At 74.3% G+C, this 180393-nt stretch carries 155 protein-coding genes, 2 pseudogenes and 1 riboswitch (1 of these 158 only partly in view); of the genes and pseudogenes, 116 read left to right on the forward strand and 41 right to left on the reverse strand.

The window, feature by feature from the left end; translation table 11 throughout:
• On the reverse strand, positions 1 to 459 hold the beginning of the coding sequence (locus QRT04_RS14295; protein WP_289456178.1) for a DUF4439 domain-containing protein. Its footprint begins 582 nt before the window's first position; the window shows 459 of its 1041 coding nt (coding positions 1-459); its start codon is at positions 457 to 459; its stop codon lies beyond the left edge, outside the window.
• 169 nt (positions 460 to 628) lie between these two features.
• On the opposite strand from QRT04_RS14295, the gene QRT04_RS14300 reads away from it, so the two are divergent.
• The 5 genes from QRT04_RS14300 to rbfA all read left to right on the forward strand — a co-directional run bounded on the left by QRT04_RS14300 (position 629) and on the right by rbfA (position 6191).
• Positions 629 to 1198: a ribosome maturation factor RimP gene (locus tag QRT04_RS14300; RefSeq protein WP_289456179.1), complete on the forward strand. Its 570-nt coding sequence runs from the start codon at positions 629 to 631 to the stop codon at positions 1196 to 1198.
• A gap of 2 nt (positions 1199 to 1200) precedes the next feature.
• Positions 1201 to 2253 (forward strand): transcription termination factor NusA, encoded by a 1053-nt coding sequence (nusA, locus tag QRT04_RS14305; RefSeq protein WP_289456180.1) that lies wholly within the window; start codon positions 1201 to 1203, stop codon positions 2251 to 2253.
• 146 nt (positions 2254 to 2399) lie between these two features.
• On the forward strand, positions 2400 to 2678 hold the full coding sequence (locus QRT04_RS14310; RefSeq protein ID WP_407653635.1) for a YlxR family protein: 279 nt from the start codon (positions 2400 to 2402) through the stop codon (positions 2676 to 2678).
• A 71-nt stretch (positions 2679 to 2749) separates the two neighbouring features.
• Positions 2750 to 5581 carry a translation initiation factor IF-2 gene (gene infB, locus QRT04_RS14315; RefSeq protein WP_289456182.1) on the forward strand — a complete coding sequence of 944 codons (2832 nt, stop codon included), beginning with the start codon at positions 2750 to 2752 and terminating at the stop codon, positions 5579 to 5581.
• A gap of 172 nt (positions 5582 to 5753) precedes the next feature.
• Entirely contained in the window at positions 5754 to 6191 is a 438-nt protein-coding gene (gene rbfA, locus QRT04_RS14320; protein ID WP_289456183.1) for a 30S ribosome-binding factor RbfA, read from the forward strand.
• A 72-nt stretch (positions 6192 to 6263) separates the two neighbouring features.
• Here rbfA and QRT04_RS14325 read toward each other — a convergent pair whose 3' ends face one another.
• From QRT04_RS14325 to QRT04_RS14335, 3 genes are all read right to left on the reverse strand, one after another.
• A complete protein-coding gene (locus tag QRT04_RS14325; RefSeq protein WP_289456184.1) occupies positions 6264 to 7325 on the reverse strand; it encodes a glycosyltransferase family 1 protein in 1062 nt (353 codons plus the stop codon).
• Between the two features lie 25 nt (positions 7326 to 7350).
• Entirely contained in the window at positions 7351 to 9951 is a 2601-nt protein-coding gene (locus QRT04_RS14330) for a sodium-translocating pyrophosphatase (protein ID WP_289456185.1), read from the reverse strand.
• A gap of 201 nt (positions 9952 to 10152) precedes the next feature.
• The gene (locus QRT04_RS14335; RefSeq protein ID WP_289456187.1) at positions 10153 to 11658 is read right to left on the reverse strand and encodes an MFS transporter; all 1506 of its coding nucleotides are present in this window, start codon (positions 11656 to 11658) and stop codon (positions 10153 to 10155) included.
• A 123-nt stretch (positions 11659 to 11781) separates the two neighbouring features.
• Here QRT04_RS14335 and QRT04_RS14340 point away from each other — a divergent pair, with 123 nt between their 5' ends.
• The gene (locus QRT04_RS14340; protein ID WP_289456188.1) at positions 11782 to 12378 is read left to right on the forward strand and encodes a TetR/AcrR family transcriptional regulator; all 597 of its coding nucleotides are present in this window, start codon (positions 11782 to 11784) and stop codon (positions 12376 to 12378) included.
• A complete protein-coding gene (gene truB, locus QRT04_RS14345) occupies positions 12375 to 13307 on the forward strand; it encodes a tRNA pseudouridine(55) synthase TruB (protein WP_289456189.1) in 933 nt (310 codons plus the stop codon). Before QRT04_RS14340 ends, truB begins: the two co-directional genes overlap by 4 nt.
• 49 nt (positions 13308 to 13356) lie before the next feature.
• Here the strand turns inward: truB and QRT04_RS14350 are convergent, their stop codons facing one another.
• Genes QRT04_RS14350 through QRT04_RS14360 form a run of 3 tightly spaced genes read right to left on the reverse strand, consistent with a single transcriptional unit; the run spans position 13357 to position 15046 of the window.
• On the reverse strand, positions 13357 to 13641 hold the full coding sequence (locus tag QRT04_RS14350) for a DUF3349 domain-containing protein (RefSeq protein WP_289456190.1): 285 nt from the start codon (positions 13639 to 13641) through the stop codon (positions 13357 to 13359).
• Between the two features lie 26 nt (positions 13642 to 13667).
• On the reverse strand, positions 13668 to 13898 hold the full coding sequence (locus QRT04_RS14355) for a hypothetical protein (protein ID WP_289456191.1): 231 nt from the start codon (positions 13896 to 13898) through the stop codon (positions 13668 to 13670).
• Between the two features lie 8 nt (positions 13899 to 13906).
• Positions 13907 to 15046 (reverse strand): inorganic phosphate transporter, encoded by a 1140-nt coding sequence (locus tag QRT04_RS14360; RefSeq protein ID WP_289456192.1) that lies wholly within the window; start codon positions 15044 to 15046, stop codon positions 13907 to 13909.
• Positions 15047 to 15322: 276 nt separating this feature from the next.
• On the opposite strand from QRT04_RS14360, the gene QRT04_RS14365 reads away from it, so the two are divergent.
• The 10 genes from QRT04_RS14365 to QRT04_RS14410 all read left to right on the forward strand — a co-directional run bounded on the left by QRT04_RS14365 (position 15323) and on the right by QRT04_RS14410 (position 29715).
• The gene (locus QRT04_RS14365) at positions 15323 to 19012 is read left to right on the forward strand and encodes a glycoside hydrolase family 9 protein (RefSeq protein ID WP_289456193.1); all 3690 of its coding nucleotides are present in this window, start codon (positions 15323 to 15325) and stop codon (positions 19010 to 19012) included.
• A 132-nt stretch (positions 19013 to 19144) separates the two neighbouring features.
• Positions 19145 to 20194, forward strand: a complete 1050-nt coding sequence (locus tag QRT04_RS14370; protein ID WP_289456194.1) for a bifunctional riboflavin kinase/FAD synthetase — start codon at positions 19145 to 19147, stop codon at positions 20192 to 20194.
• 89 nt (positions 20195 to 20283) lie between these two features.
• Positions 20284 to 20553 carry a 30S ribosomal protein S15 gene (gene rpsO / locus QRT04_RS14375; protein WP_289456195.1) on the forward strand — a complete coding sequence of 90 codons (270 nt, stop codon included), beginning with the start codon at positions 20284 to 20286 and terminating at the stop codon, positions 20551 to 20553.
• 223 nt (positions 20554 to 20776) lie between these two features.
• Positions 20777 to 23017 carry a polyribonucleotide nucleotidyltransferase gene (locus QRT04_RS14380; RefSeq protein WP_289456196.1) on the forward strand — a complete coding sequence of 747 codons (2241 nt, stop codon included), beginning with the start codon at positions 20777 to 20779 and terminating at the stop codon, positions 23015 to 23017.
• A 1-nt stretch (position 23018) separates the two neighbouring features.
• Positions 23019 to 24365, forward strand: a complete 1347-nt coding sequence (locus QRT04_RS14385) for a M16 family metallopeptidase (protein WP_289456198.1) — start codon at positions 23019 to 23021, stop codon at positions 24363 to 24365.
• Positions 24366 to 24445: 80 nt separating this feature from the next.
• Complete coding sequence (locus QRT04_RS14390; protein ID WP_289456199.1) at positions 24446 to 25276, forward strand: hypothetical protein; 831 nt, start codon at positions 24446 to 24448, stop codon at positions 25274 to 25276.
• A 20-nt stretch (positions 25277 to 25296) separates the two neighbouring features.
• Positions 25297 to 26142, forward strand: a complete 846-nt coding sequence (fdhD, locus tag QRT04_RS14395; RefSeq protein ID WP_289456200.1) for a formate dehydrogenase accessory sulfurtransferase FdhD — start codon at positions 25297 to 25299, stop codon at positions 26140 to 26142.
• The gene (locus QRT04_RS14400) at positions 26139 to 28457 is read left to right on the forward strand and encodes an FdhF/YdeP family oxidoreductase (protein ID WP_407653636.1); all 2319 of its coding nucleotides are present in this window, start codon (positions 26139 to 26141) and stop codon (positions 28455 to 28457) included. The genes fdhD and QRT04_RS14400 overlap by 4 nt, the downstream gene beginning before the upstream one ends.
• An 11-nt stretch (positions 28458 to 28468) precedes the next feature.
• Positions 28469 to 29224, forward strand: coding sequence for a 4-hydroxy-tetrahydrodipicolinate reductase (dapB, locus tag QRT04_RS14405; protein WP_289456201.1), 756 nt, complete (start codon positions 28469 to 28471; stop codon positions 29222 to 29224).
• A complete protein-coding gene (locus QRT04_RS14410) occupies positions 29224 to 29715 on the forward strand; it encodes a hypothetical protein (protein ID WP_289456202.1) in 492 nt (163 codons plus the stop codon). Before dapB ends, QRT04_RS14410 begins: the two co-directional genes overlap by 1 nt.
• A 40-nt stretch (positions 29716 to 29755) precedes the next feature.
• Here QRT04_RS14410 and QRT04_RS14415 read toward each other — a convergent pair whose 3' ends face one another.
• From QRT04_RS14415 to QRT04_RS14430, 4 genes are read right to left on the reverse strand one after another with little or no spacing between them, the layout of a single operon-like run.
• Positions 29756 to 30310, reverse strand: a complete 555-nt coding sequence (locus tag QRT04_RS14415; RefSeq protein WP_289456203.1) for a GNAT family N-acetyltransferase — start codon at positions 30308 to 30310, stop codon at positions 29756 to 29758.
• Positions 30311 to 30344: 34 nt separating this feature from the next.
• Positions 30345 to 30665, reverse strand: coding sequence for an AzlD domain-containing protein (locus QRT04_RS14420; protein WP_289456204.1), 321 nt, complete (start codon positions 30663 to 30665; stop codon positions 30345 to 30347).
• Positions 30662 to 31417: an AzlC family ABC transporter permease gene (locus tag QRT04_RS14425; RefSeq protein WP_289456205.1), complete on the reverse strand. Its 756-nt coding sequence runs from the start codon at positions 31415 to 31417 to the stop codon at positions 30662 to 30664. The genes QRT04_RS14420 and QRT04_RS14425 overlap by 4 nt, the downstream gene beginning before the upstream one ends.
• Positions 31418 to 31453: 36 nt before the next feature.
• Positions 31454 to 32923, reverse strand: coding sequence for an NAD-dependent succinate-semialdehyde dehydrogenase (locus QRT04_RS14430; protein WP_289456206.1), 1470 nt, complete (start codon positions 32921 to 32923; stop codon positions 31454 to 31456).
• A gap of 90 nt (positions 32924 to 33013) precedes the next feature.
• On the opposite strand from QRT04_RS14430, the gene QRT04_RS14435 reads away from it, so the two are divergent.
• Together QRT04_RS14435 and QRT04_RS14440 are read left to right on the forward strand one after the other, a co-directional pair.
• Positions 33014 to 33820 (forward strand): thymidylate synthase, encoded by an 807-nt coding sequence (locus QRT04_RS14435; protein WP_289456207.1) that lies wholly within the window; start codon positions 33014 to 33016, stop codon positions 33818 to 33820.
• The gene (locus QRT04_RS14440) at positions 33817 to 34347 is read left to right on the forward strand and encodes a dihydrofolate reductase (RefSeq protein WP_289456208.1); all 531 of its coding nucleotides are present in this window, start codon (positions 33817 to 33819) and stop codon (positions 34345 to 34347) included. Before QRT04_RS14435 ends, QRT04_RS14440 begins: the two co-directional genes overlap by 4 nt.
• On the opposite strand, the gene QRT04_RS14445 is transcribed toward QRT04_RS14440, so the two are convergent.
• On the reverse strand, positions 34286 to 34807 hold the full coding sequence (locus QRT04_RS14445; RefSeq protein ID WP_289456209.1) for a hypothetical protein: 522 nt from the start codon (positions 34805 to 34807) through the stop codon (positions 34286 to 34288). The genes QRT04_RS14440 and QRT04_RS14445 overlap by 62 nt on opposite strands.
• 45 nt (positions 34808 to 34852) lie before the next feature.
• On the opposite strand from QRT04_RS14445, the gene QRT04_RS14450 reads away from it, so the two are divergent.
• The 4 genes from QRT04_RS14450 (at position 34853) to QRT04_RS14465 (ending at position 38779) form a co-directional block, all read left to right on the forward strand.
• A complete protein-coding gene (locus QRT04_RS14450) occupies positions 34853 to 35701 on the forward strand; it encodes a hypothetical protein (RefSeq protein ID WP_289456210.1) in 849 nt (282 codons plus the stop codon).
• Positions 35698 to 36066: a GntR family transcriptional regulator gene (locus QRT04_RS14455; protein ID WP_289456212.1), complete on the forward strand. Its 369-nt coding sequence runs from the start codon at positions 35698 to 35700 to the stop codon at positions 36064 to 36066. The genes QRT04_RS14450 and QRT04_RS14455 overlap by 4 nt, the downstream gene beginning before the upstream one ends.
• 73 nt (positions 36067 to 36139) lie before the next feature.
• Positions 36140 to 37060, forward strand: a complete 921-nt coding sequence (gene dapA / locus QRT04_RS14460; RefSeq protein ID WP_289456213.1) for a 4-hydroxy-tetrahydrodipicolinate synthase — start codon at positions 36140 to 36142, stop codon at positions 37058 to 37060.
• Positions 37061 to 37093: 33 nt separating this feature from the next.
• Positions 37094 to 38779, forward strand: coding sequence for a ribonuclease J (locus tag QRT04_RS14465; RefSeq protein ID WP_289456214.1), 1686 nt, complete (start codon positions 37094 to 37096; stop codon positions 38777 to 38779).
• Positions 38780 to 39009: 230 nt separating this feature from the next.
• On the opposite strand, the gene QRT04_RS14470 is transcribed toward QRT04_RS14465, so the two are convergent.
• Together QRT04_RS14470 and QRT04_RS14475 are read right to left on the reverse strand one after the other, a co-directional pair.
• Positions 39010 to 39939: a DMT family transporter gene (locus QRT04_RS14470; protein ID WP_289456216.1), complete on the reverse strand. Its 930-nt coding sequence runs from the start codon at positions 39937 to 39939 to the stop codon at positions 39010 to 39012.
• Between the two features lie 74 nt (positions 39940 to 40013).
• Positions 40014 to 41009 carry a GlxA family transcriptional regulator gene (locus tag QRT04_RS14475; RefSeq protein WP_289456218.1) on the reverse strand — a complete coding sequence of 332 codons (996 nt, stop codon included), beginning with the start codon at positions 41007 to 41009 and terminating at the stop codon, positions 40014 to 40016.
• 70 nt (positions 41010 to 41079) lie between these two features.
• Between QRT04_RS14475 and QRT04_RS14480 the strand changes: the two genes are divergently transcribed.
• The 3 genes from QRT04_RS14480 (at position 41080) to QRT04_RS14490 (ending at position 46699) form a co-directional block, all read left to right on the forward strand.
• On the forward strand, positions 41080 to 41829 hold the full coding sequence (locus QRT04_RS14480) for an MBL fold metallo-hydrolase (protein WP_289456220.1): 750 nt from the start codon (positions 41080 to 41082) through the stop codon (positions 41827 to 41829).
• Between the two features lie 101 nt (positions 41830 to 41930).
• A complete protein-coding gene (locus QRT04_RS14485) occupies positions 41931 to 44519 on the forward strand; it encodes a DNA translocase FtsK (protein ID WP_407653639.1) in 2589 nt (862 codons plus the stop codon).
• Positions 44516 to 46699 (forward strand): putative bifunctional diguanylate cyclase/phosphodiesterase, encoded by a 2184-nt coding sequence (locus tag QRT04_RS14490; protein WP_289456221.1) that lies wholly within the window; start codon positions 44516 to 44518, stop codon positions 46697 to 46699. The genes QRT04_RS14485 and QRT04_RS14490 overlap by 4 nt, the downstream gene beginning before the upstream one ends.
• Before the next feature lie 80 nt (positions 46700 to 46779).
• Here QRT04_RS14490 and QRT04_RS14495 read toward each other — a convergent pair whose 3' ends face one another.
• The gene (locus QRT04_RS14495) at positions 46780 to 48099 is read right to left on the reverse strand and encodes a CapA family protein (protein ID WP_289456222.1); all 1320 of its coding nucleotides are present in this window, start codon (positions 48097 to 48099) and stop codon (positions 46780 to 46782) included.
• A gap of 128 nt (positions 48100 to 48227) precedes the next feature.
• Between QRT04_RS14495 and pgsA the strand changes: the two genes are divergently transcribed.
• From pgsA to QRT04_RS14510, 3 genes are all read left to right on the forward strand, one after another.
• Entirely contained in the window at positions 48228 to 48824 is a 597-nt protein-coding gene (pgsA, locus tag QRT04_RS14500) for a CDP-diacylglycerol--glycerol-3-phosphate 3-phosphatidyltransferase (RefSeq protein WP_289456223.1), read from the forward strand.
• Positions 48825 to 48903: 79 nt separating this feature from the next.
• Positions 48904 to 49374: a CinA family protein gene (locus QRT04_RS14505; protein ID WP_289456224.1), complete on the forward strand. Its 471-nt coding sequence runs from the start codon at positions 48904 to 48906 to the stop codon at positions 49372 to 49374.
• 278 nt (positions 49375 to 49652) lie between these two features.
• Positions 49653 to 49994, forward strand: a complete 342-nt coding sequence (locus QRT04_RS14510) for a helix-turn-helix domain-containing protein (RefSeq protein WP_289456225.1) — start codon at positions 49653 to 49655, stop codon at positions 49992 to 49994.
• Positions 49995 to 50125: 131 nt separating this feature from the next.
• On the opposite strand, the gene QRT04_RS14515 is transcribed toward QRT04_RS14510, so the two are convergent.
• Entirely contained in the window at positions 50126 to 50902 is a 777-nt protein-coding gene (locus tag QRT04_RS14515) for a DNA-formamidopyrimidine glycosylase family protein (protein WP_289456226.1), read from the reverse strand.
• 7 nt (positions 50903 to 50909) lie between these two features.
• The gene (locus QRT04_RS14520; protein ID WP_289456227.1) at positions 50910 to 55766 is read right to left on the reverse strand and encodes an ATP-dependent helicase; all 4857 of its coding nucleotides are present in this window, start codon (positions 55764 to 55766) and stop codon (positions 50910 to 50912) included.
• A gap of 87 nt (positions 55767 to 55853) precedes the next feature.
• Here QRT04_RS14520 and QRT04_RS14525 point away from each other — a divergent pair, with 87 nt between their 5' ends.
• From QRT04_RS14525 to miaB, 7 genes and pseudogenes are all read left to right on the forward strand, one after another.
• The gene (locus tag QRT04_RS14525; RefSeq protein WP_289456229.1) at positions 55854 to 56087 is read left to right on the forward strand and encodes a DUF3046 domain-containing protein; all 234 of its coding nucleotides are present in this window, start codon (positions 55854 to 55856) and stop codon (positions 56085 to 56087) included.
• Between the two features lie 48 nt (positions 56088 to 56135).
• The gene (locus tag QRT04_RS14530; protein WP_289456230.1) at positions 56136 to 58178 is read left to right on the forward strand and encodes an alkaline phosphatase family protein; all 2043 of its coding nucleotides are present in this window, start codon (positions 56136 to 56138) and stop codon (positions 58176 to 58178) included.
• The gene (locus tag QRT04_RS14535; protein WP_289456232.1) at positions 58175 to 59032 is read left to right on the forward strand and encodes an MBL fold metallo-hydrolase; all 858 of its coding nucleotides are present in this window, start codon (positions 58175 to 58177) and stop codon (positions 59030 to 59032) included. The genes QRT04_RS14530 and QRT04_RS14535 overlap by 4 nt, the downstream gene beginning before the upstream one ends.
• A gap of 258 nt (positions 59033 to 59290) precedes the next feature.
• Positions 59291 to 60304 (forward strand): annotated as a pseudogene (gene recA / locus QRT04_RS14540) (recombinase RecA); the annotation flags it as partial.
• A 35-nt stretch (positions 60305 to 60339) separates the two neighbouring features.
• Positions 60340 to 60927 (forward strand): regulatory protein RecX, encoded by a 588-nt coding sequence (locus QRT04_RS14545; RefSeq protein WP_289456376.1) that lies wholly within the window; start codon positions 60340 to 60342, stop codon positions 60925 to 60927.
• Between the two features lie 94 nt (positions 60928 to 61021).
• Entirely contained in the window at positions 61022 to 62551 is a 1530-nt protein-coding gene (gene rny, locus QRT04_RS14550) for a ribonuclease Y (RefSeq protein WP_289456233.1), read from the forward strand.
• A 113-nt stretch (positions 62552 to 62664) separates the two neighbouring features.
• On the forward strand, positions 62665 to 64260 hold the full coding sequence (miaB, locus tag QRT04_RS14555) for a tRNA (N6-isopentenyl adenosine(37)-C2)-methylthiotransferase MiaB (RefSeq protein WP_289456234.1): 1596 nt from the start codon (positions 62665 to 62667) through the stop codon (positions 64258 to 64260).
• Positions 64261 to 64271: 11 nt separating this feature from the next.
• Here the strand turns inward: miaB and QRT04_RS14560 are convergent, their stop codons facing one another.
• Together QRT04_RS14560 and QRT04_RS14565 are read right to left on the reverse strand one after the other, a co-directional pair.
• Positions 64272 to 64793: a type III secretion system chaperone family protein gene (locus QRT04_RS14560; protein WP_289456236.1), complete on the reverse strand. Its 522-nt coding sequence runs from the start codon at positions 64791 to 64793 to the stop codon at positions 64272 to 64274.
• Positions 64790 to 65410 (reverse strand): type III secretion system chaperone family protein, encoded by a 621-nt coding sequence (locus tag QRT04_RS14565; RefSeq protein WP_289456238.1) that lies wholly within the window; start codon positions 65408 to 65410, stop codon positions 64790 to 64792. The genes QRT04_RS14560 and QRT04_RS14565 overlap by 4 nt, the downstream gene beginning before the upstream one ends.
• Positions 65411 to 65556: 146 nt before the next feature.
• On the opposite strand from QRT04_RS14565, the gene QRT04_RS14570 reads away from it, so the two are divergent.
• From QRT04_RS14570 to QRT04_RS14590, 5 genes are all read left to right on the forward strand, one after another.
• Complete coding sequence (locus QRT04_RS14570; RefSeq protein WP_289456239.1) at positions 65557 to 66075, forward strand: type III secretion system chaperone family protein; 519 nt, start codon at positions 65557 to 65559, stop codon at positions 66073 to 66075.
• A gap of 61 nt (positions 66076 to 66136) precedes the next feature.
• Positions 66137 to 66895 (forward strand): class III extradiol ring-cleavage dioxygenase family protein, encoded by a 759-nt coding sequence (locus QRT04_RS14575; protein WP_289456240.1) that lies wholly within the window; start codon positions 66137 to 66139, stop codon positions 66893 to 66895.
• On the forward strand, positions 66892 to 67851 hold the full coding sequence (gene miaA, locus QRT04_RS14580) for a tRNA (adenosine(37)-N6)-dimethylallyltransferase MiaA (RefSeq protein ID WP_289456241.1): 960 nt from the start codon (positions 66892 to 66894) through the stop codon (positions 67849 to 67851). The genes QRT04_RS14575 and miaA overlap by 4 nt, the downstream gene beginning before the upstream one ends.
• Positions 67848 to 68807 carry a diaminopimelate epimerase gene (gene dapF / locus QRT04_RS14585; RefSeq protein WP_289456242.1) on the forward strand — a complete coding sequence of 320 codons (960 nt, stop codon included), beginning with the start codon at positions 67848 to 67850 and terminating at the stop codon, positions 68805 to 68807. Before miaA ends, dapF begins: the two co-directional genes overlap by 4 nt.
• Entirely contained in the window at positions 68807 to 69160 is a 354-nt protein-coding gene (locus tag QRT04_RS14590; protein WP_289456243.1) for a thioredoxin family protein, read from the forward strand. The genes dapF and QRT04_RS14590 overlap by 1 nt, the downstream gene beginning before the upstream one ends.
• Positions 69161 to 69170: 10 nt before the next feature.
• Here the strand turns inward: QRT04_RS14590 and QRT04_RS14595 are convergent, their stop codons facing one another.
• Complete coding sequence (locus tag QRT04_RS14595) at positions 69171 to 69788, reverse strand: class I SAM-dependent methyltransferase (protein ID WP_289456244.1); 618 nt, start codon at positions 69786 to 69788, stop codon at positions 69171 to 69173.
• Between the two features lie 96 nt (positions 69789 to 69884).
• Between QRT04_RS14595 and hflX the strand changes: the two genes are divergently transcribed.
• The 3 genes from hflX (at position 69885) to QRT04_RS14610 (ending at position 74677) form a co-directional block, all read left to right on the forward strand.
• Entirely contained in the window at positions 69885 to 71405 is a 1521-nt protein-coding gene (gene hflX, locus QRT04_RS14600) for a GTPase HflX (RefSeq protein ID WP_289456246.1), read from the forward strand.
• 64 nt (positions 71406 to 71469) lie between these two features.
• Positions 71470 to 73638, forward strand: coding sequence for an ATP-dependent DNA helicase (locus QRT04_RS14605; RefSeq protein ID WP_289456247.1), 2169 nt, complete (start codon positions 71470 to 71472; stop codon positions 73636 to 73638).
• Between the two features lie 34 nt (positions 73639 to 73672).
• Positions 73673 to 74677: an L-lactate dehydrogenase gene (locus QRT04_RS14610; RefSeq protein ID WP_289456248.1), complete on the forward strand. Its 1005-nt coding sequence runs from the start codon at positions 73673 to 73675 to the stop codon at positions 74675 to 74677.
• Between the two features lie 75 nt (positions 74678 to 74752).
• Here QRT04_RS14610 and lexA read toward each other — a convergent pair whose 3' ends face one another.
• Positions 74753 to 75454, reverse strand: a complete 702-nt coding sequence (gene lexA, locus QRT04_RS14615; protein WP_289456377.1) for a transcriptional repressor LexA — start codon at positions 75452 to 75454, stop codon at positions 74753 to 74755.
• 321 nt (positions 75455 to 75775) lie between these two features.
• Here lexA and QRT04_RS14620 point away from each other — a divergent pair, with 321 nt between their 5' ends.
• From QRT04_RS14620 to QRT04_RS14630, 3 genes and pseudogenes are all read left to right on the forward strand, one after another.
• A complete protein-coding gene (locus tag QRT04_RS14620; protein ID WP_289456249.1) occupies positions 75776 to 76189 on the forward strand; it encodes a LysM peptidoglycan-binding domain-containing protein in 414 nt (137 codons plus the stop codon).
• 116 nt (positions 76190 to 76305) lie between these two features.
• Positions 76306 to 76782: pseudogene (gene nrdR / locus QRT04_RS14625) on the forward strand (transcriptional regulator NrdR); the annotation flags it as partial.
• A gap of 343 nt (positions 76783 to 77125) precedes the next feature.
• The gene (locus tag QRT04_RS14630) at positions 77126 to 77323 is read left to right on the forward strand and encodes a DUF5302 domain-containing protein (RefSeq protein ID WP_289456250.1); all 198 of its coding nucleotides are present in this window, start codon (positions 77126 to 77128) and stop codon (positions 77321 to 77323) included.
• A 168-nt stretch (positions 77324 to 77491) separates the two neighbouring features.
• Here QRT04_RS14630 and serA read toward each other — a convergent pair whose 3' ends face one another.
• A complete protein-coding gene (gene serA, locus QRT04_RS14635) occupies positions 77492 to 78691 on the reverse strand; it encodes a phosphoglycerate dehydrogenase (protein WP_289456252.1) in 1200 nt (399 codons plus the stop codon).
• 123 nt (positions 78692 to 78814) lie between these two features.
• Positions 78815 to 81043, reverse strand: a complete 2229-nt coding sequence (locus QRT04_RS14640; protein ID WP_289456253.1) for a HelD family protein — start codon at positions 81041 to 81043, stop codon at positions 78815 to 78817.
• Positions 81044 to 81283: 240 nt separating this feature from the next.
• On the opposite strand from QRT04_RS14640, the gene QRT04_RS14645 reads away from it, so the two are divergent.
• From QRT04_RS14645 to QRT04_RS14665, 5 genes are all read left to right on the forward strand, one after another.
• Positions 81284 to 82522: a PP2C family protein-serine/threonine phosphatase gene (locus QRT04_RS14645; RefSeq protein WP_407653641.1), complete on the forward strand. Its 1239-nt coding sequence runs from the start codon at positions 81284 to 81286 to the stop codon at positions 82520 to 82522.
• The gene (locus tag QRT04_RS14650) at positions 82519 to 84084 is read left to right on the forward strand and encodes a sensor histidine kinase (RefSeq protein WP_289456254.1); all 1566 of its coding nucleotides are present in this window, start codon (positions 82519 to 82521) and stop codon (positions 84082 to 84084) included. Before QRT04_RS14645 ends, QRT04_RS14650 begins: the two co-directional genes overlap by 4 nt.
• Positions 84085 to 84119: 35 nt before the next feature.
• Positions 84120 to 84560 (forward strand): response regulator, encoded by a 441-nt coding sequence (locus tag QRT04_RS14655; RefSeq protein WP_289456255.1) that lies wholly within the window; start codon positions 84120 to 84122, stop codon positions 84558 to 84560.
• A gap of 87 nt (positions 84561 to 84647) precedes the next feature.
• Positions 84648 to 85580, forward strand: a complete 933-nt coding sequence (locus tag QRT04_RS14660) for a PAC2 family protein (protein ID WP_289456256.1) — start codon at positions 84648 to 84650, stop codon at positions 85578 to 85580.
• Between the two features lie 259 nt (positions 85581 to 85839).
• On the forward strand, positions 85840 to 86043 hold the full coding sequence (locus QRT04_RS14665) for a cold-shock protein (RefSeq protein WP_289456257.1): 204 nt from the start codon (positions 85840 to 85842) through the stop codon (positions 86041 to 86043).
• A 159-nt stretch (positions 86044 to 86202) separates the two neighbouring features.
• On the opposite strand, the gene QRT04_RS14670 is transcribed toward QRT04_RS14665, so the two are convergent.
• On the reverse strand, positions 86203 to 86976 hold the full coding sequence (locus tag QRT04_RS14670) for a spermidine synthase (protein WP_289456258.1): 774 nt from the start codon (positions 86974 to 86976) through the stop codon (positions 86203 to 86205).
• Between the two features lie 206 nt (positions 86977 to 87182).
• Here QRT04_RS14670 and QRT04_RS14675 point away from each other — a divergent pair, with 206 nt between their 5' ends.
• From QRT04_RS14675 to QRT04_RS14685, 3 genes are read left to right on the forward strand one after another with little or no spacing between them, the layout of a single operon-like run.
• On the forward strand, positions 87183 to 87632 hold the full coding sequence (locus QRT04_RS14675; RefSeq protein WP_289456259.1) for an SAV_6107 family HEPN domain-containing protein: 450 nt from the start codon (positions 87183 to 87185) through the stop codon (positions 87630 to 87632).
• On the forward strand, positions 87629 to 88903 hold the full coding sequence (locus tag QRT04_RS14680; RefSeq protein ID WP_289456260.1) for a DNA polymerase IV: 1275 nt from the start codon (positions 87629 to 87631) through the stop codon (positions 88901 to 88903). Before QRT04_RS14675 ends, QRT04_RS14680 begins: the two co-directional genes overlap by 4 nt.
• A 39-nt stretch (positions 88904 to 88942) precedes the next feature.
• Positions 88943 to 89350, forward strand: a complete 408-nt coding sequence (locus QRT04_RS14685) for a DUF3040 domain-containing protein (protein ID WP_289456261.1) — start codon at positions 88943 to 88945, stop codon at positions 89348 to 89350.
• On the opposite strand, the gene QRT04_RS14690 is transcribed toward QRT04_RS14685, so the two are convergent.
• From QRT04_RS14690 to QRT04_RS14700, 3 genes are read right to left on the reverse strand one after another with little or no spacing between them, the layout of a single operon-like run.
• Positions 89295 to 91649, reverse strand: a complete 2355-nt coding sequence (locus tag QRT04_RS14690) for a transglutaminase family protein (RefSeq protein ID WP_289456262.1) — start codon at positions 91647 to 91649, stop codon at positions 89295 to 89297. The two genes, QRT04_RS14685 and QRT04_RS14690, sit on opposite strands and share 56 nt — an antisense overlap.
• Positions 91646 to 92914: a DUF58 domain-containing protein gene (locus QRT04_RS14695; RefSeq protein ID WP_289456263.1), complete on the reverse strand. Its 1269-nt coding sequence runs from the start codon at positions 92912 to 92914 to the stop codon at positions 91646 to 91648. Before QRT04_RS14695 ends, QRT04_RS14690 begins: the two co-directional genes overlap by 4 nt.
• On the reverse strand, positions 92914 to 93912 hold the full coding sequence (locus tag QRT04_RS14700) for an AAA family ATPase (protein ID WP_289456264.1): 999 nt from the start codon (positions 93910 to 93912) through the stop codon (positions 92914 to 92916). The genes QRT04_RS14695 and QRT04_RS14700 overlap by 1 nt, the downstream gene beginning before the upstream one ends.
• Before the next feature lie 347 nt (positions 93913 to 94259).
• Here QRT04_RS14700 and mraZ point away from each other — a divergent pair, with 347 nt between their 5' ends.
• The 22 genes from mraZ (at position 94260) to QRT04_RS14810 (ending at position 119272) form a co-directional block, all read left to right on the forward strand.
• Entirely contained in the window at positions 94260 to 94736 is a 477-nt protein-coding gene (mraZ, locus tag QRT04_RS14705; protein WP_289456265.1) for a division/cell wall cluster transcriptional repressor MraZ, read from the forward strand.
• A 222-nt stretch (positions 94737 to 94958) separates the two neighbouring features.
• Positions 94959 to 95963, forward strand: coding sequence for a 16S rRNA (cytosine(1402)-N(4))-methyltransferase RsmH (rsmH, locus tag QRT04_RS14710; protein WP_289456266.1), 1005 nt, complete (start codon positions 94959 to 94961; stop codon positions 95961 to 95963).
• Positions 95960 to 96379, forward strand: coding sequence for a hypothetical protein (locus tag QRT04_RS14715; protein ID WP_289456267.1), 420 nt, complete (start codon positions 95960 to 95962; stop codon positions 96377 to 96379). The genes rsmH and QRT04_RS14715 overlap by 4 nt, the downstream gene beginning before the upstream one ends.
• Positions 96380 to 96435: 56 nt before the next feature.
• Positions 96436 to 98340 (forward strand): peptidoglycan D,D-transpeptidase FtsI family protein, encoded by a 1905-nt coding sequence (locus QRT04_RS14720; protein ID WP_289456269.1) that lies wholly within the window; start codon positions 96436 to 96438, stop codon positions 98338 to 98340.
• 71 nt (positions 98341 to 98411) lie between these two features.
• The gene (locus QRT04_RS14725) at positions 98412 to 99977 is read left to right on the forward strand and encodes a UDP-N-acetylmuramoyl-L-alanyl-D-glutamate--2,6-diaminopimelate ligase (RefSeq protein ID WP_289456270.1); all 1566 of its coding nucleotides are present in this window, start codon (positions 98412 to 98414) and stop codon (positions 99975 to 99977) included.
• Positions 99974 to 101407 carry a UDP-N-acetylmuramoyl-tripeptide--D-alanyl-D-alanine ligase gene (locus QRT04_RS14730; protein ID WP_289456271.1) on the forward strand — a complete coding sequence of 478 codons (1434 nt, stop codon included), beginning with the start codon at positions 99974 to 99976 and terminating at the stop codon, positions 101405 to 101407. The genes QRT04_RS14725 and QRT04_RS14730 overlap by 4 nt, the downstream gene beginning before the upstream one ends.
• Entirely contained in the window at positions 101404 to 102486 is a 1083-nt protein-coding gene (mraY, locus tag QRT04_RS14735; protein WP_289456272.1) for a phospho-N-acetylmuramoyl-pentapeptide-transferase, read from the forward strand. The genes QRT04_RS14730 and mraY overlap by 4 nt, the downstream gene beginning before the upstream one ends.
• Entirely contained in the window at positions 102483 to 103928 is a 1446-nt protein-coding gene (gene murD / locus QRT04_RS14740) for a UDP-N-acetylmuramoyl-L-alanine--D-glutamate ligase (RefSeq protein WP_289456273.1), read from the forward strand. The genes mraY and murD overlap by 4 nt, the downstream gene beginning before the upstream one ends.
• Before the next feature lie 43 nt (positions 103929 to 103971).
• A complete protein-coding gene (gene ftsW / locus QRT04_RS14745; RefSeq protein WP_289456274.1) occupies positions 103972 to 105189 on the forward strand; it encodes a putative lipid II flippase FtsW in 1218 nt (405 codons plus the stop codon).
• Positions 105176 to 106327 carry an undecaprenyldiphospho-muramoylpentapeptide beta-N-acetylglucosaminyltransferase gene (gene murG / locus QRT04_RS14750; RefSeq protein ID WP_289456275.1) on the forward strand — a complete coding sequence of 384 codons (1152 nt, stop codon included), beginning with the start codon at positions 105176 to 105178 and terminating at the stop codon, positions 106325 to 106327. The genes ftsW and murG overlap by 14 nt, the downstream gene beginning before the upstream one ends.
• Positions 106320 to 107738, forward strand: coding sequence for a UDP-N-acetylmuramate--L-alanine ligase (murC, locus tag QRT04_RS14755; protein ID WP_289456276.1), 1419 nt, complete (start codon positions 106320 to 106322; stop codon positions 107736 to 107738). Before murG ends, murC begins: the two co-directional genes overlap by 8 nt.
• On the forward strand, positions 107735 to 108808 hold the full coding sequence (locus tag QRT04_RS14760) for a cell division protein FtsQ/DivIB (RefSeq protein WP_289456277.1): 1074 nt from the start codon (positions 107735 to 107737) through the stop codon (positions 108806 to 108808). The genes murC and QRT04_RS14760 overlap by 4 nt, the downstream gene beginning before the upstream one ends.
• Positions 108809 to 109047: 239 nt before the next feature.
• Positions 109048 to 110289, forward strand: a complete 1242-nt coding sequence (gene ftsZ, locus QRT04_RS14765; protein ID WP_289456278.1) for a cell division protein FtsZ — start codon at positions 109048 to 109050, stop codon at positions 110287 to 110289.
• Positions 110289 to 111035 (forward strand): peptidoglycan editing factor PgeF, encoded by a 747-nt coding sequence (gene pgeF / locus QRT04_RS14770; RefSeq protein ID WP_289456279.1) that lies wholly within the window; start codon positions 110289 to 110291, stop codon positions 111033 to 111035. The genes ftsZ and pgeF overlap by 1 nt, the downstream gene beginning before the upstream one ends.
• 133 nt (positions 111036 to 111168) lie before the next feature.
• The gene (locus QRT04_RS14775) at positions 111169 to 111642 is read left to right on the forward strand and encodes a cell division protein SepF (RefSeq protein WP_289456280.1); all 474 of its coding nucleotides are present in this window, start codon (positions 111169 to 111171) and stop codon (positions 111640 to 111642) included.
• Position 111643: 1 nt separating this feature from the next.
• Entirely contained in the window at positions 111644 to 111937 is a 294-nt protein-coding gene (locus QRT04_RS14780; protein ID WP_289456282.1) for a YggT family protein, read from the forward strand.
• A gap of 140 nt (positions 111938 to 112077) precedes the next feature.
• Entirely contained in the window at positions 112078 to 112755 is a 678-nt protein-coding gene (locus tag QRT04_RS14785) for a DivIVA domain-containing protein (protein ID WP_289456284.1), read from the forward strand.
• Positions 112756 to 112911: 156 nt separating this feature from the next.
• The gene (locus QRT04_RS14790) at positions 112912 to 113367 is read left to right on the forward strand and encodes a TraR/DksA family transcriptional regulator (RefSeq protein WP_289456285.1); all 456 of its coding nucleotides are present in this window, start codon (positions 112912 to 112914) and stop codon (positions 113365 to 113367) included.
• A 20-nt stretch (positions 113368 to 113387) separates the two neighbouring features.
• Complete coding sequence (locus QRT04_RS14795; RefSeq protein ID WP_289456286.1) at positions 113388 to 114044, forward strand: signal peptidase II; 657 nt, start codon at positions 113388 to 113390, stop codon at positions 114042 to 114044.
• Positions 114037 to 114972: an RluA family pseudouridine synthase gene (locus QRT04_RS14800; protein ID WP_289456287.1), complete on the forward strand. Its 936-nt coding sequence runs from the start codon at positions 114037 to 114039 to the stop codon at positions 114970 to 114972. The genes QRT04_RS14795 and QRT04_RS14800 overlap by 8 nt, the downstream gene beginning before the upstream one ends.
• A gap of 74 nt (positions 114973 to 115046) precedes the next feature.
• A complete protein-coding gene (gene dnaE, locus QRT04_RS14805) occupies positions 115047 to 118613 on the forward strand; it encodes a DNA polymerase III subunit alpha (protein ID WP_289456289.1) in 3567 nt (1188 codons plus the stop codon).
• A complete protein-coding gene (locus QRT04_RS14810; protein WP_289456291.1) occupies positions 118610 to 119272 on the forward strand; it encodes a pyridoxine/pyridoxamine 5'-phosphate oxidase in 663 nt (220 codons plus the stop codon). Before dnaE ends, QRT04_RS14810 begins: the two co-directional genes overlap by 4 nt.
• Positions 119273 to 119314: 42 nt before the next feature.
• Here the strand turns inward: QRT04_RS14810 and QRT04_RS14815 are convergent, their stop codons facing one another.
• Entirely contained in the window at positions 119315 to 119533 is a 219-nt protein-coding gene (locus QRT04_RS14815) for an RNA-binding S4 domain-containing protein (RefSeq protein ID WP_289456293.1), read from the reverse strand.
• Between the two features lie 81 nt (positions 119534 to 119614).
• On the opposite strand from QRT04_RS14815, the gene hisD reads away from it, so the two are divergent.
• The 4 genes from hisD to QRT04_RS14835 all read left to right on the forward strand — a co-directional run bounded on the left by hisD (position 119615) and on the right by QRT04_RS14835 (position 125745).
• Positions 119615 to 120937, forward strand: a complete 1323-nt coding sequence (gene hisD / locus QRT04_RS14820; protein ID WP_289456294.1) for a histidinol dehydrogenase — start codon at positions 119615 to 119617, stop codon at positions 120935 to 120937.
• A 100-nt stretch (positions 120938 to 121037) separates the two neighbouring features.
• The gene (locus QRT04_RS14825; RefSeq protein ID WP_289456295.1) at positions 121038 to 122060 is read left to right on the forward strand and encodes a 3-oxoacyl-ACP synthase III; all 1023 of its coding nucleotides are present in this window, start codon (positions 121038 to 121040) and stop codon (positions 122058 to 122060) included.
• Complete coding sequence (locus QRT04_RS14830; RefSeq protein ID WP_289456296.1) at positions 122057 to 124777, forward strand: alpha/beta fold hydrolase; 2721 nt, start codon at positions 122057 to 122059, stop codon at positions 124775 to 124777. Before QRT04_RS14825 ends, QRT04_RS14830 begins: the two co-directional genes overlap by 4 nt.
• Positions 124774 to 125745 (forward strand): NAD-dependent epimerase/dehydratase family protein, encoded by a 972-nt coding sequence (locus tag QRT04_RS14835; protein WP_289456297.1) that lies wholly within the window; start codon positions 124774 to 124776, stop codon positions 125743 to 125745. The genes QRT04_RS14830 and QRT04_RS14835 overlap by 4 nt, the downstream gene beginning before the upstream one ends.
• A gap of 25 nt (positions 125746 to 125770) precedes the next feature.
• Here the strand turns inward: QRT04_RS14835 and adhP are convergent, their stop codons facing one another.
• Positions 125771 to 126799 carry an alcohol dehydrogenase AdhP gene (adhP, locus tag QRT04_RS14840; RefSeq protein ID WP_289456298.1) on the reverse strand — a complete coding sequence of 343 codons (1029 nt, stop codon included), beginning with the start codon at positions 126797 to 126799 and terminating at the stop codon, positions 125771 to 125773.
• A gap of 153 nt (positions 126800 to 126952) precedes the next feature.
• On the opposite strand from adhP, the gene QRT04_RS14845 reads away from it, so the two are divergent.
• The 8 genes from QRT04_RS14845 (at position 126953) to QRT04_RS14880 (ending at position 134783) form a co-directional block, all read left to right on the forward strand.
• A complete protein-coding gene (locus tag QRT04_RS14845; protein ID WP_289456299.1) occupies positions 126953 to 128068 on the forward strand; it encodes a histidinol-phosphate transaminase in 1116 nt (371 codons plus the stop codon).
• A gap of 50 nt (positions 128069 to 128118) precedes the next feature.
• Positions 128119 to 128730, forward strand: a complete 612-nt coding sequence (gene hisB, locus QRT04_RS14850) for an imidazoleglycerol-phosphate dehydratase HisB (RefSeq protein WP_289456301.1) — start codon at positions 128119 to 128121, stop codon at positions 128728 to 128730.
• A gap of 49 nt (positions 128731 to 128779) precedes the next feature.
• Positions 128780 to 129304: a hypothetical protein gene (locus QRT04_RS14855; RefSeq protein ID WP_289456302.1), complete on the forward strand. Its 525-nt coding sequence runs from the start codon at positions 128780 to 128782 to the stop codon at positions 129302 to 129304.
• 260 nt (positions 129305 to 129564) lie between these two features.
• Complete coding sequence (locus QRT04_RS14860) at positions 129565 to 131232, forward strand: cellulase family glycosylhydrolase (RefSeq protein WP_289456303.1); 1668 nt, start codon at positions 129565 to 129567, stop codon at positions 131230 to 131232.
• Positions 131233 to 131252: 20 nt separating this feature from the next.
• Complete coding sequence (locus tag QRT04_RS14865; protein ID WP_289456305.1) at positions 131253 to 132419, forward strand: GH12 family glycosyl hydrolase domain-containing protein; 1167 nt, start codon at positions 131253 to 131255, stop codon at positions 132417 to 132419.
• A gap of 213 nt (positions 132420 to 132632) precedes the next feature.
• On the forward strand, positions 132633 to 133280 hold the full coding sequence (gene hisH, locus QRT04_RS14870; protein WP_289456307.1) for an imidazole glycerol phosphate synthase subunit HisH: 648 nt from the start codon (positions 132633 to 132635) through the stop codon (positions 133278 to 133280).
• Positions 133281 to 133308: 28 nt separating this feature from the next.
• Positions 133309 to 134049, forward strand: a complete 741-nt coding sequence (gene priA, locus QRT04_RS14875; RefSeq protein ID WP_289456308.1) for a bifunctional 1-(5-phosphoribosyl)-5-((5-phosphoribosylamino)methylideneamino)imidazole-4-carboxamide isomerase/phosphoribosylanthranilate isomerase PriA — start codon at positions 133309 to 133311, stop codon at positions 134047 to 134049.
• A 2-nt stretch (positions 134050 to 134051) separates the two neighbouring features.
• On the forward strand, positions 134052 to 134783 hold the full coding sequence (locus tag QRT04_RS14880) for an SseB family protein (protein WP_289456380.1): 732 nt from the start codon (positions 134052 to 134054) through the stop codon (positions 134781 to 134783).
• A gap of 94 nt (positions 134784 to 134877) precedes the next feature.
• On the opposite strand, the gene QRT04_RS14885 is transcribed toward QRT04_RS14880, so the two are convergent.
• The gene (locus QRT04_RS14885) at positions 134878 to 135495 is read right to left on the reverse strand and encodes a hypothetical protein (protein ID WP_289456309.1); all 618 of its coding nucleotides are present in this window, start codon (positions 135493 to 135495) and stop codon (positions 134878 to 134880) included.
• 201 nt (positions 135496 to 135696) lie between these two features.
• Here QRT04_RS14885 and QRT04_RS14890 point away from each other — a divergent pair, with 201 nt between their 5' ends.
• On the forward strand, positions 135697 to 137160 hold the full coding sequence (locus QRT04_RS14890) for an MFS transporter (protein ID WP_289456311.1): 1464 nt from the start codon (positions 135697 to 135699) through the stop codon (positions 137158 to 137160).
• Here QRT04_RS14890 and QRT04_RS14895 read toward each other — a convergent pair.
• Positions 137141 to 137518 (reverse strand): DUF1844 domain-containing protein, encoded by a 378-nt coding sequence (locus tag QRT04_RS14895; protein WP_289456312.1) that lies wholly within the window; start codon positions 137516 to 137518, stop codon positions 137141 to 137143. The two genes, QRT04_RS14890 and QRT04_RS14895, sit on opposite strands and share 20 nt — an antisense overlap.
• A gap of 475 nt (positions 137519 to 137993) precedes the next feature.
• Here QRT04_RS14895 and infC point away from each other — a divergent pair, with 475 nt between their 5' ends.
• The 4 genes from infC to QRT04_RS14915 all read left to right on the forward strand — a co-directional run bounded on the left by infC (position 137994) and on the right by QRT04_RS14915 (position 140626).
• Positions 137994 to 138929, forward strand: a complete 936-nt coding sequence (gene infC, locus QRT04_RS14900) for a translation initiation factor IF-3 (protein WP_289456381.1) — start codon at positions 137994 to 137996, stop codon at positions 138927 to 138929.
• Positions 138930 to 139018: 89 nt separating this feature from the next.
• On the forward strand, positions 139019 to 139213 hold the full coding sequence (gene rpmI, locus QRT04_RS14905; RefSeq protein WP_013883985.1) for a 50S ribosomal protein L35: 195 nt from the start codon (positions 139019 to 139021) through the stop codon (positions 139211 to 139213).
• Positions 139214 to 139276: 63 nt separating this feature from the next.
• Positions 139277 to 139663 carry a 50S ribosomal protein L20 gene (gene rplT / locus QRT04_RS14910; RefSeq protein ID WP_289456314.1) on the forward strand — a complete coding sequence of 129 codons (387 nt, stop codon included), beginning with the start codon at positions 139277 to 139279 and terminating at the stop codon, positions 139661 to 139663.
• A gap of 186 nt (positions 139664 to 139849) precedes the next feature.
• Entirely contained in the window at positions 139850 to 140626 is a 777-nt protein-coding gene (locus QRT04_RS14915; RefSeq protein ID WP_289456315.1) for a YwiC-like family protein, read from the forward strand.
• 20 nt (positions 140627 to 140646) lie between these two features.
• On the opposite strand, the gene QRT04_RS14920 is transcribed toward QRT04_RS14915, so the two are convergent.
• On the reverse strand, positions 140647 to 143028 hold the full coding sequence (locus tag QRT04_RS14920) for a glycosyltransferase (RefSeq protein ID WP_289456316.1): 2382 nt from the start codon (positions 143026 to 143028) through the stop codon (positions 140647 to 140649).
• Positions 143029 to 143033: 5 nt separating this feature from the next.
• Positions 143034 to 144476, reverse strand: coding sequence for a glycosyltransferase family 29 protein (locus QRT04_RS14925; RefSeq protein WP_289456317.1), 1443 nt, complete (start codon positions 144474 to 144476; stop codon positions 143034 to 143036).
• A 277-nt stretch (positions 144477 to 144753) separates the two neighbouring features.
• On the opposite strand from QRT04_RS14925, the gene QRT04_RS14930 reads away from it, so the two are divergent.
• From QRT04_RS14930 to thiD, 9 genes are all read left to right on the forward strand, one after another.
• The gene (locus QRT04_RS14930) at positions 144754 to 146523 is read left to right on the forward strand and encodes a glycosyltransferase family 4 protein (protein ID WP_289456318.1); all 1770 of its coding nucleotides are present in this window, start codon (positions 144754 to 144756) and stop codon (positions 146521 to 146523) included.
• A 51-nt stretch (positions 146524 to 146574) separates the two neighbouring features.
• Entirely contained in the window at positions 146575 to 147423 is an 849-nt protein-coding gene (locus tag QRT04_RS14935; protein WP_289456319.1) for a TrmH family RNA methyltransferase, read from the forward strand.
• Positions 147420 to 148082, forward strand: coding sequence for a 2'-5' RNA ligase family protein (locus tag QRT04_RS14940; RefSeq protein WP_289456320.1), 663 nt, complete (start codon positions 147420 to 147422; stop codon positions 148080 to 148082). Before QRT04_RS14935 ends, QRT04_RS14940 begins: the two co-directional genes overlap by 4 nt.
• 240 nt (positions 148083 to 148322) lie before the next feature.
• Entirely contained in the window at positions 148323 to 149384 is a 1062-nt protein-coding gene (gene pheS, locus QRT04_RS14945) for a phenylalanine--tRNA ligase subunit alpha (protein WP_289456321.1), read from the forward strand.
• The gene (pheT, locus tag QRT04_RS14950; protein ID WP_289456322.1) at positions 149384 to 151942 is read left to right on the forward strand and encodes a phenylalanine--tRNA ligase subunit beta; all 2559 of its coding nucleotides are present in this window, start codon (positions 149384 to 149386) and stop codon (positions 151940 to 151942) included. Before pheS ends, pheT begins: the two co-directional genes overlap by 1 nt.
• Before the next feature lie 214 nt (positions 151943 to 152156).
• Positions 152157 to 156818 carry an ExeM/NucH family extracellular endonuclease gene (locus QRT04_RS14955; RefSeq protein ID WP_289456323.1) on the forward strand — a complete coding sequence of 1554 codons (4662 nt, stop codon included), beginning with the start codon at positions 152157 to 152159 and terminating at the stop codon, positions 156816 to 156818.
• Between the two features lie 114 nt (positions 156819 to 156932).
• Positions 156933 to 157031, forward strand: a riboswitch (TPP riboswitch).
• Positions 157024 to 157902, forward strand: coding sequence for a hydroxyethylthiazole kinase (gene thiM / locus QRT04_RS14960; RefSeq protein WP_289456324.1), 879 nt, complete (start codon positions 157024 to 157026; stop codon positions 157900 to 157902). Its footprint overlaps the riboswitch before it by 8 nt.
• Positions 157899 to 158591, forward strand: coding sequence for a thiamine phosphate synthase (locus tag QRT04_RS14965; RefSeq protein ID WP_289456326.1), 693 nt, complete (start codon positions 157899 to 157901; stop codon positions 158589 to 158591). Before thiM ends, QRT04_RS14965 begins: the two co-directional genes overlap by 4 nt.
• Positions 158588 to 160168 carry a bifunctional hydroxymethylpyrimidine kinase/phosphomethylpyrimidine kinase gene (thiD, locus tag QRT04_RS14970; RefSeq protein WP_289456327.1) on the forward strand — a complete coding sequence of 527 codons (1581 nt, stop codon included), beginning with the start codon at positions 158588 to 158590 and terminating at the stop codon, positions 160166 to 160168. Before QRT04_RS14965 ends, thiD begins: the two co-directional genes overlap by 4 nt.
• On the opposite strand, the gene QRT04_RS14975 is transcribed toward thiD, so the two are convergent.
• Positions 160165 to 160611 (reverse strand): Lrp/AsnC family transcriptional regulator, encoded by a 447-nt coding sequence (locus tag QRT04_RS14975; RefSeq protein ID WP_289456328.1) that lies wholly within the window; start codon positions 160609 to 160611, stop codon positions 160165 to 160167. The two genes, thiD and QRT04_RS14975, sit on opposite strands and share 4 nt — an antisense overlap.
• A 134-nt stretch (positions 160612 to 160745) precedes the next feature.
• Between QRT04_RS14975 and QRT04_RS14980 the strand changes: the two genes are divergently transcribed.
• Positions 160746 to 161813 carry an ornithine cyclodeaminase gene (locus QRT04_RS14980; protein WP_289456329.1) on the forward strand — a complete coding sequence of 356 codons (1068 nt, stop codon included), beginning with the start codon at positions 160746 to 160748 and terminating at the stop codon, positions 161811 to 161813.
• 225 nt (positions 161814 to 162038) lie between these two features.
• Here the strand turns inward: QRT04_RS14980 and QRT04_RS14985 are convergent, their stop codons facing one another.
• The 5 genes from QRT04_RS14985 to QRT04_RS15005 form a co-directional block, all read right to left on the reverse strand.
• On the reverse strand, positions 162039 to 162518 hold the full coding sequence (locus QRT04_RS14985) for a hypothetical protein (protein WP_289456330.1): 480 nt from the start codon (positions 162516 to 162518) through the stop codon (positions 162039 to 162041).
• 73 nt (positions 162519 to 162591) lie between these two features.
• Entirely contained in the window at positions 162592 to 163194 is a 603-nt protein-coding gene (locus tag QRT04_RS14990; protein ID WP_289456332.1) for a hypothetical protein, read from the reverse strand.
• Positions 163191 to 164447, reverse strand: coding sequence for a hypothetical protein (locus QRT04_RS14995; protein WP_289456333.1), 1257 nt, complete (start codon positions 164445 to 164447; stop codon positions 163191 to 163193). Before QRT04_RS14995 ends, QRT04_RS14990 begins: the two co-directional genes overlap by 4 nt.
• A gap of 5 nt (positions 164448 to 164452) precedes the next feature.
• On the reverse strand, positions 164453 to 165190 hold the full coding sequence (locus QRT04_RS15000; RefSeq protein WP_289456334.1) for an ABC transporter ATP-binding protein: 738 nt from the start codon (positions 165188 to 165190) through the stop codon (positions 164453 to 164455).
• Positions 165191 to 165205: 15 nt separating this feature from the next.
• Entirely contained in the window at positions 165206 to 165679 is a 474-nt protein-coding gene (locus tag QRT04_RS15005) for a hypothetical protein (RefSeq protein ID WP_289456336.1), read from the reverse strand.
• Positions 165680 to 165765: 86 nt separating this feature from the next.
• Between QRT04_RS15005 and QRT04_RS17190 the strand changes: the two genes are divergently transcribed.
• Entirely contained in the window at positions 165766 to 166254 is a 489-nt protein-coding gene (locus tag QRT04_RS17190) for a Rossmann-fold NAD(P)-binding domain-containing protein (protein ID WP_326522475.1), read from the forward strand.
• A 9-nt stretch (positions 166255 to 166263) separates the two neighbouring features.
• Here the strand turns inward: QRT04_RS17190 and QRT04_RS15015 are convergent, their stop codons facing one another.
• Together QRT04_RS15015 and QRT04_RS15020 are read right to left on the reverse strand one after the other, a co-directional pair.
• Positions 166264 to 167028 carry a DsbA family oxidoreductase gene (locus QRT04_RS15015; protein ID WP_289456338.1) on the reverse strand — a complete coding sequence of 255 codons (765 nt, stop codon included), beginning with the start codon at positions 167026 to 167028 and terminating at the stop codon, positions 166264 to 166266.
• A complete protein-coding gene (locus QRT04_RS15020; RefSeq protein WP_289456339.1) occupies positions 167025 to 168008 on the reverse strand; it encodes a quinone oxidoreductase family protein in 984 nt (327 codons plus the stop codon). The genes QRT04_RS15015 and QRT04_RS15020 overlap by 4 nt, the downstream gene beginning before the upstream one ends.
• Before the next feature lie 83 nt (positions 168009 to 168091).
• Here QRT04_RS15020 and argC point away from each other — a divergent pair, with 83 nt between their 5' ends.
• The 11 genes from argC (at position 168092) to tyrS (ending at position 179847) form a co-directional block, all read left to right on the forward strand.
• Complete coding sequence (argC, locus tag QRT04_RS15025) at positions 168092 to 169156, forward strand: N-acetyl-gamma-glutamyl-phosphate reductase (protein ID WP_289456340.1); 1065 nt, start codon at positions 168092 to 168094, stop codon at positions 169154 to 169156.
• On the forward strand, positions 169153 to 170355 hold the full coding sequence (argJ, locus tag QRT04_RS15030) for a bifunctional glutamate N-acetyltransferase/amino-acid acetyltransferase ArgJ (protein WP_289456342.1): 1203 nt from the start codon (positions 169153 to 169155) through the stop codon (positions 170353 to 170355). Before argC ends, argJ begins: the two co-directional genes overlap by 4 nt.
• Positions 170352 to 171335 (forward strand): acetylglutamate kinase, encoded by a 984-nt coding sequence (gene argB, locus QRT04_RS15035; RefSeq protein ID WP_289456344.1) that lies wholly within the window; start codon positions 170352 to 170354, stop codon positions 171333 to 171335. The genes argJ and argB overlap by 4 nt, the downstream gene beginning before the upstream one ends.
• Complete coding sequence (locus QRT04_RS15040) at positions 171332 to 172609, forward strand: acetylornithine transaminase (RefSeq protein WP_289456345.1); 1278 nt, start codon at positions 171332 to 171334, stop codon at positions 172607 to 172609. The genes argB and QRT04_RS15040 overlap by 4 nt, the downstream gene beginning before the upstream one ends.
• Positions 172606 to 173538: an ornithine carbamoyltransferase gene (gene argF / locus QRT04_RS15045; RefSeq protein WP_289456347.1), complete on the forward strand. Its 933-nt coding sequence runs from the start codon at positions 172606 to 172608 to the stop codon at positions 173536 to 173538. Before QRT04_RS15040 ends, argF begins: the two co-directional genes overlap by 4 nt.
• Positions 173535 to 174089 carry an arginine repressor gene (locus QRT04_RS15050; protein ID WP_289456348.1) on the forward strand — a complete coding sequence of 185 codons (555 nt, stop codon included), beginning with the start codon at positions 173535 to 173537 and terminating at the stop codon, positions 174087 to 174089. The genes argF and QRT04_RS15050 overlap by 4 nt, the downstream gene beginning before the upstream one ends.
• A 112-nt stretch (positions 174090 to 174201) precedes the next feature.
• Positions 174202 to 175440, forward strand: a complete 1239-nt coding sequence (locus tag QRT04_RS15055; protein WP_289456350.1) for an argininosuccinate synthase — start codon at positions 174202 to 174204, stop codon at positions 175438 to 175440.
• Entirely contained in the window at positions 175433 to 176863 is a 1431-nt protein-coding gene (argH, locus tag QRT04_RS15060; RefSeq protein WP_289456351.1) for an argininosuccinate lyase, read from the forward strand. The genes QRT04_RS15055 and argH overlap by 8 nt, the downstream gene beginning before the upstream one ends.
• Before the next feature lie 92 nt (positions 176864 to 176955).
• Positions 176956 to 177468, forward strand: a complete 513-nt coding sequence (locus tag QRT04_RS15065; RefSeq protein ID WP_289456352.1) for a uridine kinase family protein — start codon at positions 176956 to 176958, stop codon at positions 177466 to 177468.
• A 320-nt stretch (positions 177469 to 177788) separates the two neighbouring features.
• The gene (locus QRT04_RS15070) at positions 177789 to 178487 is read left to right on the forward strand and encodes a DNA-3-methyladenine glycosylase (protein ID WP_289456353.1); all 699 of its coding nucleotides are present in this window, start codon (positions 177789 to 177791) and stop codon (positions 178485 to 178487) included.
• A gap of 100 nt (positions 178488 to 178587) precedes the next feature.
• On the forward strand, positions 178588 to 179847 hold the full coding sequence (gene tyrS / locus QRT04_RS15075) for a tyrosine--tRNA ligase (RefSeq protein ID WP_289456354.1): 1260 nt from the start codon (positions 178588 to 178590) through the stop codon (positions 179845 to 179847).
• Positions 179848 to 180393 lie beyond the last annotated feature (546 nt).

Raw genomic sequence — 180393 nt, forward strand, 5'->3', positions numbered from 1 at the left:
GAGGCCGCCGTCGCCGACGCCGTCCGCATCGCCGAGCGCCGCGTCGCGCGCGCCCACGAGGGCCGCGAGCACCTGCGCGGGTGTCGCGGGCGTGGCGGCCGTCGTCGTGGGGAGCGGCGACGCGGAGTCGTCCGGCAGGCCCGAGCGATACGTGCCGCCGAGCTCGGTCGCGTGCCGCGCCGAGAACGCCGCGACGTCGGTGAGCACGGCGGCGACGACCTTGGCGCTGCCCGCGGGCGTCGTCAGCGCGGCCTGCGCCGCCTGCTCGAGCCCGACGGAGCGTGCGACCTGACCGCCGCGCACCCGCTCGACGGCGTCCGGGCTCGGCGCGACCGGCGGCGCGGACTCGGTGCGCAGGTCGCAGCCGGCCAGCGGAGCGGCGAGCCCGACGGCGACGAGCCCCGCGGCCAGCGCCCGGACGGCGCGGCGACGGGACGGGCGGGGCCGACCGGTGCGCATCGCCGGCGATCCTGCCATGCGCACCCGCCCGTCCCGGTGAGCCCGCAGGTGGGGGTTCGTTAGGCTGACGCAGAACACCGACACCGGTGCGTGCGTCTCGTGCGCGTGCACCGGCACAACATCATGGGTCGACGCACTCCGCCGGCCCCGGGCCCGACAGGAGGCGGACATGGCCGCGCCAGCACCCGCGCAGCGCGTCCGCGAGGTCGTCGAACCCGCGACCGCGTCCGTCGGGCTCCTGCTCGAGGACGTCGAGGTGGTGCGCGCCGGAGCGCGGTCCGTGGTGCGGGTCGTCGTCGACCTGCCGGAGGACGCGGACGGCGAGCTCGATCTCGACCGGGTCGCCGACGCGACGCGTGCCGTCTCCGACGCGCTCGACGCGAACGACGTGGTCCCGGGTCACTACACCCTCGAGGTGTCGAGCCCCGGGGTGTCGCGCGCGCTGACGCAGCGCCGGCACTTCGTGCGGGCGGTCGGGCGTTCCGTGACCTTGCGGCTCGCGGACGGCGGCACGCTCGCCGGCCGGCTGACCGACGTGGAGCGCGACGGCGACGCCGGCGCGGTGCTCGTGGTCGTGCCCGTGACGCCCGGCCTCAAGGGCCGCCCGCCGAAGGTGGGTGAGCCCGTACGCCTGGCGCTCGACGCCGTGCGCGACGGGCACGTCGAGGTGGACCTGAGCGGGCTGGGCACCGCCGATGACGACGACGACGCCGGCGCGGACGCCGGGCGAGAGGGCTGACGATGGACATCGACATGCAGGCGCTGCGGCTGCTCGAGCGCGAACGGGACATCAGCCTCGACGTGCTCGTCTCCGCGATCGAGCAGGCGCTGCTCTCCGCCTACCACCGCACGCCGGGCGCCTACCAGCGCGCGCGCGTCGAGGTCGACCGCCGCACCGGCCACGTCGCGGTGTGGGCCCGCGAGCCCGCGCCCGTCGACGAGGACGGCCAGCCGACGGGGGAGGAGAGCCCGGAGTTCGACGACACGCCCGACGGCTTCGGCCGGATCGCGACCGCGACGGCGCGCCAGGTGATCGTCCAGCGGCTCCGCGACGCGGAGGACGACCAGGTCCTCGGCACGTTCCGTGGCAAGGAGGGCGAGGTCCTCGGCGGCGTCATCCAGCAGGGCCGCGACCCCCGCACGGTGCTCGTCGACGTCGGCGGCACCGAGGCGGTGCTCCCCGCGCACGAGCAGGTGCCGGGCGAGGAGTACACGCACGGCGACCGCATCCGCGGGTACGTCCTCGAGGTCACGCGCGGCCCGCGCGGCCCCCAGGTGACGCTCTCGCGCACGCACCCGAACCTCGTGCGCAAGCTGTTCGCGCTCGAGGTCCCCGAGGTCGCGGACGGCACGGTGGAGATCACCGCGATCGCGCGCGAGGCAGGTCACCGCACCAAGATGGCGGTCCGCGCCACCGTCCCGGGCGTCAACGCCAAGGGCGCGTGCATCGGCCCGATGGGCGCACGCGTGCGGGCCGTCATGGCCGAGCTGCGCGGCGAGAAGATCGACATCGTCGACCACGCCGACGACCCGGCGGAGATGATCGCCCACGCGCTCTCGCCTGCTCGTGTGGAGTCCGTCACGATCGTCGACGCCGTGGCGCGCGCCGCGCGCGTCGTCGTGCCCGACTACCAGCTGTCGCTCGCGATCGGCAAGGAGGGCCAGAACGCCCGCCTGGCGGCCAAGCTCACCGGCTGGCGCATCGACATCCGGTCCGACGCCGAGACCGGCGCCGGGAGCGGCTCCGACGCGCCGGGCGAGCCCGCGCGCGACGCCTCCGGTCACGGTCGGTGACGCCGCGCGGTAGACTCGGCGAGGCTGGGCCGGAGGCCCGACGCCTCTCGTCATCCGATCCGTCACCCGTCGTTCCCCCCGTGGGACCGGTGCGGACGTGCGTGGGGTGCCGGAAGACCGGCCCGAGGTCCGCCCTGCTGAGGGTGGTGGCCGACGCGGCGGGCGTGCTCGTCGTCGACGAGCGCCGCCGGATGCCGGGCAGGGGGGCGTGGCTGCACCCCGATCCTGGATGCCTCGACCTCGCCGAGCGCCGACGTGCGTTCGTCCGGGCCCTGCGACTCGCAGGTCCGGCCGACGTGGCAGCGGTCCGGCGGCACGTGGAGCAGCAGGAGGCCGCCACCGGGCCGATCCCGGGGGCGGAGCAGACCGTCGATGAGGAAAGCGGGTTGGAAGCCGATGGCTACCCGATGAGCACGAACCGATGAGTACCCAGCGATGAGTACCCAGCACTAACGACGGTCCACCCTGTCCTGGGCGGGCCGAGACAGGGAGAGATGTGGCCAAGGCCCGCGTCTACGAGCTCGCCAAGGAGCTCGGAGTCGATAGCAAGACCCTCATGAACAAGCTCACCGAGATGGGCGAGTTCGTCCGTTCGGCGTCGTCCACCATCGAGCCGCCGGTCGTCCGCAAGCTGCGCGACGTGTACCCGGCCGGTGGTGGTTCCTCGGCGCCCGCACCCGCGGCGCCGGCCCCGAAGGCCCCCGCCCGTCCCGCCGCCGCGGCCCCCGCCGCCCCGGCTCCCGCGGCTGCTGCGCCCCCGGCGCCCGCCGCTCTCGCGCCCGCCGCACCGGCTGCACCTGCCGCCGCTGCCCCGGCCGCGTCCGCCGCGCCTGCGGCGGCCCCCGCAGCGCGTCCGGCCGCTCCGGCCCCCGCCGGTCGTCCGGCGCCCGCGCCGGGCCGTCCGTCCGCGCCGCGCCCCGCCACGCGTCCGGGCAACAACCCGTTCGCTCCCTCGCAGGGCATGCCCCGCCAGGGCGGCGACCGTCCCGGCGGCCCGCGTCCCTCGGGTCCGCGCCCGGGCAACAACCCGTTCGCGGCGTCGCAGGGCATGCCGCGTCCCGGCGAGCGCCGCGCGCCCGCCGAGGGTGCGCCTGCGGCCGGTGCCGGCGCAGGTGCGGGCGACCGTCCGGGCGGTCCGCGCCCCGGTGGCCCTCGTCCCGGTGGTCCGCGTCCCAACCCGGGCATGATGCCCGGCCGTACCTCGAGCGGCGTCGGCCGTCCCGGTGAGCGTCCCGCGGGTGCGGGTCGCGGTGGTCCCGGTGGCGGTGGCGGCGGTCGCGGCGGGTTCGGCGGCCGTCCCGGTGGCGCCGGCGGCGCTCCCGGCGGTGGCGGCGGCTTCGCCGGTCGTCCCGGTGGCGGCGGCGGTCGTCCCGGCGGTGCCGGTCGCGGCAGCACGCAGGGCGCGTTCGGCCGCGCAGGCGGTCGTCCGGTCCGCGGGCGCAAGAGCAAGCGCGCGAAGCGGCAGGAGTTCGAGCAGATGCAGGCGCCGTCGCTCGGCGGCGTCAGCGTCCCCCGCGGCGACGGCTCGACCGTCATCCGCCTGCGGCACGGCTCGTCCCTGAACGACTTCGCCGACAAGATCGACGCGAACCCCGCGTCGCTCGTCACGGTGCTGTTCCACCTCGGTGAGATGGCCACGGCGACGCAGTCGCTCGACGAGGACACGTTCGGCACGCTCGCGGCCGAGCTGGGCTACGTCGTCGAGATGGTCTCGGCCGAGGAGGAGGACAAGGAGCTGCTCGGCTCCTTCGACATCGACCTCGACGCCGAGCTCGAGGGCGAGTCCGACGAGGACCTCGCCGCGCGGCCGCCGGTCGTCACCGTCATGGGTCACGTCGACCACGGCAAGACCAAGCTCCTCGACGCCATCCGCCAGACGGACGTCGTCGCGGGCGAGGCCGGTGGCATCACGCAGCACATCGGTGCCTACCAGGTGCGCACGACGCACGAGGGCAACGACCGCGCCATCACGTTCATCGACACCCCGGGTCACGAGGCGTTCACCGCCATGCGTGCCCGTGGTGCTCAGGTCACCGACATCGCGATCCTCGTGGTCGCGGCCGACGACGGCGTGATGCCGCAGACCATCGAGGCGCTCAACCACGCCCAGGCGGCGAACGTGCCGATCGTGGTCGCGGTGAACAAGGTGGACAAGGAGGGGGCCAACCCCGCCAAGATCCGCCAGCAGCTCACCGAGTACAACCTCGTGGCCGAGGAGTACGGCGGCGACACGATGTTCGTCGACGTCTCCGCCAAGCAGAACCTCGGCATCGACAGCCTGCTCGAGGCCGTCCTCCTGACCGCCGACGCGGCGCTCGACCTGCGGGCCAACCCCGACAAGGACGCGCGCGGCGTGGCGATCGAGGCGAACCTCGACAAGGGCCGCGGTGCGGTCGCGACGGTGCTGGTCCAGTCCGGCACGCTGCAGGTCGGTGACGCGGTGGTCGCGGGCACGGCCTACGGCCGCGTGCGCGCCATGTTCGACGAGCACGGCGAGAACGTCACCGAGGCCGGGCCGTCGCGTCCGGTGCAGGTGCTCGGTCTCACCTCGGTGCCGAGCGCCGGCGACACGTTCATCGTGGCGCCCGACGACCGCACGGCCCGCCAGATCGCCGAGAAGCGTGAGGCCGCCGAGCGCGCCGCCCTCCTGGCCAAGCGCCGCAAGCGCATCAGCCTCGAGGACTTCACGCAGGCGCTCGCGCTGGGCAAGGTCGAGACGCTCAACCTCGTCATCAAGGGCGACGTCTCGGGTGCCGTCGAGGCACTCGAGGACGCGCTGCTCAAGATCGACGTGGGCGAGGAGGTCGACCTGCGCGTCATCCACCGCGGGGTGGGTGCCATCACGCAGAACGACGTCAACCTGGCGACCGTCGACAACGCGATCATCATCGGCTTCAACGTGAAGTTCGCGGAGCGCGTCGAGGAGCTGGCCGACCGCGAGGGCGTCGACGTGCGCTTCTACTCGGTCATCTACCAGGCGATCGACGACGTCGAGGCGGCCCTCAAGGGCATGCTCAAGCCGGAGTACGAGGAGGTGCAGCTCGGCACCGCGGAGGTGCGCGAGGTGTTCCGCTCCTCGAAGTTCGGCAACATCGCCGGTTCGATCGTCCGCTCGGGCGAGATCCGCCGGAACACCAAGGCCCGCGTGCTGCGCGGCGGCAAGGTCATCGGGGACAACCTCACGATCGAGTCGCTCAAGCGGTTCAAGGACGACGCGACCGAGGTCCGCGAGGGTTACGAGTGCGGTATCGGCCTCGGGTCGTACAACGACCTCCAGGTCGAGGACGTCATCGAGACCTGGGAGCTGCGCGAGAAGCCTCGCTCCTGAGCTGAGTCTGGCTGGGCGGCTTCGGCGCCCGTCCGCGACCTACCGGCCGGGTCGCCCCTCGCGGGGCGACCCGGCTGCCAGCCCCACCACGGTCGCGGACGGGCGCCGAACCCGCCGTGGCGTACGGCCCCCGCGAGGCTTCTCGCCGGTGGGCTGAGAAAGGAAGCACGACATGGCCGACCACCCCCGTGCCCGCAAGCTCGGCGAGCGCATCCAGCAGGTCGTCGCGCAGCTGCTCGACACCCGCATCAAGGACCCGCGCCTCGGGTTCGTCACGATCACGGACGTGCGCGTGACGGGCGACCTGCAGCACGCGGACGTCTTCTACACGGTCTACGGCGACGACGAGTCCCGCGCAGGCTCGGCCGCGGCGCTCGAGAGCGCCAAGGGCCTCATCCGCTCCGAGGTCGGCAAGGCCACGGGTGTGCGCCTGACGCCGACCATCGCGTTCCACCTGGACGCGCTGCCGGAGACCTCGGCGCACCTCGAGGCGGCGCTCGACGCGGCCGCGCAGCGCGACGCCGCGGTCGCGGCGCTCGCCGCGGGCGCCACCTACGCCGGCGACGCGGACCCGTACCGCCACGCGGAGGACGACGAGCAGGTCGACTGAGCCCGTCGGTACCGGCCCGGCTCGTCGCCGGTGGCAGCCCGGCTCGCCGCACGGCGAGCCGGGCAGCGGCGTCTAGGCCCCGAACCACTCCACGACGCGCTCGGCGATCGCCTTCTCGAACAGGTCGTCGTCGTGCCGTGCACGCAGCCAGCCCTGGAAGTCGCCGCCCACGCAGGCGTCGAGCTCGGCACGGCACCTCGCGGGGTCGGTGACCGCGCGCAGCAGCAGCGCCTCGGCCTGCGCCGCGTCCGTGTAGAGGTAGGGGTACCGCGCGGGCAGGATCGCGCGCGCCCAGGGGCGGTCGGGGAACACGCCGACCGCCCCGGCCACGAGCGCCTCGACGTACTCCAGCCCGTAGGACTCCTCGGTCGCGGTGGCGAGGAACGCCGTGGTCCGCGACAGGGCCTCCCAGTAGGACTCGCGGCTCGCGGTGAGCGGGCCCACCCAGGCCCAGTCGTTCTGGGACAGCCGCATCGCAGGCTCCGACACGAGGTGCGACTCGTGCAGGCGCATCTCCACGCGGATCGGCGTACGGGCGTGGACCCGCTCGACGACGTCCATGAAGAGGCGCGGCTGCTTGCGCTCGGACAGGTAGATGGCGGGGTAGAGCACGACGGGCACGTCGACGCGCCGGCGGGGCTGGACGTGCTCGAGCCGGATCCCGAGGTTGACCCAGGCGAGGACGGCCCGCTCGGCGAGCGGCGCGACCGTGAGCTGCCGCATGACCTCGCGGGCCTCGAAGGCGGTGCGCTCGGAGTTGGCGAACGTCGGGAACAGTGCGCACGACAGCGCCAGCGCGCTGCGTTCGACGGGGTGCCTCCAGTGCGTGACCGCCTGCCAGAGGAAGTTCATGACGTGGGGCTCCGGCGTCTGGCGGGCCAGCGTGCGCCAGAGCTCCGTGCTGTCGACGACGCCCATGTTGATCACGACCGTCCGCTCGGGGTCGATGCCGGTGAGCGGCACGACCTCGAAGCCCTCGCAGTCCTGCGCGCGCGGCCCGATGAGCCGGGCCCCCGGGAAGACGCGCAGCAGACGCCGGACGAGCGTGGCACCGGCGTCGTTCCCGGCCACGTGCCCGTCGGCGTCGACGAGCGGGCCGCCCGTGGGGTTGGTGTAGGCGATCGCGATGCGCATCGTCGCGCTCCTCGTCGTGGCGCGCTCAGCGCGCGGGGATCGTGGTCAGGGGGGTGTCGTCCGTCGCGGCCGGCTGGCTGTGCGGCTCCGGGACGTCCGTCGCGACGGCTGTGCAGCCTGCGGGGTGTCCTGTCGGCTCGGCCCTGGTGGCGGCCGGGCGGGCGTCATGCGCGTCGCTCGGCCCGGGCGCCCCGGGCTCGTCGGGCAGTGCCTCGCGGTCGTCCTCGAGCGACCGGGAGATGCGCATCGCGTAGAACGACCGGTGGACGAAGTACGCGCCCGCGAGCCCGAGCACCACGGCGAGGCACGTGACGAGGGTGCCGCGCCCCTCGTCCCGCAAGGAGGTCGCGAGCTCGACGGCGAGCAGGCCGAAGAGCGTCGTGAACTTGATGACGGGGTTGAGCGCGACCGACGACGTGTCCTTGTACGGGTCGCCGACCGTGTCGCCGACGATCGTCGCGTCGTGCAGCGCGGTGCCCTTGGCGTGCAGGTCGACCTCGACGATCTTCTTCGCGTTGTCCCATGCCCCGCCCGCGTTGGCCATGAAGATCGCCTGGTAGAGGCCGAACACGGCGATCGACACGAGGTAGCCCACGAAGAAGAACGGCTCGACGAACGCGAAGGCCAGCGTCGTGAAGAACACGGCGAGGAACATCGTGAGCATGCCGCGCTGGGCGTACTGCGTGCAGATCTCGACGACCTGCCGCGACTGACGCTCGTCGGCCTTGGTGGTGCCGTCGAGCCGGATCGTCTGCTTGATGTACTCCACCGCGCGGTAGGAGCCCGCCGTGACGGCCTGGATGGACGCGCCGGTGAACCAGAAGACGACCGCACCGCCCGTCACCAGGCCGAGCAGGAACGGGGCGTGCATGAGCGAGAGGCCGTCGAGCGACGTCGTCAGGCCGTCGGTCAGCGCCATGATGATCGAGAAGATCATCGTCGTCGCGCCGACGACGGCGGTCCCGATCAGGACCGGCTTGGCGGTGGCCTTGAACGTGTTGCCCGCGCCGTCGTTCTCCTCGAGCATCCGCTTGGCGACGGACCAGCGCGGCTGCGTGCCGAGGTCCGCCGCGAGCTCGTCGTCGACCCCCAGCTCCTCGATCGTCGAGAGCTCGTAGACGCTCTGCGCGTTGTCGGTCACCGGCCCGTAGGAGTCGACGGCGATCGTGACCGGTCCCATGCCGAGGAAGCCGAACGCGACCAGCCCGAACGCGAACACCGCGGGTGCGGCCATCAGCGCGTCGAGGCCGAGCTCGCTGACGCCGTACGCGGCCGCCATCAGCGCGACGATCGCGAGGCCGATCCAGTAGGCCGAGAAGTTGCCCGCGACCAAGCCGGACAGGATGTTGAGCGACGGTCCACCCTCGCGGGACGACTTGACGACCTCGCGCACGTGCCGGGAGCGCGTCGAGGTGAACACCTTGACGAGCTCCGGGATGAGCGCGCCGGCGAGCGTGCCGCAGGACACGATCGCCGCGAGCTTCCACCACAGGCCGTCGACCCCGCCGACCACGGAGAGCACGAGCCAGGACGTGGCGAAGGTCAACGCCGTCGACGTGGCGGACGTCAGCCAGACGAGCGTCGTCAGCGGCCGTTCGAAGTCCATCCGGTCCGCCTCCGCGTACCGGCGCCGCGCCCACCAGTCGTTCACCTGGTACGACGCGGCCGACGCCACGAGCATCACGGCGCGAAGCACGAACAGCCAGACGAGCAGGGCGGCCTGCGTGGCCGGCTCGTGCACGCCGAGGAGCACGAACGTGACGAGCGCGACGCCCGTCACGCCGTACGTCTCGAAGCCGTCCGCGCTGGGGCCGACCGAGTCCCCGGCGTTGTCGCCGGTGCAGTCGGCGATGACGCCCGGGTTCCGCGCGTCGTCCTCCTTGATGTGGAACGCGATCTTCATCAGGTCGGAGCCGATGTCGGCGATCTTCGTGAAGATGCCGCCGGCGATGCGCAGCGCGGCGGCGCCGAGGGACTCGCCGACCGCGAACCCGATGAAGCACGCGCCCGCGAGCGACGGCGGCAGCAGCAGGAGGATGACGAGCATCATGGCGAGCTCGAGGCTGATGAGGACCATGCCGATCGCCATGCCCGACTGCAGCGGGATCCGGTGCAGGGGGAGGGGCCGCCCCCGCAGCGACGCGTAGGCGGTGCGCGAGTTCGCGAACGTGTTGACGCGGATCCCGAACCAGGCGACCGCGAACGAGCCCGCCATCCCGACGAGCGAGAACGCGATCACCACGACGACCCGGCCCCAGCCGAAGCCGACGAGCGCCTTGTAGTACACGACGATAACCGTGGCGATGAACGCCCACAGCACGAGCAGGAAGCGGCCCTGCTTCGCGAGGTACGCCTTGCACGTGGCGTAGATCAGCTCGGAGACGTCGCGCATCGAGACGTGCACGGGCAGGCGGCGGAGCCGGGCGAAGGTCACGGCGCCGAAGGTCAGCCCGAGGGCGCAGATCACGAGGCCGAGCCAGAGCAGCGCTCGTCCCTCGAGGCCACCCGCGGTCGTCACGACCGAGAGGTCGGGCAGCACGAGCGTGCCCTCGCCGCCGTGCGGTGCATCGGTGGCGGGGAGGGCCGCGCGTGGGAGCAGGGCCACGCCTGCACTGGCGATGAGCATGCTGGTCACCTCGGAGGTCGGTCGTCCTCCTACTGACGCTAGAAGCGCGTTCGCGGCACGGGTGTGACCTTGGTCTCAGGCCGCCGGTGCGCCGGGGCGAGAGGCTCGACGACCGCGCCGGCACCTGGCGCGACGAAGGCCCGGTGGGCGGTCCACCGGGCCTTCGTGCGCCGCGAGCACCGTGCGCTCAGGCGAGCGGCGTCAGAGCGCCGGCTCGAGCGCGGTCTCGGCGGCGAGCTCCTCGGCGGTCTCCGGCACGTGCACCTCGGACCCGGCCCGGCCGGTGGCGCGCGGCATGAGGAGCGCGACCAGCGCGCCGACCCCGACGATCGCCGCGGCGGCGAGGACGGCGGGCCGCAGCCCGGTCGCGTAGGCGGCCGGCGTCAGCTGGCCGTTCGCTGCCTGGAACACGGCCACGAGCACCGCGATGCCGAGCGCGCCGCCGATCTCCCGCACGGTCGCGTTCACGGACGACGCCGTGCCGTGGTCGTGCGGACCCATGTCCGCGAGGACCGCCGTCGACGACGGCGCGAACGTCAGGCCCATGCCGACGCCGCAGAGCACCAGGCCCGGCACGAGGTCGGCGTAGACGAGGCCCGAGCTCGACACGAGGAGGCCCTGCCACGCGAGCCCGAGGGCCTGCAGCCCGAGGCCGGCGACGAGCAGCGGGCGGACGCCGACGCGCGGCGCGATCATGCCGGCCAGCGGCGCGACGATCATCGGCGCGGCGGTCCACGGAAGGGTCCGGATGCCGGCCTGCAGCGGCGAGAAGCCCATCGCGACCTGGAAGAACTGCGCGAGCAGGAACACGATGCCGAACACGCCGACCGAGAACAGGAACGCGCTGCCGGTGGCGACCGAGAACGAGCGGACGCGGAACATGCGCAGCGGCACGAGCGGGTGGTCGGTGTGCGCCTCGCGCCACAGGAAGCCGCCGAGCAGCGCGACACCTCCGACCAGCCCCGCCACGACCTCGACCGAGCCCCAGCCCGCGTCGTTGCCGCGGACGATGGCCCACACGAGCGCCAGCACGCCGGTCGCGGCGAGCGCGAGCCCGGGCACGTCGAGGCGCTGCGCGCGGCCGCGCGACTCGGGCAGGACGGCGCGGATCAGCGGCACGGCGACGATGCCGACCGGGACGTTGATCCAGAAGATGGCCTGCCACGAGATGCCGTCGACGATCGCGCCACCGATCACGGGCCCGAGCGCGACGCCGAGCCCGGAGACGCCGCCCCAGACCCCGATGGCGAGCGCCCGCTTGGCCGCCGGCACCGCGCCGGCGAGCAGCGTCAGCGAGAGCGGCATGATCGCGGCCGCGCCCGCGCCCTGGACGGCCCGCGTGGCGATGAGCATCGGAGCGGTGGTGGCGAGCGCCGAGGCCGCCGACGCGAGCGTGAACACCACGATGCCGGCCACGAACATGCGCCGCCGGCCGATCCGGTCACCGAGCGTCGAGGCCGCGATCATCAGCGACGCGAACGCGAGCGTGTAGGCGTTGACCATCCACTGCAGCTGCTCGAGCGAGGCGTCGAGCGAGGTGTGGATGACGGGCAACGCGGTCGTCATGACGAGGTTGTCGAGCGTCGCCATGAACATCGGCAGGGACGCGGCCACGAGGGCGATCGCGGTGCCTCCGAGCACCCGGCGGCGCACGGGGGACGGGGGCGCGCCGTGGGTCGCGTCAGGCGCGGTGAGTGCTTCGGACACGGTCGGCTCCTGGCTGTTGGCATTGAGTGATTACTAACAAGGACGAAGGTAGGCATCGACTGATAACATGTCAACAGCGAACTCGCCGGTGGTTCCGGCGGGGCGCGGCAAGGAGGGCGAGAGATGATGACGACCGTGACGTCGACGGCGACAGAGCAGACCACCCGCATGACGAGCGCGCAGCGCCGGGAGCAGATCCTGGCCGCCGCGCGGCGCGTGTTCGCGGAGAGCGGCTACGCCGCGACCACCGACGAGGTCGCGCGCGCCGCGGGGGTGTCGCAGCCGTACGTGGTGCGGCTGTTCGGCTCGAAGCGCGAGCTCTTCCTCGCCACGTACCAGCAGGCCGCCGAGGAGGTGAACACCGCGCTCGCGTCGCCGCCCGAGGGCCTGAGCCCGGAGGAGGCCGAGGACGCGATGGGCGCGGCGTACCTCGAGCTCATCGAGGACCGCGACCTGCTGCGGCTGATGATGCACGGCTTCATCGCGGGCGCCGACGAGGAGGTCGGCCGGATCGCCCGGCACTGCCTCGGCGAGGCGTACCGGCTGTACCTCGCCCGCACGGGCGGCACGGAGGACGACGCGCGCCGCTTCGTGGCGTTCGGCATGCTGCTCAACGTTCTCGTCGCGCTCGACGCGACCGGGCACAAGGGCGAGGACGTCGGCATGGACGGCCTCATCGAGTGCGTGTTCCTCGCGGCGAACGAGCGGCGCACCGCGTGAGCGACCGCCCGCCGCGCCGCCCCACGGCGCCTGACGGGTTCGTCGTCGTCGACAAGCCGCAGGGCTGGACCAGCCACGACGTCGTCGCGCGCATGCGTCGCCTCGCCGGCACGCGCAAGGTCGGGCACGCCGGCACGCTCGACCCGATGGCCACGGGCGTGCTCGTCGTCGGCGTCGGCCGCGCGACGCGGCTGCTCACCTACGTGACGGGCGCCGACAAGGACTACGAGGCGACGATCCGGCTCGGCCGCACCACGACGACCGAGGACGCCGAGGGCGAGCCGCTCGAGGCCCGCGACGCGTCGGGCGTCACGCGGGAGGCGCTCGACGCGGCGGTCGCCGGGCTGACGGGCGACCTGCTGCAGGTGCCGAGCGCCGTGTCGGCGATCAAGGTCGACGGGCAGCGGGCGTACGCGCGCGTGCGGGCCGGAGAGGCGGTGGAGCTCGCCGCGCGGCCCGTCACGGTGTCGCGCTTCGAGGTCGACGCGCCTCGGGCTGCCGACGTCGACGGACCGCCGGTGCTCGACGTCGACGCGCGGGTGACCGTGTCCTCCGGCACCTACGTGCGCGCGCTGGCGCGCGACCTCGGCGACGCGCTCGGCGTCGGGGGCCACCTCACGGCGCTCCGGCGCACGCGCGTCGGCGGGTACGGGCTCGAGCTCGCCCGGACTCTCGACGAGCTCGCGGACACGCCCGACGACGTGCCCCTGACCGTCCTGGGCCTCGCCGACGCGGCACGTGCCACCTTCCCCGTCCGCGAGCTCACGGACGACGAGGCGCGTGCGCTCGCGTACGGTCAGCGGCTGACCGCGGCGGGCGACGAGCCCGAGGCCCCGACGGCCGCGCTCGCTCCGGACGGCCGGCTCGTCGGGCTCGTCGAGCGGCGCGGCAGGTGGGTCGTCCCCACGCTCGTCCTCGCACCCGCCTGAGCGGCGCGGAGCCGTCGGGCTCAGCGCCCGGTGCGGGTTCGACCCGGTGTCAGTCCTCGTCGTCCTCGAGAGCCGCGAGCGGCCAGCCCACCGCGGCGAGCACCGCGCTGACGCGGGACACGTCGGCGGCGACCGGGGGCTGCTCGACGAGCTCCTCGATGGTGCGGTGCACGTCGGCGCGCGTCGCGTCACCCGCGGGGTACTCGACCGTGACGCGGTCGACGACCTCGGCGATCTCGTCGTCCGTCAGGCGCCGCCGCAGCAGCGCGAGCAGCGCGACGTAGTCCTGCTGCGGGACCCCGGAAGGGTACCCGGCACGCAGCCACTCCGTCACGCGGCGGACCGCGCCCGGCCGCGACATCAGTGACCGCCCGTCGCGACGATCCGGTACACGCCGTAGAGGACGGTCGCGGCGCAGATCGCGAAGCACAGCGTCGCGGCCGCGACACGCAGACCCGACCGGCTGGTGCGGCCCTCGACGGGGGCCAGCGCGCGCACGCCGACCGCGAACAGAGCCGGCAGCCCGGCGCCGACCAGCAGGCTCACGGCGATGACGCGCGCGAGAGCCGGGACGTCGATGTAGGTGCTCACGGATCTCCTCAGACCATCGCGGGCGCGGCGGGCTCGGAGGCGGGCTCGCGCCACTCGTCGTTGACGTTGTGCCGGTCGACCGGCGCCCGCCGCGACCGCAGGTAGATCGCGGCCGAGGCGGTGATGAGCAGGCCCAGCACGATCACGTTGCCGGCCGCACCGAGCGCCCGCGAGATCGTCTCGGCGGTCGCGCCGACCGCGGCCGCCGCGGGCAGGGTCACGAGCCAGGCGACGACCATGCGGCGCGCGGTGCCCCAGCGCACGGGCGTGCGCCGCCCGACACCCGAGCCCATGATCGAGCCGCTCGCCACCTGGGTGGTCGAGAGCGGGTAGCCGAAGTGGCTCGACACGAGGATCACCGCGGCGGAGGTGGTCTCCGCGGCCATGCCCTGGGGCGACTCGATGTCCACGAGACCCTTGCCGAGCGTGCGGATGACGCGCCACCCGCCGAGGTAGGTGCCGAGGCCCATCGCGGCCGCGCAGGCGAACACGACCCAGTCGGGCACCCCGGCGTCCTGGGGCAGCTGGCCACCCGCGATGAGGGCCAGGAGGATGATGCCCATCGTCTTCTGCGCGTCGTTGGTGCCGTGCGCGAGCGAGACGAGGGACGCCGAGCCGATCTGACCGAAGCGGAACTCGCGGCCACGCTCGGCACCCGCGACGCGGCGCGTGATCCGGTACACGAGCCACGTCCCGGACAGGGCGACGAGCCCGGCGGCGACGGGCGCGATGACGGCCGGGATGATCACCTTCGAGACGAGCCCGGACCACTCGACGCCCGACGTGCCGGCCGCGACGAGGACCGCGCCGACGAGGCCGCCGATGAGCGCGTGCGACGAGCTCGACGGCAGGCCGAAGTACCAGGTGACGAGGTTCCAGATGATGCCGCCGACGAGGCCGCCGAACACGACGGACAGCGTCACGGCGTCCTGGTCCACGATGCCCTTGGCGATCGTCGCGGCGACCGTGAGCGAGAGGAAGGCGCCGACGACGTTGAGCACGGCCGAGAGCGCGACGGCGACGCGGGGGCGCAGCGCACCCGTGGCGATCGACGTCGCCATGGCGTTGGCGGTGTCGTGGAAACCGTTGGTGAAGTCGAACGCGAGCGCCGTGACGACCACGACGACGAGCAGGGGGAGTCCGTCCACACGATGACGGTGAGGGGTCGGGGGCACCCGATCAAACCGCTCACCTGGGCGTTCATCCAATGTTCATGTTGCCGTGGCCAAGAATTGGCCCCCGCGCGGCCGTGGCGGCCGTCCGCCCGCCACGCATGTGACCGGGGTCACTTCTCATAACGTTTCGATCTCGATGACGAGATCGCTCCCGCACGGGAACCGTGGCCGCTACGTTCCGACTCGACCCTTCGTCCCCGCGGGCGCCGGCAGGCACCGTGGGAGCGATCCCACAGTGAAGGAGACAGCGTGGTTTCCTCGCAGCACCCCTCCCGCCTGCGCGCGGGCGTCGCGACGGCCGCCTCGGCGGCGGTCGTGGCGATGGCGGTCGTGGCGGCACCGGCCGCCCAGGCCGCAGCTCCCGTCTCGTACGTCTCGGACGACTTCTCGACCGGCACCCAGGGCTGGTACACGTGGGGCATCCCCGGCGCCGCGGACGCGTCGACCGGCGAGCTGTGCGCCGCGGTGCCGGCCGACGCCGGCGGCAACCCCTGGGACGGCGCGCTCCAGGTGGACGGCGTCGCGTTCAAGGACGGCGCGCCGACGACGATCTCGTTCACCGCGCACGCCACGGCGTCGGCCGACCTGACGCTCCAGACAGGCGGCTCGTACCCCGACGTCGTGCAGAAGTCGGTGCACGTCGGACCGGACGCGCAGTCGTTCGAGCTCGACGTGACGCCCGCCGGCTGGTCGACGGACACCGGGAGCATCAGCCTGCAGGTCGGCGCCAACGCGCAGCCGTTCACGCTGTGCATCGACGACGTGGTCCTCGCGACCGACACCGAGGTCCTGCCCAGCACGACGTTCGACGGCACGCTGCCCGACGGCTGGAGCCTCTCGGACGGCTACACCGTCACCTCCGCCGCCGGCGACGGCGACCTCTGCTTCGCGGTCCCCGCCGGCACGGGCCAGTACACGGGCCTCGTCGACAACGGGGTCCCGCTGCAGCAGGGCTCCCGCTACCGCCTCACGTACACGGCGACGGCGACCCCCGCGTCCCAGGTCCGCTCGCTCGTCGGCGAGGGCAACGAGCCCTGGGCGACGTTCAAGGACTCGGTGGACGTGCTGAACGACACGCCGAAGACGGTGTCGTTCGAGTTCGACGCGCCAGAGACGCTCCCGACCGACGGCGACGCCCAGGTGGGCCAGGTCGCGTTGCAGACCGGCGCGGGCGCCGCGGACCACGGCTACACCCTGTGCCTGACCAGCATCTCGCTGCTCAAGCTCGCGGCCGGCCCGAAGCCCTACGAGCCCGACACGGGCTCGGCGGTGCGCGTCAACCAGGTCGGCTACCTGCCCGACGGCCCGAAGAACGCGACGCTCGTCAGCGACGCCTCCGCGGGCCAGCAGTGGCAGCTCCTCGACGGCTCCGACGCGGTCGTCGCGACCGGGACGGCGACGCCCGCGGGCGTCGACCCGACGGCCGGCGTGGCGGTCCAGACGATCGACTTCAGCGACTGGTCGACGCCGGGCGAGGGCTACCGCCTCAAGGTCGGCGACGACGCGAGCGACCCGTTCACGATCGGCGCGGACATCTACCAGTCGCTGCGCACCGACGCGCTCGACTACTTCTACAAGGTCCGCAGCGGCATCGACATCGAGGCGTCGATCGCCGGCGCGGGGAATGCGCGGTCCGCGGGGCACGTCGCCAGCGCCGACCCGTCGAAGAACCCCGTCGGCACGAAGAACAAGGGCGACCTCGACGTGCCGTGCCTCACGTCGGCGCAGGACGGCGCGAGCTGGTCGTACGGCACGTGGACGTGCCCCGACGGCTACACGCGCGACGTCGTGGGCGGCTGGTACGACGCGGGCGACCACGGCAAGTACGTGGTCAACGGCGGCATCGCCGTCGCGCAGCTCCTCAGCGAGTACGAGCGCTCGCAGCAGGCGCCGACGTCGGACCACGCGCTCGGCGACGGGACGCTCGCGGTGCCCGAGACCGGCAACGCGGTGCCCGACATCCTCGACGAGGCCAAGTGGGAGCTCGACTTCCTGCTCTCGATGCAGGTGCCCGTCGGCACCGGCATGACGTACGAGGGCCAGGACCTCGACGGCATGGTCCACCACAAGATCCACGACGTCGGGTGGACGGGCCTCCCGCTCGACCCTGCCGCGGACCCGCAGGCGCGCGCCCTCGCGCGTCCGTCGACGGCCGCCACGCTGAACCTCGCGGCCGTGGCAGCCCAGGGTGCTCGCGTGTTCGCGCAGTACGAGGACGCCTTCCCGGGCTACTCCGAGAAGCTCCTCGCGGCGAGCGAGCTCGCATACGCCTCCGCCGTGCGGGTGCCCGACCTGTACGCGCCCGCCTCGGCCGGCAACAACGGTGGCGGCGCGTACGACGACACCAAGGTCGGCGACGAGTTCTACTGGGCGGCCGCCGAGCTCTACCTCTCGACGCACCAGCAGCAGTACGCCGACGCCGTCGAGGCGAGCCCGTTCCAGACCGACCAGTCGATCTGGTCGCAGAGCGGCTTCAGCTGGGGCTCGACGGCGGCGCTCGGCCGCCTCGACCTCGCGACCGTGCCGAACCCGCTGCCCGACCGGGCCGCGACGCAGGCGTCGGTCGTCGCGGGGGCCGACGCGTACCTCGCGTGGCAGCACGCCTCGCCGTTCGGCACGTCGTACCCCGGCGACCCGGACGGCAGCTACGCGTGGGGCTCGACGTCGGCGCTCGACAACAACGACGTCGTGCTCGCGACCGCGTTCGACCTCACGGGTGCGACGAAGTACCGCGACGCGGTGCTCGAGTCGATGGACTACCTGCTGGGCCGCAACGCGCTCAACCACTCGTACGTGACGGGCTACGGCGCGCGGTACACGGTCCACCAGCACAGCCGGTGGCTCGAGTCGTCACTCACCGGGGAGACGCCCGCGGGGTCGCTCTCGGGCGGGCCGAACTCGCAGAGCGCGACGTGGGACCCGACGATCGCGGCCCTGTACGACCCGACGTCGCACCCGTGCGCGCCGCAGGCCTGCTACGTCGACGACCGCGCGGCGTGGTCCGTCAACGAGGTCGCGATCAACTGGGCCTCGTCGCTGTCGTGGGTCGCGGCGTTCGTCGCGGACCAGGACGGTGGCGCGAAGGCGCCGGTCGCCGGCGTGCCGAGCATCGTGACCCAGCCCCTGAACCAGCAGGTCCAGGTCGGCCGGTCCGCGACGCTCACGGTGGCCGTCGCGGGCTCGCCGACGCCGGCGGTCCGGTGGCAGAGCAAGGGCCGCACCGCGTCGACGTGGGCGGACCTCGCCGGGAAGACCGGCACGTCGCTCACGGTCACGGGCACCGTCGCGCTCGACGGCGCGCAGTACCGCGCCGTCGCGTCCAACGCGTACGGGTCCGCGACCTCGGACGCGGCCACGCTGCGCGTCCAGGCGGCGCCCGTCACGACGGTCGCGCCGACGATCACGGCGCAGCCGCGGTCGGTCACGAAGCGCGTGGGCGCGACGGCGACGTTCACGGTCAAGGCGACGGGGACCCCGGCGCCGACCATCCAGTGGCAGTCGCGCGCCAAGGGCTCGACCGCGTGGAAGAACGTCAAGGGCGCCACCGGGACGACGCTCCGGGTGACGGTCAAGGCGTCGCTCAGCGGCACGCACTACCGCGCCGTCGCCACGAACGTGGCGGGCCGCGCCGTCTCGGCGTCGGCGGCGCTCGTCGTCGCGAAGGCGAAGCCGCACATCACGGCGGACCCCGCATCCGCGAAGGCCAAGGTCGGCGCGCGGGTGACCTTCACGGTCGGCGTGGTCGCGTACCCGAGCGCCCACGTGCAGTGGTACGTCCAGCGGCCGCACGGCCGGTGGGTCCGGATCACCGGCGCCACGCACCGGTCGCTCGTCGTCACGGCGGCGACGTTCCGCTCGGGCTCGCACTACCGAGCGGTCGTGACGAACTCGTACGGCACGGCCACGTCGGCGGCGGCGACGCTCACCGTCCGGCGCTGACGCACCCTGCGACGTACCGCACCCCCGGGATCCCGCGCGGCCCCGGGGGTGCGGTGCGTCGGGGGCCGCGCAGGTGGCACGCTTGACCCCCGGACGCCCGCGTCAGGACCGGGCGACGAGTGGGGAGCGTGCGTGCAGCTCTGGCGTGACCTGGCCGACGTCCCGGCGGGCTTCGGCCCGTCGGTCGTCACGATCGGCAACTTCGACGGCGTCCACCGTGGCCACGCCACCGTGCTGACGCGGCTGTGCGCGGACGCGCGGGCGGCGGGCGCGCGCTCGGTCGCCGTGACGTTCAGCCCGCACCCCCTCCAGGTGCACCGCCCGGACGACGCGCCCGAGCTGCTGACGGGTGACGAGGACCGACTCGAGCTCCTGGCCGCCACAGGGCTCGACGCCGTGCTGCTGCTGCCGTACACGCTCGAGTTCGCGCGGCAGACGCCCGAGGAGTTCGTGCGGCGCTACCTCGTCGACGGCCTGCACGCCCGCACCGTGGTCGTCGGCCGCGACGTGCGGTTCGGCTGGAACAACACGGGCGACCTGTCGACGATGGTCGCGCTCGGGCAGACGTACGGGTTCGCGGTCGAGGTGATCGCCGACGTGACCCCGCAGCCGCACGCCGACGACCCGGCGCACCGGCGCTGGTCGTCGACCTGGGTGCGCGAGCTGCTCGACGAGGGCGACGTCGCGGGCGCGGCGCACGTGCTCGGACGGGCGCACCGCCTGCGCGGCACGGTCGTGCACGGCGACGCGCGCGGCCGCGAGCTCGGCTTCCCGACCGCCAACCTCGGCACCGACACGGCCGGCATGGTCCCCGCGGACGGCGTCTACGCGGGTCGGCTGCGGCGCACCCGCCACGAGGACGGGACGCCGGTCGCGCCCGACGAGGCCGACGTGGTGCTGCCGGCCGCGATCTCGATCGGCACGAACCCCACGTTCGACGGCGTCGAGCGGCGCGTCGAGGCGTACGTGCTCGACCGCGACGACCTCGACCTCTACGGCCAGCAGGTGGTGCTCGAGCTCGTCGAGCGGCTGCGCCCGACGCTGCGGTTCGACGGGCCCGACGCGATCGAGCGCCTCGTCGCGACGATGCACGACGACGTGGCGCGCGCCCGCGACGTGCTCGATGTCGAGGCACCCGCGGCCCAGGACCGCGATGCGGGGAGCGCCCACGCCGCCTGGTAGTCTTGCGGTGCCGTTCGAACGGCCGCGGATCGAGAGAGCCCGGGTGGACATGCCCCGGCGCACCGCGCAACGAGACAACCTGGAGAACCGTGTCCCTGGACAGCGCCACCAAGCAGGCCATCATGACCGAGTACGCGACGCACGAGGGCGACACGGGTTCGCCGGAGGTGCAGATCGCGGTCCTGACCAAGCGGATCAAGGACCTGACGGAGCACCTCAAGGAGCACAAGCACGACCACCACAGCCGTCGCGGCCTGCTGCTGCTCGTCGGTCGTCGTCGCCGCCTGCTCGGCTACCTGCAGAAGGTCGACATCAACCGCTACCGCAGCATCGTGGAGCGCCTCGGCCTGCGCCGTTGATCACTCGAACCAGCCCGGACCCGCAGTAGGGTCCGGGCTGGTTCGGTGTTTCGCCCGGGAGCTCGCGACGAGCTCCTCCTGAACGCACACGTACCACGCACCACCCACCGCGCCGCACCGCTCGTCCGGTCCTCGGTAGTGGTCCCCGGAGCTCGATGCTCCGAGGACCACGGTCGAAGACCGCCGCGGACGGCCGGCGCCTTCGAGAACAAGGAGGGCACCCGTGGAGGGTCCCGAGATCCAGTTCGCCGAGGCCGTCATCGACAACGGCACGTTCGGCACGCGCACCGTCCGCTTCGAGACTGGCCGCCTGGCCAAGCAGGCCGCCGGCGCCGTCGCCGCCTACCTGGACGGCGACACGATGCTGCTGTCGGCCACGACGGCCGGCAAGTACCCCAAGGACCAGTTCGACTTCTTCCCGCTGACGATCGACGTCGAGGAGCGGCAGTACGCCGCCGGCAAGATCCCGGGCTCGTTCTTCCGCCGCGAGGGCCGTCCCTCGACCGAGGCGATCCTCGCGTGCCGGCTCGTCGACCGCCCGCTGCGCCCCCTGTTCGTCAAGGGTCTGCGCAACGAGGTCCAGGTCGTCATCACGGTCCTGGCGATCCACCCGGACGACGCGTACGACGTCCTCGCGATCAACGCCGCGTCGATCTCGACGCAGATCTCCGGCCTGCCGTTCTCCGGCCCGGTCGGCGGCGTGCGCATCGCGCTCATCGACGGCCAGTGGGTCGCGTTCCCGCGCTACTCCGAGCGCGAGCGTGCGACGTTCGACATGGTCGTCGCCGGCCGCGTCGTGGGTGACGACGTGGCGATCGCCATGATCGAGGCCGAGGCTCCCGAGAAGTCGTGGAACCTCATCAAGAACGAGGGCGCGCAGGCGCCGACCGAGGAGATCGTCGCGGCGGGCCTCGAGGCCGCCAAGCCGTTCATCCGCGTGCTGTGCGAGGCGCAGTCGGAGCTGGCGAGCAAGTCCGCCAAGGAGACCCAGGTCTTCCCGACGTTCCCGGACTACCAGGACGACGCCTACGCCGCGGTGGACGCCGCCGCGTCGGCCCGCCTGGGCGAGGCGCTGAGCATCGCCGACAAGCAGACCCGCGAGAACCGCCTCGACGAGATCAAGGCGGAGATCCAGGGCGAGCTCGCCGGGCAGTTCGAGGGGCGCGAGAAGGAGATCTCCGCGGCGTACCGCTCGGTGCAGAAGAAGCTCATCCGCCAGCGCATCCTCACCGACGGCTTCCGCATCGACGGCCGCGGCCTGCGGGACATCCGCACGCTCTCGGCCGAGGTCGAGGTCCTGCCCCGCGTGCACGGCTCGGCGCTGTTCGAGCGCGGCGAGACGCAGATCCTCGGCGTCACGACGCTGAACATGCTCCGCATGGAGCAGCAGCTCGACACGCTGTCGCCCGAGACGCGCAAGCGCTACATGCACAACTACAACTTCCCGCCGTACTCGACCGGTGAGACGGGCCGCGTGGGCTCGCCGAAGCGCCGCGAGATCGGCCACGGCGCGCTCGCCGAGCGCGCGCTCATGCCGGTCCTGCCGTCGCGCGAGGAGTTCCCCTACGCGATCCGCCAGGTCTCGGAGGCGCTCGGCTCGAACGGGTCGACGTCGATGGGCTCGGTCTGCGCGTCCACGCTCTCGCTGCTCAACGCGGGTGTGCCGCTGCGCGCGCCCGTCGCGGGCATCGCGATGGGCCTCGTGTCCGACACGGTGGACGGTGAGACCCGCTACGCGGCGCTCACCGACATCCTCGGCGCCGAGGACGCGTTCGGTGACATGGACTTCAAGGTCGCCGGCACGCGCGAGTTCGTCACCGCGATCCAGCTCGACACCAAGCTCGACGGCATCCCGGCGTCGGTCCTGGCCGGTGCGCTGACGCAGGCGAAGGAGGCTCGCCTCGCGATCCTCGACGTCATCGCCGAGGCGATCGACACGCCGGACGAGATGAGCCCGAACGCGCCCCGCGTCATCACGGTGAAGGTGCCGGTCGACAAGATCGGCGAGGTCATCGGCCCCAAGGGCAAGATGATCAACCAGATCCAGGAGGAGACGGGCGCCGACATCTCGATCGAGGACGACGGCACGGTCTACATCGGCGCGACCGACGGGCCCTCGGCCGAGGCGGCGCGGGCCGCGATCAACGCGATCGCCAACCCGCACATGCCGGAGGTCGGCGAGCGCTTCGTCGGCACGGTCGTCAAGACCACGACGTTCGGTGCGTTCGTGTCGCTCTCCCCGGGCAAGGACGGTCTGCTGCACATCTCTCAGATCCGCAAGCTCGTGGGCGGCAAGCGCGTCGAGAACGTCGAGGACGTCCTGTCCATCGGGCAGAAGGTCCAGGTCGAGATCGGCGAGATCGACCCGCGCGGCAAGCTCTCGCTGCACGCCGTGGTCGACGAGGAGCAGGCAACGGACGAGGCGCCCGCCTCGGACGAGCAGCCGGCCCCGGCCGACGCCTGACGTGACGCTGGACCTCCCGCTCGTCAGCCCCGGTCTGCCCGGGGCCGAGCAGGCCGCCGGGCAGGACGGCGACGCCCTCGTGCGTCGTTCCGTCCTGCCCGGCGGTGTCCGCGTGCTCACCGAGCACATGCCGGGGATCCGCTCGGCGAGCGTCGGCGCGTGGGTCGGCGTCGGCTCGCGTGACGAGACCGACGGGCACTTCGGCTCGACGCACTTCCTCGAGCACCTGCTGTTCAAGGGCACGCCGACCCGCTCCGCGATGGACATCGCGGAGGCGTTCGACGCCGTCGGTGGCGAGGCCAACGCCGCCACCGGCAAGGAGCACACGTGCTACTACGCACGCGTGCTCGACTCCGACCTGCCCATGGCGGTCGACGTGATCGCCGACATGGTGACGTCCTCGCGCCTCGACGCGGGCGAGCTCGAGACCGAGCGCGGCGTCATCCTCGAAGAGCTCGCCATGAACGACGACGACCCGAGCGACGTGGTGCACGAGCAGTTCGCCACCGCGGTGCTCGGGGCGCACCCGCTGGGCCGCCCGATCGGCGGCACGCCCGAGACGATCCGCGCGGTGCCGCGCGACGCCGTCTGGGAGCACTACCGCCAGCACTACCTGCCGTCGACGCTCGTCGTCACGGCTGCAGGCGGCGTCGACCACGACCAGCTGTGCGCCCAGGTCGAGCGCGCGCTCGCCGACGGCGGCTGGGCGCTCGACCCGGATGCCGCGCCCACCGGGCGTCGCGTCCCCACGGACGGCGCACTGCGCGCGGGCGAGGCCGGCATCCCGGCCGCCGGGACCGAGCTGACCATCCGCCGGCACACCGAGCAGGCGAACGTCATCGTCGGCGGCACGGCCCTCACCGCGACCGACGACCGGCGGTTCACGCTCTCGGTGCTGAGCGCGGTGCTGGGCGGCGGCATGTCGTCGCGGCTGTTCCAGGAGATCCGCGAGAAGCGCGGGCTCGCGTACTCGACCTACTCGTTCGCGTCGGGCCACGCCGAGACCGGCATCTTCGGCCTGTACGCGGGCTGCACGCCCGGCCGGGTCGACGAGGTCGTCGAGCTCATGGTGCGCGAGTGGGAGCGGTTGGCCGACTCGCCGATCGCCGCCGCCGAGCTCGAGCGGTCGATCGGCCAGCTCTCGGGCGGCCTGGTGCTCGGCATGGAGGACACCGGCTCACGGATGAGCCGGCTCGGCAAGGCCGAGCTCGTGCACGGCGAGCTGCTCAGCGTCGACGAGTCGCTCGAGCGGATCCGGGCCGTCACGGTCACGGCGGTGCAGGAGCTGGCCGCCGAGCTGGCGTCGCAGCCGCGCTCCGTGGTGCGCGTCGGGCCCTTCGGGGACTGAGCGCCGCCGCGGGACGCGCGCACCGGACGCGGCGTCGCGGATGTCACCCCTGACGCCGCGCGGCGCGTCATGATGAGGCCATGGCCGACCCGTCGGTGCGCTACACGCGCTTCGCACCGCCCCCCGTGGCGCGTGACCTCGTCGAGCACCTCTGGGTCGCGCGGCACCACGCCGGCGCGTCGACCCGCGAGGTCCTGCTGCCCGACGGGCACGGGCTCGTCGTGGTCGCGAGCGGGGAGCCGGGCCTCCGCATCGACCCCTTGACCGGCCTGAGCACGCCGGACGGCTCGGGCGTGAGCGGCCTCGCGACGCGCGCCGTCGTGCGCGAGCAGACGGGTCCGGCCGTGCGCCTCGGTGCGCAGCTCGACCCGCTCGCGCTCGCCCGGCTGTCGCCCGGGTCGCTCGCCGTGGACCGGCGCGAGCCCCTGGGCCTGCTGCTGCCGGACGTCGTGGAGGCGACCGTGCGCGCCGCGCTCGACGCCGGGCGCGACGCGGACGCCGCCCGGCTGCTCGGCGAGGCGCTCGGCGCGGCGCGCCGGCCCGCCACCGAGGACCCGACGATCGCGCTGCTCGCGCCGGCGCTCCGGGTCGCGGTCGAGGAGCGGGGGATCATCACCACGGCCGACCTCGCTCGCCGCGCGGACCTCGCGCTGGGTCGGCTCGACCGGTGGTTCGTCGTGCACACGGGCGTCCAGCCGACCGTCTACCTCGCGGCCGTGCGGTTCAGCGCGTTCGTGCGGGACGCGATCGGGCGCGGCCCCGCGCAGTCGCAGGACGTGCTCCACACGATCCGGTGGTACTCGCAGGCGAACTACCCACCCCGCGAGGTCGAGCGCTTCACGGGGCTCGCACCGAACGAGCTGCGTCGCCTCGAGCGCGGGATCGCCGACGTGCTGGGTGCTCCGGCGTGACGTCCGGGAGGTGGTGAGCGATGGAGCGGATCACCGTGCGCCGGCGGGTCCTGCGGATCACCGCGGACGACGGGCCACGTCGTGCCGAGGACCTGCTCGCCGCGGAGGAGCCGCTCGAGCTCCGGATCGGGTCCCGGCCGCTCACGGTGACGATGCGGACGCCGGGCCACGACGTCGAGCTCGCCGCGGGCTTCCTCGTCTCGGAGGGCGTCGTCACCGAGGCCGGGCACCTCGCGGGGGCGCGGTACTGCGCCGGGCCGCCGGCAGACGGGCCGAACACGTACAACGTCCTGAGCGTGGCGCTCGGCCCCGGCGTCCCGCCTCCGGCGCCCGGACTCGAGCGCGCGTTCGCCACCACCTCGGCGTGCGGGGTCTGCGGCAAGTCGAGCATCGACGACGTGCGCACCCGGTCGCGGTGGCGGGTCGCCGACGACGAGGTCGCGGTGCCCGCGACGCTGCTCTCGACGCTGCCCGACCGGCTCCGCGCGGGTCAGAAGGTGTTCGACTCGACCGGGGGACTGCACGCGGCCGGGCTGTTCGACGCCGCCACCGGCGAGCTCCTGGTGCTCCGGGAGGACGTCGGACGCCACAACGCGGTCGACAAGGTGGTCGGCTGGGCCCTGCTGTCCGGGCGCCTCCCGCTGCGCGGGACGGTGCTCGTGGTCTCCGGCCGCTCGTCGTTCGAGCTGACGCAGAAGGCGCTGATGGCGGGGATCCCGGTGCTGGCGTCGGTGTCGGCGCCCTCGTCGCTCGCGGTGGACCTGGCGCAGGAGTCGGGGCTGACGCTCGTCGGCTTCCTGCGCGGGCCGTCCATGGTCGTGTACTCGCGGCCCGAGCGCGTGCAGGTCGAGGTGCCGGTGCCGTGACGCGCAAGCCGCTGTCGCACGAGCCGGACCGTGACGTGGTCGTCGGCGCTCTGCCCAGCGCGGTGGCGGGCGTGCCGGGCGCCGCGAACGCGCTGCAGTACGCGCTGCGCGAGCTCGGGCCCGCGCGCGCCCTGACGCTGCTCAGCCGGATCAACCAGAAGGACGGCTTCGACTGCATGAGCTGCGCGTGGCCGGACCCCGGCCACCGCTCGCGCATCGAGTTCTGCGAGAACGGCGCCCGCGCGACGGCGTGGGAGGCCGACCCGCTGACCGTCCCGACGACGTTCTGGGCCGAGCACCCGGTCTCGGAGCTGGCCGAGCGCTCGGAGTACTGGCTCGGATCGCAGGGCCGGCTCGTCGAGCCGGTGCACAAGCCGGCGGGGAGCGACCACTACGTGCCGATCGGCTGGGACGACGCGTTCGCGCTGGTCGCCGACCGGCTCCGCGGCCTCGGTTCGCCGAACGAGGCCGCGTTCTACACGAGCGGGCGCACCTCGAACGAGGCCGCGTTCGTCTACCAGCTGTTCGTGCGGGCGTTCGGCACGAACAACCTGCCGGACTGCTCCAACATGTGCCACGAGTCGACGGGCGCCGCCCTCGGTCAGACGATCGGCATCGGCAAGTCGACCGTCTCGTACGACGACTTCGAGCGGGCCGAGCTCATCGTCGTGATGGGGCAGAACCCCGGCACGAACCACCCGCGCATGCTGACGGCGCTCGAGAACGCCAAGCGGGCGGGCGCCACGATCGTCGCCGTGAACCCGCTGCCCGAGGTCGGCCTCAAGCGGTACAAGAACCCCCAGCGGGTGCGCGGCATCGCCGGACGCGGCACCGAGCTCGCCGACCAGTTCCTGCAGATCCGCAGCGGCGGCGACATGGCGATGCTCCAGTGGATCTCCAAGCGGGTGCTCGAGGCGGAGGACCGCGCGCCCGGCACGGTGCTCGACCACGCGTTCCTGGCGGAGCACACGCTCGGCCTGGCGGCGTTCCGTGCGCACCTGCAGCACCTCGACGAGCAGGAGGTCGCGACCGCCACCGGGCTGCCGATCGCGGACATCGACCGGCTCGCCGAGCGCTACGTCGCGGCGGACCGCGTGATCGTCACGTGGGCGATGGGTCTGACCCAGCACCGCAAGGGCGTCGACACGATCAAGGAGATCGTCAACCTGCTGCTGCTCCGCGGGAACATCGGCAAGCCGGGCGCCGGCGCGTCGCCGATCCGGGGGCACAGCAACGTGCAGGGCGACCGGACGATGGGCATCTGGGAACGGATGCCCGACGCCTTCCTCGACGCGCTCGGGGCGGAGTTCTCGTTCCGCCCACCCCGCGAGCACGGCCTCGACTCCGTCCGCTGCATCGAGGCGATGCGACGCGGCGAGGTCAAGGTGTGGTTCGCGCTGGGCGGGAACCTGGTCGCCGCGATCTCCGACACCGGTGCGGCCGAGGCCGCGATGCGCGGCACACAGCTGACGGTGCAGGTCTCGACGAAGCTCAACCGCTCGCACGTCGTGACGGGTGCCGAGGCGCTGATCCTTCCGACGCTCGGCCGTACCGACGTGGACCTGCAGGCGACGGGCGCGCAGTTCGTCACGGTCGAGGACAGCGTCTGCGCCGTGCACGCGACGCACGGCGCGGTGCCGCCCGTCGCGCCGGGTCTCCTGTCGGAGGTCTCGATCGTCACGCGCCTGGCCCGCGCGGTGCTCGGCGAGGACGGACCGATCGACTGGGCCGGCTTCGAGCGTGACTACGACACGATCCGCGCCTCGATCGAGCGCGTCGTCCCCGGGTTCCAGGACTTCAACGTCCGGGCACGGCGCGCGGGCGGGTTCGTGCTCCCGAACGGTCCGCGCGACTCCCGGACGTTCCCGACGCCGACCGGCAAGGCGATGATCACGGTGAACGAGCTGCTCCCGGTCGAGCGGCCGCCGGGCCGCCTGATCCTGCAGACGGTGCGGTCCCACGACCAGTTCAACACCACGATGTACGGCCTCAACGACCGGTACCGGGGCATCCACGGCGGCCGCGACGTCGTGTTCGTGAACCCGGGGGACCTCGCCGAGCTCGGGCTGGACGACGGCGAGCGCGTCGACGTCGTCAGCGAGTGGCCGGGCGAGCCGGACCGTGTCTTGCGGGACTACCGCGTGGTCGCGTTCCCGACCGCGCGCGGCTGCGCCGCGACCTACTTCCCCGAGGCGAACGTCCTCGTCCCGCTCGCGAGCACGGCGATCGGCAGCAACACGCCCGTGTCCAAGGCCATCGTGGTGCGGCTCGAGCGGGCGCGGTCGACGACCGGGAGCGACCCCGGCGCCAGCTAGGGTTGCGGACCGTGAGCGAGCGCATTCGCGTCGCCGTGCTCGGCGCGGCCGGACGCATGGGGTCCACGGTGGTGCAGGCGGTCGAGGCCGCGGACGACCTCGAGCTGGTCGCGTCGCTCGACGCGAGCGACGACCTCGGGGCGGTGACCGCTGCGGGGGCGCAGGTGGCCGTGGACTTCACCGTCCCGTCGGTCACCGAGGCGAACGTGCACGCGCTCGTCGACGCCGGCGTCCACGTGGTGGTCGGCACCACCGGGTGGGACGACGCGGCGCTCGGCCGCGTGCGCGACCACCTGGCGGACCGGCCCGGCGTCGGCGTGCTCGTGGCCCCGAACTTCGCGCTCGGCGCGGTGCTCGCCTTGGCGTTCGCGCGGCAGGCGGCACGGTGGTTCGAGTCCGCCGAGGTCGTCGAGCTGCACCACCCGAACAAGGTCGACGCGCCGTCCGGCACGGCGCAGCACACGGCGCGCGCGATCGGAGCCGCGCGCGCGGCCGCCGGGCTGGGTGCGTCGCCCGACGCGACGAGCACCGGCCTGGACGGTGCGCGCGGCTCGGTGGTCGACGGCGTGCACGTCCACGCCGTGCGGCTGCGCGGCCTCGTGGCGCACGAGGAGATCCTGTTCGGCAACGCGGGCGAGCAGCTGACCATCCGGCACGACTCGTTCGACCGCGTCAGCTTCATGCCGGGCGTGCTGCTCGGCGTGCGCCGCGTCGGAGCACTGCCCGGCCTGACCGTGGGCCTCGAGCACGTGCTCGACCTGGGCTGATGGCGGCGCGCAGCACCCGGGCGCGGTGGACCGGGCCCGCCGTCGCGGCGGCCGTGACCGCGCTGCTCGCGATCTACCTGTGGGTCGTCGCGGCGCGGGCGACCGCGCTCGTGCGGTCGGGCGAGCCCGTCGGGGTCGTGCTCGGCGTCGCGTTCTGGGTGCTGCCGCTCGTCGTCGTCTGGCTCGTGGTCCGGGAATGGCGGCTCGCGATCGACGTGCAGCGCATGGCCGACGAGCTCGCGGCCGCCGACGAGCTGCCGGTCGACGACCTGCCGCGCTCGCCGGGCGGCCGGATCGACCGTTCCGCCGCGCGCGAGGCGTTCGGCGCCGCGCGGGAGCGCGCGGAGGCGACGCCGGACGACTGGCGGTCCTGGTACCACCTCGCGTTCGCGTACGACGCGGCAGGAGACCGGCGCCGCGCCCGCGAGGCGCTGCGCGCGGCGAGCCGCCTGCACCGGGGGCGCGCGACGACGGGACCGGACGCGATCTGACGCGCTGCCCGGCGCCCTCCGGGCTCGGCCCTGGCGGGTCTCAGATGCCCGCGGACCAGCGGTGCTCGTTGACCGTGCGGTGCGTCCCGTCGGGCAGCGTGCCCGCGACCACCTCGCGCGCGACGTCGTCCGGGCCGAGGCCGGACTCGCGCAGGAAGCGGGCGCGCGCGTCGTCGCCGTCGAGCACCCACGTGTGCAGCTGGTCGGCGCCGTCCTCGCGCAGCAGGTCGACGACCGCCGCGAGCAGCCGCGAGCCGTGCCCGCCGCGCTGCGCCGTCGGCGTCACCTCGAGCGCCACGAGCACGCCGCCGCGTGCCTCGCCCTCGGGCGCCGCGACCGGCGCGACGGCGGCGAAGCCGACCACCTGCGGTCCGGCCAGCGCGACGAGCACGCGGTAGCCCGGGCCCGGCGGCGCGGTGATCGACTCGTGCCAGCCCGCCGAGATCGCCTCGGCGTCGAGATCGTCGAGCGCCGTGCCGAAGACGTCGGCGTGCGTGTCGCGCCAGGCCGCGAGCTGCACCTGCGCGATCGCGAGCTCGTCGCCGGGGACGGCGGGGCGCACCGACACGTCGGAGGTCTCGGAGAACAGCGGCACCGGGTGAGGCTACCCCGCGCGGGTCGGGCGGCGGTCAGGGCATGCCGAGCGCGCGCAGCACCGCGGCGGTCACCGCCGCGAGCACGACCACCACGATGAACGGCGCGCGCAGCGCGAGCGCGACGGCGGCGACGACGAGCGCCGGCAGGCGCGCGTCCGCGACCAGCGACCGCCCGGTGGTGGCGGCCTGCACCGCGACCAGCGCCGAGAGCAGCGCGACCGTCACGAGCGCCGCGGTGCGGGCGACCCGCGGCTGCGCCAGCCAGTGCTCGGGCAGCAGGTGGCCGACGAGCTTGAGCGCGAACACGACCGCACTCGCGGCGACGATCGCCACCCACGTGAGCCCCACGCTCATGGCGCCTCCTCGGCCGGTCCGTCAGGCGTGAGCAGGTGGTCAGGCGCGAGCAGCGGTGGTGGCGGCTCGGTGGGGGGCGGGTTCGTCACGAGCCCCGCGACGACGGCGACGAGCGCCGCGAGCAGCACGGGCACGCCGGCGGGCACGAACGGCGTCGACGCGAGCGCGACGACGACCGCGCCCAGCGCCACCAGCTGGGCGAGCCGTGCGCCCGGCCCGGTGACGCGCGGCCACACGAGAGCCAGGAACGCGGCGGCGGCCGCGGCGTCGAGCCCGTACCGGCGCGGGTCGCCGAGCGCGTTGCCGAGCAGCGCCCCCGCGAGCGAGAACGCGTTCCACAGCAGGTAGACGCCGACGCCGGTCCACCAGAACCCGACGCGGCCGGCGGCGCGGTCACGCTGCGCGGTCCCGACGGCGGTCGACTCGTCGATCGTCAGCTGCGCCGCGACGGGCCGCAGACGGCGGCTCACGCGCAGGATCGGTGTCACGAGCGGGCCGTACAGCGCGTTGCGGACGCCCAGGAGCCCCGCGGTCGCGATCGCCGCACCGGCCGCGCCGCCGCCCGCGACGACGCCGACGAACGCGAACTGCGACCCGCCCGAGAACATCAGCAGGCTGAGCGCCATGGTCTGCGGGATCGTCAGCCCGGCGGCAACGGCCAGCGCGCCGAACGAGATGCCGTACAGCCCCGTGGCGACCGAGACGGAGACCGCCTGGCGGACCGCAGCCCGCCGAGCGTCGTCCGTCGTCACGCCCGCTACTGTCGCACGGCCCTCGGACGGCCGCGTTCAGAGCGCGACGTACACCGGCTCGAGGTACTCCTCGAGGCCCGCCTCGCCGCCCTCGCGCCCGAGTCCCGAGTGCTTGACGCCGCCGAAGGGCGCGCTCGCGTCCGAGACCATGCCACGGTTGACGCCGAGCATCCCGGCCTCGACCCGGTCCGCGAGCCGCATCACGCGACCGATGTCGCGCGTGTACGCGTACGCGACGAGCCCGAACGGGGTCCGGTTCGCGAGCTCGATCGCCTCCTCCTCGTCGCCGAACGTGACGACCGGCGCGACGGGCCCGAAGATCTCCTCGGTGACGATCCGGTGCTCGGGGTCCACGCGGTCGAGCACCGTGGGCGCGTAGAAGTACCCGGTGCGGCGCGGGCGCTCACCCCCGACGTGCACGCGCGCGCCGGCGTCCACGGCCTGCGCCACCACCTCCTCGACGCGGTCGACGGCCGCCTGTTCGATCAGCGGCCCGACCGTCGTGCCGGGCTCGGCGCCGTGCCCCACGACGAGCCCGCGGAACGCCTCGGCGAGTCCCTCGGTGAACTCCTGCGCGACCGAGCGGTGGACCAGGAACCGGTTGGCCGCGACGCACGTCTGGCCCGAGTTCCGCATCTTCGCGGCGAGCGCCCCCTGGACGGCCGCGGGGATGTCGGCGTCCTCGAAGACGAGGAACGGCGCGTTGCCGCCCAGCTCCATCGACGTCCGCAGGATGTTCGGCGCGGCCGCCGCCAGCAGCTGCGCCCCGACCTCGGTCGACCCCGTGAACGAGAGCTTGCGCAACCGGCGGTCGGCGAGCAGCGGGGTCGAGATCGAGCTCGCGGACGACGACGGGACGACGTTGACCACACCGGTGGGCAGCCCGCGCTCGGCGAGCTCAGCGCGGATGATCTCCGCCACGAACGCGGTCGTCAGCGGCGTCAGGCGAGCAGGCTTGACCACCACCGTGCATCCCGCGGCCAGCGCGGGCGCGACCTTGCGGGCGATCATCGCGATCGGGAAGTTCCAGGGCGTGACGAGCAGCGCCGGACCCACCGCCCGCCGCAGGACGAGCTGGTGGTTGGACCCGGCGGGCGCCCGCCGAGCCAGGCCGGGGAACCGCACGGCTTCCTCGGCGTACCAGCGCACGTAGTCCGCGCCGTACGCGACCTCGGCGCGCGACTCGGCCAGCGGCTTGCCGCCCTCCGCCGTGATGAGGGCCGCGACGTCCTCGGTGCGCGCGGTCAGCGTCTCGAACACGGCGCGCAGCAGCTCGGAGCGCTCGCGGGGCGGCGTGGCGCGCCAGACGGGGAACGCCGCGTTCGCGGCGGTCAGCGCGTCGAGCGCGTCCCGCTCCCCGCCGTCGGCGACGTCGAACAGCGTGTCGGTGGTCGCCGGGTCCGCGACCTCGAACGTGCGGCCGCTCGAGGCGGGGCGCCAGTCGCCGTCCACGAGGATCCCGGTCGGGACGTGGGAGGCGACGGTCGGCGGCAGGGCGATGGTCATGCGGCCCAGTCTGAACCGGCCGCGCTCGCCGCGCAGGCGGTTGCGCGTCGGGCCGCGGCGACGGGCTCGGCGCGACCTACGATGACGGCCATGGCCGCGCCGATCGAGACCCCGTACGAGGACCTGCTCCGCCTGGTCCTGGAGACCGGGACGCCGAAGGCGGACCGCACCGGCACGGGCACGCGCTCGGTGTTCGGGCACCAGATGCGCTTCGACCTGCAGTCGGGCTTCCCGCTCGTCACGACTAAGCGCGTGCACCTGCGCTCGATCGTGGGTGAGCTGCTGTGGTTCCTGCGCGGCGACTCGAACGTGCGCTGGCTGCGGGAGAACGGCGTGACGATCTGGGACGAGTGGGCCGACGCGGACGGCGAGCTCGGGCCGGTGTACGGCGTCCAGTGGCGCTCGTGGCCGACGCCCGACGGTCGGCACGTCGACCAGGTCACCGAGCTGCTCGCGAACCTGCGGCGCGACCCGGACAGCCGGCGGCACATCGTCTCGGCGTGGAACGTCGCCGACATCCCGTCGATGGCGCTCGCGCCCTGCCACGCGTTCTTCCAGTTCTACGTCGCGGACGGCCGGCTCAGCTGCCAGCTCTACCAGCGCAGCGCGGACCTGTTCCTCGGCGTCCCGTTCAACATCGCGTCCTACGCGCTGCTGACGCACATGGTCGCGCAGCAGGTCGACCTCGAGGTCGGCGACTTCGTGTGGACGGGCGGCGACTGCCACATCTACGACAACCACGTCGAGCAGGTGCGCGAGCAGCTCTCGCGCGAGCCGTTCGCGCCGCCGACGCTGCAGCTCCGCCGGGCGCCGTCGCTGTTCGACTACACCTTCGAGGACGTCGAGGTCGTCGGCTACCAGCACCACCCGGCGATCAAGGCGCCGGTGGCGGTGTGACGCTGGGGCTCGTCTGGGCCCAGTCGCCCGCGGGGGTGATCGGCACGGACGGCACGCTCCCGTGGCACGTCCCCGAGGACCTCGCGCACTTCCGGTCGCTGACGCGCGGCTGCCCCGTCGTCATGGGGCGCGCGACGTGGGAGTCCCTGCCCGAGCGGTTCCGACCGCTGCCGGGCCGGCAGAACGTGGTGCTGTCGCGTGCGCCCGGCTACGACGCGCCGGGCGCCGTGGTCGTCGGGTCCCTGGACGCCGCGCTCGAGCTCGTCGGGGATCGGGACGCGTGGGTGATCGGCGGGGGAGCGGTCTACGCGGGCGCGGTCGCGCTCGCCGACGTCGCGGTCGTCACGGTCGTCGACCTCGACGTCGCGGGGGACACCCACGCCCCGGCGCTCGACGCGCGCGAGTGGGAGGTCGTGGACGACGGGCCGTGGCTGACGTCGTCGGCGGGCCCGCGCTACCGCTTCGTCACGAGCCGGCGCCGCACGCCGTCTGGCCGGCCTGCCCCTGGAGCAGCTTGGCCGGTGTGAACGCCGCAGGCAGCGCCTCGTCCCGGACGGTGCCCAGCACCCCGATGGTCCGCACGGTGGCGCTGTCGCCGCACGCGTCGGCCCACCGGATGACGAGCCACGTCCGCTCGTCGCGGTGCAGGGCGGCCGGCAGCGTCCGGACGGGCGTCGCCGGGTCGGTGCCGAGCGGGTCGTTCGCGGTGAGCCAGGCCGCGGCGACGCCGGGACCGGTGACGGACTCGACCCGCTGCCACGCGGCCGCACCCTCGAGCTCGACCGTCGTGATCGGGCCGCCGGGTGCCGCCCCCTGCGCGCCACCGGCGGTCGATCCCGGGAGGACGCCCGGCCGGAACGCCGACGCGCCCGCCACGGCTGCGGCCATCAGCGCGACTCCGGCGGCGATGCCCACCGCGACGCGCCAGCGGGGTGTCACCGGCACGACGGCGTCGAGCGCGGCGTCGGCGACGGTTGTGCGGCTCATTGGCACAACGTACTATGCCAATGAGCCAATCCACCAGGGGGTCCCGTGTCCGCCGTACCCGTCGTGCTCGTCACCGTGCTCGCGCTCGTCGCGGGCCTCGTCGCGGCGGCGGTGCTCGCCCGCCCGGTGCGCGCGGTCGACGTGGCGTGGCTGGCGGGCGACGCCTACCCGTCCGCGGACGAGGCGGCCGTCTACGAGCGGTACCTGCGGCGGCACCGGCGGCACCGGGCCGTCGGCGGCCTGTTCGGCGCCGCGTTCGCGGTGGTCACCGGGGTGGCCTGGTACGGCTCGGTGCACGCCGGGATCGGCACGGGGAGCCCGTTCGCCGACGTGCTGTGGTGCGCGCTCGCGGGGATCGTCTGCGGTGCGCTCTCGGCAGAGACCTTCCGCTTCGACCGACCACGCCGGCCGTCCGCGCGGACCGCCGCGTCGCTCGAGCCGCACGCGCCGGCGGCCCGCGCCGACCTCGCGCGCGTCGCCCGCGTGCTGGTGGTGTGCTCGCTCATGGTCGCGGGGGTCGTCGTCGCGGTGCGCGGGCTCGGCTCGCTCGGGGTCCTCACGACGGCCGTCGCAGGTGCCGCGATGGTGGGCGTCGCCGAGGTCACGCGCGCCTCGATCGCCGGTCGCCGCCGGCCCGTCATGACGGACGCCGCGGCGCGCGTCGACGCGCGCATCCGGGCGTTCGCCGGCGTGGCGGTCGCGCGTCTGGAGCTCGCCGCCGCGGTGCTGACCGCCGGTTGGGTCGTCTCCGGGCTGCCCGACCAGGGCGGTGGCGGTGACGACGCCGTGCGCGTCGTGCTCGTGCTCGCGGCGCTCGTGGCGACGCTCGTGCTGCTGCACCGTGCCGCGCCCCGCGCACCGCGCGGCTGGCTGCCGCCGGGGGCGCTCGCGTGATCGTCCACGTCGACGCGGACGCGCCGACGCCCGTCTTCGAGCAGCTGCGCTCGCAGATCGAGCGCCTGATCGTCTCGGGCCAGCTCGCGTCCGGCGCCCGGCTGCCTACCGTCCGGCAGCTCGCCACGGACCTCGGGCTGGCGCGCGGCACGGTCAACAAGGTGTACGAGCAGCTCGCACGTGACGGGCTCGTCGCGACGGCGGGCCGCCACGGCACGACGGTCCTGCCGGTGGCGCGTCGCCGGGCCCCCGCGTCCGCCGACGTCGACGCGGCGGCCGACACCCTCGCCCTCGTCGCGCGGCAGCTCGGGCTCTCCGACGCAGCCACGCACGCGGCGCTCGAGCGGGCGCTCGGCCGCTGGTGACGGGGCGCGGCCGCCCGGCTCGCAGGGCGATATCGCGCGACGGCGCGTCCCACCCGGGCGGTACCGTTGCGGCATGCCGCTGGTGACGTCGTCCGTCCGCCCGTTCGGGGCCGTGCTGTCCGCGATGGTCACGCCGATGACGGAGGACGGGGCGGTCGACCTGACCGCCGCCGTCGCCCTCGCGAAGCACCTCGTCGACGAGGCGGGGCACGACGGACTCGTCCTCAACGGCACCACCGGCGAGGCGCCCACCACTCACGCGCCAGAGAAGGCCGAGCTCGTGGCCGCCGTCGTGGAGGCGGTGGGTGACCGCGCCTACGTCGTCGCGGGCGCGGGCTCGAACGACACGGCGCACGCGGTCCGCATGGCCGAGCAGGCAGCCGAGGCGGGCGCGCACGGCCTGCTCGTCGTCAGCCCGTACTACTCGCGACCGTCGCAGCCGGGGCTCGTCGCGCACATCACGACCGTGGCCGGCTCCACCGAGCTGCCGGTCATGGTCTACGACGTTCCCGGCCGGGCGGGCGTGCGCATGGCGCCCGCCACGATCGACGCGCTCGCGTCGCACCAGCGGATCGTGGCGATGAAGGACGCGACCGGCGACGTCGCCGCCGCCGCGGACGCCATCGCGCGGACGGGGCTCGCCTGGTACTCGGGCGACGACGCGGTGACGCTGCCGTTCTTCGCCCACGGGGCGTGCGGCGTCGTCGGCGTCGCGACCCAGGTGGTCGGCCGTCAGTTCGCCGCCATGGTCGCGGCCTGGGACGCCGGCGACCACGCCGAGGCGCTGCGCCTCTTCCGCACCACGGTCCCCGCCGTCCAGGCGATCAACGGCTCCGGGTTCCAGGCGGTGTTCGCGAAGGCGGCGCTCCAGGTGCTCGGCCTGCTCGACTCGCGCGCCGTGCGGCTCCCGTACGTGCCCGCGTCCGACGACGACCTCGAGGGCATCCGTGCCGGCCTGCGCGCGGCCGGGCTGCTCGACTCCGCGCTGGCCTGAGCGCCGGCCCCACGCCACCTCACCAGGAGACACATGAGCCACCCGCACCCCGAGCTGACGCTGCCGCCGGCGCTACCCGAGGGGGCCCTGCGGGTCGTCGCCCTCGGTGGCCTCGGCGAGGTCGGCCGCAACATGGCCGTCCTCGAGTACGCAGGCCGGCTGCTCGTCATCGACTGCGGCGTGCTGTTCCCAGAGGACCACCAGCCGGGCGTCGACCTGATCCTCCCGGACTTCGACTACATCCGGGACCGGCTCGACGACATCGAGGCGATCGTCCTCACGCACGGGCACGAGGACCACATCGGCGCCGTGCCCTACCTGCTGCGGCTGCGGCGCGACATCCCGCTCGTCGGCTCGCAGCTGACGCTCGCGTTCGTCGAGGCGAAGCTCAAGGAGCACCGGATCGCGCCGCTGACGCTCGCGGTGCGCGAGGGCCAGGTCGAGCAGCTCGGCGTGTTCGAGTGCGAGTTCGTCGCGGTGAACCACTCGATCCCGGACGCGCTCGCCGTCGCCGTGACCACCGGCGCGGGCACCGTGCTGCACACGGGCGACTTCAAGATGGACCAGCTCCCGCTCGACGGGCGCATCACCGACCTGCGTGCTTTCGCGCGCCTCGGCGAGCGCGGCGTCGACCTGTTCATGGTCGACTCGACCAACGCCGAGGTGCCGGGCTTCGTGGCGCAGGAGCGGGGCATCGGACCCGTGCTCGACTCGGTGTTCGCGGAGTCGACCAAGCGGATCGTCGTCGCCTCGTTCTCGTCCCACGTGCACCGCGTGCAGCAGGTGCTCGACGCGGCCGCCGCGCACGGGCGGCACGTCGCCCTCGTGGGCCGCTCGATGGTGCGCAACATGGCGATCGCGTCGGAGCTCGGGTACCTCAAGGTGCCGGAGAACGTGCTGATCGACTCCAAGCGCGTCGACGAGCTGCCGGACGACGAGATCGTGCTGATGTGCACCGGCTCGCAGGGCGAGCCGATGGCGGCGCTCTCGCGCATCGCGAACAACGACCACAAGATCACGGTCGGCCCGGGCGACACCGTGATCCTCGCGTCCTCGCTGATCCCCGGGAACGAGAACGCCGTGTTCCGCGTCATCAACGGGCTCACGCGGCTCGGCGCGCGCGTCGTCCACTCGGGCAACGCGAAGGTGCACGTCTCGGGCCACGCCAGCGCCGGCGAGCTCCTGTACTGCTACAACATCCTGCGGCCACGCAACGTCATGCCCGTGCACGGCGAGGTGCGGCACCTCGTGGCGAATGCCGCGCTCGCGGTCCAGACCGGGGTGCCGGCCGACCGCGTCGTGCTCGCCGAGGACGGTGTCGTGGTCGACCTCGTCGACGGCAAGGCGTCGGTGGTCGGTGCGGTGCCCTGTGGCTACGTGTACGTCGACGGGTCGTCCGTCGGGGGCGTGACCGAGGCCGAGCTCAAGGACCGCCGGATCCTCGGGGTCGAGGGGTTCGTGTCGATCTTCGCGGTCGTCTCGTCCGCCGACGGGAAGGTGCTGGCCGGGCCGCAGATCCACGCCCGCGGGTTCGCGGAGCAGGACGACGTGTTCGAGGACATCCTTCCCGAGCTGACCGCCGCCCTCGAGGACGCGGCCCGCGGGGGAGCGGTCGACACGCACCAGCTGCAGCAGGTCATGCGCCGCGTGGTGGGTCGCTGGGTGTCCAACCGTCTGCGCCGCCGTCCGATGATCATCCCCGTGGTGGTCGAGGCCTGACCCGGAGCGGAGGCCCGGTGAGGGCCGTGCGCAGCGCGGCACTCGCCGGGCAGGAGCGCAGGGTCGGGCCGACCAGGCGCACGGAGGCCTGACCCGGAGCGGAGGCCCGGTGAGGGCCGTGCGCAGCGCGGCACTCGCCGGGCAGGAGCGCAGGGTCGGGCCGACCACGCCCACGGAGGCCTGACCCGGAGCGGAGGCCCGGTGAGGGCCGCGCGCAGCGGTACTGAGGCCTAGGCCGAGGGCTCCCGCACGGCCGGCTCGTCGCAGGCGACGGCCGCCTCTGCGACGTCCGGCACCGGCGTCTCCACCGGACGCGCGCGCCGCGACGCCGCCGCCGAGCCCGCGAGGATCAGCGCCATCCCGGCGAGCACGCCCCAGGTGATGGGCTCGTCGAGCACGACTGCCCCGAGCGCGACCGCGACGACCGGGTTGAGGTACGCGACGAGCGTTGCGCGCGCACCGCCGACCTCGGCGATCAGGCCGAAGAACAGCACGAACGCGAGCGCGGTGCAGACGACGCCGAGCCCGAGCAGCGACAGCAGCGCGTCCCGGCCGGGCATCGGGTGGGGACCGGTCGCGAGCACGACGGGCAGGTAGACCAGCGCGGACAGGCCGAGGCACGCCGCGGTGAGCGGGATCGACGGCACGCCGTGCAGCCGCCTCTCGGCGATCAGTGGCGCGACCGCGTACCCGACCGCCGCGAGGAGCACCTGGACGACGGCCCACGGGTCGTCGGCCGCGGCGCCGGGCCCGAGCAGCAGCGCGACACCGCCGAGGCCGACGACCAGGCCCGCCCACCGCACGGCCGCGACGTGCTTGCGGTCGACCAGCCGGCCGACGACGACCGCGATGATCGGGACCGTCGCGACGAGCAGGCCGGTGGTCGAGCTCGTCAGCGTGCGCTCGGCGTTCGAGAGCAGGAACCACGGCCCGACGATCTCGAGCGCGGCGAACGCGACGACGGCGGGCCAGTGCCCGCGCAGGACGCGGAGGCCGCCTGCGCGCCACGCGAACGGGACGAGCAGCAGCGCGCCGACCGCGGTGCGCGCGAGCACGACGGTCGCCGGCGTCACCTCGCCCACCGCCACCTTGATCAGCAGGTACGGCACGCCCCAGATGACGCCCATCGCGCCGAGCAGGATCCAGCCGCGCCGGCTCATGCCCGACCTCGTGCCACGTGGCGCGCCTCTGCCGGCGCACAGACCAAGACTCGTCCGGTGCTCACCGACAGAACCTATGCCGGACCACCGACATCCACCGCCGCGCCCGCCGCGGGCTCGGCGCGGAAGGCCTGACGGTGCCGCCGCGGGCTCGTCGCGAGGTGTGTCGCGAAGTGCTGGCGCAGGGTGACGGCGGTGCCGAACCCCGAGCGACGGGCGACCTCCTCGACTCCGAGGTCGGTCGTCTCGAGCAGCACTCGTGCTCGTGCGAGGCGCTGCGTCAGCAGCCACCGCCCGGGGCTGGTGCCGGTCCGCTCGCGGAACTGCCGCGTGAACGTCCGCCGCGCGAGGTGGGCCGCCCCGGCCCACGCGTCGAGGTCGACGGGCTCGTCGAGGTGCTGCTCGGCCCAGGCGAGCGCGCGGTCGAGCGCGTCGTCTCCCGCGTGCTCCGCCACGGGTGCGGGGATGAACTGGCCCTGGTTCCCGTCGCGGTGCGGCGCGAGCACGAGCGACCGTGCGACGCGCGCCGCGAGGTCGGCACCCAGGTCCCGGCGGACGAGGTGGAGGCAGCAGTCGAGCGCGGACGCGACGCCCGCGGACGTCACGACGTCGCCGTCGTCGCACCACAGGACGTCGTCGCGCACGGCGACAGCGGGATATCGACGACGGAGCCGGTCCGCTGCGTGCCAGTGCGTCGCGACCTCGCGCCCGTCGGCGACGCCGCTCGCAGCCACGACGAAGGCGCCCAGGCACAGGCCGACGACGCGCGCACCACGCGCGTGGGCCGTGCGGACCGCGTCGAGCAGGACGTCCGACGGCTCGACCGCCGTGTCCCAGCTCGGCACGACGACCGTGTCGGCCGCCGCGAACGCCTCGAGCCCGTGCTCCACCACGACCGCGTACCCGCCGGCGGTCGGCACGGCGCCGGGCCGCTCCGCGCAGACGGTGACCTCGTAGCCCGTGACCGGCGCCGATCCGCCGCCCGACGCGAACACGGCCGACGGCACGGCCAGGTGGAACGGGCTGATGCCGTCGAACGCGAGGACTGCCACGCGGTGCCTCGGCTGCATGGCCCGATCCTAGCGATGTGCGACCTCCAGGCCACTCGCCGCCTCGCGCCGACGGGAGCACGCTGGCTGCATGACGACCACCACGCTCACCTGGGTCGGCGGACCGACGTTGCTGCTCGAGCTCGCGGGCCAGACGTTCCTCACCGACCCGACGTTCGACGCGGCACCGGCGGAGTACCCCGGCGGCGCCACGCTCCGCAAGCTCGTCGGCCCCGCCGTGCCCGCCGCCGACGTCCGCCCGGACGTGGTGCTGCTCTCGCACGACCAGCACGCCGACAACCTCGACCACGCGGGTCGCGACCTGCTCTCGCGCGTCCCGACCGTGCTGTCGACGCCGACCGCGGCGGGACGGGTCCCGGGCATCCGGGGGCTCGAGCCGTGGGAGGTCACGGACGTCGGCGACGTCCGCGTGACGGCCGTGCCCGCGCAGCACGGGCCGCAGGGCGCCGAGGCGCAGAGCGGCCCGGTCACGGGGTTCGTGCTCGAGGCCGCGGGCGTGCCGACCGTCTACGTCTCGGGTGACAACGCGTCCGTCGACGTCGTCGACCAGGTCGCACGCCGGTTCCCGGACATCGGGCTCGCGGTGCTCTTCGTCGGCGGCGCGAACGTCGGGCGTTTCGGCGCCGAGCCGATGACGCTCGACGCGCGGCGCGCGAGCGCGGCTGCCGACCTGCTGGACCGCGCCAAGGTCGTGCCGGTGCACCACACCGACTGGGCGCACTTCGTCGACCCGCTGTCCGCGGTGCAGGAGCGGTTCGCCCGAGGGGGACGGGCCGAGCGGCTCGTCGTGCTCGACCGAGGGGTTCCGACCGCGGTCTGAGCCCGGCCGCGGGGCTCTCGAGAGGCGTCGGGGGAGACCTCGCGCGCGACACGCGCCCGTGCGGCGCGGCGTCGTCGGACCCCGCCGCTAGGTTGAGGAGCATGGCCAGCGGTCCGTCCACCACCCGCACGCGCTCCGGGACCCCCCGGCCCGCGCAGGCGCGCGCAGGCTCGTCGCGCCCCGGTGGCAGCCGCACGCCGCCGCCCAAGCGGCCCGCGCTCCCGGTGCGGATCGTCAAGGGCGTCTGGATGGGCTGTGCCCACCTCGTCGGCGGCACGGCGCGGCACATCGGCCGCGGCGCGCGCGACCTCGACCCCGCGCACCGGCGGGACGGCATCGCGTTCACCCTGCTCGCGCTCGCGGTGGTCGTCGCGGCGCGCGAGTGGTGGAACCTGTCGGGCACGGCAGGCGACGCGGTGCACTCGGTCGTCGCCGGGACGTTCGGGCGGGTCGGCGTGGTCGTGCCGGTCGTGCTCGTCTACGTCGCGGTGCGGCTGATGCGGCACCCGGACCGCGTGCAGGCCAACTCGCGCATCGGCATCGGTCTGACCGCGATCGCGCTGGCCGTGTGCGGCATCCTGCAGATCGGCGCCGGGCTGCCGAGCACGGACGACTTCGCCGCGCTGCGCAAGGCGGGCGGCGTGGTCGGGTACGCCGTCGGCACGCCGCTCGCGAGCCTGCTCACCCAGCCGATCGCGGTCGTGCTGCTCCTGCTGCTCGCGTTCTTCGGCGTGCTGGTCGTCACGGCCACGCCCGTCAACCAGATCGTCCCGAGGCTGCGCGGCGCGTACCACCGCCTGACGGGCCGGCACGACGAGGTCGACGACGAGGACGCGCCGCTCGTCATCAACGCGGGGCACACCGCGCTGCCGGAGACCGAGGTGCTGCCGAAGAAGCGTCGCCTCGGCCGCCGCCGCGCCGAACGCGCCGAGCACGCCGACGAGGCGGACGAGTCGCGGCTCGACGCGTACGAAGGCGACGAGGCCTACCTCAGCGCCGCGACGATCGAGGCCGCGCGGGGCGGAGCCGAGCCGGCGGCAGACACCGAGCCGACGGCGGTCGTCGCGCCCGCCGCGCGCCGGATCGAGGCGCCGCCCACGACGTCGGGCGTCCCGCGGGGCGAGCAGCCGATGCTCGAGGGCGACGTCCTGTACACGCTGCCGTCGGAGGACGCGCTCGCGAAGGGCGCGCCGCACAAGGTCCGCTCGGCGGCGAACGACCGCGTCGTCGAGGCGCTCACCAACGTGCTCGACCAGTTCGAGATCGACGCGCAGGTCACGGGCTTCACGCGCGGACCGACCGTCACGCGCTACGAGGTCGAGCTCGGCCTCGGCGTCAAGGTCGAGCGCGTCACGGCGCTGTCCAAGAACATCGCGTACGCCGTCGCGAGCGCCGACGTGCGCATCCTGTCGCCGATCCCCGGCAAGTCCGCGATCGGCATCGAGATCCCGAACACCGACCGAGAGACGGTCGCGCTGGGCGACGTGCTGCGGTCCAGCGCGGCCAAGCGCACCGAGCACCCGATGGTCATCGGCGTCGGCAAGGACGTCGAGGGCGGCTACGTCGTCGCGAACCTCGCGAAGATGCCGCACCTGCTCGTCGCGGGCGCCACCGGCGCGGGCAAGTCGTCGTTCGTCAACTCGATGATCGTCTCGATCCTCATGCGCTCGACGCCCGACGAGGTCCGCATGGTGCTCGTCGACCCCAAGCGCGTCGAGCTGACGATCTACGAGGGCATCCCGCACCTCATCACGCCGATCATCACCAACCCGAAGAAGGCCGCCGAGGCGCTCGAGTGGGTGGTGCGCGAGATGGAGGCGCGCTACGACGACCTCGCCATGTTCGGCTTCAAGCACGTCGACGACTTCAACGTCGCCGTGCGCGCCGGCAAGGTCAAGCCGCTGCCGGGCTCCGAGCGCAAGATCGCGCCGTACCCGTACCTGCTCGTGATCGTCGACGAGCTCGCCGACCTGATGATGGTGGCGCCTCGCGACGTCGAGGCGTCGATCCAGCGCATCACGCAGCTCGCGCGCGCCGCAGGCATCCACCTGGTGCTCGCGACGCAGCGGCCCTCGGTCGACGTCGTCACCGGCCTGATCAAGGCGAACGTGCCGTCGCGGCTCGCGTTCGCCACGTCGTCGCTCACGGACTCGCGCGTCGTGCTCGACCAGCCGGGCGCCGAGAAGCTCATCGGCCAGGGCGACGCGCTGTTCCTGCCGATGGGTGCGGCCAAGCCGATGCGCACGCAGGGCGCCTGGGTCTCGGAGTCGGAGATCCACGCGGTCGTCGAGCACGTCAAGAAGCAACTCAAGCCCGTGTACCGCCAGGACGTGGCCGTCGCCGCCGCGAAGAAGCAGGTGGACGAGGACATCGGCGACGACCTCGACCTGCTGCTGCAGGCTGCCGAGCTCGTCATCACGTCGCAGTTCGGTTCGACGTCGATGCTTCAGCGCAAGCTGCGCGTCGGCTTCGCGAAGGCCGGCCGCCTGATGGACCTGCTCGAGTCGCGCGAGATCGTCGGCCCGTCCGAGGGCTCCAAGGCGCGCGAGGTCCTCGTCCAGCCCGACGACCTGCCGGGGACGCTCGCGATGCTGCGCGGCGACAGCGTGGACGACGGTCTGCCGGGCGACCCACCCGTCGCGGTCGACTACTTCGACGACGCGGAGGACGACCGGGCCGGTCGCTGGTGAGCGACCTGTCGCCGGGCGAGCTCGTCGGTGGCCTGATCGCCGTCGTCGCGGTGCTCGCCCTCGTCGCGGTGCTCGTGCTGCTCGCGCGGCAGCGCGCGCACCTGCACCGGCAGGACGAGCTGCTGGCCCTCAGCCGCGAGCTGCGCCACCGCTACGACGCGCTCCAGGCGGTGACGAAGGAGGGCGTGCTCGTCTCGTCGCTGCAGGGCCGCGTGCTCGACCTGTCCGAGCGGGCCGCCGCGATCCTCGGCGTCGACGCCGCGGCGTCGGTCGGCAAGCCGCTCACCGACCTGCCCATCGTCCTGGTCAACGAGCAGGGGCTCGCCATGAACCCCGCGGCCGTGCTCGGCCACCGCACCGCCCGCGCGGGGTTCACGGTCGACTCCGAGCTCGTCGGCGTGGCCGCCCCGGGGTCCGCGGGTGGCCAGGTGCGCATGGTCCAGGTCGCGAGCCAGCTGGTGCCCGCAGGCGACGGCGAGCAGGCAGCGGTGCTGACGACGCTCGTCGACGTCACCGGGCGACGCGAGGTCGAGGCCGCGCTGAGCCGCAGCGAGACCCAGTTCCGCGTCGCGATGGAGAACGCCCCGATCGGCATGGCGCTCGTCGACCTCGACTGGCGGGTCGTCGAGGCCAACGCGGCGTTCGCCGAGCTGCTCGGCACGAGCGTCAACGCGCTGCGCGGCTACTCGATGGAGGACCTGTCGACGCCGGACACGCGCGCGGCCGAGCGGCTCGAGGTCGACCGCCTGCTCGGTGGTGGCCAGCACCGGTTCTCGCTCGAGAAGCGCTACCAGCGCGCCGACGGCCACCTCGTCTGGGTCGTGCTCGACACCGCACTCGTGCGGTCGCCCACGGGCGAGCCCGACCACTTCGTCGTCCAGGTGCGCGACTCGACGGAGTCCCGCCTGCAGGCGGAGATGCTGACGCACCGCGCGATGCACGACCCGCTGACGGGGCTCGCGAACCGGACGCTCCTGCAGGAGGTCCTGCAGTCCGTGCTCGAGCAGCCTGCGGCCGTCGACCGCGTCGCGGTGCTCGCGTGCGACCTCGACGCGTTCAAGGAGATCAACGACCGGTACGGGCACGCCGCGGGTGACGAGCTGCTCGTCCACGTGGCCGGCGTGCTGCGCGCGGCGACCGCGCGACGGGGGACCGTGGCGAGGCTCGGCGGCGACGAGTTCGTGGTCGTCGTCCAGGACCAGGACGGGCCCAAGGCGGTGTTCGAGGTCGCCGCGGCGATCCACGCGGGCCTCGCGGAACCGGTGCGGGTCGGCAGGCGGCGCCTCGGGGTGGCCGCGAGCGTCGGCATCGCGCTCGCCGACTCCGAGACGATCGCGGGTGGCGCGCCGACGCTCCTCGCCGCCGCCGACGCGGCGCTCTACAAGGCGAAGGGGGCAGGTCGCGGCCGCACGGAGATCTACGAGTCGTCGATGGGCATCGTCTCCAGCGCGGACGTGCACCGCGAGCTCTCGCAGGCGCTCGCCGCCGGCGAGCTCGTGGTCCACTACCAGCCGATCGTCGACCTGGCCGACTCGCGCCTGGTCGGGTACGAGGCGCTGATCCGCTGGGAGCACCCGTACCGCGGCCTGCTGCTCCCCGCGGCGTTCCTGCCGCTCGTGCAGGAGGCCGGGCTCGCCGTGCAGCTCGGACAGTTCGTCGCGACGTCCGTCGTCGCGTTCGTCGCCTCGGCGCCGGACTCCAAGCTCTGGGTCTCGGTGAACGTCTCCGCCGACCAGCTCGGGGACGGCGAGTTCGCGACGACGTTGCTCGCGGAGATCTCGCGGCACCGCGTCATGGCCGGACGCGTCGTGGTCGAGCTGACGGAGTCGTCGCTCGTGGCGTCGGGCACCCGGATCCGGCACGAGCTCACGCAGCTCTCGGCCGCCGGCGTCCCGATCCTGCTCGACGACTTCGGCACCGGCGTGTCGCCGCTGTCGTACCTGCGCGACCTGCCGGTGGCGGGCGTCAAGCTCGACATGTCGTTCACGTCCGGCATCCCGGACGACCCGACCGCGGGCAAGGTCGCGCGCGCCCTCGGTGCACTGGCACGTGAGCTCGCGATGGTGACGATCGCCGAGGGGATCGAGCACGAGGAGCAGGCCGACTACCTGCACCGCAACGGCTGGCGGTACGGGCAGGGCTGGCTGTACGGCGGCGCGCAGCCCGCGCCGCACGCCTGATCCGCACGCCCGATCCGCATCAGCCAGCGCGCGCTGGACCGCCGGTGCGCGTCAGCGTGCGCGCTGGCCACCGGTCCGCGTCAGCCGGCGCGCTGGACCACCACGGGCGGCGGCCCGGTCGGGGTCTCGGGCTCGGTGCGCATCGGCGCGGCGTCGCCCGCCGCGTGCTCGACCCGGGCGAGCCGCTGCGACACCTGCGTCGCCGTCAGGTGCGTCGAGCCCTCCGGGATGTCGGTCAGTGCGTGCACCTGGTGGCCGCCGAGCCGGTCGACCGTGATCGGCGTGTACTCCACCCCGGTCACGCGCGCCGGGCCGGCCGGTCTGCCGGTCGCGGGGTCCGCGGCGGGGCTCGTCACGTGCGCGGTCAGCAGGATCCCCGAGTCGGTGCTCGCGACGCAGCAGTCGCCGTCCTGGTTGGAGACGTAGTTGCCGAGGCCGTACGCGACCCACATGCCGGCACCGCCGGGGCCGCCCGCCAGCTTGACGACGGGCTGGGGCACGTGGGCGTGGTGGCCGATGACGAGGTCGAACTCGCCCGAGTCGGCGAGCTGCTGGTCGATGAGCTGCTGCTGCGACGTGGGCGACGTCTGGTACTCGACGCAGCAGTGCACGCTCGCGACGACGATGTCCGCGCCCGCGGCCCGCGCCGCCTTGGCCTGCGCGACCATCGCCGGCACGTCGATCATGTTCAGCGACCACGGCTTGTCCGCGTCGACCGGCATGCCGTTCGTGCCGTAGGTCGCGGAGACGTGCGCGACCGTGATCGTCTGGCCCGCGCGCTCCAGCTGGTAGAGCTGCGGCTGCGCCTGCTCGGCGGCGGTCCGCGCGGTGCCGTCGTGGCCGAGGCCGACGGCGTCGAAGGCGTCCAGCGTCGCCTTGACCCCGGCGAAGCCGCGGTCGACCGAGTGGTTCGACGCCGTGGAGCACCCGTCCCAGCCCTGCGCCTTCAGCGCCGCGGCGAGCTGCTTCGGACCGCCGAAGATCGGGTACCCGGTCGGCTTGCCGTTCGGCGCGATCGGCGTCTCCATGTGGCAGATCGCCAGGTCGGCGCCCTGGATCCACGGGTCCATCGGAGCGAGCAGCTTCGAGAAGTCGTACCCGCCGCCCTTCGTCCGGGCGTCGGCGACGACGCCGCCGTGCGGGAGGACATCACCGGCGGCGACGATGCTGAACTGCGCGTCGGGCAGGCGAGTGGGGGTCGGTGACGGCGTGGGCGTCGCGCCCGCGCCGGGGTGGCTGGCCGTCGCGCCGGCGGTCGGCGGCACCGCGGCCAGAGCCTCGTCGGCCCCGGAGGGTCGGAGCGCCGCAGCGGTCGCTCCGGCGCACGTCAGCAGAAGGGCGAGCACCGCCATCAGGACGATCTGGGGCGACCGCCGTGCCGAGCGGGCGTGGCGAGTCACAGGCGGACTGTAGTCGTTCGACTCAGGAATCCCGGGTGACGAGCGTCCCGGTTCACCCGTTCGTCAGGACGCGGCCTGGGTGGCAGCGCCTGGCGAGGTCGGCGTGGCGGCCCCCGTAGGCTGTCCGCGTGTCCGACGCCGTCCCCCTTGCCGCGCCGCGGTGGACCGTGGCGAACACCCTCACGGTCCTGCGCATCGCGGTCGTCCCGTTCTTCGTCTGGGCGCTCGTCGCGGCCGGGGACGACGGGGTGGGCCTCCGGCTGGTCGCGACGGCACTGTTCGTCGCGGCGGCGCTGACCGATCGCCTCGACGGCTGGCTGGCCCGCCGGAACGGGCAGGTCACGGACCTGGGCAAGCTGCTCGACCCGATCGCGGACAAGCTGCTGATGGGCGCTGCGCTCGTGACGCTGTCCGCGCTGGGCGACCTCCAGTGGTGGATCACCGTGGTGATCCTCGTGCGGGAGATCGGCATCACCGTGATGCGACTGTTCATGCTCCGCTACCTGGTGCTCCCCGCGTCGCGGGGCGGCAAGGCGAAGACGGTGCTGCAGTCCGTCGCGATCGGGCTCTACCTGCTGCCGCTCGGGCACCTGCCCGGCTGGTTGTCGGTCGTCGCAGCCGTGCTCATGGGCGCGGCGGTGGTCGTGACGGTCGTCACGGGCGTCGACTACCTGCGCGCCGCGGCGCGCATCCGGCGCGCGGCGCGCCGCGTGGGCCCGGCGTGACGAGCCCGCACCCCCGGGGCCCGACGACCGGCACGGTCGATCGCGGCGAGGCGTCCGCGACTCGGCGCGCGGACCAGGCGTGACTAGCCTCCCGCGCGACGTGCTCGCCGCCCTCGGTGACCGCGGCTGGACGCTCGCCGTGGCCGAGTCGCTCACGGGCGGGCTCGTGTGCGCGACGCTCGTCACGGTGCCCGGCGCGTCGACCGTGCTGCGCGGCGGCGTCGTGGCGTACGCGACCGACCTGAAGGCGGCGCTGCTCGCGGTCGACGAGGCGCTGCTCGCCGAGCGGGGCGCGGTCGACGCGGACGTCGCGGTCGCGATGGCGGCCGGCGTCCGCGACCGGCTGACGGCCGACGTGGGCATCGCGACGACGGGTGTGGCCGGGCCCGACCCGCAGGACGGCAAGGCGCCCGGCACGGTGCACGTGGCGGTCGTGACGCCGGGCGGCGTGCACCAGCGCGAGCTGCAACTCGGCGGCGACCGGGCCGCTGTGCGCGCTGCGACGGTCGACGCCGCGCTCCGGCTCGCGCTCGAGTCGCTCCGCGCCTGACGGGACGCCGCCCCCCGTCCTGCACCGCGCGTGCGTTCCCGGGTGAAGTTGCGGGCGGCCGCCAGGACGCGCGGCGCTGTGCCCGCTGGCGCGGGAACACGCGGGGGAGTCGGCACGTTGCAACGACCGTGATGAACTCCAGGCCGCCCGCCCGGCGGTACACCGCGCGCGTCAGTGGCGCACGGTACGGTGGAAGCCTCCCGGTGAAGGGACAACCGGGGATGGTCGCGGTGGCTCAAGGTCCCGGCAAGGTGCACGACACGAAGGGGGGAGCCCGCATGGTCGTTCTTCGTCGCGAGATCGGCGACGTGCTGCGTGACGCGCGTCAGCGCCAGGGCCGCACCCTGCGTGAGGTGTCGTCGGCAGCGCGTGTGTCCCTCGGCTACCTCTCCGAGGTGGAGCGTGGGCAGAAGGAAGCGTCGTCAGAGCTGCTGAGCAGCATCTGCGAGGCGCTGGACGTCCCGATGTCGCTCGTGCTTCGCGAGGTCAGCGACCGGGTCGCGGTGGCCGAGGGTCTGCTGATCCCGGACACCATCCCGGCAGAGCTGGCCGCGTCGATCGGCGGCTCGTCGGACGGCGGGTGGGCGCGGTCGCGCTCCGAGCTCGCACCGATCGGCTAGTCGCCGATCGCCTGACGTCACGGCCCGCGGACCTGGTGGTCCGCGGGCCGTCGTCGTTCCTCGAGGCGCGGCCCGTCCCGCGGCCACGGCTCGGGGCGCGCTCCGGGCTCCACCCGAAGCACGGGCTCGGCTCAGCGCGCACCGCGGGCGGTGGGCTTCGGCTGGCACGTCGGGCAGGAGAAGATCGGCCTCTGCATCGGCGGCTGACGCGCCTGCCCGACGGCGATGGGCGTTCCGCAGCGGGGGCACGGCATCCGCAGCCGGCCGTGCACGTGCCCGGGCGCAGCGCCGGCGGCCACGGCGCGCTGCATCAGGTGCCGCGCGCGCAGCACGAGGCGACGCGGGTCGGGCACCTCGTCCGCGGCGAGCCACGGCCACAGGCGCTCCGCGAACAGGGACTCCGCGGTGTAGATCGTGCCGAGCCCGGCGAGCACCGTCTGGTCGAGGAGCACCTCGGCGACGGGCGTGGCGCCGCGTGCGGCGAACCGCCGAAGGATCTCGTCGAGGTCGAGCTCGTCCGCGAGCACGTCCGGGCCGAGGTGGCCGAGCAGCGAGCCCTCGTCGCGCGTGGGCACGACGTCCAGCATCCCGAGGTCGTGCCCCAGCGCGGTCCAGTCGGCTGCACCGAGCAGCGCGCGCGTGCGGGGCGAGCGGCCGGCCGCGGCGGACGAGCCGGTGCGGGCGATCTCCCAGCGGCCGTCCATGCGCAGGTGCGTGTGCAGCGTCCTGCCGTCGTCGAACCGCGTCAGCAGGTGCTTGCCGTACGGCACGTTGGCGAGCACGGTCCGCCCGACCAGGTTCGTTCCGGCGGCGCTCGGCCAGCGCAGCTCGGCGCGCACCAGGGTCCGGCCGGCGAGCGCCTGGTCGAGGCGCGCGGACACCCGCCGCAGGACGTCTCCCTCGGGCATCGCGTCCTCAGGCCCGGCCGGTCAGCCGCAGGCCGCGCGGCGTCGGGGTGAAGCCGGCGTCGACCAGGGCACGGCCGAGCGGACCGCGCAGGGCGCCGTCGGCGAGCACCTCCTCGCCGTCGATGCGCGTCACGGTCAGCCGGCCGAGCGCGCGGCCACGGACCGTCGCGGCGAGCGCGCGTGCCGCGAGGTCGAGCTCGGCCTGGTCGGCGGTGAATGTCAGGGCCGTCCGGCCGCCGCGCTCGAGGTAGAGGGCGAGGCCGCCGTCGACGATCACGACGAGCGCGCCCGCCTTGCGCCCCGGCCGGTGGCCCGTCGCCTGCCCGGTGGCGTCGGCCGCGGGCCACGGCAGCGCCGCGCCGTACGGGTTGGCGGGGTCGGTCGCGGCCAGCACGACGGCGAGCGGCCCGGCAGCCGCCGCCCCGGCGGAGTCGCGGTCCAGCGTCTGAGCGTCCGCGCGGAGCCGGTCGACGGCGCCGGTCTGCGCGAACTGCGAGCCACCGAGGCCCTCGACGAAGTACCCGCGACGGACCTGACCCGACTGCTCGAGCGCCGCGAGCACGCGGTACACGTCCGCGAACCGCGCGCCGACGCCCTCGGCGGGGGCGACGGCCCGCGTGAGCACGCCGTGCCGGTCGAGGAGCTGCGCCGCGAGGGCGTGCGCGCGCAGCGTCGGGTCCTTCTCGCGCTCCGTGAGCAGCGACCACCGGCCGCCCGACTCGGGCGGCAGGGAGGCGGCCCGACTCGCGGCACCCGCGGCCCGCATCGCCGCGCGGACGCCCAGCCGCGGAGGCAGCGCTCTGCCGCGCGGCGTCGGTGACCGGGTGGGGTGCGCGGTGCTGCCGCTGCCGAGCCAGGCGCGCAGCGGCGCCAGCCCGTCGTTCGTCACGCGGCCCGCCCACACGAGGTCCCACACGGCGCGCGTCACGTCGGCGGTGGTCGCCTGCTCGGCCACGTCGTCAGGGGCGGCGGCGGAGAGGTGCGCGCGCACGCGGTCCGTCAGCGGCCCGACGAACCACGCGCCGCCACCGTCGAGCGCGCCGAGCACCGCGCGGTGCAGCGGCGTGCCGACGCGCTCGTCGTCAGGGTCGACGGCGGCGAGCGTGAGGTCGGCGACCGACGTCGGGTGCAGCGACACGAGCCCGTCGTGCCCCGGCAGCGAGCCGTGGCCCGCCCACGTCACCTCGCCCGCGGCCGTCAGCTCGTCGAGCATCGCAGGCGTGTAGTCGACGACGCGTGCCGGCAGGACGTGCGACTCGAGCGCGGAGGCCGGCACGACCGCACCCGCGAGCTGCTCGATGGCCCGCGCGAGCCCGTCGACCCCGCGCAGTGCGCCGACGCCCTGCCAACGCGGCAGGAAGACCCCCAGCGCCCGGGGCGGGACCGGCTCCACCTCGGCCCGCAGAGCCGCGAGGGAGCGCCGGCGCAGCGTGCGCAGCACCTCCGCGTCGCAGAACTCGTCGCCGGTGCCGCCGAGCACGTCGGGCCGCAGCCGACCCTGGACCACGACGCCCGCGGACTCGAGCCGCCTCAGCGCGTCGGCCGCGATCGCCACGCCCCACCCGAAGCGTGCCGCGACCTCGGCCGCGGTGAACGGCCCGCGCGTGCGCGCGTGCCGACGGACGAGGTCGGCGACCGGGTCGGGCAGCACCTCCGTGAACACCTCGGGCACACCCACGGGGAGCGCCACGCCGAGCGCGTCCCGCAGGCGCCCGGCGTCCTCGATCGCGGCCCACTGCTCCGCGCGGTCCGCCGGGACGCCGCCGACACGCACGCCGATCACCCGGCGGGCGGCCGCGAGCTCCGCGAGCCAGGCGGCGGTCTCTCCCCGCACCTCCGGCCGCACCCGCGCCTCGAGGTCGGCGAGCGGCAGCGGACCGTGGCGGCGAACGGCGTCCGCGAGCTGCTCGAGCGTCCCCGCCTGGCGGTCCGGCGCCGTGCCGGCCAGCTCGGCCTCGGTGCGGAGCACGGCCTGGGGGTCGAGGAGATCCGCGAGCTGCGACTCGCCGCCCTGGCCGAGCAGCTCCGCGAGCAGCGTCGGGTCGAGCGTCAGCGCGGCGGCTCGGCGCTCGGCCAGCGGCGCGTCGCCCTCGTAGAGGAACTGCGCGGTGTAGCCGAAGAGCAGGGCCTGCGCGAACGGCGACGGCTGCGGCGTCGTGACCTCGACGACGCGCACGCGGCCCGTGCGCACGTCGCGCATGAGCTCCGCGAGCGCGTCGGTGTCGAAGTCGTCCTGCACGCACTCGCGGACGGCCTCGAGCAGGATCGGGAAGTCGGGGTACTGCGCGGCGACGGTGAGGAGCTGAGCCGAGCGCTGCCGCTGCTGCCACAGCGGCTGCCGCCGGTCGGGACGCCGTCGGGGGAGCAGCAGCGCGCGACTCGCCGCCTCCCGGAAGCGCGCGCCGAACAGTGCCGACGACCCGAGCTCCGCGCGCACCGCGTCCAGCACGTCCTCGGGATCGATCAGGAGGTCGTCCACCCCGACGACGGGACCGCCCGCGCCGAGGAACGGGTCGTCGGGGCCGTCGGGCAGCAGGCCGGCGTCGAGCACGTCGGGCAGGCGCAGCACGATGCCGTCGTCCGAGTGCATCGCGGACGCGTCGACGCCGTAGCGCTCGCGCAGGCGCGCGCCGAGCACGACGGCCCACGGGGCGTGCACGCGCGCGCCGTACGGCGAGTGCACCACCACGCGCCAGTCGCCGAGCTCGTCGCGGAACCGCTCGACGACGATCGCGTCGTCCGACGGCACGGTGCCGGTCGCGTCACGCTGGGCGCCCACGTACGCGAGCAGGTTGTCGGTGGCCCACTCGTCGAGCCCCGACGCGGCGACGCGTGCGCGCGCGGCGTCGGGGGCGAGCGTCGCGACCTCGCGGACCCAGGCGCCCATCGCGCGCCCGAGCTCCGCCGGCCGGCCGGGCGCGTCGCCCTTCCAGAAGGGGAGCCGGCCCGGGACGCCGGGCGCGGGCGTCACGAGCACCCGGTCCGGCGTGATGTCGTCGATCCGCCACGTGCTCGAGCCGAGCGTGAACGTGTCGCCGACGCGCGACTCGTAGACCATCTCCTCGTCGAGCTCACCGACGCGCTTGCCGCCGCGGACCCGGCCACCCGTCGTCTCGGCATCGACCGGCACCTCGCTCGTGGCGCTCCCGGAGGCGAGGAACACACCGAACAGGCCGCGGTCCGGGATCGTGCCGCCGCTCGTCACGGCCAGCCGCAGCGCGCCCGGCCGGGCGGTGAGCACGTCGCGCGCGCGGTCCCAGACGATGCGCGGCCGCAGCTCGGCGAACTCCTCGCTCGGGTACCGCCCCGCCAGCATGTCGAGCACCGCGTGCAGCGTCGCGTCGCCGAGCGTCGCGAAGGGCGCCGAACGCCGGACGACCGCGGCGAGGTCGTCGACGTGCCAGTCCTCGACCGCGACCATCGCGACCACCTGCTGCGCGAGCACGTCGAGCGGGTTGCGCGGCACGGCCAGAGCCTCGAGCGCGCCGGAACGCATGCGCTCCGCCGTCACCGCGGCGGCCACGAGCTCGCCGCGGAACGTCGGGAAGACGACACCGCGCGACACCGCGCCGACCTGGTGCCCCGCGCGGCCGATCCGCTGCAGGCCGCTCGCGACCGAGGGCGGCGCCCCCACCTGGACGACGAGGTCGACCGCGCCCATGTCGATGCCGAGCTCGAGGGAGCTGGTCGCCACGACGGCCGGCAGGCGGCCCGCCTTGAGCTCGGACTCGGTCCGGGTGCGCTCCGCGCGGCTCATCGACCCGTGGTGGGCGCGCGCGAGGATCGTCGCCGCGTCGCGCACGTCGACCCCGACCGCCGTGCCCGACTGCCCGGGCGCGGCCGCGGGCCGCAGGTCGCCCGGCTGGGGGACGTCCTCGCCCTGCCGCTCGGCCCACACCTCGTTCATGCGCGCCGTGAGTCGCTCCGCGCCGCGCCGCGAGTTCGTGAACACGAGCGTCGAGCGGTGCTCCGCGACGAGGTCGACGACGCGCTCCTCGACGTGGGGCCAGACCGACGGCGACCGCGGCGTCGAGTACGCGTCCCCGGTGAGGTCCGGCTCCGCGGGCGCGCCGCCGGGCGTGGGCGCCGACCGCAGGTCGCTGAGGTCGGGCACGGGCACCACGACGTCGACCTCGATGCGCTTGGTCGACGGCGGCTGCACCACGACGATCTCTCGGCCGCCGTCGGCTGCGGCGCGCGCGCCGCCGAGGAAGTGCGCCACCGCGTCGACAGGCCGCACGGTGGCAGACAGCCCGACGCGCTGCGCCGGTCCCGGCCCGTCGGGGCGGTCGAGCAGCGCGTCGAGGCGCTCGAGCGACAGCGCGAGGTGCGCACCTCGCTTGGTGCCCGCCACCGCGTGGATCTCGTCGACGATCACCGTGTGCACGCCCGCGAGGCCCGCGCGGGCACCCGACGTGAGCACGAGGTACAGCGACTCGGGCGTCGTGATGAGGATGTCCGGCGGGTGCGTCGCGAACGCGCGCCGCTCGGCGGGCGGCGTGTCGCCGGTGCGGATGCCGACCTGCACGTCGCGCAGCCCGACGCCGAGCCGCTGCGCGGCCTGCCGGATGCCGACCAGCGGCGAGCGCAGGTTGCGCTCGACGTCGGTGGCGAGCGCCTTGAGCGGCGACACGTACACGACGCGGCAGCGCTGCGCGGGGTCGTCGGGCGCGGGCTGCGTCACGAGCCCGTCGAGCGCCCACAGGAAGGCCGCGAGCGTCTTGCCGGACCCCGTCGGTGCCACGACGAGCGCGTGCTGCCCGCCCGCGACGGCCGACCACGCGCCGAGCTGCGCGGCGGTGGGCGCGTCGAACGCGCCTTCGAACCACGCGCGCGTCGCGTCGGAGAACCGGTCGAGGACCACGCCGCCATTCTGGCGGCGCCCACCGACACCCACCCGTCAGGGGTGACGACCCGCCGACCACTGCCCGGCCGATGGCAGGCTGAGCCCGTGAGGTACCGAGAGTTCTGGCAGCTGGTCGACGAGGTGCTCGGCGAGGCGCAGGGGCGCGAGATCGTCCGCACGTTCGTCGTCGGCGCGCTCGGCCACCGCACCGCGCAGGCCGCGCTCGACGACGGCGAGGAGCCGCGCACCGTCTGGCACGCGCTGTGCGACGAGCTCGCGATCCCCGAGTCCCGCCGCTGGGGCCTGGACCCGCACCGGCAGGCGCCGCCGCGCCGCTGACACCCGACCGCCGCGCCGGGCGTCCGGCGCCCGCCGACGAGGAGCACGATGGCCGCACGTGACTGGCGCCCGACGGTCGCCGACCTGATCGACGCCGCGGTGGGTCTCGCGACGACGGCCCTCGGGCTCGGGGTCGCGGTCGCGCTCGTCGACGGCGTCTCGGCGTCCAGCTGGCTGCCCGTGATCGGTGCGGCGCTCCTCGTGGGCGTCGGCGACTGGCTGCTGCGCGCCCCGCTGCGGCTGCTCGCGGGCTGGGCGGGCGCGATGGGCGCGTTCGTGGCGGGCCTCGCGGCGCAGGTCGCGATCGTGTGGCTCGCGCTCGTCGTCATGCCGGGCATCGGCGTCCGGTCGGGGTGGTCGGTGCTGGCCGTCCTCGTCATCGCGGCGATCGTGATGGCCGCCGCCCGCTGGGTGTGGGGCTCGAACGACAGCGAGTACGTCGTGGCCGACGTGCTGCGGCGCGCCCGCCGGCGGGCCCGGCGCGCCGGCGTCGACCCGCGGCCGGCGCACCGCGAGCCCGGGATGCTCGTCGTCCAGCTCGACGGCGTCGCCCACCCGGTGCTCGAGCAGGCCATCGAGGCCGGGCTCGCGCCGACCGTGCAGCGGTGGCTCGAGAGCGGCACGCACAGCCTCGAGCGCTGGTGGGCGCGCATCCCGTCGACGACGCCCGCGAGCATGGCGGGCCTGCTGCACGGCGACAGCACGCAGATCCCGGCGTTCCGGTGGTGGGACCGCGACCTGGCGCGGCTCGTCGTCACGAACCACCCGGCGGACGCCGCGCTCGTGGAGCGGCGGCTCACGACGGGCAAGGGGCTGCTCGCGGGCGGGGGCACGGCGGTGTCGACGATGTTCTCGGGCGACGCGGCGCAGACGTACCTCGTCATGAGCCGGACGCGCGCGAAGGGTCCGGACGGCGAGCCGTCGGGTCTGGGGCCGGGGCCGTCGTTCCTGCGGTTCTTCGCGAGCCCGTTCGTGCTCGCGCGCGCGGTGAGCCTGACGCTCGGCGAGATGGCGAAGGAGCTGTTCCAGGCGCGGGCGCAGCGCGTGCGTGGCGTCGAGCCGCGGATCGGCCGCGGTGGCTGGTACGTCGTGCTGCGCGGCGTGACGAACGTGCTGATGCGCGACCTGTCGACGTCGCTCGTCGCCGAGGCGCTGATGCGCGGCGACCCGACGGTCTACGTCGACCTCGTGGACTACGACGAGATCGCGCACCACGCGGGCCCGACGCGGCCCGAGTCGCTGCGCGCGCTCGAGGGGCTGGACCGCGTGCTCGGGATCTTCGAGCGCGTCGCCGCCGCCGCGCCGCGCGACTACGCGATCGTCGTCGTCTCCGACCACGGCCAGGCACTCGGCGCGCCGTTCGAGCAGCTCGGGGGAGCGTCGCTCCTCGACGTCGTGCGCGACCTCATGGCGGCGCCCGCGGCCTCCGGCGTGCACGCGGGTGACGGCGAGGACTGGGGCCCGCTGAACGCGCTGCTGACGAGCACGCTGCCGTCGGCGGGCGTCGGACCCGACCGTGACCGCGCCGACCCGGGCGCGCCCGGCGTGCCCGACGTGGTCACGGTGGCATCCGGCAACCTCGGCCTCGTGTGGTTCCCGCACGAGCCGCGCCGGCTGTCGTTCGAGGACCTGCAGGTGCGGTGGCCCGGGCTCGTGGCAGGGCTCGCGGCACGGCAGGGCGTCGGCGTCGTGGTCGTGGACAGCGCGCGCGGTCTCGTCGCGGTCGGCCGGTCGGGGCTCGTCCTGCTCGAGCACGACGACGCCGAGCCCGAGGGCGACGACCCGCTCGCCGGGTACGCGCCCCGGGCGCGCGCCGACCTGGCCCGGGCGGCGCGGCTCGAGCACAGCGGCGACCTGCTGGTGGTCTCCGCCGTGTCGCCGCGCGGCCACGTCCACGCGTTCGAGGAGCAGGTCGGCTCGCACGGCGGGATCGGCGGCGACCAGAACTCGGCGCTCCTCCTGCACCCGGTCGCGTGGGAGGTGGCGGACGAGCTGCGCACGCCGGTCGGGGACGGGGCGCTGCTCGTGGGCGCCGAGTCGGTGCACGCGCAGCTGGTCCGCTGGCTGGTCGACGCGGGCCTCCGCGCATGACGAGCGGGGACGCCGAGGCACCCGGGCCGACGGCCGCGGAGCCCGGACGGGCGGCGCCGTCGTCGGTTCCCCGCGCCGACGCCGCCGGCCCCGCCCTCGTCGTCCGGTGGCTCGGCCACGCGACGGCCGTGCTCGACGTGGCGGGCGCGCGCCTCGTGACGGACCCGCTGCTGCGCCGGCACGCGGGGCTGCTGCGCCGGCGCGGGACGCAGCCGGACGCGCGAGGCTGGGCGGACCCGCACGCGGTGCTCCTGTCGCACCTGCACCACGACCATGCCGAGCTCGGCTCGCTCGGCCTCGTGCACGACGCGCCCGTGCTCAGCGGCGCGGCGAACGCGCGGTGGCTGCGTGCGCACGGTGTCGAGGGGGTCGCCGTCGGCGAGCGGTCCTGGTGGCGCGTGCCTGGGACGGCGGTGGAGGTGCGCCTGCTGCCGGCGGTGCACGCCCACCGGCCCATGCCGCACCGGCCCAACGCCGCGCACGGGTTCCTGGTGCGCGGCGGCGGGCGCGTCGTCTGGTTCCCCGGCGACACCGCGCGGTACCCGGCGATGGCGGACCTCCCGGCGCTCGCGGGCGGGGCGATCGACCTCGCGCTCGTCCCGGTTGGCGGGTGGGGGCCGCGGCTGTCCGGCGGCCACATGGACCCGGTCGAGGCGGCGCGTGCGTGCGCCGCGGTCGGTGCGCGCACGGCGGTGCCGGTGCACTGGGGCACGCTGCACGCGCCGGTCTCGGGGCAGCTGCCGCCGGGCTGGATGGACGAGGCGGGCCCGGCGTTCGCGGTCGCGGTCCGCCGGCTGGCGCCGCGCTGCCGGCCCGTCGTGCTGCGCCCGGGCGAGGCGTACGCGGTGCCGTGAGGCGGCTCGCCGATCGAGGGCGGACGCCTCCTGCGACACGACGGCGTGTCGCAGACATCGAACACACGTTCGTCTAGGGTGGTGCCCACGGGTGAGACGGCTGAGCCGCCCACAGCCCCGGCCGGACAGGTACCGGCCACAGGGGAGAGGCGGCCCGGACGGCATGTCGGTGGTCGGGCATAGCGTCACCCGCGACATCAAGGACCAGCCCCCGCAGGCGCAGCGACGCACGCTGCACGAGACGACGAGGTGGGAAACATGCCCGCACCCCAGGACCGCGAGAAGGCCCTCGAGGCCGCCCTCAGCCAGATCGACCGCCAGTTCGGCAAGGGCTCGATCATGCGCCTCGGCGACGAGGGGCGCGCCCCCGTCGAGGTCATCCCCACCGGCTCGATCGCGCTCGACGTCGCGCTCGGCATCGGCGGGCTCCCGCGTGGCCGCATCATCGAGGTCTACGGCCCCGAGTCCTCCGGCAAGACGACGGTCGCGCTCCACGCGGTCGCGAACGCGCAGCGCGCGGGCGGCATCGCGGCGTTCATCGACGCGGAGCACGCGCTCGACCCCGAGTACGCCAAGAAGCTGGGCGTCGACACGGACGCGCTCCTGGTCTCGCAGCCGGACACGGGTGAGCAGGCGCTCGAGATCATGGACATGCTGATTCGCTCCGGCGCGATCGACATCATCGTCATCGACTCGGTCGCGGCGCTCGTGCCGAAGGCGGAGATCGAGGGGGAGATGGGCGACAGCCACGTCGGCCTCCAGGCGCGGCTGATGTCGCAGGCGCTCCGCAAGATCACGGGTGCGCTGAACCAGTCGGGCACCACCGCGATCTTCATCAACCAGCTGCGCGAGAAGATCGGCGTGTTCTTTGGCTCGCCCGAGACGACGACCGGTGGCAAGGCGCTCAAGTTCTACGCGTCGGTCCGCATGGACATCCGACGCATCGAGACCCTCAAGGAGGGTACGGACGCGGTCGGCAACCGCACGCGCGTCAAGGTCGTCAAGAACAAGCTCGCGCCGCCGTTCAAGCAGGCCGAGTTCGACATCCTGTACGGCGTCGGCATCTCCCGCGAGGGCAGCCTGATCGACCTCGGCGTCGAGCACGGGTTCATCCGCAAGTCGGGTGCGTGGTTCACGTACGAGGGCGACCAGCTCGGCCAGGGCAAGGAGAACGCGCGCAAGTTCCTGCGCGACAACCCCGACCTCGCCGAAGAGATCGACAAGAAGATCAAGGAGAAGCTCGGCATCGGTGCGCGCCTCGACGCGCCGGCCGACGTTCCCCCGCCGGTCGACTTCTGACGATGGCGATGACGCACCGTCGGAGGCGGCCGGCTGACGAGCCGCCTCCGACGGGAGCGGCTGCGCTTGATGCGGAGCCCGACCAGGAGCAGGTCGCACGAGCGATCGCGCTACGCCTGCTGACGGGCGCACCGCGCAGCCGAGCCCAGCTCGAGGAGGCGATGGCGCGGCGCGACGTCCCTGAGGGGGTCGCATCGGCGGTGCTCGACCGGTTCACCGAGGTGGGCCTCGTCGACGACGCGGAGTACGCCCGGATGCTGGTCCGGACGCGGCACGCGGAGCGCGGGCTGTCCCGGCGCGCGCTTGCCGTCGAGCTGCGGCGCAAGGGGATCGGCGACGACCTTGCGGCTGAGGCGCTCGACGAGGTCGACGAGGACGACGAGGAGGCGACCGCGCGCCGCCTCGTGCGCCGGAAGCTCATGGCGACGGCCGGGCTCGACGCCCAGGTGCAGGCGCGCCGCACCTACGCGGCGCTCGGCCGCAAGGGCTACCCACCGGGACTCGTCGCCCGGCTGATCCGCGAGGAGCTCGCCACCGCCGGTTTCGCGGCGACGGGCTGGGACGCAGGCGAGGACGAGGTCAGCGGGGGACGCTGACCCGGCTCGCAGCGCCCCGTTCGAGACGGATGTCCGGAACCCCCGCGCGCTCGTTCGTGGCGGGCTCGGCGATGCGCGCAACGGTCCCGGTGGCGTGAGCGACAATGTGCGGGCACGGCGCCTCGACGGGCGCCTGCACGGCGCCCGGGGAGGTGCGATGGACGAGGGCGTGATCGGCACGGTCATCGGCCTTCTGGGCGCATGCCTCGTCGCGCTGATCCTGGTGCTCGTGGCGCGCCGCGAGGCCAACGCTCAGCGAGCGAAGGCGGAGCGCGACGTCGCGGCGATCAAGGACGAGGCGCGCGCCCTCCTGGTCGACGTCCAGCGCCGCGAGACCCGCCTCGCCGAGCGGGAGAACGTGGTCGCGACCGACCAGGCGCAGGTCGCCGAGCTCGAGCGCTCGGCGCGCGCACGCGTCGCCGACGTGGCCCGCGCCGAGGAGGACGTGGCGAAGCGCCTCGCGGAGGCGGATCGCCAGGCGGTCGCCGAGCTCGAGGCCGTGACGGGGCTGACGGCCGCCGAGGCGCGCGAGGAGCTCACCCGCCGCATCGTGGACCAGGCGCAGAACGACGCGTCTGCGCGCGTCCGCCGTGCCGAGGCGCAGGCGCGCCGGACGGCCGAGAACCGCGCGAGGCGCATCGTGGCCACGGCGGTGCAGCGCACCGCGGTCGCGACGAGCACGCAGTCCGCACTCACCGTGCTGCCACTGCCGTCGGACGAGATGAAGGGCCGCATCATCGGCAAGGAGGGGCGCAACATCCGCGCCTTCGAGGCGCTCACCGGCGTCAACGTGCTGATCGACGAGCAGCCCGAGTCCGTCGTCCTGTCGTGCTTCGACGCCGAGCGCCGCGAGGTCGCCCAGGTCGCGCTCGAGGCGCTCATGGCGGACGGCCGGATCCACCCCCAGCGGATCGAGGCCGCGTACGCGGAGGCGCTCGCGGGCGCCGACGAGCGGACGGACGCCGCCGGCCACGAGGCCGCCGAGCGCGCGGGCGTCACCGGGCTGCACCCGTCCCTCGTCCGGACGCTCGGCCGGCTGCGTCTGCGCACGTCGTACGGCCAGAACGTGCTCGAGCACCTCGTCGAGTCCGCGCTGCTGGCCGCGGCCGTCGCGGCGGAGCTGGGAGTGGACGTCGAGGTCGCGCGCCGCGCTGCGTTCCTGCACGACATCGGCAAGGCGCTCACCAACGAGGTCCCGGGGACGCACGCCGCCGTCGGGGCCGACCTCGCACGTCGCCACGGCGAGGACGAGGCCGTGGTCAACGGCATCGCGGCGCACCACGACGAGGTCGCGCCCGAGACCGTCGAGGCGGTGGTCGTGCAGATCGTCGACGCCATCTCGGCGTCGCGACCCGGTGCGCGCCGCGAGGAGCTCGACCAGTACGTCGAGCGCATGGACAAGCTCGAGCGGCTCGTCACCGAGCACCCTGGCGTGCGTCGCGCGCTGGCGATGTCGGCCGGCCGCGAGGTGCGCGTGGTCGTCGAGCCGTCCGAGGTGGGGGACCGCGAGCTCCCGCAGCTCGCCGTCGCGATCGCCCGGCACATCGAGGCCGACCTCACGTACCCGGGCGAGATCACCGTCACGGTGGTCCGCGAGATCCGGGCCAGCGCCACGGCCGGCTGAGGCGCCGCGCGCCAGTTGCCGACTGCCCACGCCCACCGGCTCACGTCGCGCGGCCGACCCGGGCCGGGCGCTCGTTCGAGAGTCCCGCCACGGCGCACGTACCCTTGACGGTGATGTCCACGACCCTGTCCGCGCCTGCCCTGCCGACGACGACGCCGGCGGTCGACGCCCCGCTGCCCGAGCGTCCGCGCACGTACCTCGTCAAGACGCTCGGCTGCCAGATGAACGTGCACGACTCCGAGCACATGGCCGGGCTCCTCGAGCACGCCGGCTACGTCGCCGCGACGCCGGGCGACGCGGCCGCGGAGGACGCCGACGTCATCGTCATCAACACGTGCGCGGTGCGCGAGAACGCGGCCGACAAGCTCTACGGCAACCTCGGCCGGCTCGCCGGCATGAAGCGCGCGCGTCCGGGCATGCAGATCGCCGTCGGCGGCTGCCTCGCCCAGAAGGACCGCGCGGGCATCGTCGAGCGTGCGCCGTGGGTCGACGTGGTCTTCGGCACGCACAACCTCGACGTCCTGCCGGTGCTCCTCGAACGCGCGCGCCACAACGCCCGCGCCGAGGTGGAGATCGCCGAGTCGCTCCAGGTCTTCCCGTCGACGCTCCCGACCCGGCGCGAGTCCGTCTATGCGGGCTGGGTGTCGATCAGCGTCGGGTGCAACAACACCTGCACGTTCTGCATCGTCCCGCACCTGCGTGGCAAGGAGCGCGACCGCCGGCCCGGCGAGATCCTCGCCGAGGTCGACGCGCTCGTGCAGCAGGGCGCCATCGAGGTGACGCTGCTCGGTCAGAACGTCAACAGCTACGGCGTCGAGTTCGGCGACCGGCAGGCGTTCGCCAAGCTGCTGCGCGCGGCCGGCGCGGTCCAGGGCCTGGAGCGGCTGCGCTTCACGTCGCCGCACCCCGCGTCCTTCACGGACGACGTCATCGACGCGATGGCGCAGACGCCGACCGTCATGCCGCAGCTGCACATGCCGCTGCAGTCGGGTTCCGACCGGGTCCTGCGAGCGATGCGGCGGTCCTACCGGTCCGAGCGGTTCCTCGGGATCCTCGACCGCGTCCGCGCCGCGATGCCGGACGCTGCCATCACGACCGACATCATCGTCGGCTTCCCGGGCGAGACCGAGGAGGACTTCGCCGAGACGCTGCGGGTGGTCGAGGAGTCGCGGTTCGCGTCGGCGTTCACGTTCCAGTACTCACCGCGCCCGGGCACCCCCGCGGCCGACCTGCCGGACCAGCTGCCCAAGGCGGTCGTGCAGGAGCGGTACGAGCGACTCGTCGCCCTCCAGGAGCGCATCTCGACCGAGGAGAACGTCGCGCAGGTCGGCCGGACGATCGAGGTGCTCGTCGCCGAGGGCGAGGGCCGCAAGGACGGCGCGACGCACCGCATCTCGGGACGTGCCGCGGACAACCGGCTCGTGCATCTCGCGCTCCCGCAGGGGCGTCACCCCGACGACGCGCCGCGCCCGGGCGACCTCGTCACCGTGGCCGTCACGCACGGCGCGCCGCACCACCTGGTTGCCGACTCGGCGCTCACCGGCGGACCGTTCGCGGTGCGCCGGACGCGCGCGGGCGACGCATGGGAGCGCCGGCAGTCGGGCGAGGACGAGCACAGCCACGGCACGGGCGACGCGTGCGGCACCGGTGCCGGGCCGGCGGGACCCGTGGTCCTCGGGCTGCCGACGATCGGCGTGCCCGCCCGCTGACGCGACCGGCGTCAGTTGTCCGGCACGTCCGGGTCGCCGGCGTCGTCCTGCGGCAGCACGGAGTCGAGCGCGCTGAACATCTGCACGCCGGTCCCGAGCCCGCACGCGATGAGCTGCGCGAGCTGCTGGTCCGTCGCGCCGACCTCGAGGTCGCTCGACACCTCGGAGTACAGCGCGAGCTGGCCCTCCTCCTCGCGGACGTACGCCTTCGGCCAGATCCGGTCGCGGTTCCAGTCGTTGAGCGCGAGGGTGACGGCGCGGCGTTGCTCGAGCGGCATCGTGCGGTGCCACCGGCCGCGGACCTGCACGATCTCCTGGTGCTCGCCGAGGAGCAGGAACCAGAACCTCGAGCCGTCCCACGTGCCGGTCAGGTCCCCGTCGTCGTCGATGACGAACCGGTAGCCGCGCCCGAGCAGGTAGTCCGCGACCCGGTCCCGCGTCACGATGCGAGGCGGCTCGTCGTCGGCCCGCTTCGTGGGCTTGGGCATGCCGCCGAGCATGCGCAGGAGCCAGAGCCCGGACCGGTTGCTCATGGCGCGCTCCCGGCGGGGTCGGGGTACCGCTCGTCGAGCGAGTCGAAGAACATGCTGCCGGTCGACAACCCGCAGAACAGCGTCTGGCTCAGCTGCTCGTCCGTGGCGCCGTGCTCGAGGTCGGTCGCGACCTCGGCGACGACGTGCACGCGGCCGTTGTCGCGGACCCGCAGGTAGGCCTTGGGCCAGATGCGCTCGGCGTTCCACTCGTTGCAGATGTCGAGCACCTCCTCGAGCCGGTCGATGGAGACCTCGCGGTGCCACTGGCCGCGGACCTGGAGGATCTCCGACTTCTCGCCGAACAGGAAGAAGTAGAACAGGCGCCCCCGCCACAGGCCGCCGAGGTCGCCGTCGTTGTCGACGAAGTAGCTGAACTCGTTCGCCGTCATCCACGCCGCGATCCGCGCGGGCGTCACCGGCGTCGGGTTCTCCTGCGCCGGCTCTGCGACGCCGAGCTCGCGCGCCAGGAGGGCCGCGACCTCGTCGTGCAGCTCGGCGTCGCTGACGGGTTCGGTGCGTGCCGGCCCGCGGCCGGACGGTGCACCGCGTCGAACCGCGCCACCGCGCCCGGCAGCCCCTGGCCGCCGGCGGCGGAAGCGGTCGACGAACGACGACATGCGCCGACCCTACCCGGCGCATCCGACACGAGGGGGAGCCGCGTCGGACGTCCGGCCGACGACCGCCGCCCCGTGCCGGGTAGGGTCCTCGGATCACTTCGTCCGGTCGCCGTGCCCCTCGGCGACCACGACCAGAACGGCGCCGCATGGGACTCTTCAGCCGCTCCGAGCCCGATCCGCAGCCCGCGTCGGCGTCAGCGACACCGACGTCGGGGTCGCTCGCCCCGCTGACGCGCGACCGGATCGCGCGGGCGCTCGAGGCGCGCGGGTACACGTACGGCATCGATGCCGACGGCGACATCGGCGGGCGCTGGGACGACCACGTCTTCTACTTCCTGCGCATCGGGCCGCAGCGGGAGGTGCTGCAGGTGCGCGGCCGGTGGAACCGGTCGGTCCCCGCCACCGAGCTCGCGGCCGTGCTGGAGCTCGCCAACGCGTGGAACACCGACACGATCTTCCCCAAGGTCTACGTGCGCGTGGAGGCCGGCGAGCTGGGCGTGTACGGCGAGCTCGCCGTCGACTACGAGCACGGCGTGAGCGACGAGCAGATCGACCTGCACCTCGGCTGCGGGGTCTCGCTGACGCTGTCGTTCTTCGAGCGGCTCGACGAGCGCTACCCGGACGCCGTCGAGGCGGCGCGGGTCCGGTCCGCCGAGCAGGGCTGACCGGGCGGCCCCGCGCCTGACGCGACCGGACCGACGAGCGGCGCCGGGTACGGTTCGGCCCATGCTCGTCGCCGCGGCACTCGTGCCCGACACCGCCCTGCTCGTGCCCGGTGTCGCCGGTGCCGCCGACCCGGCTCGCACGCTCGCGGTGGCCGCCGCGCGGGCCGTCGAGGCCGCGACGCGGGAGGCCGACGTCGTGGTCGTGGTCGCGCCGGGGCCGACCGACCGGGAGCTCGTCGGCGACGTTCCCGGCACGTTCGCGCCGGTCGGAGTGCCCGATCGCGCGCTGCGCGCCCCGCTCCCCGTGCTGATCGCGGGCGCTGACGCGCCCGACGGCGGGCCACCGACGTCGACCGGCGTCCCCGCGCCCGCGACGGCGGTGGCGATCCACCTGCTCGCGGGTGCGGGCTGCACGCGGGCGCGCCTCGTCGAGGTCGCCCGCGGCTCCGCGGACGGTCGGGCGGACCGCCTCCACGCGCTGGGTCGCGAGCTCGCCGGCTCAGGCACGCGCCGGACCGCGCTCGTCGTGGTGGGTTCCGCGAGCGGCCGCCACGGTCCCGACGCGCCCCTCGCGGACGACCCACGCGCCCCGGGCTACGACGCCGAGCTGCTGGCCGGTCTCGCGCAGGGCGGCGAGGAGGCGCGCGCGCGGCTCGCCACCCTCGACGCCGCGCTCGCCGTGGAGCTCGCGGTGACCGGATGGGCACCCTGGCAGGTGCTCGTCGGCGCAGCCGCGGCCACCGCGGTCGCCGCGGAGCTCGTCCACGCCGAGGTCCTCGCGGGCGCCCAGCACGCGGTGCTGCTCTGGCGGTGCGCATGACGCCGCTCGTCGTCGCCGTCGTCGGGCCGACCGCGACCGGCAAGTCGGACCTCGCGCTCGCGCTCGCCGAGCACCTGGGCGGCGAGGTGGTGAACGCCGACGCGCTGCAGCTCTACCGCGGCATGGACGTCGGCACGGCCAAGCTGACGCTCGCGGAGCGGCGCGGCATCCCGCACCACCTGCTCGACGTGCTCGACCCGCACGAGGAGGCGTCGGTCGCGGAGTACCAGGCACAGGCGCGTGCCGCCCTCACAGACATCGCGGACCTCGGTCACCGGGCGGTGGCGGTCGGAGGCTCCGGCCTGTACGTGCGGGCCCTGCTGGACCACCTCGAGTTCCCCGGCACGGACGCGACGGTCCGGGCCGAGCTCGAGGCGCGCGTCGAGGCCGAGGGTGCCCGCGCGCTGCACGCCGAGCTCGAGCGGCTCGACCCGACCGCGGCCGCGAACATCGGCCCTCGCAACGCGCGGCGGACCGTGCGCGCGCTCGAGGTGATCCGGCTGACGGGCCGCCCGTACTCGGCGAGCCTCCCGCAGCACGTGTACGAGGTGCCCGCGATCCAGCTCGGTCTCGACTGCGACCGCGCGGTGCTCGACGCCCGGATCGAGTCGCGCGTCGCCCGGATGTGGGACCGCGGCCTGGTCGAGGAGGTGCGGACGCTGCTCGACGCCGGGCTCGGCCGCACCGCGTCGCGCGCCGTCGGCTACGCCGAGGTGGTGGCGATGCTGCGCGGGGAGCTCGACGAGGCGGGGGCGCGGGCCGCGATCGCGGCGGGCACCCGCCGCCTGGCGCGCAAGCAGATGGGCTGGTTCGGCCGCGACCCGCGCGTGCACTGGCTGGACGCGCAGGACCCGGACCTGGTGGAACGTGCGCTCGCGCTCGTCGCGGCGGCCGACTCGGGCACGCTCGGCACGGCCACGGACGACCCTGCGCCGCGCCGTAGTCTGGGTTCATGACGACGACCGCGCCCGCCGCAGCCCCTGGCCGTACGGCGACGCTCCGCGTCACGAAGGGCCACGGCACGCAGAACGACTTCGTCCTGCTCGACGACCGCGACGCCGCGCTCGACCTGACGCCCGAGCTCGTCCGCGCGCTCGCGGACCGTCGGGCGGGCGTCGGCGGCGACGGCGTCATCCGCGTCGTCCCGTCGACGGCGCTCCCCGAGGGCGCCGACGTGCTCGCCGTCGAGCCGGCCGCCGCGTGGTTCATGGACTACCGCAACGCCGACGGGTCCGTCGCCGAGATGTGCGGCAACGGCGTGCGCGTCTTCGCGCGGTTCCTTGAGCAGCTCGGGCTCTGGGACGGCGCCGGCGAGCTCCCGGTCGGCACGCGCGCAGGCGTGGTGCGGCTCCGCCGCGTCCCCGCGCCGGACGGCACGCGCTGGTACGCGGCCGACATGGGCAGGTGGCACCTGCCGGGCGGTCAGCGCGCGGCGGACGACGGGTTCGACTCCGAGGTCGAGGTCGCGGGCCTCGACGTCGCGCGTCCTGCGCTGAGCGTCGATCTCGGCAACCCGCACACGGTGATCGCGCTGCGCGACGAGGACGAGCTCCGCGCCGTCGACCTCACGCGCGCCCCGCAGGTCAGCCCCCTCCCGCCGCACGGCACCAACGTCGAGCTCGTCGTCCCGCTCGGTGAGTCCACCGACGCCGACGGCCGCACGGTCGGCCGCGTGCGCATGCGCGTGCACGAGCGCGGTGTCGGCGAGACGCGGTCGTGCGGCACGGGTGCGTGCGCGGCGGCGCTCGCGGTCCGCACCTGGGCGGGTGCCGGCGCTCCGGACGTCTGGTTCGTCGAGGTTCCGGGCGGCACGGTGCGCGTCACGTCGCTGCCCGACGGCCATGTCGAGCTCGCCGGACCGGCCGTGCTCGTGGCCGACGGCTCGGTCGACCTCGCGGCGATCGGCGCCTGATGGCAGGGCCCGACGCCGATCCTGCCGCCCAGCCGGTCCTCGGACCCGACGACCTGGGCATCCCGCTGGCCGAGGTCGCGACGCTCGTCCAGTTCTCGTCGACGTTCTGCGCGCCGTGCCGCAGCACGCGCCACGTGCTCGAGCGGGTGGCGGCGACCGCGCCGGGCGTCACGCACGTCGACCTCGACGTCGCCGATCACCTCGCGCTCGGCGAGCGGCTCGCGATCGACGTCACCCCGACAGTGCTCGTGCTCGACGCCGCGGGTCGCGTCGTGCGTCGCGCGACCGGTGTGCCGACGCTTGCGCACGTGCGTGCGGCGATCGACCAGGCCTCGGGGCGGCGCGCCGGCTGACGGGCCGCCCTCAGGACCGGCTGCGAGCCGCGCGGGCCTCGAGCAGGCGGAAGCCCCTCGCCGACGCGACGCGGTCGACCTCGAGCCCGAGCTCGCTCGCGATCCAGCGCTGCAGCGAGTCGGCGCCGAGGTTGCGCCCGACGACGAGATGAGCGAGGCCGCCGTCGTCGAGCCGCGGCAGCCACCGCGCGAGCAGCCCGTGCAGCGCCTCCTTGCCGACACGGATCGGCGGGTTCGACCAGAGCGCCGCGAAGCGGACGTCGTCCGGGACGTCGTCGGGCAGGGCCGCCACCACCGTGGTGAGCCCGAGCCGCTCCGCATTGCGGCGTACCAGGTCGAGCGCGCGCTCGTTGACGTCGACCGCCCAGACCCGCGCCTGCGGCGCCTCGAGGGCCATCGTCAGCGCCAGCGGCCCCCACCCGCAGCCGAGGTCGAGCAGGTCGCCGTGCTGCGGCGGCGCCGGCACCTCGTCGAGCAGGACCCGCGTGCCGCCGTCCACGTGGTCGGGGGAGAAGACGCCACCCGCCGTCTCGACGTCGACGTCGCGGCCGGCCAGCCGCACCCGGATCGTGCGGCGCTCGTCCGCCGAGGCCGGTCGCGCGGTGAAGTAGTGGTCCTGACCGGTCATGACGGCCGAGGCTACCGCTCGGCCCGCAGCGAAACCCGTCGCTCGGGCCGCACAGGCGTGCGACCCTGGTGGGGTACCCGACAGCGAAGGACCCGTGTGAACGACCCGCAGCCCACCACCCGCGAGACGCAGGCGTTGCCCGCGCGCACTCCGCAGGAGGTGGCCGACGACGTGGTCGCCCGGGTCCTGGCCCGGGCCGGCACCGCGCTCCAGGCGGGCGGCACGGTCCACTCCACGTACGACGGCGACCAGCTCGACCTCGAGGAGCGCAGCTCGCTGCGTCGCATCGCCGGCCTGTCGACCGAGCTCGAGGACGTCACCGAGGTCGAGTACCGCCAGCTGCGCCTCGAGCGCGTCGTGCTCGTCGGCCTCTGGAGCGGCGGCTCGATCGAGGAGGCCGAGATCTCGTTGCGCGAGCTCGCGGCGCTCGCCGAGACCGCCGGCTCGCAGGTGCTCGACGGTCTGCTCCAGCGCCGCCGCACGCCGGACCCCGGCACCTACCTCGGCTCGGGCAAGGCGGCCGAGCTCGCGGGCGTGGTCACGGCGGTCGGCGCCGACACCGTGGTCGTCGACGGCGAGCTCGCGCCCTCGCAGCGCCGCGCGCTGGAGGACATCGTGCGCGTCAAGGTGGTCGACCGGACCGCGCTCATCCTCGACATCTTCGCCCAGCACGCCAAGTCGCGAGAGGGCAAGGCGCAGGTCGAGCTCGCGCAGCTCGAGTACCTGCTGCCGCGCCTGCGCGGCTGGGGCGAGTCGATGTCCCGGCAGGCCGGTGGCCAGGTCGGCGGCGCGGGCGCCGGCATGGGCTCGCGTGGTCCGGGCGAGACGAAGATCGAGCTCGACCGCCGTCGCATCCGCAACCGCATGGCCAAGCTGCGGCGCGAGATCGCGGCGATGGAGCCCGCCCGGCTGACGAAGCGCGCGTCCCGCAAGAAGCACGCGATCCCGTCGGTCGCGATCGCCGGGTACACGAACGCGGGGAAGTCGTCGCTGCTCAACCGGCTGACGAACGCGGGCGTGCTCGTCGAGAACGCGCTGTTCGCGACCCTCGACCCGACCGTGCGCCGCGCCGAGACGCACGACGGCCGCGTGTACACGCTCGCCGACACGGTCGGCTTCGTCCGTGCGCTGCCGCACCAGCTCGTCGAGGCCTTCCGGTCGACGCTCGAGGAGGTCGCGGACGCCGACCTCATCCTGCACGTCGTCGACGTCTCGCACCCCGACCCCGAGGGGCAGCTCGCGGCCGTGCGCCACGTGTTCGCCGACATCCCCGGCGCGATGGACGTGCCCGAGATCGTCGTGCTGAACAAGGCGGATCTCGCGTCGCCCGAGGCGATCGCCCGGCTGCGCTCGCGCGAGGCCGGCTCTGTCGTCGTGTCGACGCACACGGGCGAGGGCATCGATCACCTCAAGGCCGTCATCGCCGACCAGCTGCCGCGGCCCGGGGTCATCGTCGACGTCGTGGTCCCGTACCACCGCGGCGACCTGGTCAGCCGCGTGCACGAGCACGGCGACATCGACCACCAGGAGCACACGCCCGACGGCACGGCCCTGCGTGCGCGCGTCGACGAGGCGCTCGCGGCCGAGCTCGAGGCCGCCGCCGTCCGCCCCGCCTGACGCGTCCCGCTCCGTCGCCCGGACGGGCGGCCGGGGCGTCGGTCGGCGCCGTTAGGCTGTCGCGGTGCCAGCCGAGGACGACCCTGACGACTCCGTCGACAACCTGCTCGACGTCGCGGTCGCGGCCCTCGGCGGGGCTCGGCGCGACGGTCAGCACGCGATGGCGGTCGCCGTCGCGGAGACGCTCGACGCGGGCACGCACCTGCTCGTCCAGGCCGGCACGGGCACCGGCAAGTCGCTCGGCTACCTCGTCCCCGCAGCGCGCCACGCGGTGCTCGCCGACGAGCGCGTGGTCGTGTCCACGGCGACGCTCGCGCTGCAGCGCCAGGTCGTGACGCGCGACCTGCCGCTCGTCGCCGACGCGCTCGCCCCGCACCTGCCGCGGCGGCCGGAGATCGCGCTGCTCAAGGGCTGGCACAACTACCTGTGCCTGCACAAGGTCGAGGGCGGGTACCCCGACGACGAGCCCGGGACGCTGTTCGACCTGGGGGAGCGTGACGCGGGCGACCATCCGCGCCCCGATGCCGGTCCGCGTGACGGCGGCGAGAGCCTCGGCGCGCAGGTCGTGCGCCTGCGCGAGTGGGCCGACGAGACCGCCACGGGCGACCGCGACGACCTCGTGCCGGGGGTGAGCGACCGCGCCTGGCGCCAGGTCTCGGTGACGGCGCTCGAGTGCCTGGGCCAGCGCTGCCCGAAGCTCGACGAGTGCTTCCCCGACCGAGCCCGTGGGCGGGCGCGCGAGGCGGACGTGGTCGTGACGAACCACGCGATGCTCGGCATCGCGGCCTCCGGGTCGCCCAACGTGCTGCCCGAGCACCAGGTGCTCGTCGTCGACGAGGCGCACGAGCTCACCGACCGCGTCACCGCGCAGGCGACCTCCGAGCTCTCGCTCGCGACGATCGAGCACGCCGCGCGCCTCGCGCGGCGCCACGGCGGCGTCCCGACCACCGACCTCGACGCGGCGGGGCAGGCGCTCGCGGCGGTCCTGGTCGAGCTGCCCGAGGGTCGCTTCCCCGCGGGGCTTCCCGAGCCGGCGAGGCTCGCGGTGGCGGCGGTGCGCGACGCGACGCGCACCCTGATGAGCGTCGTCAAGCCCGAGCCCGGCGCGAAGGCCGACGCCGGCATGGCGGGCACCAAGATGGCGCAGGCGACGCTGCTCGCGCTGTTCGAGGTCGCCGAGCGGATGGCCGCCGACCCGGAGGACAACCGGTACACGGTGCTCTGGTGCGCGCGTGGAGAGGACCGCCGCGGTGGTTCGCTGACACGCCTGCACGCGGCGCCGCTGGCGGTCGGTGGCCTGATCCGGGGCCAGCTGCTCGCGGGGCGCTCGACCGTGCTCACGTCCGCGACGCTCGAGCTGGGCGGTTCGTTCGACCCGCTCGCGCGGGCCGTGGGGCTCGAGGCGCGAGCCGACGCCGAGCCTGTGGGTCCCGAGCGCCTCGTCGGTGGGGAGGCGGCCGCCGCGGAGCGCGAGGCCGGCTCACCCGGCAGTGCCGGCGCGACCGCCCGCCAGGAGCCGTCCGCCCGTGAGCCGGACGGGTCCGCGCTCGCATCGGGGCGTCTGCCGTGGCGGGGCCTCGACGTGGGCAGCCCGTTCGACTACGGGAAGCAGGGCATCCTCTACCTCGCGCGACGGCTGCCGCCGCCCGGTCGAGAGCCCGCGACCGACGCGCAGCTCGACGAGATCGCCGCGCTCGTCGAGGCGGCGGGCGGCCGGACCCTCGGCCTGTTCTCGTCACGACGCGCGGCGATCACCGCGGCCGCCGCGATGCGCGAGCGACTCGACGTCCCCGTGCTCCTGCAGGGCGACGACCAGCTGCCGACCCTCGTGCAGCAGTTCGCCGCCGACGAGCGGACGTGCCTGTTCGGCACGCTCTCGCTCTGGCAGGGCGTCGACGTGCCGGGCCCCGCGTGCCGGCTCGTCGTCATCGACCGCATCCCGTTCCCGCGGCCGGACGACCCGGTTCGGTCCGCGCGCTCCGACGCGGTCGCGCGCGCGGGGGGCAACGGGTTCATGGCGGTGTCCGCGACGCACGCCGCGCTGCTGCTCGCGCAGGGCGCCGGACGGCTCATCCGTAGCGGCACTGACCGCGGCGTCGTCGCCGTGCTGGACCCGCGGCTCGCGACCGCGCGGTACGGCGAGTTCCTGGTCCGATCGCTGCCACCCTTCTGGCAGACGACCGACCGCGGCGTCGCCGAGCAGGCGCTGCGGCGGCTCGCCGCGGACGGATAGCCTGCAAGGACGTTCGCCCGACCTGGGAGCACCGATGACCGAGAACCTCGACACCGACGACGACCTCGACCTCGCACCGGCCACGCCGACCCGCCGGACCTCGAAGCTCGCGATCGTCGGCGCGGGGGCCGTGGGCTCGACGATGGCGTACGCGGCCCTCATGCGCGGGGCAGCGCGATCCGTCGCGCTGTTCGACATCAACACCGCCAAGGTCGAGGCCGAGGTGCTCGACCTCGGGCACGGGATCCAGTTCATGCCGATGGCGGAGATCGTCGGCTCCGACGACATCTCCGTGTGCGCGGACGCCGACGTCGTGGTCTTCACCGCGGGCGCCAAGCAGAAGCCCGGGCAGACTCGCCTCGACCTCGCGGGGGCGACGATCTCGCTCGTCTCGAAGGTGCTGCCGTCCGTCGTCCAGGTCGCGCCGAACGCGACGTACGTCATGGTGACGAACCCCGTCGACGTCGTGACGTACGCGGCGCTGAAGATCTCGGGCCTCCCGTCGAACCAGCTGTTCGGCTCCGGCACGGTGCTCGACTCCTCGCGGCTGCGCTACCTGATCGCGCAGCGCACCGGGGTCGCCGTGCAGAACGTGCACGCGTACGTCGCGGGCGAGCACGGCGACAGCGAGCTCCCGCTGTGGAGCTCGGCGTCGATCGGCGGCGTGCCGCTCCTCGAGTGGGGTGGCATCGGCGTCCGAGGGCCGCTGACGTCGGAGGTGCGCGACGAGATCGCGCACGAGGTCGTCGAGTCGGCGTACCGGATCATCGCCGGCAAGGGCGCGACGAACTACGCGATCGCGCTGGCCGGCTCGCGCATCATCGAGGCGATCCTCAAGGACGAGGACCGGGTGCTGCCGGTGTCGTCGCTGCTCAACGACTACCACGGCATCAGCGACGTCTGCCTGTCGGTGCCGACGTTGGTCGGCCGGCGGGGCGTCACCGACCAGCTCGAGGTGCCGATGTCGGTTGACGAGCTCGCCGGCATGCGGAAATCGGCCGACGCCGTCCGCGCGGTCGCGCGTCAGTTCGGCTACTGACGCTCGACGTCCGCGTGCTCGCGCAGCCGCCGGCGCTCGCGCCAGGGCGCGGCCCGACCCCCGGCGGAGGAGGGCTCAGAGGCTGCGGAGGACGCTCACCACGCGGCCCAGGACGACCGCGTCGTCACCGGGGATCGGCGGGTACGCCGCGTTGTGCGGCAGCAGCCACACGTGGCCGTCGGCGCGCTTGAGCGTCTTGACCGTGGCCTCGCCGTCGATCATCGCCGCGACGATCTCGCCGTTCTCGGCGACCGGCTGTCGCCGGACGACCACCCAGTCGCCGTCGCAGATGGCCGCGTCGATCATCGAGTCGCCCTGGACCTTGAGCAGGAAGAGCTCGCCGTCGCCGACCAGCTGGCGCGGCAGCGGGAAGACGTCCTCGACGACCTGCTCGGCGAGGATCGGACCGCCCGCGGCGATCCGTCCGACCACGGGCACGTACGAGGGCGCCGGCAGCTGCTCGTCGTCGCCGACGGGCGCCACGGTCGCGGCCGACGGCGCGAGCGGACGCGCCGTCCGGGAGTCGTCGGGGTGCACGACCTCGATCGCGCGGGGGCGGTTGGGGTCGCGGCGGAGGTAGCCCTTGCGCTCGAGCGCCACGAGCTGGTGCTTGACGCTCGACGGGCTCGTCAGGCCGACCGCCTCGCCGATCTCGCGCATGCTCGGCGGGTAGCCCCGGCTCTCGACGGACTCCCGGATCGTGTCGAGCACGCGGCGCTGGCGAACCGTCAGACCGCGCTCCGGGCGCGCGCCCGGGAGCGTGTGGACCGTCGCCATGCCCTCGTCAGCCGTCGTGTCGCGTGCGTCGCCCACTGCGTGCTCCTCGTGTCGTCCGTCTCGTTCGGTGCCCGTCGCGCTGCGTGCCGTCCGGTGGCCGCAGTGCTGGTCGGACGCCGATGTCAGTGCCTCGTGGTGCGCTTCGTCCTGCAACCGACAGCGTAGGGGCGCAGCGGGGACAGATCAAACATCTGTTCGACGTTTCTCTGGACGCGTGTCGGAGCCCGGTGCTAGAACTAGCACAGGCGTACGACGAACAGGCGTTCGAACCGGCGGCCCCGATGGGCGGCGGCAGGACGCCGAGACGAGAGGACGAGTGACATGAGCGCGATGGTCCTGAGCCCCGCACCGCGGACGACGGCCCTCACCCCGGCGCGGACGCAGCGGCGTGCGGCGGCGGATGCGCGAGTCGTCCCGACGGCGGGTGGCCGCGAGCCGCGCCCGGCGGCGCTGCGCCTCACGCTCCGCGGTCGTCTCGTCCTTCTCCTGCTGGCTCTCGCCCTCGGGGTCGGCGCCGTCCTGTTCGCGTCCCAGGCGAGTGCCGATGGCACGGTCTCGGCTCAGGAGGTGCAGCGCCACGTCGTCGCGCCGGGCGAGACCCTGTGGCGGATCGCCGCGGGCATCACCCCGCCGGGGCACGACGTCCGCGACACCGTCGACCGCCTCGTGCGGCTCAACCACCTTCCGAGCGCAGGTCTGATGGCCGGCCAGATCATCGTGGTGCCCGTCGGCTGACGGCGCGCGGGGCGTCGGGGGCGATCGTCCTTGCACGTGGTCGGACGGTGGCCTAGCGTCGGTTGGTCGTCCAGCGGTGCATGGTGCGCCGCCCGCCACGTTCGAAGGAGCGCGCGGTGCACTGTCCGTTCTGCCGTCACCCGGACTCCCGAGTCGTCGACTCGCGCACGTCCGACGACGGATCGTCCATCCGCCGCAGGCGCCAGTGCCCGAACTGCAACCGGCGCTTCACCACCGTCGAGACCGCCAGCCTCTCGGTGGTCAAGCGTTCGGGCGCGACCGAGCCGTTCAGCCGCGAGAAGATCGTCAACGGCGTGCGCAAGGCGTGTCAGGGGCGGCCGGTCAGCGAGGACGACCTGGCGATCCTCGCTCAGCGCGTCGAGGAGACGCTGAGATCGTCCGGTTCGGCGGAGATCGACGCCTATGAGATCGGGCTGGCGATCCTCGGTCCGCTGCGCGATCTTGACGAGGTCGCCTACCTGCGCTTCGCGAGCGTCTACCAAGCCTTCGAGTCGCTCGAGGACTTCGAGGCCGCGATCACCGTGCTCCGCGCCGAGCGCGGCCAGGAGGACGAGGACGGCGACGCCGGGGAGGGTGCGCCCGGCGCCGGTGACGGCGTCCCCCGCGACGACGACGCGTCCGGGGGGAGTGACAGCTCGAGGCTGGCAGCTGGCACGGGTGATGCGGCAGACGGCGGCGCGCAGGCGCCGCCCGGTGCCGGTGCGGGGCCGGGCGCGACGCGATCGTCAGAACCGAGCGAGGAGCGCACGACGGTCGGTTGAGCCGTCCGAGGGGCCGCGACCGTCGCCGGTGGCGGGCGCTGCGATCGAGTGAGTAGCAGGCCCGGCGGCGGCGTCGGGAAGGGTGCCGTGTGGCACGCAGCAGGCGGGTCCGCCAGTCTGGCGGGACGACCCGGTGACGACGACAGGAGGACCCATGGCCGAGCAGCAGGATGCTGCGGCGTCGACCGCCCCGAGCGAGGACGCCAAGGCGAAGTTCCGCGAGGCGCTCGAGCGCAAGAAGGGCGCGAGCCACCGCTCGGCGGACGGCTCGACGAACACCGGCCACGTGCACGGGTCGGAGACGACGGGACCCGCCCAGCGGCGCTTCCAGCGGAAGTCGGGCTCGTCCTGACACCGCACGGGCGGTGAAGTGCGCCGACCGCGACGGCCGGGCATCCCGACCCCGCGGGGGAGTGAGCGCCGACCCGACGAGTGGGCGATCGCGCACCACTCGATGACGCACGAAGGCGGCCCCGCAACGAGCGGGGCCGCCTTCGTCGTACGACAGGTGGAGCGGCGCCTAGGAGAGCAGGCGCAGACGGACCGACTCGGGCCGCGACCGGAGCGCCGCGATCGCCGCCTCGTCGACCGGCGACCCGGCGTCGGTGACGACGTACCCGATCTCGCCGCGCGTCGCGAGCAGCTGGCCCTCGATGTTCACGCCGTGCTCGGCGAGCGTCGCGTTGACCGCGGCCAGCACCCCCGGCACGTTGCGGTGCAGGTAGGCGACGCGGTGCACGCCAGGCGTCGTGTCGAGCGCGAGGTTCGGCAGGTTCACGCTGAGCGTGGTCGAGCCGGTGGCGAAGTAGTCGCGCACCTTGTTCGACACGAAGATGCCGATCGCCTCCTGCGCCTCCTCGGTCGAGCCGCCGGTGTGCGGCGTGAGGATGACGTTCGGCAGGCCGCGCAGCTCCGACTCGAACGGGTCGCCCTTGCGCTTCGGCTCGACCGGGAAGACGTCGATCGCGGCACCGGACAGGTGGCCGGACACGATCGCGTCACGCACCGAGGCGGGGTCGACCACGAACCCGCGCGAGAGGTTCAGCAGGATCGCGCCCGGCTTCATGCGCGCGATCTGCTTGGCGCCGAACAGTCCGGCGTTGCCCGCGCGGCCGTCCACGTGCAGCGTGACGACGTCCGCCGTCTCGAGCAGCTCGTCGAGCGTGTCCATGCGGCGCGCGTTGCCGAGCGCGAGCTTCTCGGCGGTGTCGTAGAACACGACGCGCATGCCGAGGTTCTCGGCGAGCACCGAGAGCTGGGTGCCGATGTTGCCGTAGCCGATGATGCCCAGCGTCCGGCCGCGCACCTCGTGCGCACCCGTCGCCGACTTGTTCCAGATGCCGTCGTGCATCTCGGCGTTGAACACGGTCAGGCGTCGCGTCAGCGAGATGATGTCGGCGATCGCGACCTCGACGACGGACCGCGTGTTCGAGAACGGCGCGTTGAACGTCGCGATGCCGCGGTGCGCGGCGCCGGCGAGGTCGATCTGGTTGGTCCCGATGCAGTACGCGCCGACAGAGACGAGGTCGGGCGCGTTCTCGAGCACCGTCTGCGTCACCTGGGTCTTGGACCGGATGCCGAGCAGGTGCACGCCCTCGAGCGCCTCGATCAGCTCGGACTCGTCGAGCGCCCCGGTGCGGGTCGTCACGTCGAACCCGGCCGCCTCGAGGATCGAGCGGGCCTGGGGATGGAGGTTCTCGAGCAGAAGGGCCTTGGGCACGTCCCTATGGTGCGCCCCACGGCAAGCGACTTGTCGGGAGGTCCGTCCTACGGACAGCCGTCTCGGTGTGCGAGGGCCGCGGATCGCGCGGGATCACGCCGAAGCCGAGCGCCGGGACCGCCATCAGGCGGCCCACCCGTCCGGCAGCGGCGCGGCGTGCAGCACGTGCAGCGCGTGCGTCGGACGCGTCATCGCGACGTAGAGGTCGCCCGCTCCGCCGGCCAGCACGTCGGCCGGCTCGAGCAGGACGACGGCGTCGAACTCGAGGCCCTTCGCCTCGTCGGGCGCGAGGAGCACCAGGGACGCGTCGAGGTCGACGACCCCGGTACCGGCGCGCGCGGCGACGAGCCCGTCCTCGCGCAGCGCGGCGTCGATCGCGTCGAGCGACGCCCGCACCGCGATCACCGCGACGCGCCCCGCACCGGACTCGTCGCGGACCTCGTCCACGGCCTTCGAGGCGCGCCGCACGGCCGCGGCGACCACCGCGTCCGCGGGGACACGCTCGGTGACGAGCGCGTCCGGCACGTCGCGCGCGGACGTCAGCGGGCTGACGGGCAGCCCTGCCGCGACCGCGACACGGCGCGCGGTCTCGGCCACCGTCGCGGGCGTCCGGTAGTTGACGGTCAGCTCCGCGAGGCGCCATGACGAGCGGAGCAGCGGGTCGAGCTGCGCGCGCCAGCTGCGCGCACCGGCGGACGCCGTCGTCTGCGCGACGTCGCCGACGATCGTGAGCGACCGCGTCGGGACGCGCCGGAGCAGTGCGCGCCACGCCATGGGGGAGAGCTCCTGGGCCTCGTCGACCACCACGTGCCCGTAGGTCCACGTGCGGTCCGACGCGGCGCGCTCGGCGGTCGTCAGGGTGGGGCCGGTGCCCGCGAAGCGGTCGGCGAGCATCTCGGCCGAGACGTACGGCGCGCTGCCCGTCTGCTGGAGCACCTGCCGCGCGTACTCGAGCTCGCTCGCGCGGCGGTCGGCGTCGGCCTTGGCCTGGGCACGCTGGGCCTGGTCGTCCTCGCCGAGCAGCTCGGCCGCCTCGTCGAGCAGCGGGACGTCGGCGGGGGTGAACGGCGCGTCGGGGTCACGCCGGAGCAGCTCGCGCTCGCGCGGCGTCAGGTCGGGCGCCGCCGCCTCGAGGCGCCACGGCTTCGCGTAGAGGTCGGCGAGCAGCTTCTGCGGCGTCAGCGGCATCCACGCGAGGTTCAGCGCGACGCGGATGTCGCGGTGCGAGCGCAGGTCCTCGACGATCTCGCCGCGCTCGTCGGGCGGCACGTCGAACGCGAGCTGGCGCACGTACTGCTCCGCGAGCCGGCCGAGCATGTCGCGCACGAACGCGACGCGCGCCAGGTTGTGCGGCCGGTGGTTGCGGCGCGCGCGGGCGATCGCGGACGCGACGTCGCCGGGGCGGACCACGACCGTGCGACCGTCGACACGCACCCGGACCGGCTCGGCCGGCACGCGCTCGCGCTGGCGCACCGCGCGGGCGATCAGGTCGGCCCAGAGCGCGCGGCCCTTGATCTCGGCGACCTCGTCCGGCTCGCTCCCGATCGCCTCGACGCCGGGCACGAGCTCCGCGACGGTCGAGGTCACGACCCCGGTCTCGCCGAGGGAGGGCAGCACCTGGTCGATGTACCGCAGGAAGGTGCGTGACGGGCCGACGAGCAGCACGCCCGAGCGCTCGAGCGTGCGGCGGTGCGCGTACAGCAGGTAGGCGGCGCGGTGCAGCGCCACGGCGGTCTTCCCGGTGCCGGGACCGCCCTGGACGACGAGGGCCCCGCCGAGCTCGGACCGGATGATCGCGTCCTGCTCCGCCTGGATGGTCGCGACGATGTCGCCCATGCGACCCGTGCGGCCCTCGGCGAGCGTGGCGAGCAGAGCGCCCTCGCCGGTCAGCATGCCGACGTCGGTCGCCGAGTCCAGGTCCAGGAGCTCGTCCTCGACGCCGGTCACGGTGCGGCCGCGCGTCACGACGTGGCGGCGACGCACGACGTCGTCGGGGTGGGCCGCGGTCGCCCGGTAGAACGCCTGCGCGGCCGGCGCGCGCCAGTCGGTGAGCAGCGACGTGCGCTCCTCGTCCGTCAGCCCGAGCCGGCCGATGTACCGCCGCGAGCCGTCGGTCAGGTCGAGCCGCCCGAACACGAGCCGCTCCTCCACCGCCTCGAGCTGCGCGACGCGGTTCTCGTACAACGTGGCGAACGCGTCGCGCTCGCTGCGGTTCTGGGGCGACCCGCTGGGGCCCTGACGCCGGACGTCCGCCAGCCGCGACCGGGTCTCCGCCCGCAGGTCGTCGAGCCGGCCGTAGAGCCGGTCCACGACGTGCTGCTCGTCGGCCAGCTCCGCGTCGATGCCTGTCACCTGCGCGTTCTCCCGTCCGACGACGTCTGGTGCCGAGCGCTCGGGCCCTCCGTGGCGGGCGCCTGCGCAGTGCACGGCACCCGCCCGGCGTGCCGAGCGGCCGTCCATTATCCGCCTCCGGCGGGGCGCCGGCACACGTCCGTCCGAGTGGCTGACAGCCGCCGGGCGGCCGTGAGCGCCTGTCGCACCTACGCTTCGGTAGCGCGCGTCCCCCCTCCGCCGCGCAGGACGAAGGAGCTCGTGACTCACGCCACCGCCCCAGGGCACGCCTCGGCGCCCGGTCGACGGGACCCCCTGCGTGACGACGCCATCCGGCTGCTGCTCGTCGAGGACGACGACGGTGACGCGCTGCTCGTGCGCGAGCACCTCGAGGACGCCGGGCTGACGGTGGACCTCGACTGGGTGCGCACGCTCGACGAGGCGGTCGCGCGGCTCGACGTCGACTGCGTCCTGCTCGACCTCGGCCTGCCGGACGCGGTCGGCCTGCCGGCGCTCGAGCGGCTCCTCGCCGCCGGCGCACCCGCCGTCGTCGTCCTCACGGGGCTCGCCGGCACGGAGGTGGGCCTACGCGCTCTCGCCGCCGGCGCGCAGGACTACCTGGTCAAGGGCGAGGTCGACGGGGAGACGCTCGGCCGCTCGGTCCGCTACGCGATCCAGCGCCGCCGCCTGGACCTCACGGACCGTGAGCTGTACCGCAGCCTCGTGCGCGCGGAGGAGACGAACCGCCTCGAGCGTGCCCTGCTGCCGAAGCCGATGGTCTCCGACGCGGGCCTGGACGTGCGCGTCGGCTACCGCGCCGGGCGCGACGGCCTGCTGGGCGGCGACTTCTACGACGTGGTCGAACGGCCCGACGGCACCGTCCTCGCGCTCGTCGGGGACGTCTGCGGCCACGGGCCGGACGAGGCGGCGCTCGGTGCGACGCTGCGCACCGCGTGGCGCACGCTCGTGATCGCGGGGACGCCCGCGGGCGAGATCTTCGGGCTGCTCGAGCGGGTCCTCGCGTCCGAGCGGCACCGCCCGGAGGTGTTCACGACGGCGGCGATGCTCGCCGTGGCGCCCGACCGCGAGTCCGCCGACCTCTACCTCGCGGGTCACCCCGTGCCGTTCCTGCTCGACCCGAGCGCCGAGCTGCTGCCGACCGGCCACCGCGGCCGCGCACTCGGGATCCCGGTCACGGGCGGGTGGGAGCCGGCGAGGCTGCACCTCGGGCCGCGCTGGCGCGTCCTGCTCTACACGGACGGCCTGCTCGAGGCGACGATCGGCGACGGACGGGAGCGGCTCGGCAAGGCCGGCCTGTGCGCGGTGGTCGACGAGGTGCAGCGAGCCACGGAGCCGGCCGTGACGACGTCGTCCGACGACCAGGCGGCCGCCCAGGACGGGACGGACCTCGTGCACCGCGTGCTGGCGCGCGTACGCGAGATCCACGGCGGCGATCTCGTCGACGACGCGGCCGTCGTGCTCGTGGGGTGGGGCGGATGAGCCTCGCGCCGACCTCGACGCGCGGCGCCGCCACCCTGCGGCGTCGCCTGCGCTCGCTCCTCGTGGCGTGTGCCGTGGTGCTGGGCCTGATCCTGGTGCTCACCGCGGCCGTGTTCGCGCGGCTCGTCGACCGGCAGACGGCCGTGACCGACACGTACTTCGGCGCGATCACGACGGCGAACGACGTCTACCTCCAGCTCGTCGACGCGGAGACCGGCGTGCGTGGCTACGCGCTCACGGGCGACGACGTCACGCTCGAGCCGTGGAACCGCTCGGTCGCGTCCAGGACGTCGTTCGCCTCGGTCGCGGACGAGCTCGCCAAGGTCAGCGGTGACGCGAGCCTCGGCCAGGTCGCACGCGCGGCCGACACCGCGGCGCAACGGTGGCAGGACGAGTTCGCGCGCCCTCTCATCGCGCAGGTGGCCTCCCAGGGCCGTCAGTCGGTGACGACCGACCAGGTCGAGGGCGGCAAGAAGCTGTTCGACGACGCGCGCGCGGCGGCGAACGCGTACCTCGCCCAGCTCGACGACGCGCGGGACGCGGCGAAGTCGGAGCTCCACCTGTGGACGCGCGTGGCCTCGGCGATCGTCGCGGTCCTCGTGCTGGCGGCCCTCGCGGTGGGCGTGGTCCTGTGGGTCGCGCTGAAGCGGTGGGTCCTCGAGCCGCTCGACCGACTCGCCCTCGACGCGCAGCAGGTCGCGGACGGCGACCTCGCGCACCCCGTGGTGCCGACCGGGCCCGGCGAGATCCGCGCGCTCGGCACGGACGTGGAGCGCATGCGCGGCACGCTGCACGCGCAGGTCCGGCTCGTCGAGGCGTCGCGGGCCGAGATCGAGGCCGCGCACGACCGCCTCGCGGACCAGGCGGAGGAGCTGCGTCGGTCGAACCGCGACCTCGAGCAGTTCGCGTACGTCGCGTCGCACGACCTCCAGGAGCCGCTGCGGAAGGTCGCGAGCTTCACGCAGCTCCTCGCCAAGCGGTACGGCGACGAGCTCGACGAGCGCGGTCAGCAGTACGTCGCGTTCGCGGTCGACGGCGCGAAGCGCATGCAGCGCCTGATCCAGGACCTGCTCGGCTTCTCCCGCGTGGGCCGGGTGGGCGGCGAGGTCACGGACGTCGACCTCGAGCAGTCGCTCGCGCACGCGCTCGACAACCTCGAGGAGTCGATCACCGAGGCGGGTGCCGTCGTCACCCACGACCCGCTGCCCACGGTGCGCGGCGAGGCGGCGCTGCTCGACCAGCTGTTCCAGAACCTCGTCGGCAACGCCGTGAAGTTCCGGGACCCGACGCGTGCCCCTCGCGTCCATCTGAGCGCGCGGCGGGTGGCAGACTCCTGGGAGCTCGAGTGTCGGGACAACGGCATCGGTATCGACCCGCAGTACGCGGAACGCGTCTTCGTGATCTTCCAGCGGCTGCACCCCAAGGACGTGTACGACGGCACCGGCATCGGACTGGCGCTCTGCAAGAAGATCATCGAGTTCCACGGCGGCCGGATCTGGATCGCCGACGACACCGTCGAGGGCACCAGCATCCGCTGGACCCTGCCCGCCGAGGACGACTGACGCCGCCCGCAAGGGCCCGGACACGGAGGCCACCAGTGCCGAACGACCGCAAGATCATCGACGTGCTGCTCGTCGAGGACGACCCGGGCGACGTGCTCATGACGCGCGAGGCGTTCGAGGACAACAAGCTGAACAACCGGCTCGCGGTCGTGCCCGACGGCGTCACCGCGATGGAGTTCCTCCGCAAGGAGGGCGAGTTCGTCGACGCACCGACCCCGGACCTCATCCTGCTCGACCTCAACCTGCCGCGCATGGACGGCCGCGAGGTGCTCGCCGCTCTCAAGGCCGACGCCGACCTGCGCTCGATCCCGGTGGTCGTGCTCACGACCTCGGAGGCCGAGGAGGACGTGGTGCGCAGCTACGCGCTGCACGCCAACGCCTACGTGACGAAGCCCGTCGACTTCGACGCGTTCATCAACGTGGTGCGGCAGATCGACGACTTCTTCGTCGAGGTCGTCCGGCTGCCCGCGCGCTGAGGCCGGGAAGAGCGGGCGCTGCCGCCGCGTTGCAGGACGCAGAGGGGCCCGTGCGGGCCGAGGCGACGACGAGGGGTCGGACGATCGATGCTCAACCCGAGCGACATCTACGAGGTCGACGAGCAGACCGCTGCGCAGCTCGCCGAGCGGACGGCTGAGGGCCGCGGCCCGGTGCTCGTCCACGCGGTGCGCGGCTTCGTCGACGCGGGCAACGCGGGCCAGCTCGCCGCGGGCCACCTGCTCGAGGAGCTCCCCGCGGCGCGGCTCGCGACGTTCGACGCCGACCAGCTGCTCGACTACCGCTCGCGTCGGCCCACGATGACGTTCGACCGCACCGGCTGGACCGAGTACGGCGACCCCGAGCTCGCGGTGGACCTCGTCGAGGACGCCACGGGGCTGCCGTTCCTGCTGCTGCACGGCGTCGAGCCGGACGTGCAGTGGGAGCGGTACGTCGCCGCGGTGCGCCAGATCGTCGAGCGGTTCGACGTGCCGCTGACGGTCGGGCTGCACGGCATCCCGATGGGCGTGCCGCACACGCGGCCGATCTCGGTGACGGCCTCCGCGACGCGGCCCGAGCTGGTGGCGGACCACCCGTCATGGTTCGGCACGGTCCAGGTCCCGGCGAGCGCGAGCGCGCTCCTCGAGCTGCGGCTGGGGCAGTCCGGCCACGACGCGGCGTCGTTCGCGGTGCACGTGCCGCACTACCTGGCGCAGTCGGCGTTCCCGCAGGCGGCGGTCGCGGGGCTCGCCAACGTCGAGCGGCTGACGGGCCTCGACCTGCGGGTCGCGGCGCTCGGCTCCGCCGCGGACGACGCGCTCGAGGAGATCGAGCGCCAGGTCGCGGGCTCGACCGAGGTCGCCGCCGTGGTGCACGCGCTCGAGGAGCAGTACGACGCGTTCTCGCGGAACATCGGGCGCACCAGCCTGCTCGCGAGCGCGACGGAGCTGCCGACCGCGGACGAGCTGGGCGCGGAGTTCGAGCGGTTCCTGGCCGAGCAGACGGACGACGGCGACTCCTGACCGCGACCGTCGCGTGACGTGACCTTTACCGGATCGTTGTCCGGACACGGCCTCCGCCGTGCGCGAAAGCGTGGCGCGCCCCACAGCCACGTGCGAGGATGCCGTCGTTGCAGTGACGTACTCGCTTGACCGGGGCCGCTTCCGCGGTACCCGCCAGCCGTCCCGGCTGGGCCGCCCGGTGCAGGACGTGAGGCATTGCGGCACGGTGCGAGCACAGTGCTCGACGCCGTCACCGGATGGAACAGAAGGAAACAGGGACATGGCACAGGGTGCTGTCAAGTGGTTCAACGCCGAGAAGGGCTATGGCTTCATCGCCCAGGACGGCGGCGGCGCGGACGTCTTCGTGCACTACTCCGCGATCGACTCGCAGGGCTACCGGAGCCTCGAGGAGGGCCAGCGCGTCGAGTTCGAGATCACGCAGGGCCAGAAGGGCCCGCAGGCGGAGCACGTCCGCCCGCTCTGATCGTCTGACGATCTGCCCGCAGGGCCGCACCCCGACCAGGGGTGCGGCCCTGCTGCTTCGTGGCCGCGCCCCGAGCAGGGGTGCGGCCTCACCGCTTCGGGCGTGCGGCTCCGCTACGCGCGCGGCTCTGCTGGACGCCCGGCCCTCGCGGCGGTCGCGTCAGGCCGCGGCGTCGGGCGGGGGGGCCGGGTCGCGCAGCACGGTGCCGCCGGCGCGGAATGCTCGCGCCTCGTCCCCGTGCAGGAGCCGCGCGGGCGCCGGCAGGTTCCGGATGGTGCGCTCGAGCCCCGCATCGTCGAGCAGGTCCGTCCGGTCGGTCGCCGCGAGCACCACGTTGCCGTAACCGCGTCCCCGCAGCAGCGCCGGCTCGGCGACGACCGCCACGTCGGAGAACACGTCGGCGAGCGTGGCGGCCTCGGCGCGCGCGAGCGTGAGCGGGGGCCGGTCGGCGCAGTTGACGAGGTAGAGGCCGTCCGGACGCAGCACGCGCGCCACCTGCTCGACCATCTCGCGCGTGCAGACGTGACCGGGCGTCCGGTCGCCGGCGAACACGTCGCGGACGACGACGTCCGCCGACGCGCTCGCCAGCCTGGTCAGCTCCGCACGCGCGTCGCCCGCCCGGATGCGCAGGGCGGGGGAGCGCGGCAGGTCGAACCAGCGACGCACGAGCTCGGCGAGCGCGGTGTCGAGCTCGACGGCGAGCTGGTGCGAACCGGGCCGGGAGGCGTCGAACGCGCGCGCGAGCGCGCACCCCGCGGCACCGAGGTGCACGACGTCGACGGGCTCGCCCCGCGGTGCGACGCGGTCGACGAACGCGGCCATCTGCTGCATGTACTCGAAGTCGAGACGCGCCGGGTCGGACAGGTCGAGGAACGAGCTCGGCACGCCGTTGACCACGACGGTCACGCCGTCAGGGTCGTCGGGGTCACGCACGAGCTCGACCGTGCCTGTCGGGATCGCGACGGGTCCGGTGGGCCACGGTCCCGCGGCCGGCCGGCGTGTCGGTGCGCGGTGGGAGGCTGAGCCCTGCCGGGCTGGTCGGCTGCGTCCTGGCACGCGCCCCACCGTACGGCGGGCCGAGAGCACTTGACGCGGATCGAACAGACGTTCGATACTGGTCGGACACGAAGGAGGCAGTCATGACGCAGCACGCGACGCACGCCGCCGCCGACGCGCCGACGCGTCGGTCGACCGACCTCCTCGTGCGGGCGGACTCCGAGCTCCTGGCCGCGCAGTACTCGTCCGAGCCGTGGGAGCAGTTCTCGCACGCCCACCTCGCCGCGCTGCGCGCGGGTGCCGCGCTCGTCGCCTCGCGTGGGCGGCCATCCGGTCGCCGGACGCCGCGGTCGGTCTGGGGGATGGTCGAGGCGGTCGCACCGGAGCTGTCACGCTGGGCCCAGCACTTCGCCGACGCGGCGCGTCTGCGCTCGGCCGTCGAGGCCGGCCGCTTCGACGCCGTGACGGCCGAGCGCGCCGAGCAGGCGCTGTGTGACGCCGAGGACTTCGTCGACGCCGTGCGCGACGCGGTCGAGGCGCCCCACGAGCACGCCGCGCGCACGCCGCGCATGCTCGCCGTCCGCGCGTCATGAGCCGCGGGCCACGCTCGGAGCTCGCTCGTCGGAGCTGGGGCACCGAGGAGGACGGCTGCTCGATCCTCCATGTCGACATGGACGCGTTCTTCGCGTCCGTCGAGCTCGCCCGGCGCCCTCAGCTGCGCGGCCTGCCGGTGATCGTGGGCGGTGCCCAGCGCGGCGTCGTGCTCGCGGCGACCTACGAGGCGCGCGCGTTCGGCGTGCACTCGGCCATGCCGATGGCCGCGGCGCTCCGGCTGTGTCCGCAGGCGGTCGTCGTGCCGCCGGACCACGCGACGTACCGCGAGGTGTCGAAGGGCGTGATGGCCGTTCTCGGCGACGTCACCGCTCTCGTCGAGCAGGTGAGCGTCGACGAGGCGTTCCTCGACGTCGCGGGCGCGCGCCGGCGGCTCGGCCCACCCACGGTCATCGGCGAGGCCATCCGGCGCCAGGTGCGCGAGCGGTTCGGCATCACGTGCTCGGTCGGGATCGCGGCGAACAAGTTCGTGGCCAAGCTGGCGTCCGGCCACGCGAAGCCCGACGGACTGCTGCTCGTCCCGCGTGCCGCGACGATCGACTTCCTCCGCGTCCTGCCCGTCGGTGCGTTGTGGGGGGTCGGAGAGCGCACGGAGGCATCGCTGGCGCGCTGGGGCATCCGCACCGTCGCGGAGCTGGCGGACAGCGACGTCGCCACGGTGCAGCGGGCGGTCGGCAAGGTGGCCGGCAAGCACCTGTTCGATCTCGCGTGGGGCCGTGACCCACGGCCCGTCGAGCCGCGGCGCGACGAGAAGTCGATCGGCGCGGAGGAGACGTTCGTCGTCGACGTCGCGGACCCCGCCGTCGTCGAGGCCAAGGCGCTCGAGCTCGCGGACCGGTGTGCCGCGCGGCTCCGCGAGCGTCGGCTCGTCGCGCGCACCGTGAGCATCAAGGTTCGCACCGCCGACTTCCGAACGCTCAGCCGCTCGCGCACGCTCACCACGCCGACCGATGTCGCGCGGGAGATCTACCTGGCCGCGCGCGACCTGCTCGCCGGCGTGGACCTGCGCGGGCTGCCGGTCCGGCTGATCGGCGTGCGCGCCGAGGGGCTCGACGACGCGTCCGCGGCAGTGCACCAGCCGACGCTCGACGAGGCCGTCGACGCACCGGTGGCCACTCGTCGCGAGGCCGAGAAGGCGATGGACGAGGTGCGCGCGAAGTTCGGCCGGGCCGCGATCCGGCCCGGCTCGACGGAACCGACCGCGGCCGCCACGCGCTCGACTACCACCTTCGTTCCAGCCGATCTATCCTGAACCCGACGATGGTTCCACAAGGTAGTGACGGGGGTCGTGATGCCTCTCTCGGAGTACGAGCAGCGCGTCCTCGAGCAGATGGAACGTCAGCTGACGTCTGACGACCCCCGGCTCGCGAACACGCTCACCCAGCGCGGACGGCGGCCCTTCGGCCGCTACGTGATCGCCGGTGTCGGCGCCGCGCTCGGACTGCTCCTGCTGGTGCTCGGCGCTGCGGGCGGCCGCGCCTGGCTCGGCGTCGTCGGCTTCGTCGTCATGTTCGCCGCGGTGGCGTTCGCGTTCGCCGACCCGCACCGCGGCCGCCGCTCGGGGCCGCAGGGCGTCGTCCAGGAGGACGGCGCGGTGCGTCAGCCCCGTCCGGCGCGGCCCGCGAAGCCCGCGAAGCACGGCTTCATGAGCCGGCTCGAGGACCGCTGGGAACGGCGGCGCGGCGAGTCCGGTCGCTGAGCGCCTCGCGCGCCCCGCTCTCGAGCTCCCCGACCCACCGGTCGAGCGTCGCCGCGTCGACCTCCGGCCGCTGCGGCGCGTACCGCTCGCGTTCGACCGTCCGCGCCAGCGAGGCGAGGGCGGCGTCCGCGGTGTCGCCGAGCGGCTGCCCCGACAGCTCCTCGACCTGACGCCGCACGCCCGCCGCAGCCACGCGCGGCGTGTCCGAGTCGGCCCACACCACGTCGAGCGCGGCGAGGCGTCGCCGGGCGCGCGCCCACGCGAGCTCCGGGGTCAGCACGGGTCCGCGACGCACCTGCCGGCGCACCACCAGCACCGCCACGAGGATCGCGATCAGCAGCACGCCCACGGTCGTGACGACGACCGCGAGCCACGGCGACTTCTCGGCCTGCACCGTGGGCGTCGTCGTCGTCTCGTTCGACGTCGCCTCGGGTCCGCCGCTCGCCTGGCCGCCGTGGGGGACCTGGTTGTCGGGACGGCTCGTGCCGCCCTGGCCACCGGCGAGCGGGTCGCTCCACACCGGCGGTGAACCGGTCTGGACCGCGGGCGTCGGCTCGAACCGCACCCAGCCGTGACCCGCGAAGTAGAGCTCGGGCCACGCGTGCGAGTCGTGCCCCGTCACGGCGTACGTCTTGCCGTCCCCGGTGGACTGGCCGGGCAGGAAGCCGACCGCGAGCCGGGCGGGGATGCCGAGGTCGCGAGCCATGATGACCATCGAGGTCGCGAACTGGACGCAGTAGCCCTTGCGGCTCTGCAGGAAGTCCCACACGGCGTCGTCCGTGCGGGCGGGCGCGACCTTCGTGTCGTACGTGAAGTTCTGCGTCGACCGGAAGTACGTCTGGAGCTCGAGCGCCTGCTCGTACGGCGTCGTCGCGGTCGAGGTGACCTCGTGCGCCTTCGCCGCGATGTCGTCGGCGTGCGAGCTCGGCGGCACGGCCAGGCTCGCGCCGTCGTCCCCGGGGTCGCCGATCGACGCGCTCTTCAGCTCGGCCGCCGTGAGGCTCGGGATCTCGACGACCATGCCGTACTTCATCCCGTCGGACGTCGCGCGCGCACCGGTGACGGTGTCGGTCGAGGCCGCGTAGCGCCATGGACCGTCGGCGTCGAGCGCGCGCGGGAACGTCGAGATCGGCAGGTGCCGGTCGCGCAGCGCGTTGACGGTCAGCGAGACGTCGGCGATCGTGCCGCGCGTCGCGTCGGGCGCCGTGCCGGCGATGTGGGCGTCGGGGGAGAGGATCGCGCCCGGCGCCGTCCGGGTCGAGGGCGCGGTGTTGTCCGGCGGCGACCACTGCCGGCCGTCGAACGTCGTCAGGGTGAACGCCCGGAGGGGCCCGACGGCCTGTGCGGAGACGGACGGACCGACGGCGGCGGTGCTCGTGGGCGTCGACGTCGGGGAGGCGGTGGCTCCGCGCGGGATCGGGGTTCCCGCGGGGCTCGCGTCGTCCTTCTTCGCGGCCTTCGGGTCGGTCACGGTGTACGTGAGCACGCGCTGCTGCGAGCGCTGTCCGAGGCTCTCGCGGAGGTCGAGGTCGTCCGAGAGGCGCATCGGGCCGACGGGTCCGGAGCCGAGGTCCGGCAGCGCGACCGACGCCCACCCGGGGAACGCCGCGACGGCCGGACCGACGACGAGCGTCACGACGACCACGCCGACGGCGGCGCTCGCGGCGACCGACACGCGCCGGGTCCGGTCGGACGCGAGCGCGGCCGACGTGGGCGAGACGCTGAGGGCGAGCAGCAGCAGGTAGGCGAGCGCGGTCAGAGCGAGCGGCCATCCGCTCGCCGGGAAGCCCAGCACGATGGCCGGGACCCAGAGCGTGGCGTACGCGAGGCCGGCCAGCGCGGGGACGCCGAGCGCGACGGCCAGCGCGTCCGCGAGCAGGAAGACCGCGACCGCGCCGATGACCACGAGCAGCTCTGCCGGCCGGACGGACGGCATCGGCACGAGCGAGGCGTTGATGACGACGGTGCCCTCGTGCGCCGCCGCGACGGTCCGCCGCAGCGAGCCCAGGTCGGGCAGCACCTGGATGCGTCCCGGCGGCGCGCCGTACCGGATCAGGAGCCCGCACACGGCCACGACGACCCCGACGAGGCTCGGCATCCACGAGGTGCGGGCGACGGAGCGGACGCCCGCGACCACGGCGGCGACGAGGATGACGGACAACCAGCTCGCGGCGAGCCACGGCCCGGGCTGGATCAGGCCCTTCAGCGCGAGGACGCTGGTGCACGTGCCGACCGCCACGAGGGCGGTCGCCAGCAGGGCGCGCGGCCCGCGCGGGATGTGCACGGCGACGGCGTTCATCGCGCGCTCCCCAGCAGTCGCAGCCAGCAGTCCACGATCGGCTCCCCGGGCGTCACGCCGCAGGCCCGCCAGCCGGCGCGGCGCAGCGCGTTGATGGTGTGCTCGGCCTCGCGCTCGTGCGCGGGTGAGGGTCCGTCGGCGCGGACGACCGCCCACGCCTGGGCGTCGTCGGCGATGTGGGCCAGCGACGCGCGTGCCTGCGCGCCGAGCGGCCCGACCACCGCGAGGACGATCTCGCCGCCCGCCTGCGTCGTCTCGAGCAGGTGCGCGCCGGCGACGAGCTCCGCCTCGCCCTCCGCTCCGCTGCGCGGACCCTCGAGGTCGATGGTGCGGTCGAGGATGGCGGCACGCGCCGTGGGGCCGAGCCGGTTGTGCACGAACGCGAGCGGGTACGGCCCGGCGTCGGGGCTGTCCGGCACGTCGTGCGCGGGCGCGCCGCCGACGAGCCGCACCGGGTGGCCGCCGTCGAGCATCGCGAGCGCCATCGAGGCCGCGAGCGAGATCGTCCACTCGAGGCTCGACGCGCGCACGGGAAGGTCGAGCAGCACGGAGACGGGTCGCATGCCGGCGCGCTCGTCGGAGCGGACCATGAGGGTGCCGCGGCGCGCGCTGCTGGTCCAGTGCACGCGGCGCAGGTCGTCGCCCTCGCGGTAGTCGCGCAGCTGGGAGTCGTCGGTGGACGGCGTCCGGGCGCCGAGCGCGACCCGGTCGGGCTCGCCGACGAGCACGTCGCTCGGCGTCGGCAGCGGCACGACGGCCGGCCAGACGGCGACCTCCGCGCTCGTGCCGAGCGTCGCGGTGGTCCGCGCGACGCCGAACGGGTCGGAGCGCGTCACGACCAGCGGGCCGAGCGGCCACCGGCCGCGGCGCCCGGGCTGGACCTGGTACGCGACGGTGACGGCGCGCTGGCCGCGCGTGACGCGCGCGCGCAGCGGCCGGCCGCCCGACAGCTCGGTCGCGGCCTGCTCCGCGAACTTGAGCCCCGCGAGCTGCAGGCGGCCGCTCATGCTCAGCGCGGAGATGGTGACCTCGACGTTGGCCTGCTCGCCCGCGTGGACCGGGTTCGGCGCCGACGAGCGCACGACCTCGAGCTGGTCGCGCCGCCGGCTCGTGAGCGCGAGCACGACGCCCGCGCCGACCACGAGCACGAGCAGCAGCGTCGCGAACCGCACGAGGTCCACCGCGCCGAGCCCGATGCCGACCTGGAGCAGCACGACGCCCGCGACGAGCAGACCCCAGCCGCGCCTGGTCGGACGCAGCCGCATCAGCCGATCGCCCGCCGACCGCGCGCTGCGGCGGAGGCGGGCAGCGGGATCCGGTCGACGATGTCCGCGACGATCGCGTCGGTCGTGCGCCCCGAGAGGCGCGACTCCGTGCTCGGCAGCAGGCGGTGTGCGAGCACGGGCACGGCGAGGAGCTGCACGTCGTCGGGCAGCACGTGGTCGCGGCCGTCCATCGCGGCGAGGGACTTCGCGGCGCGCAGCAGCTGGATGGCGGCGCGCGGCGACGCCCCGAGGCGCAGGCCGTGGTCCGCGCGGCTCGCGCCGACGAGGTCCACGACGTACTGCTTGACGGCGGGCGCGGCGTACAGCCGGCGCGTGGTGTCGATCAGGTGCGCGACGTGCGCGGCGTCGGTCACGGGGGAGAGCCGGTCGAGCGGGTCGGCGGACTCCTGGATCTCGAGCATCTCGAGCTCCGCCTCGACGCTCGGGTAGCCGACGGTCAGGCGCGCCATGAACCGGTCGCGCTGCGCCTCGGGCAGCGGGTACGTGCCCTCCATCTCCACCGGGTTCTGCGTCGCGACGACGAGGAAGGGCCGCGGCAGCGGGTAGCTGTGGCCGTCGACCGTCGCCTGCGCCTCCTGCATGCACTCGAGCAGCGCCGACTGCGTCTTCGGCGAGGCGCGGTTGATCTCGTCGCCGATCACGACGTGCGCGAACACCGGGCCCGGCCGGAACTCGAACTCGTGCGTCTGGCTGCGGAAGATGTTGACCCCGGTGAGGTCGCTGGGCAGCAGGTCCGGCGTGAACTGGATGCGGCCGACCGTGCAGTCGATCGACCTGGCGAGCGCCTTGGCGAGGGTGGTCTTGCCGACGCCCGGCACGTCCTCGAGCAGCAGGTGCCCCTCGGCGAGCAGGACGGCGAGCGTCACGCGCACCAGCTCGGGCCTGCCCGTGACGACGCTCTCGATGCCGGCCCGCATCCGGCCCGCGGTCTGGACGACGTCGTCGAGCTCGTTCGACGACGGTACTGCCTGCAGCATGACGCCTCCTTTGGCGATCTGGTCCGAGCCTACGGGGCGCCCGGGGGTGCCACATGGATACCGGCTCTCCACTTCGCTCCACCGGATCAACGCGCCGGGCCTCCCGCGCACTCCACGAGGCGGACACGTGTCCGGTTCGAACCGTACCGAGGTCACGACACGCGGTGACAGCCCCGGGTCTCGCACGGCTCCCTCCACTCCGCTCCACCGGTGCTGACGTGCATCGACGCTCGCTCAGACGGGTGAAAGACGGCTCTTGACCGGTGCTGGTGGAGGGAAGTGGAGTACCGTGGAGGCACGTGGTGAGGCGGGGAGGCCGAGCCCGGGTGAAGAGCGGGGAGGCGGGCATGGCACTCGAGCCGTCCTCGGGCCTGCTCGGTTCGCTCGCGCCGTTCCTGGGCACCTACACGCCGCGTCTCGACGAGAAGGGCCGGCTGATCCTCCCCGCGAAGTTCCGTGCGCAGCTCGCGCCCGGCCTCGTCATGACGCGCGGCCAGGAGCGCTGCCTCTTCCTGCTGCCGTTGGACGAGTTCCGCGTCATGCACGACCAGCTCCGTCAGGCGCCCGTCACGAGCAAGCAGGCGCGCGACTACCTGCGCGTCTTCCTGTCGGGGGCGAGCGACGAGCTGCCGGACAAGCAGGGCCGCGTCTCGATCCCGCCGATGCTGCGCAAGTACGCCGGCCTCGACCGCGACGTCGCCGTGATCGGCGCCGGCACGCGCGTCGAGATCTGGGACCTCGCGGCCTGGGAGACCTACCTCGCCGAGCAGGAGGCGGGCTACGCCGACACCGCGGAGGAGGTCTTCCCGAACGGACCGTTCTGACGCACGACACGCACCACGCACGACATGCACCACGCACCACGCACCACAGGCCCGCAAGGCCGTACGGCGAGACCTCCTCCCGTCGCTGCGACGCACTTCCCCGGCGTCGCAGGGTCGGTGGGGGATCTGGTCGGACGGCGGAGGGGCCGCCCGACCACCAACCACGCACCACACGACGCCCGCGGACCACGCGGGCGCGGCACGGCAGAGGAAGGAGCCGGAGTGGACAAGATCGACGCCGCCGCGCGGCACACCCCCGTGCTCCTGCAGCGGTGCCTCGACCTGCTCGCGCCGGCGTTCGAGGTCGACGCGCCCGTGATGGTGGACTCGACGCTCGGCATGGGCGGCCACACGGAGGGCGTCCTGCGGGCGTTCCCCCACGTGCGCGTCGTCGGTCTGGACCGCGACCCGCAGGCGCTCGAGCTGGCGGGGCGCCGGCTGGCGCCGTTCGGCGACCGGTTCACGGGCGTGCACGCGGTGTACGACGAGATCCGCGACGTGCTGGCGCGGCTCGGCCTCCCGGCCGCGCACGGCGTGCTCATGGACCTCGGCGTCTCGTCGCTGCAGCTCGATGAGGCCGAGCGCGGGTTCGCCTACGCGCAGGACGCGCCGCTCGACATGCGCATGGACCCCACGACGGGTCGCACCGCCGCCGACGTGCTCAACACGTACGACGAGCGCGACCTCGTGCGGATCCTGCGGGCCTACGGCGAGGAGCGGTTCGCCCCGCGCATCGCCCGGTCGATCGTCGCGGCGCGAGCCAAGGCCCCGCTCGCCCGCACCGGCGAGCTCGTCGACCTCGTGCGCGCCTCGATCCCGGCGGCCGCGCGCAAGACGGGCGGTCACCCGGCCAAGCGCACGTTCCAGGCGCTCCGGATCGAGGTCAACGCCGAGCTCGAGGTGCTCGAGCGCGCGCTGCCCGAGTCGATCGAGGCGCTCGCGGTCGGCGGCCGGATCGTCGTCGAGGCCTACCAGTCTCTCGAGGACCGCCTGGTCAAGCGCGCGCTCGCGGCGGGCGCCACGTCGAGCGCGCCCCCCGGGCTGCCGGTCGAGCCGGAGACCCACGCGCCGTACCTGCGGCTCGTCACGCGCGGCGCGGAGGAGGCCGACGAGGCCGAGCTCGCCCGCAACCCGCGGTCCGCGTCGGTGCGCCTGCGCGCCGCCGAGCGGGTCCGCCCCACGCCCGACCACCTGTTGCCCCGCACTCCCGGAAGGAGGGCCGCATGAGCGCCCAGCAGGCCGCGCGCGTCGCGACCCCCGCCCGTCGGCCCACCCCCGCCGCCACGCCGGCGCCCGCGGCCGCACCTCGGCTCCGCCTGGTGCGGGCGCCGCAGCAGGCGCGCACGCGCGTCCCGTTCGTGCTCGCGTGCATGGCCGTGCTCGCGGGCGCGCTGCTCGCCGCGCTGCTGCTCAACACGCAGATGGCGCAGTCCGCCTACGTGAAGTACGACCTGTCGAACCAGCTCGGGCGGCTGCAGCAGGACCAGAAGGAGCTGACCGCGCAGCTCGACGCGAAGTCGTCGCCGAGCCAGATCGCCAAGGCCGCGCGCGCGATCGGCATGGTCCCGGCGCCCGGCACGGGCTGGATCACGCTGAAGGACGGCACGGTCCGCGCGGCGCCGAGCGCCGCCAAGGCCGGATGACGACACGCGGCGGAGGGTCGACCGGGATCCGGACCGCCCCACCGCACACTGGGCGCATGCCGAGCGACGCGCGGACCGCCCGACCGTCGCCCGGGGTCCGTGCGCCGCAGGCGCGGGCGCCCCAGGGCCGCGCCGCGGCACCCGCCACCACCCGGCCGTCGGGTCGCCCCGCGCCGCGCACGCTCGAGGTGCCGCCGCCGCGGCGCACGCGCGGCGGCGGCACGGGGCGCCGCTCGGGCGGTCGCGGCCGGATCGGGTTCCTCGCGGTCGTGATCGGGCTCGTGCTGGCGGTGTTCGCGGTCAAGCTCGTGTGGGTCCAGGGCTTCTCGGGCGCGTCGACCGCCGCGAAGGCCCGCGACGCGCGGCTGACGTCCGTGGCGACGCTCGGCCTGCGCGGCGAGATCACCGACGCGAGCGGCGTCACGCTCGCGGCGTCGGTGATCCGGTACGACGTCGCGGTCGACCAGACGCTGATGGCCGACTTCCACTCGTCGACGACGGACGTGCCGGACGGCGCGGCGGGCGTCGCCGCGCTGCTCGCGCCGCTGCTGGGCGAGGACCCGGCGGAGCTCGGCGGCGAGCTGGTCGGAGACCGACACTTCAAGTACCTGAAGAAGGACGTCCTCCCCGACGTCGCGCGGCAGATCCGGAAGCTCGGCCTGCCGGGCATCACCGTCGACCAGGTCGCCGACCGGGTGTACCCGAACGGAACGCTCGCCGGGAACGTCATCGGGTTCGTCAACTCGAGCGGCACCGGGCTCGCCGGACTCGAGAAGGAGTTCGACCCGCAGCTCGAGGGCACGCCGGGCGTCGACGTGTACGAGCGCGGGCTGCACGGCCAGCAGATCCCGGGCGGGTACGAGAAGGACACCCCGGCGAAGCCCGGTGAGTCGCTGCAGCTCACGCTCGACGCCGACATCCAGTACGCGGCCGAGTCGGCGCTCGCCGACCAGATCCGGGCCACGGGCGCGTCGTCGGGCACGGTGATCGCGGTCGACGTGCGGACCGGCGAGGTCCTGGCGATGGCGGACTCCAAGCGGGTCGACCCGAACAAGCCGGGCAACCAGGTCGGGTCGCTGACGCCGGCGATCTCCGACGTCTTCGAGCCGGGCTCGACGGGCAAGGTCGTCACCATGGCGAACGCCCTCGAGCACGACATCGTGACGCCGACGTCGCACTTCAAGGTGCCGTACTCGTACACGACCGCCAACGGGCAGTCGTTCCACGACGCCGAGCAGCACGGCCTCGAGAAGCTGACGACGACGGGCGTCCTGGCGGAGTCGTCCAACGCGGGCACCGTCATGATCGGCCAGCAGCTCAGCAAGCAGCAGCGCTACGACTACCTCGCGAAGTTCGGGTTCGGCACGCGCACCGGGATCGAGATGCCGGGCGAGTCGCCGGGCATCCTGCACCCGGTGGACCAGTGGGACGGTCGCTCGGAGTACGCAGCGCTGTTCGGCCAGTCGCTCTCCGTCACGGCGCTCCAGGCGGTGTCCGTGTTCGCGACGGTCGCCAACGGCGGGGTGCGCGTCCAGCCGCACATCGTCAAGGGCTGGACCGCGGCCGACGGCACGTTCACGGCGGCCCCCGCGGCTGCCAAGACGCGCGTCATCCAGCCGGGCACGGCCAAGACGCTGCTGACGATGATGCAGAGCGTCGTCAACGAGGGCGGCACCGGCACGAACGCCGCGATCCCCGGCTACCTGGTCGCCGGCAAGACGGGTACCGCGCAGGCGTGGGAGGCCGGCGGCAAGCAGGGCATCACGTCGTCGTTCATCGGCGTCGCGCCCGCGGACTCGCCGCGCATCGCCGTCGCCGTGATCCTGCACAACCCCCGGTCGTCGGTGTTCGGCGGCGTCGTGGCGGCGCCCGTGTTCAAGGACGTCGCCGGGTACGCGCTCCAGCGGCTCGGCGTCGCACCGTCGGGCGCCAAGGCGAAGCTGTTCCCGACGACGTGGTGAGCGGGACCGGCGCGGCCGCCGCGGCCTCTCGACGGGCGGTCGAGGGAGGGGCCCGGGGTAGATTCCTCCCTATGACGTCACCGGTCCGGATGCGCCCGCAGGTCCCCGCGGCACACCGGCTGGCCGATCTCGCCGACGCGTTCTCGCTGGTGGTGGACCCGTCGCAGGGCGATCGGACGGTCACCGGCATCACCGTCTCGAGCACCGACGTGGAACCGGGCGACGTGTTCGTCGCGATCCCGGGGCTGCGCGCGCACGGTGCGCGGTTCGCCGACCAGGCGGTCGAGGCCGGCGCGGTCGCCGTCGTCACGGACGCCGCGGGAGCCGAGCTCGTGACGGCCGACGTCCCCGTGCTCCTCGCGGACGAGCCCCGGGACCTCGCCGGTCCGCTGGCCGCCTGGGTGTACGACTACCCGGCCGAGCGGCTCGTCTCGGTCGGCGTGACCGGCACGAACGGCAAGACGACGACCACGTACTTCGTCGAGGCGGCGCTGCGCGCGGTGCACCCTCTGACGGTCCTGCTCGGGACTGTCGAGCTCCGCATCGGCGACGTCGCGGTCGAGAGCCCGCGCACGACGGTCGAGGCCCCGGCGCTCGAGGCGATCCTCGCGGCGGGTCTCGAGCGGGGAGCCACCGCGGCCGCGATGGAGGTCTCGTCGCACGCGCTCGCGCTGGGCCGCGTCCGGGGCCTCGAGCTCGACGTCGCCGGGTTCAGCAACCTGCAGCGCGACCACCTCGACTTCCACGGCGACATGGAGGGCTACTTCCGGGACAAGTCGCGGCTGTTCGCCCCGGGCCAGGCCCGGCGTGGCGTGGTCGTCGTCGACGACGAGTGGGGCCGCCGCCTCGCGGTGGAGTCGCCGATCCCGGTCGAGACGCTCGCGACGCACGTCGGCGCGCCGGAGGCCCACACGGCTGACTGGGCCGTGACGTGGGCCGACATCGGCCTCGACGGCGTCGGCTCGTCGTTCGTGCTGCGCGCCCCGGACGGCGCCGAGCACCGCGCCGCGAGCCCGCTGCCGGGCCTCGTCAACGTCTCCAACGCGGCGCTCGCGATCGTGCTCGCGCACGCGGCGGGCGTCGACCTCGCCGTCGCGATCGACGCCGTCGCGCACGCGCACGAGATCCCGGGCCGCATGGAGCGCGTCGTCGAGCGCGGCGACGGCCTGCCGCTCTCCCTCGTCGACTACGCGCACACGCCCGACGCGCTTGTGCTCGCGCTCGAGGCCGTGCGCCCCATCACGCCGGGCCGGCTGGTCATCGTGTTCGGCTCGGACGGCGACCGGGACCGCGGCAAGCGCCCGATCATGGGCGAGATCGCGGCCCGGCTCGCGGACGTGCTGGTCGTGACCGACGAGAACCCGCGCTCCGAGGACCCCGCCTCGATCCGCGCCGCGATCCTCGGCGGGGTGCGTTCCGTGCGCCCCGACCTCGCCGACGTGCACGAGGCCACCAGCCGCGCGCAGGCCATCCACGACGCCCTGGCTCTCGCGACCGAGCGGGACACCGTGATCGTCACGGGCAAGGGCCACGAGCCGACCCAGGAGATCGCCGGCGTGTTCCACCGGTACAACGACCGTGACGTGATCCGCGAGGCCGTCGCCCTCGCCCGCGCGCGTGCGGAGCAGCACGCGTGATCGCCCTGACTGCGGCCGAGATCGCGGCCGCCACCGGGGGAGTGCTGCGCGGGCTCGAACCTGTGAGCCTCGTGAGCGGCGCGGTGGTCACCGACTCGCGCGACGTCGAGCCGGGCGGCCTGTTCGTCGCCCTGCCGGGCGAGCACGTCGACGGCCACGACTTCGCGGCCGCGGCCGTGGAACGCGGCGCTGCCGCGGTGCTCGCGTCGCGCGAGGTCGCGGCGGCCGACGGCACGCCGCTGCCGACGGTGCTCGTGGCCGACGTCGAGCGCGCGCTCGGCGACCTGGCCCGCGAGGTGCTCGTCCGGCTGCGCGTGGCGGCCACCGAGCCGGGCGGGTCGGACCTGCGCGTCGTCGGCATCACGGGCTCGGTCGGCAAGACGACGACGAAGGACCTGCTTGCGCAGCTGTGCGGCTCGGTCGGCCCGACGATCGCGCCCGTGCGGTCGTTCAACAACGAGATCGGCCTGCCGCTCACGGTGCTGCGCGCCGACGAGACGACGCGCTTCCTCGTGCTCGAGATGGGCGCGAGCGGCATCGGCCACCTGACGTACCTGACGGACATCGCGCCGCCGGACGTGTCGGTCGTGCTCGTCGTCGGTCAGGCGCACCTCGGCGGCTTCGGCGGCATCGAGGCGGTCGCGAAGGCGAAGGCCGAGATCGTCGAGGGCCTGCTGCCCGACGGCGTCGCGGTGCTGAACGCCGACGACCCCCGCGTGTCCGCGATGGCGGTGCTCGCGCCGGGCGACGTCGTGACGTTCGGCAACGCGTCGGGCGCCGCGGTCCGCGCGCGCGACGTACGGCTCGACGCCACGGGTCGCGCGTCGTTCGTCGTCGAGGCGGGTGGCCGGAGCGCCGACGTGCACCTGCGACTCGTCGGCGAGCACCACGTGCACAACGCGCTCGCCGCGGCGGCCGCGGCCCTCGCCATCGGCCTCGACCTCGACCAGGTGGCCGACGGCCTGAGCGCCGCCGACGCGCTGAGCCCGCACCGCATGCACGTCGTCGACCGGCCGGACGGCATCACCGTCGTGGACGACTCGTACAACGCGAACCCCGACTCGATGCGCGCGGCGCTCAAGGCGCTCGCTGTGCTCGCGGGGCGGGAGCGCCGGTCCGTCGCGGTGCTGGGCGAGATGCTCGAGCTCGGCGACCAGACGCGTGAGGCGCACGACGCGATCGGCCGCCTCGTGGTGCGCCTCAACATCGGGCTCACGGTCGTCGTGGGCGACGGTGCGCGCGCGATCCGCGACGGGGCGAACCACGAGGGCTCGTGGGGCGACGAGGTCGTGCTGGCCGACGACCTCGACACCGCGGAGAAGTACCTCGCCGACGAGCTGCGGCCCGGTGACGTGGTCCTGGTCAAGTCGTCCTACGGCGCCGGGCTCTGGCGCCTGGGTGACCGTCTCGTCGAAGGGGTCGCCTCGTGAGAGCGCTGTTGATCTCGGGCGGGCTCGCGATGGTCGTCGCGCTGTTCGGCACGCCGTTGTTCATCCGGTTCCTCGTCGCCCGCGAGTACGGGCAGTTCATCCGCCAGGACGGTCCGACCGCGCACCTGACCAAGCGCGGGACGCCGACCATGGGCGGAGTCGTCATCATCCTCGCGACGCTCATCGGCTGGGGCGGCGGCATCGTCTTCACGGGGCACCCGCCGACCGCGTCGGCGCTGCTCGTGCTGTTCCTGATGACCGGCCTCGGCGTCGTCGGGTTCCTCGACGACTTCATCAAGATCTCCCGGCAGCGCAGCCTCGGGCTCAAGGCGCGGTGGAAGATCGTCGGGCAGGGCGTCGTCGGCGTCGCGTTCTCGCTGGCGGCGCTCGGGTTCCCGAACCCGTTGGGGTACAAGCCGGCGTCGACGCACATCTCGTTCATCCGGGACACGAAGCTCGACCTCGCGTTCTGGGGCACGACCGTCGGCGTGATCCTCTTCATCGTCTGGGCGAACTTCCTCATCACCGCGTGGTCGAACGCGGTGAACCTCACGGACGGGCTCGACGGGCTCGCGACCGGTGCGTCGCTCATCGTGTTCGGCGCCTACGTCGTGGTCGGGGTGTGGCAGTTCAACCAGAGCTGCCAGCGGTTCACGACCGCCGGCGCGCACTGCTACGAGACGCGCGACCCGCTGTCGCTCGCGATCGTGGCGGCCGCGATCACGGGCGCGTGCTTCGGGTTCCTGTGGTGGAACGCGAGCCCCGCGAAGATCTTCATGGGCGACACCGGCTCGCTCGCGCTCGGCGGCGCGCTCGCCGGCCTGTCGATCCTGACGCGGACCGAGATCCTCGCGGTCATCATCGGCGGGCTGTTCGTCATCGAGGTGCTCTCGGACGTCATCCAGATCACCTCCTTCAAGCTGACCCGCCGGCGCGTGTTCAAGATGGCCCCGCTGCACCACCACTTCGAGCTCCAGGGCTGGGGCGAGGTGACGATCGTGATCCGGTTCTGGATCATCGCGGGACTGTGCGTCGCGCTCGGCGTCGGCACGTTCTACGCGGAGTGGGTGAGCGGGTGACGGACCCTCGCGGCAGCGCGCTCGACCTCGACGGTGCGCGCGTCGTCGTCGCGGGGCTCGGCGTCAGCGGCCGTGCGGCCGCCGAGGTCCTGGCGTCGCGCGGAGCGCGGGTCGTGCCGGTGGACGACGGCGCGGGCGACGTCGTGACGAGCGACGAGTACCTCGCGGGTGGCGGCCTGGCGCGCGCCGACCTCGTGGTCGCGTCACCCGGCCTGCCGCCGCACCACCCGCTGGTCGCCGCCGCCCTCGCCGCCGGGCTGCCCGTGTGGAGCGAGGTCGAGCTCGCGTGGCGGCTGCGCGCCGAGCGCTCCGACGGGCCGGCGCCGTGGCTCGCGGTGACGGGGACGAACGGCAAGACGACGACGGTCGGCATGCTCGAGTCGATCCTGCGCGCCGCGGGGCGGGACGCGGTCGCGGTCGGGAACGTCGGCACGCCCGTGGTGCTCGCGGCGACCGACCCGTCGCACGACGTGCTGGCGGTGGAGCTGTCGAGCTTCCAGCTGCACTTCACGCACTCGATGTCCGCACAGGCCGCCGCGGTGCTCAACGTCGCTGCCGACCACCTCGACTGGCACGGCTCGCTCGACGCGTACGCCGCGGACAAGGGCAGGGTCTTCGAGCGCGCGCAGGCCGCGTGCGTCTACAACGTGGCTGACCCGCGCACCCGGGCGCTCGTCGAGGAGGCCGACGTCGTCGACGGGTGCGTCGCGGTGGGCTTCACGCTCGGCACGCCGTCCGTCGGCCAGATCGGCCTCGTCGAGGACGTGCTCGTCGACCGCGGCTTCGCGCGCCTGCGGCACACGCACGCCGCCGAGCTCGGCACGCTCGACGACCTCGCCGCGCACGCCGGACCCGACGGCACGGTGCCGCCGCACGTCGTCGCCAACGCGCTCGCGGCGGCGGCGCTCGCGCTCGCGCACGGTGTCGACCCGGTCGCCGTCCGCGACGGCCTCCGTGCGTTCCCGGCGGGCGAGCACCGCATCGCGACGGTCGGCACGGTCGACGGCGTCGCGTTCGTCGACGACTCGAAGGCCACGAACGCGCACGCCGCGGCGGCGTCGCTCGCGGCCTTCCCGCCCCGCTCGGTCGTCTGGGTCGCCGGCGGCCTGGCGAAGGGCGCCACGTTCGACGAGCTCGTGGCGTCGCGGGCCGACCGGCTGGCGGGCGTCGTGCTGATCGGCGTCGACCGGGCGCCGCTGCGCGACGCGCTCGCCCGACACGCGCCGGATGTCCCGGTGATCGAGGTGGACGCCGGTGAGGATGGCCCGGTGATGGCGCGCGCCGTGCACGAGGCCCACGCCCTCGCACGCGCTGCGCGCGGCGAGGCGACGCCCACCGTGCTGCTCGCTCCGGCGAGCGCGTCGATGGACCAGTTCACGTCCTACGCCGCACGTGGCGACGCCTTCGCAGAGGCGGTGCGGGCGCTCGGCACGGGCGCGTGAGGCAGGCGGCGCACGCAGTGACGGACGAGGGGAGGACCAGGGCATGACGGCCACGCAGGCGACGCCCGAGGGGTCCCGACTCGGTCAGTGGAACAGCGCCGTGACGAGCTACTACGTGCTGGTCGGCGCCACCGCACTGCTGCTCGTGCTCGGGCTCGTCATGGTGCTCTCCAGCTCGAGCGTCGACTCGCTCGACGCGGGGAACTCGCCGTACGCGGTGTTCCTCAACCAGTCGAAGTTCGCGGTCGCCGGGCTCGTCGTGCTCCTGGTGATCGCCCGCACGCCGGTGCGCGTGCTGCGCGGCGCCGCCTGGCCGGCCCTCGCGGCCGCCGTCGTCTTCCAGCTCTGCGTCTTCGTCCCGGGGCTCGGCGTGTCCGTCAACGGCAACCAGAACTGGGTGCGGCTGCCCGGCTTCACCGCGCAGCCGTCGGAGGCCATCAAGCTCGCGCTCGCGCTGTGGCTCGGCGCCGTGCTCGCGCGCAAGCTGCCGCTGCTCGACTCGTGGAAGCACGCGCTGATCCCGGTCGTGCCGGTCGCCGGCATCGCGATCCTCGTGGTGCTCGCGGGCCACGACCTCGGCACCGCGCTCGTGCTCCTGCTGCTCGTGAGCGGCGCCATGTTCGTCGCCGGCGTCCCGCTGCGGATGTTCGCGGTCGCCGCGCCGGTCGCTGCGGCCGCCGTCGCGGTCCTCACGCTCGGGCACTCGAGCCGGATGGGGCGCATCACCGCGTTCTTCAACAGCGCCGAGTGCGCGAAGGAGTCGGCCTGCTACCAGACCATGCACGGCACCTGGGGGCTCGCGTCGGGCGGGTGGGGCGGCCTCGGGCTGGGTCAGAGCCGCGAGAAGTGGGCCTACCTCCCCGAGGCGCACAACGACTTCATCTTCTCGATCATCGGTGAGGAGCTCGGCCTCGTGGGCACGGTGCTCGTCCTGGCGCTGTTCGGCCTGCTGGCGTTCGCGATGATCCGCGTCATCCGCCGCCACCCCGACCCGTTCGTGCAGATCACGACGGGTGCGATCCTGCTGTGGATCATCGGCCAGGCGCTCGTCAACATCGCGGTCGTCATCGGTCTCGCACCCGTCATCGGCTTGCCGCTGCCGCTCGTGTCCGCCGGCGGGTCCGCGCTGATCATGACGATGGCGGCGCTCGGCGTCGTGATCGCGTTCGCGCGCTCGGAGCCGGGCGCCGCGGAGGCGCTGTCGGCCCGCGCCGGCGTCGTGCGGCGGTCGCTCGCGGTGATCGGGCGTGCCCGTGGGTGAGCGTCCTGGCTCCGTGCTCCTCGCGGGCGGTGGCACGGCGGGGCACGTCAACCCGCTCCTGGCCGTGGCCGACGAGCTCGCGCGGCGGCACCCCGACGCCCGCCTCGCCGTGCTCGGCACCGCGGAGGGCCTCGAGTCCCGCCTCGTCCCGGAGCACGGCCTGACGCTGCATGTCGTCCCGCGCGTGCCGCTGCCGCGCCGGCCCACGCTCGACTGGTTCCGGCTGCCCGCGCGCCTGCGCGACGCGGTGCGCGCCGCCGGGGCGGCGATCGACGCGATCGACGCGCAGGTGGTCGTCGGGTTCGGTGGGTACGTCGCCACGCCCGCGTACCTCGCGGCGCGCCGGCGCGGGATCCCCGTCGTGGTCCACGAGCAGAACGCGCGTCCCGGGCTGGCGAACCGGCTGGGCGCTCGCCGGGCCGCCGCCGTCGCCGTGACGTTCCGGGGCACCCGGCTGCCGGGCGCGGAGGTGACGGGCCTGCCGCTGCGCGCGCCGATCGCGGCCCTCGTGGCGCGGCGAGCGTCGGACGCCGCGGCCGCCCGCCGCGACGCCGCCGCGGCCCTCGGGCTCGACGCCGACCGGCCGACACTGCTCGTGACGGGCGGGTCGCTCGGCGCGGTCAGCGTCAACCGCGCGGTCGCGGGCGCGGCGACCGAGCTGCTCGCGACGGGCGCGCAGGTGCTGCACAGCACCGGCGCGGGCAAGGCCGACGCGGTCGAGGCAGCGCTCGCGGGCGTGCCGGGAGCGGAGCGGTACCACGTCCGCGAGTACCTGGACGACATGGAGAACGCGCTCGCGGTGGCCGACCTGCTCGTCGGCCGGTCCGGCGCGGGGACCGTCTGCGAGGTCGCGGCGCTCGGCATCCCGGCCGTCTACGTCCCGCTGCCCATCGGCAACGGGGAGCAGCGGCTCAACGCGGCCGACGTGGTCGCGGCGGGCGGCGGGCTGCTCGTCGAGGACCGTGCGCTCGACGCGGCCTGGGTGAGCGCGCACGTCGCGCCCCTGCTCGAGCCGGGCGCGGCCGACGTGCGCGCGCGCATGGCGACCGCCGCGGCGTCCGTCGGTGTCACTGACGCTGCCGCACGCGTCGCCGACCTGGTCGAGCGCGCGCTGGACGGCGGGGGCGCGCATGGCTGACGACGCGCTGGCCGCTCTCGGGCGCGTGCACCTCGTGGGGGTCGGCGGCGCCGGCATGTCCGCGATCGCGGCACTGCTGGCCGCGCGCGGGCTCACGGTCTCGGGGTCGGACGCCGCCGACGGACCGGCGCTGCCCGCCGTGCGCGCGGCGGGCGTCCGGGTCTTCGTCGGGCACGACGCGGACCAGGTCGCGGGTGCGGACACCGTCGTGATCTCGTCGGCCGTCCGCGAGACGAACCCCGAGCTGGCCCGGGCACGCGAGCTCGGCCTCACCGTGCTGCACCGGTCGGAGGCGCTCGCGGCGCTGATGGTCGACCGCGACGCGGTGGCCGTGGCGGGCGCGCACGGCAAGACCACGACGTCCGCGATGGTCGCAACGGCCCTGCTCGCCGCAGGCGCCGACCCGTCGTTCGCGATCGGCGGCACGGTGCTCGGGCCCGACGGCCCGGTCGGCGGCGCGCGCGACGGCCGCGGTCCGGCGTTCGTCGCCGAGGCCGACGAGTCCGACGGGTCGTTCCTCGCCTACGAGCCGCTGATCGCGGTCGTCACGAACGTCGAGCCGGACCACCTCGACCACTACGGCACGCGCGAGGCGTTCGAGGACGCGTTCGTCGCGTTCGCCGACCGCGTGCGCGACGGCGGGGCGCTCGTCGCGTGCCTCGACGACGCGGGCGCCGCGCACCTCGTCGCACGCGTCCGCATGCAGCTCGACGCGCGCTCGGTCGGCGTGCTCACGTACGGCCGCGAGCAGGGTGCGGACGTCCGGGTCGGCGAGCTCCGGCCTGCGGAGGGCGGCTGGGTCGTGACGCTGACTGCGCCGTGGGGCAGCGCCGACGTCCGGCTCGCGGTGCCGGGCGACCACAACGCGCTGAACGCCGCGGCCGCGTGGACGGTCGCGTGCCGGCTCGGGCTCGACCCGGCGAGCGCGGCGGAGGGGCTTGCCGCGTTCCGGGGCACGGGACGGCGGTTCGAGGACCGCGGCACCGCGGCCGGCGTGCGCGTGGTCGACGACTACGCGCACCACCCGACCGAGGTCGCGGCGCTGCTGCGGGCCGCGCGCACGGTGTCGGGCGACGGACGCGTGCTCGTCCTGTTCCAGCCGCACCTGTACTCGCGCACCCGGACGTTCGCCGCCGAGTTCGGCGCGGCGCTCGACCTGGCCGACGTGGTCGTCGTGACGGACGTGTACGCCGCGCGCGAGGACCCGGACCCGACGGTGACTGGACGGATGCTCGTCGACCGCGTCCCGACGGCCGGCAAGGCGGCGTTCGTCGCCGACCGCCTCGACGCCGCTGCGGCGATCGCGGACGCGGCGCGGCCGGGCGACCTCCTGCTGACCGTCGGCGCGGGAGACGTGACGGCGCTGGGGCCGGTGGTCCTCGCACGCCTCGCCGAGCGGGCCGCGCCGTGAGCCCCGCCCGGCCGCCGGCACCCGTCCCGGGCCGCCCGCCGGCGCCGCGACCGTCGCCCGCACGCGCGGCGCGCGCCGCCACGGGTGCGACCGGGCGGGCCGACGCGACGACGCAGGACGCCGGGACGCGCCGTGACGACAAGCCTTCCGCCGGCGCGGGCACGCCCGGCTCCGACCCGCGCCCGGGGACCGCGCCCGTCCCGACCGCTCCCGCTCGCCCCGCCGCGGGACGCACGGCGACGTCCGTCCGTCCGGACGCGCGGCGCCCGGCCGGCGACCCCCGCGCGGTCGCGGGCCGCACCGAGCCCCCGGCGTCGAGCGGCGCGGTCGTCTCGACCCGCTCGATCGCCCGGTTCGCCGAGCGCGCCCGGGCGCGCCGCAACCTGGCCCGCCGGCAGATCGGCTACGTCGTCGGGGGAGCCGTGGCCGTCGCCGGGCTCGCGTACCTCGTGTTCTTCTCGCCGGTGCTCGCGCTCGACCCGGCCCGCGTCCACGTGGCGGGGGCCGGGACGGTCGTCGCCGTCGACCAGGTGGAGCGCGTCGTCGATGCGCACGCGGGGACGCCGCTGCCACGGCTCGACACGGTCGGCCTGCGCGACGCGATCCTCGACGTCCCGGGCGTGCGCGGTGCGCGCGTCATGCGCGACTGGCCCCGGGGCATCGAGGTCACGATCGTCGCGCGCGAGCCCGTGGCGGCCGTCCCGGAGACGGGCGGCGACCACGGCTACGCGCTCCTCGACGAGGACGGGGTCCAGGTCGGCCGGGTCGACAAGGCACCGTCCGGCCTGCCGGTCGTCGACGTGCCGAAGGACGACCGCCGCACGCTCGACGCGGTGCTCACCGTGCTGCACGGCCTGCCGCCGGCGCTGCTGGCGGAGGTGGCCGACGTCTCGGCGCACACGCAGGACACCGTGACGATGCGCCTGCGCGACGGCTTGCAGATCGACTGGGGCAGCTCGAAGGACACGCCGCTCAAGGTCGCCGTGCTCACGACGCTGCGCGGGTCGAAGGCCGCGAAGGACGCCCACGTGATCGACGTGTCGGCGCCGACGCTGCCGATCACGCGCTAGCCGTGGGCCGTCCTGGGACGAGCCCGCGCGGAGCGCACGACGAAATCACCACGCGATGCAAGACACGCGCGGCGCGGTCGTTGATCGACCCGGCGGCGACACCTAGCGTCACGCACTGACGGTCGAACAGACGACACCAGCAAGAACTGTAACTCTCAACCTGAACCTGAAGGTTGAACCGCCCGCGGCGTGTCGCGGGCTCGCGGCACGACTTGCGGCACGAACGAGAGGCACCCACCGTGGCAGCTCCGCAGAACTACCTGGCGGTCATCAAGGTCGTCGGCATCGGCGGCGGCGGCGTCAACGCCGTGAACCGCATGATCGAGGTCGGCCTCAAGGGTGTCGAGTTCATCGCCGTCAACACCGACGCCCAGGCGCTGCTGATGTCGGACGCCGACGTGAAGCTCGACGTCGGCCGCGAGCTCACGCGCGGTCTCGGCGCCGGCGCCGACCCCGAGGTCGGCAAGAAGGCCGCTGAGGACCACAAGGAGGAGATCGAGGACGTCCTGCGGGGCGCCGACATGGTCTTCGTCACCGCGGGCGAGGGCGGCGGCACCGGCACGGGCGGCGCGCCCGTCGTCGCGCGGATCGCGCGCTCGCTCGGCGCCCTGACCATCGGCGTCGTCACGCGGCCGTTCACGTTCGAGGGCCGGCGCCGCTCGGTCCAGGCGGACTCGGGCATCGAGGGGCTGCGCGCCGAGGTCGACACGCTCATCGTCATCCCCAACGACCGGCTGCTGCAGATCAGCGACCGCTCGGTGTCGGTGCTCGACGCGTTCCACTCCGCCGACCAGGTGCTGCTCTCCGGCGTCCAGGGCATCACGGACCTCATCACCACGCCGGGCCTCATCAACCTCGACTTCGCCGACGTGAAGTCCGTCATGCAGGGCGCGGGCTCGGCGCTCATGGGCATCGGCTACGCGCGCGGCGACGACCGCGCGGTGCAGGCCGCCGAGATGGCGATCAGCTCGCCGCTCCTCGAGGCCAGCATCGACGGCGCGCACGGCGTGCTGCTCTCGATCCAGGGCGGCAGCGACCTCGGCCTCTTCGAGATCAACGAGGCCGCGCGCCTGGTCCAGGAGGCCGCGCACGCCGAGGCGAACATCATCTTCGGCGCCGTGATCGACGACGCCCTCGGCGACGAGGTGCGCGTCACGGTGATCGCCGCGGGCTTCGACGGCGGTAGCCCGGTCGTGCGGCGCGACTCGCGCGCGCTCGGTCAGGTCAGCGGCGCGACGACGCGGCCGGCCCCGGCCGCCCAGGTGCCGACGCCGCGTCCCGTGGTCGACCCCGAGGACGAGCTCGTGCCGGCGGGCGTCCGCACCGCTCCCGCGGCGCCCGCCGCGCAGCCCGACGTCCCGGCGTTCCTCTCGACCGAGGCCGAGCCGAAGCCGCTCACGGGTGCGCTCGAGGTGCCGCGCGTGTTCGCCGAGGACGCGCCGCGCCGCGACGAGCTCGACGTCCCGGACTTCCTGAAGTAGTGCCGGACAGCACCGCCCGGGCCGACGACCTGCCGGTCGCCGGGGTCGACCTCGGCCCGGGGGTGCGGGCGGCGTTCACGTCGCGCGCGGGCGGCGTCAGCCGCCCGCCCTACGACGCGCTCAACCTCGGCTCGGCGGTCGGCGACGAACCGGCCGCCGTCGCCGAGAACCGGCGCCGCGTCGAGCGCTGGGCCGGCGCCCCGCTCGTCGTGGCGACCCAGGTCCACGGTGCTCGCGTCGTGCGGGTCGACGGGGAGCACCGTGAACCGGGCGAGGCCGACGCCCTCGTCGCCACCACGCCCGACGTCGCCGTCGCGGTCTACGTCGCGGACTGCGTCCCCGTCCTGCTCGCCGACGCCGAGGCGCGCGTCGTCGCCGCGGTGCACGTCGGCCGCGCGGGGTTGGTCGCCGGAGTGCTCCAGGCCGCCGTCGACGCGATGGCCGACGCCGGCGCCGACCCGGGTCGCACGAGGGCCGCAGCCGGACCGTCGATCGCGGGCGTCTCCTACGAGGTGCCCGCCGCGATGCGCGACGAGGTCGCCGCGGTCGTGCCCGCCACCGCGGCGACGACGTCGTGGGGCACACCTGCGCTGGACCTCGCCGCCGGGGTCGCCGCGGTGCTGCGCGACCTGGGCGTCCCCGAGGTCCACCTCGACGGCCGCGACACGTTCCGCGAGCCGGCGCTGTTCTCGCACCGGCGGTCCGCCGGCACCGGGCGGTTCGCGGGTGTCGTCCGGCTCGTCTGACCTGGGTGGGCGTGTCGCGCGAGGGAGGCGCGCGGCCCGTTGCTAGCGTGACGCGAAGACGGACCCGAGGGGGCCCTGCGGAGTCGGCGACCGGCCGGCACGGGGACCGGGTCCCGGGGAGGGAGCGATCGCGATGGCCGGAGCGCTGCGCAAGACGATGCTGTACCTCGGCCTGGCCGACGACCGGTCCGAGCACGAGGAGTACCTCGAGGAGTACGAGGAGGAGGTCGCGGTGCCCCAGGAGTACGAGGCCCAGGTCACGCCGCTGCACCGCCCGACCCGTGCGTCGGTCCCGACGCAGGCGCCGGCCGCGCAGGCGCACGAGCTGCGCCGCATCACGACGATCCACCCGCGGTCGTACAACGACGCCCGCAAGATCGGCGAGGCGTTCCGCCAGGGCACGCCGGTCATCATGAACCTCACGGACATGGACGACGCCGACGCCAAGCGTCTCGTCGACTTCTCGGCCGGCCTGATCTTCGGCCTGCACGGGGCGATCGAGCGCGTGACGAGCAAGGTGTTCCTGCTGTCGCCGGCGCACGTCGAGGTGGCGGGGGACGCGGGGCCTGCGGAGCAGAGCCGCGCGGGCTTCTACAACCAGAGCTGACGTGAGCGTCGTCGCGTCCGTCCTGTTCCTGGTCGTCCTCGTCTTCTTCCTGCTGCTCCTGGTCCGGCTCGTGCTGGACTGGGTGCAGTTCTTCGCTCGCGACTGGCGGCCCCACGGCTTCGCCCTCGTGATCGCCGAGACGGTGTACACCGTGACGGATCCGCCGCTGCGCCTCCTTCGGCGTGTGCTGCCTCCCGTGGCCATCGGGGCGGTCCGTCTCGACCTGGCCTTCTTCGTCCTCTTCCTGCTCTGCACGGTGCTCCTCTCGGTGCTCAACGCGCTGTCCGCCAGCTGAGCGAGGGGTGCCGTGACCCGTGCGTGTGGCCGCCGTGTCGGGGAAGGTGCAGGCGAGGCAATGTCCGCTACGGTGGCCCGAGGCGGTCGGTGGACTGCCGCCGGCCTGACCACCAAGCTCGACCAATTGAGGTGACGACGATGGCGCTGCTGACCGCAGACGAGGTCCTCAACAAGAAGTTCCAGGCGACCAAGTTCCGCGAGGGCTACGACCAGGACGAGGTCGACGACTTCCTCGACGAGGTCGTCAACACGCTGCGTGAGCTGCAGAACGAGAACGAGGACCTCAAGACCAAGCTCGCCGCCGCCGAGCGCCGCATCGCCGAGCTGAGCCGCGCCGGCGCGCAGCAGCAGGCGCCCGCGCCCAAGCCGGAGCCCACCCCGGCACCCGAGCCCGTCCCGGCGCCGGTCGCCCAGCCGGCTCCGGTCGCCGCGCCCGTCGCCCCGGTCGCCGCACCGGTGCGTGCCAGCGAGCCCGAGTCGGCGACCGGCATGCTCGCCCTCGCCCAGAAGCTGCACGACGACTACGTCCGCAGCGGCCAGGAGGAGTCGGACCGACTCATCGGCGACGCCAAGACGCAGGCCGCGCGCATCGTCCGCGAGGCCGAGGAGACGTCGCAGCGCACGCTCGGCCAGCTCGAGCAGGAGCGCTCGCTCCTCGAGCGCAAGATCGACGAGCTGCGCAGCTTCGAGCGCGACTACCGCACGCGCCTGCACAGCTACCTCGAGAACCTGCTCGGCGACCTCGACAACCGCGGCAACGCGCTCCCGCCGCGCTCCGGACAGGCGCAGCCTGTCGGCGAGTCGCAGGGCATCTAGCACCACCGGTCGCGCCGCGTCCCTCGGCCCCGGTCAGGCCGCACCGCTCTGCCCAGCACGCCACGTCGGGATTGTGTGCCCGGCGTGGCGTGTTGTGTCCGAATCCGCCGCACATTAAAGTCGCCTGACTTTCGAGAACGGGGGGCCCTCGTGGCCATGAACGACTCGCTGACCACCGTCGCCCTGACGGGGGACGCGAAGGAGCTCGCGAAGCTCGTCCGCCAGTTCGCGGTGCGCGACGGCGAGAAGCCGTGGACCGTGCGCGAGGTCAAGGACGTCGCCGACGAGCTCACGGCCGACGTCGACCGGCTCACGGGTGAGCTCGCGTCCGCCGACGCCGAGCTCTCGGACCTGCTGCGCAACTCCGGCGACGGCGCGGGCGACGACCAGGCGGACTCCGGCTCGTCGGCGCTCGAGCGCGAGCAGGAGCTCACGCTCGTGAACAACACCCGCGACCTGCTCGCCCAGACGCAGCACTCGCTCGCCCGCATCGGCAACGGCACGTTCGGCACGTGCGAGTCGTGCGGCAAGGCGATCGGCAAGGCGCGCCTGCAGGCGTTCCCGCGCGCGACGCTCTGCGTCGAGTGCAAGCAGCGGGAGGAGCGGCGCTGAGCCGCCCGTAGACTCCTGCGGTGCCCTCCACGACCCCTGACGAGTCGCCCGCGTCGCCGCGCCGCCGACGTCTGCTCGCGACGCTGATCTCCCTGACGGTCGGCGTGCTCGTCGTCGACCAGCTCACGAAGGCGTGGGCGCTGGACGCGCTCGACGACGGGGTTCGACGGGCGCTCGTCGGCGACCTGCTCGGCCTCCAGCTCGTCTTCAACCCGGGCGCGGCGCTGTCGGTCGCGACGGGCATGACCTGGGTCCTGACGCTCATCGCGGCCGGTGTGGTCGTGGTCGTCGTGCGTGCGTCGCGCCGGCTCGGCTCGGCGGCCTGGGCCGTCGCGCTGGGCCTGCTGCTGGGCGGCGCGCTGGGCAACCTCGTGGACCGGCTCGTCCGTGAGCCCGGTGTGGCCCGCGGGCGCGTCGTCGACTTCATCGCGTACGGCGACTGGTTCGTCGGGAACGTCGCGGACATCGCGATCGTCGTCGCGGCCGTCATGATCGTGGTGCTGGCCGCCGCGGGGATCCGCCTGGACGGCACGCGCGACCACCACCACGAGGACGACGCCGCGCCGGCCTCCGGCCCCGGTTCGGACGCGTCCGACGACGTGGCGGCGGACCCGGCGAGCGCGTCCGACGCGGTGGGCGACCCGGCCGCCACCCCCGCACCGCGCGCCGATGCCTGACCTGCGCTCGCTGCCCGTGCCCGACGGGCTGGCGGGGGAGCGCGTCGACGCCGCGCTGTCCCGGCTGCTCGGGCTGTCCCGCACGCGCGCCGCGGAGATCGCGGCCGCCGGCGGCGTCCGGCTCGACGGGCGGGAGCTCGGCAAGTCGGACCGCCTCGTCGCGGGCGGCTGGCTCGAGGTCGAGATCCCCGACCCGCGCGCGGCCGTCGTCGAGGTCGTGCCCGAGCCGGTCCCGGGCATGCGCATCGTGTACGACGACGCGGACGTCGTGGTCGTCGACAAGCCGGTCGGCGTCGCGGCCCATCCGTCGCCCGGCTGGACGGGACCGACCGTGGTCGGTGCGCTCGCCGCCGCGGGCTACCGCATCGCGACGTCGGGCGCCGCGGAGCGGCAGGGGGTCGTGCACCGCCTCGACGTCGGCACGAGCGGGCTGATGGTCGTCGCGAAGAGCGAGCACGCGTACACCGTGCTCAAGCGCGCGTTCAAGGAGCGCACGGTCGACAAGGTCTACCACGCGCTCGTGCAGGGCCACCCGGAGCCGACGACGGGCACGATCGACGCGCCGATCGGGCGGCACCCCAGCGCCGACTGGAAGTTCGCGGTGGTCGCCGACGGGAAGCCGTCCGTCACGCACTACGAGGTGCTCGAGATGCTGCCCGCCGCGTCGCTCGTCGAGGTGCACCTCGAGACGGGCCGCACGCACCAGATCCGCGTGCACTTCGCGGCGCTGCGCCACCCCTGCGTGGGCGACCTGACCTACGGCGCGGACCCGGCGCTGGCCGAGCGCGTCGGCCTGACGCGGCAGTGGCTGCACGCCGTGCGGCTCGGCTTCGAGCACCCCGCGACGGGCGAGTGGCTCGAGGTGACGAGCGAGTACCCGGAGGACCTCGCGCACGCGCTCGAGGTGGTGTCCGCGGGCTACCGCTGACCGACACGCCGGGGCGATCTGCGACGCGCCGGAGGCCCGGCGTCGGTGTCGGTGGCGCGACCTAGACTCGGCCCGTGGCATCCCCGGCAGGCACCTCCACCAGCGGCTCGACGGCAGTGGCGGACGCGTCGTTCGTGCACCTCCACGTGCACACCGAGTACTCGATGCTCGACGGTGCCGCGCGGCTGCCGGAGCTGTTCTCCGAGGTCGGCCGGCTGGGCCAGACGGCGATCGCGACGACCGATCACGGCTACCTCTTCGGTGCGTTCGACTTCTGGTCGAAGGCCACCGCCGCGGGCATCAAGCCGATCATCGGTGTCGAGGCCTACGTCACGCCCGGTACCAGCCGGTTCGACCAGACGCGCGTCCGGTTCGGCCAGCAGGGCCAGGAGGCGGACGACGTCTCCGCACGTGGCGCGTACACGCACATGACGCTGCTGGCGCGCGACAACGAGGGCTTGCACAACCTGTTCCGCGCGAGCTCCCTGGCATCGCTCGAGGGCCAGATGGGCAAGTGGCCGCGCATGGACCGCGACCTGCTCCAGCGCTACGGCAAGGGGCTCGTCGCGACGACCGGCTGCCCGTCCGGCGAGGTGCAGACGAGGCTGCGGCTCGGCCAGTGGGACGAGGCGGTCCGCGCGGCCGGCGAGCTGCAGGACATCTTCGGCAAGGACTACTTCTTCGTCGAGCTCATGGATCACGGCCTCGACATCGAGACGCGCGTGTTCAAGGACCTGCTGCGGCTCGCGGAGGCGATCGGCGCGCCTGTCGTCGCGACGAACGACCTGCACTACACGACCGAGGACGACGCGTCGTCGCAGGAGGCGCTCCTCGCGATCAACTCGGGCTCGACGCTCGCCGACCCGGACCGGTTCAAGTTCGACGGCACCGGCTACTACGTCAAGTCGGCGCAGGAGATGCGCCGCATCTGGGCCGAGCTGCCGGAGGCGTGCGACAACACGCTGCGCATCGCCGAGATGTGCGAGGTGTCGTTCAACACGCGCGCCAACTACATGCCGAACTACCCGTGCCCGCCCGGCGAGGACGAGACGAGCTGGTTCGTCAAGGAGGTCGAGAAGGGCCTCCACCTGCGCTACCCGGGCGGGATCCCGGACGACGTCCGCAAGCAGGCGGAGTACGAGACCGGCGTCATCACCCAGATGGGCTTCCCGGGGTACTTCCTCGTGGTCGCCGACTTCATCAACTGGGCCAAGGACCACGGGATCCGTGTCGGTCCCGGTCGCGGCTCGGGTGCGGGCTCGATGGCCGCCTACGCGATGAAGATCACCGACCTCGACCCGCTGCAGCACGGCCTGATCTTCGAGCGGTTCCTCAACCCCGACCGCGTCTCGATGCCCGACTTCGACGTCGACTTCGACGAGCGTCGGCGCGGTGAGGTCATCAGGTACGTCACCGAGAAGTACGGCGAGGACCGCGTCGCCCAGATCGTCACGTACGGCACGATCAAGGCCAAGCAGGCCCTCAAGGACTCCGCCCGGCTGCTGGGCTTCCCGTTCGCGATGGGGGAGAAGCTCACCAAGGCGATGCCGCCCGCGATCATGGGCAAGGACATCAGCCTCACGGGGATCTTCAACCCGCAGGACCCGCGGTACCCCGAGGCCGAGGAGTTCCGCCAGGTCCACGCGGCGGACCCGGACGCCCAGCGCGTCGTCGAGCTGGCCAAGGGCATCGAGGGCCTGAAGCGCCAGTGGGGCGTGCACGCGGCGGGCGTCATCATGTCGAGCGACCCGCTGATCGACATCATCCCGATCATGCGGCGCCCGCAGGACGGCGCGGTCATCACGCAGTTCGACTACCCGACGTCCGAGGGCCTCGGCCTGATCAAGATGGACTTCCTCGGGCTGCGGAACCTGACGATCCTCGACGACGCGCTGCACAACATCGTCGCGAACGGCAAGGACCCGCTCGTCCTGGAGGACCTCGAGCTCACCGACGCGAAGGCGTACGAGCTGCTGGCGCGCGGCGACACGCTCGGCGTGTTCCAGCTCGACGGCGGCCCGATGCGGTCGCTGCTCCGGCTGATGAAGCCCGACAACTTCGAGGACATCTCCGCCGTCCTCGCGCTGTACCGCCCGGGCCCGATGGGCGTGAACTCGCACACGAACTACGCCCTGCGCAAGAACAGGCTGCAGGAGATCACCCCGATCCACCCCGAGCTGGCGGAGCCGCTGCGGGAGATCCTGGACACGACCTACGGCCTGATCGTGTACCAGGAGCAGGTCATGGCCACGGCGCAGAAGGTCGCGGGCTTCACGCTCGGCCAGGCCGACGTGCTGCGCCGCGCGATGGGCAAGAAGAAGAAGTCCGAGCTCGACAAGCAGCAGGCCGACTTCTTCGCGGGCATGACGGAGCGCGGCTACGGCCACGCGGCGCAGCAGGCTCTGTGGAACGTGCTCGAGTCGTTCGCGGACTACGCGTTCAACAAGGCGCACACGGCTGCCTACGGCCTGGTGTCGTACTGGACCGCGTACCTCAAGGCGCACTACCCGGCCGAGTACATGGCGGCGCTGCTCACGTCGGTGCGCGACGACAAGGACAAGTCCGCGCTGTACCTCGGCGAGTGCCGGCGCATGGGCATCACGGTCCTGCCGCCCGACGTGAACTCGTCGGAGGCCAACTTCACGGCCGTCGGCGTCGACATCCGCTTCGGTCTGACCGCGGTGCGCAACGTGGGCGCCAACGTCGTCGACGCGATCGTCGCGGCCCGCGAGGACAAGGGCGCGTTCACCTCGTTCACCGACTTCCTGGACAAGGTCCCGGCGGTGGTCTGCAACAAGCGGACGATCGAGTCGCTGATCAAGGCGGGCGCCTTCGACTCGCTCCAGCACGCGCGACGCGCGCTGCTGCTCGTGCACGAGCAGGCGGTCGACGCGGTGATTGGCGTCAAGCGCAAGGAGGCCGAGGGCCAGTTCGACCTGTTCGCCGACGTGCTGGGCGACGACGACGGGCCCGGGTTCTCCGTCGCCGTGCCCGACCTGCCGGACTGGGACAAGAAGCAGCGCCTCGCGTTCGAGCGCGAGATGCTCGGCCTGTACGTGTCCGACCACCCGCTGGCCGGCATCGAGCACGTGCTCGCGGCGGCGTCCGACGTCTCGATCGCGACGCTGCTCGCCGACGAGCAGCGGCCCGACGGGTCGACGGTGACGGTCGCGGGCCTGGTCACGTCGCTGCAGCGCAAGATGTCCAAGCAGGGCAACCCGTGGGCCGCCGTGACGCTCGAGGACATGGAGGGCTCCGTCGAGGTCATGTTCTTCGGCGAGACCTATGTCGCGTACTCGACGGCGCTCGCGGAGGACGCCGTCGTGGTGATCCGTGGCCGGGTGCGGCGGCGTGACGAGACGATGCAGCTGCAGGCCATGGAGGTGTCGCTGCCCGACGTGTCGCAGGCGGCCGACGCGCCCGTCATGGTGTCGCTCGCGGTGTCGCGGTGCACGCCACCTGTCGTGGAACGACTGCGCGAGGTCCTGTCCACGCACCCGGGCGTGACGGAGGTCCACCTGCGGCTGACGCAGCCGGGGCGCGCCACGGTCATGCGGCTCGGCGACGGGCTGCGCGTCGAGCGATCACCTTCGCTGTTCGGCGACCTGAAGGCCCTGCTCGGCCCGGGCTGCCTCGCGTGACGCGCGACGACCGGCTGCGCGCCCGGCTGCGTGCCCTTCCGTCCTTCGCCGGGTCGGCCGAGCCGTTCGACCCCGCGACGGCGCCCCCGACGCCTGGCGGGTTGTTCGTCGACTGGCTGCTCGAGGCCGTCGACTCCGGCGCGCCCTCGCCGCAGGGCGCCGTGCTCTCGACCGTCGGGTCCGACGGAGTCGTCTCGGCGCGGACGCTGATCGTGAAAGACGTGGTCGACGACGCGTGGTTGTTCGCCACCGAGTCGACGAGCCCCAAGGCGCGCGAGCTGTCCGCGAACCCCTCAGCCGCGCTGACGTTCTTCTGGCCGACCCGCGGACGCCAGGTCAAGGTCGCCGGATCCGTCCGGAGGCTGCCTGACGCGGAGGGCGCCGCCGACTTCCGGGCCCGACCGCCGCAGTCGCGCGCGACGTCGCTCGTCGGACACCAGAGCGAGCCGCTCGGCTCGATCGAGGAGCTCCAGGCTGCGTACGACGCCGCGCTGGCCCGCGCGGAGTCCGACCCCGGGCTCGTCGAACCCGCGTGGTCGGTCTACGCGCTCGACGCGCGGAGCGTGGAGTTCTGGCAGACGGCGCCCGGGCGGAGCGCGACGCGTCTGGTGTACCGGCGCGACGGCGACGGTTGGTCGTCCGGGCTGCTCTGGCCCTGAGCGGGCCCGCGGGCGCCGGGGCTCACCGGTCTCGTGGCGGCGTCAGCCGACCTCGGCCCGGCGCACGCCCGTCGGCAGGTCGACCTCGACCGCGTCCCCGCGCACGAGCTGCCGCCCTCGCCTGGACTCGGGCTCGCCGTTGACCGTGACCGCCCCGTCCTCGAGCAGCGCACGCGCGTCGGAGCCCGAGTCCGCGAGGTCCGCGAGCTTGAGGAACTGCCCCAACCGGATGGAGTCGTCGCTGATCGGCACGGTGGTCATGCGTGCCAGTGTGCCTTCTCACGTCGTCCGGTGACCGATCCGCCCAGGTCAGGCGCGCGAGGCGCGGCCTAGACTCGGCACGTGATCACCCGCATCGACCTGCGTGGCCGGACGCTGTCCCGGCGCGAGCTGCTCGACACCCTGCCCCGGGCGGAGGTCGACGTCGAGCACGCCGCGGAGGTCGTGGCGCCGATCGTCGCCGACGTGCGCAAGCGCGGTGCGGCCGCGCTCCGGGAGCTCGCGGAGCGGTTCGACGGCGTGCGGCCGGAGCACCTGCGCGTCCCGACCGACGCGATCACCGCCGCGCTCGAGGTCCTCGACCCGCAGGTCCGTGCGGCGCTCGAGGAGACGATCCAGCGCGTCCGCCTGGTGCACGCGGCGCAGCGGCCCGCGGACTTCACGGTCCAGGTCGCGCCGGGCGCCCAGGTGCGGCAGCGGTGGATCCCGGTGCGCCGCGTCGGCCTGTACGTCCCCGGCGGGCTCGCGGTGTACCCGTCGTCGGTCGTCATGAACGTCGTGGCCGCGCAGGCCGCGGGCGTCGAGTCGCTCGCTGTCGCGTCGCCGCCGCAGAAGGACCGTGGCGGGCTGCCCGACCCGGTGGTGCTCGCCACCGCAGCCCTGCTCGGCGTCGACGAGGTGTACGCGGTCGGCGGTGCGCAGGCGGTCGCGATGTTCGCGTACGGCGCGGCCGGCTCGCAGGACGTCGACGGCGAGACGCTGTGCGAGCCGGTCGACGTCGTCACCGGCCCGGGCAACGTCTACGTGGCCGCCGCGAAGCGTCTCGTGCGGGGCGTCGTCGGCATCGACGCCGAGGCCGGCCCCACCGAGATCGCGGTGCTGGCAGACATCACGGCGGACGCGAACCACGTCGCCGCCGACCTGATCTCGCAGGCGGAGCACGACCCGCTGGCCGCGTCCGTGCTGGTCACGTCGTCGGTCGAGCTCGCCGGCGCGGTCGAGGCGAAGCTCGTCGACCGCGTCGACGCGACGTTCCACCGCGCGCGCGTCCAGACCGCGCTGAGCGGCACGCAGTCGGCCATCGTGCTCGTCGACGACGTCGAGGCTGGCCTCGAGGTCGTGAACGCCTACGGCGCCGAGCACCTCGAGATCCAGACGCGCGACGCCGCGGCCGTCGCGGAGCGCGTGACGAGCGCCGGCGCGATCTTCGTCGGCCCCTACTCACCGGTCTCGCTCGGTGACTACATGGCGGGCTCCAACCACGTCCTGCCGACCGGCGGCTGTGCGCACTACGCGAGCGGCCTCGGCGTGCACTCCTACCTGCGCGCGGTCCAGGTCGTCGAGTACGACGCCGACGCGCTCTCCGAGGTGGCGGACCGGATCGTCGCCTTCGCCGATGCCGAGGGGCTCCCGGCGCACGGAGAAGCAGTGAGGGCCCGGTTCTGACGGGCGGGCGCACGCTCGACCAGCCGGATCGGAGCTCTCGTGCTGACATTGACCCACGGGCGGATGCCCGGTCCGGTCGACCGGAAGGGGCACCTGCAACGTGATCGGTAACGCCACGTTCCACCACCACGACGTCGCGCTCCTCGCGGTGACGGCGATCGAGGCGCCCGTCGTGGTGCCGTCGAGCGCCTTCGACGACCGCCTGGCCGCGACCCTGCGCCGGCTGCGCCTCCCGAAGGGTCTGCTGCGCCGCGTCGCGGGCGTGCACGAACGCCGGTGGTGGGACGCCGGCCAGACGTTCGACGACGCGGCGATCGCAGCGGCCGCGAAGGCGCTGGCCGAGGCGGGTGTCGACCCCGACGCCGTCGGCCTGCTGATCAACACGTCCGTGAGCCGCGCGCACCTCGAGCCGTCGGTCGCCTCGCGCATCCACGACGGCCTCGGACTGCCGTCGCGCGCGCTGAACTTCGACATCACGAACGCGTGCCTCGGTTTCGTCAACGGCATCACGCTCGCTGCGCAGCTGATCGACGCGGGTCAGATCCGGTACGCGGTCGTCGTCGACGGGGAGGACCCGCAGGCGACGCAGGAGGCGACGCTCGCGCGGCTGGACGACCCGTCGAGCACGCGCGAGGACTTCCTGCGCGAGTTCGCGACCCTGACGCTGGGCGCGGGGGCCGCGGCGGCGGTGCTGGGTCCCGCGTCGCTGCACCCTGGTGCGCACCGCCTGGTGGGCGGCGTCTCGCGCGCGGCGACGCAGCACCACGACCTGTGCGTCGGCAGCCTCGACGGCATGCACACCGACCCGCAGGGGCTGCTCGACGGCGGCCTCGAGCTCGTGGTCGACGCGTGGCGCGAGGCCGACCCCATCCTCGACTGGTCGTCCGCCGACCGCTTCGTCACGCACCAGGTGTCGAAGATCCACACGAGCTCGATCATCGACGCGATCGGACTCGACCCGGCCAAGGTGCCGACCACGTTCCCGCGCTGGGGCAACGTCGGTCCGGCCTCCCTGCCGATGACGCTGGTCGCGGAGGCCGACTCGCTCTCGACCGGCGACCGCGTGGTGTGCATGGGCGTGGGCTCCGGGCTGAACACGGCGATGACGGAGATCGTCTGGTGACGTCCGACCCTGCGCGGCGCTCCGCTCCGGCGACGCCGCCCCCTGCCGGCCTGCCCGGGCTCGACCCGCGATGGTCGCGCGTCGTCGACGCGGCGGGCTCGTCGTGGCACGTGCTCGACAACGGCCCGACGCTCGCGGCCGAGCCCGTCGGGACGCTGCTGGCCGTGCACGGCAACCCGACGTGGTCCTACCTCTGGCGCACCCTCGTCGCGGCGGGCGCGCGGGCGGAGCGGCCGTGGCGCGTCGTGGCCGTCGACCAGCTCGGCATGGGGTTCTCGGCGCGCGACGAGCGCGTGCGCGCGCTGGCCGAGCGGGTCGCGGAGCTCGGCGCGCTGACCGAGGCGCTCCAGCTCACCGGGCCGGTCGTCACCGCAGGTCACGACTGGGGCGGGGTCGTCAGCCTCGGGTGGGCGGTGGCGCACCGCGACGCGCTCGCGGGCGTGGTGCTGCTCAACACGGCGGTCCACCAGCCGCTGCACGAGCACCCGCCCATCGCGCTGCGGCCCGCGATGGTGCCGGCGCTGCGGCGGCTGGTCACCGTGACGACCCCGAAGTTCCTCGACACGACGCTCGCGCTCGCGCACCCGCGGCTCGACCGCGAGCGGCGCGCCGCCTTCCGTGCGCCGTACCTCGAGGCAGCGCGCCGGGAGGCGATCGGCGACTTCGTCGCCGACATCCCGGCGGTCGCGGGTCACGTGAGCCGGCCCGCGCTCGACGTGGTCGCGGACGGCGTGCGCGGCCTCGACGTCCCGGCGCTCCTGCTGTGGGGCGCGCGCGACCCCGTCTTCTCCGACCGGTTCCTCGACGACCTGCTCGACCGCCTGCCGCACGCCGACCTGCACCGGTTCCCGCGCGCCGGGCACCTCGTCGCGGAGGACGTCGACATGGCGGGTGCGGTGATGCACTGGCTCGACGTGCGCGGCCTCGGGCTCGACGCATCCGCCGAGCCGGCGGCCATGGGCGGCCGGCACCGCGCGCCGGACGTCGCCGAGCCGGCGGCGCTCGCCGGGGGCCACGCGGGCGTCGCCCCGGCGACGCCCGACCCTGTCGTCCCCGCGCCAGACGCCATCGAGCCCGCGGCCGCGACGCCCGCCCCTCCCGGCCCGTGGCGCCCGATGACGGCGGTGCTCGACGAGCGCGCCGGCGACCCGGGCCTCGCCCTCGTCGAGCTCCGCGGCGGGACCAGCCGCCACGTGTCCTGGCGGTTGCTCGCCCGGCGCGTCGACGAGCTCGCGCGCGGCCTCGCGACGCTCGGGATCCGCCCGGGCGACCGTGTCGCGGTGCTCGTGCCGCCGGGTGCCGACCTGACGGGCGTGCTGTACGCGTGCCTGCGGCTCGGCGCGGTCGTCGTGGTCGCGGACGCCGGGCTCGGCGTGCAGGGCCTGTCGCGCGCGGTGCGGTCCGCACGCCCGAAGGCCGTCGTCGGCATCGAGCGTGCGCTGCTCGCCGCGCGGACGCTGCGGTGGGCGCCGCTCCTGGTGGCCTCCGGCCCCGTGCACCGGGGCGTGCGCGAGGCGCTGGGCGTCGACGCGACGCTGGCCGAGGTCGCGGACCTCGGGAGGGCCGGCGACGGCGAGCTGCCGACCCCCGCGCCGGACGACGAGGCGGCCGTCCTGTTCACGTCCGGCTCGACCGGCCCGGCGAAGGGTGTCGTGTACACGCACCGCGGCCTCGCGGCGATGCGCGACGCCGTCGCCGCGACGTACAGCATCGGGCCGGGGTCGCCGTTCGTCGCCGCCTTCGCGCCGTTCGCGCTGCTCGGCCCGTCTCTGGGCGCGACGAGCGTGAGCCCCGACATGGACGTGACCGCACCGCGGACGCTGACGGCCGCGGCGCTCGCGGAGGCGGTGCGGGCGGTCGACGGAGCAGTCGTCTTCGCGTCACCCGCCGCGATCGCGGGCGTTCTCGCCACGGCGGACGCGCTCGGCGCGGACGAGCGCTCGGCGCTCGGCGCGGTGCGGACGTTCCTGTCGGCGGGCGCACCCGTGCCGCGCGCGCTGCTCGAGCGGCTGGCGACGCTGCTGCCGGCCGCACGGCTGCACACGCCGTACGGCATGACCGAGATGCTGCCGGTCACGGACGTGTCGCTCGACGAGCTCGTCGACGCGGGCGACGGCGACGGCGTGTGCGTCGGTCGTCCGGTCGCGGGTGCGCGGGTCGAGATCAGCGCTCTCGACGCCGAGGGCGCGGCAACGGGCACACCGTCGACCGAACCTGGGCTGACGGGCGAGATCCTCGTGACGGGGCCGCACCGCAAGGCGCGGTACGACCGGCTCTGGCTCACCGAGCAGGCGTCCTCGCGCGATGCCGGCCGGCACCGCACGGGCGACGTCGGCCACCTGGACGCGACCGGCCGCCTGTGGGTCGAGGGAAGGCTCGACCACGTGGTCGTCACCGCCCAGGGTGTGCTGACGCCGGTCGGGATCGAGCAGCGCGTCGACGCGCTGGGCGGGGTCGCGCGCTCCGCCGCGGTCGGCGTGGGACCGCGCGGCACACAGCAGCTCGTGGTCGTCGTCGAACCCGACGAGAGCGTCCACGTCGCGGGTGTCCTCGCGGACGAGGGCACCGCGGCGGCCGTGCGCGCCGTCACGCCGCACCCCGTCGCGGCCGTGCTCGCGCGGCGCCGGCTGCCCACCGACGTGCGGCACGACTCGAAGATCGACCGGGCGGCGCTCGCGCACTGGGCCGAAGGCGTCCTGTCGGGGCGGCGGGCGTGACGCGCGTCCTCGTCACCGGCGCGAGCGGCATGCTCGGCGGCGCGACGGCTCGGGCGCTGCTGGCCGCGGGCCACGACGTCCGCACCTTCCAGCGGCGGCCGTCGGGCGTCGCCGGGGTCGACGACGTCCGCGGCGACCTCACCGACCCCGCGGCGGTCGGCGCCGCGGTGGACGGCTGCGACGCCGTGGTCCACCTGGCCGCGAAGGTCACGATCACGGGCCCGGAGGCGGAGTTCCACCGCGTCAACGTCGGCGGGACGAGGCTCCTGCTCGACGCGGCACGCGCCGCGGGCGTGGGGCGGTTCGTCCAGGTCAGCTCGCCCTCGGTCGCCCACGTCGGGCGGTCTCTCGTCGGCGCGCCCGCCGGGCCGGCCGAGCCCGAGCGCGCGCGTGACCCGTACGCCCGCACCAAGGCCGAGGCCGAGCTGCTCGCGCTCGCGGCCGACGCGCCGGGCTTCCGGGTGATCGCGGTGCGCCCGCACGTGGTGTGGGGGCCGGGCGACACGCAGCTCGTCGGGCGCATCGTCGACCGGGCCCGCGCCGGCCGGCTGCCCGTGCTCGGAACAGGCGCGCCGCTCATCGACACGACGTACGTCGACAATGCGGCGGACGCGCTCGCCGCCGCGGTCGCGGCCCCCGAGGGCTCCTTCGGCGCGGCCTACGTCGTCAGCAACGGCGAGCCGCGGCCCGTGCTCGAGCTGGTCCGGGACATCTGCCGTGCGTGCGGCGCGCCGGAGCCGTGGCGGCGCGTCCCCGCGCCGCTGGTGCGCGCCGCGGGCGCCCTGCTCGACACCGCGTGGGCGCACCTCCCGCTGCCGGGGGAGCCGCCGATCACGCGGTTCGTCGCCGAGCAGCTCTCGACCGCGCACTGGTTCGACCAGCGGACGACGCGCGAGGCGCTCGGCTGGGCCCCGCGCGTCTCGCTCGACGAGGGGATCGCGCGGCTCGCGGCGGCGTCGCGCCGCTGACCGTCAGGCCGCCGTCAGGCCGTCGTCAGGCCATGTCCATGACGACGCGGCCGTCGATGTGGCCCTCCTCCATCTCGTGGAAGATGTCGTTGATGTCGGCCATCGGCCGCACCGTGAACGTCGGGTCGACCTTGCCGCGCGCGAAGAAGTCGAGCGCCTCCGCCATGTCCTTGCGCGTGCCGACGATCGACCCCCGGATCGTGAGGCCGAACAGCACGGTCGTGAAGATGTCGAGCGGGAACGACTCGGGCGGCAGGCCGACGAGCGATACCGTCCCTCCGCGGCGCAGGGCCCCGACGGCCTGCGGGAAGGCGTGCGCGTTGACCGCCGTCACGATCGCACCGTGCACCCCTCCACCGGTCGCCGCCTGGAGCTCGCCGGCCGGGTCGTCCGACGTGGTCGCGTTCACCACGACCTCGGCGCCGTGCTTGCGCGCGAGCGCGAGCTTGGCGTCGTCGACGTCGATCGCCGCGACCCGGCGGCCCATCGCGACCGCGTACTGGACGGCGATGTGCCCGAGACCTCCGATGCCGGAGACCAGCACCCACTCGCCGGGCTTCGTGTCCGTGACCTTGAGGCCCTTGTAGACCGTCACGCCGGCGCACAGGATCGGCGCCGCCGCCGCCAGGTCGACGCCGTCCGGGATCCGCGGGCAGTACCGCGCGTCCACGAGCATGAACTGGCCGAACGACCCGTCGACCGCGTAGCCGCCGTTCCGCTGGTTCGGGCAGAGCGTCTCCCACCCGGTCTGGCAGTACTCGCACTCGCCGCACGCCGACCAGAGCCAGGCGTTGCCGACCCGGTCGCCGACGTGGACTCGCGTGACGCGGTCTCCGACTGCGACGACGGTTCCCGCGCCCTCGTGGCCCGGGACGAAGGGCGGCACGGGCTTGACGGGCCAGTCGCCCCGTGCGGCGTGCAGGTCGGTGTGGCACACGCCCGAGTACTCCACCCTGACCAGGGCCTCGTGCGGCCCGGGCTCAGGTACGGGCAGGTCGGCGATCTCGAGCTCGTCGGTGAACGAGCGGACGACTGCGGCCTTCATGGTTGACATCGCGTCCTCCTCTGTCGCTCAGGGGCGCGCCGTCGCGTCCCTCTCTTCGACGCTAGGAACCGGGCTCGGCGGCGGACAGGGCCGATGGTCCCCGCGCGAGCGCGACGCTGGACGCGCCGGAAACCGCTGCCGCGGGCTTCGTAGAATCGCCACGTGACCGCCGACCTCGCCCGTCCCGCCCTGCCGCTGCGCCCCGAGCTGGCCGGGCTCGAGCCGTACGGCGCTCCGCAGCTGGACGTGCCGCACCGGCTCAACGTCAACGAGAACCCGTACGCGCCCTCGGAGCAGGTCGTCGCCGACATCGCGGCAGCCGTGGCCCGCGCGTCGACGGACCTCAACCGGTACCCCGACCGCGACTTCGGCGACCTCCGCGCGGACCTCGCGGCGTACCTGCGGGCCGAGTCGGGCGTCGCGCTCGACCCCGCGCAGCTGTGGGCCGCCAACGGCTCGAACGAGATCATGCTCCACGTGCTGCAGGCGTTCGGCGGACCGGGCCGCACCGCGATCTCGTTCGCGCCGACGTACTCGATGTACCCCGAGTACGCGCGCGACACGAACACCGGATGGGTGGTGGGCCGCCGCGACGAGGACTTCAGCCTCGACCCCGCCGTCGCACGCGACGCGATCGCGGAGCACACGCCGTCCGTCGTCCTGCTCGCGAGCCCCAACAACCCGACGGGCACGGCCCTCCCGTTCGCGACCGTCGAGGCGGTGCTCGACGCCGCGGCGCGCGTGCCGGGCGGGTGCGTCGTGGTGGTCGACGAGGCGTACGGCGAGTTCCGCCGCCGGGGCACGCCGTCCTCGCTCGAGCTCCTCGCCGACCACCCGCACCTCGCGGTGAGCCGCACCATGTCGAAGGCGTTCGGCCTCGCGGGTGCGCGGGTCGGCTACCTCGCGGCCGCGACGCCGTTCGTCGACGCGCTGCGCGTCGTCCGGCTGCCGTACCACCTGTCGGCCGTGACGCAGGCCGTCGCGCGTGCCGCGCTGGCGCACTCCGCCGAGCTGATGGCGCAGGTCGGCTCACTGCGCGACGAGCGCGACGCGCTGGTCGGCTGGCTGCGCGAGCGCGGGCTGCGGGTCGCGGACTCCGACGCGAACTTCGTGCTGTTCGGGGTGTTCGACGACCGGCGCGCGATCTGGCAGGGTCTGCTCGACCGCGGCGTCCTGATCCGCGAGGTCGGCCCGGCCGGGTGGCTGCGCGTCTCGGTCGGCACCCCGGCAGAGACGCAGGCGTTCAAGGACGCGCTGGTCGAGGTGGCAGCACTGTGAGCGCGACGGCCGAGGGCCGGCGGACCGGTGGAACTGGAGACGGAGGAACCGTGAGCCCGACGAACCGGCGCACCGCGCGGATCGAGCGCACGACGAGCGAGAGCAGCGTCGTGGTCGAGCTCGACCTCGACGGCACCGGCCGCACCGACATCTCGACGACGGTGCCGTTCTACGACCACATGCTCACCGCGCTGGGCAAGCACTCGCTCATCGACCTCACGGTCAAGGCGACCGGCGACACCCAGATCGACGCGCACCACACGGTCGAGGACGTCGCGATCTGCCTCGGCGAGGCGCTGCGCGAGGCGCTCGGCGACAAGCGCGGCATCTCGCGGTTCGGCGACGCGACCGTGCCGCTCGACGAGGCGCTGGCGCAGGCCGTGGTCGACGTCTCCGGGCGCCCGTACCTCGTGCACACCGGTGAGCCGGCCGGGCAGGAGTACCACCTGATCGGCGGGCACTTCACGGGCTCGCTGACGCGGCACGTGCTCGAGTCGATCGCGCACCACGCGGCCTTCTCGATCCACGTCCGCGTGCTCGCGGGCCGCGACCCGCACCACATCGTCGAGGCGCAGTTCAAGGCGCTGGCTCGTGCTCTGCGCTCGGCGGTCGAGCTGGACCCGCGCGTGGAGGGGATCCCCTCGACCAAGGGGGCACTGTGAGCGCGCCGGAGGCCGCGGCGCGGCCGCAGGTTCGCGAACCGGGGTCACTGTGAGCGCGCCGGAAGACGACGACGGCGTCGTCGTCCCCGACGACCTGTCGTCGCTCACGGGCGAGGTTCCGGACGACCTGTCCGCACTGACGGGCGACGAGGCTCCGAGCGTCGCGCTCGTCGTCACGCAGGTCGCGCTGCCCGAGCCGCTCGCCGCTGCGTGCGCACTCGCCAAGGTCGACGTCGACGTCGTGCCGTCGCCGGTCGGTGCGATCGCGGTGCTGCGCGAGCCGGCGCAGGCCGCGGACGGCGCGCAGGCGGTGTCGCGCCTGCTGCGTCAGTCGCCGGTGGTGCTGCTCGAGCGCCGCAGCGAGGCGATCGCCGCCTCGCAGTGGGCGAACGGCGAGCGCGGTGCCGACCTGCCTCCGGGGCTCGTGCTGTCGGACGCGCCTTCCGTGCTCGAGGACCTGCTGCTCGGCTCGGTCGCTCCGGCGGAGCTCGACGGCGTCGTGACGAGCGTCGGGCTGTCGCGGTGGCGCGCGACGCGCATCCTCGCGGCGGGCGTCCGCCGCGGTCGTTCCTGAGGCAGCCGCGACCGGCCTGTCGAGCCGCCGTGCGGCCGACGGGGACCGCGCGCGCCCGCGCGACATCGAAACGTTCTCAGCGACCGCCGACGAGTTCCGCAACTGGATCGTTTAGGCCGTGTCCGGGCGTCGTGCGCCGGTGCTTGCATGGCCGGGCTTCTCCCAGCCCTGCCGCGCTCCCGGGGACCGCCCACCGCTCGACGTCGAGCGGGGCCACGCCTGTCGCGCGGTGAGGCGCCACCTCATCGACAGGAGCGTCCATGACAAGCAAGAGACGCGGCGTCGTCGCGCGGCTGGTCGGGGCGGCGGTCGTGCTCGCCCTCGCCGGCAGCGCCGTCGTCGCACTGACCGAGACGAGCGCGACCGCCGCCCAGGCGACCGGAACCGGAACGGGCTACCTGCGCACGTCGGGCAGCAAGATCGTCGACTCGACCGGTGCGACCGTCCGCCTGACGGGCCTCAACTGGTTCGGCATGGAGACGGACAACCACACCTTCCACGGCTTGTGGGCGTCGGTCACGTGGAAGTCGCAGATGGATCACATGGCGGCGCTCGGCTACAACACGATCCGCGTGCCGTTCACGGGCGACTCCCTGCGCGACGGTGCGGCCGCGACCAGCGTCAACAGCAACACGAACCCCGACCTCGTCGGCCTCTCGCCCCTGCAGATCCTCGACAAGGTCGTCGACTACGCGGGCCAGCTCGGCATGCGCATCCTGCTCGACCGGCACCGCCCGAGCGCGGCCGGCCAGACGGCGCTCTGGTACACCTCGTCGGTCTCCGAGGCGAGCGAGATCGCCGACTGGCAGATGCTCGCCAAGCGGTACGCCAACAACCCGACCGTGATCGGCGCGGACCTGTTCAACGAGCCGCACGCCGACGGCACGGCCCCGAACGGCACGGGCTCGTGCTGGGGCTGCGGCGACACGGCGCGCGACTGGCAGCTCGCCGCTCAGCGCATCGGCAACGCGGTGCTCCAGGCCAACTCGAACTGGCTGATCGTCGTCGAGGGCGTCAGCTGCCCGTCCGGCGCGACCCCGAACGCGTGGGACAACGTGGCCGACGACCCGCTCGAGTGCGGCTGGTGGGGCGGCAACCTCACCGGCGTGGCGGCCCACCCCGTGGTGCTCAACACGGCGAACCGGCTCGTCTACTCGGACCACGACTACGGGATCTCGGTGTACGACCACCAGGACTGGTTCGACACCACGAAGCACCCGGACTTCCCGGCGAACCTGCCCGCGGTGTGGGACCACTTCTTCGGCTACATCGTCAAGCAGAACATCGCGCCCGTGCTGATCGGTGAGTTCGGCAGCACGCTGGCCGACTCGCGCGACGTGCAGTGGATGAAGTCGCTCGTGTCGTACATGCAGTCCAACGGCATGTCGTTCACGTACTGGTCGTGGAACCCGGACTCGGGTGACACCGGCGGCATCGTCCAGGACGACTGGTCGACGGTGAACCAGAACAAGCAGTCGATCCTGCAACCGGCCCTCGTCCCGCCGGTGAAGCCGGGCACCACGCCGAGCTCGTCGCCGACGCAGAGCCCGACGACGTCGACCACGCCGACGACGACCCCGACACCCACGACGACGCCCACCACGCCGCCGTCGGGCAAGTGCACCGCGACGGTCAAGGTCACCAACTCGTGGCCCGGCGGCTTCCAGGCCGAGATCGCCGTGAAGAACACGAGCTCGGCCGCGGTCAACCCGTGGTCGGCGACGTTCCAGCTGCCGTCGGGCGACACCGTCCAGAGCGGGTGGAACGCGACCTACACGCAGAGCGGCACGACCGTGACGGCCAAGGCGCCCGACTGGTCCACGTCGCTCGCGGCCGGCGCCACGGTGACCCTCGGGTTCGTCGGGAACGGCCCCAGCTCCACCCTGCCCACCACCGGCGTGACGCTCGCCGGCGCCGCGTGCTCGTGACAGACGGAAGGCGACCCTCCATGAACAGGTTCCTCAAGGCGATCGGCATCGCCACGCTCCTCGGAGTGCTCACCGCGATGGGCGCGGTGTTCTTCGCGGGACAGGCGAGCGCGGCCGGTCAGATCTGCGAGCAGTACGGCAGCACCTCGATCCAGAGCGGCCGCTACATCGTGCAGAACAACCGTTGGGGCACGTCCTCGACGCAGTGCATCACGCCCACGACCTCGGGCTTCACGGTCGACCAGGCCGACGGCTCGGTCGCCACGAACGGCGCGCCCAAGTCGTACCCGTCGGTCTACTACGGGTGCCACTACGGCAACTGCTCGACCAACGGCGACATCCTGTCGCCGAACGGCCTGCAGGCGTCCAGCTCGGCGTTCTCGCGGATCTCGACGAGCGTGTCGATGACGTACCCGAGCTCCGGCACGTACGACGCGTCGTACGACATCTGGTTCAACAAGTCGCAGCCGACGGCCACGACGGGCCAGAACGACGGCGCGGAGCTGATGGTGTGGCTCAACCACACGGGCTCCATCCAGCCGATCGGCTCGAAGGTCGGCACCGCGAGCATCGCGGGCGCGACGTGGGACGTCTGGTACGGCAGCTCGGGCTGGAACGTCATCTCGTACGTTCGCCAGCAGCCGACGTCGTCGGCCAGCTTCTCGGTCGCGAGCTTCTGGAGCGACGTCGTGTCGCGTGGCTACGGCTCGACGAGCTGGTACCTGACGAGCATCCAGGCCGGCTTCGAGCCCTGGGTCGGGGGCGCGGGCCTCGCGGTGACGAACTTCTCGGTGACGACGGACGGCGCCACGCCGCCGCCCACCTCGAACCCGCCGACCTCGAACCCGCCCACCTCGAACCCGCCGACGTCGAACCCGCCGTCGGGCAGCGGCTGCTCGGCGAGCCTCCGCGTCGACAGCACGTGGCAGGGCGGCTTCCAGGCGACGGTCACGGTGACGAACAACGGCTCGTCGGCGATCTCGGGCTGGCGCACGGCGTTCTCGCTGCCGAGCGGGGCGTCGATCTCCAACCTCTGGAACGGCACCGCGACCACGAGCGGCTCGTCCGTCACGGTGACGAACGCGTCGTACAACGGCAACGTGGCGGCCAAGGGCTCGACGACGTACGGCTTCACGGGCAACGGCACGGCGCCCAGCGGCGCCACGCCCACCTGCTCCCCGTCGTGACGATGTCCTGACGGCGCGAGCCCGGCCGGTGCGGAGCCGGGCGAGCGCGACGACCGGGCCCCGGTGCCACCCTCGGGTGGTGCCGGGGCCCGGCTCGCGTCCGGGGGACACCGGCGTGCGGCGTCCGAGCGGTGCCCTGAGCCACCCGGCCGAGGCCGTCTCGCGGTGCGGCGCCCCGTCCGGCCCGCGAGACCACGCCGGTAACCTGGACGCATGCCCTCCGCCCCCCACGTCGTCGTGCTCGACTACGGGTTCGGCAACGTCCGGTCCGCGGTCCGCGCGCTCGAGCGCGTGGGTGCGCAGGTCGAGCTGACGGCGGACAAGGGCGCGGCGCTCGCGGCCGACGGTCTCGTGGTGCCGGGCGTCGGCGCGTTCGCGGCGTGCATGGCGGGGCTGCGCGAGGTCGGTGGCGACCAGGTCGTCGACCGGCGGCTCGCGGGCGGCCGGCCCGTGCTCGGCATCTGCGTCGGCATGCAGGTGATGTTCGCCGAGGGAGTCGAGCACGGCGTGCGCGCCGACGGCCTGGGGGAGTGGCCCGGCGTCGTCGACCGCCTCGAGGCCGAGATCGTGCCGCACATGGGCTGGGCCACCGTCGAGCCGCCCGAGGACTCCGTCCTGTTCGCCGGCCTCGCCGGCGAACGCTTCTACTTCGTCCACTCGTACGCCGCCCGCGAGTTCCCGCTGCTCGACGAGGCGGTGGGCTCGCCGCTCGAGCCGCCGCGCGTCACGTGGGCCGACCACGGCGGCCGCTTCGTCGCTGCCGTCGAGAACGGCCCGCTCGCTGCGACCCAGTTCCACCCCGAGAAGTCCGGCGACGCCGGCGCGCAGCTGCTGAGCAACTGGCTCGGCACGCTGCGCTGACGCCTACACCACCCCCGGGAGACCGCGCATGTCCGACCGCCTCGAGCTGCTGCCCGCCGTCGACGTCGCCGACGGCCAGGCCGTCCGCCTGGTGCAGGGCGAGGCCGGCTCGGAGACGAGCTACGGCGACCCGCTGACGGCCGCGCTGGACTGGTACGAGGGCGGCGCCGAGTGGATCCACCTCGTCGACCTCGACGCGGCGTTCGGGCGCGGCTCGAACGCGCCGCTCCTCGCCGAGGTCGCGGCCGAGCTCGCCGGCAAGGGGGTCAAGGTCGAGGTGTCGGGCGGCATCCGCGACGACGCCTCGCTCGAACGCGCGCTGTCGACCGGCGCGACGCGCGTCAACCTGGGCACGGCGGCGCTCGAGGACCCGGAGTGGACGGCGCGCGTCATCGCCAGCCACGGCGCCCAGGTCGCGGTCGGGCTCGACGTGCGCGGCACGACGCTCGCGGCACGCGGCTGGACCCAGGAGGGCGGCGACCTCTGGGAGGTGCTCGCGCGCCTCGACGACGCCGGCTGCGCGCGCTACGTCGTCACGGACGTGACGAAGGACGGCACGCTGCGCGGCCCGAACGTCGAGCTGCTCCGCGAGGTGTGCGCGCGGACGTCCGCGCCGGTCGTCGCGTCGGGCGGCGTGTCGAGCCTCGAGGACCTGCGCGCGCTGCGCGAGCTCGTCCCGTCGGGCGTCGAGGGCGCCATCGTCGGCAAGGCGCTCTACGCGGGCGCGTTCACGCTCCCGCAGGCGCTGGACGTCGCCGGGCGGCCGTGACCGTGGCGGGTCGCGAGCTGCCGCCCACGTCACGCTTCGCGGGCGACGACGGCACGGCCGACCCGCGCGTCGCCGCGGTCCTGGCGGACCACGCCGCGGGCCGGGCGGACGTCGCCGACGTGGTGGCCGCGCTGGTCGGCGTGCGCGTGCTCGCACCGGTGCTCGCCGAGCTCGAGGCGACGGAGACGGTCGTCCACGACGGGCGCGAGCACACCGTCGACAAGGAGGCGTCGGCCGGCATCGTCGCGCTCCAGGCACCCGACGGCCGCACCGCGCTGCCGGTGTTCACGTCGGTCGACGCGATGCGTGCGTGGCGGCCCGACGCACGGCCGGTTCCGACGGACGTGCCGCGCGCCGCGCTCTCGGCCGTCAGCGAGGGCTGGGAGCTCGTCGTCGTCGACCCGGGCGGTCCCGTGACGGTGCTCGTGCCACGGCCCGCGGTCTGGGCGCTCGCGCAGGGCGCCGCGTGGGAGCCCGCAGTGCGCGGGGGAGCCGTCGCCGCCGACGTCCGCGACGCGGTCGCGGGTGCCGGTCGCGGCATCGCTGCGGTCGTGTCGGCGGACGCCGTCCCGGGCACGCGCGCCGAGGTCGCGGTGGTGTTGACACTCGTACCGGGGCTGGACCGTGCCGGGCTCGACGGCGTGCTCGCACGCGTGAACGCGGCGCTCGCGTCGGACGAGACGATCGCGCGCCGCGTCGACTCGCTGGAGCTACGGCTGCGCACCGCGGGGTGACCGCGGCTCGCGCCGGAAGGGGATGCGGGTGCGCCGCGGCTGACCTGCGCGCTCCAGCGCCGGGCGTGCCCCTCGGCCGACCGGCGCGTCCGGGTCAGCGCAGGGCGATCGCGTTCGCGATGCTCGCGATGCTCTTCGACACCGCGGACGACGCGGCCTTGACGGCGACCGCGAACCCGAGCGCCGCGACAGCGGTCGCCGCGACGGCCTGGCCGCCGAGGATCACGCGGTTGACGTCCACCGCGGGTCGCCAGTGGACGCCGCGGTCGTCGATCACGTAGACGCCGACGGCGCGCACGTGCACCGCGAAGCCTCCGCCGCCGCCGTGCCCGCTGCCGCTGCCGTGCCCGTGGCCGTGCCCGTGCGTGTGGTCGCCGTGCTGGTCGTCCGACGCGAGGTCCGCAGAGCCCTCGTCGGTAGCGAGCTCGGTCGCGTCGTCGTCCGCCGACGCCGTGACCCGGGCTGCTGCGCCGGGGCGGAAGCGACCGAGACCGCTCCGCTGGGCCCACAGCCCGATCGGCAGGCCGCCGTCGCCCTCACCCTCGCCCTCACCGCCGCCGGCACCCGTGCCGGTGGCGCCCCACACACGGGCGACGGGGATCACCGTGGCCCCGCCCCTCTCGTACGCCTCGCCGTACACGCGGCGCACGGTGAGCGCGTCCGCGGCGGTGGTCGTCAGCGATGTCGGGTCGAACTTGGGCGCGTCGGCCATGGCGGTCTCCAGGAGCGATGGTGGGTGACGGGCTCCGCCCAGCATGGCCCGCGCGACGCCCGAAGGCACCACGAAACGGGCGCCAGTTTCATCGGGGACCTCCACACGAGCGCCATCCGCGTCCCGGGATGTCGGCGAGGTCACCCGCCGGGGACCCGTCGCGCGGCCGCATCGCTCGCGCGCGGTTGCGACAATCGACGGATGTCCACCCCCTACTCGGCCGTGCTTCGCCTGCCCGGTGTCGCCCGGCTGTACGGCGTGGGCTTCGTCGCGCGCATCCCCGCGGCCATGGTGGGTGTCGTCCTGACGCTGCACGTCGTCTCCACGCTCGGTCACGGCTACGGGCAGGCAGGCGTCGTGAGCGGCGCCCTCACCGTGGGCATGGCGATCGGCTCGCCCTGGCGCGGGCGCCTCGTCGACCGTTTCGGGCTGCGCCGGGCGATCGCGCCGTCGGTGCTCGTCGAGTCCGCCGTCTGGCTCGCGGCGCCGCACCTCGCGTACTGGCCGCTCGTCGGTGCGGCGTTCGTCGCGGGGCTCTTCCTCGTGCCGGTGTTCTCGGTGACGCGGCAGTCGCTCTCGGTGCTCGTCCCGCTCGCGCGCCAGCGCGAGGCGTTCGCGCTGGACTCCGTCTTCGTCGAGCTGACGTTCATGCTGTCGCCGGTCGTCGGCGTGCTGCTCGCGACGCAGGTGTCGACGACCGTGGCGCTCACGGTGGTCGGCTCGCTGACCGTCGCCGCCGGCGCGCTCCTGATGTGGGCGAACCCGCCGACCCGGTCCGCGACCGCCGAGGGCGACGCTCCGGTCGTGCCCGCCGACGGCGCTCGCGAGCGGCTGCTCGGGCCCGCGCTCGTCGTGGTGCTGCTCGCGGCCGTCGCGGCGTCCTTCGTGCTGATCGGCACGGACGTGTCGCTGGTGGCCGCGCTGAACGGCCACGGGCGGGCGGCCGACGTCGGCTGGATGGTCGCGATCTGGGCCGGCGGCTCGGTGGTCGGCGGGCTGATCCACGGGGCGAGCCGACGGACGCCGTCGCCGCTGCTGCTCGTCGCGCTGCTCGGGCTCGCGACGGCGCCCGCCGCACTCGTCTCAGGCCCGGTGGGCCTCGCGATCGCCGTGTTCGTCGCCGGGCTGCCGTGCGCGCCCGCGCTCGCGTCGATCAACGCGGCGCTCGTCCGGATCGTGCCCGAGCACCGGCGCGGCGAGGTGATGGGGTGGAGCGGCACGATGTCGACCGTCGGCAACGCGCTCGGTGCCCCGATCTGCGGCATCGCGATCGACCGCGTCTCGCCCGGCGCCGGGTTCCTGACCGCGGCGGCGGTGGGCGGCGGCATCGCGGCCGCGGGGCTCCTTGCGCTGCGGTTCGTCGGCGGTGCGCCGGCGGGCGACGCGCAGGTCGAGGAGCGCGCCGTCGAGGCAGTGGCGACGGGGGACGGACCGGTGTCGCAGGCCGCTCCTGCGGGCGCGCCCGAGGGCGGCGCGCTCTCGCCCGAGGTCCCGGCGCCGCGACCGTACCCGGCCCTGGAGCTGGACGCGAGACCGCGCGACGCGGACGTGGCCGAGCCGGCCGCCGCGTCGCACGCGGTGGGCCGGGCCGGCCGCGCGACGCGCGTCCGCCGTGCGGCGGTGCGGACCCGGGCGCGCGCGGCGGTCAGACGACCGAGCCGGTGAACTTCTCGCCGGGGCCCTCGCCGGGCGCGTCGGGGTAGGCCGAGGCCTCGCGGAAGGCGAGCTGCAGCGAGCGCAGGCCGTCACGCAGCGACCGGGCGTGCTGGTTGCCGAGGTCGGGCGCCGACGCGGTGACGAGGGCGGCGAGCGCCGTGATGAGCTTGCGCGCCTCGTCGAGGTCCATGAGCTCGGAACCGGCCCCGTCCGGCCCGTCCTCCGCCAGGCCGCACTTCACGGCGGCTGCGCTCATGAGGTGGACGGCGGCGGTCGTGATGATCTCGACGGCGGCGACGTCGGCGATGTCGCGCACCGCCTGCGCCTCGGCGGTGGTGCTGCTGCTCTCGGGCTCGCTCGGGGACATGGTGCGATTCTCCCATCGCGCGGACGGCCGCCCCGACCGCCCCCGGGTCGGGCCTCGACCGGTTGGGCGGCGGGGCGGTCCGCCGGGAGGGCCAGCGGGAGGGGCAGCAGGGAGGGCCAGCAGGGAGGGCCGCCAGCGGGGACGGCGGCTTTCGTCTGGTAGCCTTGTTCGCTGACTGACCCGGGCCTCGTGCCCGGGCGCACAAGTGGAGACCTCTCCCACCTGGGTCCCGACCGCACGGCTCATGCACCACGAGTCGTCGACAGGGACCGGGTCCCAGCCCGTGGCCGGGCCGGCGCAGCCGGAACGGCACCGTCGGCGTGCTGCGTCACGCCGCGTGCGGGCTCGCCGAGGCCTCCTCCTGTGACCAGGACGGGGGCCTTCCTCGTTCCTGGCGGTCGATCACGACTCACCCGAGGAGCACCACATCAGCGAGCCCCGCATCAACGATCGGATCCGCGTCGCCGAGGTCCGCCTGGTCGGCCCGAACGGCGAGCAGGTCGGCATCGTCCGCGTGGAGGACGCCCTGCGCCTTGCCCAGGACGCCGACCTCGACCTGGTCGAGGTCGCACCCGACGCCCGTCCGCCCGTGGTCAAGATCATGGACTTCGGCAAGTTCAAGTACGAGGCGGACATGAAGGCGCGCGAGGCGCGTCGCAACCAGACCAACACGGTCCTCAAGGAGATCCGCTTCCGGCTCAAGATCGACCCGCACGACTACGGGACGAAGAAGGGCCACGTCGAGCGCTTCCTCAAGGCCGGCGACAAGGTCAAGGTCATGATCATGTTCCGTGGCCGCGAGCAGTCGCGCCCGGAGATGGGTATCCGCCTGCTGCAGCGTCTTGCCGACGACGTCGCGGAGCTCGGCTTCGTCGAGAGCTCGCCGAAGCAGGACGGCCGCAACATGATCATGGTGCTCGGCCCGGTCAAGAAGAAGGCGGAGCAGCGCAGCGAGCAGCGCCGCGCGGCGGCCGCTCAGGCGCCGCAGGCCGCCGAGGCTCCGGCCGCCGCTGCGCCGGCCCGCGCTGCTGCGGCTCCGGCCGCTGCTGCCCCGGCCGCCGCTGCCCAGGCCCCGGCCGCTGCCGCGCCGGCCCCCGTCGCTGCTGCCCCGGCCGCAGCTGCTCCGGCCCCGGCCGTCGCTGAGGAGGCTCCCGCCGCCGCTCCGGCGCCGGCCGCCGCTCCGGTCGAGGCCGCACCCGCCGCCGCGGCGCCGGCACCCACCGAGGCGCCCGCCACGCCGCGTCCGGCGGCTCGCGCCGCGGCCCCGCGTCCGTCCGCCCCGCGCCCCGCGGCGCCGCGTGCGGCCGCGTCGGGCACCGCGGCGACCCCCAAGCCGGTCCCGGGTGGCGCGCCGAAGCCGACGCCCCGCCCGACGCCTGCCCGACGGACGGCGCCCCCCGCGTCGAGCTGACCCAGAACCACGGACGCCGGCCCGCCCGACGTCCGCGAGAAACGAGCCGCACGGACCCGTGCGGCGAGAACGAAGGAGACACGGCAGCCATGCCGAAGAACAAGACGCACTCCGGTGCCAAGAAGCGCTTCCGGGTGACCGGGACCGGCAAGGTCATGCGCGAGCAGGCGAACGGCCGCCACCTGCTGGAGCACAAGTCGAGCCGCCGCACGCGCCGCATCGCCGGCGACGTGGTGGTCTCCGCCGCCGACACCCCCAAGATCAAGAAGCTGCTCGGCAAGTGATCCCGGCGGGCGCGCCCACCGCGCCCCCGGCTCACCTCGAGCCCTAGACGCAAGGAGCATCACGTGGCACGCGTGAAGCGGGCGGTCAACGCCCAGAAGAAGCGCCGTTCGACCCTGGAGCGCGCCAGCGGCTACCGCGGCCAGCGCTCGCGCCTGTACCGCAAGGCGAAGGAGCAGGTCACCCACTCCCTCGTGTACGCCTACCGCGACCGCAAGGTGCGCAAGGGCGACTTCCGCAAGCTGTGGATCCAGCGGATCAACGCTGCGGCGCGCGAGCAGGGCCTGACCTACAACCGCCTGATCCAGGGCCTCAAGCTCGCGGGTGTCGAGGTCGACCGCCGTCTGCTCGCCGAGCTGGCCGTGAACGACGCGCCGGCGTTCGCCGCGCTCGTCCAGGTCGCGAAGGACGCGCTGCCTGCGGACGTCAACGCTCCGAAGGCCGCTGCCTGAGCGGCAGCCCCGCCTGACCGTCGACGCCCCCGTCACCCTCGTGGTGGCGGGGGCGTCGTCGTGCCGGGACGAAGGTCCGGGCCGCCGGAGCGGCACCGCCGTGATGCTCGGCGCATGGTCGGCGTGACGGCGGCTCCGGAGCCAGGGACGAAGAGTGCGCCGCGGCGACGGCGCGGTCCCGGGTGGGTGCCGCGCGAGCACGGGGCGTGGGCGATGCTCGTGGTACCCGTCGTGGTCGGCGCCGTCGTGGGTGGCCCCGCCTGGCGGCACGTGCTGCTGCTCGCGGCGTGGCTCGCCGCGTACCTGGCGTTCCACGCCACGGCGCTGTGGCTGCGTGCGTCGCGCCGGCCCCGGTACCTGGCGCCGGTGCGGGCGTACGCCGCGGCGACCGCCGTGCTCGGCGTCGCGCTCGTGGCGAGCGCGCCGAGCCTGCTGGGGTGGGCGCCGGTGTACGCGGTGCTGCTCGCCGTGAGCCTGCGGTGCTCGGCGCGACGCGCGGACCGGTCCTGGCTGAACGACGGCGTCACCGTGCTGGCCGCGGCGCTCATGGCGGTCGTCGCCGCGGGGCTCGGGACCCACGGGTCGACGCGCGGGTCGTGGCTGGTGCCCCCGGGGGGCGCGGATGCGGGCGCATGGGCGGTCGCGGGCGTGGTGGGCGCCTACTTCCTCGGGACGGTGCCCTACGTGAAGACCCTGCTGCGGGCACGGGGCAGCGTCGCGGTGCTCGCCGTCTCGCGGGCGTACCACGCGCTCCTGCTCGTCGTCGCGGCGGTACTGGCGGCGACGGGTGTCCTGCCGCCCGTGGTCGGGTGTGTGCTCGTCGCGGTGGCGCTCGGGCTGCTGGTGCGCGCGGTCGTGGTGCCGCGTCGCCGTCCGTGGCCCTCCGCGCGGGCGATCGGCCTCGGGGAGGTCGCGGCCACCGTGGTGGTCACCGCCGCCGCGCTCGCGGTCGCGCTCGCCTGAGGGTCGCCGAGGGCGGCGCCTCACATCGAGGCGACGAACGGCCCCAGCGTGTCGAGCGTCGCCGCGAGCAGTGACTCGCGGACCGCGTGCACGTCCCGGCGGTAGGCGTCCGGCCGGTCGAGCACGTCCGTCGTCAGCTCGGTGAGGCGACGGCCGAGGTCGCGGTCGTCGACGCGGACGCCCCACTCGGGGTGCCGGACGTCGTCGAGGAAGTACTGCAGCTTCGGGTGCGAGACGAGGCTCACGATCGGCGTGCCGAGCCCGATCGGGATCATGCCCGCGTGGCCCCGCATGCCGATGACGAGCGCGGCGGCGCGGAGCAGCGCGGTCGTCGTCTCGATGCCGAGCCGGAAGAAGCTGTCGACCGGGACGCGCGTGCCGTGCTCGCGGTACAGGTCGATCGCGATGCGCTCGTCCGGGATGGTGTGCGCGGCGACGCGCACGTGCGCGCGGCCCTCGACGGCTCGCACGAACCGGTCGATCTCCCGCAGGAAGCGCGGGTAGTCGTCCTTGAACCGCAGAGCCGAGCGGTCGTACGCGACGTTGAGGTACACCACCGGGGCATCCGCCCGCGGCGCGGGCTCGGGCGTCATCGGGTCGGCGAACCTCGGGTCGCCCAGCAGGCCGAGGACCGTCGTCGGGCACGGGAGGTAGGTGACGCGGTCGGCGAGCGACGGCGGCAGCAGGTCGCGGACGCGCTCGATCGAGCCGTGGTTGCGCAGGCCCACGAATGCCGCCCGCTCGACGACCCCCACGAGCGACTCACGGAACCGGCTCCCGACGAAGCGCTGTCCCTCGAACACGTTGTAGCCGACCGCCACGAGCCCGAGCGGCACGTCGAGCCGGTCCAGGCTCGCGTCCGGCACGTTCCACTGCCAGCCGGAGTTCCCGTTGGGCGCGGTGTCCGGCAGGAACAGGCCGCCGCCGCCGACGAGCAGGCCGCGCGTCTGGTTGACCCGCTCGACGGCGTCGTCGTCGAGCACCTGGTGCACGTGCAGGCCCTCCCACGACGAGACGGCGCGCACGTGCGAGACGGCCGCGCGCACCGCGACGGGCAGCAGCAGGTCGCCGTAGTTGCCGAGGTCGTCGACGTAGAACGCGGCGTGCGCGAGCGGGACGCCGCCCGGGTCGGTGGGGGAGTCGACGCCCGCGTCGGCCCGGGGGCGCCCCGCGCGGGCGTGCACGAGGCGAGCCTTGTGCCGCAGCGGGTCGAGCGCGAGCGTCTCGCGCGCCTGCGCGCGGGCGGTCTCGAGGTCGTTGACGGTCCACGCGATCTCGGCGAGCAGCAGGTGCGCGTCGGCTGCCCGCGGCCCGGTGACGGCCGTCGTGGCGAGCACGCGCGCGTCGTCGTAGCGGGAGACCGCGACGTACGCCTGCGCGAGTGCGAGCGCGTAGTCGGCGTCGAGCCGGCCGTGCTCGAGGGCGCGGCGCTCGAGGAGCTGCGCGGCGCCGGCGAAGTCGCCCGCCTCGCGCAGGCGCTGCGCGGCGGGCAGCACGTCCTCGCCCCGCGCGGCGAGCTCGGGTGAGGGCGCGCCGGCGTGGCCCGCGCCGTCGCGGAGCTGCCGGGCGCGCTCCTTGTAGTACGTCGCACGCGCGGTCGACGCGAGGTGGCCCTGCTCCGCGAGGTCGCCGACGGCGGCGAGGAAGTCGGCGTCGGGCAGGTCGTACGCGTCCCAGCGGTCCTCGAGCAGCCGGTAGCCGTGCTCGCCGCCGTCCCAGGGCTTGAACTTGCCGGTGAAGTGCAGGATCGCCACGTCCGCCGGCGCCGCGTCGCCGCGCTTGGTCGCGCGCTTGACCCAGTTGAACCGGCGGGGCAGGCGCACGTAGTCGCCGTCGAGCGCCGCGGTGAGCACGCCCTGGTCGTGGCGGTCCAGCTCGTAGGCGCCGCTCTCGCCGATCGCGTCGAGCCCGTCGGCGAAGGTGCCGTCCGTGAGCGAACCGTCGATCACGAGCAGGCCGCTGTTGAGCTTGCGGCCGCCGTCCGCGTCGAACAGCTGGGGCACCGCGGCGAGCGGTGCGTCGAGCTCGAACAGCTCGTCGAGCCGGTCGAGCACGACCATGTCGGTGTCGAGCGTGACGAGCGTGCGGTATCCGGTCAGGCGGAACGCGTCGAGGATGAAGTACGCCTTCGTGTACAGGTAGTTCGACGCGTCGCCCTTGACGTAACGCTCGTAGCGCGCGGCGTCGACGCGCACGAACCGGAGGTCGGGACGCAGTGCGAGCGCGCGCGACACGTGCGCGGGGTCGAGGCCGTCGTGGAGCACCACGAAGTCCGCGTCGAGGTCGGGGTTCGTCAGCGTCAGGCTCTTGAGCAGCACGACGAAGCCGGGGAAGTAGGCGTCGTCGACGAACGACACGAAGGCGCGCGGGCCGCGGGCCGCGTCGGAGGTCGGCTGGGTCATCGTCGTCACCTCAGGCTGATCGTGATGTCGGTGGCGGAGACGGCGCGATCCATCACCCACGCGCGTTCCGCGTCATACGAGTGGGCGGCGGCGACCGGCAGGTGCATCGCCTGGTCGAGGCGGTACGCGCCGCCGGCGTAGAAGTCGAAGCCGACCAGGTCGATCGCGGTGCTGACGTCGAGGAAGTCGATCAGCCGCAGCACGTTGAAGCCCGTGGTCGGCACCTTGAAGCGGAGGCGGTCCTCCTCGGAGAACAGCGTCCGGGCCGGCCAGCGCAGCGACTCGTCGCCGAGGAACCGTTGGGCGTGCGGGTCGACGTGCGCGACGACGGACGTCCGCCAGAGGTCGCGCTTGCCGCTGAACACGAGCCGGACGTCGACCGGGTGCGACCAGTTGAAGTCGTGCAGGTGGATCGTCGCGTGGAGGTTCGTGCGGGTGCCGGTGTGCGGTGCGTCGAGCCGGAACGAGTTGAACCGGACCACGACGTCGTGCTCGTCGACGAAGCCGCCCACGCGGTGCTCGAGCAGCCGGGCGGAGTTCGCGACGAGGCAGACCGACCGGCCGGCGAGGTACTCGCGCAGGCCCGAGAGGTCGAGGGTCCGCAGCAGCACCGCGTCGTCCGCGGAGAGGCGGCCGGCGTCGGGCGCACGGCGGGCGCGCACCACGGCGTCGACGAGCGGCTCGACGGCGTGCAGGGGCTCGCCTGCGGTGACCGTCCGCGCGAGCACCGCGTCGAACGTCGCGCCGAACCCCGGCGAGGGTCGCTCGTGCGCGGTCGCGCGGCGCACGCTCGCGAGCGCCGCGGCGAACACCGGCACCACGGACCCGGTCGAGGCGCCCGCTGCGAGCGCCGCCTCCGCCCGCGCCCAGCCGTCGACGAGGTCGTCGACGGTCACGCCGGCCGCGAGCTCCGCGAGCTCGGCGTCGAGGGTGGCCGCACGCTCCGGGTTGTCCCATGCGCCGACGTCGGCGTGGCCCAGCGTGATCCGTTCGCCCGTCAGCTGGGCGTACCGCGTCGCCGCGTCCTGGGCGCCGGCGAAGTCGCCCGTGGCGTCGAGCGCGTGCGCGAGGCCGCGCCAGCTCGCCTGCGACGCGGGCCGCGAGGCCGCCAGCAAGCGGAAGACGTCGGCCGCGAGGGTCGTCTCGCCGGCGGCGCGGGCCGCCTCGCCGACGTCGAGCAGCGCGGAGAACGCGCCGGGCAGCGCGTGCCACGGCAGCACGCCGACGGTGACGCCCGCCGACCGCAGGGCGCTGCGCCGGGACTCGCCGAGCGTCTGCGCGTGGGCGAGCGCCGCCTGGGTGAGCTGCACACGCTCGAGCCGCGAGCTCGCCGAGACCGCGGTCGCCGTCGCGGTGACGCTCGACGTCACGTCCGCGTGCCGGAGGTTGAGCCGCAGGTGCGGCGTCAGGCGCCCGCGCCGCGCGACGCGGCGGAGCGTGCCACGCACCGCTCGCACGAGCGATGCCCGCACGCGCCTCAGCGCTGCGCGCCCCCTGCGGCGTACCTGGTTCACGGGCGCCCTCCCGACGTCGCGGTCCGGCCGGCGATCGGCTCGGACGCGCCGGATGCTAGGCGGCGCAGGTGGACGGCGGCCGACCTCCAGGCGACGTGTGTGGCCGGCACCCGAATGCGGCGTGAACAGTTCCGGCCCCACCCTGCAGCGGTGCTCGCGACGGCGCGCGGCGTGGGCATGCTGACCCGACGGCACGCACCGGTGGGGAGAGATGAACGGCTCGACGACGGCGGCGGAGAACCCCGCGGGCTACGACGTCGCGTACCTGACGATGTACGTCGGCCGGCGCGACAGCGGCATCGGTTTCACCGACCGGTTCTACCTCGACGCGCTCTCGCGGTCGGCGCTCAGCACCCTCGTCGTCGGCAACGCGCTGCCGCCCGAGTACCCGGGCGACGGGCTCGCGTACACGAGCTCTGCCGCGCAGCACCGGACGAGCGGCGTGCGCCTGCATCTCGTCAACGGCTTCGGCTCGTACGTGACTCACCAGCGGACGGGGTGGTTCCCGGAGCACTCCGGGTCGCACAAGGTCGCGATCCTCCACGAGGAGCCCGAGGCGTTCGACTTCTACGCGACGGACGTCTGGAACCGCGCGCACGTGCGCGACGTGCTGATGCCGGCGCAGGACGACTTCGTGTTCGTGTCGCGGCGGGCGCGCGACCGGTGGTCGGACGAGGCCGGGCTCGCGCCCGAACGGACGTTCGTGCTGCCGAACACCTGCGCCGAGGAGGGGCGGATCGCGGCCGAGCTCTCGGGTCGCGAGCGTCGCTCGCTGCGCGCCGAGCTGGGGATGCCCGCCGACCGGTTCGAGCTCGCTGTGGTCGGGACCGTGCAGCCGCTCAAGGCGCAGCTCGACGTCCTCGCGGCTGTCCGGCAGCTGCGCGCACGGCGGCCGGACCTGCCCGTGCACGTGAGCGTCGTGGGCCGCGTGCGGGACGCGCCGTACGGCGCCGAGCTCGAGCGGGCCGTCGCCGCGGGGCTCGTCGACGCGGTGACCCTCGTCGGCGAGGTGCCGAAGGCGACCGCGCTGCGCCACATCGCGGCCGCCGACTGCCTCGTCCTCGCGTCGCGCTCCGAGTCGATGCCGCTCGTGCTCCTCGAGGCGATGCTGCTCGGCACGCCTGTGGTGGCGACGCGCGTCGGCGGCGTCCCCGAGGTCCTCGACGACGCACAGGCGTGCCTCGTGGAGCCAGCCGACGTCGAGGCGCTCGCGGCGGGCATCGAGCGCGCGGCGGACGACTCGGCGTGGGCGACGGGACTCGCCGACGCGGCGCGGGCTCGCTACTGGGCGGAGTTCTCGAACCACCGGTTCCGCGGGCGGTTCGACGCGCTGCTGCACGAGCTGGCGGCCCGCGCCGGCATCTCGGCGGCGCCGGCGCCCGTCGCGGAGCTCGACGGTGTCCGGCTGAACGTCTCGGAGCAGTCGGGCCGTCGCGTGCTCGACGTGGCCGGGGAGCCGCGGGGCGACGCCGTCGCCGTGCGGGCGACGCTCGCGGCGTGGCACGCGGAGCGCCCGCTCGACGAGGTCCGGTGGCGTACGGCAGGTGTCGGGCTCGCGACGCAGCTGGCGCTCGCGGCGCCCGTCGCGCGGCTGGGCCTCGAGGTGACCGGCGCGACCCCCGAGTCGCTCGTGCTCGAGCGTGCGGCCGCGACGCCGTGGGTGACGCGGGCCGAGCACCTCGCGTACGTCGGTGCCGCGGCGCACGAGGCGGAGTACGGCCGGCACGTGCGGATGTCGCGTCGGCGCGACCGGGCGCGGGCCGACGCGGAGCTCGCGGCGGCGCGGCGCGCGGCGGAGGCCACGCCGCGTCGCGGACGGGTCTCCCTCGCGCGGCTCGTGCGTCGGCGACTCGCACGCGCGGTCCGACGCGTGCGAGCGCTGCGTCCGTCGCCCGTGCCGCGCGCGGCCCCCGCTGTCGCGACGCCGGCGTCGACGCACCCGGGCGGCGAGCCCGCGTCCGAGGCGGCGGCGGGTCGCTGATCCGGAGGCAGCGGCACGGGCCGGCCACCCGCGCGGCGCTAGCCTCGGGGCGTGGCTGACGGACCCGGTGCGCTCGCGGACCTCCTCACGAACCCGCGCGCCGACCGGGTCAAGGCCGTGCGGGCGCTCGCGCAGCGCTCGGTGCGCGACCGCGCCGGCCGGTTCCTCGTCGAGGGTCCGCAGGCGGTGCGCGAGGCCGTCACGGGTGCCGCGCCGGTCCACGACGTCTATCTGACGCCCGCCGCGGCGGACCGCTACCCCGAGATCGCGCAGGGCGCCGGCACCCGGCTGCGGCTGGCCTCGCCCGAGGTGGTCGACGCGATGAGCGCCGACGCGCAGGGCGTCGTGGCGGTGGTCGACCAGCTCGCGGCGTCGCTCGGTGCCGTCCTCGACGGTGCGCCTCGGCTCGTCGCGCTGCTGGCCCACGTGCGCGACCCGGGCAACGCCGGCACCGTGATCCGGGCGGCGGACGCGGCGGGCGCGGACGCGGTGCTCCTGTCCGCCGCGAGCGTCGACGTGCACAACCCGAAGCTCGTCCGCTCCACCGCGGGCTCGCTGTTCCACGTGCCGGTCGTCGAGGGTCTCGACCTGGCCGCCGCGGTCGACGCGCTGCGCACCGCGGGCCTGGCGGTGCTCGCCGCGGACGGCACCGGCGAGCACGACCTCGACGACCTCCTCGACGTGGCGGGCGCGGCACCTGATGGCCTGCCGGACCTCGCGCGGCCCACGGCGTGGCTGTTCGGCAACGAGGCGTGGGGTCTGCGGGACGAGGACCGCGCGCTCGCGGACGCCGCCGTGCGCGTGCCGATCCGGGGCCGCGCCGAGTCGCTCAACCTCGCGACCGCCGCAACGGTGTGCCTGTACGCGAGCGGCCGCGCCCACCGCGCGCCCCGCGGATGAGGCTCTTCGCGGCCGTATGGCCGCCCGACGACGTTCTCGACCACCTCGACCTCGCGCTCGCCACGGTGCGCGGCGGCCCCGCGGCGCTCTCGTCCTCCATCCGGTGGAGCGCGCGCGACGCGTGGCACGTCACCGCGGCCTTCTACGGCGAGCTGCCCGACGGCGCGCTGCCAGGTCTGGCGGCGGGTCTGCGGTCCGCACTGGCCGGTGTCGCGCCGTACGAGCTCGCGCTGCGTGGGGCCGGGGTGTTCTCGCACCGGACGCTGTGGGTCGGCGTCGGGGGAGCGGTCGACGCCCAACGGGCGGTCTCGGGGGCGTGCGTCCAGTCCGGCGTCGAGGCAGGCGCCGCACCGGACTCACGGCCCCGCGAGCGCCCGCACCTGACGATCGGGCGCGTCCGGCCCGGAGCGCGGCCACCCCGGCGGCGGACGTCGCGGCCCGGCGGCTCGTCGGCGCCCGACGCCCGCGCGGGGCGTCCCGTCGCGGCGTCCGAGCCTGGCCAGGACGCCGAGGCGGTGGCCCGCGCGCTCGCCGTGTACTCCGGACCGGCGTGGACGGTCGACGAGGTGCTGCTGGTCGAGTCCCGCCCCGGGGCGGGGCGCGGCGGCGGTCCGCTCTACGCACCCGTCGACGTCATCGCGTTGGAAGCGCCGCGGTGACGCGTGGCACCATGAACGCATGACGCCGCGCAGTGGTCGCCGATTTCCCGGGCCCGTTCCCGGGCCGCGCCGCTGACGCGCACGTGAGCACGTCCCCCGACCGCGTCGTCGGCGGACGCCCCACGCAGCCCCGGGACGGGCGCCACTAGACTTCCCAGCCGGTCGCGGCGCCGTTCGAGCGCGCGGCCACGGCCCCTGCCCGAGCGGCGGCGGGCCGCCCCCGAACCCTGGAAGGCCCGGATGTCCCACGACAGCCCGTCCCCGCTCGAGACGCTCTCCCCGCTCGACGACGCAGGCGTCGAGCACGCCGTCGAGGCCGCCATCGCCGCGTTCGGCGCGGCCGGCAGCCTCGACGCGCTCAAGGCGGCGCGCACCGAGCACCTCGGCGAGCACAGCCCGCTCGCGCTCGCGAACCGCGGCATCGGCGCCCTCGCCCCGGCAGACAAGGGCACCGCCGGGCGGCTGCTCGGTGCCGCGCGCGGCAGCGTCAACGCGGCGCTCGCGGACCGGCAGGCCGCGCTCGAGGCCGAGCGCGACGCGCGCGTGCTGGTCGAGGAGCGCGTCGACGTGTCGCTGCCCGTCGACCGGCGCCCCCGCGGCGCGCGCCACCCTCTCGAGACGCTGCAGGAGCGCGTCGCCGACATCTTCACGTCGATGGGTTGGGAGATCGCCGAGGGGCCCGAGGTCGAGGCCGAGTGGTTCAACTTCGACGCGCTCAACTTCGGCGTCGACCACCCGGCGCGCCAGATGCAGGACACGTTCTACGTGGAGGGCGACGCCGGCCTCGTGCTGCGCACGCACACCAGCCCCGTCCAGGCGCGCACGCTGCTCGAGCGCGACCTCCCGGTCTACATCGCGTGCCCCGGCAAAGTGTTCCGGACCGACGCGCTCGACGCGACCCACACGCCGGTGTTCCACCAGGTCGAGGGCCTCGCGGTCGACAAGGGCCTCACGATGGCGCACCTCAAGGGGACGCTCGACCACTTCGCGCAGGCGATCTTCGGTCCCGAGGCGCGGACGCGCCTGCGGCCGTCGTTCTTCCCGTTCACCGAGCCGTCCGCCGAGATGGACCTGTGGTTCCCGCAGAAGAAGGGCGGCCCCGGCTGGATCGAGTGGGGCGGCTGCGGCATGGTCAACCCGAACGTGCTGCGCGCGTGCGGGGTGGACCCCGAGGTCTACTCCGGGTTCGCGTTCGGCATGGGCATCGAGCGCACGCTCATGCTGCGCCACGCGATCGCGGACATGCACGACATGGTCGAGGGCGACGTGCGGTTCTCCCTCCAGTTCGGGACGGAGATCTGATGCCCCGCGTACCGCTGCCGTGGCTGGCCGAGCACGTCGAGCTGCCTGCGGGCCTCACGGCCGAGAAGCTCGCCGCCGACCTCGTGCGGGTGGGCCTCGAGGAGGAGGCGATCCACCCCGCCGCCGTGACGGGCCCGCTCGTCGTCGGCGAGGTGGTCGAGCGCACGCCCGAGCCGCAGAAGAACGGCAAGACGATCAACTGGTGCCGCGTCGACGTCGGCCCGGAGCACAACGAGCCCGGCGGAGCCCCTCGGGGCATCGTCTGCGGCGCGCACAACTTCGACGTCGGCGACCGCGTGGTCGTCGCGCTGCCCGGCGCCGTGCTGCCCGGGCCGTTCGCCATCGCGTCGCGCAAGACGTACGGGCACGTGTCCGACGGCATGATCTGCTCGGCGCGCGAGCTCGGCCTCGGCGAGGACCACGACGGGATCATCGTGCTGTCGACGCTCGGCATCGACGCGCCGATCGGCACGGACGCGCGCGAGCTGCTCGGCCTCGGCGACGAGGTGCTCGAGATCAACGTGACGCCCGACCGCGGGTACTGCTTCTCGATGCGCGGCGTGGCCCGCGAGTACTCGCACTCGACGGGCGCACGGTTCACCGACCCCGCCCTGCCGGTGCCGACCGAGCCCGCGCCCGGCGGTGGCTTCCGCGTCGAGCTCGACGACACCGCGCCCATCCACGGGACGCCGGGCTGCGACCGGTTCGTCGCGCAGGTGATCCGGGGCGTCCGCGCCGACGACCCGTCTCCCGCGTGGATGCAGCGCCGGCTCCAGCAGGCGGGCATGCGGCCCATCAGCCTCGCGGTCGACGTGACGAACTACGTGATGCTCGACCTCGGGCAGCCGCTCCACGCGTACGACCTGACGGCGCTCGCCGAGCCGATCGTGGTGCGCCGCGCCGCGCCGGGCGAGCGCATCACGACGCTCGACGACGTGGACCGCGCACTCGACCCCGAGGACCTGCTGATCACCGACTCGCCGGACGGCGCGCGCGGCAGCCGACCGATCGGCATCGCGGGCGTCATGGGTGGCGCGTCGACCGAGGTCGGCCCCGCCACGACGGACCTGCTCGTGGAGGCCGCGCACTTCGACCCGGTGACGATCGCGCGCGCCGCGCGCCGCCACCGGTTGCCGAGCGAGGCGTCCAAGCGGTTCGAGCGCGGCGTCGACCCCCAGCTGCCGCGCGTCGCGGTCGCGCGCGTCGTCGCCCTGCTCGCGGAGCACGGCGGTGGCGTGGCCGAGCCGGCGATCACGGACGTCGACCTGACCGGGCCGGCGCCGGCCTTCGAGCTCGACCTCGACCTGCCGGGCCGACTCGTCGGCGTGCCGTACACGCACGACGAGGTCCGCGACACGCTCACCACGATCGGCTGCGAGCTCTCCGACGCCGGGCCCGGCCGGGTGCTCGTCCGGCCGCCGTCGTGGCGTCCCGACCTCACGGTCGGCGTCGACCTGGTCGAGGAGGTCGCGCGGCTGCGCGGCTACGACGCCATCCCGTCGGTCCTCCCCGCCGCACCCGCGGGACGCGGCCTGACCGAGGACCAGCGCACCCGTCGCTCGGTCGCGCGCGCTCTCGCCGACGCGGGCCTCGTCGAGGTGCTGACGTACCCGTTCGTCGGCGTCGACCAGCTCGACGCGCTCGGCGTGCCCGACGACGACCCGCGGCGTCGCGCCGTGCGGCTCGCCAACCCGCTCGCCGAGCAGCAGCCGTACCTGCGGACGAACCTGCTCGTCACGCTCATCGACGCCGCGCGCCGCAACGTCGCGCGAGGGAACGCGGACCTGGCGGTGTTCGAGGTCGGGCTCGTCGCCCGTCCCGCGGCCGACGCCCCGGCCGCGCCGCGCCTGCCCGGCGGGGTGCGCCCGTCCGACGCCGACCTCGAGGCGCTCGACGCCGCGGTGCCGGCGCAGCCGCGCCGTGTCGCCGGCGTGCTGGCCGGCCTGCGCGAGCCCGCCGGCTGGTGGGGACCGGGCCGCCGGGTCGACCACACCGACGCCATCGAGGCCGCGCTGCTGGTGGCGCGCACGGTCGGTGTCGACCTCGTGGTGACGAACGACGACCACGCGCCGTGGCACCCGGGACGCTGCGCGCGGCTCGCCACGGCGGACGGCACGCTCGTCGGCCATGCCGGGGAGCTGCACCCGAACGTCGTCGCGGCCCACGACCTCCCGCCGCGCACGGCGGCGTTCGAGCTCGACCTCGACGAGCTGCTCGCGGCCGCCCCGGAGGGCCCCGTCGAGGCGACGCCCGTCTCGTCGTTCCCGGTCGCGAAGGAGGACGTCGCTCTCGTCGTCCCCGCCGACGTGCCCGCGGCCGAGGTGCTCGCCGCGGTGCGTGCGGGCGCCGCGGCCAGCGAGGCCGGCGACGTGGTCGAGGACGTGCGGCTGTTCGACGTGTACACGGGTGACCAGGTCGGTGCGGGCAACCGGTCGCTCGCGTTCTCGCTGCGGCTGCGCGCGGCCGACCGCACGCTCACCGCGGCGGAGACCGCGGCGGTGCGTGCCGCCGTCGTCGCGGAGGCAGGACGTCGGTTCGGCGCGACGCTGCGCGCGTGACGGACGCGGCGGTAAGGGCTCTGCGGTGACAGGCGCGGCGTGCGCGCCGGTCACCGTGGAAGGCCTCCGCGGGCCGAAATCCCACTCCGTGGGACAAGTTCATCCAGGTGTTACCACCTAGTACTTGCGACATTTCGGATTCCCCCGACAGGGTGATCACGCAGCCGGCCTGAGTGCCGGCTGTGACGTGTTCCCCGACGAAGGTGAGCTCGACGTGCACGCAGTGGTGAGGTCGGCGACCGGGGGCCTCGCGGCCCTCGGCGTCCTGGTGGCAGGAGCGGTCGCGACGGGGGGTGCCGCGCACGCCGCGGTCTCACCGGCTGCCGCCGTCGTGGTCAACGAGGTGTACGGCGGGGGAGGGAACTCGGGCGCGCCGCTGAACCGCGACTTCGTCGAGCTCTACAACCCGGGGTCGTCCGCGGTGTCGCTCGCGGGCTGGTCCGTGCAGTACGCCTCGGCGGCCGGCTCGTCGTGGGCGAACAAGACGGATCTCTCCGGGTCGATCGCCGCGGGCGGCTACCTGCTGGTCGGCGGCGCGTCCGGTGCCAACGGGTCCGCGCTCACGGTCGACGTCGACGGCACCATCAACCTCAGCGGCAGCGCGGGCAAGGTCGCGCTCGTCAGCTCGGGCACGCCGCTGACGTGCAGCACGGGCTGCGCGTCGCAGGCGTCGGTGGTCGACCTCGTCGGCTACGGCTCCACCGCCTCGAGCTACGCCGGGACGGCGCCGGCACCCGGCGCGTCGAACACCACGTCGGTGTCGCGCAGCGCGTCCCACACCAACACCGCGGACAACGCGGCCGACTTCACCGCCGGTGCGCCGACCCCGCAGGCCGCCGGCTCCACGCCGCCGTCGGGCCCGACCGAGCACACGATCGCGGAGATCCAGGGCACCGGCGCAGCGTCGCCGCTGGTCGGCCAGTCGGTGACGACGACGGGCGTCGTCACGGCGGCGTACCCGACGGGCGGCCTCAACGGCTATGTGATCCAGACCGCCGGCACCGGCGGCCCGCTCGACGCCGGCCGCACCGCGTCCGACGCCGTGTTCGTCTTCTCGCCTGCGACCGTCGCCGGAGTCGCCGTCGGCGAGAACGTGCAGGTCACCGGAACGGTCAGCGAGTACAACGGCCTCACCGAGCTGACGGTCCCGGCGGGCGGCGTCACCGACACGGGCGGCCATGCCGCCGTGACACCGACGACCGGCGCGTGGCCGACCACCGAGGCGGCCCGCGAGGCGATCGAGTCGATGCTTCTCGCGCCGACGGACACGTTCACCGTCACGGACACGTACGCGACGAACCAGTACGGCGAGGTCGGGCTGGCGACCGGCAGGAAGCCGCTGCTCCAGCCGACGGACGTCGCGCGCCCGGGCACGCCCGAGGCCGCCGCCGTGGCCGCGGACAACGCCGCCCGCGGCGTGGTGCTCGACGACGGTGCGACGACGAACTTCCTGCTCGCGGCGAACCAGAGCCAGACGCCGCCGTACATCTCGCTGTCCGACCCGCTGCGGGTCGGCGAGCGCGCGACGCTCAGCGCGCCGATGATCGTCGACTACCGCAACTCGGCGTGGAAGCTCGACCCGACGGCGCAGGTCGTCGCCGGCGGCGCGTCGCCCGTGAGCTTCACGAACAACCGCACCGCGCACCCCGCCGACGTGGGCGGCGACCTGCGGATCTCGTCGTTCAACGTGCTCAACTACTTCACGACGCTCGGCGTCGACACCGCGGGCTGCACCGCGTACACCGACCGCGACGGCCACGGCATCACGGTCAAGGACGGCTGCGACCCGCGCGGCGCGTGGGACTCGGCGAGCCTCGCGCGCCAGCAGGCCAAGATCGTGAAGGCGATCAACGCGCTCGACGCCGACGTGGTCGGTCTGATGGAGATCGAGAACTCCGCGGTCGTCGACGGGCACCCCGACGAGGCGCTCGCGACGCTGGTCGACGCGCTCAATGCGGCTGCGGGCGACGACGTCTGGGCCTACGTCCCGTCGTCGGCGGAGCTGCCGCCGGCGGCGCAGATGGACGTCATCACCAACGCGATCATCTACCGCAAGGCAGCCGTCGAGCGGGTCGGTGCGTCGCACGCGCTCGGCACGCTGAGCGAGGGAGACGAGGCGTTCGCCAACGCTCGCGAGCCGATCGCGCAGACGTTCCGGCCGGTCGGCGGCGGCGAGCCGATCCTCGTCGTGGTCAACCACCTCAAGTCCAAGGGGTCGGCAGGGCCACTGCCGGGCGACGCCGACTCGGGTGACGGGCAGGGCTCGTCCAACGCGAGCCGCGTCGCGCAGGCAACCGCGCTGCGCGACTGGGTGCCGACGATCCAGGGCGACGTGAGGTCCGTCGCGCTCGTCGGCGACTTCAACTCGTACACGCGCGAGGACCCGCTGCAGGTGCTCTACGACGCGGGCTACTCGGACGCGGCGCCGACGCTGTCGCACGACCAGTGGTCGTACTCGTTCGGCAGCCTCTCGGGCTCGCTCGACCACGTGCTCCTCAACGCGGCGGCACTGAAGCGCGCGACGGGCGAGGACACCTGGGAGATCAACGCGGAGGAGTCGGTCGCGCTCGAGTACAGCCGGTACAACTACCACGGCACGCTCTTCTACGCGCCGGACCCGTACCGCTCGTCCGACCACGACCCGGTGGTCGTCGGGCTGTCCGACGGACCCGACGCCGGAACGATCCCGCTGACGTTCCTCGACTTCAACGACTTCCACGGACGCATCGACGCCAACACCGTGAAGTTCGCGGGCACGATCGAGCAGCAGCGTGCCGCGGCGAGCGGGCCGGTGGCGCTGCTCGCGGCGGGCGACAACATCGGCGCGTCGCTCTTCGCGTCGGCCGTCGCGCAGGACCAGCCGACGATCGACGTGCTCGACGCGCTCGGCCTGCAGGCCTCGGCGGTCGGCAACCACGAGTTCGACCGCGGCTTCGACGACCTGAAGAACCGCGTGATCGACGGCGGCCAGAACGCCACGTGGGACTACCTCGGCGCGAACGTCTACGCCAAGGGCACGACCGACCCGGTCCTCCCGGAGTACGCGATCCTCACGATGGGCGGCCTCAAGGTCGGCGTGATCGGGGCGGTCACCAAGGAGACGACGTCGCTCGTCAGCCCGGCCGGCATCGCATCGCTCGACTTCGGCGACCCGGTCGCGGCGGTCAACCGCGTCGCGGGCGAGCTCACGGACGGCGACCCGTCGAACGGCGAGGCCGACGTGCTGGTCGCCGAGTACCACGAGGGTGCGAGCGCCGGGACGCCGGACGGCGCGACGCTCGACGAGGAGGTCGCGGCCGGCGGCGCGTTCACCGACATCGTGACCAAGACGTCGCCCAAGGTCGCGGCGATCTTCACCGGCCACACCCACAAGGCGTACGCGTGGGAGGCGCCGGTGCCGGGATCGGCCACCGCGACGCGGCCGGTCGTCCAGGCCGAGGACTACGGCGACTTCGTCGGCAAGGTCGTCCTGGACGTCGACGCGACGACGCACGAGGTCACGGCGCACACGCAAGAGCTGGTCGCCCGGACCACGACGCCGGACGCGGACCTCGTGGCCGCCTACCCGCGCGCCGCGAAGGTCCAGGACATCGTGACGAAGGCGCTCGCGGCGGCCGACGAGGTCGGCAAGCAGCAGGTCGGCTCGGTCAGCGCCGACATCACGACCGCGTTCTCGGGCGGCTCGTACGTCGGCGGGACGTACGCCGGCGGGACCCGGGACGACCGCGCGAGCGAGTCGACGCTGGGCGACGTCGTGGCGAACGCGCTGCGCGACACCCTCGCGTCGCCCGACCGCGGCGGCGCGCAGATCGGCGTCGTCAACCCCGGCGGCCTGCGGGCCGAGCTGATGTACGCGAGGTCGGGCGCGGAGGCGGCGGACGGGATCGTCACGTACGCCGAGGCGAACTCGGTGCTGCCGTTCGTCAACAACCTCTGGACCACGACGCTGACGGGCGCGCAGGTCAAGACGATGCTCGAGCAGCAGTGGCAGACGAACGCGGACGGCACGATCCCGACGCGGCCGTACCTGCAGCTCGGGCTGTCGGACAACGTGTCCTACACCTTCGACCCGGCGGCGCCGCGTGGATCGCACATCACGTCGGTCACGGTCGACGGCAAGGCGCTCGACCCGGCCGCGACCTACCGGATCGGCACGTTCTCCTTCCTGACCAGCGGCGGGGACAACTTCCGCGTGCTGGCGCAGGGGGCTGACGCGCGCGACTCCGGACTGGTCGACCGCGAGGCCTGGATCGCGTACCTGGGCGACCATCCGGGCCTGACGCCGAGCTTCGCTCGCCGTGCGGTCCAGGTGCCGACGGTGCCGACGACCATCGAGGCCGGAGCCGCGCTCGACCTCGCAGTCGGTGGGCTGGACCTCACGAGCCTCGGCTCGCCGCAGAACACCGCGCTCTCGGTGCGGCTCGACGGCGACGAGATCGGCGCGGCGCCGGTCACGAACGGCGCCGCGCAGGTGACGTCGACGATCCCCGCGGGGACGGCGGCCGGCGCTCACGTGCTGACGCTCGTGGGCGCTCCGTCGGGCACCACCGTGACGCTGCCTCTCACGGTGACGGCGGCGCCCGTGGTGGGCTCGCCGACGAGCACCGAGCTGAAGGTGACCGGCGGCACGAAGGTCGGCCAGCAGCTGAACCTCAAGGCGACGGTCTCCCCGAAGAAGGGGCCGCAGGGGACGGTGGAGTTCCGTGACGGCGACACCGTGGTCGCCACCGCGACGGTCGGCGGGGGCGGTCACGCGTCGGCCAAGGTCTCGCTCGCCGCGGGCGAGCACTCGATCACGGCCACGTTCGTGCCGAGCACGGACCAGTGGGCGGGCTCGACGTCCGACGCCGAGGTGGTGACCGTCCGGGCGCGCTGACCCGGCGGCCGGCGGCACGGCGGAGCGCCGGTCCCCCACCGGGGGCCGGCGCTCCGCCGCGTCCACGGGCTGGTCGCCCGCGCGACGCGGGCGCACCGGACCGCCTAGCCTGGCCGGACTGACACGGGGTGCCCCGCCTTGCGCGGGGCTGAGATCACACCCGTCGAACCTGATCTAGTTCGTACTAGCGAAGGGATGTCACCCGATGACGTCTGCCCGTGTTCCCGCCTGCCCGGACGGGGTCGCACCCCGCACCGCGAAGGGCCTCGCCACGCTGGCGGCCGAGGCGCTCGCCCGGCTCCGCGCCACGACGCCGCTCGTCCAGTGCGTCACGAACGTCGTGACGACGAACCTCGTCGCGAACGCGCTGCTCGCCGTCGGCGCGTCGCCCGCCATGGCGGACGTGCCAGGGGAGTCGGAGGAGCTCGCGGGGGTCGCCGGCGCGCTGCTCGTCAACCTCGGGACACCCGCGCCCGACCAGCGCGCGAGCATCGGTGGCACGGTCGCGGCGGCGCGCGGTGCCGGGACGCCGTGGGTGCTGGACCCGGTCGCGGTGGGGGTGCTGTCGTGGCGCACGCGGACCGCGCTGGGGCTGCTGGCGGAGGCGCCGGCGATCGTGCGTGGCAACGCGAGCGAGGTCCGGGCCCTCGCGGGGGTCGCTGGCGGGGGCCGCGGCGTCGACGCCCGGCACGGCGTGGACGACGCGCGCGACGCGGCGGCTGCGGTGGCGTCCACCACGGGCGGCGTCGTCGCCGTCTCGGGCCTGGTCGACCTGGTCACTGACGCGCGCTCGCAGGTGCGGCTCGCCGTGGGGCACGCGTGGCTCGCGCGCGTGACCGGCGCAGGGTGCGCGCTCGGCGGGCTGTGCGCGGCGTTCGCCGCGGTCGCCGAGCCGCTCGACGCGGCTGTCGCCGCGACCGGGTTGTTCGGGCTCGCGGCCGAGGACGCGGCGCGCGGTGCGGCCGGCCCGGCGTCGTTCCAGGTGGCGCTGCTCGACCGGCTCGCGTCGTTCGAACCCGACGAGCTCGGGGCACGCCTCGCGACGTCGGCCCTCGTCGACGACGTCGCGGCGGTGCGGGCATGAGCCGCGCGCTCGCGCCGGGCGCCTACCTCGTGCTGGACCTCGCGGTCACGGAGGCGGCCGGTCACCGGCCCGGTGACGTCGCGCGGGCCGCCGCGCTGCACGGCGTCGGAACCGTCCAGGTCCGCGCGAAGCTCGCGGCGCCGGGGGCGTTCGTCGAGGCCGTCGTCGAGGTCGCACGCGGCCTGACAGGCACCGGCGCCGCGCTCGTGGTCGACGACCGGGTGGACGTCGCGCTCGCCGCGCGCAGCCGGGGGGCGCGCGTCGACGGCGTCCACCTGGGGCAGCACGACCTGCCCGCCGCCGACGCCCGCGCGCTGCTCGGCTCCGACGCCCTGATCGGCCTGTCGGCCGCACGCCCCGACGACGTGCGTCGGGCGCTCACCGACCCCGCGGTCGACTACCTCGGCGTGGGCCCGGTGCGCCTGACGTCCACCAAGCCGGACGCGACGGTCGCGGTGGGGTTCGACCGCGTCCGTGACGTGTCTGCCGATGCCCGCGCCGCCGGACGACCGGTCGTCGCGATCGGCGGCCTGGGCGCGGAGGACGCCGGGGTGGTCCGGGCCGCGGGTGCGCACGCGCTCGCGGTCGTCTCGGCGGTGTGCGCGCATCCTGACCCGGGCGCGGCCGCCGCGGCGCTCGTCACGGCCTGGTGGCAGCCGGCGACGCACCTCGTGGCGGTGGCGCGGTGAGCGCGCCGACCGGCCGTTCCGATGCTCGGCACGGGCGCCCCGACGCCCGGCCCGCGCGGCCGCGCGTCCTGACGATCGCCGGCACGGACCCCACCGGCGGCGCGGGCGTCGCGGCCGACCTCAAGACGTTCACCGCCCTGGGTGCCTACGGCATGGCGGTCGTCACGGCGGTCGTCGCGCAGAACACCCACGGCGTGCGATCGAGCCACGTGCCGCCGCTCAGCGTGCTGCGCGACCAGCTCGCGGCGGTGGCCGACGACGTGACGATCGACGCGGTCAAGATCGGCATGGTCGGCACGCGCGAGGTCGCCGACGAGGTCGCGGCGTGGCTGGACGCCGAGCGCCCGCCGCTCGTGGTGGTCGACCCCGTCATGGTCGCGACGAGCGGCCACCGGCTGCTCGCGCCCGACGCGGAGGACGCGGTGCGGCGGCTCGTCACGCACGCCGACGTCGTCACGCCCAACCTGCCGGAGCTCGCCGTGCTCGTGGGCGAGCCCGAGGCGGCGACGTGGCCGGAGGCGCTCGCCCAGGCGACGAGCCTCGCCGAGCACGCGCGCGTCGCCGTGCTGGTCAAGGGCGGACACCTCGCCGGCGGACGCTCCCCGGACGCGCTCGTGGTCGCCGGCCCGGAGGGACGGGTCGACGTCACGGAGCTCGACGCGCCGCGGATCGCGACGACCGCGACCCACGGCACCGGGTGCACGCTCTCCGCGGCGGTCGCGGCCCTCGCCCCGCGCCGTCCGGACCTCGTCGAGGCGGCGCGTGACGCGAAGGAGTGGCTGCACGGCGCGATCGCCGCGGGGGAGGCGCTGCGGGTGGGTTCGGGTCGGGGGCCGGTCGACCACCTGCACGCCGCGCCGGGGCTGGGCGAGCGGCGGTTCACGGCGGAGGCGTGGGACGCGATCGCGGACGTGCGGGCCGCGTGCGACGACCTGCCGTTCGTGCGCGCGCTCGGCGACGGCTCGCTCGACGCTGACGAGTTCGCGGCGTACGTGCGTCAGGACGCGCTCTACCTGGCCCAGTACTCGACGGTGCTCGCGCGCGCGGCGCAGCTGGCGCCGACGCTCGAGGAGCGCGCGTTCTTCGCGCGCGGCGCGTCGTCGTGCCTGACGATCGAGGCCGCGCTCCACGAGGACTGGCTCGCGGCGCACGGCCCGCGGCTCGACGTGCCGCCCTCGCCGGAGACGCTCGCCTACACCGACGCGCTGCACCGCGCGGCCGCGACGGGTGACTACGCGGTGGTCGTCGCCGCGGTGCTGCCCTGCTACTCGGTGTACGCCGACGTCGGCGCGCGGATCGCGCGGCGGCTCGGCGAGTGCGGCACGCCGGAGGACGCCCATCCGTACGGCGCATGGATCGCGACCTACTCGGACCCGGTGTTCCTGGCGGCGAGCGACCAGGCCCGTGCCTACGCGGACCGCGCGGCCGCCTACGTGTCACGGGCGACGCGGGCCAGGATGCTCGCGGCGTTCGTCGAGGCCGCGCGGCACGAGCTGGCCTTCTTCGACCAGACGTCGCGCCGGGACCTGTCGGCGGCGACCCGCGAGCGGGTGGGCTCAGCGAGCGGGCAGCGCTAGCCCGGTGCGCCCGCCGGCCGGTCGACCAGGCGCGACATGACGATCGCGGTCCGCGTCTTGTCCACGTTGGCGGTCGTCCGGATGCGCTCGACGGTGCGTTCGACCTCCGCCATGCTCGCGGCCATCACGTGCACGATCGCGTCGGCGTCGCCCGTGACGGTCGCCACGCCGACCACCTCCGGCAGCGGCGCGAGATCGCGCTGCAGCTGCGACGGGGACACGTTCCCGCGGTAGAAGAGCTCGACGTAGGCCTCGACGCCGCGGCCGAGCGCGGCGGGATCGACCACCACCGTGAACCCGGCGATCTCGCCGCGCGCCCGCATGGCGTCGACGCGGCGCTTGACGGCCGGCGCGGACAGCCCGACCGCGGCGCCGACGGTCTGGAACGTCGCCCGGCCGTCGACGAGCAGCCGGGCGACGATCTGGCGGTCCAGGGCGTCCACGAGACCTCCCGCAACGGATCGTGCGTCAAGGGTGCGACGACGAAGGGTTCCACCGTCGCAGACGCAACGGATCGCGATCCGTTGCACCGGAGGCCCAACCTACGCTCGAAGCAGGCCGTCGGGAGGAGTGCGGGATGGGTGCGGTGCCGTTCCTGGGCGTGGCGGACGCGGCGCGGTGGATCGCGCGGCGCGGCCCCGCCCCGCTGCTCGCCGCGCTGGGCGACAGGCTCGAGCGCGACCTCGCCCGCTGGCCGTCGTTCGAGCTCCGCCCGCGCCTCGCGTCGCACACGAAGGAAGGCGTCGTCGAGCTGATGCCGACGCGCGACGCCGACCGGTTCGCGTTCAAGTACGTGAACGGCCACCCGGGCAACCCCGCGCTGGGGCTCCAGACGGTCGCGGCGTTCGGCGTCCTCGCCGACGTGCGGACCGGCTACCCGCTGCTCGTCGCGGAGATGACGCTGCTGACCGCGCTGCGCACGGCGGCGACCTCGGCGTTGGCGGCGCGGCTCCTCGCACGGGCGGACGCGTCGTCGATGGCGCTGGTCGGCACCGGCGCGCAGGCCGAGTTCCAGGCGCTCGCGCTGCGCGACGCGCTCGGCGTCGAGCGCGTGCGGGCCTGGGACGTCGACCCGGCGGCGCTCGCGAAGTTCGGCGCGCACGCCCGGGCGCTCGGGCTCGACGTCGTGCTCGCCTCGGACGTCGAGGACGCGGTGCGCAGCGCCGACGTCGTCACCACGTGCACCGCGGACAAGCGGCGTGCGGTCGTGCTCCCGGACGAGCTGGTCGTCGCGGGCGTGCACCTGAACGCGATCGGTGGCGACTGCCCCGGCAAGACCGAGCTCGACGCGCGCACCGTCGCGCGGGCCCGCGTGTTCGTCGAGCACGAGCCGCAGACGCGCGTCGAGGGCGAGATCCAGCAGCTCGAGCCCGACTTCCCCGTGACCGAGCTGTGGCAGGTCGTGACCGGCCGCGCGCCCGCCCGGACGTCGGACGCCGACGTGACGCTGTGGGACTCGGTCGGCTTCGCGGTCGAGGACCTCACCGTGCTCCGGCTCGCGTACGACGAGGTGGTCGGCACCGACCTCGTGGTGCCGCTCGACCTCGTCGCCGAGCCGGGCGACCCGAAGGACCTGTTCGGCCTGGTGGCGGGCGCCGCCGGCGTCAGGCCGTCGCGACCGGTCGCCGCGGCGGCCGGGCGGTGAGCGCGCCGCCCTTCGTCACGAGCTCGCCGAGCGCCTCAAAACCGGGCTGGTCGGTTTTCCGCCCCGCGCGAGCGCGAGCAGGAGGCCGCCCCGGTTCTCACCTTGTCGCCGCGACGAGCGCGAGGTCGCACGCGGGCGCGTGCGACCTCGGCCGCCCGCCATCCGACAGCACCTGAAGACTGCCGCTCGAGTCCAGACGATGAGCGGGACCGTCCTCAGGTGCGCCTAGTAGCTGAAATCCATCGTGGTCGTGTCAGAGCAGATATCGGGCCGCAATGAGATGTCCTCACACACCTGGATGACGCCCCGTGCTCGATTGGCCGTGGACGGGAGCGCGTCGTGCACGTACGCGCCGCCCCAGGAGTTGGAACTCCAACGTGCTGTCTGGATGTGCTTGTCGTCGCCCCAGCACGGAGCGTCCAAACCGAGGTGGCACGCGGAGTCCACTACCTCGTAGAACTTGAATTCTGTGTCCACGAAGACCGAGTGCCCGTTGGCGTCCGGGTCAAGGCGCCAAGTCTGGTCGTTCGCGTACTTGTTGGAGTCATTGGTGAAATAGCCGTACGCTTCGGCGTGTACCGTTCCGGATTCGGTGGCTTTAAGCGGTTGGGACTTGCTGTACCAGTCTCCAGCAGCTCCGAAGGCTGGGCTCGCAAGTAATGCGATAGCGGCTGTCGCGGTCACGATCGTCACAGCACGGCGCATCAATACCTCCTCGAATCGGTGGTGGCACCTGCAGCCTGGCACAGTGCAGCCCGGTCGGGCCGCGGTTTGGTGACTAAATATGCCCTCGTTTGTTTCCGCGAGTGCGCCCGGCACCGTCCTCGCGTTGTCGCGTGCTAGTCAGGTCGGCTCCGCGCCAGGCCGCGAGCATTGAAACGGCGGACGCCGCGCCGACCGCCGCGAGACTGCAACCCGCACCAATCAGGCGCTGGAGGCTGCTGTCGGGGAGCACATAGAACGCCATGCTGAGGATCAGGACGGGCGCCCAGAACAGCCGGTTGAAGAGCCACAGGCCCACCAGGCCCGCGGGTACGAGGGCACTCAGTTGCCAGAGCCCGCCGACCGAGGAGATTCGCTCGGCCGAAGCGGTGACGAGCACGGTTAACGCGACGCCGACGGCGATCCTGATGAGTTGGGGCTCCCGCGCCTCACGCACGAGGCTCGCCGCGAGTGAGCGGAACCGCCTGACAAGGGGATAGAGGCCGCCGAGCGTCGCGAGGCATGGGCACCCCAGGGCCGCCGGTACGGGTCGATGCGCCAGGAGTGGGACGAACGTGGCGCCGCGTACCAGTAGCGCGATCGCGATGCTCGCCGCGCACAGGCACAGCGCCGTGGACCAGTGGCGGGCGACAAGCTCAGCGCGAAGCCAGCGGGTCACAACGACGGCTTGGCGATGTCGTCGAACTCGCACTTCGACAACTGGTCGAACGTCCTGCGTACCCACCCGTCCAGCTTCCCGCTGATGACGGCGTCGTCGGCGCGAGCCCCCACCCATCCGCGCGCGTTGCCCGTGCCAGACTTGCGAAGCGCCCAGTCGGCGATCAGCGCTTGTGCGTTGAGCGCGTCGTCCGGCGGGACCGGGCCGTAGTACGCCGCACAGTCAGCGGGCCGCGCGATGGACAGGGCCACGTCATCTTTCGACACCTTCCCGGCTGTGAGCTCGTCATCGGAGAGCTCGATCGAGCCGACGGTCGGGTCAGGGGCGGCGAACCGCTGCTCGTAGCGGCTCGGGAGCGAGGCGCCGAGCGCGGCCAGCGCGCTGATCAGTGGGCGCGCCTCTGCGTCGACCTCCGCGAGGTGTGCTGAGGTCGCGCGCGCCATGCAGATCTGCGGCGCCTGGCCCGTGCAGTCGTACGCGACGTGCACGTCCGGGACGAACGCATTCCCCGTCGACGGGCCCAGAAGCACCGCGACGACGAAAACGGCGACCGGCGCGGCGAGCAGGGCCCAGGTGCACCGGCCAGCAGCGTTCCGGCGCAACGCCCACGAGGCGATGGCGATCGCCAGTACTGCGACGCACAAGTTGAGCAGCAGGAGCATCGCCACGACACCGACGCTGTAGCGCAAGCCCACGAGGGTTCCCGTCGCCCCGCCGAAGACGAAGATGTGCGGCAGGTCGAGCCACGCGCAGGCGATCGGGATGCAGAACACCACGATGACCGCAAGCGGTCCGGCCACGAGATGAGGTATGAGCAAGCCGATCGCCGTCCCGACAGCGCTCGCTGCGAGCAGGATGCCGACGACCGCGACGAGGGCCCAATACTGCACCGCGGGCGGCCCCGAGGCGGAAGATACCGTCGCCGTCATGGCGACGATCGCGACGCAGAGCCACGCCACGCACGACCAGAGCCAAACTGCGCAGGCCGAGAGAGCGGCTTCCGCCCCGGCCCGGGGCATTGTGGCCGAGATCTGGCGCCACGCCCGACCGAGCGTCGTGTACGCGTCGTACGCCGCGATCCCCGCAGCGACCGGCCCGACGAGGATGACCGCCCCCATCGCCCAGTCGAAGGTGCGGGCCCACTCGCCCCGCCAGGTCTCACGCGAGAACACCGCGAACAGGCCGGCGGCCACAAGCAAGACGAACGCCCGACGGGCGGTCGACCGTCGCAGGAAGATCATGAACGGCGTCATCTGCATCACGCCTTGCGGTGGCTCGTCACGACGGAAAGGAACGCCGCCTGCAACGGTCGCGCGGTTCCGGGAGGCGCCAACTGACGCAATGCGACCTTAGAGTCGTGAAAGGCAATCTCGCCGTCGTCCAGAATCACAAGCTCGTCAACCGCGTCCTCGAGGTCCTCCATGACGTGACTACTCATGACGACCTGGACGTCGGCCGGCAGTGCGCGCAGGAGCTCGACCATCACCTCGCGCTGCTCCGGGTCGAGGCCTGTCGTCGGTTCATCCAGCAGGAGGAGCCGCGGACGTGCGACGAGAGCCTGGGCGAGGGCGACTCGGCGCGTCATGCCTCCGGACAGGCTCCCCATCGTGGAGGTCGAGCGATCGATGAGGTTGACGGCGCGGATTGCATCCGTGGCCGCGTCTCGGGCGGTGCTCCACGACAGGCCGCGGAGCCAGCCGACGTACGACACGAACTCGTGCACTCGCATCCGGCGCGCCACGTCGAGGGACTGGGGCATGAACGCCGTCTGCAGGAGCGCGCGCCGGCGATCGTTGGAGTCATACGGGTCGAGGCCATTGAGCCGCACGCTGCCAGCCGTTGGCCGCAGCGAACCCGCGAGCACGCTGAGAAGTGTCGACTTCCCAGCGCCGTTCACCCCGACCAGACCTACGCGCCGCGCTCGAGTCGTCAGCGTGACTTCGTGCAACGCCCTCGCGTCGCTGTATGTGTGTTGCACGGCGACGAGCTCAATCACGGAACAAGCCAGCCATCAGTACGTGAAATTCCGCTTGACATCGGAGGTGCAAATGTCGGGGTGGAACGAGATGTCTTCGCAGAAATGAAAGGCGCCGTAGGCCGCGATGCCATCAACGTCGAGTGGATAGTGAACGTAGGCGCCCCCCCACGAGGACGAGCTCCATCGTGCCGTCTGTTCCCACGCTTGCTCGTTCCAGCACGGCAAAGCGGCGGGGCAGCTCAAAGTGTCGTTGAACTCGAACGAGAACCCTGTGTTGACGAACACGCCGTTGCCGTTGGCTAGGGGGTCGCGCCGCCACGTTTGATTCTTCGCGTAAGAATGATCCTGGTTGGTGAACGAGCCATACGCTTCGCCGTGCAGCGTCGAGCCCGACATGAGCTTGAGCGGTGCGGACGCGCTGTACCAGTCGCCGCTTGCGCCGAGAGCGGGCGTTGCGAGTAGCCCGATGGCCGTCGCTGCGACGACGACGAATGCTGCGCGGCGCATGAACGCTCCCTCTTTCGGCTGACCTCGCCTGGCGTCGAGATCATGGCAGATGAGCCCGCCGCGCGAGGGCGATTCCGAGTTCGGGTATGGAAGGCGGCGCACGGCCGGATTCGTGTGAGGCCGGCGTCTCGGAAGGCGAGGTGCCTCGACTGCCCGGGCGCCGGTCGCCTTCGGCGTACGGTCGCGCTCCGCCCCGGCCTTCCGGTCAGGACGGTGGCCGGTGCCGCGGTGAAGGTTCGGACAGCCGGGTGCGTCGAAACAGACGCGCACAGGCGGCACCTTCCGGCATGCACACGCACCCCGACTTCCCCGTGACCGAGCTGTGGCAGGTCGTGACGGGCCGCGCGCCCGCCCGGACGTCGGACGCCGACGTGACGCTGTGGGACTCGGTCGGCTTCGCGGTCGAGGACCTCACGGTGCTCCGGCTGGCGTACGACGAGGTGGTCGGCACCGACCTCGTGGTGCCGCTCGACCTCGTCGCCGAGCCGGGCGACCCGAAGGACCTGTTCGGCCTGGCGGCGGGCGCCGCCGGCGTCAGGCCGTCGCGACCGGTCGCCGCGGCGGCCGGGCGGTGAGCGCGCGCGTCAGATCGCGCACGCGTCGTCCGCGCACGCCTCGGCGTCGGTGGCGCCCGGAAGCGTCACGATCGGGTTGGCCTCGCGCCACGCCACCTCGAGCAGCTGCGCGAACACCTCGGTCGGCTGCGCCCCCGCGACCGCGACGCGCCGCCCGGCGACGAAGAACGGCACGCCGGTGACGCCGATCGCGGCGGCCTCGGCCTCGTCGGCGCGCACCGCGTCGGCGAACGCGTCGCCGGCGAGCAGCTCGCGCACCGCGTCGTCGTCGAGCCCGGCCGCGCCGAACCCGGCGTCGCGCGCGACGGCGACGACGGCCTCGGGGTCGCCCAGGTCGAGGCCGCGCTCGAAGTGTGCCGAGAACAGCGACTCGAGCGTCCGGTCGGCGAGGTCGCGACCGCCCGCGTCCGCGGCGAGGTGGACGAGCCGGTGCAGGTCGAACGAGTTCACGGACAGCACGCGGTCGAAGTCGTACGTCAGGCCGGCGGTCGCGGCCTGCGCGGTGACGTGCGCGAACATCCGCTGCACCGCATCGAGCGGGATGCCCTTGTGCTCGGCGAGCGCCTCCGCCTCGGGCCGGCCGGGTCCGCGCGGCGTGTCGGGCGAGAGCTCGTACGAGCGCCACACGACCTCGACGTGGTCGCGGTGCTCGAACGCCTCGAGCGCCGCGGAGAAGCGGCGTTTGCCGATGTAGCACCACGGGCAGGCGATGTCGGACCAGACCTCGACGACCAGCGTCTGGGCGGGGGCGAGGGTGTGCAGGGGGAGGGTCACGGGAGGAGCAGGACCTTTCCGGTCGTGGCGCGCGACTCGAGCGCGCGGTGGGCGTCGGCCGCGTCGGCCAACGGGAACGTGGCGCCGACGCGCACGTCGAGCGTGCCGTCGCTGACGGCGCCGAACAGCTCGTCGGCCCGCCACGCGAGCTCGTCGCGCGTCCGGACGTAGTGGCCCAGCGTGGGCCGGGTGACGAAGAGCGAGCCGCCCGAGTTGAGCCGCTGCGGGTCGAACGGCGGCACGGGACCGGACGACGCGCCGAACAGCACGAGCGTGCCCCGCACGGCGAGCGACGCGAGCGACGCGTCGAACGTGTCGTGGCCGACCCCGTCGTAGACGACGTCGACTCCGCGGCCGCCCGTGAGAGCGCGCACCGCGGCGGGCAGGTCGTGCGGCAGGTCGTCGAGCTCGCGGTAGCGGATCACGTCGGCGGCGCCCGCCTCGCGCGCGAGCACCTCCTTCTCCGGCGAGCCCACCGTGGCGATCACGCGCCCGCCGCGCGCGGTCGCGAGCTGCGTGAGGAGCAGCCCGACGCCGCCCGCCGCCGCGTGCAGCAGCACGTCGTGACCGGGCCGGACCTCGAACGTCGACGCGACGAGGTAGTGCGCGGTCAGGCCCTGGAGCGCGAGGGCCGCGGCGGTCCGCTCGGACACTCCGGCGGGCACGACGAGCGCGTCCTTCTCGCGCACCGGGACGAGCTCGGCGTACGACGGGCCGCCCTCCGCCCAGGCCACGCGGTCGCCGACGGCGAGCGTCGTGACCTCGGCGCCCACCGCGACGACCTCGCCGGCGCCCTCCGAGCCGAGGATGCCCGGGTACGTCATGCGGTACCGGCCGGCGCGGCGGTAGGTGTCGAAGAAGTTGACGCCCACCGCCGCCGTCCGCACGACGACCTGGTCGGCCGCGGGCTCGGGGTCGGGGACGTCGACCAGGGTCAGGACCTCAGGGCCGCCCGCGGCGGTCGCGACGATGGCTCGCACGTGCACCGCAACGCGCGACCCGCGTGTCGGCATTCCGAGAAACGTGCGTGCATGGCTGTGCGGAACTCCGTATAGTCATGCACATGACGTTCTCGGTCGCGGTCGCCGGAGCCAGCGGCTACGCGGGCGGCGAGATGCTGCGCCTGCTGCTGGCCCATCCCGAGGCGCGCATCGGCGCCCTGACGGCCCACTCGAGCGCGGGCTCGCGCCTCGGCGAGCACCAGCCGCACCTGCGCGCGCTCGCGGAGCGCGTCATCGAACCGACGGGCGTCGAGACGCTGGCCGGGCACGACGTCGTCGTGCTCGCGCTGCCGCACGGCGCGTCGGGCGCGATCGCGGCGGAGCTCGAGGCGCGCGGTGACGGCGCGATCGTCGTCGACCTCGGCGCCGACCACCGGCTCGTGGACGCCGACGCGTGGACCGCCTTCTATGGCAGCCCCCACGCCGGCACCTGGCCGTACGGCATGCCCGAGCTGCTGACCCCGGGGGAGCGCACCGCGGCCGCGCAGCGAGCCGCCCTCGCCGCGACCCGACGGATCGCCGTGCCGGGCTGCAACGTCACCGCGGTGACACTCGGCCTCCAGCCGGGCGTCGCGGCCGGCCTCGTCGAGCCCACCGACCTCGTGGCTGTGCTCGCCAACGGCTACTCGGGTGCCGGCAAGAGCCTGAAGCCGCACCTGCTCGCGTCCGAGGGCCTCGGCTCCGCACAGCCCTATGCGGTGGGCGGCACGCACCGGCACATCCCCGAGATCGCGCAGAACCTCCGGTCGGCGGGCGCGGCGGACGTCACGATCTCCTTCACGCCCACCTTGGTGCCGATGGCCCGCGGCATCCTCGCCACCGCGACCGCCCGCCTGGCGGCGGGGGCGGACCCGGCCGCGGTCCGCGCCGCGTGGGAGCACACCTACGCCGACGAGCCGTTCGTCCACCTGCTGCCCGAGGGGCAGTGGCCCACGACGGCGTCGACGCTCGGCGCGAACACCGCGCTCGTCCAGGTCGCCGTCGACGCGGCGGCGGGTCGCGTCGTCACGGTGACCGCGATAGACAACCTGGTCAAGGGCACCGCCGGCGGCGCCCTGCAGTCCCTCAACCTTGCGCTCGGCCTGCCCGAGACGCTCGGCCTCCCCGTGGACGGAGTCGCACCGTGAGCGTGAGCACCCAGGACCGTTCCCCCGGCGTCACCGCGGCCGCGGGCTTCCGTGCGGCGGGCGTCACCGCCGGCCTCAAGCCGTCGGGCCGCCCCGACCTCGCGCTCGTCGTCAACGACGGGCCCGCGCAGGTGGGCGCCGCGGTCTTCACCACCAACCGCGTCCAGGGCGCGCCGGTCAAGTGGTCGCGCCAGGCCGTGGCCGACGGCGTCGTGAGCGCGGTCGTCATGAACTCGGGCGGCGCCAACGTCTCGACGGGCGCGGCGGGCTTCCAGGACGCGCACAGCACGGCGGAGCGCGTCGCCGCGGCGCTCGGCCTCTCAGCCGGCGACGTCGTCGTCGGCTCGACGGGCCTGATCGGCGAGCGCCTGCCGCGCGAGATCCTGCTGGGCGGCGTGGACCAGGCGGCCGCGGCGCTCAGCACCACCGGCGGCCTCGACGCGGCGGTCGCGATCATGACGACCGACACGGTCCCGAAGACCGCTCACCTGACGATCCCCGGCGACTTCGGCACCTGGACCGTCGGCGGCATGGCGAAGGGGGCAGGCATGCTCGCGCCCGCCCTGGCGACGATGCTGTGCGTCATCACGACGGACGCCGTCGTCGACGCCGCGACGGCCGACCGGGCGCTGCGCACCGCGACGAGCCGCACGTTCGACCGCATCGACTCGGACGGCTGCATGTCGACGTCCGACACCGTGGTCCTGCTCGCCTCGGGTGCGAGCGGCGCCGCGCCGGACCCCGAGGGCTTCCTCGCCGGCGTCGAGGCGGTGTGCGCGCAGCTCGCGCAGCAGCTCGTCGCGGACGCCGAGGGCGCGACGCACGACATCAGCATCACGGTGATGGGCGCGACGACCGAGGAGGCGGCGGTCGCCGTCGGCCGGGCGGTCGCGCGGTCCAACCTGTTCAAGGCCGCGATCTACGGCAACGACCCGAACTGGGGCCGCGTCCTGGCGCAGGTCGGGACGGTGCCCGAGGACGTCGCGCCGTACGACCCCGACGAGCTCGACGTCACGATCAACGGCGTCCAGGTCTGCAAGGCCGGTGCCGCGCACGAGTCCCGGTCGAAGGTCGACCTGCGCGCGGGCCGGCTCGTCACGGTGCTCGTCGACCTGCACGCGGGCAGCGAGGTCGCGACGGTGTGGACCAACGACCTCACGCACGACTACGTCACCGAGAACAGCGAGTACTCCACGTGAGCAACGCAAGCACAGAGGACTTCGTCTTTAGCACTCTCACCGACCTGCGGCCCGACCAGAAGGCCGAGGTGCTGATCGAGGCGCTGCCGTGGCTGCAGAAGTTCGCGGGTGCGTTGGTCGTGGTCAAGTACGGCGGCAACGCGATGATCGACGAGACGCTCAAGCGTGCGTTCGCCGAGGACATGGTGTTCCTCCGCCAGGTCGGCCTCCGCCCGGTCGTCGTGCACGGTGGCGGCCCGCAGATCAACGCGATGCTCGACCGCCTGGGCATCTCCTCGGAGTTCCGCGGCGGCCTGCGCGTCACGACGCCCGAGGCGATGGACGTCGTCCGCATGGTGCTCACGGGCCAGGTGTCGCGCGAGCTCGTGGGCCTGCTGAACGCGCACGGCCCGTACGCCGTGGGGCTCTCGGGCGAGGACGGCGCGCTGTTCCAGGCCCGCCGCCGCACGGCCGTGGTCGACGGCGTGGAGGTCGACGTCGGCCAGGTCGGCGACGTGGTGGAGGTCAACCCGGGTGCCGTGCTCGACCTGCTCGACGCGGGTCGCATCCCCGTCGTCTCCACGGTCGCGCCCGACATCGACGACCCGACGCAGGTGCTCAACGTCAACGCCGACACCGCGGCCGCGGCGCTCGCGGTGGCACTCGAAGCGCGCAAGCTGATCGTCCTCACCGACGTCGAGGGCCTGTACACCAGCTGGCCCGACAAGTCGTCGCTCGTGCGCCGGCTGCGCGCCTCGGCGCTCGCCGAGCTTCTCCCGAGCCTCGACTCCGGCATGCGCCCCAAGATGGAGGCCTGCTGGCGCGCCGTCACGGGCGGGGTCGGCCGCGCGCACGTCATCGACGGTCGCGCCCCCCACTCGATCCTCGTCGAGGTCTTCACCACCGACGGCATCGGCACCATGGTCTTCCCCGACGAGGAGCCCGCCGCCGCCCCGTTCACGCGGCCCGTCCCGCTCGTCCACCCGGAGGTCTCGGCATGACGACGCAGCCGACCGCACGCCACCGCGCCGACGTGGCGCCCGACGCACTGCCCGTGCCCGCCACCGACGGCTCGGTCGCGCAGTGGACCGACCGGTACTCCCACGCGGTCATGGACACGTTCGGTCCGCCGCAGCGCGTGCTCGTGCGCGGCGAGGGCCCCTACGTGTGGGACGCCGACGGGAGGCGCTACCTCGACCTGCTCGGCGGCATCGCGGTCAACTCGCTCGGCCACGCGCACCCGACGCTCACCGCGGCGATCAGCGCGCAGCTCGGCACCCTCGGGCACGTCTCGAACTTCTTCGGCAGCCCGACGCAGATCGCGTTCGCGGAGACGCTGCTCGCGCTCGCGGGTGCGCCCGAGGGCTCGCGCGTCTTCCTGACGAACAGCGGCACCGAGGCCAACGAGGCGGCGTTCAAGCTGGCCCGCCGCACGGGCCGGCCGCGCATCCTCGCGCTCGAGAACGCGTTCCACGGCCGCTCGATGGGTGCGCTCGCGCTCACCTGGAAGCCCGCGTACCGGGAGCCCTTCGAGCCGTTGCCGGGCGGCGTCGAGTTCGTGCCGTTCGGCGACGCCGGCGCGCTCGCGGACGCGATGGGCGACGACGTCGCCGCGCTGTTCGTGGAGCCGATCCAGGGGGAGGCGGGCGTCCGCCCGCTCCCGCCGGGCTACCTCGCGGAGGCCCGCCGGCTGACGCGCGAGCACGGCGCGCTGCTGATCCTCGACGAGGTGCAGACCGGCATGGGCCGCACGGGCCGCTGGTTCGCCCACCAGCACGACCACCTCGGCGGTGGGGTCGTGCCCGACGCCGTGACCGTGGCCAAGGGCCTCGGTGGGGGGTTCCCGGTCGGCGCGCTCATCGCGTACGGCCCCCAGGTCGCGGCGCTGCTCGGCCGCGGGCAGCACGGCACCACGTTCGGCGGCAACCCTGTCGCGTCGGCGGCCGCGCTCGCGACGATCGGCGTCATCGAGCGCGACGACCTGCTCGCGCACGTGTCCGAGCTCGGCGCGTGGATCCGCGAGGCGGTCGCGGCGCTGCAGCACCTGCTCGTCACCGACGTGCGCGGCGACGGCCTGCTCGTCGCGATCGAGCTCGCCGGCCCCGTCTCGGCAGCCGTCGCGGCGCGCGCGCTCGACGCGGGCTTCATCGTGAACCCGTGCACGCCGACGACGCTGCGGCTCGCCCCGCCGTTCGTCCTCACCCAGGACCAGGCGCAGACGTTCGTCGACTTCCTGGCCGCGCTGCCGGCCGACCCCACGGAGCTGACGGCATGACGCGCCACTTCCTCGCCGACGACGACCTGACGCCCGCGGAGCAGCGCGCCGTCCTCGAGCTCGCGCTCGCGTTCCGCGCCGACCGGCAGGTCCGCACGCCGCTCGCGGGGCCGCGCGCGGTGGCCGTCATCTTCGACAAGCCGACGCTCCGCACGCAGGTCTCGTTCACCACGGGCATCGCCGAGCTCGGCGGCTACCCGCTGCTCGTCGACGGCAAGCTCGCGCAGATCGGCGTTCGGGAGTCGGTCGCCGACACGGCGCGGGTCCTCGGCCGGCAGGTGTCGGCGATCGTCTGGCGCACGTTCGCGCAGGGGCGGCTCGAGGAGATGGCGGCGACGGCGGGCGTCCCGGTCGTCAACGCGCTCACCGACGACTACCACCCGTGCCAGATCCTCGCCGACCTCGCGACGGTCGCGCTGCACCGCGGCGGCGTCGACGCCCTGGCGGGCCAGACGCTCGCCTTCGTCGGCGACGGCGCCAACAACATGGCGCACTCGTACCTGCTCGGTGGCGCGACGGCAGGGCTGCACGTACGGATCGGCTGCCCGGCCGGGTACGCCCCGCGGGCAGACATCGTCGAGCGCGCGGTGGCGGTCGCGGCAGGCACGGGCGGCTCCGTCGCGGTCGTCGACTCGTTGGCCGAGGCCGTCGCGGGCGCGGACGTCGTCGCGACCGACACGTGGGTGTCGATGGGGCGCGAGGACGAGGCCGAGGCGCGCGAGACGCCGTTCGTCCCGTTCCGCGTCGACGCCGCCGCGATGGCGCTCGCCAAGGACGACGCGATCCTCCTGCACTGCCTGCCGGCGTACCGCGGCAAGGAGGTCACCGCGGACGTGCTCGACGGACCGCAGTCGGTGGTCTGGGACGAGGCCGAGTTCCGCCTGCACGCGCAGAAGGCGCTCCTGACGTTCCTGCTGGAGCAGGGATGAGCGTCACGACCCCGCCGACGAAGGCGGCCCGGCACGCGCAGATCCGCGCGCTCCTGGTCCGCGCGTCGGTGCACAGCCAGCAGCAGCTCGCCGAGCTGCTCGCCGGCGAGGGCGTGCACGTCACGCAGGCCACCCTGTCGCGCGACCTGGTCGAGCTCCGCGCGGTCAAGGTCCGCGCGTCGGGCGGCGGGCTCGTCTACGCGGTGCCGGCGGAGAACGCCGCACGCCCCGAGATGGACCTGTCGTGGGCCCCCGCCGACGAGGAGGTGCTCGCGACCCGCCTGGCGCGCCTGTGCGGCGAGCTCCTGCTGACCGCCGAGTCGTCGGGGAACCTGGTCGTGCTCCGCACACCGCCGGGCGCGGCGCAGTTCCTGGCCTCGGCCATCGACCACTCGGTCCTCCCGGCCGTGCTCGGCACGATCGCGGGCGACGACACGGTGCTCGTCATCGCCCGTGACGAGCCGCCCGTCCCGGCCGGCCGCCCCGGCGAGGTGCTCGCCGGGCGCTTCCTGTCGCTCGCGGCCGGCGCCCGCTCGGAGGCGGCGCGATGACGGGCCGCCCCGGACCGACGGCCCGGCAGCGCGCGCGCACGGCTGCGCCACACTGAGAACGGCCCCCAGACCCTCTTCAGCTCGACCCACCACCACGAACGAAGGAAGAACCATGACCGAGCGCGTCGTCCTCGCCTACTCCGGGGGTCTCGACACCTCCGTCGGCATCGGCTGGATCGCCGAGGCCACCGGCGCCGAGGTGATCGCGGTCGCGGTCGACGTCGGCCAGGGCGGCGAGGACCTCGAGGTCATCCGCCGTCGCGCGCTCGACTGCGGTGCGGTCGAGGCGTACGTCGCCGACGCGCGCGACGAGTTCGCCGCCGAGTACTGCATGCCGGCGCTCAAGGCCAACGGCATGTACCTCGACCGGTACCCGCTCGTGTCGGCGCTGTCCCGCCCCGTCATCGTCAAGCACCTCGTCCGCGCGGCCCGCCAGTTCGGTGCGACCACCGTCGCGCACGGCTGCACCGGCAAGGGCAACGACCAGGTCCGCTTCGAGGTCGGCATCACGTCGCTCGCGCCCGACCTGACGTGCCTCGCGCCGGTCCGCGACCTCGCGCTCACGCGCGACAAGGCCATCGAGTTCGCCGAGAAGCACCAGCTCCCGATCGCGACGACCAAGCACAACCCGTTCTCGATCGACCAGAACGTCTGGGGCCGCGCCGTCGAGACGGGCTTCCTCGAGGACATCTGGAACGGCCCGACCAAGGACGTCTACACGTACACCGACGACCCGACGTTCCCGCCGGTCGCCGACGAGGTCGTGATCACGTTCGAGCAGGGCGTCCCGGTCGCGCTCGACGGCGTGCCCGTCACGCCGCTGCAGGCGATCCAGGAGATGAACCGCCGCGCGGGCGCCCAGGGCGTCGGCCGGATCGACATCGTCGAGGACCGCCTGGTCGGCATCAAGAGCCGCGAGGTCTACGAGGCCCCGGGCGCGATCGCCCTGATCGCCGCGCACCAGGAGCTCGAGAACGTCACGGTCGAGCGTGAGCAGGCGCGGTTCAAGCGGCAGGTCGAGCAGCGCTGGAGCGAGCTCGTCTACGACGGCCAGTGGTTCAGCCCGCTCAAGCGGTCGCTCGACACGTTCGTCGACGACACCCAGCGCTACGTCTCGGGCGAGATCCGGCTCGTGCTGCACGGCGGACGCGCGACCGTCACGGGCCGCCGCTCGGACGCGAGCCTCTACGACTTCAACCTCGCGACCTACGACACGGGCGACTCGTTCGACCAGTCCGCGGCGCGCGGCTTCATCGAGATCTACGGCCTGTCGAGCAAGCTGGCCGCCGCGCGCGACGTGCGGTTCGGCAACGGCGTGGACCTCGGCAACCAGGGCGGCATCAGTGCCTGACGAGCAGGCGGCGTCCGCGCCCCTCGCGCTGTGGGGCGGCCGGTTCGGCAGCGGACCGGCCGCCGCACTCGTCGACCTGTCGCGCTCGACGCAGTTCGACTGGCGGCTCGCCCCGCAGGACATCACGGGCTCGATCGCGCACGCGCACGTGCTGCACGCGGCCGGCCTGCTGACGGACGACGAGGTCGGCCGCATGGTCGCCGCGCTCGAGCAGCTGCGCGCCGACGTCGACGCCGGGGCGTTCGGGCCGAGCCCCGACGACGAGGACGTGCACACGGCGCTCGAGCGCGGCCTCATCGAGCGCGCAGGCACCGAGCTGGGCGGCAAGCTGCGTGCGGGCCGGTCGCGGAACGACCAGATCGCGACGCTCGTGCGCATGTACCTGCGGGACCAGTCGCGCGTGCTCGCAGGTCTCGTGCTCGACGTCGTCGACGCGCTGGTCGGCCAGGCCGCCGCCGCGGGCGACGCGCCGATCCCGGGCCGCACGCACCTTCAGCACGCGCAGCCGGTCCTGCTCGCGCACCACCTGCTGGCGCACGCGTGGCCGCTGATGCGCGACGTCGAGCGCTGGGTCGACTGGGACCGCCGCGCGGCGGTGTCGCCGTACGGCTCGGGCGCGCTCGCCGGCTCGTCGCTCGGGCTCGACCCGGCCAAGGTCGCGGCCGAGCTGGGCTTCGACGCGCCGGTCGAGAACTCGATCGACGGCACGGCGTCGCGCGACGTCGTCGCCGAGTTCGCGTTCGTCGCGGCGATGACGGCGGTCGACGTCTCGCGGATCGCCGAGGAGGTCGTGCTCTGGTCGACCAAGGAGTTCGGCTTCGTGCGTCTGCACGACGCGTACTCGACGGGGTCGAGCATCATGCCCCAGAAGAAGAACCCGGACGTCGCCGAGCTCGCGCGCGGCAAGGCCGGGCGTCTCGTCGGTGACCTCACGGGGCTGCTGACCACGCTGAAGGGCCTCCCGCTCGCCTACAACCGCGACCTCCAGGAGGACAAGGAGCCGGTCTTCGACCAGGTCGACCAGCTCACCGTCCTGCTCCCGGCGTTCGCCGGCATGGTCGCGACGCTCACGTTCGACACCGAGCGGATGGCGTCGCTGGCGCCGCAGGGGTTCTCGCTCGCAACCGACATCGCCGAGTGGCTCGTCCGGGAGGGCGTCCCGTTCCGCGTCGCGCACGAGGTCGCGGGCGCGTGCGTCCGCGCCTGCGAGGAGCACGAGCCGCCGATCGAGCTCTGGGACCTGACCGACGACGAGCTCGCCGCGATCAGCCCGCACCTGACGCCCGCCGTCCGTTCGGTGCTGTCCGTCGAGGGCTCGCTCGCCTCGCGCTCGGCCCACGGTGGCACCGCCCCGGTGCGTGTCGCCGAGCAGCTCGACCGCGCCCGCTCGCGGGCCGCCGACCTGCGCGGCTGGGCGTCCTGACCGCCGACCCGCGCTCGACGGCGGGGCCGGAGAGCCACGCCGTCGAGCGCATCCTGCGCGTCGCGCTGGCGAGCGACCCCCGGCTCGGACCCGTGCGCCTCGTGTGCGTCGACGGCCCTGCGGGCTCCGGGAAGACGACGACGGCCGAGGCGGTGCGCGCGGCGTCCGTCTCCGCGGGCGTCCGCGCCACGGTCCTCCACCTCGACGACCTCTACGAGGGCTGGTCCGGCCTCGAGGGCTCTCTCTGGCCGCGGCTGCGGGCGCAGGTGCTCGAACCGCTGCGCCGCGGCCGCACCGCGCGCTACCAGCGCTACGACTGGCCGTCCGAGCGGTTCGACGACTGGGTCGACGTCCCCGTCCCCGAGCTCCTGGTGCTGGAGGGCTGCGGCAGCGCGCGCCGCGCCGCCGGCGGTCTCGCCTCGGCGCTCGTCTGGGTCGAGGCGCCGCCCGACCTGCGGCTGACCCGCGGCCTCGAGCGCGACGGCACCGCGGCGCGCGACCACTGGCTCCGCTGGATGCACGACGAGGCCGAGCACTTCACGCGCGAGCGCACGCGCGAACGGGCCGACATCCGGCTGGACGCGTTCGGCCGCCTCACGCCCTGACGACCCGACGCACCCGCTCGGCCCGTCCGCGGCCCACCCCGACAGCCCGACGGAACCGCCCGCACGCGGCGCGCGCCGCCGGCCCGACCGAAGCGGCGGACCCGCCGGTGTCGGGCCCGCGCCTCGACCGCGGCGCGCCCGCCGGCCCCGACGGAAGCACCTGACCCGCCAGGCCTGCGTCGCGCCCGCCCGCCTCGACCGAACCGGCCGCCTCGTCCGAACCGCCCGCCTCGACCGAACCGGCCGGCCGCGCCCGCCGACCAGCCGCCGACCCGCAGACGCCCGCCCGCCGACCGGCGCAGGTTTGGCAGGATGTCCGCGTGACCAACCCCGTCGAGGCACCGACCGACGCCGCGGACCCGCGGTCCGTCGTCACCGTGCCCGCGCGGGTCTGGTACGCCCGCGAGGTCCACGCGGTGGCCCGCGACCTGCTCGGCACCTACCTGACGGCGCGCTCGCCCGACGGCGACGTGACCGTCCGCCTCACCGAGGTCGAGGCCTATGCCGGCGCGGACGACCCCGGGTCGCACGCGTTCCGCGGCCGCACGCAGCGCAACGCCGTGATGTTCGCCGAGCCCGGCCGCCTGTACGTCTACCGCCACCTCGGCCTGCACCACTGCCTCAACGTCGTGACGGAACCCGCCGGGCATCCGTCCGCGGTCCTCCTGCGCGCGGGCGAGGTCGTCGACGGCGCCGAGCTGGCGCGCGCCCGGCGCGAGGCGGTCGGCGTCGTCGACTCCGAGCGCCAGCTCGCCCGCGGCCCCGCGCGACTCGCGGTGTGCCTCGGGCTCGACCTGCAGGCCAACGGCGCCGACCTCACCGAGCCGGGTGGCGCCGTGGTCCTGCACCGCCACACGACAGCCGGCCTCCCGGCGCTCGCGACCGGCCCGCGGGTCGGCGTGTCCGGGGCGGGCGGTGACGCGGGGCACTTCCCGTGGCGCTACTGGCTGACGGGCGACCGCACCGTGTCCGCCTACCGGCCCGCGTATCGCTCGCCGGCGCCGGCAGACGCCCCGTGACGGGGCGACGGCGTCGGCCCGAGCCGCGACCTGCTCGCGCGCACACCGCAGACCCTGACGCGCGGACCACCGCGCCCGCACCGACTCCCGGAGAACCGACGTGACGCACATCCTCGACGAGCTCGCCTGGCGCGGGCTCGTCGCCCAGACCACCGACCCCGACGCGCTCCGCGACGCGCTCTCCGGCCGGGTCTCGCTCTACTGCGGCTTCGATCCGACGGCGCCGAGCCTCCACATCGGCAACCTCGTCCAGATCCTCACCGTCAAGCGGCTGCAGGACGCCGGGCACCAGCCGTTCGCTCTCGTGGGCGGCGCCACCGGTCTCATCGGCGACCCGAAGATGACGGGGGAGCGCACCCTCAACCCGCGCGACGTCGTCGCGTCGTGGGTCGACCGCATCCGCGGCCAGATCGAGCCGTTCCTGGCGTTCGACGGCCCGAACGCCGCGACCATGGTCAACAACCTCGACTGGACCGCCGACCTCACCGCCATCGACTTCCTGCGCGACGTCGGCAAGCACTACCGGCTCGGCACGATGCTCGCCAAGGACACGGTCGCGCGCCGCCTCAACTCGGAGCAGGGCATCAGCTTCACCGAGTTCAGCTACCAGATCCTGCAGGGCATGGACTTCCTCGAGCTGTACCGCCGGCACGGCGTGACGCTCCAGACCGGCGGCAACGACCAGTGGGGCAACCTGCTGTCCGGCGTCGAGCTCATCCGCCGCGCCGAGGGCGCGCCGGCGCACGCGTTGACGACGCCGCTCATCACCAAGGCCGACGGCACCAAGTTCGGCAAGACGGAGTCCGGCACCGTCTGGCTCGACCCCGAGCTCACGACGCCGTACGCGTTCTACCAGTTCTGGCTCAACGCGGACGACGCCGACGTCGTCGGCTACCTCAAGGTGTTCACGTTCCGTACCCAGGACGAGATCGCCGAGCTCGACGAGGCCACGACGTCCCGGCCGGCGGCCCGTGAGGCGCAGCGCGCGCTCGCGCACGACGTCACGTCGCTCGTCCACGGCCGCGACGCGGCCGACAAGGTCGTGGCGGCGTCGCAGGCTCTGTTCGGCCGGGGCTCGCTGGCGGACCTCGACCCTGCGACGCTCGCGGCGGCCGTGGCCGAGCTCCCGTCGGCGGCGGGCCGCGCGGGCGACCCGATCGTCGACCTCCTCGCGGCCACGGGCGTGGTCAAGAGCAAGGGGGAGGCGCGCCGCGCGATCGGGGAGGGCGGCGCGTCCGTCAACAACGTCCGCGTCGCCGACGAGAACGCCGTCCTGGCGCCCGACGACCTGCTCCACGGCCGCTGGGCGGTCCTGCGCCGCGGCAAGCGCACCCTCGCCGTGGTCGACGCGACGCGCTGACCAGCACCGACGCGCGCGCGGGGCGTGGTGACCGCCGTCACCACGGCCGGGATTTGCCTCGCCCCCCGCGCGCCGCGTAATGTCTTCCAGGTCGCCCGGCAGGGAGGAACGGACACCGAGACTGAACTCGGTGGCTGGTCCCGAGGGTGGCCACCCAACACGAACCGAACGCCTCTGGGCGTCTCTCCGTCGTGTCGGGGCTGGACGGTCGGCGCCGGCCGAGGACGAAGGTCCTCGCAGCGTCGCCACGAACGTCCGGTAAGATCTTCGAGCCGAACTTCGGACCCGCGCCTCACGGCCAAGGGTAAGGAATTCGACGAAGAGCGATTCCGAGAACGCCGAGAGGCCGATTCGGAAAAGCGAAAGAGATCCGCTAGGATCGAGAACGACAAAGCCTCTTGCGAAGGTCGGAAGACCGGAGAAGATGCGCGTCTGTTCCTTGAGAACTCAACAGTGTGCCAAGTAGTCGATGCCAATATGGCTCGCCTGGGTGTTTGCCTGGGTGGGTGTTGGCGTTGATTGACCGGGCTTGTTCGACCCCCGTCG

It is taken from the genome of Cellulomonas alba, from assembly GCF_030362835.1.
In the GTDB taxonomy this organism is placed as follows: domain Bacteria; phylum Actinomycetota; class Actinomycetes; order Actinomycetales; family Cellulomonadaceae; genus Cellulomonas; species Cellulomonas alba.

What these genes read in the sequence shown, in the direction of transcription:
- QRT04_RS14690 (WP_289456262.1), bottom strand. Translation starts at nt 91,649, where the DNA reads ATGAACGCCGTCGCCGTGCACATCCCGCGCGGGCCGCGCGCCCTGCTG.
- QRT04_RS14985 (WP_289456330.1), bottom strand. Translation starts at nt 162,518, where the DNA reads ATGCGCCGTGCTGTGACGATCGTGACCGCGACAGCCGCTATCGCATTA.
- QRT04_RS14800 (WP_289456287.1), top strand. Translation starts at nt 114,037, where the DNA reads ATGCCTGACCTGCGCTCGCTGCCCGTGCCCGACGGGCTGGCGGGGGAG.
- QRT04_RS14995 (WP_289456333.1), bottom strand. Translation starts at nt 164,447, where the DNA reads ATGACGCCGTTCATGATCTTCCTGCGACGGTCGACCGCCCGTCGGGCG.
- QRT04_RS14630 (WP_289456250.1), top strand. Translation starts at nt 77,126, where the DNA reads ATGGCCGAGCAGCAGGATGCTGCGGCGTCGACCGCCCCGAGCGAGGAC.
- QRT04_RS14560 (WP_289456236.1), bottom strand. Translation starts at nt 64,793, where the DNA reads ATGAGCAACCGGTCCGGGCTCTGGCTCCTGCGCATGCTCGGCGGCATG.
- QRT04_RS14330 (WP_289456185.1), bottom strand. Translation starts at nt 9,951, where the DNA reads ATGCTCATCGCCAGTGCAGGCGTGGCCCTGCTCCCACGCGCGGCCCTC.
- QRT04_RS14420 (WP_289456204.1), bottom strand. Translation starts at nt 30,665, where the DNA reads ATGAGCGTGGGGCTCACGTGGGTGGCGATCGTCGCCGCGAGTGCGGTC.
- QRT04_RS17190 (WP_326522475.1), top strand. Translation starts at nt 165,766, where the DNA reads ATGGAAGGCGGCGCACGGCCGGATTCGTGTGAGGCCGGCGTCTCGGAA.
- QRT04_RS14675 (WP_289456259.1), top strand. Translation starts at nt 87,183, where the DNA reads ATGACGCAGCACGCGACGCACGCCGCCGCCGACGCGCCGACGCGTCGG.
- QRT04_RS14410 (WP_289456202.1), top strand. Translation starts at nt 29,224, where the DNA reads ATGGCGGCGCGCAGCACCCGGGCGCGGTGGACCGGGCCCGCCGTCGCG.
- QRT04_RS14575 (WP_289456240.1), top strand. Translation starts at nt 66,137, where the DNA reads ATGCTCGTCGCCGCGGCACTCGTGCCCGACACCGCCCTGCTCGTGCCC.
- QRT04_RS15040 (WP_289456345.1), top strand. Translation starts at nt 171,332, where the DNA reads ATGACGACGCAGCCGACCGCACGCCACCGCGCCGACGTGGCGCCCGAC.
- QRT04_RS14865 (WP_289456305.1), top strand. Translation starts at nt 131,253, where the DNA reads ATGAACAGGTTCCTCAAGGCGATCGGCATCGCCACGCTCCTCGGAGTG.
- QRT04_RS14430 (WP_289456206.1), bottom strand. Translation starts at nt 32,923, where the DNA reads ATGACCATCGCCCTGCCGCCGACCGTCGCCTCCCACGTCCCGACCGGG.
- QRT04_RS14695 (WP_289456263.1), bottom strand. Translation starts at nt 92,914, where the DNA reads ATGCGGCTGCGTCCGACCAGGCGCGGCTGGGGTCTGCTCGTCGCGGGC.
- QRT04_RS14815 (WP_289456293.1), bottom strand. Translation starts at nt 119,533, where the DNA reads ATGACCACCGTGCCGATCAGCGACGACTCCATCCGGTTGGGGCAGTTC.
- QRT04_RS14465 (WP_289456214.1), top strand. Translation starts at nt 37,094, where the DNA reads ATGAGCCACCCGCACCCCGAGCTGACGCTGCCGCCGGCGCTACCCGAG.
- QRT04_RS14565 (WP_289456238.1), bottom strand. Translation starts at nt 65,410, where the DNA reads ATGTCGTCGTTCGTCGACCGCTTCCGCCGCCGGCGGCCAGGGGCTGCC.
- QRT04_RS14685 (WP_289456261.1), top strand. Translation starts at nt 88,943, where the DNA reads ATGCCTCTCTCGGAGTACGAGCAGCGCGTCCTCGAGCAGATGGAACGT.
- QRT04_RS14700 (WP_289456264.1), bottom strand. Translation starts at nt 93,912, where the DNA reads ATGCTGCAGGCAGTACCGTCGTCGAACGAGCTCGACGACGTCGTCCAG.
- QRT04_RS14660 (WP_289456256.1), top strand. Translation starts at nt 84,648, where the DNA reads ATGCTCAACCCGAGCGACATCTACGAGGTCGACGAGCAGACCGCTGCG.
- priA (WP_289456308.1), top strand. Translation starts at nt 133,309, where the DNA reads ATGTCCGACCGCCTCGAGCTGCTGCCCGCCGTCGACGTCGCCGACGGC.
- QRT04_RS14890 (WP_289456311.1), top strand. Translation starts at nt 135,697, where the DNA reads ATGTCCACCCCCTACTCGGCCGTGCTTCGCCTGCCCGGTGTCGCCCGG.
- QRT04_RS14965 (WP_289456326.1), top strand. Translation starts at nt 157,899, where the DNA reads ATGAGCCGCGCGCTCGCGCCGGGCGCCTACCTCGTGCTGGACCTCGCG.
- hisH (WP_289456307.1), top strand. Translation starts at nt 132,633, where the DNA reads ATGCCCTCCGCCCCCCACGTCGTCGTGCTCGACTACGGGTTCGGCAAC.
- fdhD (WP_289456200.1), top strand. Translation starts at nt 25,297, where the DNA reads ATGGAGCGGATCACCGTGCGCCGGCGGGTCCTGCGGATCACCGCGGAC.
- dapA (WP_289456213.1), top strand. Translation starts at nt 36,140, where the DNA reads ATGCCGCTGGTGACGTCGTCCGTCCGCCCGTTCGGGGCCGTGCTGTCC.
- nusA (WP_289456180.1), top strand. Translation starts at nt 1,201, where the DNA reads ATGGACATCGACATGCAGGCGCTGCGGCTGCTCGAGCGCGAACGGGAC.
- QRT04_RS14390 (WP_289456199.1), top strand. Translation starts at nt 24,446, where the DNA reads ATGGCCGACCCGTCGGTGCGCTACACGCGCTTCGCACCGCCCCCCGTG.
- miaA (WP_289456241.1), top strand. Translation starts at nt 66,892, where the DNA reads ATGACGCCGCTCGTCGTCGCCGTCGTCGGGCCGACCGCGACCGGCAAG.
- QRT04_RS14300 (WP_289456179.1), top strand. Translation starts at nt 629, where the DNA reads ATGGCCGCGCCAGCACCCGCGCAGCGCGTCCGCGAGGTCGTCGAACCC.
- QRT04_RS14680 (WP_289456260.1), top strand. Translation starts at nt 87,629, where the DNA reads ATGAGCCGCGGGCCACGCTCGGAGCTCGCTCGTCGGAGCTGGGGCACC.
- QRT04_RS14340 (WP_289456188.1), top strand. Translation starts at nt 11,782, where the DNA reads ATGATGACGACCGTGACGTCGACGGCGACAGAGCAGACCACCCGCATG.
- QRT04_RS14920 (WP_289456316.1), bottom strand. Translation starts at nt 143,028, where the DNA reads ATGACCCAGCCGACCTCCGACGCGGCCCGCGGCCCGCGCGCCTTCGTG.
- QRT04_RS14785 (WP_289456284.1), top strand. Translation starts at nt 112,078, where the DNA reads ATGGCGCTGCTGACCGCAGACGAGGTCCTCAACAAGAAGTTCCAGGCG.
- QRT04_RS14650 (WP_289456254.1), top strand. Translation starts at nt 82,519, where the DNA reads ATGAGCCTCGCGCCGACCTCGACGCGCGGCGCCGCCACCCTGCGGCGT.
- rbfA (WP_289456183.1), top strand. Translation starts at nt 5,754, where the DNA reads ATGGCCGACCACCCCCGTGCCCGCAAGCTCGGCGAGCGCATCCAGCAG.
- QRT04_RS14535 (WP_289456232.1), top strand. Translation starts at nt 58,175, where the DNA reads ATGACGAGCGGGGACGCCGAGGCACCCGGGCCGACGGCCGCGGAGCCC.
- QRT04_RS14475 (WP_289456218.1), bottom strand. Translation starts at nt 41,009, where the DNA reads ATGCAGCCGAGGCACCGCGTGGCAGTCCTCGCGTTCGACGGCATCAGC.
- QRT04_RS14485 (WP_407653639.1), top strand. Translation starts at nt 41,931, where the DNA reads ATGGCCAGCGGTCCGTCCACCACCCGCACGCGCTCCGGGACCCCCCGG.
- QRT04_RS14445 (WP_289456209.1), bottom strand. Translation starts at nt 34,807, where the DNA reads ATGAGCCGCACAACCGTCGCCGACGCCGCGCTCGACGCCGTCGTGCCG.
- QRT04_RS14530 (WP_289456230.1), top strand. Translation starts at nt 56,136, where the DNA reads ATGGCCGCACGTGACTGGCGCCCGACGGTCGCCGACCTGATCGACGCC.
- QRT04_RS14590 (WP_289456243.1), top strand. Translation starts at nt 68,807, where the DNA reads ATGGCAGGGCCCGACGCCGATCCTGCCGCCCAGCCGGTCCTCGGACCC.
- QRT04_RS14515 (WP_289456226.1), bottom strand. Translation starts at nt 50,902, where the DNA reads ATGCCCGAGGGAGACGTCCTGCGGCGGGTGTCCGCGCGCCTCGACCAG.
- QRT04_RS14470 (WP_289456216.1), bottom strand. Translation starts at nt 39,939, where the DNA reads ATGAGCCGGCGCGGCTGGATCCTGCTCGGCGCGATGGGCGTCATCTGG.
- QRT04_RS14545 (WP_289456376.1), top strand. Translation starts at nt 60,340, where the DNA reads ATGACGCACCGTCGGAGGCGGCCGGCTGACGAGCCGCCTCCGACGGGA.
- QRT04_RS14570 (WP_289456239.1), top strand. Translation starts at nt 65,557, where the DNA reads ATGGGACTCTTCAGCCGCTCCGAGCCCGATCCGCAGCCCGCGTCGGCG.
- adhP (WP_289456298.1), bottom strand. Translation starts at nt 126,799, where the DNA reads ATGTCAACCATGAAGGCCGCAGTCGTCCGCTCGTTCACCGACGAGCTC.
- QRT04_RS14435 (WP_289456207.1), top strand. Translation starts at nt 33,014, where the DNA reads ATGGCCGCGCCGATCGAGACCCCGTACGAGGACCTGCTCCGCCTGGTC.
- QRT04_RS14620 (WP_289456249.1), top strand. Translation starts at nt 75,776, where the DNA reads ATGAGCGCGATGGTCCTGAGCCCCGCACCGCGGACGACGGCCCTCACC.
- QRT04_RS14510 (WP_289456225.1), top strand. Translation starts at nt 49,653, where the DNA reads ATGGTCGTTCTTCGTCGCGAGATCGGCGACGTGCTGCGTGACGCGCGT.
- QRT04_RS14665 (WP_289456257.1), top strand. Translation starts at nt 85,840, where the DNA reads ATGGCACAGGGTGCTGTCAAGTGGTTCAACGCCGAGAAGGGCTATGGC.
- QRT04_RS14480 (WP_289456220.1), top strand. Translation starts at nt 41,080, where the DNA reads ATGACGACCACCACGCTCACCTGGGTCGGCGGACCGACGTTGCTGCTC.
- murC (WP_289456276.1), top strand. Translation starts at nt 106,320, where the DNA reads ATGGCTGACGACGCGCTGGCCGCTCTCGGGCGCGTGCACCTCGTGGGG.
- miaB (WP_289456234.1), top strand. Translation starts at nt 62,665, where the DNA reads ATGTCCACGACCCTGTCCGCGCCTGCCCTGCCGACGACGACGCCGGCG.
- QRT04_RS15055 (WP_289456350.1), top strand. Translation starts at nt 174,202, where the DNA reads ATGACCGAGCGCGTCGTCCTCGCCTACTCCGGGGGTCTCGACACCTCC.
- argC (WP_289456340.1), top strand. Translation starts at nt 168,092, where the DNA reads ATGACGTTCTCGGTCGCGGTCGCCGGAGCCAGCGGCTACGCGGGCGGC.
- QRT04_RS14720 (WP_289456269.1), top strand. Translation starts at nt 96,436, where the DNA reads ATGCCGAGCGACGCGCGGACCGCCCGACCGTCGCCCGGGGTCCGTGCG.
- QRT04_RS14885 (WP_289456309.1), bottom strand. Translation starts at nt 135,495, where the DNA reads ATGGCCGACGCGCCCAAGTTCGACCCGACATCGCTGACGACCACCGCC.
- pheS (WP_289456321.1), top strand. Translation starts at nt 148,323, where the DNA reads ATGTCCCACGACAGCCCGTCCCCGCTCGAGACGCTCTCCCCGCTCGAC.
- QRT04_RS14930 (WP_289456318.1), top strand. Translation starts at nt 144,754, where the DNA reads ATGAACGGCTCGACGACGGCGGCGGAGAACCCCGCGGGCTACGACGTC.
- QRT04_RS14715 (WP_289456267.1), top strand. Translation starts at nt 95,960, where the DNA reads ATGAGCGCCCAGCAGGCCGCGCGCGTCGCGACCCCCGCCCGTCGGCCC.
- QRT04_RS14610 (WP_289456248.1), top strand. Translation starts at nt 73,673, where the DNA reads ATGACCGAGAACCTCGACACCGACGACGACCTCGACCTCGCACCGGCC.
- thiM (WP_289456324.1), top strand. Translation starts at nt 157,024, where the DNA reads ATGACGTCTGCCCGTGTTCCCGCCTGCCCGGACGGGGTCGCACCCCGC.
- pheT (WP_289456322.1), top strand. Translation starts at nt 149,384, where the DNA reads ATGCCCCGCGTACCGCTGCCGTGGCTGGCCGAGCACGTCGAGCTGCCT.
- QRT04_RS14775 (WP_289456280.1), top strand. Translation starts at nt 111,169, where the DNA reads ATGGCCGGAGCGCTGCGCAAGACGATGCTGTACCTCGGCCTGGCCGAC.
- QRT04_RS14595 (WP_289456244.1), bottom strand. Translation starts at nt 69,788, where the DNA reads ATGACCGGTCAGGACCACTACTTCACCGCGCGACCGGCCTCGGCGGAC.
- dapF (WP_289456242.1), top strand. Translation starts at nt 67,848, where the DNA reads ATGACGACGACCGCGCCCGCCGCAGCCCCTGGCCGTACGGCGACGCTC.
- QRT04_RS14940 (WP_289456320.1), top strand. Translation starts at nt 147,420, where the DNA reads ATGAGGCTCTTCGCGGCCGTATGGCCGCCCGACGACGTTCTCGACCAC.
- argF (WP_289456347.1), top strand. Translation starts at nt 172,606, where the DNA reads ATGACGCGCCACTTCCTCGCCGACGACGACCTGACGCCCGCGGAGCAG.
- QRT04_RS14325 (WP_289456184.1), bottom strand. Translation starts at nt 7,325, where the DNA reads ATGCGCATCGCGATCGCCTACACCAACCCCACGGGCGGCCCGCTCGTC.
- QRT04_RS14860 (WP_289456303.1), top strand. Translation starts at nt 129,565, where the DNA reads ATGACAAGCAAGAGACGCGGCGTCGTCGCGCGGCTGGTCGGGGCGGCG.
- ftsW (WP_289456274.1), top strand. Translation starts at nt 103,972, where the DNA reads ATGACGGCCACGCAGGCGACGCCCGAGGGGTCCCGACTCGGTCAGTGG.
- QRT04_RS15050 (WP_289456348.1), top strand. Translation starts at nt 173,535, where the DNA reads ATGAGCGTCACGACCCCGCCGACGAAGGCGGCCCGGCACGCGCAGATC.
- QRT04_RS14725 (WP_289456270.1), top strand. Translation starts at nt 98,412, where the DNA reads ATGACGTCACCGGTCCGGATGCGCCCGCAGGTCCCCGCGGCACACCGG.
- QRT04_RS14790 (WP_289456285.1), top strand. Translation starts at nt 112,912, where the DNA reads ATGAACGACTCGCTGACCACCGTCGCCCTGACGGGGGACGCGAAGGAG.
- QRT04_RS14980 (WP_289456329.1), top strand. Translation starts at nt 160,746, where the DNA reads ATGGGTGCGGTGCCGTTCCTGGGCGTGGCGGACGCGGCGCGGTGGATC.
- QRT04_RS14895 (WP_289456312.1), bottom strand. Translation starts at nt 137,518, where the DNA reads ATGTCCCCGAGCGAGCCCGAGAGCAGCAGCACCACCGCCGAGGCGCAG.
- mraZ (WP_289456265.1), top strand. Translation starts at nt 94,260, where the DNA reads ATGGCACTCGAGCCGTCCTCGGGCCTGCTCGGTTCGCTCGCGCCGTTC.
- lexA (WP_289456377.1), bottom strand. Translation starts at nt 75,454, where the DNA reads ATGGCGACGGTCCACACGCTCCCGGGCGCGCGCCCGGAGCGCGGTCTG.
- rpmI (WP_013883985.1), top strand. Translation starts at nt 139,019, where the DNA reads ATGCCGAAGAACAAGACGCACTCCGGTGCCAAGAAGCGCTTCCGGGTG.
- QRT04_RS15005 (WP_289456336.1), bottom strand. Translation starts at nt 165,679, where the DNA reads ATGCGCCGCGCAGCATTCGTCGTCGTCGCAGCGACGGCCATCGGGCTA.